Source organism: Hymenobacter psychrophilus (assembly GCF_900107135.1).
Classification (GTDB): domain Bacteria; phylum Bacteroidota; class Bacteroidia; order Cytophagales; family Hymenobacteraceae; genus Hymenobacter; species Hymenobacter psychrophilus.
The window spans coordinates 78,856-305,080 of sequence record NZ_FNOV01000005.1 but is presented as its reverse complement, the minus strand read 5'-3'; the positions used below and the strand labels follow the sequence as shown (position 1 = coordinate 305,080).

Here is a 226,225-nt window from a genome sequence, read left to right as displayed (position 1 = left end):
AGTATAACACCGTTAGCAAAGTGGCCTACTTCTTCGGCCCTACGCGCATTACGGGCAAAGACAAAAACCTGTACGCCGAAAACGGCACCTACAACACCATCACCAAAGAGGCCAACTTTGGCAGGAACGCCAAAATTGAAACACCCGAATACCTGCTCGGCGGCGACAAGCTGTTCTACAACGAGCTGACTGCCTATGGCGTGGCGACGGGCCGGGTGTCGATGATTTCCAAGAAGGACAACCTGGAAATACGGGGCGACGTGGGGCGCTACTGGCGGGCCCAGGGCCGCGCTAAAGTGTACGGTAGCCGGCCCGTGATGCGCAACATTTCGGGCAAAGACACGCTCTACCTCACGGCCGATACGCTGGTCAGCATTGAGGGTAAGCCGCCGCTTAATAAGGGTGCCGTGATTTACGCCTATAAAAAGGCGCGCATCTTTCGCGCCGATTTACAGGGCCGGGCCGACTCGCTCACCTACGACCGGCAGGACTCCGTCATCTACCTCAGCCACGATCCGGTGCTGTGGACCAAGAAAAACCAGCTGACGGCCGACTCGATGGAAATCCGGCAGCGCCGGGGTAAAATCGACCAGATGCGGCTCTATGGCCACGCTTTCAGCATCGGGCTCGACACGATTGGCAACTACAACCAAGTGAAGGGCCGCACCATGGTAGCCTACTTCGGGGAGAAGTCGATAAAAAAAATTGACGTGGTTGGCAACGCCGAGAGCCTCTACTATGCTCTTGAGGGCGACACGGCCGTATCGGGCGTCAACAAGTCGCTCTCGGCTACCATGGCCCTGCGCTTTGCCGACGACGAGCTGCAAACCATCAGTTTTATTACCAACCCCGAAGCCAAGTTCATCCCGCCCAATGAGCTGAATCCCGAGGAAGCCCGGCTCAAGGACTTCCGGTGGCGACCCGACGACCGGCCCACCCGCCGCCAGACGCTGGGCAAGCACTTTGCCTTGGCCCTGGCCAAACCGAAAAAGAAGCCCGTTCCGGTCCGCAAGTCGCCGGTCAAATCCAAGGGTAAAGCGCCGGCCAGGAAATAAGCCCGACGGTTCTGGTTTACCAGGGCTGAAGCTCTGGGCTAGTCAGGTTTTCGGCTCGGCTCCGTAGCCCAGGGCTTCAGCCCTGGGAATCTGGAACGGCCGGCTAACTACTACCAACTACTAATTTGTACCTTTGCGCCCTTATGCTGTCATTCCGTCCTGCTTTCTTTGTTCTGCTGCTGAGCGCCACGCTTCTCAGTTCCTGCTCCGGCTATCAGAAGCTGCTCAAGAGCACCGATGTGAACAAAAAGTATGAAGCTGCCATCCAGTACTACGAGAAGGAGGATTTCTTCAAGGCCGGCACGCTGCTGGAGGAACTGATTCCGCTGCTCAAGGGTCGTCCGGAGGCCGAGAAGGCGCAGTTCTACTTCGCCAACACCAACTACCGCCAGCGCAACTACACGCTGAGTGCCTACTACTTTAAAACCTTCCACGACACCTATCCTAACTCGGAGTATGCCCAGGAGGCTTATTTCATGCAGGCTAAGTCGTTGTTCAAAGATTCGCCGGAGTTTCAGCTCGACCAGACCAATACTTACACGGCGCTGGAGGTAATTCAGGAATTTCTGAATCGGTATCCCGAAAGCAAGTTCCGGCCCGAAGTGGAAAGCATGTCGCAGGAGCTGCAGAAGAAGCTGGAGAACAAGGCCTTTCTGTCGGCCAAGCTCTACTACGATCTGCGCTACTACCAGTCGGCCGTTACGGCTTTCACCAACTTCCAGCAGCAGTACCCGGCCTCGGCCTACGGCGAGCAGGCGGCTTTCCTGAAGCTCAATGCCCAGTTCGATCTGGCCACCGAATCGGTAGCCGAAAAGCAATTGGAACGCTATAACGAAACCCTGGCGTTTTACCAGAGCTTCATCGATACCTTTCCGCAGAGCAAACAGCTGAAAGACGCCGAAAAAATGTACGACAATGCCCGCGCGGCTGCCGACAAGCTGAAAGTGGCCAATACGGCCGCCGCCAAGTAAGGCTTTCCGCGCGCGGTTTCACTTAAGAACCCCGAACATTCATCATATGAAGACGCCCAACAACATCTCCGCCTCCATCGTCACCCGCAACATGTCGGATTTCACCCCCGAAACCGGCAATGTGTACGAGAGCATCGCTATTATTTCGAAGCGAGCCAACCAGCTGTCAATCAACCTGAAAGAGGAGCTCAACGGGAAGCTGGCCGAGTTTGCCACTACCGTCGATAACCTGGAGGAAGTGTTTGAAAACCGCGAGCAAATCGAGATTTCCAAGCACTACGAGCGTCTGCCCAAGCCTACCAACCTCGCCATCGAGGAGTTTCTGGAAGGCAAGGTGTATTTCAGCACGCCCGAGCAGGAAGCCGAGAAGAACGCGTAGCTTGGCTTTCCCAGCCAGCCGCAGCCTCCCTGCCATCCGGACGAATCCGGGTGGCGGGGAGGCTTTGGTGTGTAAGGTGAATGCGTACTACGCCGCCAGCCGAACTCAACTTTAACCCCGAGGCAGAATCATGCTTCGCCCAACTTCGCGTATGTCGCTACAGAGCCGGAAAATTCTGCTGGGTGTGAGTGGTAGCATTGCCGCCTACAAAGCCGCGCCACTGGTGCGCCTGCTGGTGAAAGCGGGAAGCGAAGTGCGCGTGGTGCTGACACCGGCCGCCACCGCCTTTGTTACGCCGCTCACACTGGCCACGCTTTCCAAAAACCCGGTATTGCAGGGTTTCCTGAAGGATGAGCGGGCCGGCGAATGGCACAACCACGTCGAGCTGGGCCTGTGGGCCGATGCGCTGGTGGTAGCCCCGGCCTCGGCCAACACCCTGGCACACTTGGCTGGCGGCCTCTGCGACACGCTGCTTGACGCCGTGTATCTCTCGGCCCGCTGCCCCGTGTTTGTGGCCCCGGCCATGGACCTGGATATGTACCGGCACCCGGCCACGCAGGCCAACCTGGCGCGCCTGCGCAGCTACGGCAACACGGTATGGGAGTCGCCGGCCGGCGAGCTGGCCAGCGGCCTGAGCGGCCCCGGCCGCATGCTGGAGCCCGAGGATATCGTGCGGGAACTAGAGCGGGAATTCAACCAGAAAAATTAAGAAATGCGCGTTCTGATAACGGCTGGTCCGACTTACGAACCCCTGGACCCGGTGCGGTTTCTGGGCAACCATAGCACCGGGAAAATGGGTTACGCGCTGGCCGAGGCCTTCGCCGCGGCTGGGGCCGAGGTGGCCCTCATCAGTGGGCCCACCAACCTGCCCGACCCGGCTTCCCCGCACATTCTGACCACTAGGGTGCAGACGGCCGCCGAGATGTATGCGGCCGCCACCGACGCCGCCCGGCTGGCCGACGTATGGGTGTTTGCCGCCGCCGTGGCCGACTACCGCCCGGCCGAAGTGGCCACCCAGAAAATCAAGAAAAGCGGCGAGCGGCTGACGCTGGAGCTGGTGAAAAACGTGGATATTGCCTTCGAGCTCGGAAAAACCAAGCGGCCCGAACAATTTTCGGTAGGCTTTGCGTTGGAAACAGAGAACGAGCAGGCCCACGCGCTGGGCAAGCTCGAGCGTAAGAATTTCGACCTGATTGTGCTCAACTCACTGCGCGATGCCGGGGCCGGTTTCCGCCACGATACGAATCGGGTAACTTTACTCGAAGCCGGGGGCCGCGTAACGGCGTTCGAGCTGAAATCTAAAACCGATGTCGCCCTCGATATTGCGGGCGTTGTGCTCGACCGTTTAGCCGCCCGCCATGCGTAAGTTTTCGTTGCTGTTTGTGCTGTCGTTGCTGGTGTTGCTGTGCCCCGCCCGGGCCCAGGAGCTGCAGGTGCAGGTATCCGTTTCGACCGAAAACGTAACGATTTCGGACCCGCAGCTGGTGCAGCAGTTGCGCAACGACATCCAGAATTTTCTCAACAGCCGGGCCTTCACCAACCGGGCGTACCGGCCTGAGGAGCGCATCCGCTGCCGGCTGTTCGTGGGAATCACCGAAATTCCGCAAAACGGCACCTATCGGGCCACGGTGCGCATTGTGAGCAGCCGGCCGGTGTACGGCACCGGCTACGACAGCAACGTGCTGAGTTTCGCTGACCGGGGCTGGCTGTTCAATTACTCGCCCCAAAACCCGCTTGAATACTCCGAAAACACGTTTGTCGGCAACCTTTCGTCGCTGCTGTCTTTTTATGCCTACCTGATGATTGGCTTGGACCAGGACAGCTTCGCGCCCCTGAGCGGCGGCCCGTATTACGACCGGGCCCGGCAGATTCTGACCAACGCGGCCTCCCAGAACATCACCAACGAGTCGGACCCCGGCTGGAAGGACGAGAGCAGCAACAACCGCTACTGGCTGCTCAACAACCTGCAGGACCCCCAGTTGCAGGCCTTCCGCAGCGGCATGTACGCCTACTACCGCCAGGGACTCGATATCTTCATCACCCAGCCCGAGGAGGCCCGCACCAACATGTACAAGGCGCTGCAGGAGGTGCAGAAAGCCGTGCAGCGCCGACCCGGTACGCTGTTCGCGCGGTCGTTTTTCCAGACCAAGGCCGATGAGATTTCCAACGTCTTCCGTACCAGCCCCGACCAGCAGCAGAAAATCGACCTCGTGACGCTGCTCACCGAAACTGACCCCACCAACTCCTCGAAGTACGAAACGATTCTGCGCCAGCCGTAATTTTGTTAGCTGTTAGCTGTTAGCTGTTAGCTGTTAGCTGTTAGCTGTTAGCTGTTAGTGCGGTAGGGGTGGAGCTTGTCTCCGCCTTTATATCTTTATAGCGAATTACTTCGCAACCCGAACTAGACACAAACGAAAAGTTTGCGCGCAAAAGCCACCGCAAGAGGCCGTGATGGCCTCTGGTATTGCTCTTTGCGAAAATAACTGGCATTTGACTAACCGAACTAGTAGCTTTGCTAAAGCTGCTAGCCCTGGCCGTATGATACGGGGCCGTAGCTGCACTTTTAGTAGCCACGGCCGGCGCTCCGGCCCTCACGCTTTTTCGGTATGCTGGTTGATTTACGAATTCAGAATTACGCCCTGATTGAAAAGCTGGAGATGAAACCTTCGGCCCTGCTCAACATCATTACCGGCGAAACGGGCGCCGGCAAGTCCATTATGCTGGGCGCCATCGGGCTGCTGCTCGGCAACCGCGCCGACTCGCGCATGCTCTTCGATACGGCCAAAAAGTGCGTGATTGAGGGGCACTTCGATATCAGCAGCTACCAGCTCCACGATATTTTCGAAGCGGAGGATGTGGACTACGACCAGCAGTGCATTCTGCGGCGCGAGCTGAGCCCTAATGGCAAGAGCCGGGCCTTCGTGAACGATACGCCCGTGACGCTGGAAACCCTACGCCACATCGGGGCCAACCTCATGGACATCCATTCGCAGCACGATACGCTGCTGCTCGGGGATGCCGTGTTTCAGCTGAATCTGCTGGATTTGTACGCCCATCTGGTGCCCACCCGCACCCAGTACAGCAACGCGTTCCGCCAGTACCGCAAGCTCGAAACCGACCTGCAGGCCCTGGAGGGCCAAGTGGCCCAGGCCAACAAGGAACTCGACTACCACAGTTTTCTGCTGAACGAGCTGGAAGAAGCCAGTCTCGACAATGAGCGCCAAGACGAACTGGAGCAGGAAGTAAAGGAACTGGAGCACGCCGAGGAAATCAAGTACAAACTCACCCACGCCCTGCAGAGCCTGAGCGACGGCGAATACTGCGCCACCGGCGCGCTGAAAGATGCAGCCGTACTACTGGGCCAGATTGCGCCCTACTCGGAGCCCGTAAAAGACCTGCGCCACCGCCTCGACAGCTGCCTGATTGAGCTGCGCGACATCACCGACGAAATTGAGCAGGTAGAGCGCCGCACCGAGGGCGACCCAGCCCGCATTGATGAGCTGCAGAGCCGCTTAAACGTGCTCTACAGCCTGCAGCGCAAGCACCAGGTGCGCGACGTGGTGGACCTATTGGCCGTGCGCGCCGACCTGCGCGACAAGGTCAGTTCGGTCTTCAACCTCGACAAGCAGATCAGCCGCCTGCGCCGCGATGTGGAAGCCACCCTGGCCACCGTGCAGAAGCAGGCCCTGCGCCTCTCGGAGGCCCGCCGCAAGACGTTTCCGAAGTTCGAGAAGGAGCTGGCCGCGCTGCTCACCGACCTGGGTATGCCACACGCCCGCATCGTAGTCGGCCACGAGGCCGGGGCCCCCGCCGTTAGTGGGATTGATGTGGTGAGCATCCTGTTCACGGCCAATAAAGGGGCCGAGCCCCAGACGCTGAGCAAGGCTGCCTCGGGCGGCGAGTTCTCGCGCCTCATGCTGTGCATCAAGTATATGCTGGCCGACAAAACGGCCCTGCCAACGATAGTGTTCGACGAAATAGACACCGGTATCAGCGGCGAAATTGCCCTGAAAGTAGGCCGTATGATGCAGCAGATGGCCAAGAAGCACCAGCTTATTGCCATCAGCCACCTGCCCCAGATGGCTGCCGCCGGCGACGCCCACTATTTTGTGTACAAGGAAGACCGCGCCGACCGCACCGTGAGCCGCATCCGCCAACTCAGCCAGGACGAGCGCATCCATGAAATTGCCCAGATGATTTCCGGTGCCAACCCCACCCTGCACGCCACCCAAAGCGCCCGCGAGTTGCTGGCCCTGCGCGGCGTGGAAATGGCGGGGTAGGACGGGAGCTGGGGTGAAAGAGCTGTTATGCTGAGCGAAGGCGCCTGAAGCCAGTGTCGGAGCGGAGGCGAGGCGTTGCTGCTATGGTGGTGAATCCAACACCAGGATTACCGGTGCGGTAGAGATGCTTCGGCTTCACTTCGTTCCGTTCAGCATGACGTTCTGCCGTTTTTTCGCCTTTTTTGTGGTTCCAATCTTACCTCAACTCACCTCCCTATATGGCCAGTAACCTGCTCGCGGGCAAAGTCGGTATCATTTCCGGTGCGCTCAATGAAGAATCCATTGCCTGGAAAGTAGCGCTGAAGTGCCACGCCGAGGGCGCCCGCTTCGTGCTCACCAACGCCCCGCTGGCCATGCGGATGGGCGAAATCAACAAGCTCTCGGAGCAGTGCAACGCGCCCATCATTCCGGCCGATGCCACCTCAATGGAGGACCTGGAGAAGCTGTTTTCGGGTGCCCAGGAGCACCTAGGCGGCAAGCTTGATTTTGTGCTGCACAGCATTGGCATGAGTGCCAACATCCGCAAGGGCAAGCATTATGGAGAGCTCAACTACGAGTGGTATCAGAAGACGCTCGACGTGTCGGCCCTCTCGTTTCACAAAATGCTGGCCGTGGCCGAGAAGCAGGACGCCTTCAATGAGTGGGGCTCGGCCGTAGCCCTGAGCTACATTGCCGCCCAGCGCGCCTTCCTCGACTACACCGACATGAGCCAGGCCAAGGCCATGCTCGAAAGCATTGCCCGTAGCTACGGCCAGCGCCTGGGCAAGCTCAAGAAAGTGCGCGTGAACACCATCTCGCAGTCGCCCACCAAAACCACCGCCGGCACCGGCATCAGCGGCTTCGATGCGTTCTACGAGTATGCCGAACGCCTTTCGCCCCTGGGCAACGCCCCGGCCGAAGCCTGCGCCGACTACGTGGTGAGCCTGTTCTCGGACCTGACCCGCTACGTAACCATGCAGAACCTGATGCACGACGGCGGCTTCAGCACCACCGGCATCTCGGAGGAAATCGTGGAACTGGTAATGGGTGCCAAGCACTAATCCGGTTCTTTTTTAGTAAAACAGCAATGCCCGGCCAATGTGGTCGGGCATTGCTGTTTGAGGGCTCCCAGGCTAATAAAAGTACCGGGTAAGAGCGAAAGACACTTCTTTATAATCCCTGACTTGGTTGTAACTGACCCCAGCGGCAAAACTCCCGAACAAACCACGCTTGGCGCTGCCCTGCAACTGCCAGTAGCCGGGCCAGCGCGTGGCGGTTGCGAGTACCTGCAGCTGCAATAAGTCATCAGAGAAGTAGTGTCGCAGGCCAGCGGTGTAGCCAAAACCAACAATTTCTAGTTGCTCATTATTGCGCCGCTCTTTTAGGGTGGCGTAGCCCCCGCCTACCACCAAGCTGGGCATCAGAATTGAACCAAGTCGGTAATCACTAGCTTCGACGCTGGCTGAATAAGCGTGAAAGCGGGTGTTATGTGGTGCAGCCTGCAACCATTGATAGTTGAGGCGCTCATTTAGCGTTAACCGATTACCGGGGTGCAGGGTGGGTAATCCAACTTGAACGAAGGCAGCATTATTCTCATGAAAGTTAGTTTGGTAGCTGGCTTGCAAATGGGAAACAAACGGTATATACCGGCTACGATTCATCCGGACAGTAGCTCCGAAAGGGGCATAGTGAGTACCCGAAAGCAATCCGGCCTCTAAACGTGGCTCAATCAATAAATCGCAAAGTAGCTTACTGGCTGATGACAGCGCGAAATAAGCGCTGTCGTAGAGGTGCACTTGGCGCCGCTGATGCATATAGCCAATAGAGGAAACCACTAAACTAAGCGTATCGGCTACTGAAGCCACTGGCAGCGAGAACACGCCATTGGCCCCAGTGCTGACGCCATTGGTCGTGCCGAACTGCAAAACGGTGCAGCCGGAAAGCGGTTGACCCGTTGAGCGGTCGGTGATGCGCCCGGCGACGGTGCAGGTATGGTAATCAGCAGTAAAATCAGGTAGCGTAAAGCTGATTTCATAAATCGAAGTTATTCGTACGCCAAGCAGATGCGAATCACCAGCATATTCCACACGCCGCGCATAGAAATCGGTATAGTATCATTTTAGTCTGCCTGCAAGTTGCTTTTGAAGCACCAAAGGCAATTAAAACAACTGCTGCCATTACTGCCGCCGCAGATACAGCAGCGTCGACTGGCTTGAAGGCCCGTACTTGTCGTTGATGAGGAAATAACCACCCTTATAAGCTGCCAGCCCTTCCCAGTTGAAGGTCTGGTACTCGACGGGCAGCGTCAGCAACGGTTTCCACTTGATGCCGTGGCGGGTGTAGCGCAGGCTGATGAGGCGGCTGTAGTGCTGGTAGCGGCCGGCGCTGTCCAGCACCAGGCGGGCGTTGGGGTCGGGCGAGGCCATGCGGTACACGGCATCGGAAGCGCCGTTGAAGAAGTAGTTGATGGCCGTGAACCGGCGGCGGCCAGTGGGCGTCAGGTCCGTTACCCGGAAGGGTACTGGTGGCAGTAGCACAAACCGGGAACGGGCGTCACGCAGTGCTACGGCGGAGTTGCCGCGGGCCAGGTAGTTGTACTCGAACAGCGCCAGCAACTCGCGGTTCCGATAGCTGGCCAGGGCCTCAAAACCCGCGTTGTAAGCCGAGGAGCCGTCGGGCAGCCGGGGCTTGGGCAGGGCCAGCAGGTAGCTGCTGTCAAGCTGAACGACGCTTTGGCTTTCGTCAAGCACACCCCGCACAAGGTAGCAGTTGGGAGCCGGCGTAACGGTTTCAATGGAAAAATACAGCGTGTCGCGCAGCACCGCTACCGCCTCCAGACCCTCGTATATGGGGGCGGTCCTATCGATGCGGGCCCGGGCCTGGCTGAGGCCGCGGATGGTGTATTTTCGGAAAGACAATGCGGCCGTTGAACCAGCCAGCTGCCGGTCGAGGTCGGGCAGGGCAAAGCCGTATACTTTCGCTTCGGCCTGCTCCTGAAGGCGGCTTTCTGAGAGTAGCAGCAGCTGCCCGCGGTAGGTGCAGAGTCCGGAGAACTGGTTTTCACGGTCGGCCAGCTCCGCGGGAAGCTGGATGGTGCGCGTAAGTAGTGGGCGAGTTGGCTGGGCTTGCGCAACCGTAAGGGGCAGCAGAAGCGAGCAGAAAATGAAAAACCAGTTCATAAACAGTGGCGCGTACAGAACAGCAGCCTGAAAAGCGGCTTGCCTGGGGCAGCACAAAGGTAGGGTGCCGGCAAGATGGCGGCATAGGGAGGTACGGGGCAATTGGCAGCAGTAGCGGGCTCAATAATGCGCCGGCCCACAGTCTGGGTAGCCGCTAGCCAAGCCATTTACGGGGCTGGCTAGCGGCTACCCAGACTGTAGGCCGGCGCGTTGATGATTTCGTGCAAATGCCCTACCGGGTGCCGATAGGCCCGGCATCAGTTGCGACGTCATCGGGCAGTGTTGTGCTTCGTCGGCTTTACGGAATCAAACGGTCGGTGCGGAGTTGGGTGAACAGGTCGAAGAACGAATCCTCGGTGGTCTGGTAGGCCAGGAAACCGTGCCGGCGGCTCTTGCTCATGTCGGTCATTACTTCGATGGGGCGGCCCAGGTCCAGATCGGTATGCCAGGGCGAGGCCAGGCGGCTGAGGTCGGCCTCGGCCAGATTGTGGCGGCTGGCTATATCGCGCCACACGGGGGCGTCGGCGCTCATTTCGGCTTCCAACGGATGAATGGTGCCATCGAAACCTACGGCCTCGACCCCGAACCAGGCGGCCAGGCGGGGCCACAGCCAGCTCCAGCGAAATACGTCGCCGTTCACGATGTTGAAGGCCTCATTGCGGGCCGTTTCGGCGGTGGCAGCCCAGCGCAACTGCTGGGCGATAATGCGGGCGTCGGTTACGTCGGAGAGGCCGTTCCACTGGGCCTCTGAGCCGGGCCAGCGGAAGGGTCGGCCGGTTTCGCGGCAGATGGCGGCGTACACGGCCAGCGTGGTGCCCAGGTTCATGAGGTTGCCCACGGCCTTCCCGATGATGGTGTGGGGCCGGTGGATGCTCCAGGTGAAGCCGTCGCGGGTGGCGGCGGCGTACACCTCGTCTTCCTGAGCGTAATAAAAGTTTTCGAGCGGCAGGCGGGGCTGCTCCTCGCGCAGGGGCGTGGGCGGCGGGGTACCGCCGTTCACGTAGGCTTCAAACGGCCCCAGGTAGTGCTTGAGACCGGTAACCAGCGCCACGTGCTGCACCGATTGTTGAGGGGCCAGCGCGTCGAGCAGGTTGCGAATCATCAGGGCATTGACGCGGATGTTCTCGGCCTCGGTGTCCTGGCGCATCCAAGTGGTGATGAACACGTGGGTGGGTGCGAGGCCGGCGAGAGCAGTTTCCAGGCTGGCAGGGTCGAGTAGGTCGGCGGCCACGGGCTGCAGACCAAGTACGTCGTCGGGGCGGGGCGAGCGGGACAAGCCGTAGGTGGGCCATTCGTGGGCCAGCAGCTCGCGGGCCAGGTTGCTGCCGATGATGCCGCTGGCACCGACTACTAAAGCACGGTTATTCATATTTCGGAATTTGAATTGCACGGTGTAAGCCACCGTATACGCGGTGGCAGATCTAATCAACATCTGAAACTGTCAACCGGCCCGCCGAAAAGCGGAACCGCCCGTTGCCGCCCGCTACGCCAGCTCGATGCGCTTGGGTGCCATTTCCACGGCGTAGTCCTGCATCACCTGCCGCAGAATCTGCATGTCGTGGGAGCAGCGACGGGCGAATTCCTCCCAGTTGGTGAGTGTGAGCACCGGCGGCATTTCCACGATGGCTACCACTGAATCCCAGAAGGCGTCCCAGCTCGGGCCGTACCATCCCTCAAAGCCCAACTGCTCCTTGAACAGCTGGTATAGCGCCGCTTTGGTGGTAATGCCGGTCAGGTCGAGCAATCATGGGGACGTGCGGTATGATTTTAATGCAGAGTAGCACGCGGTACTGGTGCGATTTTCAGTGCTTTCTGCTGAGATATAAAGTTAAATTCTCTTTCCTCATATTCAGTCAAGTATATTACATGAAATAAATATGATTCATGTATTTTGTTTAATTTGTTTTGTATTTCAATTGTATCTTTTTTGTATATCACAAGAATATCTATGTCATTTGCTTTATTTGGATCAACAATATATGATCCAAATAAATAGAAAAAAGCTTCTACATTGTTGCTGTTTAAATCCCATAATGCATTAGATATTTTATTTATTATATTTGTTGCTTCCATATGAAATTGAGTTCTCGAAGTAATTCTCCCCATGTTAGTAGCTTTATATTTAAAGATGAGGCAAGTTCTACTGCGTCAGATGATATTCTTCCGTTAGGATTAGATTTTAGTATACAATCGAACGAATTGTATTCCCGTATTGATTTTCTTACAGATTCAATACTTAAATCATAATCATTTAGATATATTATTATTAAATAATTGTTGTTTATTGTTGATAATTTCAATCTTCTGTTGTCAATTTTATTTATTGATCTTACTTTAGTGTGTTGCTCAAGGCCTCTTATAATAAAATTTGTTTCAGGGTCTAGATATGGCCAATTATATTCTTGATTCATAATTCTGTCAATGTCACCCATTCCCCCAATAATAACTTTGTGCTGTGTTGCTAGCTGATATGCGTCTTCCTTGACTATATAATCTTTTTTTACATTCACTATAAAATCTAATTTTTTATTTGTAATAATATCGACTACTGACGAGATATTTATTTCACTTAAGGATAATGTTGCTACTATTATGTTTTCGCCAAAATTTCTTTCTATTAATATTAAGTCGTTTTCATTGTCTTTTTTTATCGAAAAGATTCTATTATGGCCTGTTAGCTTATCGATTACCCAATTGGTTGTCCATTGTTCGGATTTCATATTTAGTCTTCAAAAATATTGTTCATTAAATTTGGAAACTGACTTCCGCTTTCTTCTACTCCATTAATGTGTTTGCCTTCAAAATCACTTACGTGAATCTTGAATAAATGAAAAATATTTTCTTCTTCATCGTTAAATAGATGGTAGTTATTTTCTAGAATGCGAAGTATTTTTTGATTATTAGGTAATATGTATTCATGTATTTTTATTTTCCATATTTTAGGTTTTGTGCTCTCGGGGTTAAATCTTTCTGCTGTGAGTGGCCCGTATATGTTGAATATAGTATTGTTTTCTTTTAATATTTTTTTTATTTCGTTTCTTGCTTCAATTCTAGTTTTATAGGAAACTATGTTAAATAAAGTATTGATTCTTTCACTGTGATATTTTTTCCATTTAGTTATTAGAATATCTGGAAATTGGTCTTCAGCTTTGTCAATTGTAGTGTGGCAGGACGGGCATAATAAGATTAAATTTGAAAAATTTCCTCTTTGTTCTGGGGTTAAATTTATTTTCGCTCTAGGTCCATCGTTATTGGCGCTGAATATATGAGCCATTTCGGCAATGTGTATTTCTTTTTCGCCAATCGATAAGAACAAGTTCTTGTTACAGCTAGGATTCTGGCAGTAGCCAGCTGAATCAGCGAAAAGATGAAGTTTTGTATGTGCATCTGGGCTAGCTTTTCCTCTAGAGCAGGACATGTTTTCAGATTCAGGTTGCTATATGTCAACAAATATATAATCTCTGTCAGCAATTACCCTGCTGTGTCGCCCAACTCATCTCCATCATCCACCAGCACGCGGGCCAACTTCTCGATGTTGAGGCTGCGGGCCGAAGCGTCGAAAATTTCGCGGTAGGTGCCGCGCAGGTCGTAGAGGTGCTCGTGGGTGCCGCTTTCCACCATGCGGCCCTGCTTCATCACGTAGATGCAGTCGGCATCCACAATCTGGGCGAGGCTGTGGGAGATGATGACCACTGTGCGGCCCTGCTTGATGGCGTCGAGCGAGTTTTTGATCTGCTCGGTGGCAATGGCGTCGAGCGAGGCGGTGGGCTCGTCGAGGAAGATGATGGGCGGGTCTTTGAGGAACAGGCGCGCAATGGCAATGCGCTGTTGCTGCCCGCCCGACAGCTGCTGAGCATCGGACTGGTAGCCTTTGGGCAGTTCCATAATCTGGTCGTGCAGGTAGGCCTGGCGGGCGGCGTGCTCCACCTGAGCCAGCGGAGCATCCATCACGCCGTAGCGGATATTCTCCTCAATGGTGCCCTTGAAAATGTGGTTTTTCTGGAGCACCAGCCCGATTTGCCGGCGCAGGGCGTGGGTGTTGTAATCGGCCAGGGGCTGGCCGTCGAGCAGCATCTGGCCGCGGTCGGGAGCGTAAAACTTGCAGAGCAGGTTGATGATGGTGCTCTTGCCGGCCCCGCTCAGGCCCACCAGGGCGGTAGTTTTGCCGGCCTTAATGGTCAGGCACACGTCGTGCAGGGCCTGGGTGCCGCCGGGGTAGGTGAAATCGACATTGCAGATATCGAACGTGCCGCGCAGGTGCGCCGGCTGCAACGGGCCGGTGGGCTCGCGGGCATCCTGGGCGTCGAGAATGTCGAAGAAGCCCTCGGAATAGGTGAGGGCGTCGTTCATCTCGTCGTAGATGCGGTGCAGCTGCCGGATGGGGGCCGATACGTTGTTGAACAGCAGAATATGGAACATGATGGCCCCGATGGTCATCTGCCCATCGAGCACTAAGTAGGCCGTCAGGATGATGATGAGCACGACGCCAATCTGCTCGGTGAAGGTTTTGAGGCCGTCGTAGCGGAAGCTGATTTTGCGGGTCTGGAGCTGGGCATCCTGCAGGTTCTGCTGGGTCTGGGTCTGCTTCTGCTCCTCATAATCCTCGCGCACAAAGCTCTTTATGACCACGGCCGAATCGATCAGATTGACTAGGCCCTGGCTGCGGGCCTCGCGCAGGCCGCGCAACGCCCGCCGGGTACCGTTGAGGCGGTCGGCCTGGCGGTAGCTGAGCCAGAAGTACACCGGCAACACCGCCACCGCTACCAGCCCCACGTACAGGTTGGCCATAAACATGACCACCAAGGCCACAATGGCGTTGGCGAACAGCGGCAGAATGTCAATGAAGAAGTTCTGCACCAGCTTCATCAGGCTCTCCACGCCCCGATCGATGCGGGTCTGGAGCTTGCCGGTCTGGTTGCCGCTGTCGGAGTAGAAGCCCAGTTGGTAGCCCAGCACCTTGTGCACCGCGTCGCGCACCAGCGTGCCCGATACGCTGATGCGGATTCGCTCGCCGTAGTAGCGCTGGCCGAACTGAATACCGGTGTTGATGACTTCCTTGGCCAGCAGAAGGCCGCTCACCAGCAGCAGCAGGTCCATGCCCTGGGCCAGTCCCTGGCCACGGTCCAGCATTCCCTGCACGGTATCCACGGTGTAGCGCAACACGAACGGGTTTACCTGGGCCGCCAACGAGCCCACCAGCGTGAGTAGCAGCGTGGCCACCACCAGCTGCCGGTAGGGCAGCACGTAGGGGTAAAGGCGCCTGATAATCTCCCAAAGACTCATGCAGCAGCGGCTAAGTGAACAGTAGCCGGTTAGACGAGCGGGGCGCGGGTGGGGTTATTCGAGATCAAGAAAAGCGCTATTGCCACTTCCGGCGAACTTCATCCAACATCTGCTGCCGGGCAACTCGTGTTTTTTCAGTTTCCGGTCCAAAATCAATGAGGTTACGGTCGAAGCGACGAAGTAAGTCTCTGTCAAGTGCCTCAGAACCCTGGGAGAAATCGGTGGTGCTGGTATTCCAGCCTTTTTGTCCCAGCCACCAACTCATATCTACTGGCCACAGAGTTTCAGCTTGCTGAGTAGGGACAGAGGCGAATAGATGTTGAGCCAGAATGTGACTGACAATTTCGTGCGGTAGTCGTACCTGATGGTTCTCTAAGTAATGCGCTAGGCCTTCGGGCCAGCAATAGCTGCCATCAGTCAGATCAGCAGCACCCATATCAGCAGCTTTGCAACCGAACCGACACCAACTATAACCCATCCAATGGGTAAGCTGCCGACCTTGGCGCAGATAGTTGATTACTTGTAGCCTTTCAGCAGAGTCCCATTTATCATCAACGAACTGAGCCGGGTCCGGTAATAAAGGCTCGAACACGCTGCGCCAGAAGCCGAAACCAACCAATGCGTCCTGATTCATGCGTAACTACTCGGTTATGAGTTTACAACTCCACCGTATAGTGGTTCACATCCTGAATACTGGCGTAAAACGGCTTTACCAGCTGAAAAAAAGCCCCAAACTCCGCACTCTTGCGCAAGCCGCTCAGGTGTCGCTCCACCGACGTCCATTTGATACGTCAGCCAAACAGCCTGAAGCTACCCTTTCCGCTCCGGTTTCTTCAGAAACGAAATGAGGGCCGGGAAGTAGTGCATAAGGAAAGAAGGGAAAAGGAGCGGAACTACCTGCCGCACCACGCGGCAGGGCGGGTGAAGATGCGGAAAATTGCGCGTTCCGTTTCGGCTGATAGGCAGCACTGGGCTGGTGAATGGGGCATCGGGCCCGCGCCACCGGCCGGTTGCAACGCCACCGTTATTTTTGGGTTATTGGGCTGCTCATTCACCTTCCAACCTTTCCTGCTTATGCTGCACACGTTCCGTTTCCTGCTGCTGGCCGGCGCCCTGGCCGTTGCCACGCCCTCATTGGCTCAGTCTTCGGGAGGTACCAAGGCCGACCCGGCCCTGCTCGCCAAAATCAAAGACGAAGGCCTGAACCGGTCCAAGGTGATGGAAACGGCTTTTTACCTAACCGACGTGAGCGGCCCGCGCCTGGCGGGCTCCGACGGCCTGACCCGCGCCAACGAGTGGACCCGCAAGCAGCTCGCCGACTGGGGCCTCACCAAGGCCACCATCGAACCCTGGGGCACTTTCGGCCGCGGCTGGGATATTGATAAGTCGTACCTGGCCATGACGGCCCCCTACTACCACGCCCTCATCGGGGCCCCCAAGGCCTGGACGCCCGGCACCAACGGCGCGCTTAAAAAGCGGGTGATGGTAGTGAAGGCCGCTTCCGAGGCCGATCTAGACAAGTACAAGGGCCAGCTGCGCGACAAAATTGTGCTGCTCGACGTGGCCAACCCGCCCACGCCCTCCTTTGAGCCCGATGCCCGCCGCCACACCGACGAGGCGCTGCAAAAGATGGCCGATTTCAAGCTGGAAGCCCCCACCGCCACGCCCAAGCTCGCCGACCCCAAGGCCGATGAGCAGCTGAAAAACCGCCGCGCCCAGTTCGCCCTGCGCACCAAGCTGCTCGAACTGGTGCAGGCCGAAGGTGCGGCCGCCATCCTGAGCACCCGCGGCGGCTCCGACGGTACGTTCTTCACCTCCAACGGTGCCCCCTATGCTGTGGACGCCAAGCCCGTGCTGCCCGAAATAGAAATGGCGCCCGAAGACCTGCTGCGCCTCATCCGCCTCGCCGACGCCGGCCTGCCGGTGGAAGTGGAAATGGAAACCCGCACCCGCTTCCAGGACAAAGACCTGCAGGGCTACAACGTGGTGGCCGAAATTGCCGGCACCGACCGCAGGCTCAAAAGCGAGGTGGTTATGATTGGCGCCCACATCGACTCGTGGCACGCCGCCACCGGCGCCACCGACAACGCCGCCGGCGTGGCCGTGATGATGGAGGCCATGCGCCTGCTGAAAGCCGCCGGCGTGCAGCCGCGCCGTACCATCCGCATTGCGCTGTGGGGCGAGGAGGAGCAGGGCCTATTTGGCTCGCGGGGCTACGTGAAAAACCACTTCGCCGACCCCGCCACCATGAAGCTGCTGCCCGACCACGAGAAGCTGGCCGCCTACTTCAACCTCGACAACGGAGCGGGTAAAATACGCGGCATCTATGCCCAGGGCAACGAGGCCGCCGCGCCTATTTTTGCCGATTGGCTGAAACCCTTTGCTGATATGGGCGCCACTACGGTCACGCTGCGCAACACCGGCGGCACCGACCACCTTTCCTTCGACGCCGTGGGCCTGCCGGGCTTCCAGTTCATCCAGGACCCGCTCGACTACGGTACCCGCACCCACCACACCAACATGGACACCTACGAGCGCCTGCCCGCCGACGACCTCAAGCAGGCCGCCGTGGTAGTCGCCTCGTTCGTGTACCAGGCCGCCATGCGCGACGCCAAGCTGCCCCGCAAAGCCCTGCCCGTGGTTAAGACCGTTGGCCAACTGTAGGCTGGTGGCGAAAGCCCGGCTACGGCACGTTTTCGGCTCCGGCGGCCGATTAGGCCCAACCCACTATCTTCGGCCCAACTGCCACCTGTTTTCGCGGCACCTGGAGGCAAAAATCCGCGCCAAGGCCGACCTGGAAAATGCCCGCACCGCCGTGGCCACCGCCCGCACCCTCAAAAACGCCGCCGAACTCATGAAAGACGACGATAGTATTCGCTTCTTCCAGTACCTGGAAACCATCACCAAAATCGCCGCCAAAGGCAAGCATACGTTCCTGGTTGGCGACTTCCCGGCGTTGCCGAAGGGGTAAGGCTGACGTGTAGAGAGAGAACAGACCGCTGCCTAAACGGGACTAACATGAAGCAAGGTGATATAATCTTTACAGCAAGCAATGTGTATTATGGCTGGGCTATTTTCGACCTAACGATAAGTCAGGCTGAAATCAAGGTTCACAGTCACCTCTCGGGAGATACCGACATGTGGCAGACGTTTGGTCAGCAATTGCAGTCATTCCCGCAGCATGCGGCGGCCCGGATTATTTTTGAGTCACAGTTAGAAAATTATCTGCTGTTAGAGGCTTACTGTTACGACGCCATGGGCCACACGGCTCTGCGCGTGGTAACAGATAATAAAGCGGAGGACCCGCATCGGCGGCGGTCTGAATTTTCGCTGCCCGCCGAGGTAGCTTCCCTCAACCATTTGGGTCGCCTGCTGGCTAACTGGCAGGTTGCGGATAACACTGTAATACTATGGCAAGCCCAAACGAGTTGATAAAACCCCACCTTCACGCTCTGTGCCTGGCCTACGTGCAGGAGCGCATGGACGCCATCCAGGCGGCCATCAACGCGGCCCAGGAATCGGCCAATTCCGAAACCAAGAGTAGCGCCGGCGACAAGTACGAAACCGGCCGTGCCATGGCCCAGAATGAGCGCGACCGCAACCTGGTGCAGCTCCAGCAGGCCCGCCAGCTGCTGGCGGAGCTACTGCGCATCGACCCTGCCTTGCCCTGCGACGCGGTGCGCCCCGGGGCGCTGGTGCAAACTTCTATGGGCTGGTTCTACCTCGGCGTGAGTGCCGGCAAGCTGCTGCTGGAGGGCACCGACTACTTCGCCGTATCGGCCGCCGCGCCGGTAGCGGCGGCGTTGGCCGGCAAGCGGGCGGGCGAATCTGCCGCGTTCAACGGGAAAACAGTACTTATTACAGCTGTTAGCTGAGGGCTGTTAGCTTCCCGTCAAAAGAGCCATTCGAATCAATAAAAAAGGATTTCGCACTCAATCGAGTACGGAATCCTTTTCGTTTTTTCAGCTAACAGCTAACAGCTAACAGCTAACAGCTAACAGCTAAATTTTGAGGCCGGCTATGCCCCGGATATTGAGGCGGACGAAGTTGCGGATGCGCTCGAAACGGCCGCGGGCTTCGTCCAGCTCCTCATCGGGCTCCAGCTGGCTGGGGCGCTGGGTGTCGAGCAGGGCAAAAACTGTTTCGGCCAGGTCGAGGTAACCCAGAATCATGAGCAGCAGCAGTTTCTTGTCGTCTTCGGCGTAGCCCTTGGTGCGGATGGCCTTTACCAAGGTGTCGAGTTGGGTAGTTTCGTCCACGAAAAGGTCGCGCAATACGGCCCGCTGGTGCTGGTAGTCGAGCAGCTGCTGAGGCGTGGCGGCTGAGGCCGGGAACGGGAATGTTGCGGTGAAGCGGGTGGCGGCGCGGTAGTCGGTTTCGGCGGCGTAAATTGTCGTCAGGTGCTTCTGCAGACTGGCCCACAGGCCGGCGCGGGCTTTATCGAAGGCGGCAGAATCGGGGGCGGCGGGAGTGCTCACGGCAGGAGGGAGGGTAGTGGAAGCCCAAAGTACGCGGTTTTGAGTGGCGGGGGTGAAAACGTGCCGTTCAAGCCGCCGGAAGCTGTAGTTTTGCTGAACCCGTTTGTCATCCTTCGTCTGGTGTCTGCTTGCGAAGGACAACAAATGGGTTATCCGAATTCAACCCCGCCCATGCTCCCCGAAATCCCCAAGCGCGTTGCCCTGCTCGGCTCTACCGGCTCCATCGGCACCCAGGCCCTCGACGTGCTCCGCGCCCAGCCGGGCCGCTTCGTCGTGTCGGCCCTCTCAGCCCAGTCCAACACCGATTTGCTGGTGGCCCAGGCCCGCGAGTTTCGGCCTGCTGCGGTGGTTATCGGCGACGAAACCAAGTACGCCCAGGTGCGTGAGGCCCTGGCCAATCAGCCCGAAACCGAAGTACTGGCCGGCGCCGAAGCCCTGGCCGAAGTAGCCGGCCGGCCCGATACCGATGTGGTGCTGACGGCCATGGTGGGCTACGCCGGACTGCTGCCCACGGTGGCCGCCATTAAGGCCGGCCACGATATTGCCCTGGCCAACAAGGAAACCCTGGTGGTAGCCGGCCAGCTGATAACGGAGCTGGTGCGCGAGCACGGCGTAAAGCTGCTGCCCGTCGATTCGGAGCACTCGGCCATTTTCCAGTGCCTGGTAGGGGAGGAGCAGAACCCGATTGAGAAAATCATTCTCACGGCTTCGGGCGGACCGTTTCGGGGCCGCAGCCGGGCACAGCTGGCCCAGGTAACCCGCGCCCAGGCCCTCAAGCATCCCAACTGGGATATGGGCGCCAAAATCACCATCGACTCTGCCTCCCTCATGAACAAGGGCCTGGAAGTCATCGAAGCCAAGTGGCTGTTCGGCCTCCGCAACGAGCAGGTGGAGGTCATCGTGCATCCGCAGAGCATCATTCACTCGCTGGTGCAGTTCGAGGATGGCTCGCTGAAGGCCCAGTTGGGCCTGCCCGACATGAAGCTGCCCATTCAGTACGCGCTGGGCTACCCGCAGCGGCTGCCCAACGAGTTTCCCCGCTTCAGCTTCCTCGACTACCCGCAACTGACGTTTGAGGCCGCCGATACTACCGCTTTCCGCAACCTCGGGCTAGCCTTCGAGGCCATGCGCCGGGGCGGCAATGCGCCCTGCATCCTCAACGCGGCTAACGAAATAGCTGTGGCCGCCTTCCTGCGCGACGAAATCGGCTTCCTGCAGATGTCGGAGGTAGTAGAAACCAGCCTCGCGCGGGTTTCGTACCTTGCCGCTCCAACCCTCGCCGACTACGTGGCCACCGACCAGGAAACGCGCCGCGTGGCCACCGAACTGCTCCAAACTGCGCGCGCCTGACAGGCTGGCCGGAATCGGACGAACCACGGGCCGCGGCGCGTTGTTTGTTGGGCTGCGGATGAGAACGGAAGAAAAAAGAACGTCATGTTGAGCGAAGGCACAAGCCGGAGTAGAAGCATCTCTACCACCATGCCAACCCTGCCGCTTGCAACGAAGCGGCAGAGATGCTTCGACTCCGCTCCGCTTTACTCAGCATGACGTTCTGTTAAGCACCCGCTTCCCATCACCTTTCACCTCATCACCTAATAAATACCCCCTTTGGAAGGATTAATCATGGCTGGCAACCTGTTGCTGGGCCTTTCGCTCCTGGTGGGCCTGCACGAGTTCGGACACTTCGCGGCCGCCAAATACTTTAAAATCCGGGTCGATAAGTTTTACATCTTCTTCGACTTCCTGTTTCCGCTGCCCGGGGTAATGAATTTCGCCCTGTTCAAAAAGAAAATCGGCGAGACGGAATACGGCCTGGGCTGGTTCCCGCTGGGCGGCTACGTGGCCATCCACGGCATGGTCGATGAAACCCAGGACGCGGCCAGCCTCGCCGCCGAGCCGGCCCCCGACGAGTTCCGTTCGAAGCCGGCCTGGCAGCGCCTGATTGTGATGCTGGGCGGCATTATCATGAACGTGCTAACCGGCATCGTCATCTTCACGCTGCTCACCTTCAGCTACGGCCAGAGCTATCTGCCGGCCTCGGAGGTGCGCTACGGCATTGTGCCCAGTGAGCTGGGCCAGGAAATGGGCTTCCGCGAAGGCGACAAAATCGTGAAAATCAACGGCCGGCCCTTCGACGATTTCAGCGACGTGTACAGCCCCGACGTGATTTTGGGCTCCAACGCCTACTACACCGTTGACCGCGCCGGCCAACTGGTGGACGTGCCCGTACCCAACGACTTCATGGACCGCCTCGCCGACGAAGGCGAGCAGCGTTTCGTGCAACCCCTCGACCCTTTTGTGGTGGACCAGGTAGTGTCCGGTAGCCCCGCCTCCAAAGCTGGCCTGCTGCCCCAAGACCGTATCCTGACCGTGGGCAGCGCGCCCATCCGCTTCTTCCCCGAGTTGCAGAAAGCCCTCAAGGACCAGGCCGGCAAACCAGTGGTGGTACGCGTGGAGCGCGCCGGCCAGCCGATGAATCTGAACGTGAACGTGGATGAGGACGGCAAAATTGGTTTCCTGCCCAAGTCGCTGCTCAAGTTTGAAACCCGCAACTACGGGCTGCTGGAGGCCGTGCCGGTGGGTACCAAGCAGGCCTTCGGTGTCGTAACGACCCAGATGAAGGCTTTCGGTAAAATTTTCCGTGGCGAAGCCTCGTTCCGTAAGTCGGTGGGCGGGCCCATCGAAATTGCCCAGCAGTACGGCGGCACCTGGGACTGGCTCCGGTTCTGGACGCTGACCGGTTTGCTCTCGATGGTGCTGGCCTTCATGAACCTGCTGCCCATCCCGGCCCTCGACGGCGGCCACGTTGTGTTTCTGCTCTACGAAATGGTGGCCGGCCGCAAGCCTTCCGATGCGTTCATGGAAAACGCTCAGAAGGTAGGTATGATGATTATTCTGGGCCTGATGGCCTTCACGCTCATCATCAACCCGCTCATCAAAGCCTTTGGAAACTAGGATTGACTTAGTGGACTGAAAAGCCGTGCTGTCCGCTGGGATGGCACGGCTTTTTCTTGCGCTGTATCTTTCACGCAGTGTTTCGCAGTGTTTCGCGGTGGATGACGCCGTGTAGCGCAGTGGCTGCTCACGGCGAGCCACTGCGCTACCCACCGCGAAACGCTGCGTGAAACAACTCTCCCAACTCATGCCCAGACTCTTCCGAATTCTGCCGCTCCTGCTCCTCATCAGCCTCGCGGCCTGGGCGCACACCTACCACACCAGCCTGATGGAGGTGCGGTTCAACCCCGAAAAACAGCGGCTCGAAATAGCCCTCAAAGTCTTCACCGACGACCTGGAGGCCGCGCTTTCCCAGGGCCAGCCCGCGCCCCACGTCATCGACCGGCTCTCCCGCGCCCAGCTCGACCCGCTGCTGCTAAGCCTGTTGCGCCGCGAGGTGCAGCTTAGCACAAAGGCCGGCCGCCTGCTGCCGCTCACGCTGGTAGGCCTGCAAAAAGAAACCGACTCGCACTGGCTGTTCTTCACGGCTCCGCTGCCAGCTAATGCCACCGGCGTCATGCTTCGCCAGCGCCTGCTGCTCACCATCTTCCCCGATCAGATGAACCTGGTCAACCTCAGCGCCGGCAAGCAGAAGGAAAGCTTCCTGTTTCGCAATGGCCACGAGGAGCAGGAGTTGAGTTGGTAGCACCTCACCCCCTAGCCCCCTCTCCACAAAAAGGAGAGGGGGAACTAGACGCTAATTTCTAGTCTAGTTGTGGCTGCTCTAATTTCAAAGAGCTAAAAACTAATCCCCCCTCTCCTTTTTGTGGAGAGGGGGTTAGGGGGTGAGGTGCTACCACCCGTCGTCCCCACCCGCGGGTTTGGGCGCGGGTTGGTCGGTAGGAGCCGGGTCGGCTTTGAACTCCTCGTCGCCGGCGGGCTTGATAACGCGGAACTCTACGCGGCGGTTGGTACGCGCGTCTTCCCTGGTTTTCTCCTCCTTTAGGGGCTTTTCGCTGCCGTAGCCCATACTCTCGACGCGGTTGGGTGGTAGCTTGCCCTTCTGCTCGATGTAGCGGCGAATGGCTTCGGCCCGGTCCTGCGACAGTTTGAGGTTGAAATCCAGGTCACCCCGGCTGTCGGTGTGGCCCGCAATGTTGAGCCGGAACGTGGGGTGGTCAACCATAAAGGTGGCAATCCGGTCGAGGGTGGGGTGCATAGCCGGCCGGATGGTTGCCTTATCCTGGTCGAACTCGATGTTCTGAAACACCATCGGCAGCTGGTAGTCGATGGCGTTAGTCATCAGGCTGAGCACGGTGTCGCCCTTGAGCGCGAAGCTTTTCTCCACGCTGAAAAAGTTGGGGCTCTGGATAAGCATGACGTAGTGCGCGCCTTCCATCAGATCGAAATCGAAGCTGCCATCGTCGCGCAGGTACTTACTGGCCACCTCAATGCCGTTATCGGTATCGATGATGCTGACCAGGCCGTTGAGGGGCTTGCGGCTCACCGAGTCGATGAGCGAGCCCTCGACGTGGGTGGTGGCGGTGGGTTGGGCCTCCATCGGTAGCGGGAAGGAGTAGAGGTCCAGGTTCTTCATGTCGGTCTGCTCAGAGCGGGCGTAATACAGGTTTTTCGAGTCGGCGTCGATGGTGAAGTAGTACTCCGAGCCTTTGCCGTTCACCAGCGGCCCGATGTTGATGGGTTCCTGCCAGCGGCCCCGCGTGCGGTAGGTTTTATAGATGTCGAAGTCGCCAAAGTTCAGCAGTTGGCCCCGCGAGCTGAAGTACAGCACATGGTAGAGTGGGTGGTAAAACGGGCTCACCTCACTCTCGCGGGTGTTTACTACGGGTCCCATGTTCTGGGCCGCCGTCCACTGTCCCGCCTTGTTCTTCACGGTAAACCAGATATCCGACAGCCCGAAACCGCCGAGCCGGTCGGAGGCGAAATACAGCGTGTCTTCGCCCGGCGAAAGGGTCGGCTGCGAGTCCCAGGCCGGCGAATTTACGTGGGGTCCCAGGCTTTTGGGCATGCTCCACTTGCCGGCTTCGAAGGTAGCCTCGTACAGGTCGCAATTACCTTGGCAGGTGGGGCACTCGCAACGGGCGAAGTACAGCGTTTTGCCATCCTTGGTAATGCAGGCCGAGCCCTCGTTGTAGGGCGAGTTGATGGGCTTGGGCAGGGCCTCCGCTTCGGTCCAGGCCCCGTTTTCGAAGCGCGACTGGTAGATGTCCTCATCGGAAACCTCCTGCAGGCGGCCGCGGGTTTTGCGCTTCGAGGTGAAGTAAAGCAGGTCGGCATCGGCGTTGAGCGTGGGGCCGTAATCCTCCTTTTTCGAGTTGATGGCGTCGCCCATGCTGGTGTACACGCCCTTGGGCGGCCGGAACGTAGCAATGCTCTTGCGGTACTCCACCAGTTCGTAGTACTTTTTGAGGGGCACGTACAACTCCGTTTCCTTCTGTTCGAGCGAGTCGTAGTACTGCTGCACCTTGGTTAGGCTCTGGCGGCGGTGCTTGAGGGCCAACCGGAAGTAGGCACGGGCCCGCTGCTCGTCGCCGGCCTTGTCCCAGAGCTGGCCCAGCCGCCACAGCATCTGCGTATCGCGGTAGAAATTCTCGGTGCCGAACTGGCCCACGTAGGTTTCGAGCAGGTTGCGGGCCGCGGGCCAGTTTTTGCGCTTTTCGGCCTGCTGAATAGCACGCAGGGCTTTTTTGTCGCGGAAATACGCCAGCCGGTTCACGTTCGGAAACAGCGGCGTGGCATCGGGCCGGGCCCGCAGCTGGCGGATAACTTTGGCCGACAGGGGCCGCTGGGCGTAGGTCGGCGCCTTCTGCTGAGCCACCACGGGCAACGGCACCCCAAAGCCTAGCAGCAGCGCGCCAACCAGGCATAAAATCACAAATCGAGGCATAATTGGCGTGGCCCTGACAATAATTAGTGGGCCGGGGTCAAAAATAGGAAAATTTCGATGTGGATGATAACGCAATTTTCAGTTGCGTGCCTAGATGAACGAGCCGCCTTTGTTCTGCCGATGTGGCAAAGGTTGGCCGTGGCACGGCACTTGCCCAAGTTGTACCTTGGGTCCGGCTCCGCCGTAAAGGAGCCCTGGTTCGGGGGCTAAGCCTGTCATTGTGGCACCCGGACTCCCTTTTTTGCCCGTCTTTCTACCTCGCATGAGTTATTCAACCCCGCTTAACGCTTCTTTATCCTCGTTACTGCTGATGACCGACGACTCCACCGAAATGGTATCCATTGTGGCCGCCGACCCCGACCAGCCCCTGCCCCCCGGCGAACAGCCCGAGGTGCTGCCGCTGCTGCCGGTGCGCAACACGGTGCTGTTTCCGGGTGTGGTGCTGCCGGTTACGGTAACGCGCAAAAAGAGCATCCGGCTGGTGCGTAAGGCCTACAAAGGCAATAAGCTAATCGGTGTGGTGGCCCAGAAAAACGGCCAGTCCGACGACCCCGCGCTGGCCGATATGTACCAGGTAGGCACGCTGGCCCGCATTCTGAAAATGCTGGTGCTGCCCGATGGTAATACGACCATCATCATCCAGGGTCAGTCGCGCTTCCGCATCGAGGAGGAAGTGCAGACGACGCCTTACCTTACGGCCCGCGTCAGCTACGCACCGGAGGCCTTTCCGGCCAAAAGCTCCAAGAGCCTCAAGGCGCTGGTGTCGTCGCTCAAGGAGGCGGCCTCGCGCATGCTCAAGCTGAACCCCGAAATTCCGCAGGAAGCCCAGGTGGCGCTTGATAATATTGAGTCGCCGGCTTTCCTGACGCACTTTTTGTCGTCTAACCTCAATGTGGAGGTGAGCGTGAAACAGCAGCTACTCGAAACCAACGACGGCGTGGAGCGCGGCACCAAGCTGCTGGAGCTGATGCTCAAGGAGATTCAGCACCTCGAAATCAAGCGCGAAATCCACACCAAGGTCCACACCGACATTGACCAGCAGCAGCGCGACTACTTCCTGCGCCAGCAGATAAAAGTGTTGCAGGACGAGCTGGGCTTCGACGGGCCCGAGCAGGACGCCGACAAGCTGCGCCAGCGGGCCAAGGGCAAAAAGTGGCCCGAAGCCGTGGCCAAGCACTTCGAGAAGGAGCTCGATAAACTCAGCCGCCTCAACCCCCAGGCCGCCGAGTATCCCATCAGCGTGAATTACGTGGAGTACCTGCTCGATTTGCCCTGGGGCGAGTACACCAAGGACAACTTCAACCTCAAACGCACCCAGCGCATCCTCGACCAGGACCATTACGGGATGGAGAAGGTGAAGGCCCGCATCATCGAGTACCTGGCCGTGCTCAAGTTGAAGAACGACCTGAAAGCGCCGATTCTATGTCTGTACGGCCCGCCCGGTGTGGGCAAAACCAGCCTCGGCAAATCTATTGCCAAGGCGTTGGGCCGCAAGTACGCCCGCCTGAGTCTGGGTGGCGTGCGCGACGAGGCCGAAATCCGGGGGCACCGCAAAACCTACGTGGGGGCCATGCCCGGCCGCATTATCGCCCAGATCAAGAAGGCCGGCGCCGCCAACCCGGTTATCGTGCTCGATGAAATCGACAAGCTGGCCTCCGACTTCCGCGGCGACCCCAGCTCGGCGCTACTCGAAGTACTAGACCCCGAGCAGAACTCGACCTTCACCGACAACTACCTGGAGGTGGAGTACGACCTGAGCCGGGTGCTGTTCATTGCCACTGCCAACTCGCTCGACACCATTCAGCCTGCCCTGCGCGACCGAATGGAAATCATCGACCTGACGGGCTACACGCTGGAGGAGAAAAGCCAGATTGCCAAGAAGCACCTCTGGCCCAAGCTGCTCGAAGAGCACGGCCTTGGCCCCAAAGACGCCAGCGTGAGCACCGCCGCTCTGCAGCGCGTGATTGATGATTACACCCGCGAAAGCGGCGTGCGGAGCCTGGAGCGCAAGCTCGGCGGACTGGTACGCAACGTGGCCAAGAGCAAGGCGATGGAGGAAAGCTACCCCGCCACGCTGCAGCCCGCCGACGTGCAGCGCATTCTGGGCGCGCCCATTTTCGACCGGGACCAGTACCAAGACAACGAAACGGCCGGCGTAGTTACGGGCCTGGCCTGGACCAGCGTGGGCGGTGACATTCTGTTCATTGAGAGCCTGCTGAGCCGGGGCCGGGGCAAACTCACGCTCTCGGGCCAGCTCGGCGACGTGATGAAGGAATCGGCCGTAACGGCGCTCAGCTACCTGCGCAGCCGGGCCGACGAGCTGGACATCGACTACCGCCTTTTCGATCAGTACGACCTGCACATTCACTTCCCCGAGGGCGCCGTGCCCAAAGATGGCCCCAGCGCCGGCATTGCCATTTTCACGAGCATTGCCTCGGTGTTCACGCAGCGCAAAATCCGCAGCCACTTGGCCATGACGGGCGAAATAACTCTGCGTGGCAAGGTGCTGCCGGTGGGCGGCATCAAGGAGAAAATCCTGGCCGCTCGCCGCGCCGGCATCAAGGACATCATCCTCTGCCCCAAAAACCGCAAGGACATCGACGAAATAGCCCCTCACTACCTCCAAGGCCTCACCATCCACTACGCCGACCGCGTGGACGATGTGCTGCGTGTGGCTTTGCTGGACGAGCAAGTGGCGCACCCCATGAAGCTGGTGGTGCGCGACGAAGCGCCCGCGCCGTTGGGTCCGAGCGTGGAGGTGCAGTGATTTAATTAGTAATTAATAATGAGTAATTAAGAATTGAAAAGGCGCGGAAATGACGGGCAGCACGTTCAGGTAGCCACATTGAGTTATCTTGCAAAGGGTACTCGGTTCAAGCTAAGAAGATAGACCTTGCTTGTTTCAAGGTCCCTTATCTTGACTGTCGCCCAACTTCCAATCTGTCATAATTCGCTGGTTCAGTCTGAGCAATTCTTAATTATTCATTCCTAATTACTAATTAAAAAGATGCTCCTACGCCGCACCGCCGTTATTTTTGCCACTTCGGGCCTGACGCTGGGCGCGGCGCAGGCCCAGATTGGGGGCCAGCGGGCCTTCTCGTTTCTGAACCTGCCCGTTAGTGCCAAGCTGGCCGGGCTGGGCGGTGTCAATACGTCGTCGCGGGATGCCGATGGCACTATGCTCTATGCCAACCCGGCCCTGCTCAACGCCGATATGGACGGCCGGCTGGCCCTGGGCTTCGTCGATTATCTGGCCGACATCAAGCAGAGTACCGCCGTATACGTGTTCAACACGGCCAAAGCCGGCCGGGTAGGAGTGGGGCTGACCTACCTCAACTACGGCGACTTCGAGCAGTTTGACCCGGCAGGCAACTCGCTGGGCCGATTTACGGTGAACGAGTATGCGTTGAGTTTGTCCGACTCCTACACCTCGGGCGTGTTCACGCTGGGCGGCACACTGAAGCTGGCCGGCTCGGGCATTGCCGGCAACCATTCCTATGCCGCCCTGGCCGATGTGGGCGGCCTGTTCAAGCACCCCACCCAGGATTTCACGGTGGGTTTGGTGGTGCGTAACGCCGGCGTGCAGCTCAAAGCCTACGATGGTGCCGACCGGGAGCCCATGCCCTTCGATGTGGAGCTGGGCGCGTCCATCAAGCCCGAGCATCTGCCATTCCGCTTCTCGCTGGCGGCCCACCACCTGCAGCAGCTCGATATTGTGTACCTCGACCCCAGCCAGCGTGGTCAGATTGACGAAAATGGGACTGAGGTGAAGCCCAAAAAGACCCTGGGCGACAAGTTGGCGCGGCACTTCGTGGTGGGCGGCGAGTTGCTGCTGAGCAAAAACCTGAACGTACGGGTGGGCTACAACCACCTACAGCGCCGCGAGTTGCGCCTCGATAATGCGGCTGGTGGGGCAGGCTTTTCGTTCGGGCTGATGCTACGCATCAGCCAGTTTCAGTTCGACTACACCCACGCTGGCTATCATGCTTCTGGAGGTGCCAACTACTTCACCGTCGCCCGCAACCTCGACTCGCTGTTCAAGAAACAGCCCTAGCAGTTGGCTGTTGTCTGTAAAGTCATCCTGGGCATTCCGTTCAACCTGCGGAATACTCAGGACAACAAATTACTATATCAGCCTTTCCTCCAAACAGTAGCTCCATACATGCTTGAATCCGCGGAATTTTTGACCCCGGCCCAGATTGTGGCCGAACTTGATAAGTACATTATCGGCCAGCACGAAGCCAAGCGCCACGTGGCCATTGCCCTGCGCAACCGCTGGCGCCGCCTGCGTGCCGCCCCCGAAATGCGCGACGAAATCGTGCCCAATAACATCCTCATGATTGGCTCGACCGGCGTGGGTAAAACCGAAATTGCCCGCCGCCTGGCCGGTATTTCCGGCTCGCCCTTCGTGAAGGTGGAGGCCTCCAAGTTCACGGAAGTTGGCTACGTGGGCCGCGACGTGGAGAGCATGGTGCGCGACTTGGTAGAGCAGTCGGTGAACATGGTGAAAACCCGCCGCAAGGAAGAAGTGAAAGTCCGGGCCGCGCAAATTGTGGAGGAAGTTATTCTCGACATCCTGATTCCGCCCGTAACCGGCGCGACTGGTGCGGCTCCTAAGCCGGCTCTTGGTTTCCCCACCACCACGGCCCCCGGCGAGGTGCCCGACTCCGACCAGGAGCTCAACGAGCGCACCCGCGAGCGGTTCCGCGAGAAAATCCGCAACGGGGAGCTCGACGACCGTAAAATTGAGATTCAGGTGCAGCAGGGCGGCGGCGGCATCAGCGTAATGGGCGGCGCGCCCGGCGGCATGGATGAGGCCAGCATGGCCGGCATCCAGGATATGCTGGGCTCGATGATGCCCAAGAAAACCCGCAAGCGCAAAGTAACCGTGGCCGAGGCCCGCAAGCTGCTGCTCGACGAGGAAGCTGCCAAGCTCATCGACATGGACGAGGTAAAGGACGAGGCCGTGCGCCACGCCGAAAACTCGGGCATCATCTTCATCGACGAAATCGATAAGGTAGCCAGTAAGAGCAGCAAGGGCGGTGGCGGCCCCGACGTAAGCCGAGAGGGTGTGCAGCGCGACCTGCTACCCATCGTGGAGGGTTCGGCCGTGAGCACCAAGTACGGTATCGTGAACACCGACCACATTCTGTTCATTGCCGCCGGTGCCTTCCACGTCGCCAAACCATCCGACCTCATTCCCGAGCTGCAGGGGCGTTTCCCCATCCGCGTCGAGCTGCAAAGCCTGACCAAGAGTGACTTCTACCAGATTCTCAAGGACCCTAAAAATGCCCTCACCAAGCAGTACGAGGCACTGTTGCAGGCGGAAGACGTGGAGCTGACCTTCGACGACGAGGCCCTCGAACGCCTGGCCGAAATTGCCTTTGAGGTGAACAGCGAAGTCGAAAATATCGGTGCCCGGCGCCTGCATACCGTTATGAGCCGTTTGCTCAACGACATCCTCTTCGATGTGCCCGACAAAATCGGCGCCCACGCCCGCATCCTCATCGACCGCGCTTTGGTTGAGGAACGGCTCAATGACATGGTGCGTAACCGCGACCTGAGCCAGTATATCCTCTGATTTGCTTGGCAGGTGCAGGTTGTTTGACAACCGCATCTTTTTGCTGAAATAACGAGTGCCGTTCAACAGATGCCTAACTCACCGCGTAACACCTGCGGAGGGTAATGCCTGTTGAACGGCACTTGCTCTTTCACCACCTCATTATCCCACCTCATGCATTACTACCTCATTACCGGGGCCAGCCGGGGCCTGGGCCGGGCACTGGCCGAAGCCGCACTGGCGATGCCCAACACCGCCGTTGTTGGCATATGTCGCCACGCCACCATCAAGCACGAGCGATACCAGCACCAGCCCCTCGATCTATCGGACTTGGCAGCCGTCCAGCACAACCTGCACAAAGTCTTTGCCCGCTTCCCTGATGCTACTAGCCTCACGCTCATCAATAACGCCGCTGTGTTGGGCGAAATCGGCTATCTGGGCGAGCAGCCCAACGAACATTTTGAGTTCGTGTTCGATGTAAATCTGCTGGCCCCGGCCATGCTGATGAACACTTTTCTGAGTGCTTATCAAGGGCGCGATTTGCCGCGCACTATTCTCAACATTAGTAGCGGTGCTGCCCAGCGGGCCGTCGATGGGTGGGGCGCTTACTCTGCCTCCAAAGCTGCCCTCGATGCCCTCTCGCGCACGGCCCAGAAAGAGCAGGAACTGCGCGGTAGCGGCGTCTGGATCCGCAGCCTCTCGCCTGGCATTCTCGATACGCCCATGCAGGAGCATATCCGTTCAGCCGACGCCCAACACTTCAGCGAAGCCGCCAGATTTGCGGACCTGTATGAAGAGGGGAAATTAGCACAGCCAGTTGAAGTAGCAGAAAAAATCATTGGCTGGCTTGAAAAGGGAGAATTGGGGAGTGAGGTAGTGATGCCTTTACCAGGAGTTTGAAGCCCTGTTGATTATAATGATAAAAAAAGCCTCGACCTGTAAGGTCGAGGCTTCTTAATCTAACTAACCGAATGCACCACTAACTACGTACGATAACGGCAGTGAAAAAGCGCGTCACAAAGCTGCCATCAGGTAGCACTGCATCAACCTGCAAAGTATACGTATTAGTTGCGCGGGATGAGGCAGGAGCACTTCCAGCACCTACTATCGGACCATCGGCCGTATTACGTAACGAAGAAACTGGAATTTGAACTGTAGCTACGCCACCAGTTACTGGTACAATATCAAGGGTCTTAAACTTGGGCACAAGAGCAACTCCGTTATCAACATTGTACCGACTAATTATGCGCACGTTGGTCGCACCATCAGCCGCAATTTTCAGCGCGATATCACCACCTACTTTGTAATCGGAAGTAGCTTTATCAATATTGTCGTCAAAAATAATTTGCGTCTGCGGTGTCGGAGCCCGGAAGTTGGGCTCTTCTTTTTCGCAACTAGCCAGCGTGAAGAAGGCTGCCGTAAAAACAAACAGAATAGTAAGGAGACGTTTCATGAAGCAAGGGAGTTGAAGAGGAAATAATTTGGGGCGAGCCAAAACCCGCCCCAAAAGGGTAGTGCTTACTTGCCTGGATCCCAGAAGACGGAGGGAGTAGTCAGGTTGGCACGGACCGGCGTGTTGCCGGGGTTGGCCACCCGCTCCAGATCGGAGTAAGGTAGAATGCGGGGAATTACGCCGTTGGTCACGTCGTTGGCAGCCGGTGCAAGCTGGGGAAATCCCGTCCGGCGCCAGTCAGTCCAGGGCTCTACTGCTACGCCGTAGTTGGCCACAAACTTTTCCTCGATGATCTGCCGGAGCGCAGTACCGGCAGTAAATGCCGGTACTGCCGCAAGATACGTGGTGATGCTGGCTGGTGCTACGCCTGCATTCGTCATGGAAGCCCGCACGCCTGACTCATAATTAGTACGGGCCGCGGCTAAGTTACCGGTACGCGTATAGTACTCCGCCAAAATCAGGAAGTGCTCCGCCGCCGTCAGCATACGGATTGGTGCTGAGCCCGTGTAGTTGGTGGTAGAACCTGGCGCCAACGGGCCGCGCAGGTACACGTGCATGCGCGAAAAGGCCGTGTTTGGTGGTCCTGCTACTCCCGTGCCATTGCCGGCACCCGTGTATTGATCAGGTGCTGGCGGAGCGGGTGCTGGCGAAGGAGTGAAGTAGAATGGACGGCGCGGGTCGGCCTTCTGGTTCATCAGCGTCACCAGAGTAGAACTGGGGAAAAACGTATTCGGACGCTGTCTTTCGAACTGGTCGATGGGGTTCTGACGGTTAGCCGCACTTTCGAAGGCTACCTGGAAGTTGTCCGCGTTGGTTGTAATGAAGTTGCCGGGGGTCTGGACGGCCTGCGCAACCAAAGCGGCTAACTGCGAATTGATTTCCCCAGACTTATTGGGATAGTAGTGAATGTAGAGTCGCAGCTTGAGGGTATTAGCCAGCCTGCGCCACTTGGCCAAGTCACCACCATAAACCAAGTCGTCGGCACCAGGCTTATCAACCGATTCGCCGTCCAGATCCTTAACACCTGCGTCGATCAGCGTAATTAGGTTGGCATATATCTGCTGCGAAGGGTCGTAACCCGGCTGCACATTCCCCGCGAACTTGAGCGCGTCGGTGTATGGGATGTCTCCAAAAGCGTCGGTTGTAACGCTGAACAGGTACGCCTGCATAATTTTGGAGATGCCGGCATACTTCGGGCTGGTTGTCTGCGTCTGCTCAATGAGCTTCTGCATGTCAGCCAGCGCCCCACCATAAATGCCCGCGCGCCACGCATTGTTCAGGTCAGTCGCCGTTACATTATAGCGGTCATATTCGGCGGTCTGAACGCCCGAGCCACCCTGTCCGGAGAATTGCTGCACGAACAGCGAGGAGAAGCGGTGAATATCGGAGCCCATCAAGAATCCGAGGTGCGATTGTGCTGCTACCAGCACATTGGCCGCCGGCGCGGCCAGCACTGCGTTCGGGCTCTGGTTTATGTCCAGGAAATTATCACAAGACCCCAATAGGCCTAATGAAAGCGCGAACGCGGCATATTTAGTAAAAGGAGGGAAACGCATATGAGTCGGAGAGGAAAGTTAGGTTAGAAAGTAAGGCGAATGGAGCCGCCGAACGTGCGGGCCTGTGGCAACGCGTTAAACTCCAGGCCCTGTGAGTTGCTCTGCCCCTGAGCATTCACTTCTGGGTCGATGTGCGGCACATTGGGTGCGTACAAGAACAGGTTACGGGCATTCACGCTGAGTTGCACCCCACCTAGGAAGGTTTTGTTGGTGAGGCTCTGTGGTAGCGAGTAGGTTAATGCCACTTCCCGCATGCGGATCCATGAAGCATCGAACACTACGAATTCTGCCTTACCGAAGCCATACAAATCATCGAAGTACTGCTCAGCCGTGATTTGCACGTTGTTCTGCACGAGGGTACCATCGGCCTGCGGAATTAGCCCGTCAATGACGTACACATTGCTCCGGTCGCCGGTTTCTTCGGCTGCTCCCTGACGACGCAAGTCGCTCACGTTGCGCGAAATAATGTCGCCACCGTACCGTATGTCAAGTAGCGTAGTCAATGACAAGCCCTTGTAAGTGAAAGTGTTGGTGAAGCCGCCCGTCCAATCTGGGTTTGGGTCACCTACGATCTGGTTGTCGAGGGCTAGCTGGGCACGACCCTGGCTGGAGAGAAGCAACTGTCCATTTTCGGCCCGCTGGAATACCGAACCGAAGATTACCCCGTAAGGCTGGCCGGCAATCAGACGCGTGCTTGGTGAGGTAAAGCCTCCCAGCGTAATCTGCTCTACTCCGGGAGCCAGCGAAATTACCCGGTTCCGGATGCGGGTCCAGTTAATAGAGTTGCTGTAAGTGAAGTTGCCGATTTTCACCGGCACGGAGCTGATCAATAGCTCCACTCCTTTGGCCTCCGACTTGCCGATGTTCTGGAAAATGTTGGTGAAGCCCGAGGCTCCGGCTACCGGCACCGTAAAGATGATGTCCTTGCTCTGCTGGTTGTAAATAGTGGCTTCAACATTCAATCTGCCGCTGAAGAAGTTCAAGTCGGCTCCCACTTCGTACGTAGTGGTGAACTCCGGACCCAGGTTGGGATTGCCGCCCGTGTTATCATACGACAATCCTAGCTGGTTACGGAAGGGGAAGTTGAGCGCTGGGCCGAAGCCATCGGCCGGGTTGTTGTTCGAGGCGTAATAAGAATCAGTGGAATACACCGGCGCTTCGCGGCCTACCTGCGCGGCAGCCCCGCGGATCTTACCCGAAGTGAAGATGCGGTTGTCTTTCAGGCTCGGAATAAGTTCGGTGAAGACCAGGCTGGCCGAAGCACTCGGGTAAAAATACGAGCGTTTGGCGGCGCCGAAGGTGGACGAGTAGTCATTACGACCAGCAAAGCTCAGGAAGGCGAAATCCTTGAATCCGAGTTGCAGGTCGCCGTAGAAACCAACCAAGCGCTGATTTTCCTGTTGACCGAAGGGTAAGATATCGATGGTGTTGGTGATGTTATCGAATCCGCGGATCTGGATATTACTGCCTGTAACCCGGTTATCGGTGAGGCGCCGTTGGTTGATTTCGTTGCCCAGCAGCAGGGAGGCCGAGAAGTCCTCAGTGATGTTGCGCTTGATGGTCAGGTTCAGATACGAGCTCAATTCGCGACGCGTAATTGTTTGGTCGCGGATGTTGCCAATTACTGAGGGCGTGCCGTTGGCAATGCTGGTGCCCCGGCTGTCGCGGGCGTTAACGTACTTGATGTTCTGGGCGTAGGTATCGGTTCCCAGTTTGTAGTTCAGCGTCAACCAGTCGGTGAAATCATACGCCAAATTGATGTTGCCTACTATCCGATTCAACTCATCATCATAGGTGTTGTTTTTGATAGTCCAGAGCGGATTGTCGTCCGTGCTGTACCAAGTGTTGTTGGGCGTAAAGGTTCCGACAACCGCGGCACCCTGCTGGCCACCATTAGGTAGTTCAAACGGGTACTTCCGTACGTCGAAGGTGCGGGGTATGAACCACGTCCGGAAGAATGGGTTGGCCAACTGGTTGCCCTGCGGCGTGCGCGAAGACGCGTTGTTGGTGAAAATTACGCTCACACCGGTCCGCAACTTCTCGGTGAGGTCGGCGCTGCCGTTGAAGGTCACCGTGTTACGCTTCAGGTCGTTGTTATCGAGCACGCCTACCTCGTGCAGGTTGCCGTAGGAAGCGTAGTAGCGGGTGCGCTCGGTAGCACCCGAGAGCGAGACGTTGTTCTGGAAGTTGGAGCCCGTTTTAAAGATATCCTTGACGTTGTCCGGGTTGATAGTCAACACCTCATCTTCACCCCGGTAGTTTTGAACCGTCTGGCCCGTCACGAGCGGACCCCATGAACCCTGGGCAATCCGGTTGAAATCACCCCGAGCGCCTTGTCCGTAAGCGTTCTGGTAGTCGGGCAGCCGGCCTGTTTTTACTACGTTATAGCTGGAAGTAACTGTAACAGATTGCTTCTTGTTGCCCAGCGTAGCGCCCTTCTTGGTAGTAATAATGATTGCCCCGGAGGCAGCCCGCGACCCATAAAGCACGGCTGCTGCCGGGCCTTTCAGGATCGATACCGATTCGATATCATCCTGGTTGATATCAATGGCGCGGTTCGAGTTCGATACGCCACCCTGCAGGGCGTTAGCGCCGCCGCCATTGTCAATCGGAATGCCGTCTACTACGAACAGGGGCTGGTTGCTGCCGTTAAACGTCGTCAGGCCACGGATGAAGATGTTGGACGATGCGCCTACCATGCCATTGGAGGCCTGCACGCGGACACCCGCTACTTTACCGGCCAAGGAGTTCACGACGTTCGTCTGCCGGGCCTGCGTAAGCTCTTCGGCCTCAATCTGCGACACCGAATAACCAAGGGACTTCTTTTGTTGCTCGATACCCAGCGCCGTTACCACTACCTCGCTCAGCTGCTTCGAGTCGGAAGACAGGCTTACGGTGATAGTGTTGTCGGTACCAATCGGCCGCTCCACAGAAACGTAGCCGATAGAGCTGAAAACCAGCGTACCGCCGGTAGCGGGCACCGTCAAGGTGAACGAACCGTCAGCATTAGTGGAGATGCCGTTACTTGTCCCTTTCAAGAGGACTGTAACTCCTGGCAGGCCCTCACCAGTAGTGCGGTCGGCGACCCGACCCGAAACCGCTCTGGTCTGCGCAACTACCTGCGTAGCCGAGAGGGCTACAAGCGGTAAGACAGAGAATAGAATTCTTTTCATGGAAAATGAAAAATTAGTAAGAGAAGAGCAGAGAAGCTGGTATGAAGCGAAATGTGGAAGAGTATTTCTTGCGAATATGCTAATATATGGAGGATAAAATAAATCCTGCAACTTCCTAATAAGGATTTGTGAAATTTAGATGAACATACCTAAATAAGCACTCGTGCATATGTAGCCAGGTCAGGCTGCGGCGCAGGTCAAATCTAAAAAAAGCCGGTTCCGGCACGCAACAGCCATGTTTAAAGCATTCAGTCGCCTTCGTTCCTCGCAGCCATAAAGGACCGAGCCTTGCCAATATAGTAATTCGTCAATAGTCGTTCACATCTTATCTCCCTACAGACCTCCCACAAGTTTCGCCCCATCAACAGTAAGGTGTTGAATATTATAAAGTTGGTAGATATTTTTTGAAGTAATGCGCCTGTAGTCTACCGCTACATGTAGTAGTCTTGGGGCCTGGAAAAATTGGATAAAAGCAAAGTGGCTTTACACGCAACTGCAGCACCTGCACGACGCGCTCAAGTACCTGGCCTTCGTCTCAAGCCAACACTCGGAGCAATCCGGCACTCAGGCCGGCTACGTTTTCGTCTCCTGTCGCCGTCTGTAGCAATATGCGTGTCAGCCGCTTTCAAATGCTGGAAGTCGAGGTTTGCGACAGCCATTAGGTTAGAAAACAGCACTACTTCTACAGCTTCAAACCACAGATGCTAGTGGTCTAAAGTAGGCATTATTCGTTGATAAAGTATGCATCTGTCAATATTGCCGGCAGACATGCTTCAGTAATCAAAGGCAGCAACAATGTCAATCCGCGTGCAATCAATTATCTAGGCGCTAAGCAAAGCGTCCAAGTTCCATTTGCCAAGTTGCAAGCAGTCTGTCTGCTGACTGGCAGTAGTTATGGTGGGGCAGAATATGTCTGCTTTGCTTTTTGAGCCGAAACTGCCTGCAGTGGGGGGGGCTGCCGCTTGCCTAACCGCGTAGCTGGCTCCGAAACAAATCAAGGGTCCGGCCCCAGGACTGGGCCGCCGCCTGGACATCATAGCGAGCGGGCGAGGTATCATTGTTGAAAGCGTGGTTCACGCCCTCATATACAAACTGCTCGTACTTGGTGCCCGCAGCCTGCAACGCTGCCTGCCAGGCGTCTTTACCGGCATTCACCCGCTCATCGAGGCCGGCGTAGTGTAGCAGTAGGTGCGCTTTTATAGCAGCGGCTTCTTCGGCGGGTGGCTGCATACCGTAGTAGGCTACGGCGGCATTGAGCTGCGCATCGTGGCTGGCGAGGCGGTTAGCCAGGGCGCCGCCCCAGCAGAAACCCACGCAGCCGGTGCGGCCGTTGCCGTTGGGGTGCTGGCGCAGGTAGGTGAGGGCGGCCAAGTAATTGGTTAGCGTCCGGTCTTGGTCAAGCTTACCGATGAGGGTGCGGCCCTCATCCTCGTTGGCCGGGGTGCCCCCGAACTCCGAGAGTCCATCGACACCCAGGGCCAGATAACCCGCCTTGGCTACGCGCCGGGTTATATCCTTGATGTGCGGCGTGAGGCCCCGGTTTTCGTGGATAACGACCACGGCACCTCGCTTTTTCCGGCCTTTGGGATGCACCAGATAGCCCTTCATGGTTACGCCTGCCGCACTTGGCCAGGTCACGGTTTCTTCGCGCAGGCCGGCTGCTGCGGCAGGCGCAGTAGCAGCATTGGCGTAGCCCGGTTCCAGTATGGCCAGCGCGGCTGCCGCCAGCGCGGTACTACCCGCTAGCTTTTGAAGTCGGTCCAGAAAGTCGCGGCGGCTGAGCGGGGCGTGGGTGTACTCATCGAAGAGCGTGATAATGCGTTGGTCCATGGGGTGGGGGTAAATGGGGGAATGGGAAAGGTAACGAATTCGGGGGCAGGCTTTCGGCCGCTCGCGCCCGGCTTCCCGGCACTCGCCCGATTTTTCCGGCACTCACGCGAAAACGCCTGCTTCCGGCTCCGCTGGCCCACACCTTTGGCTCATTATCAACCCAAAGCCCTCCTCCTATGGATACGCAAAAGCTGGCCCGCGACGTGAAATTCCTGAAGACCTACGCCCTGAGCGCTACCCTGCTGCCCGCAGTGGCGCTGCTGTGCGCGTTTGGTAAGCCCGATAAGCCCGTGCGCTTTGGCGAAATTAATGTGGAGCGCATCAATCTGGTGGAGCGCGACGGCACCGTGAAGATGGTGATGAGCAACAAGGAGCGGTTTCCGCAGGGCGTGACCATCGATGGCCAGCACATCGACTATGCCCGCACCAACCCCGGCATGCTGTTCTATAATGAGAAGGGTGAAGAGTGCGGCGGCCTCATCTTCGGTGGCAAGAAGGACAAGGACGGAAAGGTGTCGGCCGGCGGGCACCTGTCGTTCGACCGGTTTGGGCAGGATCAGGTAATTGCCCTCAACTACCAGCAGCAGGGCAGCAACTACCAGGCGGGCCTCACCTTTAATGATGCCCCCGAGGAGTCGATGGCCGTGACGGAAGCCAAGTACAAAAACGCCACGCCCGACGAAAAGAAGCAGGCGCAGCGCGAAGGCAAGCTGGGGCTGCAGCGCCGCATGTTCGTGGGCACTACGGTGGGCCGCTCCTCAGCGCTGGTAATGGCCGACCAACGCGGCGAAACCCGCCTGATGCTGGTAGCCAACAACGACCAGTCGCTGCTCGACTTCAAGGACAGCCAGGGCCGTACCCGCCTAAGCATCGGCGTCGATAAAAACAACCAGCCGGTGCTGCGCTTCCTCGACGAGCAGGGCCAGGAGGTGAAGCCGGCCCCGACGGCCAAATAACGGCACGGGGCGTATCTTATCGGCCGGTTATGCGCAAGTCCATCTGGTTTTACGTTGCCCTTTTGGGGCTGGCCACGCTGCTGGCACTGTTCACGCGCCTGACGATGGCCACCGAGGCCGCCGACTTTCACTTGTACCCGGATGCGCCCTTCTGGCTGTTTCTGCAAACGTTGCTCATCGTTTATCTGCTCGATAAGCTCGACCAACGGGCCCGGCTGCACCGGCAGGCGGTAGTAGAGGGCAGGGGCTACTACCTGCGGCTGCTGCTGGGCGGCGGGCTGCTGTATGCGCTGCTGATTCAGGTGCTGAACCTGGCAATCAGCTTCGGCTTTAGCTGGCTGCCGACGGGCCGGCCCTTCAAGTGGGACTGGTACCGGCTGGGCCGGGGGCTATTTCTGGATTTGTTCTTCTATCTGCTGATGGGCGGCGTTTACCTGCCGTTTCTGTATCAACGGCACGCGGCCCGGCTGCGGCTGGAACTGGAGCAGCTGGAAAAGGAAGCCACCCAGGCCCGGCTGCGGGCCTTGCAGCAGCACGTCGACCCGCACTTTCTGTTCAACAACCTCAACATTCTGGCCGCCCTCATCGAGCCGGCCAATACCACCGCCCACGATTACGTAACGCACCTGGCCAGCCTATACCGCTACCTGGTGCGCACCCGCCAGCTCGATGCCGTACCGCTGACGGAGGAGCTGGCCTTCCTGCGCGACTACCAGTTTCTGCTGCAGCGTCGGTTTGGAGCGGCGTATGTATTCGAGGAGGATATACGGGTGCCCGCCGCCGAGCTGGAAAACCTGCTGATTCCGCCCGGGGTGGGGCAGGAACTGCTCACCAATGCCCTCAAGCACAACGTGGGCAGCCGCGCCCGGCCGTTGCGGGTGCAGCTTGTTATAACGGCCACCAGCCTGGAAGTGCGCAACGCCCGCCAACCCCGGCCGCTGCCTGTGCTGGGCGAAGGCAGTGGCCTAGCCGGCCTGCGCGCCCGGTTGGCCTTGCTGCACGATGTGCCGGTGCGGGTGGAGGAGTCGGCGGAGTGGTTTAGCGTGGCGCTGCCGCTGAGCCGGCTGGCCCCAGTGTCGGCGTAAAGCCCGTTTCCAATCTGAAAATCTGCCACTGCCTATGCTCCGTCTGCTACTCATCGAAGACGAGGAACCCGCCCTCGACCAGCTTCGCCACTTTGCCCTGCGCTACCACCCCACGGCCACCATTGTGGGCGAGTGCCAGCAGGTAAGCGAGGCCGCCGACTTCCTGCGCCAGCATCCGGCGCCCGATTTGATTCTGTCGGATATTGAGCTGCTCGACGGCAACGTGTTCCAGCTGTTTGGGCAAGTAGCCGTCAGCAGCCCCGTCATCTTCATCACGGCCTACGACTCGTTTCTGGTGCAGGCCTTCGAGCAGAACGGCATTGCCTATGTGCTCAAACCGGTGCAGTACGCGCAGTTTGCGGCGGCCATGCAGAAGTTCGAGCGGCTGCGGCAATCTTTCCAGGGGGCCGCGCTGCAGCAGCTGGCCGCTACGCTGGCCGCTACGCTGGCCGCTACGCTGGCCGCTACGCTGGCCACTACGCTGGGCGCGGGCGGCGTGGGCCCGGCAACCGCCCCGGCTTACAAGCAGCGGCTGGTGAGCAAAACCCGGCAGGGCCTGTACTTACTCGATGTGGCCGAGCTGCACTACTTTCAACTGCGCAACGGCGTTGCGCACGCCTTCGATGCCCGGGGCCGCAGCTTCGTGCTCAACGAAAGCCTGAGCCAGCTCGAGGCCCAGTTGGACCCGGCGCAGTTCTTCCGGCTCAACCGCACCGAAATGGTGCAGCTCAGCGCCATCGAGCGACTCGAACCCTATTTCAATGATACGCTGGTAGTGCATCTGAAAAGCGTCGGGGTGGCTTTTACGGCCAGCACCCACCGCACGCCCGAGCTGCGCCGCTGGGTGGGCCTCAAGTAAGGGCTGCCGACTCTTATTCCTCCTCCCGATTAACGGTAGCCGGGCTGAAGGCCGGTACGCAGATGGACCAGTACTCGCACTCGGCGTCGAAGGGGTTGGAGTAGCGCACCCGCGCCCCGGCCTTAATCAGTAGCGACTCGCCGGCGCCTAGCTCTACTACATCACCGTCAATCTCAAACCGTTTGCGGCCGCGCACGACAATCGTTACCTCGTCGAACTCGGGGCGCTGGTGGGGCTCGCTCCACTGGGGCGGGGCCACCATATGGGCCACACTGTATTGGCTGGTGCCAGTACTGGCTTGGCCGATGTGCTCTTCGATGAGCTTACCATCGGTAGTGGGCACTATGAAGGGGTTCTGTTGGCGGAAATAGCGTTTTTCAGACATTGGTAAGAGCTGGTGAAGGATTAGTTGGTCCGGCCGGGGCACTCGCCAGGGGTGGAGCTGGTTACGCCGGCGTTGGTGGCCTGGCAGGCGTTGCCGTAGGTTTTGCCGTCGCAGCCACACACCGGGTCGTACTGCATGGTGCAGGCCGCGTCGGGCCGGGTTTTGGCCGGGTCGATGCAGGGCTGGGTGGGCGTGGTAGAAGACGCAGTTGGCTGGCAGGCCACAAGGGCCGGTAGCAACAGCAGGCAGCAGAACAGTCGGGTAAACATGGCGCGAAGATAAGGGGGGAGCCCGGAGACAGTAACACAGCTACTACGATAGTATAGCCGCTTTGGTATCTTTCAATCGATTTTTCGGCCTGTGTATAACCCCGCCCGCCTGGCTTCGTATAGGGAGCCATAACCGGAGGCCAGAGGTAGCAGTTATGCGCCTCGTTTCCGTTCCTTCTGAATCTCTATTTCCAACCTTTCTCTCCACAACATGTCGCATTACGAAGAAGATAACTCGGGTAAAATTCTCCTCGCTGCCATTGCCGGTGCTGGTGCCGGTATCATTGCGGGCCTCCTGATGGCTCCTGATAAAGGCAAAGCTACCCGCGACAAGCTTGGCAGTGCTGCTACCAAGTACAGCGGCCAGCTCGGCGACCAACTCTCCAAGTACGGCGAAGACCTCGACTCCAAGTTCAAAGGCTATATCGAAAAGCTTGAAGACATGGGCCTGACCGGCGCCGGTGGTAGCCTGAAACTGAAAGGCAACTGGGATGACCTGAAAGGCAAGCTGAAGCAGCAGTACGCGCAGCTCACCGACGAGGATCTGACCTACGCCGAAGGCAAAGGTGATGAGCTGATCGGCCGTCTGCAGAACAAGCTTGGCAAAGCCAAATCTGAAGTAGTAAAGATGCTTAACGACCTGTAGGTCGCGCTTTACCGCAACCAAAGCCCCCGTCTTTTTGAAAGACGGGGGCTTTTTGTGTAAACCCGCCGGCCGCTGCCGCGTTATAAAAACAGGCCGGCCGCAATGGCTGCCACCCCACGCTATACCTTCTTCCCATGCAAGACACGAAAGGCAAAGTAATCTTCTCGTTGCTGGCCGGCGCTACGGCCGGTATCGTGGCCGGCCTGCTGCTGGCCCCCGAAACCGGCGACGAAGCTCGCGCCGATATTAAAGAGTCGGCTGGCAAACTCAACAAAGATTTGGCGAAGCTACTGAAAGAGGGTAAGGCCCGTCTGGATTCCTTCACCGGGAAGGCTCCTGTCAGTTCCGGTCAGCAGAATGCCGACCGTACGGCTGCCGACGACCTACTCAGTTCCATGAACCAACCGAATGGTCCTAGCACCGACATATAAATTATTTTTTCAGTTGCTGTAACCCTGTGCGCATCGTCGCCGTAAATAAACATACAAGCCGCCTGAAAGAGAGGTGGAGAAGCCGTTTCAGTAAAATTGCCGGCCGTTAAGCTTCTGTCAGAATCTGGTTAAATAGCCTGACAGCAAAATTAATTGTTGCCCATCGCACATTTCTTTTATGGCCCTGCCTTGAATGGTGGGCGGTTTGCAAATAAAGAAAGCCTCTCGTTCTTATCGGCGGGAGGCTTTCTTCTTTATATGCCGCTTGGTGTGACCGAGCGAGCAGGGCAGGCATTGTACCGCCTGCCCTACTCGCTCGCTTACTGCTTATTGCTCGGGATGCGGGGCGTTTTCCGACTTCGTGTACTCTGGCTTCATTTGCGGGAAGAAGAGTACATCCTGGATAGAATTAGAGTTGGTCATGATCATGCTCAACCGGTCGATGCCGATGCCTAGGCCGGCCGTGGGTGGCATGCCGTACTCCAGGGCCCGCAGGAAGTCCTCGTCGAGGACCATGGCCTCAGTGTCGCCGCGCTTGCCCAGCTCCAGCTGCTCCTCGAAACGGGCGCGCTGGTCGATGGGGTCGTTGAGCTCGGAGAAGGCGTTGCAGATTTCCTTGCCGTTGCAGATGGCTTCGAACCGCTCCACCAGCCCCGGCTTGCTGCGGTGCTTCTTGGCCAGCGGCGACATTTCTACCGGGTAATCGGTGATGAACGTGGGTTGGATGAGTTTGGGCTCCACGTGCTCACCGAAAATCTCGTCGATGATTTTGGCTTTGCCCATGCTTGGGTCGAGGCCTACTTTCAGGTCTTTAGCGGCGGCGCGCAGTTCCTCCTCGCTCTTGCCTTCAATGTTGAAGCCGGTGAAGTGCTCGATGGATTCGGCCATGGTATAGCGTTTCCAGGGGCGCTGGAAGTTGATGAGGTTACTGCCCACCTGTACCTCAGTTTTGCCGTGCAGCGCCATGGCCACGCGCTCTACCATTTCCTCCACCAAATCCATCATCCAGTAGTAGTCTTTGTAGGCTACATACAGCTCCATCTGGGTGAACTCGGGGTTATGGAACCGGCTCATGCCCTCGTTGCGGAAGTCTTTGCTGAACTCGTACACACCATCGAATCCGCCCACAATCAAGCGCTTGAGATACAGCTCGTTGGCAATGCGCAGGTACAGCGTCATGTCCAGCGTGTTGTGGTGCGTTTTGAAGGGTCGGGCCGCCGCACCGCCATACAGCGGCTGCAGAATCGGGGTCTCTACCTCCAGGTAGCCTTTGTCGTTGAGGTAGTTACGCATGGCCTGCACCAACTGGGTACGCTTGATGAATGCCTCGCGTACATGCGGGTTCACCACCAGATCAACGTAGCGCTGGCGGTAGCGCTGCTCGGGGTCGGTGAAGGCATCGTAGGTAATTTTCTCGCCCGTGGCCTCGTCGGTGCGCTCTTTTACTACCGGCAAGGGCCGCAGGGCTTTGCTAAGCACCGTCAGGCCCGTTACGTGCACGGAGGTTTCGCCCACCATCGTTTTAAACACCCGGCCGGTTACGCCAATGAAGTCGCCCAGGTCGAGTAGCTTCTTGAACACCGTGTTGTATAGCTCCTTGTCTTCGCCGGGGCAGATTTCGTCGCGGTTGATGTAGAGCTGAATGCGGCCCGAAGCATCCTGCAGCTCGGCAAACGAGGCCTTGCCCTTCACTCGCATCGACATGAGCCGGCCCGCTAGGCTCACCTCCTGAAAGTTGTTGAGCTCGACGTGGTAGTTGTCGAGAATTTCCTGGGCGTAGAAGCTCACATCGAACAGCTCCGAAGGGTAGGGCTCGATGCCGAGCTGCTGAAGCTCTGTTAGTTTATTGCGCCGGATAATCTCCTGTTCGCTGAGGTGCTGCATAGGACGAGGGGGTAGCGGCCCCGCAAGGAGCGGGGCGAAGTCAAGCCGCAAAAATAGCGCAGCCTGTTCGCCTAACCTAACCCTTCACCGAGCTATTAGCTGACAGCCATTAGCTCTAGTGTTGCATCGATTGGGCCAACGCAAAAAGCGCCGGCCCAATGGGCCGGCGCTTTGGTATATATGGAGTCGGGGAAGTACAAAGGGAAAGCAACTGTTCAGAAATCAGCCCTAGCATGGCAGCTTAAGCGGCCATGCGCAATACTGGCGTCTCGTCGTCGGTGAGCTGGGGGGTTACGCGGGTGCGCAAGCGTTCCTCAACAAACGAGTTCTGCAGGTGGCGGGGCAACTCGGCTACCAGCTGCTCGTAACGCTCCAAGCCCAAGGCCTTGGCCACGTAGGTTTCGTGAATGCCGTTTAAGTAGCTGACAATGTTCAGCAACGAATCATGAAACAGACTGAAGTCGATATCGGCCTCCACAAAACGCTCAATCTCGCGGCTGGTTTGGGAGATGCGCAGACGGCCCAACAGGTCGAAGAGCGTGGTGTAGCCCAAGCGCCAAGTAATCTGCTGCCAGTGCGAGGGTGTCCACTTATCGAGCACCTTGCCGGTTTTCTGGCTGCGCAGGGCCGTGTTGGGGTTAGCCTGCACCTGCAGGCGCGTGGCTTTGGCCTTAATGGTGCGGGTGGTGCGCAGAAACTGACCAATCTGGGCCTGAGCGTCTATTTCCTTGCCCGCAATCTGGAGGCCCGCCTTGTAGCCGGCCAGCGGCAGGCGGTGGATGCTGAAGTCGCCGTAGGCGCCAGCGGCATAGAACGAGATGGGACGCGGATAAGCGTTGCGCACCACCAGCCGGCCTACCTCGCGCCGAATGAGGGCGGGGTTATTGCCGCGCACGCCAGTAGTGTACAAGAAAGCCTGCAAACCAGCCATAATAGTGTGGTAAGCCTGCGGGAAGGTCCAGTGAAGGGCGTTGCGCAAGTAATCATCGTCGCCCAGTTCAGCCGTGGCACGCAAAGCATACTCGGTGCTCCAGCAAGCATGCAACATCTTGGTTACAGCCTGTATGTCGTCCTCGGCCAACTCAGCCTGATGCGCCCGGAAATAGGGGAGGTGGCGCAGGCCACCCTGGACGTTGTCGGCCTCCTGAATGTGGTAGTTGATGGCGAAGAAGTAATTGAGAAACACCTGGGCCGGAATCGATTTACGCCAGGTTTCCTCGGCTTGCTTCTGCTCCTCGGTCACGAGGGGAATAATCGGAGTCTCCATGTCTGTCGTCGTCATGATTAGTAAACCATCAGACACAAATATAAGTTCTTATTTGCTAAAAATATTGACAATCTATTTATGTTATTAATTAGCTGTTTATGAGTTGTTTAAACGAGTTGATAAGCTGATTAAAGTACACGGTTAAAAAGGATTATTTGCTAAGGTGAGTGGCCATAATAATAGGGGGACAAAAAAGCCTCCCGAACCAGAGTCCGGGAGGCTTGTACACTGGCCGACGTAGGGGCCAGCAGCTTAAATTTCGTCGTGGAGTACAGCTACGGCCTCGCGCAACGTAATATCCTTAGTAAGCGGCTTCACAAAGCGTGAGGCGCGGTTCACCTTAATCGTATCGGCGCCGATCTGGCGCAGATCGAAGGCCAGGGGCGCAATAGTCATAGGCTGAGCCGCATTCTGGATAGCCTCGTACTTGTCGGCTTCCGCTTTGGCCAGTTGCTGCTCGCTCCGGTAGCCGGCCAGCTGTAGCGACACCTTGGTGTCATCCTTCCGCTTGACCATGCGCTGTACCATGTCGGAAAGCTGCTTGAAGCTGGCGTTGCTGTTCACGCGGGCTAGACTGGCCTGCCGCAATTTGTCGATGGGCGGGTTGCCGGCCCACGGGCGGTAGCGGGCGGGCGAAATCTCATCCCACTTCAACGCGTATTCCTGGCTTTTTTCGCCTTGGTCTAGGTAGCTGTATGCGTCGGGCAGAATGATATCGGGTACAACGCCCTTAAACTGCGTCGAACCGCCATTAATGCGGTAGAACTTCTGGATGGTGAGTTTAAGCGAGCCGAAAGGCTTAATACTATTGAACTCAGCAGGCAGGGCATCGTCCAGATCAATGATGCGCTGCACGGTACCTTTGCCGTAAGTGCTGGCCGAACCCATAATTACGCCGCGCTTGTAGTCCTGAATAGCGGCCGCCAAAATTTCGGAAGCCGAGGCGCTATACTTGTTCACTAGTACAATCAGCGGACCGCTGTACTGCACCCTTGGGTCGCGGTCGTTGAGGACAGTGGCCGAGCCCTGGCTGCCACGCACTTGCACAACAGGACCACTATCGATGAACAGGCCCGCCATTTCAACGGCATCCTGCAGCGAGCCACCACCATTGAAGCGCAAGTCGAGCACGATGCCCTTCACGTTTTCGGCCTTCAGTTTCTCCAGTTCTTTCTTTACATCGGCGGCGGAGCTGCGGCCGCCGTTATCGTTGAAGTCAGCATAGAAGTTGGGCAGCTTGATGTAACCCAGATTATTTCCATTGTCGTTGATGGTGGCCGACTGGGCATAAGTTTCTTCAATCACTACCACATCGCGAACGATAGGGATAATTTTAGTGCTGTTGTCGGGTTTACGTACTGTCAGGCGCACTTCGGTGTTCTTGCGGCCCCGGATCAGGGTAATGGCCTTATCGAGGCGCCAACCTTCAACCGATACGGGCTCTTCGGCACCCTGAGCCACGCGCAGAATAATGTCGCCGGCCTTCAGTTCGCCTTGGCGGTACGAAGCTGAGCCAGGTACGATGTCGTTAACCTTGATGTTGCCATCCTTCTCCTGCAACGTGGCGCCAATGCCTTCGAAACGGCCGGTCATGGCAATATCAAAGTCGTCTTTCTGGCGTGGGGCAAAGTACTCGGTGTGTGGGTCGTAGGTATTGGCAATTACGTTAGCATACATAGCCAGCCGGTCAGCCGCTTCGGTCTGCTCCAGGTCGTGGAAGTAGTCGTTGAAGTACTTAAGCACGCGCTTGCGGGCTTCCGCCTCCATCTGCTCGGCATTCAGTACCGGACTTGATACCGTTGCTTCTGAAGGCTTAGCGTTAGTGGAAGCCAAAGGCTTGTCCTTCTTTTTGGCCTGCTCGTCCATTATTTCCGAGAGGCGCACCATCGTCTGGTACTTCAGAAACTTGCGCCACTCCTCGCGCTGGGCGGCCGGGGTAGTTGCAAAGTTTAGTTTATCGGCCTCTGTCTCGAACGACTCGGATACTGTAAAATCGAAGGGCTTCGCCAGAATATCCCGATAGATCCCCTGCACGTCCTTCACACGCTGGGCCATAAGTTTGGTGCTCAGGTCGAGATATTCGTGAGTGCCACGGATAATCTGGTTATCAATTTCGCTCTGGTACTGGCGGAGTTGCTGCACATCGGTGGCTAGCAGAAACTTCTTGCTGCCATCAAGGCGCTTAAGATAAAGGTCGAATACACGCTTGGAAAAAGCGTCATCCAAGCGTTCAGGCTGATAATGTGCCTGCGACAGACCCTGCACCATCGCCTTGATCAGTACCTCATCTTTCTGGAGGGGCTGTGTATCGTTGCGCCGGTAGAGCTTGTAGGAAGCCAATACGAAGACGGCCAGCAGGACCGAAACGTAAAGACCTATTTTAATGCGGGGTACAGACATGGAGCAGGAGAAGGTGAAATGAAAAACGAATGGTGAGGCCGTCAGCCGCCGGCTGCTAAGTAAACCGGCACGACTATATAACGTGCCGGGTAGTTAAATAAGTGCCTGATGTTGACTACTGATTGGCCGCTGTCCTGTTACGTAATGCCGGGAACCTGAACCGGCTTGACGGCTGTGAATATAACGGTTCAGCAAATAGGAGCCCAAACCTGTCCTAAAAGTACTTTTATTGATAAGCAGTTTACAAAAAAAGGTTCTTCCCAATAAGGGAAGAACCTTTTTACTTAATCGAATACGCCAACGGCGTAGCTAATTAGTAGCGGCGTACTTTGTCACCATTGTGGCGGCGGAACTCCTCCTCGAAGTAACGAGCGTCTTCTTCGTTACGTGGACGTACACCCATTACGATGTTACCGTCTTTCACGTCGCTTTCGTACTCAGCAGCGTGCTCCTCGGGAATACCCGAACCTACCAAGGCACCTACCAAGCCACCCGTCAGGCCACCGGCACCGGCACCAGCCAAAGCAGCAGCAATAGGGCCGGCAATTACCAAGCCTAAGCCGGGCAGAGCTACCGAAGTACCAATGGCAGCAATAGCGCCGATGATAGCACCAGCCGTGCCACCAATGGCCGAGCCTACGCCAGCACCTTCCATGGCTTTGTCGCCGAGTTCGGTGTCAACGGTATCGTCGCCGAAGTGACGCTTACGGGCATCTTCCGACATCACCAAGTTCACGTCGTCCTTATGGTAGCCACGCGAGGCGAGCGACTGATACGCACGCTCGGCGCTGTCACGGTCGCGGAACGAACCAGCCGTGTAGCTATTACCCGAACCGTACGTTGTATTATCACCGGTTACTGCACGGGCAGCATCGCCGGCAGCATTCTGAGTGGCATCAATACCAGCACCTACAGCAGCACCTACCGAACCCGCAGCGGCGGCACCTTTCTGGGTAGCGCTAAAGTCGTGGTTGGGATTGTTGTCGCGGTTCATCGAATCATTGTTCATGGGAAGGGATGTTTAAGATGATGGAAATAAGGAGTGATTTCCGTCCTCCAGTGGAAAGGAAGAGAGTAACGGAGGTTTCGGGGTTCTTAACGCAGCCCCAAAAACGAAGTTGCGCCAAAAAGATGTACGCAACCTTTTTACTCTCCCAAATCCTGCCTTAACACCCTCAAAAAGAACTTTTCGAGCTAGGATTTAGGCTTCGCAAATTTTTCAAAATTTGTGTCATCCTGCCAAAAATCCCGACACTGCTGCCGTAGATCCTTCAGGAAAGTTTCGTGCTGCTTAAGGGCCCTCCACTCGCCCAGACCCAGCCGCTCGCATAGCTTAAAGAAATTATCGCCCTGGCCTTTTGAACCCTTCACCTTTACCAGGCAACTCAATATTGGCCGGCCGGCCTGAAACTCCTGCTCCGAAATTTCAGTCAGGATTTCGTTGAGCCGGGCCTTTTCGTGCGTGATTTCCAAGTTAAGACCCAATTCAGCTTCCTGAATCAGGTTCAGGTAGCTGGTAGTACCAACTTGGTTGCGAGAAAAGCGAATGAGGTGATTACGTACTCGGCCAATCATAAGGAGAGAAAGAGAAGATGATGAAGATATACGGCCCTGCAGATGGGCAAACAGCCTGCCTGTACCAAAACTGTGCCGTTTGCCCATTGGCGGCAACTGCCGTACCGCTATAGTTTGCGGCGGCGCATCTCTTTCTGAATCAGGCGAAATTCGCGACTGGTCTGGCCGGCAATGGCGGTGTTTTCGTCGGCACGGCGTAGCAGGTAGGGCATTACGGCCTCTACGGGGCCGTAGGGTACGTATTTGGCCGTGTTGTAACCTGCATTGGCCAAGTTGTAGCTCAGGTTGTCGCTCATGCCATACAACTGGGCAAACCATATGCGCGAGTCGCTGGGGCGCAGGCCGTGGCGTTGCATTAGCTGAACAAGCAGCAGCGAACTGGCCTCATTGTGGGTGCCGGCGCACATGCTTATGTGCTCTACATGGTGAAGGCAAAAAGCCAGGGCTTCGTCGTAAAGGCTGTCGGTAGCCTGCTTGGTGGGGTTGATGGGATTAGGCCGGCTCTGGGCCGTAGCGGTACGGGCTTCTTTCTCCATATAAGCGCCGCGGACCAGCTTGGCCCCAATGTGGTAGCCATTGGCTGCGGCCTCGGTGGCCGCAGCTTCGAGCGCCTCCAGCCGGTCGTGGCGGTAGAGTTGATAGGTGTTCCAGACGATGGCCGACTCGTGGTTATAGCGCCGCATCATCTGATAAGCCAGCTGGTCGATGGTATCCTGAAACCAGCTTTCCTCGGCGTCGATGAACACACGCACTCCATACTGGTGGGCCCGGGCACAAATGGCATTCACCCGCAGCACCGTTTTGTCGAAGCTGGCCTGCTCAGTGGCATTCAGCTTTTGGCCGGCCTGAACTTTCTCCAGAATAGCGGCCTCGCCCACGCCGGTTACCTTAAAAACCGAGAAGGGAACATGTTGGGAGCGGTGAGCCAAATCGAGAGTAGCCAGAATTTCGGTAGTCGTGGCATCGAAGCTCTGGTCGTTGCCCGCTCCTTCCACCGAATAATCTAGGATGGTGCCGATGTTGTAGCGGCCCAGTTCCTCAATTACGGGCAGACATTCCTGGATGGTTTCACCCCCGCAAAAGTGCTCGAAAATGGATTTCTTGATGAGAAACTTAGTGCCGGGCAGATGCCACTTAAGCGCCATTTTCATCAGCCCGCCGCCGGTTTTTACCAGCGTAACATTGTTCATGGCCGCAAATAGCGCGTACATTTTACGCAGTTCGCCATTGGAGCGCGAGGCAAATGCAACGGCCGTATCCTCGAAAGAAATGGGGGAAGCCTGAAGTTGAGACATAAGAAGGGGCGGGTGGGGGTGGCCGGGCGAAGGGTGCGTAGCAATAAGAGCAAGTAAAGATAAGCTGCCAACCTAATTTCTCCGCATTGGCCTGCTGCATAACTACGCCCAGCCAGTGCCACAACCCACAACAGGCACTAGCCCACATGAGAAAAAGGCTTCACCATGAGTGGTGAAGCCTTTTGCAAGGAGCCTGAAATAACAAACGCCCGCAAGCGTCGGCGCAGCATCAGGAAAAGCACCAAGTAAGCCCGGCGCTACTGCATAAGATGTACCGACGACGTTATGATAGGTGCGTTGGTGCGCCGGAAACGGTGGTTGGCTGGCTGGCTGGTCACATCCTGCAACTGCAACTGGCTGCCGGTCAGGGAGTATATCTGCCGCCGTTGATAGCCGTGGTAGGTAATGGTGTAGCGCTCCGTCCCCAACAGGCGTAGTCCATTACGAGTTACTTTGAAATTGGCGGCACTTACCAACACATCGTCCTGGTAGAAGCGGGCGCGGCCCCGGCGGTCGAAGCGGATGCTCATGCGGTGGCCGGTATTGGTCGGGGTGAGGGTGGAGTGGTTGGCAGTAATCGTCTGGGTCCACTCCCAATTCCCCACTAGTTCTGCTTCAGAAGTTGGCAGCAGTGGCCCATAGCTGCAGGACGTTAGTAGTCCGCCGACTATCAATAGTAGCCAGAAAGCAACGCCAGCGAATGTAGGCATGGTAAAATGAGATGTAAGTTGCGGGCGCATAGCAAAACTCGGATAAATTAATTTTGCATCGAAATAAGCATTATTTGTTCGTATCATCATTTGAATTTTGAATAAACACCGAAAAATCATATAATAATGAAGCAGAACATCCATATCGGTGCAACTGCACTGGCTCAACTGGCCGAGTTGCTGCATACCCCGGCCGTAAGCCAAGTGGTGGTGCTGGCCGATGAGAACACCGTCCGCCAGTGCCTGCCGCTACTCGTGCCGGTGCTGCCGGCCACCTACCGGCTGGTAGAAATGCCCGCTGGCGAGGAGTACAAGACGCTCGAGACCTGCCAGCTACTCTGGGCCGAACTGACTGAGCAGCGCGCTGACCGCTACGCTGTCGTAGTAAACCTGGGTGGCGGGGTGGTAACTGATTTAGGCGGTTTCGCGGCGGCTGTGTATAAGCGCGGCGTACGTTTCGTGCAAGTGCCCACCACGCTGCTAGCCCAGGTAGATGCCAGCGTGGGCGGAAAAACCGGCGTCGATTTTATGGGCTTCAAAAACCAGTTAGGCGTGTTTCAGGCGGCGGCGGCTGTTTTCATCGATCCGCACTTTCTGCGGACGCTCGACCCACGCCAATTGAAGTCGGGCTACGCCGAAGTAGTGAAGCACTGGCTGATTGCCGATGCCGGGGCCTTCGAGCGCAACCGCTACGTGGGCGTTATGGTTGATGACTGGACGCCGGTTATTGAAGAGTCGGTGGCACTAAAGCAGCGCATCGTCGAGCAGGACCCGCTGGAAACCGGGCTGCGCAAGTTGCTCAATTTCGGCCATACGGTGGGCCACGCCTTGGAGAGTTACTTGTTGCAACAGCCGGGCCGCGAAATTCTGCACGGTGAGGCGGTGGCGGCCGGCATGGTGTGCGAAGCCTGGCTGAGCTACCATAAAGGGCTGCTGAGTGCGGCCGAACTGGACAAAATCGAAACGTTCCTGTTCTCCATTTTCGAGAAGGTGCAATTCGTGCTGCTCGAAACCGAAGCCATTGCCGATTACGCGCTTCAAGACAAGAAAAACACGGGCTCCACCATCAACTGCACGCTGCTCGAAGGCCTTGGCCACGGCGTGTACGACCAGCCGGTAACGCTGGCCGAAATTGTGGAGGCCCTGCGCTATTACCACCGGCTACCGGGCTAGTGGGCCCGCCGGGCATTGTTTTACCAGGGGCGGAGCACCGTTTCGCCCTGCATTCTGCTACTGTCATTAACTCATTCCTCACGCTTACCTGGCCGGGCGGCCCGTTGCGCGGCACGGCGCAGGTGCCGGCTTCCAAAAGTGAAAGCAACCGCGCCCTCATTATCCAGGCGCTGGCCGGCGGCGGGCAGCTCCACAACCTCTCCGACGCCAACGACACCCAGCTGATGCAGCGACTGTTGCAGAATCCGGCCGCTCCGGTATTCGATGCCGAAGATGCTGGTACTGTTATGCGTTTTCTAACGGCCTACTTAGCCATGACGGGCCGGCAGACGGGGCTAACCGGTACCGCCCGGATGCAGGAGCGGCCCATTGCGGTGCTCGTGGATGCGCTACGCGAGTTGGGTGCCCGCATCGAATACGCTGGCCAAGAAGGCTATCCGCCACTACGGCTGCGGGGCCGTACGCCCCAGCCAGCCACGGCCGAAGAAATGGAGCCAATAGAATTAACCGTGCGCGGCGATATCAGCAGCCAGTATATTTCGGCCCTGCTGATGATTGCGCCCACGCTGCCGGCCGGGCTGCGCATCTGGCTGACGGGCAAAGTCGGCTCGCGGCCCTATATCCGGATGACGCAGGCGCTGATGCAGCATTTTGGGGCCGTGTGCCGGGATTTGGGTACGGTGCTGGAGGTGCGCCCACAGTCCTACCAGCCCACCGACTACACCGTGGAAGGCGACTGGTCGGCAGCCAGTTACTGGTATGCTATGGTGGCGCTGGCCCCCGAAGGCTCGCACCTGACGCTGCCCACGCTACGCCGCTACTCCTGGCAGGGCGACCAGGCCATTGTTGGCATTATGGCCCAGCTGGGCGTGCACACGGAGTTTCTGGCCGACGAAACCCTACGTCTGACTAAAACAGCCCCCGCCGCCCGTATCACCCAGGATTTCACCGACTGCCCCGACCTAGCCCAAACCGTAGCCGTAGTAGCGGCGGCTCTCGGCGTTCCGGCTACCCTCACTGGCCTGGAAAGCCTGCGCATCAAGGAAACCGACCGCATTGCAGCCCTGCAAACCGAGCTGGGAAAATTTGGAGCAGCGCTGACGGATGTAGGGGAAGGTCGGTTTGACGTGTCGGCCGAGAACTTCCGGGTAGAAGGGCAAACGGTGGCTACTTACCACGACCACCGTATGGCCATGGCCTTCGCGCCGCTGGCGTTGCTGGGCGAAATCCACATCGAAGCCTCGCAGGTAGTGCGCAAGTCCTATCCGCAGTTCTGGCAGGAGCTGGAGAAAGTGGGCTTTAGCCTTCCAGCCCCAGCTGTCTAGCCAACTCAGCCGCTAACCAAAAAAAACAGTAAAATCACGATTAATCAGCGGAAATCAGTGCTTTAAGGTAAGCGGCCGTCAGGCGCAGGCGGCTGCCGTACCAACTGAATAACTCGCCATCGACGATGCGGATTTGGGCCGCAGGGCAGTGCTGCTGGAACTCGGCCACGTGCTTTTCGGCGAAGGGGTAGGGCTCGGAGGAAAGCAGAATCTGCCGGGGCGCGGCGTCCTGCAGCTGCTCGGGCGTGATTTCGGGGTAGCGACCCAGTTGGCCGAATACGTTACGGAAGCCGGCGCGGGCCAGCATCTCGTCAATGAACGTGCCGCCGGCCGCCACCATGTAGGGCTTGCGCCAGATGAAGTAGGCGGCCGGTACCGGCTCGGATGCGGTTGGGGCCAGGGCGGCGAAGGAAGCGGTAATCTCAGCGGCCAGCGCATCACCAGCCTCCTTGCGGCCCGTGAGCAGCCCCACCCGCCGAATCATATCGAGTGACTCAGCCAAAGTAGTAATGTCGCTCAGCCAAATCGGGTAGCGGGCGGCCAGCTGCTCGATGCCGTCCTGGTAGTTTTCCTCCTTATTGCCGATGATGAGGTCGGGCCGCAGGGCGTCAATCTTCTCGAAATCGAAGTTCTTGGTTCCCCCGATGACGGCCGCTGACTGCCGCGCTCTGGCCGGATGCACGCAGAACTTGGTCACGCCCACTACCCGCTCGCCCAGCCCCAGATCAAACAACAGCTCGGTTTGCGAAGGCACCAGCGATACAATGCGCTGCGGCGGAAACGGCACGGCCACCCGCCGGCCCATCTGGTCGGTTACAGTTAGCGGGGGCTGGATGAGCGGCAATTCCATAGGGTTGGAGAGGAGTTAGGAGGGCCAGGCATTTGATAGTAACGCAAAGGAGCCGCCCGCGCCGGACGGCTCCTTTGTACTAGAAAACGCTGTAGGCGCGGGGCTTGCCCCCGCCCGCCGTTAAACGGTTAATGTGGGTTTCGTCCAACGGCGGGCGGGGGCAAGCCCCGCCCCTACATCGTTATTAGCTGAAGTAGCGGAAATCCTGCTTGTCCTCAATGCGGAGTACGGTTTCGTAAATCAGGTCGATGACGTGCTGCACGTCGTCTTTGTGAACCGTTTCAACGGTCGTGTGCATGTATTTGAGGGGCAGCGAAATCAGGGCCGCCGCCACGCCGGAATGCGAGTAGGCAAAGGCGTCGGTGTCGGTGCCGGTGGCGCGGGTGGCGGCGGCGCGCTGGAAGGGAATTTCGGAGCTCAGGGCCGTTTCGATGATGAGCTCGCGCAGGTTGTTCTGCACGGCCGGGCCGTAGGTAATCACCGGGCCTTTGCCACAGAACAGGTCGCCCGAGGTCTTCTTCTCATACATCGGCGACTGGGTGTCGTGGGTCACGTCGGTGATGATGGCCACGTCGGGCTTGATGCGGTGGGCAATCATCTCAGCCCCACGCAGGCCAATTTCCTCCTGCACCGCATTCACGATATAGAGGCCAAAGGGCAGCTTCTTGCCTTCTTCCTTCAGGCGGCGGGCCACCTCGGCAATCATGAAGCCGCCGATGCGGTTGTCGAGCGCCCGGCCCACGTAGAACTTGTCGTTGAGCACCATGAACTCGTCCTCGAACGTCACGACCGAACCCACATGGATGCCCATTTCCTCCACTTCCTCCTTGCTGGAAGCACCGCAGTCGAGGAACACCGTTTCCATCGTTGGCGCCTTGTCCTGATCGGGCTTGCGGACGTGGATGGCGGGCCAGCCGAACACGGCTTTCACGATGCCCTTTTTGGTGTGGATGTTCACGCGCTTGCTGGGGGCCACGAGCGGGTCGGAGCCGCCGTTTTTGCGCAGGTACAGGAAACCCGATTCGGTGATGAAGTTGACGAAGTAGCTGATTTCGTCGGCGTGGGCCTCAATCACCACCTTGTACTCGGCCTCGGGGTTGATGACGCCCACCACCGTGCCGTAAGTATCCACGAAATGCTCGTCGATATACGGCTTGAGGTATTCCAGCCAAATCTGCTGGCCTTCCTTCTCGAAGCCGGTAGGGGAGGCATTGTTGAGGTATTTCTGGAGAAAATCGAACGATTCTTGACGCATAGTTGGGGGAGATGTGGATACTACAAGAACGTCATGCTGAGCGGAGCCGAAGCATCTCTATCGCTTCGTTGCAATGGCAATCCAACGAAGCGGTAGAGATGCTTCGGCTCCGCTCAGCATGACGTTCTTTTGCTCATGACCTACTACTAAAGGCGGAATTACAGCGGAATGTTGCCATGCTTTTTGCGGGGCAGCGTGGCCACCTTGTTTTCCAGCATCTTGAAGGCGCGAATCAGCTTCTGGCGGGTCTGGGAGGGCAGAATCACCTCGTCCACGAAGCCGCGGTGGGCGGCGCGGTAAGGGGTGGCGAACTTTTGCTGATACTCATCTACCTTCTCTTGGAGCTTGGCTTCGGGGTTTTCGGCGGCGGCAATTTCGCGCTTGAAGATGATTTCGGCTGCACCCTTGGCGCCCATTACCGCAATTTCGGCAGTGGGCCAGGCGTAGTTCAGGTCGGCCCCGATGTGCTTGGAATTCATCACATCATAGGCCCCGCCGTAGGCTTTGCGGGTGATGACGGTGATGCGCGGCACGGTAGCTTCGCAGAAGGCGTAGAGCAGCTTGGCGCCGTTGGTGATGATGCCGCGCCACTCCTGGTCGGTGCCGGGCAGGAAGCCAGGCACGTCTTCGAGCACCAGCAGCGGAATGTTGAACGAGTCGCAGAAGCGCACGAACCGGGCCGCCTTGGTGCTGGCGTTGATGTCGAGCACGCCGGCCAGCACGGCCGGCTGGTTGCCCACGATGCCGATGCTGCGGCCGCCGAGCCGGGCAAAACCTACCACGATGTTCTCGCCGAAGTTCTGGTGGACTTCCAGAAACGAATCGGCATCAATAATCCCCTCAATCACCTCCCGCATGTCGTACGGCTGGTTGGGGTTTTCGGGCATGATGTTGTCGAGGACCGGGCGGCTTTCGTTCTGGCCTGCCTCGTAGGGCAACATCGGGGCCGTTTCCTCGCAGTTCTGGGGCATGTAGCTCAGCAGCTGCTTCACGCGGGTGATGCAGGCTACTTCGTTGGCACAGCTGAAGTGCGTGACGCCACTCTTAGCCGAGTGGGTGCTGGCCCCGCCTAGCTCCTCGCTGGTTACGGTTTCGTGGGTTACGGTTTTCACCACGTTGGGGCCGGTCACGAACATGTAACTCGTGTCCTCCACCATCAGAATGAAGTCGGTGATGGCGGGCGAATACACCGCGCCGCCCGCGCACGGCCCCATAATGGCCGACAGCTGGGGCACTACGCCCGAGGCCAGCGTATTCTTGTAGAAGATATCTGCGTAGCCGCCCAAACTCACCACGCCTTCCTGAATGCGGGCCCCGCCCGAGTCGTTGAGGCCGATAACGGGGGCCCCGTTCTTCATGGCGAGGTCCATGATTTTCACGATTTTCTCGGCGTGGGTTTCGCTCAGCGAGCCGCCAAATACCGTGAAATCCTGGGAAAACGCGTACACCAGCCGGCCCTGCACGGTGCCGTAGCCCGTTACCACGCCGTCGCCGAGGTAATACTCCTTATCGAGGCCGAAGTCCTTGGAGCGGTGCATCACAAACTTGCCGATTTCCTCGAACGAGCCCTCGTCAAACAGCAGATCAATCCGCTCCCGGGCTGTGAGCTTGCCCTTCTTGTGCTGGGCATCGATGCGGGCTTGGCCGCCGCCGAGCAGCGCTTCCTGGTTTTTGCGGGCGAGAACTTCGAGCGGGGTAAGCTGGGCGTCGGCGTGCGGGTCGGACATGCGGGGTGGGAATAGTCGAATGGTGTAACCAGTGTTAGGTAGCCAAAGGTAAGGCCCAAGGGCAGAAAAGCCGCGCCCAATATTTGGGCGCGGCGTAGTGGCACATATCGATTCGACTCACAAGTAAAACGGCCGGCCCCCACAATGGGAGCCGGCCGTTCTGCTTATCAATCGAATCTACTTATTCGCCTTTGCTCTTGGCGTCGGTAGGCTCGTCGTCGGAGGCTTCGGGAGCTTCTTCCGGAGCTTCCTCGGGCCGCTCGTCACTGGCTTGGACTATTGCTACTCCGCTACCTTTGCTAGTCGCGAAGACGAGTTCCTCCGCGCCTTCGGTGTAATCGGCGGTGATAACGTCGCCCTGGGCAATTTCAGCCTTCAGGATTTCCTCGGCAATCGGGTCTTCAATGTACTTCTGGATAGCCCGGTTGAGTGGCCGTGCGCCGTACTTGGGGTCGTAGCCTTTCTCGGCTACGAAGTCCTTAGCGGCATCGGTCAACTCCACTTTGTAGCCCAGCGTCTGAATGCGACTCAGGAGCTTGCTCAGGCTGATGTCGATAATCTTGTGGATATCCGACTTCTCCAGCGAGTTGAATATTACTACATCGTCCAAACGGTTCAGGAACTCGGGCGAGAAGGTCTTCTTCAGGGCGTTGGTAATGGTGCCCTTCGTCAGCTCGTCCATGTTCTCCTGCCGCGACTTGGTGCCGAAGCCGATACCGGCGCCGAAGTCCTGCAAGTCACGCGCTCCGATGTTGGAGGTCATGATGATGATGGTGTTGCGGAAGTCCACCTTACGGCCCAGGCCGTCGGTCAAAATACCGTCGTCGAGCACCTGCAACAGGATGTTGTACACGTCGGGGTGGGCCTTCTCGATTTCGTCGAGCAGAATCACCGAGTACGGCTTGCGGCGGATTTTCTCCGTCAGCTGGCCGCCCTCTTCGTAGCCCACGTAGCCGGGAGGCGCGCCTACCAGGCGCGAGATGCTAAACTTCTCCATGTACTCCGACATGTCAATCCGCACCAGCGAATCTTCCTTGTCGAAAAGGTAAGTAGCCAGCACCTTGGCTAGCTCCGTTTTACCCACGCCGGTCGGGCCCAGGAACACGAAGGAACCGATAGGCTTCTTGGGGTCCTTGAGGCCCACCCGGGTACGCTGGATGGCCTTCACGAGCTGCTGAATGGCCTTATCCTGGCCAATCACTTTGCCGCGAAGCTCCTCGCCCATGTTAAGCAGCTTGGCGCTTTCCTTCTGCGCAACACGCGAAACGGGGATGCCGGTCATCATGGCAATTACCTCGGCCACGTTCTCCTCCTTCACGGTGTAACGCTTCTTCTTAGTGTCCTCCTCCCAGTCTTTCTTGGCGGTTTCGAGCTGGTCGATGAGCTTCTTTTCCGTATCGCGGAGCTTGGCGGCTTCCTCGTACTTCTGGCTCTTCACCACGCGGTTCTTCTCGCCTTTGATGTTCTCGATCTGCTCTTCGAGCTTGAGAATATCCTCGGGCACCACTATGTTGTTGATGTGCACGCGGGCACCGGCCTCATCGAGAATATCGATGGCCTTGTCGGGCAGGAAACGGTCCGACATATAGCGGTCCGACAGCTTTACGCAGGCCTCAATGGCCTTGTCGGTGTATACTACGTGGTGGTGGTCCTGGTATTTGTCCTTGATGTTGTTCAGAATTTCAATCGTCTCCTCGGGCGTGGTGGGGTCCACCATCACCATCTGGAAACGACGAGCCAGCGCGCCGTCCTTCTCAATGTACTGGCGGTACTCGTCGAGCGTCGTAGCACCGATACACTGAATCTCACCGCGCGAAAGGGCGGGCTTGAACATGTTGGAAGCGTCGAGCGAGCCCGAAGCCCCGCCGGCACCCACAATCGTGTGCAGCTCATCAATGAACAGAATCACGTCGGGCGACTTTTCCAACTCGTTCATCACGGCCTTCATGCGCTCCTCGAACTGGCCCCGGTACTTGGTACCGGCCACCAGCGAAGCGAGGTCGAGCGTAACCACGCGCTTGCCGAACAGCACCCGCGACACCTTCTTCTGCACAATGCGCAGGGCCAGGCCTTCGGCAATGGCAGTTTTACCTACGCCGGGCTCGCCGATGAGGATGGGGTTGTTCTTTTTGCGACGGCTCAGAATTTGAGCTACACGCTCAATTTCTTTTTCGCGGCCCACAATAGGATCCAGTTTGTCGTCCTCGGCCATTTTAGTTAGGTCTCGGCCAAAGTTGTCGAGCACCGGGGTGCGCGACTTGTCGTTGCCTTTCTTAGGCGTAGCGCCCGCGCTGCCGCGACCGGCACCGCCACCCCCGAAGAGGCGGTCGTTGTCGTCGTCGTCGGCCTCGGGGCCGGAGGTAGGGTTGTTCGCCGCGTTACCGTGGTAATCGAGCGAGTCGCGCACAGATTCGTAGTTCACGTTGAATTTGCTCAGAATTTGGGACGAAATGTTGTCTTCATCGCGCAGAATCGACAGGAGCAAATGCTCGGTACCGATAATTTCGCTCTTGAAGATTTTGGCCTCCAGATACGTGATCTTGAGGACCTTTTCGGTCTGTTTGGTCAGGGGAATCGAGCCGGTGATGCTGGTACCCTGGGTGGCCGTGTTGCGGGTGGCCTGCTCGAGCGCATACTTAAGCTCGTCGATGGACACACCTAGCTTTTTAAGCAGGCCCAAAGCAGTACCTTCCCCCTCGCGGATCATGCCCAGCAACAGGTGTTCGGTCCCGATATAGTCGTGCCCCAGCCGGATGGCCTCCTCCCGGCTCAGGGAGATGACCTCCTTGACTCTGTTTGAGAATTTAGCTTCCATGCAGATAAGGTAGAAAAGAAAAACGGATTGCTGCCCTATAAAAGGCTAATGGGGCAGATTTGGCCGATTGTAAACTGAAACAGTTGGAGTCGGGCGTTGGTTCGGGCGGCTGGTAGGCACTACGCAAGAAAACTGCCGGCGGCCGGACCCTGCATAAAGAGCAGGTCTAAGATGCTCAGTCCGGGTGCAAAATCTTTACCAAAATGCTGCCCGTAAACCGTTACCGACGCTCTGTCAGGTCGGGCTGGTAGCGTTGGGTGCTTAGGCGAGAGGGTATCGCGCAAATCGTGCGGCGAAACGGCAGAATCGTGGGGTTCAGCTAGCTCAGCAGTAGCCGGCTGGTATTCGGTGGTGAGGTGAATGGGCAGGCGCAGGCGCAGGCAGCGGCAGTAGAAGTGCAGCAGCGCCAGGTTCAGGTCGAAGAGCCGGGCGGGTTTCTGCTGGTAGATATCGTGTAGGTAATCGGCGTAATATTCGAAGTACGGGCTGCCCCCGTAAGCGGTTTGCAGTGTGTGCAGGTGTTGGTGCCGCCAGTTCTGGCGGTAGTCGATTTCGATGAGCGAACTGAGCACCTTCTCGCTCCGGTTTCCATCCAGCACGGGCACGGAAAGCGGTTTTACACCCTGGGCCGTAAGAATCAGACAACGGTTGCGGTAGGTTTGCTTGCGGTAGTGGTCGTGGGCCTCCAGCCAGAGCGCATCTGCGCGAACGAACTCGGCAAAAAAAGCAATGGGCGGGTGGTACTGCGTTTCGAAAAGGATATCGGACACTGTTTTTTAGCTGATAGCTATTAGCGACTGGCTGTTAGCTTTTTGTTCTGGAATGAAACGGACGTTGTAAATTGGGTGTAGACTGAACGATGCGGGATACCAAGGGCCCATGACCATCAGAGCGAATAAAACCGCCCGGAAAAGTCGCAATTTTGCCACCAACAACTGCGGCGGCCCGTTGCAAACCCACTGCCACTTCTGCCACTTATACCGCCAAACTGACATAATGCCCGTTCGCTTTCGACTTTTCCTGCTGCTACTCCTGCCGCTGCTGGGCCCCGCAGCCACCCCGGCCGTGGCTCAACTGCTCCTCGACGCCGCCTGCTTCCGCAACGACGACGTGGCCGTAAAGGGCGGCGTGGTGGAAGTGTACATTACCGTTTCGGGCCAGCACCTGACATATAAGCGGCGGGCGCCGAAGGTGTTTCAGGCGGCGGCCCTGGTTACGCTCGAAGCCATCCGGCCCGATGGCACAGCCGCTTACCAGGAAACCATTACGCTGAAGCCCCCGGTACTGCGCGATACTACAGCCGCCATTAAAAACCCTATCAGTTTCCAGAAGCGCCTGTGGCTGCCGGCCGGCCACTATACCCTGCGCGGCCAGTTACGCGACCAGAACCGGGCTGCCTCGACGGTTATCGTGGAGCAGCCGCTGGTGGTAGAGTTCGGGGCCACCAAGCCCCAACTCAGCGACTTAGTGCTGCTGGCTAAACCTGTTAGTCGTAGCGCCTCGGAGGCGAACAACTTTATTCGTTTGGGCTGGACTTTGACTAGGGCCCCCGGCGGCCTCTATGCCCGCGGGCAGGATAAGCTGTTTTCCTACGCCGAACTATACAACATTGCGATAGGACAACCGCTCGTATTGCTCTACCGCCTGCAACCTGTGGTGAGTAAAATCGTCGTCGCCAGCGTTAAGGGAGTAGCTCAGGGGGCAGAGGGGCGCCCTACCGTGCTTGCTGCTGAGTTGGATATAAGCAAAGTGCCAGCCGGCAACTACATCCTCACGCTGGAAGTACGCGACGCCAAAAACCGCGTGCTGGCCACCGAAACTGCCCCCGTGCATCGCAACCCTGCCGACTACGCCCCCGCCGGGGCCGTGATGCCCCGCTAAACTTCCCGATTAATTGCCCCGATGAGCCAACCTGTTACTTCCGCCGCCTACCCGTGGTACTTTCGCCCCCTCAACTGGCTGCTGCTGGGGCTTTCAGCCCTGCCGCTGGAGGTGCTCTATGGTTTCGCCCGGCTTTTGTACTGGCTGATGGCTTACGTGCTGCGCTACAGGCGGCGGGTGGTGTTGGGAAACCTACGCAACTCATTTCCGGAAAAGTCGGAGGTAGAAATTGAGCACATTGCCCGGGGCTTTTACTGGCATTTTGCGCAGGTTATCGTCGAAATTCTAAAGCTGCGCACGATTTCGGCGGCCGAGCTACGGAAGAGGGCCGTGATAGAGAACCCCGAACTGCTGGAGCGCCTGTTTGCCGAAAACCGTCAAGTGCTGGTGCTGGGCTCGCACGCCGGCAACTGGGAGTGGATTCTGTCGGCCGGGGCGCTGGTGTTCCCAAACCGGGCCGGGGGCGTGTATAAGCCGCTGACCAACCCGTTTTTCGAGGCGTTTATGCTAAAGTTGCGCAGCCGCCAGGGAGCCGAGCTGGTACCCATGCTCAGCACGTTGCGCAATCTGGTAAAACAGCGGGGCCGGGGCCGTGCCCTTAGCCTGCTCTCCGACCAGGCCGCCGGCCCCGAGGACCATCCGTACTGGACCGATTTCCTGCACCAGGACACGCCCTTTTATACCGGTGCCGACAAACTGGCGGCCCAATTGGGCTGCGCGGCCGCCTACGTGGGCATCCGGCGGGTGCGGCGCGGCTATTACCGCATTACCCTCATGGCCCTCCACGACGGGCAGACCACGCTGCCGCCCGAAGAACATCAGCTTACCGAAGCCTTTGCCCGCCTGCTGGAGCGCGACATTCAGGCCAGTCCCCCCGACTACCTCTGGAGCCACCGCCGCTGGAAGCATAAAAGAGAAGCTAGAAGTTAGGAGTCAGAAGGTAGAATACCGCTCACTATTTCCTTTCCAAGATAATGAACGGTATTCTACCTTCTGGCTTCTGGCTTCTAGCTCCTAGTTTCTTCCTTCTTCCTACAGATACTGCTCGATGTCGCCGGCACCTTGGCGAATCAACTCGAAGTCATCGTTGGTGCAGTCGATGATAGTGCTGGGAATGTTGTTGCCGAAACCGCCATCGATGACCAAATCGACCATGGCGCGGTATTTCTCGAAAATTAAGTCGGGATCTGTCACGTACTCGTCCAGCGTATTTTCGTCTTCACGTACCGAGGTACTCATAATGGGGTTGCCCAACTCCCGCACCAACTGCAGAATAATAGGGCTGTCGGGGATGCGAATGCCCACGGTTTTGCGCTGCTTGCCGCCTTGGCGGGGCGCTTTCGAGCTGGCTTCAAACAGAAATGTAAACGGCCCAGGCAAGGCGCGTTTTAGCACTTTATAGATGGGCGTAGTGATGCCGTGGGCATAGTCGCTGATATGCGACAAATCGTGACAGATAAAGCTAAGGTTGGCTTTCTCGGGGTTGAGGCCCTTAATGCGGCATACCCGCTCCACCGCTTTGGCATTGTGAATGTCGCATCCAATACCATAAACTGTATCGGTGGGGTAAATGATGACGCCACCTTTGCGGATGACATCCACGGCCTGCTGAATGCGGTTGAGGGGCGGGTTATCGGGGTGGATGCGGAGCAGCGTGGCAGACATAGGCAGGGAGTAAGGGAATGAAGAATGAACGGCCGGCCAATTTCAAGAGGTAGCCAGCTAGACTCGCCAAGGTAACAGCCGAGGCGGTAAGGTGCTATTGTTTTCGGAAAAAGCAGGGGTTTTATTGCCTGGCCACTGGTTTGCAGCCGGCCTGAAACACCAACGAGCCCCGGCTATTGGGCTTGTCGTCACCCAAAACTTATGAGAAGCGCCGGCCGGTAGGCCGGCGCTTTTTTTAGTGCTCCTCGCGCGGCAGCTGGGCGGCCAGCTCTACGCCCTCAACGAGGTAACGCAGATGCACCATTCCCAACCAGAGGGTCTGCCAGCCTGGTGGCCCATCGCCAGCCCTACCCAGGTGTCCACCGAGCCCTGCCAGGGCATAATACACTTCTCGCACCGTCTGCAGTAGCCGGCTCCGCTGGCTGCGCAGCACACTCAGATAGAGCGCCGACAAGCCCGCCGTTTCTGCGGGCGCATCGGGCCGCTGACGACTATGTTCACGCAAATCCACCAGGGCCAGGGCCACCACGCTGAGCAGGGCCACGGCCGCAAACAGACGGGCAGCCGTGTGCAACTGCAGCCGCTCGGCCCCCAGGCCCGTTTTCAGCGCCTTATGAAAGTCCTCCATCAGCCAGCGGCTGGCGTACTGTTGCGCCCGTTCGCGGGCCTGGGGGCCGTTTAGCACGACGTCGTCGCACAGCAACAGCCATTCCAGCTTACCCCCTGGCTCCCAGACCCGCACCACGCTGGCGGTCACCGGTGGCCCTTTGCCGGCACTGGCGCCCGGCCGTTGGGGAGCACGTAACGCCAGCCCCGGACAGTAGCTCACCTGCAAATGCGCCAGTCGGGCCGCCTGGCCCGGGCGGGCCCGTAGGGGCAGTTCCATTTGCCCGGCACTAGGCTGGGCCCGGGCCACGGCAAACAGGGTGGCGGCGGATCCGCCGGCAGCCGCTGCCAGGCCCCGGTCCTGCGCGGCGCGCACCACAAACCCTAGTCCTTGCTGCTGGCACTGATACAAATGCGCATAGATGTCGGCCCCGCGGTCGGCCACGACGACCCAACGCCCCTGCGACGGTGGGGAGCCAATGGCGCGCAGGCTCTGCGCCCACAGATCAGACTCGCGGGCCCGCCCCTGCCGGGAACGGGTGCCACCGTGCGGGTGCGCCTTCTCAGCGGCAGAGCGTGCCTGGCGCACATAAAATTGCTGATCCAGCAGTCCCAGCAGCGGCAGCGGTGGGCGCGTCGCCGCGCTTGGCTCGCTGCCGCCGCCGGGCCAGCGGGCAGCCACCAACGAGTGCAGTAGTACGCCCTGCTCGCCACTCACGTTGGCCCCAACCGGTCCCAATCCGGCCCGGCGGGCAGTGGCCGGGGCCCAGCGTAGCTGCGTGGTGTCTTCCAGCAGCAAGTAGGTACCTGCTTGCTGCAACTGCTGCAGAACCAGTGCCCGGTGTGGCCCCTGCAGTGTATCGGGGGTGGCCGCCGCACTGCCCAGCAGGTGGTAAGCAGCCTTGCCGGCATACGCCGAACCGGCTCCCAGCCGGGGGATACTGGCGCCGGGTTGGCGGGCCCATCCGGCCGCCAGTGTGCACACGCGCCGGGTACGGCGTACATCGCCCAATGGCACACCGCCAAAATGGGTCTGTGCCCACCGGCCGGCATCACAGAAATGTTGCGAAATACTCATCTCCTAAAATACGCCCAACCACCAAAAAAAGCGCTGACCATCAGGTCAGCGCTTTTTGAGTTTTGGGTAACGACAAGCTATTGGGCCGGGGCTCGTTTTTAGCGCTAGTAGTGAGTTGCCAGTGTTCGGGCAATTTTATGCCTGACAACCAGCAGCTACCACGTCTACTACTGCTTGCTTACCTTGTGCGAGGTCAGGGTTTCGCCATCCTGCACCAACACCACATAGTTGCCAGCCGGCAGGCTACGCAGGCTGAAAGTGCCCTCGGCGGTAGCGGTGCCTTTTAGCACAGTACGGCCCAATAGGTCGGTTACCGTAACGGCCGCCTTGGTGGCGCGGCCGGCTACGCGAATCGTCAGCTGGTCGGCGGTAGGGTTGGGGTACACCAACACGTTGCCGGCTTTCAGTGCCGAACTGGTGCTGGTAGTCGTGCCGCTACGTAGCGAGAAGTTGTCGACGGCCAGCAGGGCGTCGGTACCGCCGTCGTTGGTGTCCTTGAAGCGGATCCACATGGTCCGGCCGGCGGCCCAGTTCAGGCCCGTAATGCCCGCCGTTACGTTGGCCGAGTTGGCGGCAGCATTGCCATCAAGCGGGGTGCCGCCCGTGTTGCTGTTGGCTACTTCTATCACGTTCAGGGCGGGCACTGCCGTCCAGGTACCAGTGGACAGGCTGGTCGCGTCGAGGCTGTACTCGAAGGCCAGCACCTCCGTAATATCGAGGGCCGAGCCCGACTTCCACTGCTCGGTGCGGAAGGCAATAGTGAGGCTGGTAACGGCCGCGCTGCTGCCGTTAGTGAAGGCCGCGCCAAAGGCGGGTACCGTGCTGCCGGAGGCAATGGAGCCCAGTGCGCGGTCGGGGTCGTTATTGGAGCCCACGTTGTATACGCCGCCCGAAATGGCGTCGCCGATGGTGGCGCTCAGGTCGAGGGGCGTGTTTGCGGCGCCGGTGCCCGAGAGGCGCACGGCACCCCAGCCAGCTGGGTACGTAACGCCGGCCGTACCCATGCCGTCGAAGTTTTGGGTGTAAGCCGCCGTGCCGTTGAAGCTAACGGGCGTAACGGTTTGAGCGGTGGCGGCGGTGGCAGCCAGGCCCAGCGCGAGGCCCAACAACGAGCGGAACCGGGAAGAAGAAGTGTAAGCGTGTTGCATGGGACAATAAATTGAAGAGTGAAGGAACAGAAGACGTACTTTTGAGCCCTAAAGATATCAGTTTATGGCCGTAGGTTGCAACACGTACCCGACCTCGACCATGTTGTTCTTGTATTAACTCGTCCCGCCACATGGCCACCTCCCGCATTGAAGAATATAAGGCTAGCGCCGAGCGCCGCCGCAAACGCTTTGCATACATTACTGGCATCTTCGGCCTAGTACTCATTACCTTCTCCTATTATTTCTACCAGGTTTTCTTTCAGGCCAACATCGAAACCAAAGGCCGGCCGACTTACGTGACCATCCGCCCCGGCTACACGAGCCGGCAGGTACTCGACTCGATTGAAGCCACCGGTGTGGTGGTCGACCGGCTCAGCCTGCGCTTTGTGGCCCGGGCGATGAAGTACGATCAGCTGGTGAAGCCCGGCCGCTACGAGCTGAAGGACGGCTACACCAACCGCCAGCTCATCGGCGATTTGCGCACCGCCCGTAACCGCCTGCCCCTGCGCCTCACCTTCCAGAGCCTGCGCCTGCGCCAGGATCTGGCCAACCGCCTGGCCACAACCATCGACGCCAAGCCCGCTACGTTCGATTCGCTGCTCACCTCGCCTGCTTATACCAAAGCGCTGGGCTTCGACACGCTGAGTATTCTCACGATGTTCATCCCGAACACCTACGACCTGGCCTGGAATACCTCGGCCGAGAACCTCATGCAGCGCATGAAGAAGGAGTACGACAAGTTCTGGACGCCGGCCCGCGACGCCAAGCGCCAAGCGTTGGGCCTGAGCCGCGCCGAAGTGAGCGTGCTGGCCTCGATAGTAGAAGCCGAGCAGCAACAGCACGCCGACGAGCGGCCCCGGGTGGCGGGCGTGTACCTCAACCGCCTCAAGCGCGGCATGAAACTACAGGCCGACCCCACGGTGGTATTTGCCAACCAGGATTTCACCATCAAGCGGGTGCTCAACAAGCACCTGGCCATGGATTCGCCCTACAACACCTACAAATACAACGGCCTGCCGCCGGGCCCCATCAACCTGCCCAGCATTGCCAGCATCGATGCCGTGCTCAGCCCGGAGGAGCACAACTACCTCTATTTCTGCGCTAAGGAGGATTTCAGCGGCTACCATGCCTTCGCCCGCAACGAGCAGGAGCACCTTGTAAACGCCCGCCGCTACCAAGCCGCCCTCAGCCGAAATGGCATTATGAAATAATTGTTGGTGCCTGGAGCTTAGTTGTTCGTGCTTAGTGATGATGAAGCTGTTTACAAAGTTGTCTTTTTACGAGTGTGTCATCCTGAGCGCAGCGAAGGACCTTATCACGACTGAGCCGCCATTGTGCCGCCATGGTAAGGTCCTTCGCTGCGCTCAGGATGACAGAATTTTTGACTTTCTAAACAGCTTCGATGAAACGTTACCTACAGCCCTATTTACGAAGCCCGACCAACTAAGCTCTAAGCACTAAGCATGTACTCCTCCGACACCCACATCCGCGTGCGGTACGCCGAAACCGACCAGATGGGCTACGTGTACCACGGCAACTACGCGGCCTATTTCGAGGTCTGCCGTACCGAGGCGTTCCGGCAATTGGGCATCAGCTACAAAGACCTGGAGGCCGATGGCGTGGGCATGCCGGTGGGCGAAATCCGCACCCGCTTCCGCCGGCCCGCCCGTTACGACGACCTGCTCACCGTGCGCCTGTTATTGCGCCAGCCGCCCGAAGGCAGCCGCATTCTGTTCGAGTACGAAATCTACAACGAGGCGCAGGTGTTGCTTACCGAAGGCCATACGCTGATGGTATTCGTGAGTATGGCCAGCGGCCGCCCCGTGCCCATCCCGGCCGACATTGCCGCCAAGCTGGCCCCGTACTTCTCCGACGACGAAACTGCCGGGCCACTTACGCCCCCCGCAGCCCCCACCGACCCACCCGCGCCGGCCGCGTTTTTGAGCTAGGGTGAGTGCCAAACGGGTTTTACAATCAATCCGTAACTTGCTGGCCTATATGCTTCCTGCCTTCTAACCCCCCAAACGTGAGGTCTCCCGTACGCCGGTACCATTTGCCCGATGTGCGCCGCCGCCGCTCGTACCGGCGCTTCATTGTGTGGCTGAAACGGCTGCGCTTTGCCCGCGGCCGTGCCTCGGTTTATGATGTGGTGGTGCAGCTGCTAAAGGAAATCAAGCTCGATGGCATTGCCAAGCGGGCCAGCTACATGGCCTTCAACTTCACCATTGCCATCTTTCCCACCATCATCTTCCTGTTCACGCTCATTCCCTGGATTCCGATACCCCACCTCGATGAGGACATCCTGCAGTTCCTCTCCGACCTGATTCCGAAGGAGATGTACCGGGCTATTTCGGGTACTATCGAGGACGTTGTGACCATTCAGCACGGCGGATTGCTCTCGTTCGGTTTTGCCACGGCCCTCGTGCTCAGCTCCAACGGCCTCATGGCCCTGCTTGATGCCTTCGAGAAGAAGTACCCCAGCTTCAAGAAGCGCACCTATATTCGTAAGCGCGTAATTGCCACGTTGCTCACCGTGGTGCTGGCGGCGGTATTGCTGGTGGCGGTTACAGGTATCTTCTTTGGTACCTATATCATTGACACACTGGTGTACAGAGAAATTGTGCCGGAGGCCCTCAACGACCAGATGACGAGCGTGCTGCGCTACGGCTCGGTGGTATTCCTATTCCTGCTCACCACCAGCCTCATCTACTACTACGTGCCCCCGGTACACGACAAATGGCCGTTCGTGTCGGTGGGGGCTATTGTGGCCACGCTGCTTATTTTCCTGGTGTCGTTCCTGTTCATCCTCTACGTCAAAATCTTCGACAGCTACAACCACTTTTATGGTTCGGTGGGCACGCTCGTGGGCTTCATGGTGTGGCTCGATTTCGTGTGCATGACCCTGATTCTGGGCTTTGAGGTAAACGTGAGCATCGACGCTGTAACGGGCGGCTTTGGCCGGCCGGGCTTTTTTACCCGCCGCCGCCGGCCGGTTGTCAAAATAATTAACCCCTGATTGTGAGTTGGGTAGCGCCTGCCGAAAGAAAAATTTCGCTCTGCGCCTTGTTCATTTCCCAATCGTTTCTACTTTTGCCATCCCAAAGCACTCAGTTGGGGTCTTACTAGAGAGGTGGCAGAGTGGTCGAATGCGACGGTTTCGAAAACCGTTATACCGGCAACGGTATCGGGGGTTCGAATCCCCCCTTCTCTGCTTTTTTGAGTGAGAAATTGAAAGTGAAAAATTGAAAATCTGCCTGACGAGCTTAGTCTATTGGCCTTAAGCAGGATTTTTAATTTTTCACTTTTAGTTTTTAAGTGACCCTAGAGGAGTGGCAGAGTGGTCGATTGCGACGGTCTTGAAAACCGTTGAGGGTTACACCTCCGGGGGTTCGAATCCCTCCTCCTCTGCAAACAGTGCCTCCGGTCCACCCGGTTGGCGACAGATTTTTCTAAAGCTCTCCGGCCGGCGCCGGAGAGCTTTTTTTTTGTTTTCAGATTAGCTTGCTGATCAGGTTGATTGGGGGATTGATCGGAGTTATATTTGTGTTAAATGGCTTTTTCAGGCCAAAACGGCCTCTTATTTGCTAAGCCGCTGGCTGTACTTTTTTCGCCTCTATGTCCGAAGTCCTGTTTGATGTGAACCTGCAACAGCTGCCCGACGAGTTCCTGACGGGCGTGTGGCGGGTGGCCAGCCGGGTACTCAACCAAACCGACCCTGCCAGCTTACTAGCCTGCGCTGAGCAGCTGGCGCTGGAGCCGGGCCGGGTGCGGGTGGAGGGCGCGGGCCAGCACGACCAGGGAAACTGGCTGGTGCAGCGCGATACGCTGCTCAACCGTCCGTATCTGGCGCTGGAACTAGGCCAGGAGCAGACCCGGGCCCTGGTAACGCGGCTGCGCCGTTCCCGTACTGGCACGGAGAGCCAGTTGAATCTGTATTTCCAGTCAGGTATGGAAATGCAGCTCACACAGCCCTAGGTTTTTCATCTGCTTTTTGCCCGCTTGCCCATGGCTCCCGCCACTCTTCGCCCTACGCCCGCCGACTTCAGCTTTCTGGCCGAACTTATCCCGCAGCTTGTGTGGACAACCGACGCCCGCGGCTACCATACCTACTTCAACCAACGCTGGACCGATTATACGGGCTACACGCTGGCCGACAGCGTGGGCGACAATATGTGGAACAACCTGCTCGACCCCGACGACCAGCAACGGGCCCGGCAGCGCTGGGGCCACTCGCTCGAAACCGGCGAGTTCTACGAGATTGAGTATCGGTTCAAGAGCAAAGAGGGCGACTACCGTTGGTTTTTGGGCCAGGCCTTGCCCGTGCGCGACGAGGCCGGCAACATTACCAAGTGGTTCGGTACCTGCACCGACATCCATGACCAGAAAATGCAGGAGCTGGCCCTGCGCAAGCGCGAGCAGGATTTCACGACGCTGGCCAACACCATTCCGCAACTGGCCTGGATGGCGGATGCCGACGGCGCCATTTTCTGGTACAACCAGCGCTGGTTCGACTTTACCGGCACGCAGCTGGTGCAGGTGCAGGGCTGGGACTGGCAGAAGGTTCACCACCCCGAACATGTTGAGCGGGTAACGACCGGCTTCCGCCAGGCCGTAGCTGAGGGCCACGATTCGTGGGAGGATACATTTCCGCTCCGCCGCCATGATGGCGAATACCGCTGGTTTCTGAGCCGGGCGCTGCCCATCCGCGACGAAGCCGGCAACATTGTGCGCTGGTGCGGCACCAATACCGACATTACTGACCAGAAAGAGCTACAGGAGCAGCTGGAACGCGCCTATTCCGACCTCGAGGCTAAAATAATGTTCCGCACCCTCGACCTGGAGCGCGAACTGCAGGAACTGCGCCAGCAGAAGGGAGCGTAGACCCAGAACATCCTTCTTCACTCTGGAGGATGTTCTTGCTTTACACCTTATTGCCCCTCCTATCACTTGGTTAGCTTGACATCGAGAAAGTATGCGCCGTGGTGCACAAGCTGGGTGGTGTTGGCGCCGGTGTTGAGCAGGGCTACGGCTACGTCGCCTTTTTCGGGTTGCGGTGGGGGCCGGCACCCCGACTACCGTAGTGCAGGGCCAAAACGAGCTTACCGACAGGTTGACGCCGGCCAATGCCCGGTGGTAGCAGTAGTGTTGGGCCAGTTCGGTCCGCTCCGAAAGATTATGCTGGGGCAGCAGAGCGCCAAGTAGCAGCATACTTCCCAATAGCCGAGTCACCACCATTTTCAGCACAGCAAAGGTAGCGGGCCGGGTGCCGGCTTATTTGTTGCAGCGCTTATTTGAGTGAAATTTGGAATCAATCTGAGTGACCGAAGGTGACGCCGGCAACTAGGGGCAAGCTGTGCGCGTAAGGCAGGCAGCCTACGGTTGAGCATACTGCCCGGACCAGACTCGCTTATTGCTTATGCTGAAAAGGTACTTCTGCGCAGTTCTGCTGCTAGCCGGGCTGCTGCTGGCCTCGCGCCCGGCCGCCGCCTACTCCGTGCTCACCCACCAGGCCCACGTCGATTCGAGCTGGGTGCCCTGCCTGCTGCCACTGTTGCAGCAGCGCTACCCCGGCGCCACCGACGACGAGCTGCTGGAGGCCAAAAGCTACGCCTACGGGGGCTCCATTCTGCAGGATATGGGCTACTACCCCATGGGTTCGGAGCTCTTTACCAACCTGACCCACTACGTGCGCAGCGGAGACTTCGTGCGTAACCTGCTGGGCGAGGCCCGCAACCGCAACGAGTATGCCTTCGCCCTCGGGGCACTGTCGCATTACACAACCGACCTCGACGGCCACCCCGAAGGCACCAACCGGGCCATGGCCGAGGTTTACCCCGAGCTGAAGGCTAAGTTTGGCAAGTCGATTACCTACGAGCAGGCCCCCGGTCAGCACACGCAGCTCGAGTTTGCTTTTGATGTGGTGCAGGTGGCCTCGGGCCGCTACCGCAGCTCGGATTATCAGCGCTACATCGGTTTTCAGGTGAGCAAACCGGTGCTGGAGCGGGCCTTTCTGAAAACCTACGGCCTGGAGCTGGGGCAGGTGATTTTCAACGTCGACCTAGCTATCGGCTCGTTCCGGTTCGCGGTGCGCAACCTGATTCCGATTGCCAGCCGGGCCGCCTGGCAGACTCAGAAGAAGGATATCCGCAAGCTGAGCCCCCAGGCCCGGCGGCGCGAATACGTGTACAAGGATAGCCGCCACGAATACGAAGAGCGCTATGGCCACACCTACGAACACCCCGGCTTCGGGGCCCGGGTGCTTTCGTACTTTATCCGGGTGCTGCCCAAAATCGGCCCACTCAAGCCTTTCGCTTTCAAGGTGCCCACGCCCAAGGGCGAGCAGCTGTTTAAGGCCAGCTTCCGGCAGGCGCTAAAAAACTACTGCGCTCTACTCCGGCAGCAGCCGCGCGATACCGTAGCCGCTATTCCGCCGCTGCCCAACCGCGACTTCGATACCGGCAAGCTCACCCAACCGGGCGAGTATGACCTGACCGATAAAACCTACGGCGAGTGGCTGCGCAAGCTGGAAAACAAGAAGTTTGAGTACCTGACCGCCGAGCAGAAAAAAAACCTGCTGACTTTTTTCGAGCATCCCGAGAAAGTAGCCGTTGGAGCCGGCGACGACAACGACCAGGATATGAGCGAGAAAAAAGGGGAGCGGGAAGAGGCCAAGGAGCACGCGCAGTTGCTGGAGGCCCTGGAAGCCCTGCGGGCCGCCGCACCGGTCGATGTTGCCAAGCCTTAGTTCGTCAACCACTCAACTGCCGCCCCCTCGTCCAGAAACAGACGTAGCGCGTAGGCCGAATGCGCCTGAGCCGTGGCCGTGGCAGCCTGCATGCCGCGGTCGTGCTCCAGTACATCGGCGCGGGCGGGTGAAAGCAGATAGGCGACGTGTAGCGTAGCCGGAGCAGTTTCGGCTGCCACAGCGGGCAGCAGGGTAGTGGCCACCCAGCCTGAGGAAGCGGCATCCAGCTCGGTACGGCGGCGCACATCTACCAGCCAGCGGGCGGCCCCGCGGCTGTAGCTCATTTCGCGGGCGGTCCGGAATCCCTCCTGAATTTCAGCAAATGATACGGCCCGCAGCCACCGCACCACCAGAGTGGCCAAATCGGGGCGGTAGGACAAGCTCAGATAGTCGGAAATGAGAGGAGGGGCAGAAAGCATAACTGCAAAACTATACTTATCCCGGGAATATTCTAAGGTTGAGCTTCGCCGCTCTGTACCAACCCGCTACTGAGACGGCGGAGGATAATTTCGGCCTGCTTGGCTTGGTAGCGGATATCGAGCAGGCGGGTTTCGGCCTGTAGCTGGGTGCGCTGGGCCTCGCGCAGCACCAGCGGCGTGAGCAGCCCCAGGCGGTAGCGCTCCAGGGCAATAGCCACGTTTTCGCGGGCCAGCAGAATATTGGATTCCTCCAGTTCGAGCAGCGCCAGCCGGTTCTGGTACTGGGCAAATGCCTGTTCGGCATCAGCATCAAGCTGCAGCTGGGTCTGGTCGAGCTGCAGGCGCGTTTGCTCCTCCACAATGCGCGCGTTCTGCTCCAGGCGGTTGCGGTTGAAACCGTCGAAAATCGGCACCGAGGCTACTACGCCGTAGTTGAGGCCGTAGGTGCGACCGGTGGTGGTCACGAGCTGGTCGCCGAAAAAGGACGCGTTGTTGATGTTGCGGTTAAAGCCGTAACCACTCGTCAGGCCCACGCGGGGGTAGCGCGAGGCTCGCACCAGCTTACGGTCGAGGGTGGCTATTTCGGTGTTGAAGCGGGCTTGCTGGAGGCGCGGATTGCGCTGGCGCAGAGCGGCCAGCACCTCGTCGCGGGCCAAGTCACGGGCCACTACAATCGAGTCTTGAGGCAGGAAATCGAGGCCGGGCGCCCGGCCGATGAGTTCATTAAGGTTGATTTTAGCCGTTTTCAGCGCTTCCTGCTGCTGAATCAGGGCCGAGCGGTCGGCGTTGTAGTCTACGCGGGCCGTCAGCACTTCCACCTTGGCACTCACGCCCACGTCCACCCGCGCCTGGGTCAGGTCGATGCGGGCCTGCCCGATTTTGAGGGCCTCTTCGAGTGAGTTTATCTTGCCCGACTCGCGAACCACCACGAAATAAGCGTCCATCACGGCGGCCACGGTTTCCTCCACCGTCGCGCGCGTCAGCTGCTGCTGGCTTTGCTCGATAACCTGCAGCCGGTCGTAGGCGACGAACATGCCCAGACCGTCGAAAATGGTCCAGGTAGCGGCCACGTTAGCTTGCAGCTGATTTGATTTGGCTCCGTTGGCGATGCTGGGCTCGGGCCGGGCCCCGGACTCCTGGCGCACATTGTTGCGGTTGAAATTGCGCACGAGGTTGCCGTTGACCACCGGCAGCTGCCCTGCGTTGCCGCGGGTCACGTTGTTTTCAGCTACCCGCACATCCTGTCGCGAAACCAGGATAGTGTAATTGCCCTCCACCCCCAGCCGGATGGCCTCGGCCAGCGTGAGGGGCGGGGCCGGGGCCACGGTTTCAGGCTTTTCGGTCTGAGGCTTGCTCTGGGGCTTCTCGGTGGTTTCGCGGCGCGAAGGCAGCACCGGCTGCTGGGCCAGCGCGGGCAGGCCGGTAGTCAGCAAAAGCAGCGGCAGGAGCAGGGAACGGGAGGACATTCGGGGGGAAATAGATAGAAAACCGGGCAGATAGTCGAAAGGCACGGATAGCGTTACGCCGCCACCTTTTCGGGCTCGGGGGCGTGCTTGTGCTTTTTGGCCGTGGCGAAATACGAGTACATCACCGGCACTACGTACAGCGTGAGTACGGTAGCGAAAAACAGACCGCCCACCACGCCAATGCCCATGGCCCGGCGGCTCAGGGCGCCCGCACCGGTAGCCATGGCAATGGGCAGAATACCCAGAATGGCGCAAAGCGAAGTCATCAGAATTGGCCGGAAGCGGGCCGTAGCGCCTTCTACCAGCCCGCTCATGTAATCCATTCCCTGCTCCACTTTCTGGTTGGCAAACTCCACGATGAGGATGCCGTTTTTCGTTACCAGTCCGATGAGCATGATGATGCCGATCTGCGAGAACAGGTTCAGCGTCTGGTTGAAATACCACAAGCTCAGCAGCGCCCCGCTCAACGCCAGCGGCACGGTTATCATGATGATAACCGGGTCGCGGAAGCTTTCGAACTGCGCGGCCAGCACCAGGTAAATCAGCACCAGCGCCAGCCCGAAGGCGAACAGCAGCGACGAGGAGCTTTCCTCAAAGTCGCGGGAAGCGCCGGCCAGCTCGGTGGCGTAAGTGTCGTCGAGGGTTTTGTCGGCAATGGCGCGCATGGCGGCAATACCGTCGCCCAGCGTCTGGCCCGGAGCAAGCGAGGCCGAGAAGGTGGCCGCGTTGTAGCGGTTGAAGCGAAACAGCTGGGGCGGGGTGCTGCTTTCCTCCATATTAATCACGTTATCCAACTGCACCAGCTCACCGGTGCGGCTCTTCACGCTCAGCAGCCGCACGTCGAGCGGCTGGCTGCGGTCTTCGCGCGCCACCTGCCCGATAATCTGGTACTGCTTGCCGTTTTTGATGAAGTACCCATAGCGCTGCCCGCTCAGGCTGGCCTGCAGCGTCTGCGAAATATCCTGCACCGACACACCCAGACTCTGAGCTTTGTCGCGGTCGATGTTCACGCGCAGCTCGGGCTTGTTGAACTTCAGGTCTACATCTACGAACTGGAAGGTGGGGTCGAGGCGGGCGGCTTCCAGGAACTTAGGCACGGCCGTGCGCAGCTTCTCGAAGTCCTGGGTTTGAATAACAAACTGCACCGGCAGGCCGCCGCCGCCGCCCGAGCCGATGCTCTGATCCTGGCTAACAGAAGTGCGGGCAGCCGTAAGGTTTTTCACGCCCGCCGAAATGGCATCAGCCACCTGGCCTTGGGTGCGGGGGCGGTTTTCGGGTTCCTTCAGCAGTACCCGTGCAAAGCCCGAGTTAGCTCCGCCCGACCAGCCCGGCGAAGTCACGGTGAAGATGCTGCCCAAATCGGCACCCGCCGAATCGATGGCGAGCTGGTTGAGTTGGGTGATATACTTGTCCATGAACTCATAGGACGCTCCTTCGGGGCCGGTGGCATTCACGTTCACGCGGCTGCGGTCTTCCACCGGCGCCAGTTCCGACGGAATGACGCCCATAAAGTACCAAGTGCCCAAACCTGTGCCGGCCACCACCAGCCAGGCCAGCCAGCGGTTGCGCAGAAACGTCTGTAAACTGTCGCGGTAGCCATTAACGACGCGCTGAAAGAAGGGCTCGGTTTTGCGATAGAACCAGTTGTGCGTTTCCTCGCGCTTGAGCAGACGCGAGCACATCATGGGCGTGAGCGTGAGCGAAACGAAGGCCGAAATCAGCACCGAGCCGGCCACCACAATGCCGAACTCGCGGAACAGCCGCCCGGTAATACCCGTCAGGAACACCACGGGCAGGAACACGGCCGCCAGCACCACCGTGGTGCTCACTACGGCCAGCAGAATTTCTTCGGAACCCTTAATGGAGGCCTCGCGGGGCGATTCGCCGGCCTCGATGCGGGTGTAGATGTTCTCCAGCACCACAATGGCATCGTCAACCACCAGGCCGATGGCCAGCACCACACCCAGCAGTGTGAGCACGTTGATGGAGAAGTCGAGCAGGTACATCACGAAGAAAATACCAATCAGCGACACCGGAATGGCCACAATGGGAATGAGCGTGGAGCGCCAGTCGCGCAGAAACAGGAAGATGACTACGACCACCAGAATAAAGGCCTCAATCAGCGTCTGCTTCACCTCATCAATCGACTGGCGGATGAACACCGAGTAGTCGATGGCGGGCTCAATTTTGAGGTCGGCGGGCAGGTCTTTACCGAACTGGGCCACGCGCTTGTTGAACTCGTCGGCAATGTCAATCTGGTTCGAGCCGGGCTGCGGAATAACGGCCAGCGCCACGCCCGGCACGCCGTTCACGCGGAACAGGGTCTGGTCGTTTTCGGCGTACAGCTCAGCGTAACCGATGTCCGACATGCGCACGAGCGAGCCTTCATCGCGCCGGATAACGAGGTTGTTGAACTCCTCGACCGTGGTGAGGCGGCCCATGGTGCGCAGCGTGAGCTGGGTGGCCTGGCCCTGCACCGAGCCGCTGGGCAGCTCTACGTTTTCGCGGGCCAGGGCCTGCTGCACATCCACCGGGCTCACGCCCAGGGCCGACAACTTCACCGGGTCCAGCCACAGGCGCATGGAGTAGCGCCGCTCGCCATACACCCTTATTTCCGACACGCCGGGAATAGTCTGGAGCCGCTCGCGCAGCGTGTTAATGGCGTAATCGGTGAGCTCCAGCAGGTTGCGTTCTTTGGAAGTCAGGTAGCTCAGCACTACGGGCTGCGAGTCGGCGTTGGCCTTGCTTACGGTGGGCGGGTCCATGTCGCGCGGCAGGCGGCCCTGCACCCCCGACACCTTGTCGCGCACATCGTTGGCGGCCGTTTCCAGGTCGGCATCGAGGTCGAATTCCACCCGGATACTGGCCCGGCCGTCGCGCGAGTTGGAGGTCAGGTTCTTGATGCCCGGCACGCCGTTAACGGCCGCTTCGAGCACCTCCGTCACCTGGGCCTGAATCACGTCGGCTGAAGCACCGGTATAGGAGGCCGATACGCTGATGATGGGCGGGTCGACGCTCGGGTACTCGCGCACGCTCAGGTACCGAAACCCGATGACGCCGAAAATGACAATCACCAGGCTCATTACCAGAGCGAGGACGGGACGGTTGATACTGGTTGAAGAAAGACTCATGGCTTATTTCACGCAGGGTTTCGCAGTGGGTGGCGCAGGGTTTCGGGGTGGTCATTTACTCGGGACCTCCACAAAACTCTTGCTCTCCGCTGCGGGGAATCTATTTGGTAACCCGAACGGCGTCGCCGGGCTTCACCTGCAAAATGCCGGTCCGAATTACGGTGTCGCCCACGGCCAGGCCGTCGGTTACCTGGATGAGCTGGTTGGAGCGCAGGCCGATGCTGATTTTGCGGGGCTCCATTTTGCCGTTTTTCACCAGGTACACGCTATAGCCGGCGGCTTCGGGCACCACGGCTTCGGTGGGCACCTGCAGGGCACCTTCCGTCTGGCCAAGCTCCAGGTTCACCTTTACAAAGGCGCCGGGGCGCAGCTCGTTGTTGGTGTTGGCGTAGCGGGCGCGCACAGTCTGGGTGCGGCTCACGGGGTCAATCTGCGGGTCGAGGGCGTATACTTTGGCCTGATATTTCTGGCTGGAACTCTCGTCGGTGATGGTCACGGCCTCGCCCACGGCCACCTGCCGGGCAAAGCGTCCGGGCACGGCAAACTCCACTTTCACCGGCCTCACTTTAGAAAGCGTGGTGATTTCGGTGCCGGGGCTCACGTAAGTGCCCACGGTGGCCGTCGTCAGGCCCAGCACCCCATCAAACGGGGCCCGGATGGTTGATTTGGCCAGCGTGGCCTGCAGCGCCCCCAGCTCGGCGCGGGCCGTGAGCACCTGGTTGTTGGCCTGCTCGTACTCCTGGGCACTGATGTACTCCTTATCGAGCAGCGTGCGCTGGCGCTTCTCCTGATCCTGGAACAGCTTGATGTTGTACTGCTGCTTACGCAGCGCGGCCTGAATATCGGCCGAGTTGATGCTCACCAGCACCTGGCCCTTACGCACGGGCTGGCCCTCGCGCAGGTTGAGGCTGGTAATCTTGCCAGCCACTTCGCTCTTGATAACAACGGCTTCCTCGGCCAGTACCGAGCCGGTGGCGGCCACCGCGTCGGCGAGGTTGGTCGCCTTCACCACGTATACTTCCACTGGCAGGGCAGGACCAGCCTTGGCGGGGCCACCAGCGGCGTTTTTGCCCTTGCCGCCCGCTCCTTTGCCGCCTTTGGCCTCGGGGGCCGGGAAGTACTTCATTTTAGCAAAAACCAGCCCGGCCACTACGGCCAAAGCCAGCAGCAGCCACAGTATCCGGCGGCCGGCTCCGCTGGTGCGGGTCGGGGCCACCTGGGGCTCTTCTTCTAAATATTCCTGAGTTTGCATGAACGGCAGCTGCGCTTACCGGTGCTCCCTTACCTGGGCTGCCCGTCGCATGTACCACAACGCGCTGCCCCGGTTGCAGGTTTAAAACTGCCGGCACCGGGATAGATAATGGGGGTAAGACACCGATTCGGCCTCTGGGTTGCGCGGCCGGTAGCTTGGTTGGCCGGCAAACCGCTCGGGAGCCCCGAATTGCGCTATTTGCGCTGGCAGCGGTTGCCGGCCTCAAACAATCCCTTCCCATTTCAGTGGTTCAGTACCTTCTCCCCGCTTAGCATCTCACTTTATATGGAGCAGCGTAATTTCTTTCAGGAAGTGCATGAAGTAGTGCGGCTGGTGCCGGCCGGGCGGGTAACCACCTATGGGGCTATTGCCCACTACCTGGGGTCGCGGCGCGGGGCCCGCATGGTGGGCTGGGCCATGATGGCCGCCCACACGGCCAACGAATACGTGCCGGCTCACCGCGTCATCAACCGCAACGGGCAACTTACGGGCCGGCAGCATTTCGCCACGCCCACCGCCATGCAGGAAGCCCTGGAAGCCGAGGGCCTCCTGGTCATCGACGATGAGGTGCAGGAATTTAAACGGCTGTTCTGGGACCCGGCCGCGGAGTTGGAATAAGCCGGTTAGTGGTTAGTGAATGACGTTCTTTCACTAACCACTAACCACTAACCACTAACCACAGAGCGTGGGGCGGTGGTCATTACCTGCCGGATAGCGCCCAGCACCTCTTCGGGGCTGGCATTTTTGAGCAGGTAACCGTGGGCGCCTTCGGCCCGCAGCGAATCAATCAGCTCAGGCTCATCGTGCATGGATATGATGATGGAGCGCACCTGCGGGTACTGGCTGCGTAGCAGCCGCACGGTCTGCAGGCCGTCGAGTACCGGCATCTGCAAATCCATCAGAATGACTTCTGGAATCTCGCCCTGGTCGAGGTGTTCGAGCAACTCCTGGCCGTCGCCGGCTTCAAATAGCACCTCCATACCAGGAAAGCCACTAATGAGGGCCCGCAGCCCCTTCCGGAACAGAATGTGGTCGTCGACAACGGCTAGGCGGATGGAAGGTGTGGTCATACCAAAGGAAGAACGGAGGGCGAGGAGGGAACAAGATAGGGTAGTGGCAGCGAAATATTGACCGTAGTGCCTTGGCCAGGAGCCGATTCGTGCTGCAAGGTACCGCGGAGCACACCAACCCGGCTCCGCAGGTTAGTCAGGCCCAGGCCGGTGCGGGCGCCGGGTAGTGGCGGCTGGTCGGGCTGAGTGGGGTCGAAGCCAATGCCGTCGTCGGAGTAGCGGAGCGTAAGCTCCTCGTTGCCAAATACCACCACTAGTCGAATGTTGCTGGCGTGGGCGTGGCGCAGGCCGTTGCCCAGCAACTCCTGCACAATGCGGTACACAATCAGTTCGTAGCGGGCATCGAGGCGGCGGGGCGTGCCGGTCTGCTCAATACCAACCCGGGTGGGGCCGTCGGCCGGAATGGTGCGGGCCAGGGCTTCGAGGGCGAAGGGCAGCCCGAATTTCTGCAGGGCCGCCGGCAGCAGGTTGCGCGAAATGCGCCGTACCTCGTTAATGGCCTGGTCGAGCAGCAGCGTGGCCTCGTGGGTGAGGGCAGGTTGGTTGAGCGTGTTGAGGTGGAGCTTCACAATGGCCAGCGTGGTGCCTACGCCGTCGTGCAGGTCGCCGGCAATGCGGCGGCGCTCCTCCTCCTGGGCCAGCAAAGCAGCCTCCAGCGCCTGCTGCTGGCCGGCCTCGTGCAACTCCTGCATCTGCTGCTGCTGCAGAATAAGCCGGCGCTGGTAGCGTACCACGAAGCCCACCACGCCCAGGGCCAGCAGCAGCAGAATAGGAGTGACGAGAATGAGCGGAAGCAGCGCGTCGGGCATGGGAAGGGGCGGCCAGCAACCCGGCCAGCCGGGTGAGCGGGCAAGATACCGATTTAGCCGACCAGATGCAGCGGCAGCACCCGGTAGCGCCAGTTTTTGGTAGGCGGCCGCCACCCCAGCCTAAACCGCAGCCACCGCGGCAGCGCATGGCGCGGCGTTACGCCCATCGGAAAGAGCGTGATGAGGTGCAGCAGCAGGCCAAACTGAAGGGCGCGCAAGAATGGATAAAACCAGAGTGCTGAAATACCATTGTATTTTTGATCAAAGTGTATGATAGAATTGCTGAGCCAGCTGTAGCGGGATAAATCCTGGCCGATAAACATGAGCAGCGAAGAAGAATAGTAAATACCTACGATAAAGCAAAAAATAAAAACCGGGCTTTGGAACGGTGGAATTAAATAGTCGTGGCGTATCATTTGGTTCAACTGCCGGAAGGCCATGAAGACCAGAAAGCAATTGCCTACTGTCCGACTGAGCGTGTTTATATTGGTGATAAATCCATCAACCCATATTGCGCTTATAATAGCACTGGCAAAAAATAAGAGCCAGCCTGTTTTCAGCCAATTTTTGGTGCTATCAGATGCTAAGCTAATAAATATTACTGTTAACCAAGTAACATCGGAAAAAGTTGAAATATGAAAGCCAAATATATTGTTATGTAGTACTTTTTTGGCAAATGTATTAAAAACATAGAAAAAAGAATCACACCACAGATAAGCTACTAAAGGCCGGAAAACAGGGGTGACTTTCGTTCTGCGGGCCCACATTGTCCCTAGTACTAGTAGGCTAATACTCTCCCCAATATGTAGGAATAGGGAAATGCCACTATACCAGGTCATGGCCGATGGTTAATTTAATGTACTGCCAGGGTCGCACACAGCCGGACACTTGCTGGTCATATCCCCCACGATGCCATCATCGTATATCGTCTCCCCATTAGCTCCTAAGCGCGGTACGATGTCGTGGCCGTTCTTATCAACTCCGACAACTAATATCTGCGACTCATCGGGTTTGGTCAGGTCCGTCTTTGATTTCTTCAGACCCATGTAAAACCGCAGGCCCACACAGCCTTCCTGATTTTTAATCCTATCGAGCAGCTTGTTGCCGAAGTAATAGGCGTTGATGCGCTTACGGCCGGCTACCTCCGCTTCGGTAAGCGCTTCGCCGCGGTAGTTGGCTGCCCAAGCGGCTGCCTCGGCTACCGGGATGGGGGCGCCGGCATCAGGATTGAATCCGGGGATGGGGTTGTTTGGGTGCATCGGAAGCGCAGTAAGGCAGTAAGAAAGACGAAGTAGAGCAGTGGTTGAATAGGCTGATTACCGGAAACAGTTACGGGAGTTGCGTTTCAACTGGTCGTACCAGCAGAAAAGCCCGGCTAAGCAGTACCGATAGTAGTAGTAGCGAGGCCGAACTAAACAGGTAGATAAGCCGCATATGAAACTCGTCGTTGAGCGCAATAAAGTAATTCGTAACAAGATACAATACGATAGTTCCGGAAAGGTATATAATAATACCTGCGGTGGCAACGAACATCGGAATGAGGTGAATACGTGTTCTTCCTAGTTGGATTATATTTTTATCAAGAAATAACAGAGCCAGATAGATAACTATGATGCTTTCCATTAAGTTAGTGTACGAATTGATTCGTTGCAATCCTTCCAGCCAGCCAGAGTCTATTAAAGCAAAGAGCATAAATATCGAAGCAGCTATTTTTATATTTTGCTTGATTTTTATGTCGACGAATTCATCATGATATATCTTGATGAATAACAAAGATTCGCCAATAGTCGACAGGTGGAGAACGAATAGATTATAGCTAAAAACGTAAGTGCCGATACGCGCGAACAAAAACATAGCGAACAAATAGGCCGGCAAATAAGCCATTGTCTGCATGCCTCCACGTAAACTTTTCTTTCTGTATTTGGCTAAGATGGCGGGTAGTAGCATACTGGTGTAAGCTACTGCATCCGCTACTTCACTTAATGCTCTGATCCAGGGAGGAGTTGCCTGAAGAATTTGAAGCAGCATCGTTAGCTATTGAGAATATTCCCTGAGCTACAGCATGGTGGACACGGTACATGATTGATGCTCACGCGCACCGAAGGCTCCGCTTCTTCAACTAGGTTTTCAGCATCCATGCGCTGCAATTCTGTCGGCGCAGCGGGCAGCATATCGTGGTCGTTAGCATCGTAACCGACCAAAACCAGCTGGGGTTGGCCGGCGTCGTCCAGACCGTAGTAGGAGCGCACACCCACGCAACCCTTTTGACTCAAAATGCCCTGCAGGGTTTCGGCCGATAAGCAGTGGGCTTTGATGCCGTTCGGATTCTGGTTACGGTAGTTGCGGGTCCAGGCGCTGGCCTGCTGCAAGTCGTTGTTCGTCATCGGTGCAATGGAAGAGAGGGGGCAGAAAAGTCAAATATAAGCGGAATGCTATAATTTAATGTTCAGCCCGGGTTTAGGTAGAATGGCCTATTCTTACCCAAAGTCGTCGGTGTCCTCCTCGTCTTCCAGATTTTCGAAAACCTGGTCAATGGCTTGTTCGGCCGAGCGGAGTTTGAGCTTGCAGAGGCGGATGAGTTCGGCCGAGCGCTGCACCCGGCTCGTGAGGTCGTCCACGTCCACGGCATCGGTTTCGAGGGCCCGCAGAATGGTTTCGAGTTCTTCGATGGCCTGGCGGTAGGTAAGTTCTTTTTCTTTGGGAGGCATGTCAGAAGGGGCGAAGTTGGGGAGTTAGTGAAACGAAGTAGAGACGCAAAAATGCGTTTCTACAGCAGCAGTGGCAGCTGGCCACCCACGCGGGCCGGCACCAATGAGGCGTCGGGCAGGCGCAGCAACAGCTCCTGGCCGGGGCGCAGCGCGCCGGTAAGCGGGCGGCCCTTGGGCGTAAGCAGGCGCACGGTGCCCGGTTCGGGCAGCGCCGGCAGGACCGCCACGGGCGTAGGCCTTAGCTCGGTTAGCCGGAGTTGCTGGCGGTGCAGCAGGCGCATAGTGGCCAGTTGCAGCTGGTAGCGGCGGCGCAGCAGCTGCTCGCGGCGGCGGCGGTGCAGGCGGCGGAAGCGCTGGGCCAGCGCCCGGCCCCGCAGCCGCAGCTGCTGTTCGTGGTGGTCTAACGTCTGGCGGGCGGCGCGGTGCAGATGGTGCTGCCGCCGCCCGAGCTGCTGCTTCTGCTGGCGCAGCTGGGTCCGGGGCGCGGTGGCCGCCGCCCGAATGCGCTGGTGCAGCGCTTCGCGCTGCTCCTGTAGCTGGCCCTGTACCGTCCGCCGGGCCTGCCGGAGCCGCCGGTTGAGCTGCTCGGCGGCGTAGCGCACCTGCTGCTGGGCCAACTGCCGGATGCGGCCGCCGTAGCCTTCCAGCGCCGCTTCCAGCCGAGCCAGCCGCTCGATGAGATGAGCGGCCACGGCAGTAGGTGTTTTCAGGGCCAAATGGGCCGCCAGGTCAATAACGGCTTCGTCGCGCTCGTGGCCGATGCCGGTGAGCACGGGCAGCGGGAACGCGCCCACGGCCGCCGCCAGCCCGAAATCATCAAAGGCCAGCAAATCGGCCTTCGAGCCCCCACCGCGGATAATCACCACGGCCTCAAACTGCCCCCGCCGGGCCCGGATAAGGTCGAGGGCGGCGCAGATGCTGGCCGGCGCGCCTTCGCCCTGCATGGTGGCCGGAAATAGCGTCAGGGCGAAATCGTAGGGCGCCTCCTGCAGCTGCTGCACAAAATCCTGCCAGCCCGCCGCCGTCGCCGACGACACCACGGCCACCCGCTGCACCCCAATGGGTAGCGCCAGCTGCTTCTGCCGCTCCAGCAGGCCTTCGGCTTCGAGCTTGCGTAGCGTTTCGAGCCGCAGCCGCGCCAGGTCGCCCACGGTATAGGTGGGGTCGAGGGCCAGCACGTCGAGGCTCAGGCCAAACTGCTCATGAAACTTTACCTGCACCCGGAGCATGATTTTCAGGCCCGGCCGCAGCTGCAGGCCGGTTTGCTGCTCGAAGGCGGTTGCCAACTGCTGGTAGCGCTGGCTCCAGATGGTGGCGCGGGCCTGGGCCTTGAGCGTGGCCCCGCGGGCGGTGGTGTGCTGGTCGGTGAGGGTGAGGTAGCAATGCGCGCCCACGGTACGGGGCAGCGTGAGGTCGGAAATTTCGGCTACTACCCAGTACGAGTCGGCAAAACGCTCACTCAGCGTTTGGCGTACCCGCGCCAGCAGCTCGGCCAAGGGCAAAGCGGCCGGCGGCAGCGCAGGGCCGGTATTGGCAACAGGAGCAGAGAGGCCCGGGTCGGGCCGACGGTTGTACAGTGGCATCAGGCGCAAGTTACGGAGCGTTGGGGGAGGGGCGAGACGTACGGGAAAGGTGGAAAGCATGAAACGGAACGCTACTCTGAGCAGGTGGCGCATGGACCCATAGTCCGAAGAATCTCTACCGCTTCGTTGAAATGATGACGCAACGAAGCGGTAGGGCTTCTTCGACTTCGCTTCCGGCCTCACTCAGCATGACGTTCCGTTTCTGCCTGCCTGCCTGCCTGCCCTCTTGTCACTCCCCGCTCGCCTCCTGCCAACTCCCGGCTTTTTAGTAGATTTACTCATGACAATCCTTCATTTCTTTCTGTTTTATGCGAAAAAATAATCCTTTGTCCTTGGCGGCGCTGGCGGCCGCCGGCCTGGCGCTGGGCGGCTGCGCCAGCACCCAGCCGGTTGCTACCACTACGCCCACCACCGAAAAGGCCCCAATGGCCGCCCCCGCTGACCCCAAGGGCACCGGCCTGAACGTGGCCAACATCAACATGTCGGCCGACGCCTGCGACGACTTCTTCGAGTACGCGTCGGGCAGCTGGCTCAAAAACAACCCGATTCCGGCTGCCGAAGTACGCTGGGGTTCTTTCAACGAGCTGGCTGACAAGAACAACGCCGTAATGCGGCAGATTCTGGACGAGTCGGCGGCCAACACCTCGGCCGCCCGCGGCTCCAACGCCCAGAAAGTAGGCGACTTCTATGCCTCGGCCATGGACTCGGCCGCCATCGACGCGGCGGGCCTGAAGTATCTGCAGCCCGAGTTGGACCGCATCAACAAGATAAAGACGCTGAAGGAAGTACAGGCCGTGTTGCCCCAGCAAATGCGCCTGCAGACCGGCGCCTTCTTTGGTGGCTACGTGGGCCAGGATGAGAAGAAGAGCGACGAGTACGCCGTGAACCTGTACCAGGGTGGTCTGAGCCTGCCCGACCGCGACTACTACCTCAAAGACGATGCCCGCTCCAAGGGCATCCGCGCGGCCTACACCACTTACCTGACCAACACGTTCAAGATGCTGGGCGACGCCCCGACCACGGCTGCTAAAAATGCCGTTGCCGTGATGGCCCTCGAAACCAAGCTGGCCAAGGCCTCGAAAAGCCGCGTGGCTTTGCGCGACCCGCAGGCCAACTACAACAAAATGACGCTGGCCGAGGCCAATAAGCGTTTCCCTAACCTGGCGCTGCCTGCTACGCTGAAAAGCGTGGGCCTGGGCGCGGCCCAGCAGGTAATTGTGGGCCAGCCCGAGTTTTTCAAGGAGCTGAGCGACGTGATGAAGCAGTCGTCGGTAGCTGACCTGAAAACGTACCTGCGCTGGCACCTGGTGACGTCGCTGTCGTCGGCGCTGCCCAAGTCGTTCGGCGACGAGCAGTTCCGCTTCTCGCGGGTGCTCACCGGCGCCAAGCAGCAGCAGCCGCGCTGGAAGCGCATGCTGCGCTCGACCGACGGTGCGCTGGGCGAGGCTTTCGGCCAGGTGTACGTCGAAAAAGCCTTCACTCCCGATACCAAGGCGAAGGCGTTGGTAATGGTAGCCAACATCAAGGCGGCCATGGGTGAGCATATCAATAAGCTCGACTGGATGAGCCCGGCCACCAAAACCGAAGCCCTGAAGAAGCTGGCGGCCTTCACCGTAAAAATCGGCTACCCCGACAAGTGGAAGGACTATTCGGCCCTCAACATCAGCCGCGAGTCGTACCTGAAAAACGTGCTGGCCGCCCGCGAGTGGAGCTACGCCGACAACGTCACCAAATTCGGCCAGCCGATTGACCGCCAGGAGTGGGGCATGACGCCGCCCACGGTGAATGCTTACTACAACCCGAGCATGAACGAAATCGTGTTTCCGGCCGGTATTATGCAGCCCCCGTTCTTCGACCCCAACGCCGACGACGCCGTGAACTACGGCGGCATGGGCGCGGTCATCGGCCACGAAATCACGCACGGCTTCGACGACCAGGGCCGCCAGTACGACGCCCAGGGCAACCTGCGCGACTGGTGGACCAAGGAGGATGCCGACAAGTTCCAGGTGCGCGCCGACATGGTCGATAAGCAGTATTCGGCCTTCTCGCCGCTTGATTCGGTGTTTGTGAACGGCAAGCTGACGATGGGCGAAAACCTGGCCGACTTCGGCGGGCTGGCCCTGGCCTACTCGGCCCTGCAGAAAGCCAACGCCGGCAAAAACGTGCCGAAGTACGATGGCTTCACGCCCGAGCAACGCTTCTTCCTGGCCTGGGCCCAGGTGTGGCGCACCAATGCCCGCCCCGAGTATCTGCGCCAGCAGGTGATGACCGACCCGCACTCGCCGGCCCAGTACCGCACCGTGGGCCCGCTCATGAACATGCCCGAGTTCTACGAGGCCTTCGGGTGCCAGGAAAATGCCAAAATGATGCGTGCCCAGGCTGAGCGCGCCAAAATCTGGTAGGTTACCAGATCAGGTAACTGCTGCGGCGCTTACAAAGCGGCCGCAGCAGTTACCTGGCTGTGGGTAGCGTGGTCATTATTTCATAAGCAACAGATGAGTCATGCCCAACGAGAAGGATTACGCCGCACTGCCGCTGGAAGCATTGTTGGCAGAGCAGAAAGATGTTAAAAGAAACCAACTGCTATCTGCCGCCGCCATTGGGTTTCTGGTGGGCGTGATGGCCTATGGCCTCGTTAAAAACGGGTTTGGGTTCCTTTTCCTCGCCATTCCTTTGTTTTTGATAGTAGGGATTTATAAAAACTCACGCGTTCAGAAGCAAACACTGGAGCAAATCAGGGCAGAGATTGAGGCAAGAAGAATCACCTGAAACGCTACGCTTTCACCTAAGCTGAAAAGCGGCCCGCGCATTTGTGCGGGCCGCTTTTTTTGGGTGAGGTAAGAAAGCTGTTTTCCGGAGTCCTGCCGAACCTGCAACGAGCAAAAAATGTCCTTAAATTAAGTCCGGCACCCTTTTTCGGCGGGCTTTTTGGTAGAGTAACGCATGCTTGCTATTCTTCGTGTTACCGGACTGGGCCTTTTGCTGGTAGCTGCTGCCTGCCAGTCGCAGCCCGCTACGCCCAACTCAGCTTCGGCGGCTCCCGCCCCGGTTCCTGCCGCCCCGGTCGCAGCCGCCACCCCCGATTCGGCTCCTGCTTCCGGGCTGCTGTCGGCCCCACCGGATACGATGTTGGCCCGCCGGATCGAAGCCCCGCAGCTCAACGATGTGTACGTGGTGGCTTACCAGCCTTCCGGGGGCTTTGGGGAGCGGTACTTTTTCTACCGGGTAAGCCGCATTACGCCCACAATAGTCGATTTGCTGCCCGCCCGCCAGGAATCTACCGATCCGGCTACTGATGTTAGCGCCGCCGGTTTCTTTACCGACAAGGCGCTGACTTACACCCGCGCCGAAGCCCTGGAACTGGTGCAGGAACAACCCGGCGACGTGCAGCACACCCGGTTGGTACAGATTCGGAGGTGAGAGTCAATTAAACGCACTGCCTCACCCCGCGCCCTGTCATTTCAACACCTTCACCTTGATGCCGACGTCCTGGACGGGCCACATATCCATGCCCACGGGCTCGTTGGCAATTTTGTCGATGATGTCGAGGCCCTCAACTACTTCGCCGAATACGGTGTACTGGCCGTCGAGGCCGGGAGTGCCGCCGAGGGTGGCGTAGGCCTGTACCTGCTCGGGTGTGAGGGGGCGCGGGGCGCTGGCGCGCGCCTGGCCGGGCGTCATTTTCTCGCCCTGCACAATGTAGAAGTCGTTGTTGGAGGAGAGCTTGCCGGGGTTCACCTCACCGTCGTAGCGGGCCATGGCCAGGGCACCACGCTTGTGGAAGTGCTGGGGCCTGATTTCGGGCGGCAGCCGGTAGCTGCGCATGGCCACGGTGCGTCGTTCCGAACCACCGCCCTGAATGGCAAAGCCCTGCACCACGCGGTTGAACACCGACTCATCGAATACGCCCTTGCGGCTAAGCAGCAGGAAGTTGGCCGTATGGACGGGCGTGTCGTCGTAGAGGCGGATGCGCATATTGCCCAAGCGGGTCTGGAGCAGCACTTCCTGGCCCGGATACTGGCGGCCGTAGGCTAGCAGCAGCCGGGCAGCATTCGAGTCGGCCAGCGCCATCAGGTCGGGGCCGGGCACTTCGGGTGGCGGGGGCAGCGTCGCCGAATTGGCAGTTTCGGGCGAGGACTGGGTGCAGGCGGCCAGGAGCAGCGCCGCCGCCAGTAGCGGGAGGAAGGAGCGGGAGCGAATCATAGCAGCAATACGCGAAATAACCGGTTACAGGGCCACCAAATAGGGCGGCCCGCCCGCAGGCGCAGCCGCCCTTAAAGGTAGTGCGAAACCAGTTCGGGCCCAATTGGTGGGCCCGGCCAGCAGATTCTACCAGCCCGAGCCGGCAGGTGAGCCCCAGCCGTCGTCGGCTTTGGCTTTGGCTTTCGGCTTGGCTGCTGGCTTGGTTTTTTCCTTCACCGTAGGGCCCTCGGCGGGCTTCACTTTAATTTTAACCTTGGTGGTGGGTGTGGCTGGCGCGCTGGCCGGAGTGGCAGCGGGTGCCGGAGTGGCGGGCTTGGCCTCTATATCGGCCGAAAGCGTAGGCATGGCGCGGGCCGCGTTGATGAGGTCGGGCCGGGCAGTGGCTTTGATGGGCTCCAGGGCCAGCAGGTTCTTCTGGTCTACCAGTACGTTTTCTTTCCAGGCGCTCAGCTGATTATCAAGCTGGTCTTTCTCGTCTTTCGAAACGGGACGCTTGAGCAGCTTGTTAAGGTCGGGCGAGCCGGCGTCCTTCCAGGCGGTCATCCACATGGAGGCGATGAGTGTGGGGGCCAGCTTCAGCCGGAAGGCAATCATGCCGCCCACTTTGTCGTGGTACGAGTCGGCAAAGGCGTCGGAGTAGGCCCGGCGGGTCTGGCCGTACTTGTGGCTGAAGACGTACTTGGTCTGGAGGGTGTACTTGCGGGTAATGTCGGCCTCCAGGTCAAAGGTGGCCCCCAGGAAGCCGTACGACTCCTGAATCACCTGCCAGATGTCGGCCATCGGGTTTTTCTCAAAGTGGCCGACCTCGTTTTTAAGCTTGTACTTGCCCATGTGGCGCTCGGGCAGCTTGCTTTCCCAAAGCGCCAGCATACCTTCCTGCTTGCTCAGCTGGCCGTCGTAGTTTTCGGTAGTGCGCAGCGGTACATAGGCATCGGCCACCAAATGACTCAGCTCCGACGAGAGCGTGAGAATAGCCGACGTATCGGCGGCGCGGAAAGCCGTAGTGAGCTTGGTTTGGGTTTCCATGATAGCCCAGGGCAACGTGCCGTACTTGCGCAGGGTGTCGGCCGTGTACTTGGCGGCGGCCTTTTCCCACTCCTTGGGCATGATGCCAAACGGATCGGTGCCGTAATGGTCCATAGCGATAAAGTGCCGGGGCGATTCGGTTAAATCCCGCTCGCGGGCTTCGTTGCCGCCGGCGCTGCCGTTTACCAGCGCCGGCATATGGCGGAAGTAGTAGCTACGCATAGTGGCCGGCAGCGCATACACGGCCAACTGCGTAACGGTGCGGTGCGCAAACGTGCCCCAGGCCGGCGCCAGGTTGTGGCACAGCAGCACGATAAGCAGGGTAAGTAGGAGTTTTTTCATAGCAGATTCCGACCAAAAGCTTGACGACAACGAAGATACAATTTGGCTGCCAGTTGAGGCCGGAAAGCCGTATTTTCAGCCCTGCCGACCCCGCCCGGCGTAGTAGTACCCTGCCGCAGCCAGCTAATCGGGCTGTTCTATCCCCTTGCTTTGTCTCACCAGCCCCCTATGACGCTTATCTCCAAGAAGAAAATAACTTACTCCATCGGCGAGCGGCTGCGGTACTACCTGATAGAGTACGACCGCGAAACCGCGCTGCCCGTCACCTATTCCGACCTGGCCCGCTTTACCGGGGCTTACCCGCTGCTCGACCGCCAGGGCAACGACTCGCTCTGGGAAACGGTGTACTACGAACCTAATGCCCTGCGTGAGCTCAGCCAGGGCCTGGAAGAGGTGTATGCCCTGCTCAAAACGGCTGGCGACCTCTCGTACACCCAACACCTGCTGGCCGACCGCATCGACTACTGCCGCTTCGGCAACAGTCAGCCTTTCCGGGTGCGCATTGTCAACCAACTCAACGACAACTACGACTATTTCTACGTGAAAAAGGCCGATGCCTCGCGGGTGTACGGCCTGGAGTTGGAGCACATCCTCTCGCCCAACAGCATCAACTATGTAGTCAATGGCGATACGCTTATCGAGGAGCACATTGCCGGCATTCCCGGCGACGATTTTATCCGTCATCACCTCTCGCGGCCCCACCTCAACCAGGTGCGCATTGCCAAGGAGTTCGTGAAGTTCAACGAGCGGTGCTTTGCGCGGCTGCTGGGCGATATGCGGGCCTACAACTATATCATCGACGTGACGCTCGACTTCGAGGATGAGCAGTACCGGGTGCGGGCCATCGATTTCGACCAGCAGTGCTACGAGGGCAAGAAAAACATGTACCTGCCGCAGTTTTTCAAGGATAACCGGGCCATTGTGCAGCTGTGCAGCCGACTGCTCAAACCCGAAACCATCCGCCAGTACCAGGCCGAAGAGCGCACGCTGATGGGCCGCCGGGCCCGTTCGGAGCGTCACCGCCTCAAAGACCTCATCGACTGCCTGCGCCACGACACGGTGTCGCCCCGCGAGAAAGTCAACCAACTCAAGCAGGAGCTCAACCGCCACCACGGCACCAAGCAGTTCAGCCGCTGCCGCGGCATGGGCGACGTAGTGCGCCTCAACCTGAAGCTGATGCTTATCTCGCCCAAAAAAATCCTGAAAGGATAGCGTGGCTTCGCTCAGAATGACGTTCCCTCACTAATCACTAATCACTAATCACTAATCACTAATCACTAATCACTAATCACTAGCTACGGCTGATACACTACCCCCTGCTTCATCACGAAGCGTACGCGTTGCATGGCCCCGATATCCTGGAGTGGGTCGCCCTCCACGGCTACTATATCGGCCAGCTTGCCCACTTCGAGCGTACCCAGGTTTTCCGACTGGCCCAGCAACTCGGCGGCCGAAACGGTAGCGGAGCGCAGGGCAGCCAGCGGCGGCATGCCGGCCTCTACCATGTAGCGAAACTCGAGGGCATTGGCCCCGTGCCGGAACACGGCCGCATCGGTGCCAAACGCAATTTTAACGCCTGCCTTATAAGCCCGCCCAAAGGTGCCCTGCAGTTTGGGGCCGATGGCAAGGGCCTTGGGCGTAACCAGCGGTGGGTAGTAATTCGGGATTTTAGCCGAATCGGCCACCGACTTGCCGGCCGTGATGGTGGGCACGTACCAGGTTCCGTTTTTTACCATCAGCTTCATCGTTTCGTCGTCCATGAGCGTACCGTGCTCGATGCTCGTAACGCCGGCCCGAATGGCGCGCCTCATGCCCTCCGAGCCGTGGGCGTGGCAGGCCACGGCCAGGCCCAAATCGCGCGCCGTTTCCACTACGGCCCGTATTTCGGCCTCCGTCATCTGGGCCGCCGAGCCATCTTTGGCCACGCTGAGCACGCCGCCGGTGCTGGCAATCTTGATGAGGTCGGCGCCGCGCTTGTACTGCTCGCGCACGGCCTGCCGGGCCTCGTCGGGGCTGTTTATCACGCCATCGGTCGGGCCGGGCACGCCCATCAAATCCAGGCGGTAGCCGTTGGTGGGGTCCATGTGGCCGCCGGTGCCCGAAATGGCCTTGCGGGCCGTGAAGATGCGCGGCCCCACCACTTTGCCCTGGTTGATGGCGTTGCGCAGGGCCACGTTCACGCCCGAGCCGCCCAAATCGCGCACCGTGGTAAAGCCGGCCAGCAGCGTTTTGCGGGCGTGGGCCAGCGAGCCGAAGGCCACATCGGCGGGGTTTTCGGTGAACTCGCGCAGGAAGTTGTCCTTGCTGGTTTCACCCTCCAGGTGCACATGGCAGTCGATGAGGCCGGGCATAACGGTGCGGTTTTTCAGGTCGATAACCTGGTCTTTGGGGCCGGCGGGCGTGGTATAGCCCTTCTCCACGGCCAGCACCCGGCCGTTTTCCACTACCACCGTCATGGCCGACTGGGGGCGGTCGGAGCGCATATCGAGCAGGCGGCCGCAGTGCAGGTAGGTTTTCTGGGCCAGGGCGGCCGAAGCCGGGGCCAGCAGGGCGCCGCCGAGCAGCAGGCCGAAGAGTATGGGTTTCAGCATAAAGGCAGGAAAGTGAGCCGCAAAGTGGGTTGCAGTGGCGGAAGATAAGCGGAAAATAAACGCTGCAAGCCGCCTATTTCCGGGGCAATCCGTACCTTGAAATGAGCTGCTTGCTTTTAGCCGGTAGCTGTTCGCTTTTTTGCCGGGGCGCTTCACTGCCCAATCAGCCCCATTCGCCCCCTTTACCTCATCCCAACTATGGCCACTCCCGAAGAATTTGAAGCCGCCGCCGCCCGCAGCAAAGAGCTGCCCGCCAAGCCCGACAACACGACCCTGCTCAAGATGTACTCCCTCTATAAGCAGGGCAGCGAAGGCGACGTTTCGGGCGAGCGGCCCGGCGGTTTCGACTTCAAAGCCATTGCCAAATACGACGCCTGGGCCGGCCAAAAAGGCAAAACCCAGGACGACGCCCGCCAGGAGTACGTCGATTTCGTGAACTCCCTTTTTTAAGCTGTTAGCTGAGAGCCGTTAGCCATTAGCTTTCGTGTTTTCAACCAGCCACAAGCTCCAACAAAAAGTGCCCGCTACGTATGTGGCGGGCACTTTTTGTTAAAAAATTGACTGCCGGCAGCCGGCCAAGAACCGGCGACCTTCGTTTTTTCAGCTAACAGCTAACAGCTAACAGCTAACAGCTAACAGCTTAGGCAATAGGCTTGGCCGGGGCGCCGGGCGTGGGCAGGTCGAAGGCCGTGGCGTCGTGCTCGAAGTGGCCCTTGTGCGAACCGTCGCAGAACGGCTTGTTGGCCGAAAGGCCGCAGCGGCAGATGCTGATTCGCTCGCGGCCGCCGAGGCCGTAGGCGTTGCCCTGGGCATCTACGAGTTCGAAATCGGTGCCCTCTACGCGGAGGGAGCCATTGCTGAGAACGGTGAGTTTGGTGGCCATGAGTGAGAGTGAATGAGTGACTCGGTGAAGCAACGCGCGAGCCGGTGAATAAGTGAACGGGCAAATTAGGCAGAACTACCCGGATGCACCCGCCACCCCGCCATTCGCCGCCAAAATCGCCCTAATTCCTAATCTCCTTGCGCAGCACGTAATCGTTCATCCAATAGGGGCCAATGGCAATGTCCTCTTCGCGGTGGCGCTGGAACCCCAGGTGCTCGTAGAAGGCCAGGGCGGGGTTGTGGCGGTTCACGTTTAGGTCGAGGGTGTGGCCGCCGGCGGCGCGCACGGCGGCCTCTACGGCCCCAATGAGCTGCTGGCCCAGCCCCTGGCCCTGGTGCGAGGGCAGCACGTAAATCTTCTGCAGCTTGAAGAGGCCGGTTTCGTCCTGGGCCGAAAACGAGGCGTAGCCGCTGGCTTGGTCCTCGGCGGTGTAGGCGAGCAGAAACTGGTGGTTTTGCTCGCTTATTTGCCGTTGCAGCGAGGCTTCGGTGTAAATCACGCGGTACATGTACTCGATTTGCTCGCGCGAGATGATGAAGCGGTACGTAGGCTCCCAGGTAGCTTCGGCCAGCGCCAGGATGGTGGGGATGTCGGTGGCGGTGGCGGGACGGATGCGAGCGGAAGCGGCGAAGGAAGCGGACATAGGGGGCAAAAAACGGGATAATCCGGCGCAAAACCGAACCCTTTAGCCGCTTTCGGTAGTTTTGGGCCGGAAATTGCCCCTGTCGCACTAAGCGGCCTTACGGCCGCGTTGTTTGCGCTTTCCGCTCCTGTTACTCGCTTCTTTCCTTTCCAGATGCTAAAAGCTACTGCCTCCGCTACTATGCTGCTCGCCGCCGGCCTGCTACTGGCCGCTACTCCGGCCACCCGGGCCCAATCGGCCCCCCAGAAAACTACCACTGTGCCAGCCGGCAACCTCGAACGCACCCTCAGCGAGTTCGGCACCTGGGTCGGCGCTCAGGTTGATCGGGCCGGAGCGGCCACGCGCCGCGAAATGCCCAAGCTGACGGCCGAGTTCGACCGCCGCAGCCGCCGCCTCGACCGGGCTGCCGACAGCCTTTCGGCTGAGGGCCAGCGCGAGTACACCGCCCAAAAGGTTCGCTACCAGCAGTGGGCCACCCGCCAGGACAGCCTCGATGCCCGCCAGCAGCCTAGTACCCCCGCGCAGGCCCAGGCCCGGCTGCTGAAAGAGAACGTGAACATCGGCCGGGCCCGCGCTACCGAGTTGCCCGACCTGTATTTACGGCTGATTGAAACCATGCGGGCAGAGAAAAAAGGCTGGTCGCAGACGGACTGGAGCACGGCCAGCGAAGTGCTTGGCCGCCTCAACGACCGCTACGAGCAAGTGCGCACCCAACTGCCCCTCGAAGAGCGCCTGCGCATCCGCACGCTGCAGGGCGAGTTCCGGACGCTGGAAAAAGCCCGTGGCGTGAAAGATTCGATGCGCGACTAAATGACGCCTAAATTTCTGATTGTAGGGGCTGCGGCCGCCTGCTCCAGCCACTGGAGGGCATCGGGCATGTTGCTGAAGACCTCAACGCGCACGTAGGCAATCAGCCGTTCCAGAAAGCGGTAGCTGGCCAGTTGGTTGTGCATATCAGGTGTAAAAACGTAAGCAACAGCGTGGAGCCCGCCCACCAGTACCGGCGGCAGCCACTCATATTCCAGCCAGTCCAGGGCCTCGCTCCAGTCGCCGGTAGCCTGGCTTTTGTCGTTGAGCAGCAGCTGATAAGGGCAATTGGCGGTGAGCTGCATCGTGCGACGAGTCACGTCGACTACCTGCTGGCCCGTCAGGTTGCCAAACCAGTGCACTGCCAGCAGCTGCCGGGCCGGGTCGTGCTCGATAGTAGCTAACTGTTGCCCGCTGTCGTCGGTGAGCGTGCTCAGGGGCTGGAGCTTAAACGAGGACATAGCGAGGCATGAAATAGCGTTAATTTATAAAACTATTGCATGTAAATGTAGCATTATTCGCAAGCGAAATGACGGCGCCCCGACCTTGAAGTGGGAACTGCTATTTTTGCGACTCTGCTTTTTCGCTTTTCGCTCATGCACATTGCAATAGTTGGCAACATCGGGGCCGGTAAAACTACGCTGGCCAACAAGTTGGCCCACCATTTCAACTGGGAATTATTTCTGGAAGATGTGGATGACAATCCGTACCTAAAGGATTTCTACGACGATATGCCCCGGTGGGCGTTCCACTTGCAGGTCTATTTTCTCAACAGCCGCTTTCGCCAGACCCAGCACATCAAGCAACTGCAGCAAAACAACAAGGGCATCATCCAGGACCGTACGATTTATGAGGATGCGCATATTTTCGCGGCCAACCTCAGCCAGTCGGGCCTGATGAGTGAGCGGGACTACCAGAACTATCTGGGCCTGTTCAACTCCATGATCAGCATGGTCGACCCGCCCGACCTGCTGTTGTACCTGCGGGCCGATCTGCCCAAGCTGGTGCAGCAGATTGAGCGCCGTGGCCGCGGCTATGAGAACAACATCAAAATCGACTACCTCAAGCACCTAAATGAGCACTACGAGGAGTGGATTCGGAGTTACGACCAGGGTAAGCTGCTCATCGTCGACGTTAACAACCTCGACTACGTAAACAACCCCGAAGACCTGAGCATCATCATTGACAAGATCAATAGCACGCTGTTCGGACTATTTTAGAAATAAACGGGTTCGGCAGGAGGACAGCCGAACCCGTTTTCCCTGTTTTCGTCCTTCAATCCAGTGCTCCGTTCAAGAAATCTACCAGCGGGCGAGCGGCTTGCCAAGCGGCAAGTACGCGGTCCGGAAAATCGGGCCGCACCACTTCTGCGTCGGGGAAGTGCTGCCACACGAAGTAGCTTTTGAGTCGTAGCCACGCAATGTCGGGGTCGGTGCGGTCGTAGCCTTTGGGGGCGGTTTTGAGGGCCTGCGCCATCTCGAGGCCCTGCGGGAAGTGGCGGAGCAGGTTGGCATCCTGGCGCAGGGCGTGAAACGCGGGGCCGTTGTAGTGAATTTCCTGGCGGATGCGGGCCAACTCGGCGGCATCGGGCAGGCGGCGGCCGGCCCCCACGTAGGTACCCCCGCCGGGCTGCACGGCCACGAAGTAGCCCGCCCGCGGTGCGTGCCGGCCACCGGGCTTGAAGCCCGCGCCCATGTGGCGCTTGTAGGGCTCGGGGTCGAGTTGCGAGCGGTCGTTTTTATTGATGCGAAACATGAGGTCGGTGGCTCGCAGACCGCGCAGATCGGGCTCCAGCTCGGCGGAAGCCAGCCGGAGCAATTCTTCCACGAAAGCCGCGTACTCGGCGCGGGCAGCGTGGTAGCGGGCGCGATGCTCGTCCATCCAAGCCTTGTGGTTATGGGCGGCTAAATCGGCCAGAAAATCGAGAACGAGAGCTAACTTCATAAGTAGAAATACAAACCGGCGGCGCATAAAAAAAGCCCCGCACCGCTAAGCGGTACGGGGTAGCACTGGCCCGAGTTGGCGGCCGCAATGGCTGCGTGGTGCTATTTCCGCCCCAGCGCCTGGCCGTCGCTGAGTGGGGTGCGGCCATTGAGCGCCCAACTGAACGAGAGGTACTCGATGCTGGCCGCCGGCAGGACCGGCGTGTGCGCGTAGCGGTTGATAAAAGCCAGTAACTGCGGCTCCGCGCCGAAATCGGCAGCGTAAGAGTGGAACAGGGCTGAAAGGCGCAGCTGCTGCGGGCTAAGCTGGTTGAAGGCCGGGTCGTTGAGGAAACGGCTGGTTTGCTGGTCGAGCTGCTGGTTGAGCTGGGGGCTGGTGTAGGCCTCCGCCAGCATCGGGGCGGCCGAGGCCGCGCCGTAGTTGAGGGCGAAATGAATACGCGGATCGTGGAATTGCTGGCGCAACTGCTGTTCTATCTGGTTGAGCGAGTAGTTCTGCCCGCCCACGTTCACGGCCACCGTTTCCCAGGGCGACTCGTAGCCGCTAATGGTTTTGATGCGGATGTCGTTGATGCTGGCGACCGGGTAGTTTTCGATGACCAAGTTGGCCGCGGCGGCATTATAAGTGTTTATCCAGAATGCCTTCAGTTGGTCGGGGGTCCAGTTTTCGGCCTGGGGCCGCACTTTGCGCAGGCTTTGCAGGTAGGCAAACAGCTGGTCTTCGTCGGCCAGCAGGCCCACATAGTCCAAACGACCATCGGTGGTTACGTGCAGGCGTAGCAGCGCACTCCAAGGCTGCTGGAGCAACTCGGGCTCGGGGCGGTTGGGAGCATTAACTGGAGCGGCATGGCTCATGGAAGCCAGCAGCAACAAACTCAGCAATAGAGGGAAAAGACCCGAAGGCAGAAAGGAGTGACGCATAAGCCGGGCCGGGAGCCACCGAAAAATAGGTTTTATCCGAGATGCTATTGATTTATCAAAAGTATAGGTTTTTCTCTGACTTAGCAAAATGCAATAAGTATAAAAGATTAATTGATTTAACTAAGGTGCTATAGACAGCAATACAATCAACCTGTGTGCAGGCAATGGGCTGGCAAATGAGCCTGATGTGAAACCCATACGTGTCGGCCCGAAATACAGCCTGCAGGCTTAATAAACTGAGGGCGTTTTGTAACTAGCCACAGCCACGGGCTCGCCTACGTGTAGCAGGCCGCGGTTGTAGCTGGTTACGTTCTGGCCGAACATGGCGCTGCCGTCTTCGGTACGATAGGCGGCCAGGGTGCGCAGGGGCTCGCCCAGCGGGCTTTTTTGGGCCGTGGCCGGGTTGATGGTGGTAAGCACGCACCGCCCGCAGGCCCGCACGGCCCGGAAGGATAGCCCGCCTATTTGAAATTGGTCCCAGCCGTCCTCGGCAAAGGCCTCGCCGCCGCTGAAAACTAGGTTGGGCCGGAACCGCTCCATGCCCACGGGTTCGGCCAAGCGGCCGTTGAGGTCGGCCAAGGAGGTTTGCCCGATAAGTAGAAACGGGTAGGCGTCGGCGAAGCTTACCAACTGGCCTTCGGGATTGAGAGCGGGTTCGGTGTCGCGGCGCACCATATCCGACATGTACACCAGTTTGCAGGGTTGGCCCAGCGCCTGCGTGAGCCACTCGTCGCACTCGGGCCGGGCACGCCAGGCAAACACCATATCGTCCCAGATGGTCACGAACAGCGTTTTTTCGGGCGTAGCCTCGAAGGGCACATACAGCGGCGGCAACTCGGGTCGTTGCTGGTGGCTGAGGAGAAAGCCATTGTAAGCAGGAGCCACTTTCAGGTGGGCCATGGCCGTGGTCTGCCGTTGAGTCATAAACTGGTTACGCTCGTTCACAATCAGCCAGCGACGGTCGTGGCGCAGGCCCCGGGGCTCCACCACGGCCTCGGTAAGCCGGATACCACCCAGCGACTTTACCGGATAAATGTAGAGGTCGGAGAGCAGGAGAGGAGCAGCCATGCGGCAAAGATATATATCAGTGAATAGTGATTAGTGATTAGTGAGGAACGTCATTCTGCGCGCAGCGAAGAGTTTCGGGTGTCAAAGTGATTTACAACGACAGGATTACCATTGCACGCGAGATTCTTCGCTGCGCTCAGGATGACGTTCCTCACTACTCACTGTTCACTAATGCAGCGGCCGCTTCTTGATCATACCGCCCTTGGTGTCTTTTACGCTGTGCATCACCATGAATGCCTGGCGGTCAATCTGCTCGACTTCGGCTTTGAGTTGGGATAGTTCGAGGCGGGTGATGACGGTGAAAATAATATCGACGGGGCTGGGCTGGGTGCCGTGCGAGCCGTAGCCGCGCTTGCCGCTGTACACGGTGGCGCCGCGGCCCAGCTTCTCGGTAATCATGCGCCGGATGGCGTCGGAGCGGCCCGATACGATGGTAACGCCGGTGTACTCCTCCACGCCGTCAATCACGAAATCGACGGTTTTGGCCGCCGACAGGTAGGCCAGAATCGAGTAGAGTGCCGTTTCCACCGACAGCACATAGGCCGCCACGGCGAAAATGACGATGTTGAACGACAAGATGATGTCGCCCACCGTCAGGCTGCTGGTTTTGCTCAGGTAGATGGCCATGATTTCGGTGCCGTCGAGCACCCCTCCGCCGCGCATGGCCAGCCCGATACCGGCCCCTAGAAAGAAGCCCCCAAATACCGAAATCAGCAGCTTGTCTTCGGTCACAATCGGAAACGGCACGAGGGCCAGCACCACGGCCAGGCCCAGTACGCTCAGCAGTGTGCGGATGGCCACGCCCCGGCCCAGCTGGCGGCTGGCCATGATCATGAACGGCACGTTGAGGGCAACAATCAGGGCCGGCAGCGGCAGCCCGAACACCTGCCGCAGCAGCAGCGACACGCCCGTTACGCCGCCATCTAAAAAGCCGCCGGGCAGCAGGAAGCTTTCGAGTCCGAAACCGGCGCAAAACACGCCCATCGTCAGGAACAGCGCGTTACTAATCTGCCGCTTCCACCACCGCCGGCCCCGGCGCGTTGACCGCCGGCCCTGCTGCGGCAGCGGCTGTGGCAGCAGATCAGCTTCGGCGCGTTGGCGCTTGCGCAGGAGCATCAGTTGCGGGATAAGCATAAGGGGCGATGAATGGGCTAGTGGTAATGGGGGGGAGGAAGCGCGGAATGTCGAAACGACAATTTACTCATCCTTACTTTACCGGCGTGGCCTGCTGGGCCAGCTGCACGGCGCGGTAGAGGTTGACGATGCCGCCAGTGCTGGAGAGGTCGGCAAAATCGACGAGCTTGCCTGAGCCGGGCTGGCGCACCTGGGTGTGGGTGGGCTGGGCCGAGGCCAGGATGAGGCGCTTGAGGTCGGCGGCCGTAAGCTCGGGGAAGTAGCTTTTGAGTGTGGCGGCAATGCCCGCAACCACCGGGGCGGCCATGCTCGTGCCGCTCAGGTTGCCGTAGCGGCCGCCGGGCAGCGTCGAGTAAATCTGGTTGCCGGGCGCAAACACATCTACCTGGGTTTTGCCGAAATTAGAGAAATCGGCGGCCAAACCGGCGTCGTTGTCGCGTGAGGATGCGCCCACCGTAATCATGTTCGGGATGCGTTTACCATCCAAAAACACCGGCGTCGGAAACTGCAGCTTCTGGTCCAGGTTCTCGTTTTCGTTGCCGGCCGAGTGTACCAGCAGCACACCCTTGCTGTCGGCGTAACGGATGGCTTCCTCCACAGCTGCGCGCTGAGGCGAGTAATACTTGCCGAAGCTCATGTTGATAATACTGGCACCGTGGTCGGCAGCGTAGCGGATGGCGTTGGCCACGTCCTTGTCGCGCTCGTCGCCATCGGGCACGGCCCGCACGGCCATCAGGCGCACCACGGGCGGCGCAATGCCCATAATGCCGAGGTTGTTCACGCGGTCGGCCCCGATGATGCCGGCCACGTGGGTCCCGTGCAGCGGGTCGGGGCCGGCCACATCGGCGTTGCCATAGAGGCGCTGCTTGACGTTGAACGGGTCGTCGCCGACGATGGGGCGGGGGTTGTAATTAAGGTTGAGGCCGTAGTCGAGCTGGTCCTGGGTTTCCTTGAGGCCGTTCTTCATCTCGGCCAGAATATCATCGAGCGAGCCAAAGCCGGTGTTTACCAATAGCTGGTGCAGCTGGCCCGATAGCTCGCGCAGCTGGGATACCTGGGTGGGCGGGTTGCGCAGCACGGCCGTATCGAGCGAGGCTACGCCCAGCGCCTGCTTCAACTTTTCCGACACCGTTACATTCTCGGCGTACACCTGGCTGAACTGCTTGAGCCGGTCGGTGTTTTCCTTCACCTTGGCGTCGTAGCTCTTCTTTACCTTCACATACAGGTCGAAGTCGGCGCGCTGGGCAGCGGGCACGCCCACGCGGGTTTTGCCTTTGAAGCGGGGCTGCAGCTGGGCCAGCAGGCGGGTTTCTTCGAGCGTTTCGAGGTTGATGTTGCGGCCGTCGGCCCCGCCCAGGTAGTTCCAGCCCCACACGTCGTCGGTGTAGCCGTTCTTGTCGTCGTCGAGGCCATTGCCGGCTACTTCACGGGCGTTGCGCCAGAGCATGCGCTTGAGGTCGGCGTGGGTGGTGTCGATGCCGGCATCAATAATGGCCACTACCACCGGGCTGGGGGTACGGCCGGCCAGCAGCTCCTGGTAGGTGCGGTTTACGCTCACGCCCATCACGCGGTCGGTGGTGGGGTCGAGCAGGTACCATTGCAAAGCAGCGGCGGCTTCGGGCGTGGGCGCTGTGGGGGGCGCCGGGGCTACGGTTTGGGCCGAAGCCAGCAGGGGCAGGCTGAGTGCCAGGCCCAGCGCGGCAAGGCGCAGGCGGGCAGCAAGAGGAAAAGACATGTGCGGGAAAAGAATACGGTAAAAGAAGCGGACTATACGGGATAACAGGGCGGCCCAGCCGAAATTGCGCCGGCGCAAAAATAGCAAGCAGCCCGCCGAGAAGCGCCCTACAGACGCCCGCCCGGCTCAGTCCGACGCACATGGCCGGCAGTTTTCCGGCCCGCCGCGTGCAATAACCCGGCCGCGCCGGCCGCCGCTCAAATCCGGCCGGTGGTGCGTAGCTTTCGCATCTGCTACTGTTTTCACTACTTCAAACCCCTCTCGATGCCCCAGTACGCCGAAATTTTTGAGCGCAACCGCCAGTGGGTCGCCGACCGTACGGCCAGCAACCCCGATTTCCCGGCCTCATTGGCCGCCGACCAGCAGCCCGACTACCTCTACATCGGGTGCAGCGACAGCCGCGTAACGGCCGAGGAACTGATGGGTGTGGATCCGGGTGAAGTATTCGTGCACCGCAACATCGCCAACCTGGTCAACAACATCGACCTAAACGCCATGTCGGTGATTGAGTACGCCGTGCGCCACCTGGGCGTGAAGCACATTGTGGTGTGCGGGCACTACGGCTGCGGCGGCGTAAAAGCGGCCATGCAGCCCCAGGACTTGGGGATTCTCAACCCCTGGCTGCGCAACATCCGCGACGTGTACCGCCTGCACCACACCGAGCTGGATGCCATGGCCGACCCGGCCTTGCGCTACGACCGGCTGGTGGAGCTGAACGTGCAGGAGCAGTGCATCAATGTGGTAAAAACGGCCGTGGTGCAACAAGCCTACCTGCAGGGCGGTTTCCCGACGGTACACGGCTGGGTGTTCGACCTGAAAACGGGTTTGCTGAAGGATCTGAACCTCGATTTTGTGCATATCCTGCACGATATCCAGGAAATTTACAACCTCGGCGACCAGCCCGGCTGGCACCCTACCGGCGCCGCCCCAACGGCTGGTTAGTGCCGGGCAGTAGCGCGAAACAGATTTTCGCGCAGTGGCTGCCGTTCTGCAACCTGCCGCTTCGGCCTGCATCTTTACCGCTCTCGTTTCAGCTTCTTGAATGACCCTTCGCTGCCCCTTCCGCACCGCCGCCCTGCTGCTGGTGCTGTTAATTACTAATTGCTCATTACTAATTGGCGAAGCCTACGCCCAGGCCCCCAAAACGTACTCGTCGTCCGAGATTCTACTGGGGCTCAAGAAGCTCAACGTGCTGGGCTCGGCCCTCTACATTGCGGCCCACCCCGACGATGAGAACACCCGCCTGCTAGCCTACCTGGCCAACGGCCGCCTTGTGGAAACGGGCTACCTGAGTGCCACCCGCGGCGACGGCGGCCAGAACCTCATCGGCCCCGAGTTGCGCGAGGGTCTGGGTGTCATCCGGACGCAGGAGCTGCTGGCGGCCCGCCGCATCGACGGGGGCCGGCAGTTCTTCACCCGGGCCAACGACTTCGGCTTCTCGAAAACGGCCGCCGAAACCTTCACCATCTGGGACAAGGAGCAGGTGCTCTCGGACATGGTCTGGGTGATTCGCCAGCGCCGGCCCGACGTGATGATTACCCGCTTCCCGCCCGATGCCCGCGCCGGCCATGGCCACCACACGGCCTCGGCCATGCTGGCCATCGAGGCCTTTTCTGCCGCCGCCGACCCCAAGCGCTTCCCCGAGCAGCTCCAGTACGTGCAGCCCTGGCAGGCCAGGCGCCTGCTCTGGAACACCGGCAGCTTTTTCGTGAAGCCCGGTGAGGACATGAGCCAGTATTTCCAGCTCGACGCCGGCGGCTATAATGCCCTGCTGGGCCGCAGCTACGGCGAAATTGCCGCCGAGAGCCGTACCAGCCACAAAAGCCAGGGCTTCGGCAGTAGCGCCCAGCGCGGCGAGGCCCCGGAGTATTTCCAGCTGCTGAAAGGCGCGCCCGCTAAAACCGATCTGTTCGATGGCGTGGACCTGACCTGGAACCGCGTACCCGGCGGCGCGGCCGTGGGCAAACTGGTGGACGAGGTGATTCGAAACTACGACGCAGCGAATCCCAGCGCGAGCGTGGCAGGTCTGCTGAAGGTGAGGGAGGAGCTGGACAAACCATCAAAAATTCCTTTCTGGGATTTGGAAAAAGGTCAGGAAGTTGATGAATTGATATACGCTTGCCTAGGACTGAGTATTTCGGCCATTGCTCAGGAACCTACAGCAACTCCAGATGGGAAGCTTGGTTTAGCTATTGAAATTCTAAATCGTTCATCAGTTCCTGTAAAACTTAAGGCGCTGCAAGTTCCTGCTATAGAGCCGTCCAAATTTAGGACAGTAGGTAATATGGCCTATCAGGATATCAATGAGCAATTAGTTAGTGGCCAGCCATTTATAAAGAAGAATTCTATTACAATACCAACCGAACAATCTGTATTCCAGCCCTATTGGTTACGGCAGCTTGGAACAATAGGTATGTATAAAGTACCGGAAGTGGTGGAAGACTTCATCTGGCCTGAACAACCTAACACACGTCGTCTGCTAGAGAGATGGGAGGTACTCGGAAATCCAGAAAACGTATCAGTAAATGAAGTTGCGTTCACGGTAGAAGTTGCTGGTGTACCGCTTTATTATACCGTCCCCGTTCAATACAAGCACACCGACCCCGTGCGGGGCGAAATCTACGAGCCGCTGACGGTGGTACCGCCAGTGATGGTGAACATCGGCGGGCAGGCCTTCGTGTTTGCTGATACCCAGCCCAAAACGGTGCCCGTGACGCTGCGGGCCGGCAAGGCGGGCGTGAAGGGCAGCGTGGCCCTCACGCTGCCCGCCGGTTGGGTGGCCGAGCCGGCCAGCCGGCCGTTCGACCTCGCCGCCAAAGACGCCGAGCAGACCGTACAGTTCCAAGTGCGGCCCGGCGCGGGCGCTAAGGAAGGCAAAGTTGAGCTGCGGGCCGTGGCAACCGTGGACGGCCAGCCCTACTCGCGCGGTTACCAGACCATTGCCTACGACCACATCCCGACCCAAACGTTGTTTCCCGAAGCCACCGCCCCGCTCGTGAAGCTCGACCTCAAGCGCAAGGGCCAGCAAATCGGCTACCTGATGGGGGCCGGCGACGAGGTGCCCGAGGCCCTGCGCCAGATTGGCTACACCGTGACCCTGCTCAAGCCCGAGGACCTCACCGACATCAACCTGCGCCGCTTCGACGCCGTGGTGCTCGGAATCAGGGCCTACAATACCGTGGACCAACTCAAAATCCGCCAGCCGGCGCTGCTGAAGTACGTCGAGAACGGGGGCAATCTGGTGGTGCAGTACGTGGTGAACCGCGGCACGGTGCTGCCCGAAATCGGCCCCTACCCGCTCACCCTCAGCCGCGACCGGGTGACGGTGGAAGACGCGCCCGTAACCATGCTCAACCCCAAACAACCCCTGCTCAACACCCCCAACCGCATTACGCCCCAGGATTTCACCGGCTGGGTGCAGGAGCAGGGCCTCTACTACCCCGAGAAGTGGGACCCCCGCTACCAGACCGTCATCAGCAGCCACGACCCCGACGAGCCGGCCCGCGAAGGCGCCATCCTGGTCGCCGACTACGGCAAGGGCCACTACATCTACACCGGCCTCTCGCTGTTCCGCGAGCTGCCCGCCGGCGTACCGGGTGCGTATCGGCTGCTGACCAATATGGTGTCGTTGGGGAAGTAGCTTCGTGCTGGCGGGGCACCTCACCCCCCGGCCCCCTCTCCTCCGGGAGAGGGGGGGCCAGACGACAGTGGTTTTTTGATCTTTCGTCCGTTATGAGCTTCCATTTCTATCTGCGTCTGCTGCTGGTGGCGTTGCTTTCTGTGCCGGTTATTCTTCTCCTGATTGTCGGGATGGATGTACCGTTGGCTAAGCTGCAGCATGACTACGGTGCGCCATTACAGCCGTTCTTTCTGAGTTTTATGCGTCTGCACGATGGGTTGATGAGCGTGTTCTGGCCTCTGGTGGTGTGGCCGGCACTGCTGCTGCTTTTCAGCGTTGCGCGCTGGCGGCGCTGGCCCCACAGCACCATATGGCTGGTGGCTTTGCTGACGCTGATAGCCAGTCAGGGAATCGTGAACATGCTGAAGATGTACTTCCACCGGCCCCGCCCGCTGACGGTGCTCGGGGAGCTGGTATCGGATGCGGGTTTCTGGCAAGCGGAAGGTCAGTTAGACTCCTTTCCCTCGAACCACGCGGCCGTTGCGGCGGGCCTGCTGCTGCCCTGGGCCCTCCGGTTTCCGAAGGCGCGGCCCTGGCTGCTGACGTGGCTGGGGCTGGTGTGCTTGGGCCGGGTGGTGCTGGAGTTTCACTGGCTAAGCGACGTAGTGGCCGGCGCGGCGCTGGGTCTGCTACTAACCTGCGCGTTTGAACTTGCCACGTGGTGGCTGCGACCGAAGCTGGTTGCGGGGAGCAACAACCTCCTGTCATCCTGAGCGGAGCGAAGGACCTTATCACGTCAGCACAAGACAAAACTTCACTTATCCTATCGTGATAAGGTCCTTCGCTCCGCTCAGGATGACAGGGGTTTCACCTATCTTTCGACTTTGCCAGTTTACAATCCCGCACCCGTGTCCGTCTCAGCAACTGAACCCGACAACAAACCGCCGCTGCTGCCTTCGTGGCGGGCCTGGTACTGGCTGGTGCTGGGGGCGCTGGGAGCTGAAATCGGCTTATTCGTGTACCTGACCCAGCTGTTTGCATGAGCGCGCTCGACTGGCTGATTCTGGGCGGCACGCTGCTGTTTATTGTGGGCTACGGCACTTGGCGCACCCGCCGCGCCGGCGCCTCGCTCGACGATTACCTGCTCGGCGGGCGCTCGGCTTCGTGGTGGGCGGTGGGCCTGAGCATCATGGCCACCCAGGCCTCGGCCATCACCTTCATCAGCACCCCTGGCCAGGCCTACGACGATGGCATGCGCTTCATCCAGTTCTACCTGGGCCTGCCGGTGGCCATGGTGCTGATAGCGGTGTTTGCCGTGCCCATCTACCACCGGTTGCAGGTGTATACGGCCTACGAGTACCTGGAAGGCCGGTTCGACAGGCGCACCCGCACCTTCACGGCGCTGCTGTTTCTGGTGCAGCGGGGCCTCAGCAACGGCCTCTCGCTGTATGCGCCGGCGCTGGTGCTATCGGCCATTCTGGGCTGGAATATCCACCTCACCGTCTGGCTGATTGGCGGGCTGATGATTGGCTACACCGTGAGCGGCGGTACCAAGGCGGTGGCCGTAACCCAGCAGGCCCAGGTAGCCGTTATTTTCACGGGGATGGTGATTGCCGGCTACCTGCTGGTGCACTACCTGCCCGAGGGCGTGGGCTTTACCGATGCCATGCGCGTAGCTGGCTCCCAGGGCAAGCTCAACCTGATTGACTTCCACTTCGACCCCAACGACCGCTACAACTTCTGGTCGGGCATTACCGGCGGCCTGTTTCTGGCCCTCTCGTACTTCGGCACCGACCAGAGCCAGGTGCAGCGCTACCTGGCCGGCCGCGACCTGACCGAAAGCCGCCTGGGGCTGCTGATGAACGGCTTGCTCAAGATTCCGATGCAGTTCGGGATTCTGCTGCTGGGCGTGCTGCTGTTCGTGTTCTACCAGTTCAACCCGGCCCCGCTCACCTTCAACCGGCCGGTGTACCTGCAGGTGGCCCACTCCGAGCAGTACGGCCCCCAGCTGCGGGGCCTGGAGCGCAGCCACGCCACGCTGTTCAAGGCCCGCGCCCAGGCCACCGGCGAGCTGGTAGCGGCCCTCAAAACCGATGACCCCGCCACCGTAGCCGCCGCCGAAACGCGTCTGCAAACCGTGCAGGCTGCCAACCTGGGGCTGCGCGAGCAGGCCCAGAAGCTAATGAAGCAGGCCGTACCCTCAGTCGAAGCCAAGGACACCGACTACGTGTTCCTGACCTTCGTGCTCAACTATCTGCCCCAGGGCCTGGTGGGGTTGCTGGTAGCCGTGGTGCTGAGCGCCGCCATGGGCTCGGCCGCCGCCGGCCTCAACGCCCTGTCGTCCACCACTCTAGTCGATTTGTACAAGCCGCGTCGGCCGGGCCGCTCGGAGGCCCACTACGTGGCCGTGTCGCGCTGGGCGGCGGCGGTCTGGGGGGTGCTCGGAATTGCCTTCGCCACCTTCGCCGCCCGCCTCGAAAACCTGATTCAGGCCGTCAACATCCTCGGCTCGTTCTTCTACGGCACTATTCTGGGCATTTTCATGGTGGCTTTCTTCATGAAATCCATCAACGGCCGCACCGTATTCTGGGCCGCCGTCGTGGCCCAGATTGTAGTGGCCGGCCTGTTCTTCACTACCGACATCGGCTACCTCTGGTTCAACATCATCGGCTGCGCCATGGTAGTGGCGGGCTGCGCTGGGTTTAAGCTGTTAGCTAAAAGCTGATAGCTGTTAGCTCGATGTTCAACGTCGCGCCTCACCTCCTAGCCCCCTCTCCGAAAAAGGAGAGGGGGAACTAGCTCTTAGTTTTTATAGCTAAAGCAGTCACAATCAGACTAGAAATTATAATCTAGTCCCCCCCCCTCTCCTTTTTCGGAGAGGGGGCTAGGGGGTGAGGCGCAACGTGAGGGGTACGAACAACAACGCGCCCGGCTCCAATAGGAACCGGGCGCGTTTTTATAAGCTAACAGCTCAAAATTACTTCCCTTTCTTGGCTTCCATAATCAGCTCATCGTTCATCTTCACGTAGTCCATGTTCTTGGCTTCGGTGGCCAGCTTTTTCGACATCTCGGCCGCCGTGATGGCGCCCTTGTAGTCCTTCATCTTCATGCGGATTTTGGCCTCCGTGAGCACATTCCAGAACTTGGGGTCTTTGGCGTTGGCCTGCTGCATCCAGGTCAGGGCCTGCTTCATGTCCTTGTCGTTGTCGAGGTAGTAGACGGCGGCGGCGGCCAGGTCGCCGCTGGTGGGGCTGGCGTTTTTCGTCACTTTCTCGCTGATTTGGGCCATTACTTTAGGCTCCACATCGGCCATGAGTTTGAACTTAACGGCTGTCTGGTCCCACATTATGGCCACGTTGGCGGTGGCGGGGGTCAGGTCGGTGAAGTCGATGGTAAAGGTTTCCACCTTCTCACCCAGCTTCGTGGGTTTCACTTTGAAGCTGGCAATGTTTTCGTCGTCTTTGAAGCCATCCACGTTGGCCCCCATCTTGGTGTTCTTGTTGAGTACCACGGTCCACTCGGTAGCACCGGGAATGGTGTAGAGGCCATACTCGCCGGCGGCCACCTTCTGACCTTCCACCATCACATCGTCGGCAAATTTGATGAGCGTGGAGTTGTTGGCGCCCGTGCGCCAGCGCTGGCCGTAGTTTACGATGGCCTTGCTGCTGGCGTCGCCGAAGCCCATGCGGCTGCGCAGACCGGGCCGGAAATAAGTAACCGTTACGTCGGTGAGGCCCACGCGCTGCATAACCGTGCTTTTGGGGCTGGGCTGGGGCGTGCTGATCTGGGCCTGAGCCGCACCGCCACCGAGTAGCAGGCCGGTAAGTACCAAGGTAGCGCCGGGGATGCGGGCGGTGGAAGGGCGGGAGGTGGAGAATGCCATACGAAGCAGGAATTGGATGAAGGTGAAGGGAGTTTCCAGGTAAAAATAAGCAAACCAAACTCGTTCGCTCGCTCAGCCAACCCCATACCGGGTCGGAAGTTCAACTGTTGAACGTTGTTCTCGCCGCTGGCTTTAGGTCTGCTGCTGCCGAATCTGGTGGCGCGCCAGCAGTCGGGTCACATCGACGCGGGTGGCGGGGGCCTGCAGGCGGCGCATATCCAGGTAGTAGCAGGCAGCTTCGGTGGGGTAGAGCAGCAGCCAGTCGGGGCCCACCCATACGGCCCGTTGCATGGTGGTCCAGGGCCCCGAGAACTTGCCTTGCTGACTTTGGCCAATGACTTCAGTGGTAGTCAGAATGAAGTCGATGGGCTGCTGCAACGTGGCGTTGCGGGCGTAGCCGCGCCGCAGCTGGTAGCGTACCAGCCCGAAACGGGAAACTCCATACAGCACTGCCACGCCCAAAAAAATAAAGCTGGAGGTCCGTTGGAGCTGGCCGTTTTGCCACACATCGAGTCCCACGCCAATCGTCAGTAGCCCTATGGCCGTGCCCAGCAGCCAGTGCAGGCGGCGCGTGGCCGGCCGCGCCCGCCACAGCCGGAAGTTCACAGCTACGTAATCATCGGCCGAAAGGCGCACGGCGGGCAGGTGGTAGGGCGGATCAATCATAGAAGCAGGGTAGGAAACTGCCTCAGGTCTAACTAGGTACCAAAGCAGGCTGGCCTAAACTGCAAAAATAGCCTTATCGGCCCGCATGTTATGCCCCCGCACTACGGCCCGTACATCGGCGGCAGTTAGCGGTTCGGGCAGCCGTTTGAGGTGGAGGTAGTAGCAAAACTCCGTATCGGGGTAAAGCAGCAGCCAGTCGCCGATTTCGCGCACCCGGTAGAGCGAATCCCAGCAGTGAAAGACGGTGCCCAACGGGTAGTGCAATCGGAGGCCCGCATCCGAGAACTCCAGTGCCTCGGGTTGCGGCCGCGCCTGCTGCTGCCGAAAAGCCCGCCGGTACTCCCAGAGTTGATGCAGCAAGCCAAAGCCAACCAGCACGACACCAAACAGCATAAAACCCAACCCACCGCCCGTTGCAAAAGAAACCCCAAACGACCCCGCCAAAATCAAGGCGCCTTTTATCCAGTTCGGCCATGGGTCAGACGTAACGGGTCGCGTTGCCCCGGGGTTGGGGTGCCGCTGCCGCTCCTGGGTCTGGTGAATCAGCTGGTATTCGGCAAACGTGGGCGGCGTGGCCGGAATCAGCAGAACAGGCGCCTTTGATATATCAGCCATAATCTCGTAAACGCTGATTGGATAATTCTAATCAGCGAATATAAACCGGGTAACCGAAAACAGGGCCTTCGATTACGTCAGCTCGAACTGCAGGCGGAGCAGATTGGCGTAGAGGCCGCCTTCCCGCTCGCTCAGCTCGTCGTGGGTGCCTTGTTCCACGATGCGGCCGCCGTCGATAACCAGGATTTTATCCACTTTCCGAATCGTGCTCAGGCGGTGGGCGATGATGATGCTGGTGCGGTTCTGCATCAGCTCGTCCATGGCGCCCTGCACCAGCATTTCGCTTTCCGAGTCGAGCGAGGAAGTGGCTTCGTCGAGGATGAGGATGGCGGGGTTTTTCAGGATGGCGCGGGCAATGGCCACGCGCTGGCGCTGCCCGCCTGAAAGCTTGATTCCCCGCTCGCCCACCAGCGTATCGAGGCCCTCGGGGAAGCCCTGGATGAAGCGGTAGGCGTTGGCCCGCTCGGCGGCCTCGATGATTTCGGCGTCGGTGGCGCCGGGGCGGCCGTAGGCAATGTTTTCGCGGATGGAGCCACCGAACAGCAGGGTTTCCTGGGGCACAATACCAATCTGGCGGCGCAGGGCCGTCAGGTCGTAGTCGGCTACCGGGTGGCCGTCGATGGTGATGCTGCCGCCGCTTAGCGGGTAGAACTGCATCAGCAGGCCGGCAATAGTGCTTTTGCCGGCGCCGCTGGGGCCCACGAGGGCAATTTTCTCGCCTGCGCCAATGTGGAAGTCGATGTCGGTGAGCACGGGCACATCGGGGCGGGTGGGGTAGCGGAAGGCCACATGCTCGTAGCGGATGTCGCCCTCGATGCTGATGGGTACGATGCCGGTGGCGGGCTCGTGGTGGGTGGGCTCCGGGGCTTCATCCAGAATTTCAAGGATGCGCTCCGAAGCGCCTAGCGTGCTCTGCACCTTGCCGTACATCTCACCCAAACCCGCAATGGAGGCCCCGATGAAGGCCGTGTAGAGCAGAAAGGTGAGGAGCTGGCCCACTTCGAGGTGGTCGGGGCCGGGGTTATACACCAGCGTGGCCGCCCGCCACAGAATGAGGATGATGCCGCCGGTGAGGCCGATGATGATGAACGACACGAAGCCGCCGCGGTACAGGTTGCTGCGCAGGGCCGTGCGCACCACCCGATCGAGGGCCGTGCCGTAGCGGTTGGTTTCAAACCGCTCGTTGGTGAAAGCCTTCACCGAGTTGATGGCCTGCAGCGTTTCCTCGACGATGGTGTTGGTGTTGGCCAGCTCCTGCTGGGTTTCGCGGGCCAGCACCCGGATTTTGCGCCCAAACAGGCCCGCCACCAGAATGATGGGCGGAAACGTGAGCAGCATAAACAGCGAGAGTTTCACCGACACCAGCATGATGGCCGTGATGCCGATGAGCATGGTGGAAATCTGCCGGAACAGCTCGGCCAGGGTCAGCGAAAACGTGTCCTGAATCTGGGCTACATCGGAGGTGATGCGCGAGGTAATGGCACCCACGCGGTTTTGCTCGAAGTAGGGAATGGGTAGCTGCACAAACTTGCCGTAGAGCGCCCGCCGGATGTCGCGCACCGTAAACTCGCTCACCTGCGTGAAAAACCAGATGCGTCCGAACGAGAAAAATCCCTGAAACACGATGATGCCGAACAGCAGCAGCGCAATCTGGTTGATACCCAGCACCCAGCCGTTGCCCAGCACCAGCGGCTCGTGGTTGGCGGCCCCAATCAGCTTGCCAGCCAGCCACGGAAAGGCCATAAACGTGCTGCTACTCAGCAACAGCATCAGCAGGCCCACGATGAATTTCGCCTTGTAGGGCAGCATGTAACGGAAAATCCGCAGGCTGCGCTTGAGCGACTCCTTGTTCACTTTTGCCTTGGGCAGCTCGGCCGTTGCCAGGTCGCTGCCACTACTATTCATTCCACTTCGGGCCATTGGTTTTGGGAAGCTAGAAGCTAGGAGCTAGAAGACAGGCGCTTGGTAAAGTGGAATCCGAAAGACCATATCTTCGGTCTTCTGCTCCCTGAATGCTGGCTCCTGGCTTCTAACTTCTAGCTCCTCATTAGTCAAATTTCGGTTTGCCCTGCTCGACTTGCAGGCCCTCGGAAACGCCGAACGGGACGGGCAGCCGCACCTGAATCGGTACGGGCTGGCCCTTGCGGGTGGCGGGTTTCCAGGCGGGCATCTGGCCCAGTACCCGTAACGCCTCGGTGTCGCACTCGGGGCTCAGGGGCTGCGCTACCGAAGGGTTGGTCAGGTGGCCGTCGGCTTCTATGGTAAAGGTCATCACTACGTGGCCGCTGATTTGCTTGACGCTGGCCGCTTCGGGATACTTCAGGTGCTGCTGGAAAAACTGGTTCAGGCCCTTGGCGCCGCCCGGAAACTGGGGCGGTACGTCGGGGCGGTTGGCGGCGGGTTTGGCCTGGGCCTGCATGCGGCCGGCCTTCAGCTCGACGGGCTTTTTGGCCGATGCCGGCTGCTGGGCCCAAGCTTCGGCAAGGCCCAAAGGTAAAAGCAGCAGAATGAAGAAAAGGTGTTTCATGCTGGGTATGATGGCTTGGCAGTTGTTCAACAGGCAAATTTAGAACGTTATGCTGAGCAGGTGGCGCATAGAGCCACCTGCTCAGCATAACATCGTTCTTCTAACTCCTCCACATAACAACCCCTAGGCCACGGGGTTCAATTGGTAGTCGCGGGGGCGCGAAATCAGCCACAGGCCCAGGAAGGTGAGCAGGCCGTTGAGGATGAGAATCTCGAAGCCGAACTTGTAGTTCCACCACTGCTCGGAGTTGGCGTTGATAAACCAGGTGATGAGCGGCGTGAGCAGGCACAGGGGTAGCACCAGCTTGTCGTGCAGGCCGCGCTTGGTGAAGATGCCGAACGAGTACAGGCCCAGCAGCGGCCCGTAGGTGTAGCCGGCGGCTTTGAACACGGCCGTAATCACGCTCTGGTCGTTGATGGCCCGGAAAATCAGGATAATCACAATCAGGACAATAGAGAAGCCGAGGTGCGCGAGCTGGCGGATGCTTTTCTGCTTTTTCTCCTCGTACTGGCTGATGCCGAGCATGTCCACGCAGAACGAAGTGGTGAGGGCCGTCAGGGCCGAATCGGCGGAGGCATAGGTAACGGCAATGATGCCCAGGATGAAGATAATGCCCGCAAACAGCGTGAAGTGGTTGGTGGCCAGCATCGGAAACACACTGTCGCCGATGATGGCGCCGGTTTCGGGGTTGGTGGGCAGCGTAATGCCCTTGGCGGCGGCGTACTGGTAGAGCAGCACCCCGAGCGAAAGGAAAAATATGTTGACCAACACAATGGCAATGGTGAACCAGAACATGTTCTTCTGCGCGTCGGCCAGGTTGCGGCAACTCAGGTTTTTCTGCATCAGATCCTGATCGAGGCCGGTCATCACGATGGTGATGAAAGCGCCCGAGGCAAACTGCTTCCAGAAGAACTTATCGTCCTTGGGGTCGGAGAAGTAAATCTGCGACATGGCGCTTTCCTTCACCGTTTTCACCAGGCCGGCGAAGCCCAGGTTCAGCTCGTCGGCCATCAGGTAAATGCTCACGGCCACGCAAATCAGCATGGCCATGGTCTGGAAAGTATCGGTCCAGAGGATGGTTTTGAGGCCTCCACTGAACGTGTAGAGGTAAATCAGGAAGATGGCGGCCGTGACCGTGACGGCAAATGGCACGCCCAGCCCGTCGAACACGGCCAGCTGTAGCACACCGGCCACCAGAAACACCCGGAATGCCGCGCCCACGGCCCGCGAGAGCAGGAAGAAGAACGCGCCCGTTTTGTAGCTCCAGAACCCGAACCGCTGCTCCAGGTAGGTGTAGATGCTCACCAGCCGCATCCGGTAGTAGAGCGGCATCAGCACGGTGCCGATCACGAGGTAACCCACCGTGTAGCCCAGCACCACGGCCATGTAGCTCCAGCTCTGCCCGGCTACCATGCCCGGAATCGAGATGAACGTGACGCCCGACAGCGAGGTGCCAATCATGGCGAAAGCCACCATGTACCAGGGCGCGTTGCGGTTGGCAATGAAGAACGACTCGCTCGTGGCCCCGCGCGAGGTGAAGTAGGCAATGATGATGAGGACCACGAAGTAGCCCGCAATGAGACTGAGAATAAGGGTGGGGGACATTTTTTTAAGCTTTTAGCTGAGAGCTATTAGCTGTTAGCTTTTTACACTGCGAATCAATCCAGCCTGATGGTAATTCATCTTCGGTTGAAAGTGATTTGCAGCTGTATTCCAACAGCAGGTAAACCGCAAAGCTAACTGCTAATATTCAACCGCTAAAAGCTCGGAAAAGCTAACAGCTAGCTGCTGCCAGCTAATAGCTCCCTTAAACCCAATCCTGCCAGCGGAGCACTTCGCCCACGGCGGGGACGTGCAGCTCGGCGCGGAGCATGCCGGAGGCGGCAATTCCCTGGATGAGGCGCTGGGGCTCGGAGGCGGGCTCGTCGCTGAGGTCGAAGGTGCCGTGGTGCATGGGCACCAGGTGGCCGGCGCGCAGCTGGTTGGCGGCCTTGGCCGATTCGTGGGGGTTGGTATGGCTGCCCGACATCATGTAGGCCGGCTTGTAGGCCCCGATGGGCATGAGCACGACATCGAGGGGGCCGAACTGCCGCTCAATCTCCTCGAAATGGTCGTTCATGTTGGTGTCGCCGGCAAAGTACAGGGTGCGGCCGTCGGGCAGGCGCAGCAGCAACGAGCCCCAGAGCACCTCGTTCACATCGAGCAGGCCGCGCCGGTACCAGTGCGAAGCGGGCAGCTTGAACAACTCGAAGGGCGCCTCGGGGCCCAGGTCGAACTGCTGCCACCAGCCGGCCTCCTGCACCGGCAGCTTGGGCGCCATGCCGCGCAGCAGCTTCTGCAGCCCCAGCGGCCCAAAGGCGCGCAGCTGCGGGTTCTGGCGGGCCAGCAGCTTAATGGACTGCTCGTCGAGGTGGTCGCGGTGGCCGTGGCTGAGCAGCAGCAGGTCGATGCCCACTAGGTCTTCGGGGCGGCAGGGCAGGGCGTGGCGGCGGCGCAGGCCCACCGACGAGAACAGCAGCGGGTCGGTTATCAGCGTGAGGCCCCCCACCCGCAGCACGAAGCTGGAGTGGCCCAGCCACAGCAACCCGTCTTCCTGGCTGCGCAGGAAGCCGGTGCCGTCCACCACGTCCGGCGTCCAGGTATCGGCCTTTTTTTCTTCTTTCTGCGGATTCTTGCTCAGCTGCCACTTCAGCAGCGTACTCAGCTGCGGCTCGTACAGCTCCTGGCCGTTGCAGTACTCGTTGCCCACCATTTTATTGCCGGGGTAGTTGGGCTTGATAGTGGGCAAATCGGGGTTGCGCACGAAGCGGGCAGTGGCCATGCAGAGAGCAGCGTAACAGAACGAAGCGCCGCCCTACCGCCGCTAAGCGGGCCGGCAGGGCGGCGCGAAAATAAAAGAAGCCGGCAAGCCCCCGAAATCGACCTAATAGCCCCAGGGCGAGCCGTAATAGCTGCCCGGCGCGGCCGTTGCCCCGCTGCTCACCCGCACCCCGCCCGATACCGAGAAGTTCTCGGTAATGTGGTAATCGGCCCGCAGATTTACGCCCTGGCCCAGGTTGCCGCCGAAGCCGGCGTAGGGGTTCACGCTTAGCTGCCCGGCCGGCGTCAGGTCTTTCCAGGCCGAGCCGGTGAGCGACAACCGCTCCGACAGCGCATACTGCCCGCCGCCCTGAATGAGCAGCCGGTTGGTGCCCGCCAGCGGCAGGGCCCGGCCGGTTTCGCCCAGCGGTGCGTAGGCCGCGCCCGGCACCGTGCGCAAATATGTCAGGCCCCCGAACACCGCAAACCGCTTGCTTAACGGCAGTGAAACCGTGGGGCTCAGATAAGAGGCCGAGCCGTAGCGACCGGCAAACGTAGTGCCCGCCTGCAGGCTGTACGAAGGCCGCAGCCCCGGTTTAGGCGCAACGGGCGTAGTATCCTGGGCCTGGGCGGCGAAGGCCAGCAGCAGCGCGGCGGGCAGCAGATAAAGGAATCGGGACATGGCGAAAGATACGAAACCGTGGAGTAGTGTGAGGCCACGTTGGGCTTCTGGTTAAAGACCGCGTCTGGCCAATTGGTTGCATCGATGAGGCATTGATTCGGAGGCGCATCGGCGCAAAGCCGTTTCTTTACGCAGCTACCCGCCTTCTTTTCTATGTCCGACCACGAATTTCTCCCTTACCAGCGCTTCCCCAATGCCACGGTGGCCCAGCCGCTGCTGGAGCTACTCTACGCGCACCATATCGAAGCCGAAACCCGCCTGGCCCAGCCCGCCTTCGACGTGTCGTTCGCCTTCAACGAAACCAGCCGCTACTTCCAGGTGCTGCTGCGCCCCGCCGACTTCGCCCGCGCCCAGGCCCTGGAGCAGCAGGCCGCCGAAGCCCTCACGGCCGACCTGCCCGCCGACTATCACCTGCTGGCCTTTTCCAGCGCCGAGCTCCACGACATTATGCTGCGGCCTGATGAGTGGAGCGCACTCGATGTAGCCCTGGCCCGGCGGCTGCTAGCCGAGCGCGGCGAAGCCCTGCCCCCGGCCCGGCTGGAGGAACTACGCCAGCAGCGCCTCAACGACCTGGCCCGCCCCGAACCCCGCCAGACCCGCGGAGTGCTGGCCGGCTACGTCCTGGCGCTGCTGGGCGGGTTTTTCGGCCTGCTGATCGGCTGGCACCTGTACTCGCACAGTCGCCAGCTGCCCGACGGCCGGCGGGTACCCGCCTTCCAGCCCCCCGACCGAGCCCACGGCCTGCGGATTATGGTGCTGAGCGGCATCTGCCTGGTTGCGCTGCTAGGCTGGTATTTCTATCGGGAGTTGCTTTAGCACAGCGTTTCCTGCCATTGAAGCTGTTTAGCGAGTTGCCAATAATAGTCAGACCGTCATGCTGAGCGCAGCCGAAGCATCTCTACCGCCATAGTATATGATTACTGTTGCGGTAGAGACGCTTCGGCTGCGCTCAGCATGACGGTCTTGTGGCTTTCTTAAGCAGCTCTCCTGTTGAAAGATCAGGCGCCGAAGCTACCGCACCTTGCTGCTGAGCCAGGCGGCGCGGAACTTCTTCTGGGCCTTGCTGATGGGGCGGCCGGCAGCTTCGTAGGTCACTACCTCCAGGGCAGGTTCTTCGGTGAGCGTTACGGGCACGGTCTGCAAGCCGGTGCGGGTGCGCACCTCCAGCTGCACCACATCGCCGGGCCGGTGGGTGCTCAGCAGCTCCTCGAACGCCTTGGACCCCACCAGGCGCTGGCCGTCGAAGCGCAACACCACGTCTTCGCGGTCGAGGCCGGCCACGTACAGCGGCGAGCCACTAGTGGTGGTGCCCAGCGTGGCGGTGCTGTCGGCGGCGTTGAAGCTCAGGCGGGTGGCCAGGCTGGCCTTGTTGGGCCGGGCCGGGCGCACCAGCAAGCCCGCCGGGGCCAGCAGGGCGGGGTAGTCGGGCTGCTGGTGGCCGTAGATGTGCTGGCGGAAAAACTGCCCGGCAAACGCCGTGTCGCGGGCCACTTCGCCCAGCACGCGCTGCAAATCGGGCGTGGTGTAGGGGCGGGCGGGGGCGTAGTTCTGCTGCTGGCTGCCAAACTGCTGCCACAGGGCGCGCATGTAGGTGTCGAGGTCGGTTTTGAAGCGGGCGCGCAGCTCCAGGTCGAGGGCCAGCGCATTGGCTGCCCCGATGTAGTAGTAGCTCAGGTAGGTATTTGTGCGGTTGTTGGGGTCGATGGCGGCCGCGGCATCCACGAACGGGGCCTGCTGGCTCATCTGCACCGGCGAGAAACGGGCCGCACCCGGCGACAGCATCATGGCGTTTACCAGGCCCGTAAGTGCCTCCTGGCAGTATTCGGTATCGGTGGGGTAGATGCCGGCGCGGCGCAGCACCAGTTCGCCGTAGTACTGCGTGAAGCCCTCGGCAAACCACAGGTTACTGCTTATGTTGGCCTGGCTGAAATTGAACGGCTCCAGATCCTGGGGCCGCAGCCGCTCCACGTTCCAGGCATGGAAAAACTCGTGCGCCACCGTGCCCAGGTTGTCGATGGCGCCGGGGCCGCGCAGGGGGCGGCGGCTGGTGAGGGAGGTGGAGTTGCGGTGCTCCATGCCGTCGGAGCTGGTTTGGGGCAGGTAGTTGGCAACGAAGGTGTAGCGGCCGAAGTCGAAGGCCGGCATCCCGCCAAACACCGCGGCCGCCTCGCGCACGATTTTCTGCGTCTGGGCCGCGTAGGCGTCCAGCTCGGCGGGCGTGCCCTCGTGCAGCACTTTCAGCTCAATGGTGCGGCCGCCTTCCTGCCAGGTGCGCACCTGCTGCTCACCCAGCGAAGTAGGCGAATCCATGAGGTACTGCAGGTTGGGGGCCGAGTACGTGGTGCCGGCCGCGTCGGGCTGCAGCTGGGTGGCCACGGTCCAGGCGGCGGGCAGGCCCGCGAACTGCACCTGCGCCGGCCGCTGCTCCAGCCCTTCAGCATAGGCCAGCGTGGCCGGAATATTCAGGTGGGCGTGGCGGGCATCAATGCCGGCGTAGGTGCCATCGGTCCGGTCGCCGAATAGGGTGTAGGTGAAGGTTACGGTGCCGTCGTGGCCGGTTACGGCCCAGCCCGAGGGGTCGGGCCGGGTGATGGTGAGGGCGCGGCCCCGCGAGTCGGTGGCGGCCACGTCGTACACGTTTTTGGCGAATTCGTGGAGGGCGTAGCGGCCGGGCGACGAGCGGGCCATGCGCACCTGCAGCGGCCCGGCGGGCAACTCCCGAAACGTGGCCGTCACGCGGGCTTCGTGGTGGACGGCGTTGGGGAAGGCCACGTTGTATTGGACCGGGGCCTGGGCTAGCGTTGACATGGGGCGGGCCAGGGCCAGCGGCAGGCTCAGCAGCAGCAGAGCAGCGGTTTTGCGCATCAGCATAAAAAGCAGCAGTAAGAATTGGAACCGCTAACCTAAGCAATTTGCGCAGGTAGGGCGCCGCATGGGCAGGAAAATCGGGCGTTTTTCTGCCGGCTCAAATTGCTGCCTGCTCTGCCGCAACATCTCGCCACACGCTGGCCTCCACCATCCCGCCAAAAAACTGCCCGGCCGGCGCCGCCCGCAGGCCCAGCCGGGCCAGCTCCGCCTCAATCGGGGGCCGCTGCCGGGCGCTGATGCCGGTGGTCAGGCCGAAAAAGCCGTACATCAGCCGCAGCAGCAGCCGGTGCCACCAGCGCCGCGGCGGCCCGAAATCGGCCAGCAGCCAAACGCCATCCGGAGCCCGGGCTGCGCCCAGCCGCGCCACCAGCTGCCGCAGCCGGGCGGGCTCAAACAGGTCGAGCAGGAAAAAGGCAACCACCGCATCGAACTGCTCGGCCGGTGCCAGCGCCGCCTCGGTGCCCAGCCGAAACTCGACCTGGTCCGCAGCCTGGGGCCAGTGCCGGGCCAGCCAAACCCGGCTGCGCGCCAGCATGCGGGGCGAGGCTTCGAGGTACACAATGCGCGCTTTGGGGGCGCGGCGCAGCACTTCGCCCAGCACCCAGCCCGAGCCGCCGCCTACCACCAACACCCGCGGCGCGCTGGCCACCAGGGGCAGTCCGGCCACTAGTGCGGCCTGCTGGGCGCGCTGCAGGGCCCGCCCGTACACGAGCCGGGCCAGCGGGTCGTAGAAGGCCGCCACGTAATCGAAACCGGAATCGGGCAGCAGGGAAACAGGCATGAGTGGGGGAGAGCCGGCTTGCTTGGTGCGGAAAAGCAGCGGGCGGCGGCAAACTACGGCCCGGCACCCGTTTTTCCGCGCCGGGCCGTATGTTTAGGAACTATGACCAAGCACTTGCGCCGGCTGCTGGCCGGCTTCACCCTTTTCCTGACCGAGTTTGCCGTCACGCTGCTGTTGGGCACGGCCGGCGTGGTGGCCTTCCTGGCCCTGAGCCGGGAAGTGTTCGACCAGGACGCGGCCACTTTCGATGCGGCGGCCTTCCGCTGGGTGCGCGAGCTGTTGGGCGCCGAGCAGCAGCAGTGGGTGGAGGCCGTTACGTTTCTGGCCTCGCGCAACTTCATTACGGTGGCCGGCCTGCTGCTGGTGGCCTGGCTGCTGCTGGTGCGGCGGCGGCACTGGTACTCGCTGCTGGTGCCGGTGGTGGCGCTGGGTTCCATCACGCTCAACCTGGTGCTCAAACAGATTTACAACCGCCCCCGCCCGCTGCTGCCGCTCACTTCGGCGTCGGGCCTGAGCTTCCCGAGCGGGCACGCCATGATTTCGGCCTCGTTCTACGGCCTGCTCATCTACTTTGCCTGGAGCCGGCTGCGCCGCTACCCGGCCCTGCGCTACAGCGTGGTGGCGGCGCTTGCTGGCCTGATTGTGCTCATCGGCCTGACGCGGGTGTACCTGCGGGTGCACTACGCTACCGATGTGCTGGCCGGCATTGCGGCGGGCCTGGCCTGGCTGATAATTGCCATTCCGCTGCTGCAGCAGCTGGAAATGCGCGTGCGGAAACGGTTTCGCCAAGACCTGCAATTGGCTGAAAAACAGCCTCAATAGCCCGGAAACGAAAGGTAAGCCAGTAATTTTTCAGCTTTTTTTAAACCAAAACTTGCAGCGCGTTCGAAAAACCGCCTATCTTTGCAGCATCAAAAGGCCCTCCCCGGAAGTCCGGACGATAAAAGCTGCGCTTGTGGCGAAATTGGTAGACGCGCTGTCTTCAGGCGGCAGTTCCGCAAGGTGTGGGAGTTCGAGTCTCCCCGAGCGCACGAAAAGCCGGTCCAGAAATGGACCGGCTTTTTCCGTTTTTATGGATTGTAAATCACTGACTCTTCGCTGATTATGCTGCTGTGGCGCCGCCCATCGTGGTGGCCTTTCCGGTAGCTGCCGGGGCCTTTGAGTGGCCGTGCCCCGCCTTTCTGAAACGAGCAGCGAGCCCGTTGCAGATGGAATCAATCCAGCGGGTTATTGAAAACTGAACGAGCGGCCCTGCATCGGCGTAATCAGCGAAGAATCGGCGCGAATCAGTGATGTATACTCCGTGATAAAAAAAGTAGCGGCCCGGGTGGTAGCGGCCCTTAGTTTACTGACGGCGGAAATAGTGGTGGTGGGCGGCGTGTTCATGGCCTCGGCGCTGCTGTTTTTCTACCTCACGCGGGTGGTTTTTGTGGGCCAGTCGGTGCAGTTTGATAACTGGGCCTTCGGGCAGCTGGATGCAGTACGGGCGGCGTGGCCGCGGCTGACGCCGGTGATGCAGGCGCTGACGTTTTTCGCGTCGCTGCCGTGGCTGGTGGCCGCTGGCATCGGGCTGCCGCTGCTGCTGCGCCGCTGGGGCCACCGTCGCGAAGCCTGGGAGGTATTTGCGGCAGTAGCGGGAGCGGCTCTGCTCAACCAAGTGCTCAAATCGCATTTCCACCGCCTACGCCCCGATTCGGCCCTGATTTTCCAGTCCGGCCTGAGCTTCCCGAGCGGGCACGCCATGATCGGGCTGGCCCTCTACGGCTGCCTGGCCTGGATTCTGTGGCGCCACCGCCGCCACCCGATCTGGGGGCTGCTGCTGCTGCTTTTCGCCCTGCTCATCGGCCTCACCCGCGTTTACCTGCACGTTCACTTCGCCACCGACGTGGTAGCTGGCTTTGCCGGTGCCCTGTTCTGGCTGATTATGCTACGGGGGGTATTTCAGTTGGGCTTTAGAGATGATGGGGTGAGGAGGTGATCGGGTAAAAGAACGGTCATCCTGAGCGCAGCGAAGGATCCTATAACGTTGCAACGAGTCGTTGATACGGCCGTTCTAGCGTGATAAGATCCTTCGCTGCGCTCAGGATGACCGTTCTTTTACCTCCTCACCTCTCACCTCTCACCTCTCACCTCCTCACCTCTCACCCTTACACCAACTTCACCTTCACGCGTAGCGCCAGCAGGCCTTTGGTGCCCTGGAGTTCTTCGAGTTCCAGCTCCTCGATTTCGTCTTCGAGCAGGCCGCGGTCCTGCAGGTAGTCGAGGTACTCGAAATACTCGTCGGCCTCGCGCTGCTGGCTGTAGACGAGGGCCAGGCAGCCGGGTTGGGTGAGCCGCTCGCCGGTACCCATTACGGTGGCCTTGTCGATGCGCTTCTTGATGATTTCGTAGCGGATGTTATAGGCGCCGTCCACGTCGAACTGGCGCTCGTCCTGGCGGAAACGGATGCTCAGGGGCTGGCCGTGAATGAGGATAAGCTGGGTGGTTTCGAGCGGCAGCGGCAGCTGATCGCGCAGGGCAGCCGTGCGGCGCGTTATCTCCACCATGGCCAGCAGCTGCCACAGGCGCAGGTTTTTGAGGAATACCAGGTCGAAGGGCTTGTCTTCGACCAGCGCGGCGCCCACGTAAATGTTGTGCTCTACGCCATCGGTTTTGAAGCGCTGGAAGTAGTGCGGGAACATAGCCTGGGCCTGGGCATTCTCCTCGTCGAGGTAGCCGGCAATAGCGTCGTTGAGCAGCGTGGTAGTCTGTTCGAACGCCTTGCGGCGTTTGTAGAGGATGCCCAGCTCGGGGTCGATCTGGGCCCAGTACTGGGCAATAACGGGCCGCAGCTCGGGCGTATTCTGGCCCAGATACTCGAACAGTGGCTCCATTTCGGTGCGGATCGAGTCGAAGATACTCACCTCGTCGCCGCTGGCCATGCCCTGGCGCAGGCGGCGCAGGTGTTTGCCCACGTAAAACCGCAGCTCGTCCAGAATCGGGAGCTGCTGGAAGTCGGAGGCCTTTTTGAGCACCTTGCCGGCCAGCGTGAGGTGCTCAATCAAGTCGCCCTGAATGGCCTCGTTGCGGGCCGCGCTGCTGCCCCGAATGTCGCAGGCGCCGTGCAGCGGGTACACATCATGAAACACGATGTCCTCCATTTCGGCCTGGCGGTTGCCGTCTTCCACCTTCTGCAGCAGGTTCTGGGCGGCATCGGTAAAGCGCCATTCCATGGTAGGATGAATGGCCGTGAACTTCTCCTTCACAATGGCTTGCACGCGGGTTTGCAGGTCTTCGGCATTCCGCTTCACGGCCACGGCAAACAGCGGCAGAAACTGGTTCACGTACTCCAGGCTGAACTCGTTGAGCCCGCCCACCGTGGGCGAGCCCAGCTCCAGCAAACCCACCGTGTCGTTGCCGTAGGGCAGCAGGGCCAGAATGGCCGAGCGGATGCCCAGGCTCAGAATCTGCGCGCGCAAATCTTCCGGAATGTCGGCCTGCTCCACGTCTTCGAGCACCAGCGGGCGGCGGTCGGCCCAGAGGCGGCCGTAAATCTGGCGGAAGCCCGAGCCGGCATCGGGGTTGTGGAGCTGCTTGGTGAGGAAGCTGTGGTTGATTTTGCGGCCGAAATCGACGAAGGCGCGCTTATTCTCATCGTAGGCCGCAATTCCCAGCTGCAGGGCGGGCTTGCCAAACAGCACCCGCAGCTTTTCCTGAATCTGTTCGAGCCGGTCGGAGGCCTGCAGCACATCCCGCTCCAGCAAGTCGTACTTGAGCTCCGACAGCACTTCCTGCTCCGTTACATCCACGAGGTGCAGAATGTTGAAGCCTTCGAGCACGAAGTTCTCGGGCGGCAGCTGGGCCAGCCACAAATCCAGGCGGTGGGGGTTGCGGCTCAGAAACTCCAGCTGCTCGGCGCTCAGCTCGGGCCTGTCGCCCACCACGTGCACATCGAGGAAAGTGGAGTTAAACTCGACGCTGTAGTGGCGGTATAGGCCCATCTGGTAGTCGGGTACCGTGAATATCACCCCGCTCTGCAGCGGCAGCTTCACGCCATACACCTTATCGAGAATGAGCTGGTAGGCCATGCGGGTGGTGTACACCTCCAGCTGCTCCATGCTGATGTTGAGCGGCTGCTTGATGCTGTGCTGGGCATTGAGCAGTACCTCGGCGAAGCGGGGCGTGTAGTAAAAGCTATGGCGCTGGAACGGCGGTACGGCCCCCACAATGGCGGTATCGAAGGAAGCGGGCGAAAACACGGCCAGCATAAGCGTTTCTACCAGGTCGCAGTTGCACTCCAGCAGGTTGAGGTCGGTGATGGGGCCCCGGGCCCAGTCGGCGGCGGCTACCTGGGCACCTACCGAGCGCGAGAGCAGGGCAATGCCCTCGTTCTGGGACGCCTCGCCGGCCTGCCAGTACGCAATCAGGGGCTCGAGGCTGAGCGTGGTGCGGAACGGGAAGGAGACAACTGCCGGAGCGGCGGTAGCGGAGTCGGGCGCAGGGGCCGCGACGGTAGCAGGAACAGTTTCTGGACGCATAAAGAGCAGGAAAGCGGGGCGGCGGCCGCCGTGGCGGCCGGTAGGGAGCTATACGAAGCCGGCCCCCGGCCGGACGTGCGCCAGCCCGGCATCAGCCCGGGGCTACCGCTGTATCAGCAGGGTTTTCAGCCCGTTGTTGCCGTCCGGGTCGGTGAGGTCGTCGCGGATGACCTGCCCGTTGCGGGTGGTAAACACCAGCTTGCTGCTGTTTTCGAAGCAGGTACAGCATCCCTCGGCCCGGAAATCAGTGCTCAGCCGCACGCTGTCGACAACGAAGCTAAAGCTGGGCTTGACGCGGGGGGCCGTGGCCAGGTAGAGCTGGTAGGAGTAGGCGTCGAGTTTGCGGTTGCCGGCCTGCGTGAACGGCGTGGTATTGTTGATGACAACGGGCTGCGAAAACTGGGCCACCGGGCGCAGCAGCTGCACGGTATCGGCGCGGGGCCGCTGGGCCGTGTCGCGTGGCACCCGCACCAGGTACACGGTAGCCACCTCGCGGGCCCGGAAGCCGGTGGGGTTGGGGCCCGTGGTGTCGGCGCTGAATTGCAGGCCCACGGCGTCGGCGAACTGGTCGTCGCATTCGCAGGCCGTTGAGCCGCAGCAGCCGGCCAGGGCCGTGGCCATTATCAAAAGCGAAAACCAGGTAGAAAAGGAGCGCAGCATAGGCCGTAAAGATACGTGGCGGACGGCAGGGTTGCGCGCCTCTACGGAGCCAACGCCCGCGCCCGCGCCTGTCGTGCCGGGGCCACGTACTTTTTCTGCAGGCGCTTCAGATAGGCTACCGAAGCGGCCGAGAAGGTTGGCGGCCGTGTTTTGTCGCGGTGGGCGGCCCGCTGATAGAGCAGAAAGAAGGCCATCGGGTCGTCGGCGGCAGCCAGCAGCTGGGGCCGCAAACCGTTGCGTTCGATGATGCGAGCCATAAAAAAGCCCGGCAGGTGCCCGGTGGTGCTGTTGTACAGGCGGCGGTAGTAGCGCAGCTCGGGCCGCGGCGCAGTGGGCCGGGCGGCGGTAGCCTGCAGCACCGAGTCGAGCTTGTGCAGCACGGCCGGGGCAGAGGCCAGCAGCCACTCCTCAATCCCTTCCGGGTCGCCGGGCACCTGGAGCAGCACCCTTTTATCAATCAGGTCGGCCAGGCCCTCGTTCAGGGTCATGTTCAGGGCGTACAGCAGGGGCTGGTCGAGCGAGTCGGCGAAGCTGAAATCGAGGTTGGGGCGCAGCTGGTGGTGCATTTCGTGGGCTTCGAGGATGCCGGCCTTGGGCTTGTCCCAGTCAATGGCCGATTTGAGGCTGAACACAATGCCGGCCTCCTCCGAAATGGCGTCGTTGCCGATGGCCACATAGGCCAGCTGCAGGTTGGCTACGGGCTGGCGGGCCCGGGCGGGCAGGTACTCGTAGGCCAACTGGTACATGAGGTCGAGGTAGCCCGGCTGCTGGGCGGTTTCGCGCAGGTAGGCACGGAATTCGGACTCGCGCTGCCGGTACTTTTCGTTGAGCACGTAGTACCAGTATTCGGCCTTTAGGTTGGCTTGGCGCAGCGAGTCGAGGCTGGGCCGGTAAACGACTTCGATGGCGCGGCGGTAGCTTTTCAGGTCTTTTTCGCTGAACACGCTGGCGATGTAGCGGCGGTTGGCAGGCACGGCCACAAAGGCATCCCACATGGCGTCGGTCAGCGGCTGGTCGCGGCGCAGCGCGTCGGTCATTTCCCAGTACCGCTCGGCGGCCTCCACGTTCACGGTTTGGGCGGTGGCGGGCGGGGCCAGCAGGCCCAGCAAGGTCAGTAGCAGCAGCAGGTAGTTTGATTTCATGGGAAGAGTTAAGAGCGGATGCAGCTGCAAAGTAGGCAATAGGAAGCAGTAGCAGGGAGCCGGAAAGAACGGTGTCATGCTCAGCCCGACACCATTCTTTCCCGACATCCTAAAGGCTAAAATCCGCAACTTGCGGGCCTATGCTCTTCGTTCTGCTTCGCTGCCTAGCCCTGTGGCTCGGCGCCACCCTGCTGCCGCTGCCGGCCCAAACCCCTGCCAAACCGGCCGCGCTGCCGGCCCCCAATCTTAGCTGGCTCGATGAGCAGCTGCGCACCTCGGCCGTGCTGCGCCAACACCAAGTGGGCCTGAGCCTGGCCGACGCCACTACCGGCCAGCCCCTGTTCGGCTACCAGGACAGCCGCTACTTCACGCCCGCCAGCACCACCAAGCTGCTCACGCTCTACGCCGGCCTCACGCTGCTGGGAACTGACTCGTTGCCCGGCCTGCGCTACGTGCAGCGCGGGCCCGATACGCTGCTGTTCTGGGGCACCGGCGACCCCATGCTGCTGCACGGCGACGTGCCCGCCCGCCGGGTCTACGAGTTCCTGAAGAGTCGGCCCGAAAAAGTACTGCTCTACGCCGAAGTGCCCACGCCGCCCGCTTTTGGCCCCGGCTGGAGCTGGGACGATTACGGTTACTACTTCCAGCCCGAGCGCAGCCCTATGCCCATCTATGGCAATACCGTGCGCTTCTACGGCCGCCCGGCCCCGGCCGCGCCGCGGGTGCTGCCGCGCTTCTTCCGGCCCTTCGCGGCCTCCGCGCCCGCCACCCGGCCCAACCCCGCCAACGACCACGTGCAGCGCCCACCCGAGGAAAACCGCTTTTTCGTGTTCCCGTCGGCCAAGGGCTGGGTGGATGAGGTGCCGTTCCGGACCAGCCCCGCGCTGCTGCTCCAGCTGCTGCAGGACACGCTGCGCCGCCCGGTGCTTGCCGCCGGCCCGCTGCGCCTGCGGCCCACCGATTCGGTCCGCATCGTGCGCACGCTGCCGCCCGACACGCTCTACCGCCGCATGCTGCGGGTGTCCGATAATTTTCTGGCCGAGCAGCTGCTGCTGCTGTGCGCTTCCACGCTGGCGCCCGATTCGCTGAGCCCGGCCCGCGCCATTCGGGTGATGCAAACCAACTACCTGCGCACCCTGCCCGATGCGCCCCAGTGGGTGGATGGCTCGGGCCTTTCGCGCCTCAACCTGCTCACGCCCCGCTTTATGACGGCCCTGCTGGTGCGGCTGCATCAGCAGGTGCCCGAGCCGCGGCTGCTGAGTTTGCTGGCGGCCGGCGGGGGCCAGGGCACGCTGCGGCGGGCCTACCTGGGCGGCAAAACCGGCCCTTGGCTGTGGGGCAAAACCGGCACGCTCACCAACAACCACAATCTGGCCGGCTACCTGCGCACCCGCTCGGGCCGGCTGGTAGCGTTCAGCTTCTTCAACAACCACTACGTGCGGCCCACCAGCGAAATCCGCCGCGAAATAGAACGCCTGCTGACGCGGGTGCGGGAGGAGTTGTAGGCCTCGAGGGGGGCAGGGCAGAATGAGGAATTGGGATTTGCTTGGTTGTTGCCGAGAGCCAGTAGATTACTTTAGCAACTGGGCCAATATAGCTTCCAGCGCCTCGTTGCGTAGGTTTACAGCCACTATTTTGCCGTTTGGGTCGAGGAGGAAGTTTTGGGGAACCGCTCGGACATTGTAGCTCTGGGCAACCTCTCCGTCAAAAGCACCCGGCTCCGACACCTGGGTCCAGGGTAATTGGTCTTCTGAAATTGCCTTCAACCATTGGGCGCGGTGCTTTGCAGCGTCGAGCGACACGCTCAAAATAGCGAACCTACGGTCCTTGTAGGCGCGGTGAGCCCTTAGCAGATAAGGGTTTTGCCCGCGGCAGGGTCCGCACCAGCTGGCCCAGAAATCGACCAGCACGTAGCGGCCCCGGTAATCGGCCAACGACACGGGCTTGCCTTCGGGCGTCGGCAGGACGAAATTGGGGGCCACTGCCCCGATGGTAACGGTCCGGCTGGCTTCCAGCAAAGCCAGATACTTCTTCCCCTCTGCGCTGGTGCGTACCGCCGCCGGCAATGTGTTGAACAGCGGCAGTATTTCGGTGTAATCTGGGTTAGGACCATAGATTTGCTGCATAGCTGCCAGCCGCGTGTAGGGGTCGGGGTGAGTTTTGCTATCGGCTAGCAACCCTTCGTCAACCTGACTGCTATTCAGCCGAAATTGTCTGTCCTCATATTCCTGCACCGCCTGGTCTACTCGCTGGCTGTCTGGCGTGCTGGTGGTCCCGGAAGCGGCTTTAACAACTTCCAGCAGGTTGCCGTAGTTGCGGCCGCCCAGGCTGTTTCGCACCCGCGGCGAGAGGGCGTCGTAGAGCGGCCCCGCCTGGGCGTAACGCGGCGTATGGCCCTGCATCTCTTTTAGAAGTTGCAGGCTAACGTAAGAATCGGGGTGCGCTTTGATGTAGGCTGCCTGCTGCTCGCGGCGCTGCTGGCTGAGCGCCGCTTGCTGGGCCTTCAGCCGCTGGCTAACCTGCGGGGTGGTGGTCGGCTGGCTCGTGGCGGTTTCCTGTTGCGCGGCTACCAGCCTCAATTGTTCGTCAAGTGGTTTCAGCGAAGCCAAAAAACGCCGGTATTCGGTGTTTAGCGGGTTCCCCGTTGCCTGGGCTTTGTGCAGCGAGTCGGCGCTGAGCAGGACGACAGGGCCCGGCTCTATAAATATGCCCAGTCGTTCGCCTTGCCGCATGGCGTCCATGAGGTTGCCGTTGCGCGCCAGTAGCAGCAGGCTACTTTGCGGGGCGTCGGTTGTGCCTTTCAGTTCAAAAGCGCCATCATGTAGCGCCGCTGAGTTTCTGAACCTTCCATTCTGTAGCAGAAACACCCGGGCCGGCGCATCGAGCTTACCAATTGTGCCCTTTATAATGAATGGGATGGGTATTTGAGCACCAGCCAACCCGGGCATCATCAACAGCAGGCCAAGCAGATACTTCTTCATAAGGAGTGGATAAGCGAGAGAAATAGGTGGCTGCCGGCCGTGCCGCAGGCGTTACTTTGGCTACTTCAGCAGCTTGGCCAGGGTGGCGGGGAGGTCGTCGCCGCGTAGGTTTACGGCCACAATTTTGCCGCTGGGGTCAATCAGGAAGTTCTGGGGGATGCCTCGGACGTTGTAGCGTTTTGCAGTGGTACCATCCATGCCGCTTATGTCCCATACCTGTGTCCAGGCTAGCTGGTCGTCGGCAATGGCTTTTAGCCATTTGGTGCGGGCATTAGCTTCGTCAAGCGAGATGCTCAGTACATCAAAACTTCGATTTTTGTACTCGTTGTAGATCTTGGCAATGTTAGGATGTTCCTGGCGGCAGGGTTTGCACCAACTCGCCCAGAAATCGATAAGCACATATTTGCCACGATAATCTGCCAGGGAAACCGATTTGCCCGTGGGCGTAGGCAGGGTAAAATCGGGGGCGGGGGCACCGATGGCCACGGCTTTGAGCACTGCCAGCATTTCCTTATAACGCTGCCCTTCGGGGCTGTTTTGCAGCATGGGCGACAAGGCCTGATAAAGTGGGGCCAACTCGGCATACTGCGGAACCGGGCCCGCGGCACCCTGCATGGCATCCAGGCTTACCCAGGAAGCCGGATTAGCTTTTATGAACGCCGCATAGCTTCGTTGGTAGTCTTTGTTGCGTTCATCATACGCCGCTTTCATTCGCTCCTTGAATATTGGAGACTCCCGTTCCTGCGGCGTCGCCTTCTGCCATTCAGTACCGGCTGCCGTTGCTTTGTCGGAGATAGGTTGCTGCGAGGCTATCAGGCGGTTGTAATCGGTGGTGAGTTGGGTGCCTTTGAGCCGGGCGTTCGGGAGAGAATCGGGGGTAGTGAGCACTACCGGGCCCGGCTCCAGAAAAAATCTGGTGCGGTTAGCCGACCCGGCATAGGCATTGCGCAGCCGGCCGTTGCGCTGCACCAAAATATCCACTTCTTTAGGGCGGTCGGTGGTGCCTTTGAACTCGAAGACGCCGTTTTTTAGCGTGGTAGAATCCAGCAGCTCCGTCCCGCGTAGCAGGTATACTTTGGCTGGGGCATTGAGCTTACCGATGGTGCCTCTGATGGTAAACGGAACCGGCTCCTGGGCTTTAGCCAGTAGCGGGAAGGTGGCCAGTAGCAGGCCGATAAACGTATTTCTCATAAGACGAAATGGATTGATAAGGAGGATAAACCGCGCCCAATATCCACAGAATTTCGTGGCCACCGCCGGGCCCGTTCATCCGCCGCAACCGGAGCCGGCCGGCCCAATAAAACGAGTGCTCCGGCGCCACGAAACCGTCCACAGAATTCATGCAATCCGCTACAACTCCGCGCTAATCCGTGGTCTAGTAGAGCACCCGGAACTTGATGGTGTGCTCCACTTCACGCAGCTCCTCGATCAGGGCGGGCTCGTATTGCTTGTCCACGTCGGTAATCACGTAGCCAATGTGCTCGTTGGTTTTCAGGTACTGACCCAGAATATTGACCGAGTGGGCGGCCAGCACCTGGTTGATGCGGGCCAGTACGCCGGGCACGTTGTGGTGGATGTGCATGAGCCGGTGGGCGGCCTGCTCGGGCAGCTGAATATTGGGGAAATTGACGCTCTGCTGGGTGTTGCCGGTGTTCACGTACTGCATCAGCCGCTCGGGCACAAACTCGGCAATGTTGCGCTGGGCCTCGGCCGTGGAGCCCCCGATGTGGGGCGTGAGCAGCACGTTGGGCAGGCCCCGCAGCTCGCTCTCGAAGGGCTCGGCGTTGGTTTTGGGCTCCTCCGGAAACACATCGACGGCGGCCCCGCCCAGGTGGCCGGCCCGCAACGCGGCGGCCAGCGCGGGCACATCCACCACCGGGCCGCGGGCGTTGTTGAGAAACAGGGCGCCGGGCTTCATACGGGCAAATTCTTCGGCCCCGAACAGGTTGGTGTTTTCGGAGCGGCCATCCACGTGCAGCGTCACGATGTCGGCCTGCTCCAGCAGCTCGGCCAGGGTGCGGCAGCGGGTGGCGTTGCCCAGCTGCAGCTTCTCGGCAATATCAAAGTAGAGCACCTGCAGCCCGATGGCCTCGGCCACCACCGACAGCTGCGAGCCGATGTTGCCGTAGCCCACGATGCCCAGCTTCTTTCCCCGCACCTCAAACGCCCCGCCCGCCGATTTATCCCAGTGGCCGGTGTGCATTTTGGCGTTTTTTTCGGGGATGCGGCGGGCCAGCAGCAGGATTTCGCCCAGCGCCAGCTCCACCACCGAGCGGGTGTTGCTGAAGGGCGCGTTGAACACGGCCACGCCTTTTTTGAGGCACTCGGTCAGGTCAATCTGGTTGGTGCCGATGCAGAACGCGCCGATGCCGATGAGCCGGTTGGCGGCTTCGAGCACCCGGGCCGTTACCTGGGTTTTGCTGCGGATGCCGAGCAGGCTCACGCCCTCGATGCGGGCCACCAGCTCGTCTTCGTCCAGCCCGCCCGTCACGATTTCCACCTGGTAGCCCTCGGCCCGGAACAGCTCCTCGGCGCGCGAATCGGGGTTTTCGAGCAGCAGTACTTTGATGCGGTTTTTGGGGTAGCTCAGGCTCATGGGTAGCTTGTTCTGGTAGAGAAACTCGTCGAAGGAAGGCAATACTTTATCGGCCTGGGCCACCACGGCGGGGCGGGCCACGTTCTCGGTGAAAGCGTAGAAGCGGTCGGCCAGGCCGGCCTCGCGCATCTGGTAGTCGGTGTAGCCGTCGCCGAGCACGTACACCGGCCCGGTTAGGTGCAGGCGCCGCAGCTGCTCAATTTTGCCGCCGTCGCGGCTCAGCACATTGTCGGGGTCGAAGCCGGTGATGCGGCCGTCATCGGCAAACGTAAACGTGTTGGCCAGCACGAACTCGGGGGCAATGCCGAACTCGCCTACCACCGGCTCAATAAACTCGCGGAAGCCGCTGCTGACGATGTACACCCGGCCCGGAAACTGCTCAAAAAAGCCTCGATTGCGCTTAATGCTCTCCGACACTTTGCCCCGCAGCCGCGCCACCAGCAGGCCGATATGCTCGCGCCGGGCCGGCAGCAGCGCCAGCCGCTGCTTCAGCGAGTCGGCAAAGTTTAGTTCCCCGCTCATGCCCCGGTCGGTCAGCGCCCGAATCTGGCCCACGATGTTCTCACGTTCGGGACTGTTTTCAAGGGCAATATCGGCCAGCTCGTCCAGCCCTTCCACCTGCGTGAAGGTGGAGTCGAAGTCGATGATGAGGTAGGGCAGGGGGGCGGCGGGGTCGGGGGGCAGTTGGTCGGGCAAGTGGTCGGGCATATCGGGCGGCAAGGTAGGGCGCGGCGGGGCAACAGGGAAATGGATGGCGCAACGCTGGGTGGTTTAACGGCTGGTGGCTACTTTAGGGCATGCAGATACGCTCGTGGCCCGTTGTGTTGTTGCTCGTGGCCCGGCCAGATGCCCCGCCTACCGTCACCTTCCGCGCTATATCCGCGACCGAATATCAACAGGCCAAAGCAGCAGGCACGCCTGCCAAAGTGCCCACCACTTTTCCAGTTCAAGCCCGCAACGGGCAACTCACTATCCCAACCACGGCCGGCCCGCAGCACTACCGCAACGTGGTAATTGATGCGGCGGCCGTCGCGCGCGGCCAGTCGGAGGAGCAGGAAACCCGGTATGCCTACCTCGGCCTGCTCACGCCCTTCCGGCGGCATCTGGTGGAAGTAACGTTGTATGAAACCGGCGAGTGGTGGCTTATCAGTCCCGAAGGCCGCCGCCTGACGCTCTACGGTCCGCCGCTGTACTCGCCCGACCAGCGGAGCGTCGCCGCCATCAGTGCGGGCCTGGAATACTCGGGTGGTCAGCCAAACCTAGTGCAGCTTTTGCGGTTGAAAAACGGCACGCTACGCCCGTTCTGGGAGCTGCGGCCAACTGCCTGGGAGCCGGAAGAGCTGTTCTGGACCGGCCCGAACACGCTGTACCTGAAAGGAGAAAAGTGGACTGGAGGCCACCAGGGCACGCTCGTGTATTGGCGGCTCACGGTGAGCAAATAATGTTCTGCCAGTTGTGCAGGCCGGAAGCCAACGAGTGCTTGCCTGCTTCAATCTACCCGCCGGGCCGTGCTGGTGGGCAGCCAGGCATTGTTGTGGCAGTTGGCGCAGCGGGCGGCGGCGGCCTCGGCCAGCTCGCGTACCAGCCCGCAACTGACGCAGGCGTGGGGGCCGGCCTGGGCTGCCGTGGGCTGGGCCTCAGCGAGCCGCTCGGGCCAGATGGGCAGGCCGGGCCGCACGGCGTCATCCTCGAAAAAATACACGCTAAATTCGCCGGTGGCCTCCACGTAGGCCCGGCGCACCTGCCCCAGGTGCTCCACCTGCAGCTGCCGCAGCTCGCCGAATAGCTCCTTTAGCGTCAGGTTCTGCTGTTTAAAGTGTTGCTGGTTGATGATGCCTTCCTCGATCAGTAGCACGGGCTGGCCCTCCAGCCAGTCGGAGAAACGCGGGTACCACTCGGTGAGGCGGTTGAAGAGCAGGTAGAAGCCCGTCACCATCCCGAACACGACCAGCGTGGGCAGCAGGGGCGTGTCGTCGTAGAGCATGGCGTCGCCGGCGGCCGAGCCCAGGCCCAGAATAATACTCAGCTCGAAAATAGAAAGCTGCCGCACCCCGCGCCGCCCCATTACCCGCAACGCCCCCAGAATCAGCAGGTACATAACGCCGCAGCGGAAGGCAATTTCAAGCAGAAACACCCACGTCGTGTTATCGGCCCACAAAATGCGGTGCCAGTCGAACGGTACTACGGGCGGTTGGTCCATTTAATTGAGCTTGGTGGTAATGTGAGTTGGTCGCATGGGGAATTGGTCGAAAAGAACGTCATGCTGAGCAGCATGACGTTCTTCCACTAATCACTAATCACTAATCACTAATCACTAATCACTAATCACTAATCACTAATCACTAATCACTCGCTTGGCTCAGCTGGTGCATATCGGCTTCCGTCAGTTCCAATTGCATGGCTTTAATCAGTTCCTCCACTTGGCTCACGCTGGTGGCCGAGGCAATGGGGGCCGTCAGGCCGGGGCGGGCCATAATCCAGGCCAGGGCCACCTGGGCGGGCGAGGTGCCGGCGTGGCGGGCTACCACAGCATCCAGGGCCGCCAGAACGGTATAGCCGCGCTCGTTGAGGTATTTGGGGCCGATGCTGCTGCCGCGCACGCTTTTGGCCAGGTCTTTCTCCGAGCGGTACTTGCCCGTCAGGAAGCCCGAGGCCAGCCCGAAGTACGGGATGATGCCCAGGCCGTACTCCTGGCAGAGCGGGAGCAGGTCTTTTTCGAGCGCCTCGCGCTGGTAAAGGTTGTACTCGGGCTGAAAGGTTTCGTAGCGGGGCAGGCCCTGGGTTTCGCTGGCCTGCAGGGCCGCCCACAGCCGCCCGGCCCCGAAGTTGCTGGCCCCAATGGCGCGCACCTTACCCTCTTTAATGAGCTCGGCGTACGCTTCCAGCGGCTCGGTTACGGTGCGCTCCTCATCGTCCTGGTGCGACTGGTACAAATCAATATAATCGGTTTTGAGGCGGCTGAGCGTCTCCTCTACCGCTGTGCGGATGTAGTCGCGGCCCAGGCCCTGGCGGCCGTCGCCCATCTTCATGCCCACTTTCGAGAAGATGAGTACATCGTCGCGCCGGCCGCGGCGCTGCAGCCACTTGCCGATAACGGCTTCTGATTCGCCACCCTGGTGGCCCGGCACCCAGGCCGAGTACACGTTGGCCGTATCAATGGCGTTGCCGCCGCCGGCCACAAAGGCATCGAGCACCTTAAAGGAGGTCGCCTCGTCGGCGGTCCAGCCGAATACGTTGCCGCCCAGTACGAGGGGTGCGGTGCGCAGGCCCGAGCGGCCCAGTTCGCGTTGTTGCATTTTGTTAAGCTAAGAGGGTTCGGAGTTGGGAAAGTAACTGATGGGAGTTGATGGTGTGGGCTCTGGTTCGGCGCGGCGCGTACTTTTGGGCGTACGAACTCCGCAAATCCATGCGCCAGGCCTTCTTGTTGCTATTGGTTTTTTATACGCTGCTACTGGCCGCCTGTACCCGTCCGCTGGCTGGCCAAGCAGTTGCCGAGTACGATTTCGGCCCCTTGTTCCGGGCCCAGGGCCTCGACGGCTCCCTGCTGCTCTACGACGAAACGGCCGGGCAGTTCACCGCCTACAACGCCGCCCGCTGCCGCCAGCGTTTTCTGCCGGCCTCCACGTTCAAAATCCCCAACACCCTGCTGGCCCTGCAAACCGGCGCCCTGCGCGACACGGCCGACATCTGCCGCTGGGACGGCACCACGCGCAGTATTGCTGCCTGGAACCAGGATATGCCTTTTGCCCGGGCCCTGCGCGTGTCGGCCGTGCCCTGCTACCAGCAGTTGGCCCGCCGCATTGGCGTGGCCGCCTACCAGCAGTGGCTGCCGAAGCTGGGCTACCCCGGCATGGTGGTTACGCCCGCCACGCTCGATACCTTCTGGCTCGATGGCGATTCGCGCATCAGCCAGTTTGAACAAATCGATTTCCTGCGCCGCCTGCAGGCCGAAACCCTGCCCATTGCCAAGCGCCACCAGCAGGCCGTAAAGCAGCTACTTATTCTCCGGAAAACGCCCACCGCCACGCTCTACGGTAAAACCGGCTGGCGCTTCCGCTCGGCCGGCAACCCCGACAACGGCTGGCTGGTGGGCTGGCTGGCCCGCGCCGATGGCCGGCGCATCTTCTTCGCCCTCAATGCCGAGCCCCAAAATGGCCAGCCCGCCGATGCCCGTTTCGGCCCCGCCCGCCAGCTTATTGTAGAGGCGGCACTGGCGGAGGTAATGCAGTGATGGGGGAGGGCGACGTAGGGGCGGGGCTTCGCTTCGCTGTCCTGCGGTTGTTCCCGCCCCCACGTCGTTCTGCGCAACTCGGGGTACCTTATGAGACGAACGTACACCGGCTTATCATCACCCCGCTACTCTTTCCAGCACCCGCCAGCCGTGGCCGGATACGGGCAGCTCGTCTCCGGTCCGGAACATGAGTTGCTCCTCGCTGAAAATGTCGCGCCAGGTGCCGGCGGCGGACTCGGGTAGGGGCAGGGCCGCCGTTTCGGGGGCCGTGTTGATGACGCAGAGCACGGCCGCGCCGGCCTTTTCGCGGATGAAGCCGTAGAGGCTGGCCGGGCCGGGCAGGCGCACGAAGCGGCTGGCCGGGTCGCCGTTGCGCAGGGTCGGGTGGCGGCGCTTGAGCTGCAATAGTTGGGTATAGAAGTTCTGGAGCGGGAAATGCTGCCAATCTATCGGGTCGTGGTCGAAGAAGGCCAGCCGTCTGTTCAGCCCGGCTTCCTGCCCCGAATACACCAGCGGCATGCCCGGCAGCAGCACCGTGAGCACGGCGAAAGGCTGCGCCAGCGGCCCCAGGCGCTCATATTCGGTGCCGTCCCAGCTGTTCACGTCGTGGTTGCTAGTGAAATTCATCAGGTACACCCGCGCCGGGTACTTGGCCCGTTCGGCGGCGCGGTACTCGTCGATGGCCGCCGGTTCGGCCTTGCCTTCGGCGATGCTGTCGAACAGGTAGTGCAGGCGCAGGCCAAACGTCATGTCGAAGGCGCGTTCCAGCAGGTGGGTATCGGGGTTGAAATCCTCCCAGCTCAGGCCGCCCGAAGGATACAGCTCGTCCCACTCGGCCAGCATGAACACGGGCTTGATGGCTTCCAGGGCCGGCCGCACCTCGTCCCAGAAGTTGGTAGGTACCAGCGCGGCCACGTCGCAGCGGTAGCCGTCGATATCGGCCTCGCGCACCCAGTAGCTCAGCGCCTCCGTCATATAGCGGCGCAGGTCGGGCTGGCTGTAGTCGAGGGCTACCACGTCGTGCCAGTCGGCCACGGGCGGCATTAGCTGGCCCTGGGCATCGTGCTGGTACCAGTGGGGGTGCGCCTGTACGAGGGGGTTGTCCCAGCTGGTATGGTTGGCCACCCAGTCGAGCAGCACGCGCAGGCCCAGGCGGTGGGCTTCGGCCACCAAGGCCCGCAGATCGGTCAGCGTCCCGAACTCCGGGTTCACCCCAAAATAGTCGCGCACGGCGTACTGGCTGCCCCGCGTGCCCTTACGGCCCTGCTCGCCAATCGGGTGAATGGGCATCAGCCAGATGATGCTGATGCCCATTTCGGCCAGCCGCGGCAGGTGCGCCATAAAGGCCCGGAATGTGCCTTCAGGCGTGTATTGTCGGATATTGACTTCGTAGATGGTCGCGTTGGCGGCCCACTCGGGGTGCTGTACCCTAAACAGGTGGGCATCGGGGTGGGCGGTCGGGGTAAGGTTGGGCATAAGATAAAAACGGTGGTAAAGTCGAGATACGGAGTTTGCGGCGCCTCTGGTTGGCTGGCTACAGCAATCCGTTGCCCTGTTCAAGATGCTGCCTGCTTTGGTGAACGGGCCGGATATCTATTGCAATAGCCTGTTAGTGAATGGGCTGTAATGGTAGGTTGGCAGTAGATGTGAGCCCGGTGCGCATGCTTAGGAGCTCGGTAGCAGAGCCGTGCTAAAGCCAGAAGGGCGGCAGACGGTAACAGTTCATCTGAGGTCACGCCCGGGCTGCTGCCGAGTTCTGCCCCGTGCCAGTTGCTGTTTTATTACCTTTTGGGCCAGTGAGATGCGGGCAGTATGGGACGGGCCGTCGGGGTAGTCGTCAGTGCAACGCCAATCATTAACTGCCAAAAACCCCATGCAGATACCTTTTACCCCGCTCGTTGTGTCCCTGTTGGCGGTGGTGGCGCAGGCCGTTTTCGCGGCGGGGCTGTTGGCGCTGGCCCGTCGGAACCGCCTGCCCAACCGCTTCCTGGCGTTGCTTATGCTGGCCATTGCCCTGTGGCTGCTCGACGGATTTTTTCGCCTTGCCGGCATCTACGCCCAAAACGCCAACTGGTATTTTGCGCCCATTTACTACTCTTTCGCCTTCGGGCCGCTGCTGTACTTTTACGTGCGCAGCCTGATCAACCACGCGTTCCGGTTTCGGGCGAGGCAGCTCTGGCATTTTGGGCCGGTGTTGTTGCAGGCGGCCCTGTACTGGGGCCTGCGCACCCAGCCCTACACCACCCGGGCCTGGTTCTGGGAATACGTGCACAGGCCCTACACCTACCGGCTGGAATTCATCGGTACCTGGGTGTCGCTCACCGTGTATCTGGCGCTGAGCCTGCGGCTGCTGCGGCAGTATGGGCGCTGGCTGCCCGACAATTTCTCCGAAACCTCCGAGCTGCGCCTGCGCTGGCTGCGGGTATTGCTGGTGCTGGTGGGCCTCGTGAGTCTGCAGTGGCTGCTGGAAGTGGTCCTGCGCGAATTTTTCGGGCTTTATTATCAGTATGACTACTCCACCGAACTGCTGGGTATGGTCGTATTCCTGATTGGCGTAGTGGGCCTGCGCCAAGCCGATATGCAGGCCGTCCGCTTCGTGCCCGAAGTGGCCCCGGCCACATCCGAAACTGCGGCTTCCACTGGTTTGGGAGGCGCTTTGGTTGCTGCTGTAGCGGCCGGCTCCCTCCGCAATGAGCTTCCCATTCCAGCTTTAGCACCCGACACGCTGGCGACGACTGCGCCGGCCGTTGATGCGGTGGCGCTGGCCCGCATCCGGCGGGCGCTCGAGGAGGAGCAGCTCTACCTCAACCCCACCCTCACGCTGGCTGAACTCTCGGCCCACACTGGCCTGGCCCCCCGGCTGATTTCGTTTACCGTCAACCAGGGCTTCGGCCAGAGTTTCAACGACCTGATAAACGGCTATCGGGTGGCCGAGGTGAAGCGCCGCCTGGCCACTCCCGACGCTCAGCGCCTCACCCTGCTGGGGCTGGCGCTGGAGTGCGGCTTCAACTCCAAAACCACTTTCAACCGCATCTTCAAGCAGTTCACCGGCCTGGCTCCCCGGGAGTGGAACAGTGAATGAGTGAGTTGGTGAATGGGTGATGGGTGCGCTTAACCTTTAGGCGGCGCGGCGGCGCAGACGCCCGGTTCTTTGCGCCTCCTGCACTCATTCGCCAACTCAGGCATTCACCAAATTAGCGCCCATATCACGATTTGGGGCGTTCCGATGCTGGATTCGGGGCGTTTAGGACGGTTTGAGCGGGCACCTTTGGGTCGTTCATCAAGCCCCAAGCCCTATGAAACTACTGCTGCTACTGGCCGCCCTGACTGCTGCACCGGCGGCCCTGCTGGCCCAAACTGCGCTGCCCGCCGCCGCCCCAGTCTGGACCGACCACCGCCGCCTTCTGCCTGACAAGCTCCGGCAGGTGCCCGTGGGCCTCACGCTCTGGCATACGCCCAACCCGGTTTACCCGCAGCCCAACCCCGGGCAGCCCGGCGGCTTCGTCTGGCAGCATAGCACCATGTTGCGCTCCGAAGTAGGGCAGGAGCTGACGGTGGTGGAATGCGGCAGCTTTATCTGGTACAGTGAAGCCGGCTGGCAGCCCAACCTGCAGCAAACCCCCGCCGAGTTTGCCACCCTCTTCCAGTGCCCCGAGGGCCGCCTGCGCCCCGGCCGCACCTATACCTTCGCCCAAAATTACCGCTACGCCGACAGTGCCCGGGGCTTGTATGGCGGCGACGCACTGTGGTATATACTGGCCCGCGACCCGGCCGGCAAGCTCTACAAGGGCTTCGGGCTGATTGAGACCGAAGCTATTCCGCGCTAAAAGCAACAAGCCGCCGCTGGCTATTGCCCAACCTCCCACACCCGGGCAGCAGATATAAATCCGCGCCCACTTTTCCTAAGCTGATGAAATTCCTCGCGCTTTTCCTGTTTCTGACTTCTGCCGTAACTCAACCTGTTTCCGCTTCTCCGCCACGCCAGGCGGCCCGGGCTGCCGCCACGGTGTACCGGGTGGGGCCGGTCGCCGTTACCTGGACTGGCTATGCCGAAGTGGGGGGCTACGCGCCCAGCGGTACCGTGCAGCTCCGCCGCGGCCGCTTCAACTACGATGGCCGCACGTTGCGCAACGGCCGTTTCGAGTTCGATATGACCACCCTGGACCAGGAGCAGGCGCAGTTGGCCGAACACTTGCGCGGAGAAGATTTTTTCGCGGTAACAAAATATCCGACGGCCGTTTTCGAGCTGCAGCAGGTGCGGGCTGGTGTGGCGATTGGCCAGCTCACGCTGCGCGGTGTCACCCGGCCCGTCCGTTTCCCGCTCGTTGTGGAGCCGCGGCCCGATGGCCGGCTGCGCATCAGCGGCAGCGCCACCCTCGACCGTACCCAGTTCGGCATTCAGTACAACTCCAGCAGTTTCTTCCAAAACCTGGGCTCCTATGCCATTCGCAACGATTTCAAGCTGGCATTCGAGCTAACGGCCGTGGGGGAATGAGCAGTGGTTCTGCTACGGCCTGTAGCACCGTTGGTAGCAAGTCCAGAGACGGTACAAAGGGCAAACTGATCTGGCTCCGGTCTGCCCGCCCGGGCCGCTTAGGCAACACCACCCGGCCGGCCGGCGTACACGTTCCTCAACAAGCACTCCCTAACATTTTCCGTATGAGCCACGCAACCCGCATCGACCAGACCGTCCGCCGAATTTATGACACCTTCGATAATCCGGGCACCAGCCCCGTAGAGGCCGGTTTGGGTGACATTGACAGCTGGATTGACGCTATCGACGGGTTGGGGGGCTCGGCCCTCACCGGGCTGCAGACCGAACTGCGCAACCTGCGCTCCTACGTCGAGCGCGACGACCGGCCTGCTATTGCCGCCACCCTGCAGCGGCTGGGTACCGAAACCTCGCGTATCGCCCACGGCATGCATAGCCTCACCGACAACACCGGCGACCAGCTCCGCCACCTGGGCCAGACACTGGTAATAGCCGCCGGCAACCTGAAGATGTCGTAGGCTGTTTTGCCCAAAATCTTGTAACCATATAAAGTGAAACCGTATAAAATTCGGGTTCCGGAATTTGCGTAAGCAACTCCCGGAACCCGAATTTTTTCGTCTGGGCGCAATTTTAATCTCACACCATTTACCGCTTGATATGTTTTAGTAGTGAATGTTTAATTATTTGACTGTCAACTTTTAAGGCAAGTAGCTGGTACTAGTGGTGTTCAATTCTTCCACCATAACCACACCTACTATGAGTGCTTCCACTTCCACCAGCCAACTCGACGCCACCCTCCAGGCCCTGCAAGGCGGCCTAAGCCAGGCAGCCCCCGCTGCCGGTGGCAACATCGACAGCTGGGTTTCGACCCTTAACGGCGCCGGTAGCCCCGCTTTAAGCGCTATTGCCGACGAGCTGAAAAATCTGAAAACTGCCATCGGCGGCGGCGATGCCTCAAAAATGAGCCAGTCGCTGAGCACCTTGGGCGAGCACACCACCAAAGCCGCCGCCAGTGCCACCGACGACGCAAAGGATAAGCTCCAGCAGCTTGGCCAAACGCTGAGTGATGCCGCCAAGTCGCTGAAGTCGTAGCTTCTGGTAGCTAAAATTCAGGAGTCAGCGGCCAGAATATTAAAACGCCTGTCATCCTGACGAAGGAAGGACCTTACCACGCAAGAGCGAGTCGTTGTTACGGCTGTTCCTGCGTGGTAGGGTCCTTCCTTCGTCAGGATGACAGGCGTTTCCGTTTGTCCCTATTCCCTAATAGCCCGCTGCATTATCGTCGCCGCGGGGGTCGGCGCCGCCTTCTAGGCGGCCATCGGGCAGCACCCGGATGATTTCCAGGCGGCCCCAGGGGCTGCGGGCGTTGAGCTGGTAGCCACGGGCCCGCAACGAATCCTGAGCGGCGGGCAGCAGGGCGCCCGATTCCACGTCGAGCAGATCGGGGAGCCATTGGTGGTGCAGGCGCGGCGCGGCCACGGCCTGCTGGGCATTGTGGCCGTAATCGACGACGTTGAGGATGCCCTGGAGTACGCTGGTGATGATGGTGCTGCCGCCGGGCGTGCCGATTACCAGGGCCAGCTTGTTGTCCTTGAGCAGGATGGCCGGCGTCATGGAAGAAAGCATGCGCTTGCCGGGGGCAATGGCGTTGGCCGCTCCGCCCACCAGCCCGTAGGCGTTGGGCGTGCCGGGCTTGCTGCTGAAATCGTCCATCTCGTTGTTGAGCAGAAAGCCCGCCCCGGCCACTACTACTTTGCTGCCGTAGGCTCCATTGAGCGTGGTCGTGCAGCTCACGGCGTTGCCCAGCGCGTCCACGATGTTATAGTGCGTCGTCTGGTCCGATTCGTAGCCGGGCAGGTTGGTGCCGGCCGCTACCTGCGCGCTGGGCGTGGCCTGGCGCGGCTGCATGGTGGCCATGCGGCGGCGGTTATAGGTGGGGTCGAGTAGCTGAGCCACCGGCACGCGGCCGAAGTCGGGGTCGCCGAGGTAGGTGGCGCGGTCGGCGTACACCCGACGCTCGGCCTCGGTGAGCCAATGCACGGCCTCGGGCGCGTGCCAGCCGGCGGCTTGCAGGTTGTAGGGCTCCAGCATTTGCAGCAGCTGCAGCAGCGCCACTCCCCCCGAGCTGGGCGGCGGAAACGTGAGCACCTCGTAGCCGTGGTAGCTGCCCTTCAGCGGTGTGCGCCACTTAGGCTGATAAGCGGCCAAATCGGTTTTGGTAATCAGGCCGCCGCCGCGCTTCATTTCGGCCACCAGCAAATCGGCGGTTTCGCCCGCGTAGAAACCGGCCGCGCCCTGGTCGCGGATGCGGCCCAGCGTGCGGCCCAGCTCGGGGTAGCGAATGGTTTCGCCGGTCTGCCAGGGGCTGGCTTTGAGGTAGGCATTGGTGGCGTTGAACTGAGCGAAGATGGCCTGCTGCCCGTTGAGGCCGGCGGCTTCTTTGGCCGTCAGCTTCAGGCCCTGGGCGGCCAGTTGCACGGCCGGCTCCACTACCTCTTTCCACGGGAGCTTGCCCAGCTTGCGGTGCAGCGCCCACATGCCGGCTACGGTGCCCGGCACGCCGGCCGCCCGGTGGCCCCGGGTGCTCAGGTTGGGCACCACGTTGCCGGCCGCGTCGAGGTACATGTTGCGGGTGGCGGCAGCGGGAGCCGTTTCGCGGAAGTCCAGCGCGCCTTCCTGGCCGTCGGCGCCGCGGTAGAGCGCAAAGCCGCCGCCCCCAATGTTGCCGGCCACCGGCAGGGCCACGGCCAGCGCAAACTGTACGGCCACGGCCGCGTCGTAGGCGTTGCCGCCGCGCTGCAGCACCTCCACGCCAATGCGCGTGGCTTCGGGGTGCGCCGAAACAACCATGGCCTTATCGGTAGCAACGGGCGTGGCCGCTGGCACCGATGCCGCCAAAGTGGAGGCCGTTAAAGTAGTGGTCGACGTAGCAGGCGGAGCTGTGGTGCAGGCAGCCAGCCCGGCCAGCAGCAGCAGGAAGGAAAAGTGCTTCATACGGGTAAAGTAAGCCGATTTCAACTCAAATAATCCGTCATTCTCTGTTGCGCTCTGCCTAACAGGTTTTCTGTCTGAATCAACCAACTGCTCCGCCAACTTACGGCTGAGTTGAGACCCATTGTCCGATTCCACGTAGTTTTGAGCGCAACCCTGCACCTTTGCCGCTTCCGCCATGACCACGCCAACTGCCTCGCCCGATTCTGCCGCCGCTTTGCCCGCGCTGCCTCTCGTGCAGCACGACCCCTGGCTGGCTCCCTACGAGCCGGTGCTGCACCGTCGCCAGCAGCGGCTGGCCGACCGGCTGGCCGATATCAGCCAGCAGTATGGCTCGCTGAGCAAGTTCGCCACCGCCCACCAGCGCCTGGGCCTGCACTACGATGGCCGCCGCCGCGGCCACTGGTACCGCGAGTGGGCCCCCGCCGCCCAGGCCCTGAGCCTGATTGGTGACTTCAACGACTGGAACCGGCAAGCCACGCCCCTTGCCAAGGGCGAGGATGGCGTGTGGGAGGTTTTTCTGCCCGACAAGCAATACAAGGACCGCCTCACGCACCACTCCCTCTACAAAGTGCATGTAGTGAGTGCCCGCGGCGCCCAGGACCGCCTACCGGCCATGCTGCGCCGGGCCGTGCAGAACCCCGAAACCCACGATTTCGCCGGCCAGGTCTGGCGGCCCGAGCAGTCTTTCGCCTGGACCGACCAGAAGTTTCGGGTGGCCAATGCCGTGCGCGAGCCGCTTATTTACGAGGCCCACGTGGGCATGGCGCTCGAAGAGGGCCGGGTGGGCTCCTACGTCGAGTTTGCCGACCAGATATTGCCACGCATTGCGGCCGGCGGCTACAACTGCGTGCAGCTGATGGCCGTTATGGAGCATCCGTACTACGGCTCGTTCGGCTACCACGTGGCCAATTTCTTCGCCGTGTCGTCGCGCTTCGGCACGCCCGAGGAGCTTAAGTACCTCATCAACGAAGCCCACCGCCGGGGCATAGCCGTGCTGCTCGATATTGTGCATTCGCACGCCGTAAAAAACGAGGCCGAGGGCCTGGCCAACTTCGACGGCTCGGGCCACCAGTATTTCCACGCCGGAACCCGGGGCGAGCATCCGGGCTGGGATTCGCGCCTGTTCGACTACGGCAAGCCCGAGGTGCAGCAGTTCCTGCTCAGTAACCTGCGCTACTGGCTCGAGGAATTTCACATCGACGGCTTCCGCTTCGATGGCATCACGAGCATGCTCTACCATCACCACGGCGAGGGCGTGAGCTTCGGCGGCTACGAGTCGTACTTCGGTCCCGAGGTAGATGAGGACGCCGTTCTTTACCTGCAGCTGGCTACCACGCTGGTGCACGAAATCAAGCGTAGCGCCCTGCTCATCGCCGAAGATATGAGCGGGATGCCCGGTTTGTGCCGGCCCATTGCCGAGGGCGGTATGGGGTTTGATTACCGGCTGGGCATGGGCATTCCCGACTACTGGATCAAGCTGCTCAAGCACACCCGCGACGAGGAGTGGAACCTCTACGATGTGTGGTATGTGCTGGGCAACCGCCGCGACGGCGAGAAAACCGTGGCCTATGCCGAAAGCCACGATCAGGCCTTGGTGGGCGACAAAACACTGGCGCACTGGCTATTGGATGACGCCATTTACCAGCATATGGGCCACACCGACACCGATCCGATTGTGGCCCGGGGCGTGGCCCTGCACAAGCTCATCCGGCTGCTCACCATCAGCCTGGGCGGCGAGGCCTACCTCAACTTTATCGGCAACGAGTTTGGCCATCCCGAGTGGGTCGATTTCCCACGGGAGGGCAACGACTGGAGCCACCATTTCGCGCGCCGCCAGTGGAGCCTGGCCGACAACCCCGACCTGAAGTTTCAGTACCTGCTGAACTTCGACCGGGCCATGATTCAGCTGGTCCGACGCAGCCACCTGCTGGCCGCCGGCCCTGCCCATCAACTCCACCTCGACCCCGAAAACCAGGTCCTCGTCTTTCAGCGCGGCCCGTTGCTGTTCGCCTTCAACCTGCACACCGAGCGCAGCATCCCCGACTACCGCTTCGTCGTGCCGGCCGCCGGCCGCTACCGCATCGTGCTCGATTCTGACGCCCCCGATTTCGGCGGCTTCGCCCGCATCGACGATGAATACCGCTACGAAACCGTGGCTGTAAAAGGTGGGCACCAGCTGAGCCTTTACCTCACAAGCCGCACGGCGCTGGTACTGGAGTTAGGTTGAGCTGTTAGCTTGCCTTTATAGTGCAAGGCCCGGTTCTGCCTAAATAAGAAGCCCCCGCACTCAACCAAGTACGGGGGCTCTTCGTTTTTTGAGCTAACAGCTAACAGCTAACAGCTAACAGCTCAGGTGTTCTTCGTTCTGCGGCCCGATTCGGCCTGCTCCAGAGCCTCTGCAATGCGCTGGTCGCGGGCGTCGGGTTTTTTGGCGCGGCTGATGTGCTGGGCCAGCTGCTTGCGCTGGGTAAAGGGCAAGGCATCGAACTTGGCCTGTAGGCTGGTCCGGTCGAGGGCATGTACCAGTTCGGCGGGCAGCTCCAGGCCGGCGGGGTCGGTGTCGTGCCAAAGCACTACATGCACCATATCAGCCCAGGTTTTGCCGATGGCATTGCGTATTTCCTTGCGTACGCTGAAGCCGTGCTGTTCGCCCATAGGCGTCAGGTTGAGGCGGATGGGAAAGCCGTCGATGCTGCCCTGCACGGGTAGGGAGCCTTTGAGGCCGTATTCGGCCGGCACATCGAAGGGCACAACCACAAACACGCCGTTGTCGGCCCCGTCCATTTCGAGGGGGGCATCAAATTCGTGGCGGCGGGGCGTAGCGGGGGTAGGGGAGGTCATGAAGAAGGTGGAGTGATAGGGGCCACGGGCGGACGGCCCGGCCGGTGGTGTTCGATATGATGCAGCAGCTCGTTGATGGCAGCCGTGTTGGTAACGGAAACAGTGCGCAGGCGCTCGGGCGCCAGCTGGTAGCGCTCGGTCAGCTGGCTGGCCACTTTGGTCGAGGCAGCCAGTACCAGGTCGGCGCGGCGCAGGGCCAGGCGCTCCAGGGCTACGGCCCAGCCGGTTTCGGTGGGCGCGGCGCGCTCGTGGGCCAGGCTATGCACGTGCAGCACCAGGGGCCAGCCCGTCAGCTGCCGGATTTCCATCGCGGCCAGCCAGGTTGGCCAATCTACGGCATAAATCACGGCAAACTGCTTCCCGCAGGCCCAGCTGGTGGCAAAGCGGGCGTACTGAATTACCTGAAAGTTGAGGTTGGCCGCCGTGGCGTCGGGTGGGTTGTGGCCCAGCGCCGCCAGCTCCTGCGCCAGCGTGGCATGCACCTGCATGGGCGGCAATGCGGCCGGCCGCGCCGCGGCATCGTGCGCATCATCAGGGGCCGGCACAGCCGAAGTTGACGGGGCGCTTGGCGGCTGTTCGGTGGTGTTGTGGGCCGCGGCTATAGAAGCATCTTCGGCCGGGCCAGCATAATCGGGCCGGCCGCTAACGGGTGGGGAATCACTTTCGGCAGCTGCCAACGGGTGGGCTGGTTCAGCCGACAACGCGGCTGAACTGCCCGGCGCGGGTGGCCCGGCCGGCGGGGCAGGTGTACCGGGCGTAGCGCCCTGGTAAGGTGCGGCCGGAACCTGCCAGCCAGCCGCCGACAAGCTGCTGCCGATGTAAGGGGCCGCCGGAGCCTGCCAGGCCGCTGGGTTTGTGTTGGGGCGGGCCGTTGCCAGAATGGCCACCAAATCCAGCTCGGCCAGCCCGGTAATGCGCACTGCCCCCTCGGTTGCAGCAAAAGGCGGCTGGGGCTCGTGGGGCAGCAATACCGCTAAACTGGCTAGCGGGGCCAATTGCTGAACCAAGGCCCGGAGCGGCAGCGCAGCCGCTTCCTGGGGGCGGAGCGCTTCATTCCAGCCAAGCAGCAATATGCGGGAAGAAGCAGTAGACATAGGGCAGCAAACTGTCGGGGTAGATACCGGGAGTACGGCAAGGTAGAAAAAAAGGCAATGGGGCTCCAAGCCTCGTGCCTCATTCAACCCCTGGTTTCTGCCTTTTCCAAGTTACTCCACCACTAACCGCCGGCTTTGCGCGCCGCTGCGCACCAGGTACATGCCCGGACGTAGTGGAGCGGGCAGTTCCAGCCGCAGCGGCCCGGCGGGCGGCATGGTCGTGGTCAGCAATACGCGGCCCGTCAGGTCGAGCAGCTGCACCGGCTGGCCGGGGAGCAGGCCAGCTACCGTTACCCGGCCCTCGCGGGTGGGGTTGGGCCAGATCTGCCAGGTTGCGCTACCCGCCGGCACCGTCACCGACCGCACTTCCGAGAGACTGGCGGTGCTGTCGAAATCGAGCTGGCGCAGGCGGTAGTACACCAGTTGCGAACCGTAGCCCGGCAGTTGGTCGTCGTGGAACTCGTAGGTGGCGGCCTGACCGCTGCCGGGCACCCAGGCCCGGCGCCGGAAAGCCGAGCCGTCGGTCGATACTTCTACTGCGAAGCCTGCATTGTTGAGCTCGGTGGCCGTGCGCCAGCGCAGGTGAGCGGCCGTTCCGCGGGCCTCCGCCGCAAAGCTAACCAGCGTGACGGGCAATGGAACCGCCGGGCCACTCAGGGTGATGGTGGCCGTGCTCAGGGCAAAAAACACATTACCAACGGCTTCCACCTTCAGCCGCCCCTTGGTGGTAACCTGGCTGGGCAGGCGCACCGAGGCCGTGCCGTTGTTGAGTACGCTGGCCGCCAGCACCGTCGGAAAGGTCAGGCCTCCGTCGCTGGAAAACAGAATCCGCACGTTGGCGCAGTTCACGGGCGCTTGGTCGGTGCCGAGTACGTCCCAGGTTACGGCGTAGGTGCTGCCCGGGGCGGCCGTGAGGGCCGCGGCCGGGGCCGTTACCCGAAACGGACCGGCGTCGGCCACGCTCATGCGCAGGTTGGCCCCGGCCACGCCGCCACGTTTGTCGCGCACGGTCAGGCGGAAGTTGAGCGGCCGCGCGACCAGCGGCAGGATTTCACCTTCGGAGTTGGAGTTATTCAGTACGGCGCTTAGCTGCGGAAAAGTGCGGCTGGAGCTGGCCACGGGCGCAAAGCTGCGAAACAGCGGCGGCGCGCTGGCATCGGTAGCGGCGCCGGCCAGGCCGGTGGGGTCGCCCAAATCCAGTTGCTCCCAGCTGTAAGTCAGCTGGTCCTGGTCGGCGTCAGAAGCTGAGCCGGTGAGGGTAAAGGGGGTGCCTTTGGGTATAGCGAATGAGCCGGTTGGCACCTGCGCGGTAGGTGCCTGGTTGCCGTTGTTGGTCGTTGTTGTGCCACAGGTAAGCCTGGGGATAATCGCGCTCAGGCTGGCAGCATGAAAGTACACGATGCCGGGCCCCACGTTGTCGGGGGCGCAGCGCGAGTCGTACGACATGATGGTGTTGCCCGCGCCCGGCTCGTAGGCCAGGCTGGCGCTGCGGTTGCCGCCGCTGCAGTTGCCTTTGTCGCCGTTGAAGGTATGGTTGGAGCCCAGCTGGTGGCCGATTTCATGCAGGGTTACTTCGCTGAGAAAACTGCTGCTACTGGCCGTAGAGGCCCCGCCGCCCTTACCCGAAGGGCCCGAAGAAGTCGAGCATACTACCCCAACGTAGGCCACGCCCGAGTAGCCGCCGCTATTATAGCCCAGCACGTGGCCCAGGTCGTAGTTGGCGGCCCCGATGAGGGTGTTGAGCACGCCTGCGTTGGCATTCAGCAGCGTTGTGGGAGAGGTGCCGGTACCGAAGGGGTCGGTGGCAGCGCTGGCAAAAATGAGCTTGTCGTTGTCGGGCACCAGTTGCAGGCGCAGGGCCAATTCCCGCTCGTACACGCCGTTCAGCGAGTTCACCAGCTGCACAATGGCGCTCATGGTGCCGGCCGTGGTACCGCCGCCCAGCCGGCTAACAAACTCGTTGGTGGTAGCCACGGCCAGCCGGAGCGTGCGTAGCTGGCTGCCGTAGGGCGCGGGCGGGGCTGGGGGCGTGTCGCCGGGCCGCTGCTGGGGCGTACCGGGCGGCAGCAGCGCCTGGCAGTCGAAAAGTACGGGTGCCTGGGCGCGGCTTTGATAAAGGGCGGGCGTGGCGGCCGACTCATCGCCCAGAATGCTGCTGACGGCGCCATCGGCCCCGAGCAGTTGGGCGTGCAGGCCGGCGGACGTCCATTCGAGGCGCACGGTGGCAGCGGGCTCGTCGAGCGAGCGGCCGGCGAACGTGCGGATGCGCGGGTAGCGGGCGGCCAGGGCCGGCGCCATAACGGGCACCTGCGTGAGGGTGTAGCGGTGCAGCGTGCCGTCGGGGTGGGGCAGCTCGATGGGTACGGCGGCTTCGGGCCGGGTTTCTAGGGGGGCCAGCGCCAGGCGGGCGGCCAGCTGGGTGGTATCGAGGCGGAACCAGCGGGCGGGCGGGCCAGCTACCGGACCGCGGGCGGCGGCCGGCGCGGCTACCGGCTCCCAGAGCGTGGAAGCCTGCGCTACCGCTGTGGTGGGGTTGGCAGGAGTTGATTGGGCCGCTGCAGGACCCGAATGGCCAATTAGGGCCGCGAAAAACAGGCCGCCAAGCAGCGGCCGAAGCGAAGAAATGGTTGGTTGCATAGGTGCAGGCAGAGGGCGAAGCGGCTCCGTTGGGGAGGCCGCTGTAACAGGTCGTGGCGCTCCAACGCCCGACTACCTGGAATAATGCCCCCGTGCTTTTGCCTTTCTTGCTGCTGCCGCGGTTAGGTGTAATTTCGTATCGGAATCATTAAAAAAGGCGCTTAACTTCTTGCTGACTTGCTACTTAATGGTTGCTGAGTTCAATACAAAATTCGGGCATTAGGCGCTCCAAAGGAACCGACCACCAAGTTGCCAGTACGCTCACTATTCACTATTCACTATTCACTATTCACTATTCACTATTCACTATTCACTAGCCGATCCGTTCGCGCAGGTACTGGTACACCTCGGGGTTGCTGAGCAGGGTGCCGTGGTGGAGCTGCGGATAGATACGGGTGCTGATGAGGCGGCCGGGCGGCGCGGCGCGGTCCTGGAAAATGCGGCCGGCGGCGCTGCCGGCCCCTACCAGCCCGTCGCCAAAGTAGTCGTGCAGGGCCGAGTTAGCCGATTTCAGCAACGAGCCCACCAGCACATGGTAGCGCACGCCCGGCAGCAGCGGCACCACCGTGCGGGGCGGAAACAGGTCGTCGGCGTGGGGGCTCTGCCAATCCTCATCTACGAGCAGGGCGTGGCGCAAATCCTTGATGCCGTTGCTGCGCTGGTCGAGCAGGCCGCTGATGGCGCGGGTGGGCCAGAGGTTGATTTTGCGCAGTACCAGGCTCGTGAAGTGGCTGTTCTGCTCCAGAAACGAGCCGTCGTTGGGTACGCCCAGCAGAAACACGTCGCGCAGCCGGCCCAGCCAGGAGTCGGGGGGCATGGTGCGCTGCTCGCTGCTCGGTTCCGGTTTCTGGGGCGCGGGTTCAGAGGCCCCGTTATCTTCAGCCTGCAGCTTTTCGTTTCCAACCGATTCCTCCCCATAATAGCCCGCCGAGCGAATGAGCAGCCCGCCCATGCTGTGGCCCACCAGCACCAGCTCGCCCACGGCTTCGGGGTAGGTGGCTACCAGCTCGGCCAGCAGCTCGTGGAGGCGGCGGCCATTTTCGGAAATATGCAGGCCCGAGTTGAAGCGCACGTACAGGCAGCATACCTCGGGCACATCCTGCTGCAGGCGGGGGCCGAAGCGCAGGTCGTCGGGCCCGTTGCCGGTTTGCCAGATGATTTCGTCGCCCATCAGCCCGTGCAGAAACACCACCGTCGTGCGTGGCCGGCCGCCAGCGGCGGGGCGCAGGCCCAGGTCGGCCACGGCCACATCGGCGGCGTAGCGACGGAAGCTGAAGCGGATGGCCCGCCGGTCGTGGCGAGCGGCCAGCTGGTCGCCGAAAGCGCCGTTGAGCACGGGCAGCGTGAAGTGCAGGTTGTCCTGGCCGATGCGGTAGAGGGCGCCGGCCCCGTCGAAGGGCGCGCGGGCGGCCCGGCCCACGGCGGCGGCTACCCGCCGCCAGCGCGGGCGCCGGGGCGAAGGGGTGGCGTCGTTTTGGTCGAGCGGTTCGGTCACGGGACGAAAGTAACAAAGGAGGCCGCCGCATACGCCGCGCCGGCGAAGAAGCCCAAGTTACCAGCTTGGCGGTAAATACCCCGGCCATCAAACGCAAAAGCGGGCCCCGGCACTATGCGCCGGGGCCCGCTTTCCATAGAAAAAGGGTTGCCCTTTTATTGAACAACGAGTTTGCGCACCACCGGGCCGGCCGGCGCTTCGAGGCGCAGCAGGTACACGCCGGGTTGCTGGGCGCGTAAATCGACGAGGCGGCCGCGGGCATCGCGGGCCGGGGCCGCGGGCTGGCGCAGCACGAGGCGGCCGGTGGCATCGGTAACGGTGAACGGAGCCGTCGAGAGCGAGGCGTCGGTGAGCGAGGCCAAACTGAACTCGCCGCTGGTGCTGGGGTTGGGGTACACCAGCAGGGCGGCGGCGGCCACCGAGTTGCGGGTGCCGGTTACGGTACCACCCACCAGTTGCACATCATCTACAAAGAGGCGGCTGGTGCTACCTGCCGCCTCGGCCGTGCCGGCAACAAATGCCACCTGCAGCGAATCCGGCGTCTGGGTTGATTGGTAGGTGATGGGCATATCCATGAGCGTGTAGGTGCTCTGTGGGGCCAGCACTTCAATCACCTCGGCTATCGGGCTGAACTGGCGCGTCAGAATGATGCCCGCAATAGCCGAGTCGGCGGCGGCAGCGGGGCCGGTAAGCTTGTACCAGAACTGCAGGCGGGTGGGCCGGCCGGTGTAAGGTACGCCGCCCAATTCCCCGTCTTCCGATATCGAACCCTTCAGCAGCAAGCCGGGCAGGTCGATTTGGTCCTGGGGCCGGCGGGCCAGCATCCGCTGCGGCAGGCCTTTCAGTGCCAGCCGGCGAACGGCGGGGCCGTTGCGCAGGTCTATCGACTGGTTCTGCACCTGCGCCGCGAAGCTGCCGCCGTGCGCGTCGCTGCTTTTGGTAACGGTGCGCGGCAGCAGGATCGGGGGGATATCCTCGCTGGCCAGGGCATCGTCAATAGTTAGCCAGCTGGTTGGCGCTTCTACGCCGTTGCGGTTCGACCAAGTTTCGAAGTTGGCATTGGTTAGGGGAGTGGGGCTCTGGGCCCGGGCCAGCAGCGGTAGGCCTGCGGTGGCCAATAAAAAGAATAAGGTTGTTTTCATGCAACAAGGATGCGGACTAAGGCGAAATGGTTGTCATCAGTTTATTGATAATTGCCTGATTCCGAATGAAAGCTACGGCTCGGGGTAAGCGCCGCCGGTAGCCGCTGGTGGGCGCCGGACCGGCAGCACCGCGCCCAGCGCGGCCCCGGCCAGCAGCCCGCCCACGTGGGCGGCGTTGTCGGTGGTGTGGGCTTCGAGGCCGCCCACCAGGCTGCTCACCATAAAATAGAGCACAAACAGCCCCACGGTATAGCGCTGCTGGCGCGAAAACGCCGCCGGCCGGCGGGCCAGCGAGGCCAGCAGCAACCCGTAGAGGCCGAAAATGGCCCCCGAGGCTCCCACCGAGTTCACGCCCTGGCTGTGCCACCACAGGCTGGCCAGGCTGCCCGCCAACCCGCTCAGCAGATACACGCCCAGCATGCGCCAGCTGCCCACCAGACGCTCGGTCAGCAGCCCCAGAAACACGAGCGTGAGCAGGTTGAGCAGCAGATGCCCGAAGCCGCCGTGCAGAAACATGCTCGTGAGCAGCCGCCAAGGCTGGCCGGGCAGCGTGAGGGGCGAGTAGTTGGAGCCCCAGCGGATAAGGTCGGCGCTGGCGGGCTGCAGCAGGTTGGTGCCCGCCAGGCCCAGCAACAGGTAGGCCACCAGGTTCAGCCAGAGCATCGCCGGGGTGGTCCGGTAGCCCGGCCGAAACCCGAAAATGCCCTGCAGCGTAGCCGCCAGCCCACCATTTTCGGCCGGCTCGGGTGCCGGCGCCAGCGCCCGTGGCTCCGCAGGCCCCGGCCCGGGCAGCAGGCCCCGGCGCTGCAGCTCGCGGCCAGCGGCCTCGCCCACGGCTGCCGGGTAGCGGGCGGCGTGGCGAACCAGATACAGCAGCTCGGCTTCGGTGGAGCCGGCCAGCGGATCGGCCGGATCGGGCAGCGGTAGGGTAGGGTTGGAGGGGTCAGACATGGGCACCACAGGAAGAACACGCCGCCTCACCCCATTGAGCGGGTGCTACGCGGCCCTACGGGCGGCTTCACAAACCCTGCCAGCCCACGCCGCCTGCCAGAGTTGCGGCCTGGGCTGGTGCGGCCTGGGTCGGTGCGGCCCAGTCTACAGGGCTTCGAGCCGGCCCCGGATGGGAGCGGCCTTCTGGTACTGTCCCAGCACTTCGCGGCTGACGCTGACTGCCTCCTGCTGGTCGCGTTCCACATCGGGGTCGAGTAGCGGCACGTCGGCTTCGGCGCGGGCTTTAAGGGCCTGGAGCGAGGAGCGGCGCAGCGCCATACCCCGCTGCATGAGGGCCAGACGGGTGTCCATTTCCGGCGTCAGGTTCTGGTCGTAGGCCATGGCACCCATAAACCAGCTGATGCGCTCCAGGCCGATGCCCGCCTGCCCGGCAAACACACTTGTTACCGAGTCGCCGAGGGCCTGGGCCGTAAGGTAGGCGGCCGTGTTTTCGGCCAGCCAGTAGCGGCGGGCCATACGGGCGTAGCGGCCGGCGGCGGTTGTGTCGGCGCGGTCGGTGGCGGGCAACAGGCGGCGGGTGGTGGCTACCTGTTTGGCCGCTTCCGGCTCGAACGAGGGCAGCGGCCGAATGGTGGTGGCTTCGAGCACGATGGGGGCGGGGGGCTGCCTGACTGCCGTTTTGGCTGGCTGGGGCTGGAAGGCCCACCAAGCCAGGGCCAGCACGGCTAGCAGCCCCAGCCCGCCCAGCAGCCACCGGCTTCCTGCCTGGCTCGGGGGCGCGTCGTCGTGGTCGTACGCAGTCGAAACCGGGGCGGCCGGGCTGTTGGGGAGAGAAGGCGTGGCGGGCACCAGGGCCCCGCGCTGCCGCAGCTCCTGCCGGGCCCGGGTTACTACGCCCGCATCGTAGAGGCTGGGGTTCTCAACCAGGTATTGCAGCTCGGCGGTAGTTTTTTTCTGAAAGGAATCGGGGGCGCTAGGAAAGCCGGACATAGGGTAAGACAGGAGTAAAACAGGCCGTTAAATTGGGGAAAAGCCCGGATTTTCCAACCCGCGGCCGCCAACGCTGCCGCCGTTGTGCCCGTATACTTTACAGAGGCCGGCCAGTTTGCGTAGTGGAAAGACAGGCGCGCCGGGAAAAATATGCCGGCAGTTATTTTGCCCGAAGGCCACATGTCTGGACCAGCCTTACTTCTGTACCAAATCATTTTTCATTTATCCCCATCATATGTCAACCGATTCGAAAAACTCCAGCGAAGAGCTGCAAAACGAACATAACCGTACCCAGCAGCAGGTAGCCAACAACGGCAATAATACCCCGCGCCCCGAAAACGTGGGCGGCGTAAGCGTGCAGCAGCAGGGCGGCAAGTCCCTCACATCGGCCCCTACTCCGGAAGGCGACCATGGTGGCAACCGCGGCGGTACGCACAACGACAGCACCCAGAGTGCCGAAGGCAGCAGCAACCGGGGTGGCCAGCCCGGTGCCGACCAGAAAAACGACGGTGGCGGCGCGGATGCCGAAAACGCCAACCAGACCAAAAATACCACGGCCTACAATACCGAGTACTCCAATGCCCGCTCGGCCCCGAGTTCAGCCAACGACGGTGGCAAAATGGGCGACGCCGACAACCCGGCCTAAACCGGCTCGTAAGGGTGTTTTATAATCAACGCTGATTTCTATTCTGATGAAGGATTCTCCTAAAAAAGACCAGCCCGCCGGAGCCGCCGATATGGTAGCCGACGGAGCAGGGGCCGCCGCCCAGCAGACCGATTCGCAGGCTACCGCCGACGGAAATCCCGAGGCCGGCATTCCCGAAAGTACCCAGGAAGACATGGGTGACGGCGCGGGCATCCGCGGCGGCTACGGCAACAGCGACCAGACCAACGGCCTGGAAGGCGGCCCCCAGACCCCTTCCAAGTAGCCCAGCGGTTTGTGCCGCGAAAACACCCGACCCGCCCCGCGAAACAGCCGTTCGTGGGGCGGGCCGGGTGTTTTTTTGCCTTACCTTCCGTTCGTTTTAGCCCCTTGCCTGCCGTAGTCCGGCCATCTATGCGCTACCTGTTTCTCTGCCTGCTGCTGGCTGCAACCAGCGCGGCCCACGGCCAGAACCCGCTGCCGCGGCTGCTGCGTACCAACCCGGAGCTAGCCGCCGTGGCCCGGCAGGCCGGGGCGCATCGCCTGCAGATTCTGTACACCCAAATCCGGCGCGATAAGCAAGGGCGGCCGCATTTTCGGTCTTACGGTTACCGGCTGCGGCCCGGCGAATACTTCTACCCGGCCAGCGCCATTAAGCTGCCCGCCGCCCTGCTGGCCCTCGAAAAGGTGCACGACCTGCGCCAGAAACAGCCCGAACTGCGCAGCAACTCCCCGTTGCGCATAGCCGCCGCCGGCGGGGGCCAGACTGCCGTGGAGCGCGATACAACCAGCGCTGACGGCCGCGCCAGCTTGGCTCATTACGTGCGTAAAGTCCTGCTGGTAAGCGACAACGATGCCTACAACCGCCTCTATGAATTCGTGGGCCCAGCCGGGCTGCAGCAGGGCCTGCGCCAACACGGCCTGCGCCGCACCGTGCTGCGCCACCGCCTCTCGGTAGGCGACCAGGACCCAGCGGCCTGCCACACCAACCCGCTGGCCCTCTACACCGATACGGCCCTGACCCGGCCGCTGTACGTGCAGCCGGCCGCCTACTTTGGAGGTCGCTGGCCTCCAGGCCAGCGGCGGGGCCGCCTCGTGGGCACGGCCTACCTGGAGGGCCAGCAGAAAATCGATAAACCCTTCGATTTCAGCACCAAAAATGCCACGACCCTAGCCGACTTGCAGCGCAGCCTGCAACTTGTGCTGTTTCCCGAAACTGTGGCGCCCGCCCACCGCCTGCGCCTCGACTCGACGGACCGGCGCCTGCTGCTCGACAACCTGTACCGACTGCCGCGCCAAAGCCGGTTTCCGCGCTATCCCGCGGCCGAATATCCCGATAACTACGGCAAGTTCCTGCTGGCCGGTGGTCCGGCCGGCCCGCTGCCCGCCGGGGTGCGCATCTACAATAAAATCGGCTTGGCCTACGGCTTCCTCATCGACAACGCCTACCTCGTAAACCCCGAAACCGGCGTCGAGTTTATGCTCAGCGCCGTCATCTACGTGAACTCCGACGGGGTGCTCAACGATGATAAATACGACTATGATTCCATCGGTTTTCCATTCCTGCGCCGCCTGGGTGAGGTAGTGTACGAGTACGAAAAAAACCGCCGTAAATAATTTCCGCATTCTGAAACGACCTGCATATGAAGCTTTTTCCGGCCCTGTCGATGCTGTTTTTCTGTGGATTGCTGGCCCTTATTCTGGCTAGCTGCGAATCCAGTAAAGAGCCGAAAATGGAGGACGGCTTCCTGGTTTGCACTATTGCAGACATCGTAGAAAACCCTGCCGACTTCCATCTGAAAAAAGTGAAGGTGCCCGGAGTTTTTACTTACGAATTTGAAAACGTGTGCATCCGCCGCAACTGGCCGAATAGCGCGGATAAAATCTGGCTGGATTTCTCCGGTTCAGTTACCACCCTGAGCCCGGAAATTCTGGTAAGCCTGAAGGAAGAGAAAATAGTCGTAAGCGGCATCTATCACATGGACCAGAAAGGCCACTTGGATAACTACCAGGGTACTATTCAGTGCCTTGGCATCAGCAATTGAACCCTACTGAAAACCAGCCAATATGCTGGTGTTTCAACGCCGCACAACCATGTCGCGCAACCCGTATAAGCTGCCGCTGATCTGCTCCCGGGAGGAGTACCGGGCGCGGGTGGCCACCGACCCCGACCAGCAGCTGGTAGACCTGGCGGATTGGGTACCGGGCCTGGTGCTGGACCTGCGCTACGCCACCGCCAACAACCTGGCGGGCCGGCCGCTGTATACCCGCGCCCAGGCCCTGGCGCGCCGGCCGGTGGCCGTGGCCCTGGCGCGGGTGCAGCACCAGCTGGCCGCGTTCGGGGTGGGGCTGGTAGTGTATGATGCCTACCGACCCTACCACGTTACCCGCGAGTTTTACGAGCTAATCGGCGACGAAGACTTTGCCGCCCCACCCTGGCGGGGCTCGCGCCACAACCGCGGCTGCGCGCTCGATGTGGGGCTGGTGCAGCTCGGCTCCGGCCAAACCCTGCCGTTGCCCACCGATTTCGACGAACTGACCCCCGCCGCCCACGCCCGCTACCCCGCTTTGCCGGCCCACGTGCTCTTCAACCGGAGCCTGCTGCTGGCCGCCATGCGCGGGCAGGGTTTCCGCAACTACCCCGCCGAGTGGTGGCACTTCGACCACCCCCGCTGGCCCGAGTTCGACCTGCTGGATTTGTCGTTTGAGGAGCTGGTAATCTGAGCTTATAGCTGACAGCTATTAGCTGTTAGCCTGCCGTTTGCTTGGCCTCAACGAAAGCTATCAGCTGTCAGCTAATAGCTCAAAGAGACAGTCCCAGCTGCTGGCCTATCTGGTCTTCCTGGCTTTCGAGGGTGGAAAGCGTGATGCCCAGCAGGCGCACGCCCAGCGGCATGGGCAGCAGCGCCAGCAGTAGCTCCCGGGCCAAGCGCTCGGCCTGCTCGCGGTGCTGTAACGGGGCAAACAGCGTGCGGCTCCGGGTAATCTGCTGGAAATCGGCGTACTTGACTTTGAGCGTGAGCGTGCGGCCCCGTACGCCCAGCCGCTCGGCGTGGCCCCAGGTGGTGGCCAGGCAGGGTTGCAGGCGGGCCCACAGGTCGTCGTAGCTCGTCAGGTCGTGCTCGAAGGTGGTTTCGTTGCCGATGGACTTGCGCACCCGGTCGGGGCGCACGGGGCGCGGGTCCTGGGCGCGGGCGATGAGGTAGTAGTGCGAGCCGGCCTTGCCAAAATGCTGGCGCAGAAAGGCCTCCGACTGCTGCCGCAAATCGAGGCCCGAGAAGATGCCGAGCTGGTTGAGCCGCGCCGCCGTGGCCGGCCCGATGCCGTGAAACTCGCCCACCCGCAGCACTTCTACGAACGCGAGCCCCTGCTCGGGCCGGATGACAAACTGTCCGTTCGGCTTGCGGTAATCGGAGGCCAGCTTGGCCAGAAACTTATTGTAGCTGATACCCGCCGAGGCCGTCAGCTGGGTCTGGCGTAGGATTTCGGCCCGGATTTCGCGCGCCACCTGGCTGGCCAGCGCCACGCCTTTCAGGTTCTCGGTTACGTCGAGGTAGGCCTCATCCAACGACAGCGGCTCGATGAGCGGCGTGTACTCGGCAAAAATGGCCCGGATCTGCCGCGACACTTCCTTGTAGACCTCAAACCGCGGCTTCACGAACACCAGCTCGGGGCAGCGCCGCCGCGCCAGCGCCGACGACATGGCCGAGCGCACCCCAAACTGCCGGGCTTCGTAGGAGGCCGCCGCCACCACGCCCCGCTCGCGCGAGCCGCCCACCGCCACCGGCCGCCCCCGCAGCTCGGGTTGGTCGCGTTGCTCCACGGAGGCGTAAAAAGCGTCCATGTCGAGGTGAATAATCTTGCGGGTTTCGGGGGCGGGGTCCACGCGGCAAAGGTACTAGGGCGCCTGCTTGAAATACAGGGTGCCCGGCTGTAACTGCGGCAGCAGCGGCTCCAGCTTCATTTGGCGCCGCCGCTGGTCTACGTTCGGCAGGTCAGCGGTAGGCAGCAGCGAATCAATCTTAAGCCCCGAAGGTCGCATTACCCAGACGTGCTGCGTACCGTAGTTCTGGGGCTGGCCCTGGTAGAGGAGTGCCCGGTCGAGGTAAGTGGCATAATTGGCCGGATAGAGGCCACCGGCTTCATACAGGCCTCGCACCCTAGGCAGGTAGCGCACCTGCACCGAATCGGGGGCGTGTTGCAACAAAAAATACAAGGCTTCCGGCTCAGCCTGGGCCAGTACCAGCCAGCCGTGCTGCCGCTCCAGTTGCCGGAACTGCTGCAGCCGCACCGAGTCGCGCCGGAGCAGCCAGCGGTTGGCCGTGTCGGCCGCCACCGAGCGGAAACCGTGCTGGCGAAACACGGCAAAAATTGTTTGGCGGTCCTGCTGGTCGGCCTGGCGCAACGAATCGAGCGTTGCCGTGAGGGCCGCTGGGGCGTTGCTGCCAACGGAGCGGGTAGGAGCGGGGCTGCAGGCGGCCAGCAGGCCCAGGGAAAGCAAAAGGCAGTATCGAAGCATCAGCGGATGAGGGGTTGGGCTGGTAGAAGGCGACTGGATGGATTATGATGGCTGCTCCTGGCACCCCAGGGCTGAAGCCCTGGGCTAGTCAGCGGCTGAAGGACATGCCTGCTATACGCCACTATACGTCAATAGCCCAGGGCTTCAGCCCCGGGACTCGGGATGGTTAATCCTGCACCGGCTCCAGCGGCGGCACGGCGGCCAGCTGGCTCGGTTTGGGCTTGCGGCTCACCAGAAACACGCCCAGAAAAATTAGCAGGCCCTGGCCGGCCCGCGCCCAGGTGAGCTGGTCTTTGCCCAGCGCCACGGCAATAAGAGTAGCCAGCGCCGGCTGCAGGTAGATGTAGGCTCCCAGCAGGGCGGGCGAGGCGTGCTTGAGGGCCCAGTTGTTGAGCAGGTAGGCCAGAATGGTCACGCACAGCACCATGTAGGCCACCGCCGCCCAGATGCCGGGCGGGAAGTTGGCATAATCGGCCGCCGCGGCCTGCTGCCAGCCCACGGGTACGGCCAGCACCGCGCCCACCAGAAAGATGCGGGCCAGTACCGTGAACGGGTGGTACTTGCGCATGAGCGGCATCACGAGCACCAGGTAAATGCCAAAAGAGGTGGCGTTGAGCAGGATGTACAGGTCGCCGAGCAGCTCGCTGGGGGCGCCGGCCGCCACCGGGCCCCGGCTGAGGATAATGCTGGCCGCCCCCAGCCCCGCCACGCCCACGCCCAGCACCCGGCGCAGCGTCAGTTTCTCGCTCAGCAGCACCGCCGAGGCCAGCACCGTCACTACCGGCGCAATGGTCTGGATAAGCGAGGCGTTGATGGGCGAGGTGAGGTTGAGGCCCGAAAAGAACAGCAACTGGTTCAGGCCAATGCCCAGAATGCCGCAGGCCACGGAGCGCAGGTTATCGGCGCGGCCCACTATCCGGTCGTGGGGCGCGGCCAGGCGGTGGGCAACGGTGAAAAACAGCGTGGCGCCCACAATCCGCAGCAGCACCAGCCCAAACGGGCCCATGTAGCGCGGCATCACGTCTTTGGAAATACTGTAGTTGGCCGCGTAAATCAGGGCTACCACAAACAGGGCCGCGTGGACCTTAACGGAGGTTTTCATTGCTTTTTGAGCTTCAGACCGCAAGCTACAAGCTGCCAGCTCCCGGTTGCGCGTTTGGCAACTGAAATTAAAACCTGCATGGCGGTTCCGGCTGCTATGCTGTAAGCCGCCCGGTCGAGTTGCACTACTCGACCGGTCGGGTAAAACTACCGGTGGTATGCCGGCCGTGGGGTACCCATTTCACAAGTCTCCCGAGCTAAGCTTGTAGCTTGCAGCCTAACGCTTGCAACTCCAAAATGACCGGCTCCCTCTTCGATTCCGACCCCGCACCTGCTGCCCAACCGGCCCGGCCGGGGGCCAACGCCCCGCTGGCCGAGCGCATGCGGCCCCGCACCCTCGATGAGTACGCCGGCCAGCAGCACCTCATTGGGCCCGAGGGCGTGCTGCGGCGCTACCTGAACGCCGGCCGGCTGCCTTCGCTGATATTGTGGGGGCCACCGGGCGTGGGCAAAACCACGCTGGCTAACCTGCTGGCCGGCGAGCTGGGCAAGCCCTTCGCGGCGCTGAGCGCCGTGAATGCGGGCGTGAAAGACGTGCGCGAGGTAATTGAGCGGGCCAAGCGGCAGCCGGGTACCATCCTGTTTATTGATGAAATCCACCGCTTCAGCAAAAGCCAGCAGGATGCGCTGCTCGGGGCCGTGGAGCAGGGCGTGTTTATTCTGATTGGGGCCACCACCGAGAACCCCTCGTTCGAGGTGATTCCGGCCGTGCTCAGCCGCACCCAGGTGTACGTGCTGGAGGCGCTGAGCAAAGACGTGCTCACCGGCCTCGTAAATAAAGCCCTGGCCGAAGACGACGTGCTGAAGCAGAAAAACGTGCGGGTGCAGGACTACGGCGCCCTGCTCACCATCTCGGGCGGCGATGCGCGCAAGCTGCTCAACCTGCTCGATATTGTGGTGGAAGCCACCCGGCCCGACCCGAAAACCGGCGCAATCGTGCTCACCGATGCCGGCGTACAGCAGCTGGCCCAGCAGCACCTGGCCCGCTACGACAAGGGCGGCGAAATGCACTACGATGTCATTTCGGCCTTCATCAAAAGCATCCGCGGCTCCGACCCTAACGCGGCGCTCTACTACCTGGCCGTGATGCTCGAAGGCGGCGAGGATGTGAAGTTCATTGCCCGCCGCCTGCTCATTCTGGCCTCCGAAGACGTGGGCCTGGCCAACCCTAACGCCCTCATTCTGGCCCAGAGCTGCTTTCAGGCCGTTACGGTTATCGGGCTGCCCGAGTCGGATATTATTCTGGGCCAGATGGTGGTGTACCTGGCCACTTCGCCCAAAAGCAACGCCAGCTACAAGGCCATTCGGGCGGCGCGGGCGCTGGTCCGCCAGCAGGGTGTGCAGCCCGTGCCGCTGCCGTTGCGCAACGCGCCCACCAAGCTCATGCAGGAGCTCGATTATGGCAGCCAGTACCAGTACTCGCACGATTTCCCCGGCCACTTCGCCTATCAGGAGTTCCTGCCCGAACCCCTGAGCGGCACCGTGTTCTACCAACCCGCCGACAACCCCGCCGAAACCAAGGCCCGCGAGCGGCTGCGGGCGCTGTGGGGCCAGAAGTACGGCATGTAGCGCAGGCGGAATGGGCTGTAGCGCGAAGCTTCCGCTTCGCGTGTCGTTGAACGATGTCGTTTGGCAGTCAGCAACCATACGCGAAGCGGAAGCTTCGCGCTACAACCCGTTCCACCCCCAAAACGGGCCGTTGGTTGAATAGCCGGCGGCGGGGCAGCAAAGCGCTTACATTTGTTATCATACCTCACCTGCCTAGCTTATTTCCATGCGACAGTTCTTTAAATACGTGCTGGCCACTATAGTCGGCGTCGTCGTCCTCAGCATCGTCAGCACCTTGCTGCTGCTGGCGCTTGTTGCCGGGCTGGCCTCGTCCGACAGAACCATTACCGTGGCCAAAAACTCGGTGCTGGAGCTCAAGCTCGACAAGCCGATTGGTGAGCGGGGCTTCGAGAACCCCTTGGCTAGCTTCACGGGCGGGCAGGCCAGCACGCTGGGCCTGCACGAGCTGAAAACCGCCATCCGCCGCGCCACCAAAGACGATGATATCAAGGGTATCTTTCTGAATATGGAGCTGGTGCAGGGCGGCATGGCCTCACTGGAGGAAATCCGCCACGAGTTGCTGGAGTTCAAGAAAAGCGGCAAGTTCATTGTGAGCTACGCCGATGCGCAGTCGGAGAAAAGCTATTACCTGGCTTCGGTGGCCGACAAGCTCTACCTCAACCCCCAGGGCACGCTCGAATTCAACGGCCTGAGCTCGGAGCCAACCTACTTCAAAGGCTTGTTCGATAAGCTGGGCGTGGACGTGCAGATTTTCCGGGTGGGCACCTACAAGAGCGCCGTCGAGCCCTACTTCCGCACCAACATGTCCGACTCGGCGCGGCTGCAGACTTCGACTTTCCTCAACTCGCTCAACAACGCCATGCTGGCCGATGTGGCCGCCTCGCGCAACATCGCCCCGGCCCGCCTGAAGGTGATTTCGGACTCGATGCTGGTGCACAATGCCGACGACGCCAAGCGCCTGAAACTGGTAACCGACCTGGGCTACTACGACCAGGCCACCGACTACATGAAGGGCAAGCTGGGCCTCAAGAAAGACGCCAAGCTGAGCCTGCTCGACCTAAGCGACTACGCCAAAAACAACGAGGAAGACACCAACAGCAGCAGCAACCGCATTGCCGTGGTGTACGCCGAGGGCGACATCGTAACCGGTAAGGGCGGCAACTCCAGCATCGGCAGCACCCGCTTCGCCGAGGCCATCCGCAAGGCCCGCCTCGACGATAAGGTGAAGGCCGTGGTGCTGCGCATCAACTCGCCCGGCGGCTCCTCGCTGGCTTCCGACATCATTTACCGCGAGGTGATGCTGACCAAGAAAGTGAAGCCCATCATTGCCAGCATGTCGGACGTGGCGGCTTCGGGCGGCTACTTCATTGCCATGGGCTGCGACACGATTGTGGCCCACCCAACCACCATCACGGGCTCGATTGGTGTGTTCGGCGTGCTGCCCAACATCGGGCCGTTCCTGAGCGACAAAATCGGCATCACCACCGACCGCGTGACTACCGGCAGTTTCTCCGACTTCCCCACCATTACCCGCGCCCTCACGCCCTATGAAACCCAGCAGTTTCAGCAGGAAATCAACCGCATCTACGCCGACTTCACCACCAAAGCCGCCGCCGGCCGCAACATGCCCGTCGAGCGTCTGCGCCGGTTTGCCTCGGGCCGGGTCTGGTCGGGCACCGATGCCCAGGCCCGCGGCCTCGTAGACGTAATGGGCTCGATGGACGACGCGCTGCGCATTGCCGCCCGCCGGGCCAAGCTCAAGGAAGGTGACTACCGCATTCAGCAGCTGCCCCGCCAGAAAACCTTCGCCGAGGAAATTTTCAGCTCTTTTGGCGCTGAAGCCCGGATGCGGGCCGTGAAGGAAGAAATGGGCCCGTTTTACCCCATGTACGAGCAGTACAAGAAGCTTTCGGAAATGCGCGGTGCCCAGGCCCGCTTGCCCTTCGAGCTGAACGTGCGGTAGGGTTGTTTTTGGTGGGTGGTGGTTGGTTTTTGGCCCAACTGTCATCCTGAGCTTGCGAAGGACCTTTCACGTTGGAACAACCCGTTGTTCCAACGTGAAAGGTCCTTCGCAAGCTCAGGATGACAGTTTTTTTTCCGGAACTTGCATCCTGTAACAAAAAACTAACCACCAACCACCAGCATGCAAGACCTTCGCGAAGCCACCGCCTACCTTCAGAATACCTTACAGGACTTCCGCCCCGAGGCGGGCATCATCTTGGGCACCGGCCTGGGTGCGCTGGCCAATGAAATCGAGGTGCAGCACCGCTTCAGCTACGCCGATATTCCGCACTTCCCGGTTTCGACGGTGGAAAGCCACGCCGGCGAGCTGCTGGCCGGCACGCTGGCCGGCAAGCGCGTACTGGTAATGCACGGGCGCTTCCACTTTTATGAGGGCTACAGCATGCAGCAGGTGGTGTTTCCGGTGCGCGTGATGAAGCTGCTGGGCATCCGCAACCTGTTTGTGAGCAACGCCAGCGGCGGCCTCAACCCCGATTACGACTACGCCGACCTGATGCTGCTCGAAGACCACATCAACCTGCAGCCTACCAACCCGCTCGTGGGCAAAAACCTCGACGAGCTGGGCCCCCGCTTCCCCGACATGCTCGAGCCCTACGACCTGCGCCTGCTGGCCCTGGCCCAGGAAGCAGCCCGCGACCTCGACCTAACTCCCTACCTGCGCCGCGGCGTGTACGCCAGCCTGCCCGGCCCCATGCTCGAAACGCCCGCCGAGTACCGCTACCTGCGCACCATCGGGGCCGATGCCGTGGGCATGAGTACGGTGCCCGAGGTGATTGCCGCCGTGCATATGGGCCTGCCCGTTCTGGCCGTATCGGTGATAACTGACCTGTGCGCCCCCGGCAAGCTCAAAAAGGTAAACATCGCCGACATCCTGCGCACCGCCGCCATGGCCGAACCCCGCCTCACGGCCCTTATTAAGGCTGTACTGGCCAAGCTGTAAGAAACTGAGGTGTTAGAAACAGCCCGTCATCCGGAGCCCTGCTCCGGATGACGGGCTGTTTTCAGGGCTTACGCAGCGGCTGCTGTTTCAGCCTCAGCAGGGGCGGCATGAGTTATTCAGTGGTTGATACCGCCCCGCGGAAGTTCAGGTGCACGAGTCTTATGTTTGTTCAGTTTTCTGTTCAGACTCACGGCACCTGTTTAAACAGAAAATACTCCTGCGGGCCGGTTTTAGCGGCTCGGGAAAGCCACAACGATTCGGGACTGGTATTTCGCTCTGCCACGCTGTATTCCTGCGGGTCGCCTCTGTGGTCGATGAAGAAGAGCTGGCGGGTTGCGGAATTGATGCTCCAGGTGCCGGCCGTTTCCGAGTTGTCACTGAGCAGGATGCGGCGGTAGCTGCCGTCGGAGCCAAAGCGCAGGGCAAAACGGTCCTTGATGGCGCTGCCCCGCTCGGTCTGGTCGCCGACGCTGTACTCGCTCAGGTACCAGGTAGCAGCCTGGGTGAGCACCTCGGCCGTGAGGGGCTGCTTACAGTCACATTCGTTTTTTTCGCAGCTGCCCAACGTGAGGGCCAGGGCCGCCAGAACCGGAAATAAAAAGCGTTTCATAGATTAAATAAAGAGGTGAGGATACCAGTAGGAGTGGAGTTGGCCGGCCGAAGATTGCAAGACGGAGCGAGGTGCCAAACGGACCGTTTGATGAGCAGCACTCTCACCGGAGAGTGTAGTATAGAGTTTAGTATAAAGGACCGCCTTTTAGCAACTTTACCGCACGATTCTAAATACAAACGACCCCGCCTGACCTGTATTGTTGGAATAATAGAGATACAGGGATTCCGAATTGACCCCTTCCACGTAGAAATCCTGCTGGTCGCCTGTGGGGTCGATAAGGTGGAGCCGGCGGTTATCGGAGCCGGTGAGTTGCCAGGTGCCGACTGTTTCGGAGCTGGTGTTGAGAAGAATGCGGCGGTAGCTGCTGTCGGGGGCGAAGATCAACGCAAACCGGTCCTTTATAGCGTCGGCCTTGGTTGTCTGGCCGGCGGTTTGGTGCTCGCTTAGATACCAGGTGCGTTGGGTGAAGGCGGCCATCGTTATGGCTGGCTGCGGTAACTCTTCGTCGCACTGCGACGCCACCAGGGGCAGGGTCAGCAGGCCAAGTACGGCGGCTCCGGTAGGGTTGCGCATGGCTAAGCAGTGGCAGTTTGGCTTAAAGATCAGCCCGGTTGCCCAAAGGTTGCAACCCTACGCTAGCCTATTTCACAATCACCTGGCGGCGCTGATAGCTGAGTACCGTGAATACGCCCAGGCCGCCCTCCACGGTGTTTTTGATGGCTGAGGGCTGGCCAAAGGGGTTGCCGTTGGCGTTGCGCGCGTCCTGCACTGACTGCAGAAACTGGAAGTAGGGCCGGTCGAGGTGGTAGAGGCTGACAACCAGCGTGTCGTCGCGCTTGAAGTCGTAGCCCGTGCCCAGCGTGTACTCGGTGCCGTTGCTGAGGCGGTCTTCGACGGTGTATTCCACCTCGGGGTTGCTGTTCACGCGGCGCCGATGAATCTGGAAGCGGTAATAGTCGAGCGGCGTTTCGGGGTCTTGAAAGCGCATAAGCACGTAAGCGCGCCGCTCGGCTTCGGGCTTGTCGTTGAACACCCATTCCACGGTATCAATCGGTACCAGCACGGGCACCACGGCCGAGCCGGTTACGCGGCGGCCCTTGGTGTCGGTGAGCTCCAGGCCGAACGTCTGGCCGGGCTGCGCTGCCAGCGTTCGGGGGCCTAAGTGCGTGTAGAGCTTGCCCGTGCGCCTGTCCTGGCCGGGCGCAAACCTAAGCACTTCGCGCCGGCCATCGGGCAGCGTGAGCGTAGCCGTTACATCGGTGGGTACCGAGGGCGTGGGCGCGGCCAGGTATTCCACCGACTCGGTGACGCTGATGCGCGGCAGCTGGCCGTTTTCGAGGTAGGCCTCCACCACCAGCTGCGCCGGATAAGCGGGCAGCTCCACGTCGATGTCTTTCTGCAAGCCGCAGCCCGCCAGCCCGGCGCCACCCAGCAGCAGGCCTGCCAGGCCCGCGGCCCGGAAGCTTCGGCGGCTCGTATCGAATATCCGCGAAATCAGGGTACTGCGTGTCATCCGCGCTTAGAATTTAAAGTTGTAGGTCACCGACGGAATCACCGGGAACAGCGACACCTGCCGGGCCCGGTAGCTGGTCACCTGCTCGGTTTGCTCGTCCTTCACTTGGTCGAAATACACGAAGTAGGGGTTGCGGCGGTTGTAGGCGTTGTACATACTGAAGGTCAGATCCGACTCCGGAAACCAGCGTGTGGGCTTCATCTGCCACACTACGCCCAAATCGAGGCGGTTGTAGGGGGCCAGCCGGTAGGTGTTGCGCTGGGGGTAAATGGGCACGGCCGAGGCGTCGGAACCGTAGATGTCCTGGAACGCAAAGCGGCCCAGCGGCAGGGTAGTGGCTTGGCCCGAACTGAACACAAACGAGCCCGACAGCTTCACTCGCTCCGAAAGGTTATGGATAACCACGGCCGTCAGGTTGTGGCGCCGGTCGTAGTTGGGGTAGAAGGTGTCGCCGTTGTTGATGCCTGAGGTGCCGCGCTGGGGCGGGAAGCGGCGCTTGGTCCAGGCCAGCGTGTAGCCCAGCCAGCCGGTGGTGCGGCCCTGCTTTTTCTCCAGGTAGATTTCGTTGCCATACGCCCAGCCCTTGCCAAACAGGAACTCCGAGTCGAGGTCGGGGTTCACGAACAGCTGGGCGCCGTCCTTGAAATCGATCTGGCGCTGGGCCCACTTATAGTACACTTCGTTGGTGATGAGGTAGCGCCCGTCGCCGAGCAGCCAGCTGACACCGCCGGCCACCTGCTGGCTGCGCTGGGGCTGCACCGATCCGCGCGAGGGGTACCAGATATCGGTGGGCAGCGAGGCGCCCGAGTTGGTCACCAGGTGCACGTACTGGTACATAAGCGCGTAGCTGCCCTTCACCGACACGGTGGGCGACACCGCATAACGGGCCGCCGCCCGCGGCTCCAGCCCCCCGTACTGCTGCCCGCCCGACTGGAACCCCGAGGCCCGCAAACCGGCCTCAAACTGCCACTTCTCCGACGGATTGTACACGTCCGACACGTACACGGCCCCTTCCTGGCCCAGGTAGCTGATGTCGGAGCCCAGGTTGAGGCGGCCGTCGCCGGAGCCGGCCCGTAGCCGGCCGGTGCCAAAGCGGTGGGCCGTGGCCGTGATGCCCACCTTCAGCGCGTGCTGCCCGTTCCCAGGACGGTAGTCCAGGTCGGAGCGCAGGTTTACGTCCTGGATATCGGAGGCCAGGTTGAAGGAAAACTGGTCGAGCTTATTGCTGATTTCGTACTTGTAGCCGGTGTAGGAGGCCGACGTGTTCAGAAACAGCCGCGAATTGAACGCGTGGCTCCAGCGCAGCGCCGCCACCCGGTTGCCCCAGTTGAAGTTGAAATTGAAGCCCTGACCCGAGCCGAAGCTGAACGCGTCGTTGCCCAGGTAGCCGCTCAGAAACAGCTCGTCCTTCTCGCCCAGCTTGTAGTTGGCCTTGGCGTTGAAATCGTAAAAGTAGTAATCGGGAATCGGGTTGAAGTCGGGGTCGTCCTGGTTGAGCTTGTTGATCTGGCGCGTGAACACGTCGAAGTACGTGCGGCGGCCGGCTACCAGAAACGCGCCCTTGCCTTTCTTAATGGGTCCCTCCAGCGTCAGGCGCGACGAAATCAGCCCAATACCACCACTCACCCCAATTTTGTCGGGGTTGCCGGGCCGCAGCTTCACATCGACCACCGACGAAAGCCGGCCGCCGTACTGCGCCGGAAAGCCGCCCTTATATAGGTCTACCGATTGCACGGCGTCGGGGTTGAACACCGAAAACAGCCCGAACAAGTGGCTGGGGTTGTATACCAGCGCATCGTCGAGCAGCACCAGATTCTGGTCGGCCGAGCCGCCGCGCACGAACAGGCCGCTGGTGCCTTCGCCGCCGTTCTGCACGCCGGGTTTAAGCTGCAGGGTTTTCAGAATATCGACCTCGCCGAACAGGGCGGGCAGCAGCTTGGCCTCCTTGGCCGTGAGGCGCTCCACGCTCATCTGGGTGGTTTGCAGCTTGTCTTTGAGCGTGCCGCTGCCCTGCACTACCACCTCACCCAGCTCGTTGCCGGCTTCGCTTAGCTGAAAGCTCTGGCGCTGGTCGCGGGTCAGGTTCAGGTCGCGGGTCAGCGTTTGGTAGCCGATGAAGGATACCAGCAGCTGGTAGCGGCCGGCCGGCAGCTCCAGGCGGTAGGCGCCCGTTGCGTCGGCGGTGGCGCCCAGGCCCAAGGCGGGCACGGCCACCGTGGCGCCGGGCAGCGTTTCGCCGGTGCCGGCCGCTTTCACTAGTCCGCTAAGTGTGTAGCGGGCCTGGGCCAGGGCAACAGCGGGCAGTAGCAGAGAGGCCAGGAAAAAAAGCCCGAAGGCAAATCGTAAATTCATCAAAACTAACGGTGCAGGAGCGCGCAAAGGTACGCCCGCGTTCTGCAAACCCGGCAGTAAGCCGAATGTTGCCGGTGCTTTTCAACCGTACCAAGCGCCATGCAAACAGCCTATTACGCAACGCGCCAATCCGGCAACCAGCCCCTGCTTGCTACTTCAGCGCCCCCTGCACGGCCTGGCTGATTTGGCCGGCCGGCACCACGCCCGCCTGCCGCCATACGGGCTGGCCCTTATGAAACAGAATCAGCGTAGGAATGCTCTGGACCCGGAACTGCTGGGCCACTGCCTGGTTTTTATCCACATCAATTTTGATGACCTTGAGCTTGCCCTGGTACTGGCTGGCTACCTGCTCCAGAATAGGGGCCATGGTTTTACAGGGGCCGCACCAGTCGGCATAAAAATCGACCAGAACCGGCATGCCGGGGCTGTTGATGAGCTCGGAAAACGACTTTTTAGGCATAGCAAGAGCAGTACAAGTTTCAGTCGGCTCAATAATGAGCGGCGCTTATCTGTACGAAGCTGCCCGGCAAAAGTCGCGGCATGGGGGCTATGGTCCGCAAAAAGCCCGGTGTTGTAACACCGGGCTTTAGTTGCTTTACGGAACCAGCGGGTGGGCCCGCTACTTGGTTACTGTTTGCTTATCAGGTTTACGTCGTTGGCCACTTCGGAGAAACTGAAGCTACCGCCCACCACTTTTTTGCCATTTACCAGGCACTCCCAGGTGTAGGCACCGGGCGCAGCCGTACCCGCCTCGCCGGAGGAAGCTTTGAAGTAATCGGCCTCGGTAGCCAGGGATGGGTACACCACGTCGATGCCGTTCTGGCCCTTCTCAATTTCCTTTACCAGCGAGTACGACTTGCCGGTGCGCTGGCTGGTTACTACAAACTTAGCCGAGTAAGCCCCCAACTGCCCGAACTTATCTACCACGCCCAGCTTGGCAAAGCTTTCGGTAGATACCAGCCAGGTTTGGGCCCGGGCCTGCGAGGGTGAAAAAAGGGTGAGCAGCAACAGCAGCGCAGTAGCAGGTAGCAGCCGACCAAGAACAAAATCAACAGTAGAAAGACGCATATAAAGCGGTTAAAGAGTGAAAATGAGTATCAGAGAAAAGGCCGCCTTTGCCGATGAACCGAAGTGAAGCGACTGGCTATTGGTCAGGAATATAGGCAAGGCATAATCAAATATAAATCATATTCGGAACATCTTTATAAGATTATGGCATTTAATTTATTGCAATAGTATTATAAATGGAATAATCGATAGTGAAAGTAAGTTGGCTGGAGCCGGCCTCTGGAAAGCGGGCGTGATTTCCAGCAACCGGAAGTTGGCGGGCGCGGCGGCTCTGCTCTCTTTGGGCGGCAAATGCCGGCGGTAAATTCGTTGAAACTTAGTGGCAGGCTGCGCGTTATTTTTTTTCTGTCCCACCAAGTTTTTCGCTCATTTCATGCCCACTGCTTTCCCCACGTCGGCCGCAGAACCAGCTGGCAACCAGTGCGCGCTGTGCGAGCGGGAAGTGCAGCGGACCTCCCGCCATCACCTCGTACCCCGGGAGGAAGGTGGCCGCCACGGGCCCACCGCCGACCTTTGCCAGCCCTGCCACAGCACTATTCATCTGCTGCTCGACAACAAGGCCCTGGCCCGTCGGTACGCCAGTATTGAGCAGCTGCGCACCGCCCAAGAGCTGCAGAAATACCTGCACTGGATTCGCCGCAGCCGGGTTGAACGCATCAGCAACCGGCGGGGCCGCAGGTAAGGTGGTTGGGAAAACAGAGCACGCTGCGGCCATCTGTAGTACCTTTCGGCTCCCCACTCAGTTCTCCGATTTGGTCAGATACTTCGTCCCCTTTCAGCAGCTGCGCCGGCAGCCAACCATTGTAGTGGATAGCACGGGGCTGGGTGCGGTGCTCACGCTGGCGCACTGGCGCGGGGCCGCTACGCCCGCAGCCCTGCGCGACGATACCAGTGCCGGCTCGGCCCTGCGGGCCCTGCACGCACCCGCTACCCCAGGTTTGCAAGTCCTCGCCGTAACGGCCAACCACTTCGATATCGATGGTTTCGTGGGCGTGTGGGCATTGCTGAACCCAGCGCTGGCGCTGCGCCACGAAACGCTATTGCGCCTCGTGGCTGTGCTCGGCGACTTCCGCGAAATCGACTGGCAGCACCCACTCGCCGACCAGGCTCTGCAATTGGTTTGCTGGCTGAATGCCGAGGAGAGGGACCGGTTCTACGAGCCCTTCGGGGCTCCGGCCCGGCGCCGCCGCGAGGATGAGGCGTCGGCCGAGAAGTTCGCCTGGTTTCTGCCCCGTTTCGCCGAGCTGCTGGAAAATCCTGCCGCGGGCCGCACCGTCTGGGAACCGGAATTTGCACGGGTGAAAGCAGCCGTGGCCGTTCTGCAAAGCCCCGCTACCACCGTGCGCCGTTACCCCAAAATCGGCCTGACTGTGGTGCGCACACCCGAGCCGCTGCCCTACTACGCCCTGTTCAGCCCCAGCAGCGGTACCGATCTGGTGCTGAGCCTCTACGACGGGCAGCGTTACGAATTCGAGTACAAGTACACCACCTGGATCGACCTGGAAAGCCGTCCTACGCTGCCCCGCCTGCCCCTCGATGGCCTCGCCGCCCGCCTCAACGCCCTGGAGCAAACGCCCCGCCGCTGGACCCACGACGGCATCACCGACACCGGCCCGCTGCTGCGCCTGAGTGGCCGCACTCTCAGCAAAGCCCAACGCTACGCCGACCCCGACCAACGCCCGATTTACGCTTCCTCCATTGCGCCCGCCGAGCTGGAGCGGGAGGTAGTGGCGTTTTTTGCGGCCGGATACGCCGACATTAAGCCCCGGCGGTACTGGAGCTGGGCGGAAATCCGGGCGGCGGGCGGTGCCGTTTAGCAGACCGTCATGCTGAGCTTGCCGAAGCATCTCTGCCGCTTCGTTCTGGTGGTTCACCTCACCCCCCCGGCCCCCTATCCGGAAAAGGAGAGGGGGAGCCAAGCGACAGGTTTAGTACAGTGGTAGAGAGGCTTCGACTGCGCGGACGCCAGATCAAGCATGACTGTCTTTTACACCGGGCTTCTATAATGCCCCATCGAATCCTAGCACCTGCAGGGAGCTGATGCCGCCGGCGCCTTTGCGAACGTTGATTTGGGTGCCGACGCGCTCCTTGAGGGCTTCAACGTGCGAGATGATGCCGATGGTTTTGCCGGTTCCTTGCAGCATTTCGAGGGCCGAGAGGGCCACGTCGAGCGTGTCGGGGTCGAGGGTGCCGAAGCCTTCGTCGATGAAGAGCGTGTCGATCTGGGTTTTGCGGCCGGCTAGTTCCGAGAGGCCCAGCGCCAGCGCCAGGCTCACGAGGAAGCTTTCCCCGCCCGAGAGCGAGTTCATGGAGCGCGTGGCCCCGGCCTGGTAGTCATCCTGAATGAGCAGGTCGAGGTGCTGGTCGGGGTTGCGCAGAATGCGGTAGCGGTCGGTGAAGCGGTGCAGGTGGCGGTTGGCTAGGTCTACGAGGCGGGCCAGGGTGAGGCCCTGGGCGAATTCGCTGAATTTCTTGCCGTCGGCCGAGCCGATGAGCTCGGCCAAGTGGCGCCAGCGCAGGGCCTGCTGCTGCTGGTTTTCGAGGGCGGCGGCCAGGGTGGCGTGGCGCTCCTGGCCGTTGCGGTGGGTGTTGAGGCGCTCCTGCCGCTGACCTAATTGTTGGTTGAGGGCGGCCAGCTGCTCGTTGGCGGCGCTCAATTGCTGGGCCGTGTGCTCGGGCGCGTCGGTGGTGAGGGCGCGGGTGGCCTGCTCCTCGAACTGGGTCGTAGTTTCGGTGAGCACCCGGGCCGCCAGATCCGAGTCCTGCTCGTGGCGGCGGAGCTGCGTTTGCAACGTGGCGGCTTCGGTTTCGGGCAGCAGCAAGGCGGGCAGCGCGGCCGGGTCGGGAGCCAGGCCGGCCGCTTGCAGGGCCGCGACCAAAGCGGCGTGCCGCTCCTGGTGGGCCAGCTGCTGGGTGGCGGTGTCGTGCTCGCGCTGGCGCAGTTGGTCGGTAGCCACGGTCAGGGCCGTGTCGTGCTGCTGAAACTGCTGGTCGGCCTGCTGGCGGAGCTGGTCGGCGGCGCGGGCCGCCTGCTCCAGTTGCCGGCGCACTTGGGCTACATCGGTTTCGGGCAGTAGTGCGTGGCGTTCGGCCTGCTGGTGCTTGAGGGCCGCGTGCTGGTCTACCAGTCCCTGCTTGTTGGCTTTGAGCCAGCTGCGGGCCTCAAGCTCATCCCGCTCGAGCTTGCCGATGAGCGCCTGCCCTACTTCGGCCTGCTCGTTGGCCTTGTTGAACTCCGCCTGGCGGGTTTTGTACTCGGCTTCCAAAACCCGGAGCCGGGTTTGCATGGCAGCCCCATTTTCGCCGGTAAAGGCAAGGTCGAAGTTGCTTAACAGGCTTTCCAGCTGGCTTTTGAGGGCGGGAAGCTGCTCGCGCACATCGCGAAGCTGGTGCTGGGCTTCCTGCAAATCCTGCTGCACGCTAACCTGAGCGCGCTGGGCGGCCTGCTGCTCCGCGAGGGCCTGGGCGAGTTGCTTTTCTGCGCTGGCGCGCTGCTGATCCAGGTCTTTGAGCTGCTGGACCAGCGCCCGGCTTTCGGCTGGCACGGCTTCCTCGCGGGCCGGCGTCACGAGCTGCAACGGGGCGTCGGGGGCTACCCGGCTGGCGTCGCCGCCGGCGTTTTCGAGCAGGTTGAGGAAGGTGTTCAGGCGGTTGACGCGGGCATTGAGGGCGTGGGCTTCCTGGGTGAGGCTTTCCACATGGGCCTGTTCCTGGGCCAGCCGGGCATCATCAAGGCCGAGTACGCCGGCCGCATAAGGGTGCTCCAGGGCTCCGCAAAGCGGGCAGGGGGCGTGGGGTTTCAGGTGTTGCCGGGCTTCCTCGTGGCTCAGAATCAGCTGCCGGGCCTGCACGAGTTGGCGCTGGGTTTCGCGGTGCGCCTCTTTTTCGGCCAGTTCCCGGCGCAGGGTCTGCACATGGTGATGAAGCAGCCGCAGCCGCTCGTCGCGGGTGGCGGCCAGCAGCCGGGCTTCCCGTTCGTGGGCGTCGAGGTGCTGGCGGGCGAGGCGACCGGCCGTGGCGGCTTGCTCCTCCTGCTGCCGGGCCTCGCGCAAGCGGGTGTCGAGCGTCGCGACGCGGGTGGTCAGCTGCCCGTCCTCGGTGCGCAGTCGGTCCCAGTCCTGCACGTTGCTCGTGAAGTCGGCGAAAACGTCTATCATCTCGGCCCGGCGACTGTGCTGGCGCAGCCATTCCGCCGTGGTTGCGAGCTGCTCCCGGGCCTGGCCGGTGCGGGTTTCCGTCGTTTGCCGCTCCTGTGTCAGCTGCTTGCACTCCTCGTTGCGCTGTTTGTAGGCCGTGGTCTTCTCGTCGAGCTGCTGTAGTTGCTGCGTAATAGCTTGGTCGAGTCGCTCTGCGGCCCGTAGGTCGGGCTCCCGGGTTTCGCGGACTTCGGTGGCGGCTTCGTGGGTTTGGCGGGCGGCGGTGCGGGCGGTATCGGCGGCGGTGCGCTGGGCCTGCAGGCGGGGGAGTTGCTCGCGGAGCCGGTTGGTTTCGGTTTGCAGCCTGGTCAGCTGGGTTTCGGCCTGGCCCAGCAGGGCGAGGTCGGGGGCGAAGGGTTGGGCCTGCTGATGCCAGGCGAGGCGCTGGCGCAGGGGCGCGAGGGTTTCGGCCTGGGCCGCGAGCTGCTGCTGGCGCTGCCGGGTAGTCAGCAGCTTCTGCTGCAAGTCCTGGAGCTGGCGGTGCCACTGCTGGGCCTCACGCAGCTGCTCCTGGCGGGCAGTGGCTTCGGTCAGCTGCCGGCTCAGGTCCTGGGTTTCCCCTTCCAGAAACGCCACCTCCTCCGCCGACAGCAGGGCCACGCCGCTCAGGCCCTGGCGTAGCTGCTCGACCTGCTGCGTTTCGTGCTTGGCCCGCTCGAAGGCGGCCCGCGAGATGTCGGAATACTTTTTGGTGTCGGTAATCTTTTCCAGCAGCTGGGCCCGCTCGCCGGCCGGGGCCTTCAGAAACCGCGTGAAGTCGCCCTGGGCCAGCAGCACCGAGCGCAGAAACTGCTTGTACTCGAGGCCGCTCAGGGCGGCCACTTTGGCGGGGACCTTCGATTTATAGGTTTCTACAAACTCCCAGGTTACCGTTCCGTCCTCGGACTGTTTCCGCTCGCTAAGTTCCATTTTGGAGTCCTGCAACGGGTTTTCAGCCTTGCGGCGGCCCCGGTGCTGGCCCCACTTGCTGCGGTACTGCTGGCCATTCACCTCAAACTCCACTTCGGCCCAGCTCTCGCCCGTGCCGTGGCTCATCACGTGCTCGGGGCCAGTCGTTTCGTGGCGGGGCACCTGCCCGTAGAGGGCCAGCGTAATGGCGTCGAGGATGGTGGTTTTGCCCGCCCCGGTGGCCCCCGTAATGGCAAACAAACCCGCGTCGGCCAGCGGCGAAAGGCTGAAATCCACGGAATGCTCGCCGCGCAGGGAGTTAAGGTTGAAGAAGCGGACGCGGAGGATTTTCATGCGGGGTGAGTAGGGCGGGAAGGAGGCGCTGCAAAGGTAAGACGTTCGGGCGGGCGCAGTGGCCGTTTGCCTCAGCACGCGGCGAATCCGATTTTGCGGGCCGGGCAGCAAAAGCCCGGCAGCGGGCAAGTGTTTCCGAATTCCTTTCTTTGAGGTATGCCCAGCAACTCTCGCTTACCAATCAGGAGCCGCTACTTCAGCCGCATTGGCAACTTGCTGACAATGCTGGTCTTGGCCGGAAGCAGCGCCTGCACCACGGTAAAATCGCTGCCCCCGGTGCAGGCAGCCGCGAAACCGCCCGTTTCGCCGGAGCTGTACCGCACCATTGCCCGGCTCGACAGCGCGATGTTCGTGGCCTTCAACCAGCACGACGCCGACAAGCTGCAAACCTACTTCGCCGAAGACCTGGAGTTCTATCACGACAAAGGCGGCGTGTCCGACTTCCGGCAGACGATGGATGCTTTCCGCCGCATGTTCGAACAGAACAAAACCACCGGCCTCAACCGCCAGCTCGTGCCCGGCACCCTGGAAGTATTTCCCATCAAGGACTACGGGGCCGTGGAAACTTACGAGCACCGTTTCTGCCACGTCGAAAACGGCAAGGACGACTGCGGCACTTTCAAAAACATGATGGTGTGGCGGCTGAAAGACGGCCGTTGGCAGATAACGCGGGTGGTGAGTTATGGGCATTGAGGGGTAGCGTAAGGATTACGACTCGTTCAATAGATTCAAAATGAAGTTCGAAACCTCTTTTTATGAAGCGCTATACTGTAAGACAAAAGGAATTTTTGAGTAATCTAGAGAAAGCGACCGGTGAATTAATTGCTGCTGAAGAAAATGACTTGTCACCAATGTTTCAGATAGTGTTAATGGAGGAGTCAGGTAGAAGCAAAAGCTCTATTGATGACGTGATGGAGTATGGTATTTTTAGAAATAATAACTTCTCAGAGAAGACTATGACTAAATATGAAGTAGTCGAGCTACTCACGGCACCTAATGACAAATTCCCTTTATGGATTAAGATTAGACTGGATGTAAGAGGCATAATTGAATTGACAGTAAGCAAACGATTTAGGACTTTTCGAGAGCTACATAATCGGGAAACCGGTCATCCGCCATTCGTGCTGTGGGCCTGAACATGTAGTGTGCTTCTCCTCATAATTCAGTTTGCACCATCAGTGCTATTCTGCCCCTTCAAAACCGTGAAGCTCCCATTCCTTGGCGCCCTCCTCGCCACTACCGCCACCACCCTGGCCCAAACTATTGGCCCCACCGAAAACCTGGTGCGGTACGCGCATCCGCTGGTGGGCACCCAGCGGATGGGGCACACGTTTCCGGGGGCCACGATGCCGTTTGGCATGGTGCAGCTCTCCCCCGATACCGACACCATCAGCTACGAGCAAAACGGCAAGTACAACCCCAAGGTGTACGAATACTGCGCCGGCTACCAGTACAAGGACCAAACCATCGTCGGCTTCTCGCACACCCACTTCAGCGGCACCGGCCACTCCGATTTGGGCGACTTCCTGATCATGCCCACCACCGGGCCGCTGCAGCTCAACCCCGGCACCGCCGACCAGCCCGAAAAGGGCTTCCGCTCGCGCTTCTCGCACCAGACCGAAGTGGCCGAGCCGGCCTACTACAAGGTGCAGCTCCAGGACCACGATATCCGGGCCGAGCTAACGGCCACCACCCGCGTGGGTATGCACCGCTACACGTTTCCGCAAGCCGAGCAGGCCCACATCATCCTCGACCTCACGGCCGGCATCTATAACTACCCCGATAAAAACGTCTGGACTTTTGTGCGGGTGGAGAACGACTCGCTGGTAACCGGCTACCGCCAGACCAACGGCTGGGCCCGCACCCGTACCGAGTATTTCGCGCTCCAGTTCTCGAAGCCCTTCAAAAGCTACGGGGCCCGCAACTACGCCAAAAAACAGGCCTATCGGGGCTTCTGGGGCCGCTTCGATCAGAACCATAACTTCCCCGAGCAGGCCGGTGAGCAGCTGCGCATGTACTTCGATTTCTCGACCCAGGCCGGCGAGAAAATCAAGCTGAAAATGGCGCTTTCGGGCGTGAGCACGGCCGGGGCGCTGGCCAACCTGCGGGCCGAAGCGCCGGGCTGGGATTTTGACGCCGTGAAGCGCGCCGGCCAGGCGCAGTGGCAGCAGGAGCTGAGCCGCATCGTGGTGGAGTCGCCCAACAAAATAGACAAGGACAACTTCTACACGGCCCTCTACCACGCCTTCCTGAGCCCCACCGTGTACCAGGACGTGGACGGCCAGTACCGGGGCCTCGACCAGAACATTCACCGCGCCGAGGGCTTCACCAATTACACCACCTTTTCGCTCTGGGATACCTACCGGGCCCTGCACCCGCTGCTGAACCTCATTCAGCCCGCCCGCGACGCCGATATGATTCAATCCATGCTGGCCCACTTCGACCAGAGCACCCTGCACATGCTGCCCGTCTGGAGCCACTACGCCAACGAGAACTGGTGCATGATTGGCTACCACGCCGTGCCCGTTATTGCCGACGCCATTGTGAAGGGCAACGCGCCCTTCGATGCCAACAAGGCCCTCGACGCCTGCGTGACCACCGCCCGCCAGCAGTGGTACGACGGCCTGGGCGACTACATCCAGCTGGGCTACGTGCCTGAGGATAAAAGCGGCTCGTCGGTGTCGAAAACCCTGGAATACGCCTTCGACGACTGGTGCATCGCCCAGGCCGCCCGCACGCTGGGCCGCGCCGATATCGAGCAGGAGTTCAGCCAGCGCGCCCGGAACTGGCAGAACGTATACGACCAGCGCATCGGCTTCATGCGCCCGCGCCTGTCCGACGGCAGCTTCCGGAAGGAGTTCGACGTGCTGAGCACCCACAACCAGGGCTTTATTGAGGGCAACGCCTGGAACTACAGCCTCTACGTGCCCCAGGACCCCGCCGGCCTCATCGCCCGCATGGGCGGCAGCCAGCGCTTCGTCGGGCACCTCGATTCGCTGTTCACCATGGACCTGCCCGATAAGTTCTTCGCCGAAACCGAGGACATTACCCGCGACGGTATCATCGGCAACTACGTGCACGGCAACGAGCCCGCCCACCACGCCGCCTACCTCTACAACTGGACCGACCAGCCCTGGAAAACCCAGCAGCGGGTGCGCCAGATTCTGCCTAAAATGTACCGCCCCACCCCCGACGGCCTCGGCGGCAACGACGACTGCGGCCAGATGAGCGCCTGGTACGTCTTCTCGGCCTTGGGCTTCTACCCCGTCGCGCCCGCCTCGCCCGAGTACGCCCTGGGCAGCCCCGCCATCCACGGAGCCACGCTCCGGCTGGAGAATGGCAAAACCTTCCGCATCCGGGTCAAAAACCAAAGCGCTAAAAACGTCTACGTCAAGGAAGCCCGCCTCAACGGGAAGCTGCTGACGCGGCCGTTTTTGAGCCACCAGGCTATCGTGGATGGGGGGGAGTTGGTGTTTACGATGGCGGGGAAACCGTGAGGAAGTAAAATATATTTGTAACCGTTTTTTTTCTTACTATGAATAATATCTGGCATTTTCTGAGAGATTTTGAGAGTAAGGAATTAATAAAGAGGTACGTAAAGAATAGATTTGAATATAGTATTAACACATCAAAAGCTCACGAAATAGCTTCTGCCTTTGCACAGGCAAGGGAGTATTTCGTTTCTTATGAAAAAGCAGATATTTCTGTAAAGCCTTTACTTCAATACTATGGTGTCATTGCCCTAAGTAGAGGACTTGTGCTGATTCTGAATAAAGATTCAAGAGAAAATAATATAGTGCCATCACATGGATTAAAGATAAAAAATTGGAACGAAGTTTCTCATTCAGGTAAATTAGAAGATATTGTACTTAAAACATCGAAGGGCACATTTATTGAATTGATTCATGCAACAAATAACTTGTCATATTTTAGAGTTGGTAGTAGTGGAATAGGGTGGAAGATTAAATATGGTATTCCTGAAAATGAAATTGAGGTTCTGTTGAAGGACATCATCTATTGTTTTCCTGACCTCAGTCAATCAATTGATACTTGGTTAGATATTAGTATTCCATCTATTCAATTTGAAAAATCTAAATCAGAGGAAGGAATTGTTGAGATGGAGTTCAGGTATTGGGGAAGCAGTGATGTTATACATACTATTTTTCCTGTCGAAAAATTCGATGACCTTGATATCAAAGTCAATGAAGTAGATTCAAAAGCAGTTGTTAGATTTAAGAATAATAGGTTTATTACTATATCTCAGAAATGGGTAAGTGCCTTTCGTAATATAGGTGACCCTTATGTGAGTCCCTTATTTAAGAATGATGTTTTTATAAATGATATATCTAAGATGTATTCTATATCTTTTGTATTAGGAACTATATCGAGGTATTACCCTGCAACCTGGGGAAATATAAACAAGGGAATTGCAAATGATAGTATTTTGCCGTTTGCTATTAATATGATGGATTTTATTCAGGATAAATACCCTAGAATAGTTATGGATTTCATCAAAGCTCCTTATGAATTTGAAAAAAAATGAAATAGGATAATAAAGTACATTGTAGTTATCGTTTCACCCTCCCCCCATGAAACCCCTCCCCACCCTCGGTCCTGCTCATCACCCTTACCGCCGCCCACGCCCAAACCGGCCCCGTTAAGGTAGAAGTGCAGCGCACCACGGGCCGCTACGAGCTGCGGCGGGGCGGGCAGCCGTATTTTATCAAGGGCGCGGGCGGGGGGCAGTTTCCCGAGCGGGTGCGGGCCTACGGCGGCAACTCTCTGCGCACCTGGAGCACCCAGGGGGCCGATAAGGTGCTGGCCGAAGCCATCCAAGACATTACCGATTAACTTCTAGCCTGACGTTATGCGGTAGCCCCAGCGGGGCGGCATATCAGCAGAAAATTTGTTCCGGAGACGCGAAAAGCCCCAGCGGGGCGGCACAATGGCTTCAACCAGTTGTGTCGCCCCGCTGGGGCTTTGGTATGCATGGCTAGTATCGAGCTACCGATATGCCGCCCCGCTGGGGCTAGCGCGTAACGTCGACGCTAACTACTTCCTCCGGCAATGGCATGGTGCGCAGCAGCAGGAAGCCCAAGGTGCCGGAGATGAACGAGGCGGTGAGGATGGCCAGCTTGGCTACTGGTTCGCCGGCAGAATGCTCGCCCAGGGCCAGTAGCGTGATAAACAGCGACATGGTGAAGCCGATGCCGCCCAGCAGGCCCGCGCCCCAGATGTGCCGCCACGTAACGCCGGCCGGCAGCGAGGCCCAGCCCAGCCGGATGCTCAGCCAGCTCATCGCCCCAATGCCCAGCGGCTTGCCTACCGTGAGGCCCAGAATAATGCCCAGGCCCAGCGGCGTGAGCAGCTCGCGGAATACGGAGGCGTCGATGGGCAGGCTGGTATTGGCGAAGGCAAACAGCGGGATGATGACGAAGGCCACCACCGAGTGCAGCCGCTGCTCCAGCTTCTGAGCCGGCGAGCTGATGTCGTCGGAAAGGTATTCCAATTCCTCACTAATAATGCGCGGGTTGGCATCGGCACCATGTACTTCGTCCTGCAGCATACTCAGGCGGCTGTTGAGCATGAGCAACAGATCGGGCTTGGCCAGCCCGATGCGCGAAGGAATGGTGAGGGCCAGCATTACGCCGGCCAGCGTGGCGTGCACCCCCGACTCATGCATGAAAAACCACAACAGCACGCCCAGCGGCAGATACACCACCAGGCTGCGGATGCCGAGAAAGTTCAGGTTCATCAGCAGTGCCCACACGCCCAGTGCCAGGTACAGGTAGTTGAGGTGCAGGTTGGTGGTGTAGTAGCCGGCAATTACCAGCACGGCGCCCAGGTCGTCGACAATGGCCAGGGCCGTGAGAAATATTTTGAGCCCCAGCGGCACGCGCGGTCCCAGCAGCTGCAGCACGGCCAGCGCAAAGGCAATGTCGGTGGCCATCGGAATGCCCCAGGCATTGGCGGCGGGTTGGCCCCGGTTGATGAGGAAATACACCAGTGCCGGCACTATCATGCCGCCAATGGCCGCCGCAATGGGCAGCGTAGCCTGCCGCCGGTCCGAAAGCTCGCCCTCCAGCAACTCCCGCTTGATTTCGAGGCCCACGATGAGGAAGAAGATGCTCATCAGCCCGTCGTTGATCCAGTGCAGCAAGCTCAGGTCGAGGCCGTAGCCGTTGAGCGAGAAGTTCAGGTGCTTGTCCCAGAGACCCGGGAAAAGCTGGGCCGGCCCCCAGTTGATGTTAGCCAGTATCAGGGCCAGCACGGCACTCACCATCAGCATGATGCCACCGGCCGCTTCGCGCCGAAAAAATTCGGCAAAGGGGCGCACCAGCGGACGAACGATTTTAGATACAGCCATAGAAACCAGCAGAGGAGAAATACATGGCGCCGGAAGCAGAAAAGCATCGCGGGCCCGTAATAGGAGGGTAGGGCGCAGTTACTGTGTCCTGGGTGCCACCGCCAAAGATACGAGTCTCGCCATAGCCGGCCGCCACAAAGCCACCTCCTACAGGCTTTCCAGCAGCTCGTCGAAGGTGCGCAGTAGTTCGGTGCGGGCCTCGGCGGGCTCGGCTGCCAGGCGCTGCTCGAATACCTCCCGGGCCGTGAAATCGTGCAGGCTGCGGGTGAGGCTGGCGGCGCTTTCGTCGTCGGCGGCGGCCGTGCCCAGCTGGCGCAGGGTTAGCAGGCGCAGGTGGCGCCGGGCCAGCACCACCAGCTGCTGCCGGTCGAGGGCCTCAATTACCTTCAGGAGCGCCTCCGCTACTTCCAGTTGGCTCAGCTCCGAGTGTACCTGCACATCGGCCCAGGCGGGCAGCGCGTAGCCGGCGTTGTCGTAGGCTTCGAGGGCGGCGGCAACTTCTTCCAGGGTGCCATGAAACCGCACCAGGCGCCGTGCTCCCGGCACTACAAGGCTCCGCAGCTCCGCCAGTTTGCCGGCCGCGAAGTTCACCAGCAGTACCTCCTTGCCCTGATCAACTTCCGAAAACGACAGCGCAATGGGCGAGCCCGAATAGCGGATATGCTCCCGCCCGCCCACGCGCTGGGGCCGGTGCAGGTGGCCCAGCGCCACGTAATCGAAAATGGCCGGGAAATGGTCGGCCGTTACCTGGCCCAGGTTGCCCACATGAATGGTGCGCTCCGAATCGGAGGGAGCGGCCCCGGCGGCGTACAGGTGGCCGGTGGCCAGTACGGGCAGCCCCAGTGCCTTCAGCTGCCACACCTGCTCCACCTCGGCCACGCGGGCGTAATGGTCGGCGAGGCCCTGTTTGATGCGGGCCTCGCGCTCCTCGGCACTCTCGCCCGGCACAGAAAGGCGCACGTCCCGGTCGCGCAGAAACGGCACGGCGCACACCACCAGCCCGGGCCGGCCGCTGGCATCATCGAGCACCAAAATCTGCTCCTCGAAGCACTCGGGCACGCAGCCCACCACGTGCACCCGCAAATGGCGCAGCAGCCGGGCCGGGGCATTCAGGGTGGCCGGCGAGTCGTGGTTGCCGCCCACTACTACCACGTCGCGGCAGCCGGTCTGGCGCAGCTTCAGCAGGAAATCGTAGTACAGCTCCAGGGCCTGGTTGGAAGGCGAGCCGGTATCGAAAATGTCGCCGGCTACCACCAGCACCTCAACCTGCTCGGCCTGAATTGTGGCCACCAGCCAGTTGAGGAAGTGACGATGCTCCTCGGTCCGCTCGTGTCCCTGAATAAACCGCTGGCCCAGGTGCCAGTCGGCGGTATGAAGAATGCGCATGACTACGAAGGTACTCCGGCACCCGCACAAACCCGGCGTATCTGGCCCACGAGCCGACCCGCCGGGTTTGTGCGGGTGCCGTTACGCGCTACTGCTGCCAGAGGGTACGCTGGAGTTCGGCCTTCTCAAAAGATTCCCCATTGACTTGATTGATACCCGCAAGACCACCCAACATACCAATCCGCTGGCAGTTGGCATCAAGCACGTCCGCCGATGCGTCGGCCAAACAATTACCCATATCGAAGACATATACCAGCCGCTCTTGGAAGCGGTATTCCTTTACGCTGGCGCCTATCGTAGGCGTGCTGGTTTTGCAGGAGCTGCCCTTGGCGAATTGCTGCACCTTCTCCGTGATACAGCTGCTGCTGCCAGGCTCTACAGATTCTTGGGTGTCGTCGCAGGAGCCCAGACCGAGCGTGCCTAAGGTCAGTAATAGTAAAAAACGTTTCATGGTATGGGTATAAAAAGGAAGAGTATCAGAGCCAATGCGACTCTGATACTCAGATACTCTACCATGAAGAAAGGTTGCAGAGTTGCGCCCCAGAATTTATGCGGACTGCGGCCGAAACGAGGTAACGGCCTCACTTAAATCGTACACGGCCACGCCCGGTAAAGCAGCCTGCACAATGCTGGCGCCGGCCGCCGAGCGGTAGCCGCCGGCACAGTGTACTAGTACGGGTTTACCAGTCGGAATCTCGGCGGTTCGTTCGCGCAACTCGGGTAGCGGAATATTCAGGGCCCCGGCAAACAGTGGCTCTTTGGCCTCCGAGCGGTTGCGAATATCGACGATGGTAAACTCCTCGGGGTGCTGGCGTACGCGCTCCACGTCGGGCGTAGAGTTGCTTACGGGTAGCTCGCGGGGCGTGAGCAGGGCGCCTTTGATGTTGGTTTCGTAGCCGATTTTGGCCGCCTTGCGGATAATGGTGTCGAGGGCAATCTGCGAGTCGGCCAGCAGGTAAAACGGCTCGTCAGGACCCACAATCGAACCCAGCCAGGTTTCAAACTTGCCCCCGTCCATCAGGTTAAGCGCCCCGGGCAGGTGGCCGGTGCGGAACTCCTCGGCCGGCCGGGTATCGATCAGCAGCACGTTGGGCTCCATTTCGTCGTCCGAGCGCAGGCGCGGTACCGTCCGAATGCTGTCTTCGAAAGGCGCGGCACCCTGCTTGTTCAGCAGCACATTGTGGCCGAAGTATTTAGGCATGAAGGGCTGGTCTTCGAGCAGAACCTTCACGAAATCCTCCTGGCTCATGGTTTGGAGGGCATAGTTGGTCTTGATTTCCCTGCCAATCGTGCTGTCGAGGTCGGGGCTGGTGGTTTTGCCGCACAGCGAGCCGGGCCCGTGGGCCGGGTACACCCGGGTCGAGGCGGGCAGCGTCATCAGCTTCTGGCGGGTGCTCTGGTAGAGCTGGGCCGCCAGCGACTCGCGGCTGTGCCCGCCCACGGCGTCGGACTCGCGCAAATCGGGCCGGCCCACGTCGCCCACAAACAGCGTGTCGCCGGTGAACACGGCCCGGGTCTGGGCCAGCTCATCCATCAGCAGCACACTAATAGAGTCGGGCGAGTGGCCGGGCGTGTTCAGGGCGTGCAGCTCGACGCTGCCCACTGCAATGCGTTGGCCGTCGTCGAAGCCCTGGTGGGAGTAGCTGACCTGGGCCAGCTGGCTGACGTAGATGGGGGCACCGGTTTCTTCCGCTATTTCGAGGTGCGAACTAACAAAATCGGCGTGCGGATGGGTTTCAATAATGGCCACGATGCGGGCCTCGTGCTCGTCGGCGAAGTCGTAGTAGGGCTGCGGGTCGCGGGCCGGGTCGATGAGGGCAATCTGGCCTTCGCTGCGGATGGCGTAGCTCGCGTGGGCCAGGCCTTTATCGTAAAACTGCTGAATTTGTACCGAGCCGGTACTACTGGGCAGAGGACTCATGGGGTGTTGGGTGTGGTGAAACGTGCCCCGGGCCGTCGGGCGGCCATCGGAAAGGAGGCATACTTTCAAATATACGCAAGCCAACTACTCCGCGCCGCAAAAGTTGCTGCCCCGGCGGCCCGGCCCACTGCTAAGCAACGGGTTGTAGCCCCCAAAAAAAAGCCACGAACCAAGTGGTTCGGGGCTTTCTCAGAAGAAGGCCGAAAGCGGCAAAGACTACCCTTTGGTCTTCATTTTCATTTTGCGGCTGCCCTGGTTGTCGGCGCGCTCCTCGCGGCGCTGGCTGTATTGAGTGTACTGGTCGGCCGTGAGGATGCCCTTGAGCTGGGTATCGTACTTGTCGCGCATGGTTTGCATGGTCTGGCGCATGGCCGTCCGGTCGCCGCCGGCTTGCATCTGGCCGCGCATGGTGGTCATTTCTTCGCGGCGGGCCTTTTCCATCGTCACAACCTGGGTGCGCTGGTCGGCCGAAAGGCTGAGCTGCTTGGTAAGGCGGTCGGCCTGCTGTTCGGGCGTAGCCTGCTCCATGCGGCCGTTGGCAGCCGGCGGTCTGGCGTTGGTAGTCTGAGCAGTGGCCGTACCGGCGGTCAGGGCTGCGGCGGCTAGTATGATGAGCAACTTTTTCATATTGGAAGGGTCTGTGAACTTGGTTTACGGCCGATAGACGCCGGCCCAGCAAGGAGGTTTAATCGGGGGTGATTTTTTGCCCGTTTGGTCCGGTTTGGGCCTTGCAAAACGGATTATCACCTATATTGGGCCACCCGAACGGGCTTTTGGGCTCTGTTGTAACTTCTTCTCACCTTTTCATTTCCTTAATTCCCCTTCTTCTATGGCAGACATTTTCGCCAGAAAATCGCTCGATAAACTCATGAATGAGGCCGACGAGGGCGAAGGCGGCGGGCTGAACCGGACCCTAACGGCGACCAACCTTACCCTGCTCGGGGTGGGAGCCATTATCGGAGCCGGTATTTTCGTGCTCACGGGTACCGCGGCGGCCAACGCGGCCGGCCCGGCCATCGTCCTCTCCTTTATTATCGCCGGTCTGGGTTGCCTGTTTGCGGGCCTATGCTACGCCGAGTTCGCCTCCATGATTCCGATTGCCGGCTCGGCCTACACCTACGGCTATGCCACGCTGGGCGAGTTCGTGGCCTGGATTATCGGTTGGGACCTGATTCTGGAATACCTGTTCGGCGCCGCCACGGTGGCCGTGGGCTGGAGCGGAAACGTGGTCAGCATCCTGCATAAATCGGGCATCGACCTACCCGCGGCTATTGCCAGCGCCCCCGTGAGCTACGACGGCGGCGAGTTTGCCCTGACCGGCGCCGTCATCAACCTGCCCGCCGTGCTGCTGATTGGCGTCATGACGACGCTGCTCGTTATCGGTATTCAGGAGTCGGCCCGCTTCAACAACGTCATCGTGTTCATCAAAGTAGCCATTGTGCTGCTCGTTATTGGCTTCGGCTTCAAATACGTGAACACGGCCAACTGGGAGCCCTTTATCCCACAGGTCGAAATTCTGCCCGACGGCAGTTCGCGCTACGGCTGGCAGGGTATTGTGCGCGGCGCGGCCGTGGTATTCTTCTCCTACATCGGTTTCGATGCCGTGAGTACCGCCGCCCAGGAGGCTAAAAACCCCCAGCGCGATATGCCCATCGGTATGCTACTCTCGCTGGCTATCTGTACGCTGCTTTACGTGCTGATGGCGCTGGTGCTCACCGGCCTCACCTCGTACAAAAACCTCAACGTACCCGATCCGGTACTTGTGGCCCTGGCTGCTGCCGGCCCCGCCCTCAAGTGGCTGTATTTCTTCACCGGCATCGGGGCCATTGCCGGCCTCGCCTCGGTAGTGCTCGTGATGCTGATGGGGCAGCCCCGCATTTTCTTCGCCATGTCGCGCGACGGACTGTTGCCGGCCATCTTCGGCAAAGTGCACCCCAAGTTCCAGACGCCCTACGTGACCACCATCTTCACGGGGATAGTTGCCGCCATCGTGGCCGGCATTCTGCCCGTGGGCCTGCTGGGTGAGTTGGTGAGCATCGGGACGTTGTTTGCCTTTATCATTGTGTGCGCCGGCGTTATCGTCATGCGTCGCCGCGACCCCGATGTGGTACGGCCTTTCAAAACACCCTTCGTACCGACTGTGCCCATCCTGGGTATCCTCATCTGTGGCTACATGATGTTCAACCTGCCCTGGGACACCTGGTTGCGCCTCATCATCTGGATGGCCATCGGCGTGGCTATCTACTACTTCTACGGCCGTCACAACAGTAAGCTCAACCGCGAACGGGAGGCCGAAGGAATCAGTGGATAAAAACGATTAGTGGTCAGTGAACCGCCAATTGTAACAGCGTAAGTGAAGGACCTTATCCGGTTAGAACGACAATCGTCATCACGATGCGTTTTAGCCAGATAAGGTCCTTCGCTTTGTCCGGAATAGCGTTATTCACTATTCACTTCGCCTCCGATACTTCGCTTTTCAGCTTGAGCACTTTGTCGCCGTTTTCCTGCACAATAAGGTAGGCGGGGTTGTTGGGGGTGCCGTGGCGCGTGATTTCGGAACCCTTCAGCTTACGGATGATTGTTTCCTTGTGGGTTTCCTCAATTTTGCCGGTGGCCGTGCCAGTGCCGTACTTCCAGCTTACTTGGGTGCCTTTGCGCATGGGTGAAAGGGAATTGAATCGGGTGAGAAAAAGATGAAAAGGAGCAGACCATGGTTCTACTGCTAATGCCCGGGTTGCGTTGCCGCCGAGCCGGTCCGCCGCGGTTGGCCCCGCCCAGGTTTACGTATCTTTCCTGTCAGATAGGCTTTGTGGATGATTCTGAGGTAGATTTTATCGTGTTTCTATGCCTGCTTCATCCGTACCCGATACTAGTATTGACTTGCTGCTGGTGGATGACCACCCCATGATAGTGGAAGGTATCCGTCAGATGTTGTTGCCCGAAACCGACCTGCGGGTGGTAGCCCAGGCCAACAGCGGGAAGCAGGCGCTGGAACTACTGGCTACCCACCCCGGCCTTGACGTTGTACTGCTCGATCTGAGCATGCCCGGTATGAGCGGTGTGGAGCTGGCCTGCGCCATCCGCGACAACTGGCCGGCAATACGGGTGCTGGCCCTGAGCATGTTTCACGACCACGCCACTGTGGCTGAAGTGCTGGAAGCCGGCGGGGCCGGCTACGTGCTGAAAACGGCCAGCCGCGCCGAACTGAGTCTGGCTATCCGGCAGGTGGCTGCCGGCCGCACTTACTTTAGCCAGGATGTGGCCGATACGCTGCTGCAGAACCGGCAGATTACGAGTAGCCTAGAGGCGGCCGACCAGCCGGCCATTACCCGGCGCGAGCGGGAAATTCTGCAGCTCATTGCCCGCGAGCACTCCAACCTGGAAATTGCTGAGGCCCTGTTTATCAGCGAGCGAACCGTGGAAACTCACCGGCGCAACCTGCTGGCAAAAACCAAATGCAAGTCAATGGTAGGCCTGATTCAATACGCCATTCGCCACAACCTGCTTTCGTAGCGGCCAAACTGCCCGCAACCTAGCTCTGCTCCGCGGCTGTATAACTTCTCAGTGGAAGTTGTACAGCCGCGGAGCAGGGCTTTGCTATGAATAACAGCGTTAGATGAATGGCATTGCTGGCAGGTAGGTAGCGGTAGCAACCTACCTGCGCCCGACTTTGGGACAGAGAGGGAGTAGAGAAAACCGGGTAGGTACGACACTTACCCTACGTGCTACCACGTATTTTTTGATATAATGACGGGTTAGTTTAGATTTTACCAATAAAAAATATACCTTAGCATCATTCAATTGAATAAGGCTATTGTCATGTTTGGCGAATGTCTTACCATAACCGCTACCTGCAGGCGGGGGTATTCCCAACCCGACGAAAACAACCCCAAGCAACCTTCCCCTCATTCCAAATGCCAGCCGCTATGTCGTCGAAAATTCTCTCCTTCATCTGCCACGTACCTACCATGAGTGCCGGTGCGCATTCCGCTGCCACCGCCACTTCCAGCCGCAAAGCCGCTCCGCGCAAAGCCGAAACTCCGAAGGCCGGCGGACATTTCGCGGCTATTTATGAGAACGAACGGTTTGTGCGCTTCAAGTACATGCACAACAACTAAAACCAGTCTGTATCAAGCCTGCTGACTCCGCTTCGAGGCGTCCAGCCAGGCAAACCGGCACCGCGTTTCCACCAGGAGGCGCGGTGTTGTGCTATTGGAGGTGCAGGGGAGCAGCCCGGCAATTGGGCTAACTTGCGCCCTCGTTCATCGTTTCGTGTGCATGATTCAGCTTCTGCTTCGCCGGACCGCCTGGCTACTTCTTTCGTTTGTCCTGTTATCCGCCACTGCCCAGGCCCAGCCGGGCAGCCCGCTATTGCCCGATGCCTTGGCCTGGTACGGCGTGGTGGCGCGCAGTAGCGGCCGTTCGCTCGATATCACAAACGCCTCGGCCGAAGCCGGTGCGGCCGCCGTGCAGTGGGAGTTCACCCACGCCGACAGCCAGCAGTGGCGCTTTGTGCCGGCCGCCGCGGGCAGCGAGTTCTTCCGGATTGTGGTTCGCCATACCGGCCAGTGCCTCACCCTCACCAGCCCCGACGAAAACGCGCCCCTCACGCAGCGCCCCTGGGACGGCAGCTTTTACCAGCAGTGGAAATTGGTGCCCTCGGGGCCGCTGGGTAGTTTTATGCTCATCAGCCGGGGCAATGATAAGTGCGCCTCGCTGGCGGCCGCCGACAAGTTCAACGGTACGCCCGTTGTGGGCCAGAAGCCCCAGAACCGCGCCTCGCAGCAGTGGAAGCTGTTTAAGCTGCGCCTGAACGTAGACCCTTCGCTGCCTGGTTTCGGGGTGCCCGAGCCGCTGCTGAGCCTGAACACGCCCGCCGGCAACGAGCTGCAGCCCGTAGTGTCGCCTGATGGCAACACGCTGTATTTCAGCCGCACCCGCTACGCCGGCAACACCGAAGGCGTCACCGAATCGGGCGACATCTGGGTGAGTACCTCGGCCAATAATGGTCGCACCTGGGCCCCAGCTACCCGCTTCGATGTGCTTAATACCAGCCAGCACAACGGCGTCATGAGCTTGGTCGAAGATGGCAAGGCCCTGATTGTACGAGGTAGTTATGGGCGCGACGGCTCGTTTCAGGATGCGGGCCTGAGCAGAGTGCCACGCAGCATATCGGCCAAAAAGAACCGCCCCCAGGAGGTAGGAGTGGCCAACTATTACACCGCCGGCGCGGCCACGGGCTTTTTCATGAGCCCCGACGAGCAGATATTGTTGTTGAGCTTGGAACGGAGCGACTCGGAGGGAGCCAACGACTTGTACGTGAGCCGGCCCACGCCCAGCGGCCTTTGGACCCAGCCGCTCAATCTGGGCGCCGTTGTCAACTCGCCGGGCTTCGACTTTGCGCCTTGGCTGTCCAATGATGGTAAAACACTCTACTTCAGCTCTTACGGGCATGCCGGCTACGGTGGTTCCGATATTTTCGTGAGCACCCGCCTCGATGATTCCTGGACCAACTGGACCGAACCGCGTAACTTAGGCTACCCCATCAACGGGCCCGGGTTTAATGCCTACCTGAGTTTGTCGGCCGATGAGAAGCAGGCCTTTTTCTCTTCCACGGCCTCTGCCAACGGCCCCGCCGACCTGTTTCGCACCGCCACCGGCGCCAAGCCAGCGGCCCCCGATACAGTGGCCGCCCCGCCGGTTGCCGTAGTAACGCCTACCCAGGCCACGCCCCGGACCTTGCTCACCGGCCGCACGCTCGATGCCAAAACCAGCAAAGCCCTGGCCACCCAGGTGCAGGTAAACCGCCTGGGCAACGACCTGCTGTTCAATGCTACGGCCCGCACCGATGTGGCTCTCGGGGCCTTCCAGATGACGCTGCCACCCGGCCGCTACCGCATCCAGGCTACCCGCGTAGGTTACCTTACGGCCACCGACACTATCACAATGACCGGTTCGCGCACTGTAGAGCTTACCCTGGTGCCGGCCGCCGTAGGCTCCAGCCTGGAGCTGCCCACGCTCATCTTCGCGCAGGGCAAGTACACGCTGCTGCCGGCCTCCTACACCGAACTTAACCGTCTGGCCCGCACCCTCGAGGACAACCCCATGGTGAACATCCGTCTGGAGGGCCACACCGATAACCAGGGTGCGGCCAACCTCAACGTGAAGCTGTCGGAAGAGCGCGTGAACGAGGTGAAACGCTACCTCGTGAGCCGGGGCGTGGCCGAGCGGCGCATCAGCACGATAGGTCTCGGTGGCAGCCGGCCCCGGGCCTCCAATGCCCAGGAAAACACGCGTAAGCTCAACCGCCGCGTCGAGTTTACCATCGTAAAGTAGGCCCTGAACGTGCATGGCTCGGCGTGCTTAGCTATAGCCATGTACGCCGAGCCATTACTGTTACAGCGCACCGTGGGGGCGGCCGTTGGTGAGAACCGGTGGTTGCGGCTGCTGCTACCCTAGCTTTTCTGCACCGCCGCCAGGCCCTGTCGCCCCCGGTGCGGGTGCAACGTTTCCAGCTGCCTGCTATTGATGGCCGGCCGGCTGGTTTTTTGGGGACAGCCTGGTTTTACGAGCCAGCTGTTCGTGACGGCCTTGGTAGAAGACATGGCCAGCGCAGTGCCCAATGAGAAAGTGCTGGGGGCGTTTGCGGGTTACCGCCCGATAAGGCTCCGGCGGTGAAGGCCTGACGGCCGACCCTACCGGGGCAAAGTGGAAAGCGTGCCCGTGCGCCGGCAGCTGGCCCCCGGCCGCTTCGAGTTGCTGCTGGTAGCCGACGACGACGCAGGCGGCTCGACGGCAGTGCTGGCGGAATCTGAGGGCTAACTCTATCAGGCAGAAAAGAAGTACAGGTTGGGTTTTCGAGCTACAGAATACCCCACGCACTACCTTCCTATACAGTCGATAAAAACGCAGGCTGACAGTTAACAACTAAAATGTAACAGCCTGTCATTAGGGGGAATTATCAGGCTGGCCAGGGTGTTTTCGGGGGGTAGTATTCCACCATTTCTTCCCCGATTTCTATGCTGCTTTTGCCCACCCGTTTTATGTATCCTGTGAGTGCCGTGCAGCTGCAGGAGCGGCATGGGTTGCTGCCCGCCGAATTTCTGCCCGTCATCGAGCAACTGCGGCCTTTCCTCGAAAAAGAGCAGGCCTACGGCGAAGTCTGCACCACCACGGCTGAGTCGGCCAAAGGGCGGACGCTGTTGGTTTCCTACCGCAAAAGCTATGCGGCCGAGCAGGGCTTCGTGGTCGAGATTCTGGATATCGAAGTAGTTGCCCCGCTGGCCCGTGCGGCGTAGCTACGGCCGCCATCAACCATCTAATTGCAAGCGCCCGCTCCTTTCGGAAAGCGGGCGCTTGCAGTTGAACCACGCCGCTGTCGGTCTGACAGCTGTCAGCTACTAGCCTAAAATTCAGGAGTTGCGCCGCCAGATGAAGCCATCAAGCACGTAGTGGGTAGCTTGCGGGAGGGCCAGCAGGGGCAGCAGCAGCGCCAGGGCCGCAGAATCGGAGAGGGCGGGCAAGTGCTGAAACCAGCCGAACACAGCCGGGTGCTCCTGCCATATCAGCCCGTCCCAGAGGCCTTCTTCCAGCAGTGCCAGTCCGAAGAGGCTACCCAAAAATAGTAATACGCCATAGCGGCCCTGCCACCAGTTGCGGGTATTACGAGAAGCTGATGGCGAGGACGGCGGCTGACTGCTGGTCCAGACCAAGGCCACGTATGGAATGCCGTGCGCCACTACGTTGAGCAAGGTGAACACCAAGTCGGCATTGAACACTACGATGCCCACGTACCAGGAAGCTGCCGTGCCCAGCAGCAGCAGGTTGCGCGGCCAGTTCAGCTGACGTGTAGCGTACCATTGCCGCGCCTCTTTCAGCAGATATGTTCCCAGCAGCCCGACGTACAACGCCCCCAGCACCAGCCGCCCCGCCGGCCAGTCGTACTGCACGAAGTCGCCCGCCACGAACCAATTGAAATTGCGCGGCCGCGACAGATGCCACCACAGCAGCGGGTAGAGCGTGGCCGCGTAAACCAAAATAGTGTCGAGGTGCCGAGCGGCGGCGGCCGGCTCAAAACGGCTGTAGAGGCGCAGGAAACCATATTGCTGCCGCACGAAGTGGAATACGGCCGCGTAAGCCAGTATTCGCCAGAACCACAGGCCGCCGCCCAGCGCATACACGCCCACTCCGGCAATGTAGCAGCCCAGCGGCACGACCCAGAGCAGCGTCCGGAACCGCTGCCGCCGTGCGGTATCAAAGTAGGTGCGAAACAGGGTGCTGTAGACGTGCGCCACATCGATGAGCACCACCAGCGCCACCCAGGCCCACAGTGGCAGCTGGCCGGAATGGCGCAAAACCGGGGGCAGGGCCGCCACCACGATTAGGGCCAGAAACGGTGACCCCAGAATCCAGAGCCCATCGAAGCCCGCCGAGCGAATCCAGGGCTGGCCAGCAGCGCGGTGCGTTGGCGGCGCGGCAACGAAGCCAGCAGTAGAAGCAGTGGGGGCAACAGGCATCATAGGAGCCGAAAATACAAAAGAGCTTTTCTTAGATAGCACGTACGCAAAAGCGGGCCGTTGGCCTTGTAGCACGAAGCGGGCGCTACGCACTACAAGGCCAACGGCACAGCTCACGAAACACCTGCGCCCCTGGCCGCCAGTACCTGCCGCGCCGCCCGTTGGCCCTGGTAAAACCCTTCCTCAAAAATGGAGATGCCGCTCAGGTCGGTATGGGCGAAGAAGAGCTGGTTTTGCCAGGGCTGGGCGGCGGCGGCACGGGCCGCGCCCCACACAAAACCGGGCGTGGGCGCCACCATGCCGTGGCCCCACACCCATACATCGGCGCGCAAAACCTGGGTTGTGAGGCCCGGGTGGGCGGTTTCCAGCTCGGCCAGGGCCTGGCGCACCCAGTCGTCGTAGCTGGTTTGGTAGGCCTGCCGCCGGGCAGCGTCCGGGCTGACGGCCGATAGTGGCCGGTACCAGGTAACCACCCGCGGGCCGGCATCGGTCAGGCTCAAGCCCTGATGGCCGGCATCCACGTAGCCCACCGAATCGGTGCCGTAGAGTACATTGTCCCAGCTCAGGGGCTGGCCGGGGCCTTGCGGCAGGCCTTCCACGGTGAGGTTGACGACCACCCAGGGCGCGCGATGAACGGGCAACGGGCGGCGGGCGGCGGCGGGCAGCCCGGCCAATAGCCGCTCGGTTATAAAGAGCGGCGTGGCCATAATTACCTGCCGGGCCGTTACGCGAATGGTCTGGCGAGCCGCCACGTCGTAGCAGTCTACGGCCAGGCCGGTGGGCGTTTGATGCAGGGCGAAGGCCACCGTATCGGTCCGGATGGCGGAGTGGGCCTGCTGGCGTAGCTGCTCCACCAGAAAGCCGTTGCCCGCGGGCCAGGTCAGCACGTCGGCGCCGTTGGCGTTGTGGGCGCGGCCCTTGCGGCCGGCAAAGTAGTGCAGCCCCGCCCAGGCCGATACCTGGGCGGCAGTGGCCCCGTAGTCGTCGCGGCAGCTGTAGTCGAGGTACCAGCGCAGGTGCGGGCTGGTGAAGCCCTGCTCGTCGAGCCAATTGGCAAACGGCTGGCTGTCGAGGTGGCGGAACTGCTCGTCGCGGGAAGATTCCTCCACCGGAATCCGGAAGGCGTCGCGCCCATCGGAGCCCACGGTCTGACGCAGTTCGTCAATCAGCGTAAAGAAACGGGCTATCTGGGCTTTTTCGGCCGCTGGCACGCCCAGCTCGGGAACCAGCCCGTTCTGCCAGTGGCCCTGCAGAAAAAGGCGTTCCTCGGGGTCGTGGCAGAGGTAATACTCGTTGTAGACAGGCAGGCCCGAAGCCGCATCGGTGCCGGTAAGTACGCCCGCTTCGCGCAGAAACGCCAGCAGCTCGTGGTTGCGTGGGTCGGGCACGGGCAGGTAGTGGGCGCCCCAGGGGTAGGCCGACACGGCGTTGCGGCCGGCCCGGGAGTTGCCGCCGGGCTGCTCGTCCAGCTCCACCAGCAGCACCTGTTCGGGCCGCAGCCCCTGGCGCTCCAGCTCCCGGCGGGCCGTCAGGCCGGCCACCCCACCGCCCACAATCAGCACGTCTACCACCTCGGTGCGAGTGGGGGCAGGTAGCTGGGCCGGGTCGCGTAGCAGGTGGCCGGTGGTGTGGTTGGCCCCGTGCATACTCCCGCGAATATGGCTGCGGCTGGAACCCGGCGCGCAGGAATGCAGGCCCGCCAGCGGGGCCAGCAGCAGCCCCGCGCCTCCCAGGGCCGCACGTTGCAGAAAATGACGGCGGGAGGAGGGCATGGGGTGGGGTAGTGGCTCAAGGATTTGGTAGAACGATTAACAGAACGGGGTCATGCTGAGCAAAGGCGCAGCCGTAGTCGAAGTATCTCTACTGCAATGGTAACCAAATAGCAGAGTTAGTATTGCAGTAGAGATGGTTCGACTACGGCTCCGCCTTTGCTCAGCATGCCCCCGTTCTGTTATCAGTTCTCCCCAACACCCTAATGCGCATACGGCCCCCAATCCTCCTCGAAATACCGGACCAAGGCCTGGTTGTTGAGCTGGTTGACGTCGGTGGGCACTTCGTTCATATCAGGGGGGAAGAAGCGCATGTCGCGGATGGTGGCGGGCGTAACGTAGCGCAGGCCGGGGGGCAAAGGGCCGGCATCGGGGCGCCAGTGACGGTTGCGGCCCGCTAGGATGAAGCCCCATTCGCCGAACGAAGGTACGTAGGCATGGTAGGGCAGGGTGGTGAAACCGGCGGCTTCCAGCGTGTGCGCCACGCACCAGAACGAGCGGCGGGCCACGTAGGGCGAGGTGCTTTGCACCACCGCCCAGCCGCCGGGGGCCAGCCGCTGCTCCAGGGCCCGGTAAAAGGCCACCGAGTACAGCTTGCCAATGGAGTAGTTGCCCGGGTCGGGAAAATCGACGATGATGCAGTCGTAGCGGCTGGTATCCTGGCGCACCCACTGGTAGGCATCGGCGTTGGTTACGCGCACTTTGGGGTTGAGCAGGGCGCGCTGGTTGAGTTCGAGCAACATCTGGTTGTGCTGAAACAGGTGGGTCATGCCCGCATCGAGGTCTACGAGGTCGATGTGCTGCAGCTGAGGATATTTGAGCAGCTCGCGCACTGCCAGGCCGTCGCCGCCGCCCAGCACCAGCACCCGGCGGGCCTGGGGCAGCGCCTGCATGGCCGGGTGCACCAGGGCCTCGTGGTAGCGGTACTCGTCGGCCGAGCTGAACTGCAGGTTGCCGTTGAGAAACAGGCGAAGCTCGCGCTGATTTTTGGTGAGCACCAGCCGCTGGTAGGGCGTGGTTTTGGTGTAAATCACCTGGTCCTGAAACGCCAGCCCTTCGGTGTAGGCCTGCAGCCGTTCGGCGTAGCCAAAGGCCACGGTCAGGGCCAGCAGCGAGGCCACCAGCGCCCCGCCCAAGGTGCGCCGGAAGGGCCGGGTTTCGGGAAAGCGGTACAGCGCCACCCCGGCCACCACTACGTTTAGGGCCCCGCACAGCAGTGAGGTGCGGATGAGCCCCAGCTGCGGCACCAGCACCAGCGGAAACACCAGCGACGCCAGCAGCGCCCCGATATAATCGAAGGTGAACACCCGCGACACTAGGTCCTTGAACTCGAAGCGGTTTTCCAGAATCCGCATCAGCAGCGGAATCTCCAACCCCACCAGAATGCCCGTGAGGCCCACCAGCCCATACAAAATCAGGCGGAAGGAGCTAACGTGCTCGAACAGCAGAAACAGCAGCGGGGCCGAAAAACCACCCACCAGCCCCACCAGAATTTCGAGCTGAATAAACCAGCGCAGCAGCGAGCCGCCTAGGTAGCGCGACAGCCACGAGCCGATGCCCATCGAGAACAGGTAGGCCCCGATGATGGTGGAGAACTGCATCACCGAGTCGCCGAGCAGGTAGGAGGCCAGGGTGCCGGCAATCAGCTCGTAAATCAGCCCGCAGGTGGCAATCACGAACACCGAGCCCAGCAGCAGCGCCGGGCGGTAGTCGGGCGGGGCAGCAGGGAGGGTAGTAGCCGCAGATGAAGGCCCGGAGGCCGTCCGCCGCACCCGCCGCACGGGTGCTTTATCCATGAATGGCCGAACTGATAATCAGGGACACGGCAATCATAAAGGCCGCTGCCATAATGGCCAGGGCCATGTTGTGCTCCTCGATAATCTCCTTCCAGAGCATGCCCGGCGTGAGTTTATCGATAACAAAAAAGCTGAGCATCAGAATACTAATGCCTATCACCGAGTACAGCACCGACGCGATGATGAGCTTGAAGTTGAGGTATTCCATTTCGGAGAAGTTAGAAGCCAGGAGTAAGGAGCCAGAACTGCACGTCACTTATGAAAGTACATTACCCGGCCGCGGGAGCTGCCGGTGCGGGCGGTGCCGTTGCGGTTGGGCTCGGCCTCGTTGTCGTCGCCGAGCAGGCGCCGGCCCGAGAGGCCGGCCCACACGAAGCCACTGTATACCAGCAAGGCAAACAGGGCGTAAAAGCGGATTTTCCAGAGGGAGCGAAACCAGTCCATGCGGCGGAGAAAAGGGCAGTTTGTCAGGGGCCGAAGTCGGAATTTTGCCAGCGGGTGTGTTCGTGCGAAGACCGGCGAAGGTAGCTATAGCCAGGGTACAGCAACAGCAGCAGTAACGCCAGGAAGGCGTTGGAGCCGGCCGTGGCCCGCGCCCGCACGGTGGCCCGGAACTGGACTTGCTCGGCCTTGCCTGGGTCGGCAAGCGGGTAGAAGTTGAGGTGGTACTGGCCGGCCGGCACCTGGTTAAGCAGCGTGTTGGCCTCCCGGTCGCCCTCCTGCCAGCTCTCCCCGTCTTCCACGCCCGAGTAGTGCTCCAGGTTGGTGGTGGCCGCGAACTGCTGGCCGGTTTGCTCGTTCACCAGCGCGTAAGGAATCTCCACCCAGCTGTTGTCTACGCCGGCCTGCAAGTCTACGGTGAGCGCGCCGGTACCGGGCACCGCAAACGAGGGCGACACCAGCATCGGCCGCTCGGGCGCGGCGGCTCCCGGGGTAGTTGGCGGAGGAGCGAAACTCACGAATTCCTGGTTGAACACGGTTTCGTTGCCCCACTTCATCAGAAAAACGTGGGTGAGCACCACCAGCAGGGCCATCAGCAGCGCCACGGTGCTCAGCAGGGGCCAGGCCGCCCCGCCCGGGGCTGGCTGGGCGGCTCCCACCCCCTGGCGGTAGGGCAGTTGGCCAGGCTCCAGCCCGAACGCCGCGGCTACCTCGGCGGGCTCCAGGTGCCGGGCCCGGTACCATTCGTCGTACTTGTTCCGTTCGCGCACCAGCATCTGCGGCGGGGCAATGTACTCCGAGATAGTCAGGCTTTCGTCGGCCAGTACGTTCCAATCGAACTCGCCCTCGGCGTACAGCACCCGGGGCTTGTAACGGTTGTAGAGCTCGAATTGCTGCTTAAGGGTAGGAATGGATTGCTCTTTATTGGGTTTGAACTCTTCGTCGGTGGGCTCAATTAGCAGCCAGTGGCCCTCAAACACGGCCAGCTGCCGGCTGGCCCCGGTGGTTTCGTGGCGCAACTGAAATTCCTCCCAGCGGTAGTCGGGGCTTTTGGCTTCGCAGCGCCACTGGTAGCCCGTAACGCGGTAGGTTTCGCCCGCCAGCCGGCCCGTGCTGCCCAGCGCCAGCGGCCGGATGTGATTCGGGTACTCCTTGAAGCGGCGTATTTTCTGGAGGGCGCGTATTTCATTGTGCGTGAAAAACGTATGGCACTCGGGGCAGCCGAAAAAGGTGCTCTGCCGGGCATCGTAGTAGCGCACCTCGTGGCCGCAGTGGGGGCAGCGCACGGCGGCCGGGGCGAAGGCAGTAACGGGCTGGCTCATCGGCGCACCTCGGTTTTATGCTGCTCAGTGGCCCCGAAAAAGGCCAGGGTGGCCGTGTACAGCGCCTGGGCCCGGTCGGCATTGTCGCGCCGGAAATTGCTCAAAAACACATCGAAGGTAGCCAGGCCGTGCTCGGGCCAGGTATGAATGCTCAGGTGCGACTCGGTGAGGGCCACAACGGCCGTGAAGCCGCCGGCCTCGAAGGCGTGGTAGGCCGCGCCCACTGCCGTCAGGCCCTGCGCGGCAATTTGCGCGTCGAAAAACGCCTGGCAGGCGTCCATATCCCGCAGGGCCGGCACCGGCGCCGTAAATGTGGCCAGAATATGCAGGCCAGGAGCGTAAGTAGTCATCACAATACGTATCCAGTCGTCCCAAACCAACGGATCGGAGCCGGCAAGATAGGTAAAGGGGCGCTAGTGAAATGGGCGTCTGATACCTGGGGGGCCTGTCGGCACAAGTGGAGCAGGTGGCGCAATCAGGACCGACCAAGCAGCAAGCTCACTAACTCACTATTTCACTAGCGTACTTTCAGCTACTTCGCCGGTGGGGCCAGGGCCTGAATCCAGATGCGGATGGCATCCAGGGCTACCGTCGATACGGCCGGAGACTGCCGGCCGTCGATGAGCGGCCACTCGCTGGCGGGGCCCTGAAACAGGTGGTTGACGCCACTTAGCTGCCGGCTTTCTGCTAATTTATTGCCCTTCATACCCTTCATCAGCAGGCTGAGATTGGTATCGGGGTTAAGCAGTAAATCGTCGGAGCCGTGTAGCAGCAGCACCGGGCACTGCACGGTGGCCAACTCCTGCTGGGGGTAGAAACGCAGGTACGACCGTGCCCAGGGGGTAGTGAGGCGGTCGGCCACCGCGGCGTAGGTCGAGTCGGGCTGGTTGGGCCGTTGTTCCCGCAGGCCCTTAAAAAGCAGGCCGCGGGCGGTGGCATCGTCGGGGGTGAGGCGCACGATATCCAGGAGTGGCCGCTGCTCCCGGGCTAGGGCGTCGAGACGCTTCCGGTCGTCGGCCCGCTGCCGCAGAAACACCTGCTCCTGCTGCACTTGTACCTGGGCGGCGTTGGCACCGCTACTGCGCATCTTCTCCACCCGGGCCTGGCCGGCGGCTTGCGTGGCGGCCCGCTCGTGCGCCGTGCGGCTCAGCAGCGAATCGGAAAGCGCGGCGGGCCAGCCTATAGCCGGCTGGGTACTGAGCACCTCCAGGCCCGACTGGCCGGCCGCGGCCAGGGCCACTACAAATGCCGGGGGCAGGGTTCGGCTAGCGGCGAGCAGCGCCACATTGCCACCTTCGCCGTGGCCCAGCAGCCCCAGGTTCGCCCCATCGAGCAGGGGCTGAGTGCGCATAAACTGCAGGGCGGCCTGGGCGTCGCGGGTCCGGTCCTCGGGGCTTGCCAGCTCGTTGCGGCTCCCGGTTTGGCCCACGCCCCGGTCGGGGAAGCGGAGCACGGCAATACCGCGGCGGGTCAGGTAATCGGCGAGGCCCCCCAGTAGCTTGTAGTCGCCGTAGCGACCATCCTGGTCCTGCGAACCCCAGTCGGAAAGCAGCGCCACGGCCGGGAAAGGCCCCTCGCCGGCCGGAATGGTCAGGGTACCAGCAAAAACTATTTTATCGGTTTCGTTGGCGAATTTCACCTCCTGCACCCGGTAGGGGGGCGGAAACTTAAACGTTTTCGGTGCGGCGGCAACGGGGGGCGGCACAAATTCCAGGGTGAGAGCCGCCCGAAAGCCGGGCTGGCTCCAGACGCCCGTCAGGCGGTTGCCCTCGGCGGTGCGCACGCCCTTAAACCGGCAGCCCACCTGCTCCGCTATAAATACCACGGTATCGCCCCGCTGCTCCACCGTAGTCGGAATGCGGTTGATGCGCTGGGGCACCACGTTCAGCACCGCAAAGCGGTTGCCGCTGGCCAGTTCCGTAACAATAAGCTGAATCGGGAGGCTGCCGCCCGGCACGGCCAGCGGCCCCTTCCACTCCCCTTCGAGCGAATACTTGCCCGGGCCCTGCGCCCACGCCGAGGGCAGCCCCGCCAGCAAGGCCAGCACCAGTAGCTTCGAGTAGAACAGCACGCGCCGAAAACGGCAGAAGGGGAAGGGAGCAGTCATAAAGTTGAAGCCATACAAACGCCTGGGGTCCGCAAGGTATTGAATCTACAGTTGAGCTAGGGCCGGCCGCCAGTGTATCGTCAGCCGGTGGTGTTAGGGCAGGAGTACGCGGTCAATCACGTGTACTATCCCGTTCACGCACTGCACATCCGGGATGGCCATGCCGACCGGGGCGGCGTTGCCCGCGCCCTGCACCGTGAGGGTGCCGGCCGCGAAAGGCCCCAGCCGCAGGCTGCCGCCTCCCAGCGTGGGCACGGCGGCATTTTCGGGCAGCTCGGGCGTGAAGCGGCTGCCGGCTACTACATGGTTAAGCAGCACGGCCTGCACGGTGGCCTTGGGCAGCTTACGGATATCGGCCGGCACAACCAGCGGCACGCCCAGCAAAGTGCCCAGCTCGCGGAACGCCTGATCGGTAGGGGCAAAAACGGTGAGTTGCGGGCTGCCCGGCGAGGCCGACAGGGCCTTGTCCAGTTCAGCATATAGCACAGCTTCTACCAGAAACGTCAGCTCCGGCTTTACAAACACCTTGGCCTGGCTCAGGGCCATGGCCGACTCCACAATATCGAGTCCGGTAGCCAGCAGCACTTTGTCGATGACGTGAATAGTGCCGTTGGCGGCGGCTACGTCGGTGGCCACGAGGCGCGAGCCATTTACGTAGCGCGTGCCATCGGTTCGCACCACAATGCGGCGGTCAACTTTGAGGGCCGAGGTAGAGGCGCTGCCGGCCGTGAGCCCGGAGCCCGGCAAGTTGCCACTGGCCACGTGGTAATAGAGTGTATTGGTCAGGAAGCCTTTCTGCAGACCGTTCAGGTCGGCCGCCGAAGTGAGACCCAGCCGGGCGAAGGCGGCGTTGTTGGGCGCGAAAACCGTGAAGTTACCGCTGGGGTCGTTAGGATTTTTATTCGACAGCAACGGCACAACGCCACCCCGTACCGCGGCGTCTTCCAGAATCTGGAACTCGGCCGTGTTCACGGCAATGGCTGCAATTGAGGGGGTGATATCCTGTTTTTCGGAGCAGCCAGCCAGCAGCAAAGTAGCGGCGCTCAGGAGTGGAAAACAGCGTGCGGAGAAGTTTTTCATATTTCTTGCAGGACAAAAGTAAGATACTTTGGCGTTCGTTCCCAAAGTCGGGGCGTATTAACGAGAACAAAAGTTCTTCGGATTTAGCCAGCATGCAAACCGTAGCCCGATTATTTTCCGTAGGTCGGCGCTCGGAAACGATTGTGTGAACTACTTTTGCTCCCGATTCGGGAATTGTGTTATTCCGGTTAAACGCCTTTAATTTTCTTTCTTGCTTAACGCCCTTTTTTCGATGAACCAACGCTACTTCTCGCCCATCGTGGCTGTTTTGCTGCTGAGCGGCCTGCATGCTTCGGCTCAGAGTCTGAGCAACGGCTTCATGTCGGGCCGCAAACATGGCTCGGCGTCTATTTCCACCACCCAGGAGTGGTACCAGCAGGTATACCTGGTGCCCGAAAAAGTCGACCGCGTACCCATTTTCGAGCGGATCCATATTCAGTCGGTCAACGTGTTTGCCAACTATGGTCTTACCGATAAAATTGAGGCCGTCGTGAGCCTGCCCTTCGTGCGCTCCGAGGGCCACGCCGGCGAGCAGGTAATCAACGATTTGGGCTACACCAATGTGCGCCAGGGCCTGCAGGATGTAACCGGGCTGCTCAAGTTCAAGGCCTACTCCACGGTGCTGGGCAGCAGCGTGCTGAATCTGCTGGGTGCCGTGAGCCTGAGCACGCCGGCCAGCAACTACAAGAGCGAGCAGGGGCTGGAATACATTATTGCCATCGGCAACCGCGCCACCAAGGCCTCCACATCGGGCATTGCGCACCTGCAAACGGCTTCGGGCGTGTTCGTAACCGGGCAGGCGGGCTACAGCCTGCGTTCGGGCCGGGTGCCCAACGCGTTTCTGGCCGAGCTGAAAACGGGCTACGCCGGCCCCTCCATCTACGTCGATGGCTGGGCCACGGTGCAGCGCTCGGGCCCCGGCACCGATATTCTGCAGCCGGGTTTCGACGGCTTTTTCCCGGCTACCCGCGTCAACTTCATCCGGGTAGGGGGGAGTGCCTTCCGGCCGCTGGCGCAGGGCTTTGGGCTGGTGGTAGGCGGCAGCACCTACGTGGCGGGCCGCAACGTGGGCAAATCGACGGCCGTAACCGGCGGCCTGGCTTACAACTTCTAGGCAGTTGCGAAATAGTGCCCCGCCGGAACCAGGCCGGCTTTGGTGGGGCACTGCTTCGGTTGGGCGGCTTACCTTCGCGTTCCATTTCCCCCACCCATCCGCTACCTACTGCTTATGACAACTGCTGATTTCCGCCTCGAACACGATTTTTTAGGTGAGCGCGAGATTCCGAACCAGGCCTATTACGGCATTCAGACGCTGCGGGCCCTCGAAAACTTCGCCATTACGGGTATTCCGCTGAGCTCGGAGCCGCTGTTTGTGCGGGCCCTGGCCTACGTGAAAAAGGCCGCCGCCCTGGCCAACCACGAGTTGGGCGTGCTGCCGGAGGGCATTGCTAAGGCCATTGCCGCGGCCTGCGACCGGGTAGCGGCCGGCGAGTTCAACGACCAGTTTCCGACCGACATGATTCAGGGCGGCGCGGGTACGTCGGTGAACATGAACGCCAACGAGGTAATTGCCAACGTGGCGCTCGAAATCATGGGCCACCAGAAGGGCGAGTACCAGTTCTGCCACCCCAACAACCACGTCAACTGCTCGCAAAGCACCAACGACGCCTACCCCACGGCCTTCCGCATTGCCCTCAGCCACAAGCTGGTGAGCTACAGCGAGGGGCTGGGCGAGCTGGCTGAGGCCTTCGCCGCCAAGGGCGACGAGTTCCGCGACGTGCTGAAAATGGGCCGCACCCAGCTCCAGGACGCCGTGCCCATGAGCATGGGCGACGAGTTCCGGGCTTTTGCCACCAACCTGCGCGAGGAGCTCGCCCGCATTGCCGACAGCCGCCTGCTGATCAGCGAAATCAACATGGGGGCCACGGCCATCGGCACCGGCGTAAATGCCCCCCACGGCTACGCCGAGCTGGTAACGCGCCACCTGAGCACCATTGCGGAGCTGGACCTAGTGCTGGCCGGCGACCTGTTCGAGGCCACCTACGATACGGGCGCCTACGTGCAGCTCTCGGGCGTGCTCAAGCGCACGGCCGTCAAGCTTTCCAAAATCTGCAACGATTTGCGCCTGCTGTCCTCGGGCCCGCGCTGCGGCATCAACGAAATCAACCTGCCCGCCCTGCAGCCCGGCTCCAGCATCATGCCCGGCAAGGTGAACCCCGTGATTCCGGAAGTGGTAAACCAGACGGCTTTCTACGTTATCGGGGCCGACCTGACCGTGACTATGGCCGCCGAGGCGGGCCAGCTGCAGCTTAACGTGATGGAGCCGGTAATCAGCTTCGCGCTGTTTACCAGCATTAGCTACATGACCAACGCCTGCCGCACGCTGCGCGAAAAGTGCGTGGTAGGCATTACGGCCAACCGCCAGCACGCCGCCGACCTCGTGTATGGCAGCGTGGGCATCGTCACGCAGCTCAACCCGGTGCTCGGCTACGAGGCCTCGGCCGATATTGCCAAGGAGGCCCTGCGAACCGGCAAATCCGTTCACGACATTGCCGTAACCGAGCGCGGCCTGCTCAGCCAGGAAAAGTGGGACGAAATCTTCACCTTCGAAAACCTGATCCGCCCGGATTTCATCCGGTAGGGAAGTAGAAATACACCAAAACAGTCGGTCATCCTGAGCTTCGCTCAGGATGACCGACTGTTTTGGTGTAAGCCGTACTCGCTTATTCGCCCGCCCGTCGCTCCAGCAGCACAATCGGCTTATGGTGGTAGGTGGGGCGGGCAATTTCGCGGTAGCCGAAACGGGCGGCCAGCCGGAGCGAGGGTCCATTTTCGGGGTCGATGATGCAGACAGTGCGCGGGGCGGCCAGGTGGGCATCGGCCCAGGCGAGGGCGGCAGTTACGGCCTCGGCGGCGTAGCCCTGCCCGTGCAGGCGCGGGTCGAGCACCCAGCCGGCTTCGGGCAGGCCATCGATGGAAGGTGTGAGGCCCCGCTGGTACTCGGCCAGGCCCACGGCCCCGCAGAAGCGGCCGGTAGCCCGCTCTTCCAGGGCCCAGTAGCCGTAGCCCAACAAGGCCCAATGCCCGAGTTGCGTCAGGATGCGCCGCCAGGTATCTTCTTCGGAAAGCGGCTGGCCACCCAGGTGGCGGTAGAAATCGGGGTTTTGGTGCAGGGCCGTAAAGCCGGGCAAATCTTCGGCCCGAAAAGCGCGTAATAGCAGGCGACTGGTGCCAAGTTCCGGAACCAGGACCGGCGGCAGAAAAGAGGGGAGAAGCATGGGAGCAAATTGCGAAAAATGCGCGTAGCCGCCGCCGGCCGCTCGCAAACCGCCGCTGCGCCTCGGCCAGCCGCCGGGTTTGCCGTAGGTTTGCCTTTTCTTAGCTGCTGGTTTATGAAAGTACTGTTGGTGGAGGACGAGCCCAAGCTCGCGTCGTTTGTTGAAAAAGGCTTTCGGGGCGAAGGCTACGAGCTGGATGTGGCCTACGACGGCCAGCTGGGCCTGTCGTTTTTTCGCCAGCACGCGTACGACCTCGTTATCCTCGACGTGAACCTGCCCCACTACAACGGCTTCGAGCTGTGCCGGCTGATTCGGCTGGAAAACCCCGACGTGCCGGTGCTGTTCCTGACGGCCCTCGACAGCCTCGACGACAAGGTGCGCGGCTTCGAGGCCGGCGCCGACGACTATTTGGCCAAGCCCTTTAAGTTTCAGGAGCTGCTGCTGCGGGCCCGCGCCCTCACCAAGCGCCAGGCCGGCCGCTCGGCCGTGGCCCGCACTCTGCGCCTGGCCGATCTGGAGCTGAACCTGGAGCGTAAATCGGTGATGCGGGCCGGCCAGCGCATCGAGCTCACGGCCCGCGAGTACACCCTGCTCGAATACCTGCTCCTCAACCGTGGCCGCATCATCTCGCGGGTCGATATCACCGAGAAAGTATGGGAGCTCGATTTCGATACCAACACCAACGTCATCGACGTGTACATCAGCCACCTGCGCCGCAAGCTCGACAAGGGCTTCTCACCCAAGCTCATCCATACCGTAGTGGGCATGGGCTACGTGATGCGGGAATAGTGATTAGAGGTTAGTGGTGAGTGATTAGTGATTAGTGGGGAACGTCATTCTGAGCAGAGCGAAGAATCTCGCGTGCTGACGTCTAACGATTACCGGCCGATATTTTCATGCGAGATTCTTCGCTCTGCTCAGAATGACGTTCCTCACTCATCACTCATCACTCACCACTCACCTCTAATCACTAAACTCTAATCACTAACCCACTAGCCAAGTATGCTGTTTCGGAATCAGTTGATGCTGTGGTTTATGGCGCTGGTGTTTACCATTCAGCTCTGTCTGACGGGGTTCATTTACTACTACAGCGTGCGGGCGCGGGAGCTGCGCTTCTACCACCGCCTCGAAAGCAAAGCCGAGCAAACGGCCCATCTGCTCATCGGCCGGCTCGAACTGCAGCCCGAGGCGCTGAGCAGCCTGCGCAAAAAGGACCTGCTGACGATGCACAATGAGCGCATCAGCATTTATAAGCCCAACGGAACCCTGGCCTTCCAGATCAGCCAGAAGAACAAAGAAGCCATATCCAAGGCCGATTCGGTGTATTTCGACCAGATTACGCGCAGCCAGCCGGCCCGCTTTCATCGGGGCGCGGTGGAGGTGCTGGGTATGCAGTACCGGCACCGCGGGCAGCGCTACTTTATTTTTGTGGCCGGGCGCGACGTATTCGGGCGGCGCGAGTTTGCCACGTTGCGCGCCATTTTGCTGGGTGGCAACCTGGGGGCGCTGGTACTCGTCATCGGGGCGGCCTGGCTTTTTGCGGGCCGCCTGTTGCGGCCGTTGGCGCGCATGGTGGCCGAGGTGCGCGGCATTACGGCCAGCAGCCTGCGCCAACGCGTGAACGAGGGCAACCGCCGCGACGAAATTGCCCAGCTGGCCATGACGTTCAACCAGATGCTAAGCGGGTTGGAGCAGGCTTTTGAAGCCCATAAGAGCTTTGTGGCCCACGCCTCGCACGAGTTGCGCACGCCCCTGGCCACGGTGCTGGGTACGCTTGAAACGGCCGCCGCCTACGACCCTGACTTGCCCACGGCCCGCCGCAGCATGGAGTCGGCGGTGGAAGAAATTCAGAAGGTTATCGACTTAACTAACAGCCTGCTGGCCCTGGCCCGGGCCGAGGGCGCGGCCCCGGAAGCCGAATTTGTGCCCTTTGATGATGTGGTGTTGCGGGCCGTAGCCAGCTGCCGCACCCGCTACGCCGGCCGCACCGTGCAGGTAGATTTTGGCCCGTGGCCCGACTCGGTGGAGGTACCCTTTGGTACCCGCGGCAACGAGCAGCTGCTGCACACGGCCGTGCTCAACCTGCTCGACAACGCCTGCAAGTACTCGGCCGGTGGCGTGAGCGTGCAGCTGAACTACAACCCGGCCCGGCAGCTGTGGCTGCGCGTAACCGACACCGGTGTGGGCCTGCCGGCGTCCGATTTGGCCCGCCTTACCGAGCCGCTGTTTCGGGGCGAAAACAGCCGCGACCGGCCGGGTTTTGGCCTGGGCCTGCCTATTACCCAGAAAATTGCGCAGGCCCACGGCGGGCAGCTGCGCATCACGTCGGTGGTAGGGCAAGGTACGCAGGCCGAGCTGTTGTTGCCGGCTGCTTAACGTTCTTTTAATGTGGCGCTCAGACGGTATTAATACCGCCGCAATACGTTTGTATTGTATTTTATGTAGCTCCCCATTTATGGCCGCCCCTGTTAGCCCGTCTACTGTTTCTCTGCTTACCTGGCTGCTGGCCGGGGCACTGGTGCTGTCGGTGGGCGTAAACCTGTACTGCCTCACGCCCGACTACCAGTCGGTGCGGCAAAACCGGATGAGGGCACCCCATACGATGGGGCTCTTCGATGGCGACGACGACGATGAGGAGCAGGACAGTGCCTGGACGGCCCTGCACGAGGAACTGCGCCAGACCCGGCAGCGCCTGGCAGCCTGCCAGCGCCAAGCTGCTGCTCAAACTGACGCGGCCGATACGCTGGCCTTTCGCTAAGCTGGGACCCTCGATTTTCTGCTGACAACCTGAACTCAACCGCACTGGTATGATTAACACCCTTTTTTTGCCCCTGGCACTGCTGCTCAACTACTGCGCACCCACTTCCGACGCTGCAGCCTCAGCTGCCCCCGATTTCCGGAGCGGTGTGGCCAGTTCGGACCCGAGCGCGCCGGTTTCCGGCCGCTTGGCCTACGATTTCAGCCGGCCGGCCGCTACCTATACCATGCCCGTCGAGCTGGCCGAGCTGTCGGGCATTGCGTTCAGCGGCAACGGGCAGCTAACCGGCGTGGAGGATGAAACCGGTCGGCTTTACGAGTATAGCCTGGCCGATAGACGCGTAACCAGCACCGTTGATTTCGGGCCGGCCGGCGACTACGAGGATCTGGCCCGGGTAGGCGGCGACTGGCTTGTGTTGCGCAGCGACGGCACGTTGTTCCGCCACTCGGCCAGCGGCACCCAACAGTATCAGACCGGCCTCACTACGGAGAACAACGCCGAGGGCCTCACCTACGATGCCCGCTCTAAAACGCTGCTTGTGGCCTGCAAAGGCGCGCCCGGCGGCAACCTGACCGCCACCAAGCGCGCTATCTACCGCCTCGACCCCACAACGTACAAGGTACAGACGCCGGCCGCCTACCTGCTCGATGTGGATGCCATTGTGGCCTCGGTGCCCAAGCCCGGCGGGGCAGATACTGCACCGGAAATAACCAAAAAGAATAAGAGAGGCAAGGAAGATAAGCATATGAGTGGGCTGAAGGGCTTTGCGCCCTCGGCCGTGGCCGTTCATCCGCGTACGGGCCACGTATTTGTGCTGTCGGCCCGGCAGAATGCGCTGGTCGAGCTAAACGAAGCCGGCAAGCTGCTGGCCGCTGCCCCGCTGCCCGGCAACCTGTTTCCGCAGGCCGAAGGGCTGGCCTTCACGCCCGAAGGCGACCTGTACATTGCCACTGAGGCCGGAAAAAAATCGGGCCAGGCGATGGTGCATCTATTTCACGAGCAGCGCTGAGTTCGACGGCTGTACTTCCTGAAACCAACTCTTGATGCACAAACTAAAACAACTGTCGGGCCTGAGCTTGGCTTTGCTGCTGCTACCGGTTCTGGCCTCGGCGCAAACTGCCCGCGTAGCCAACCCCGCCGCCAGCACCTACGTAACCCCCGCTTTCCGGCTGACGCAGGCCGCAGCCATGGAGCTGGCCGTGCGGGCCCGCGCCAAGGCTGCCACCCTCAATCAGCAGGTGTCGGTGGCCGTGGTAGATGCTAGCGGCCAAACCATTCTGCTTTCTCAGGGCGATGGGGTAGGGCCGCACAACACGGAAGCCTCCCGCCGCAAAGCCTTCACGGCCTTATCTACCAAAACCCCCACGCTACTGCTGGGCCGCAAGGCCCGCGCCAACCCCGACACCCAGAACCTGGCCAACCTGCCCGAATTGCTGCTGCTGGGCGGTGGGGTGCCCCTACGCTACCAGGGCCAGGTAATTGGCGCGGTGGGCATATCGGGCGGCGGTGGGGCCGAAAATGACGACCTCATTGGCCACGCGGCCAGCCTGCCCGAAGCGGGCATTACCACTCCTTAACCCCCAGCGGCCTGTTGTAGCCGTTGGTTTTGTCACTCATTAATCTTGTTGAATTTCCTTATGAAAACCCTGCTTATTACCCTCCTGGGCCTGCTGCCCCTGTTGAGCCTGGCTCAGCAAAAGCCGCAAACTCCGCCCGCTTACCAGCTCAGCACCCACATCCTCGACATCAGCCGGGGCATGCCCGCGCCGGGCGTAACGGTACGCCTCGAAAAGTACGATTCGGCCAAAAAAAACTGGACGGCCATAGGTGAAAAGCAGACCGACGCGGCCGGCCGCATCGGCGACTTTCTGCCCACGGCCGGCCAATCGGGCGTGCAGCAGGGCCTTTTCAAGCTCACGTTTCTGACCAAGCCTTACTTCGCAACCCAGAAGCAGGAGTCGTTTTACCCCTACATCGAAGTGGTGTTCGAGCTGACGGACGGCGCCCACTACCACGTGCCCATTACGCTGTCGGCGTTCGGCTATTCCACCTACCGGGGCAGCTGATTGCTTTGTCTGACGTCACTCAATTTTCTTGCTGCTACTGCCCATGAAAAAGTATCTGCTTGCCCTGTTGCTCACGCCCGCGCTATTAACCGGCTGCGAATCGGCCAGGAACACTGCTACTACGCCCGATGCCACTTCCGGCATGAGCCAGAAAACCGAGGGCATCCTCAACAAGCATTGGCAGCTGGTGATGCTGGAAAACCAGCCCGTGAAGATGGCGCCCGGCCAGGAGCGCGCCGCGCACTTTATGCTCACCGATAGCAGCCGCGTGGTGGGCTATGGGGGCTGTAACAGCCTCAACGGCTCCTACGAGCTGAATGAGCAGCAGATGCGCCTGCGCTTCACCAACCTGCTCACCACGCTCCGGGCCTGCCCCGGCCCCGAAAATGAGCGCCAATTCCTCGACGTGCTCAACCAGGCCGACAACTATACCGTGCGGGGCGACACGCTAATGCTGAATGTGGGCCGCCGCGCCCCGCTCGCTGTATTCCACGCGGTCTATTAATTGGCCCATTACCGGGTGTTTCCGCAAGCCGTTTCAGCGAGTATCCTCTGCAAACCGTAGGGTAGCCTGAAACCTTTATAGTAACTTGAACGCGACGGGCCGTTTACTGGCCCTGTCGCGTTCATCTGTTCACCTTCTGCTTTTTTGTCCATGAAATCTACCCCGTCCACCTCTGGCCCCATTTACATCACCAAGGTCGATTACCAGCACCTGCTCGAGCTTGTGCAGCAGGAGCGCCAGCAAACCGGTAACCGGGTGGTCGAGCGTTTAGAGCGGGAGCTGAAGCGTGCCGAGATGGTAGATTCGTACGATGTGCTGCCCGACGTGGTAACGATGAACTCGCGCGTGCGCCTACGCAGTGCGACCAACAACAGCACCCTCGAAATCACGCTGGTATACCCCCGCCACGCCGACATCAAGGCCAACAAAATATCCATTCTGGCACCCGTTGCCACCGCCGTACTCGGCTGCCGCCCCGGCGATATGGTGGTGTGGCCTATGCCCAAGGGCGAGGCCACGTATTACGTCGAAACCGTTTTGCACCAGCCCGAGGCCAGCGGCGACGTAACCAGCCGGACTGCCTGACCGAAAAACCAGGACAAACAAAGCAAGCGCGCCAGCCAGTGGCGCGCTTGCTTTGTTTCAGCGCCGTTTTGCAGCAGACGTAAAGCCTGCTGCAGAAAGCGAACTTCTCCTCGGACCTCAGACCGTTTACGCGTAGTTTTTACTTGCCCCAGATGTACGACTTTGCCGCTTTTACGGAGCCTGCTACCTGGGTTAGCCTGCTCACGCTGACCCTGATGGAAATAGTGCTAGGCATCGACAACATTATTTTTATCTCTATTATCGTCAACCGCCTGCCGGCCGGGCAGCAGGCCCGGGGGCGTACCATCGGCCTCATGCTGGCGCTGGTGTTCCGACTGGGTTTGCTTCTGAGTATCAGCTGGATTATCGGGTTGCGGACGGCACTGTTTACCCTTAATTTACCTTGGCAGGCTGAGCCGTTCGGCGTTAGCGGCCGCGACCTGATTTTGTTGGGTGGCGGTCTGTTCCTGATCTACAAGAGTACCACCGAACTGCATACCAAGCTCCAGGGTGAAGAGGAGACGGCCGATGCCGGCGCAGCCTCGGCCACTATGGCCAATGTTATCTTCCAGATTATCGTGGTCGATATCGTGTTCAGCTTCGATTCCATCCTGACGGCCGTGGGCCTCGTGGACAATGTGCTGGTGATGATTGTGGCCGTTGTAGTGTCGATGGGCCTGATGCTGGCCTTCTCGGGCACGGTGGCCAATTTCGTCAACGATAACCCCACCATCAAGGTGTTGGCCCTTTCGTTCCTGATCATGATTGGGGTGATGCTGGTAATGGAAGCCGGTCATCAGGAAATCGAAAAAGGCTACCTCTACTTCGCCATGGCCTTCTCGCTGCTGGTCGAGTTGTTTAATATCCGGTTACGCAAGAAGTCGCCGGAAGGCCCCGTGCACCTGCGCGACTCCAACTTCGACTAAGCAGGCAGTTGGTGCCAACCCAGGTGCCGGTAGAGCCCATTACCTGCACCAGTGGGGCCTCGGGGCCGGCACTGCCGCCGCTGGCAATGCACAGCAGCGACGAAAGTACTATGGCAGGGTTATTTTTAGCCGGAAATCGTTTAGCCCCGGTGCAATGCCCTGCTACTGTACCTTGCCCGCCGCGCCACGCATAAAAAAGCAGAATCAGCTTGTGCCGATTCTGCTTTAAAAATGGATTGACGATAGGCCGAGCTCTACGCCGCCCGCAACTGCTTCATGGCGGTCTGCTCAAACTTGCTCCGGGCGTAATCTTCATCAATAACTAGTTCCTTCACGCCTTCCTCAGAAGGCATGTCGAACATGGCGTCGGTCATAATGCCTTCGCAGATGCTGCGCAGACCTCTGGCCCCGAGGCGGAACTCGTCGGCTTTCACCACGATGTACTGGAGGGCACCCTCCGAGAAACTCAGCGTTATTCCTTCCATGTCGAAGAGGCGCTGGTACTGCTTCACGATGGAGTTTTTGGGCTCCGTCAGGATTTTGCGTAGCGTGGCGTGGTCGAGGGGGTTGAGGTGAGTGAGCACCGGCAGGCGGCCAATCAGCTCCGGAATCAGGCCGAACGACTTGAGGTCCTGGGCCGTGACGTAGCGCAGGAAGTTGTTGGTGTCGTGCTGCTCTTCGAGCTGGGTTTTGGCAAAGCCGATGGGCTTGGTGTTGAGGCGGTTCTTGATGATGCGCTCGATGCCCACGAAGGCGCCACCGCAGATGAAGAGAATGTTCTCGGTGTTCACCGTAATCATCTTCTGCTCGGGATGCTTGCGGCCGCCGTGGGGCGGCACGTTCACGCTGGTGCCTTCGAGCAGCTTCAGCATGGCCTGCTGCACGCCCTCGCCGCTCACGTCGCGCGTGATGCTGGGGTTGTCGCTCTTACGGGCAATCTTGTCGATTTCGTCGATGTAGACGATGCCGCGCTCGGCCGCTTCCACGTTGTAGTCGGCGGCCTGCAGCAGGCGCGTGAGGATGCTCTCCACGTCTTCGCCCACGTAGCCGGCCTCGGTGAGCACCGTAGCGTCGGCAATGCAGAAGGGCACTTGCAGAATGTTGGCCAACATGCGCGTGAGGAAGGTTTTGCCCGTGCCGGTTTCGCCCACCATAATGATGTTTGATTTCTCAATCACCACGTCGTCTTTTTGCGGGGTTTGCATCAGGCGCTTGTAGTGGTTGTACACGGCCACCGACATCACCTTTTTGGCTTCGTCCTGGCCCACCACATACTGGTCGAGATACTCCTTCATCTCCCGCGGCTTCACGAGGTTGAACTTCGGGGTTTTGGAGTTGGCCCGAATCTTATTTTCCTCGTTCAAAATTTGCTGGGCCTGCCCCACGCACCGTTCGCAGATGTGCGCATTGATGCCCGAAATCATCACCGTAACGTCTTTCTTGCTCTTACCGCAGAAGGAACACGTAATATCTGCCATTGCTAAAGGAACTCGCTGAAATAGGAGGGAAGCCCGCCGGTTGAGCTGGCTGGCTTCAAAGGTACGAAAAGCCCAACGCCAATAGGGAGGCAAAACGTGCCGCCGGCGCTGAACGTGAAGTAAACAAAAAAGCCCGCTGGTGCGGGCTTTTTTGGTATCAGGTTGCTAAAGAACAGGTCATGCTGAGCGCAACAAAGGGAAGTCGAAGCATCTCCACTGCAATGCTAACCCTGACGCCGGAATTTACCATTACGGTAGAGATGCTTCGGCTGCGCTCAACATACCCATTACCGGTTCAGCTTACTCGGCTTTCTTCTTTTCGAGTACCTCGTCAATCAGGCCATACTCTTTGGCCTCATCGGCGCGCATCCAGTAGTCACGGTCGGAGTTGTCGTGGATTTCCTGGTAGGTTTTGCCGGTGTGCTCGGCCAGGATATCGTACAGCTCCTTCTTGAGCTTGAGAATCTCGCGGGCCGTGATTTCGATATCCGACGACTGGCCTTGCGCGCCACCCGAGGGCTGGTGAATCATCACGCGGGCGTGGGGCAGGGCCGAACGCTTGTCCTTGGCGCCACCCGCCAGCAGCACGGCGCCCATCGAGGCCGCCAGACCGGTGCAGATGGTGGCCACGTCGGGGTTCACGTACTGCATGGTGTCATAAATACCCAGGCCGGCATACACCGAGCCACCGGGCGAGTTGATGTAGAGCAGAATGTCCTTCTTGGCGTCAACCGACTCCAGAAACAGCATCTGCGCCGTCAGGATGTTGGCTACGTAATCGTCCACGGCCGTACCCAGGAACACAATCCGGTCCATGATGAGGCGGGAGAATACGTCAATTTCGGCGAAGCGGGTCGGGCGCTCTTCAATTACCGAGCGGGTCATGTTGGAGGGCAACATCATGCCGTTGCGCACCTGGCCCTCAACGTGGCTTAAATACTGATCAACGCCCAGGCCATTCAGACCCTGGCCCTTTACGGCAAACTTGCGGAACTCTTGTTTATTCAGCATGGAGTAAATTTAGTTGTTAGAGCTTCGTTATTAGTGCTTTGGCTTTAGTGCTTGGTGCTTCATTAGTAGTGCGTAGAAAAAGAAAAACGCTAAGCACTATCAACGAAACACCAAGCACTAAAAAAAGCCCCTACGACAAGTAAGGGCTTTTTTGTTGGTTTTGAAAACCGGAACAGCGGCAGAGCTTAGCCGGCGTTCTGATTGCGGAAGTCCTCGGCCGTAATCTCGTTGTCGTTAACAACAACTTTGCCGCGCAGGTTTTCCAGCACTTTCTCTGCCAGAATGGCCTCGTACTCCTGCACGTAGTTCTTGCCGTTCTCCTGGCGCAGGAAGTTGTCGGCGAAGCCGCGCACCGACTCTTCGAGCTCGGGCGTCATCTCCATGTTGAACTGACCCAGGATTTTCTGCATCGTGCGGTCCACGATTTCCTCGTTTTCTACCTTCAACTCACTGGCTTCCACCACCTTGTTGCGGATCATCGACCACTTCAACTCCTTGGCGTAGTCGTCGTAGTGCTCCTCAATCTGCTCGGGCGTCAGCTTGCCTTCGTTGGCGCGCACCAGCCACTTCTTGAAGAACTCCTTCGGCAGTTCGATGCTCACGTTCTCCAGCATCTTGTCGATAATCTGGCGGTTCATCAGGTTGTCCGACTCGCGGTCGTAGTTCTCCATCACCGTTTCGGTCACCTTGGCGTCGAAATCTTCCTTCGACGTTACGATGTCTTTGCCGAATACTTTGTCGAACAGCTCCTGGTTGAACTCGGCGGCGGCAGTGCGCTGCACTTTCTCCACGGTCAGGGTGTAGTTGCCCTCTACGGCTTCGGCTTCCTCGCGGCTCATGCCGGTGAAGTTAGCAATGGCCTTCGCGTCGCCGTCGAAAGCAGTTTTGAGGTCGAAGGTGATAACGTCCTCAGGCTTGGCACCCATGAACTTATCCGCCTCGCTCTTCATTTTGTTGGTTGGCAGCATCAGCAGGCGGCCTTCGCCTTCCTCACCGTCCTTGCGCAGGCGGCCTACCAGGTAGTCGCCGGCTTCGGCGGCCTCAGGCTCGGTGGTTTCGCCGAACTGGCGCTCTAGCTGCTCGTAGGTTTCGTTCTTGGTGTTCTCGTCGAGCGTTACCTTGTGGCGGTCAACGGTAATGGCCTGGTCGGCGGGCAGCTCGAAGTCGGGCAGCAGGCCCAGCTCGAACTGGAACGCGAAGTCCTTCTGGTTGTCGAAATCGATGTCGGAAGCCACCGGCAGGGGCTCGCCCAGAATGCGCAGGTTGTTCTCCTTAATATAGCCATCCACCGACTTGCCCAGCAGCTCGTTGATTTCGTCGACCAGAATGCCTTTGCCGTACATTTTGCGTACCAGCGTTACGGGCACTTTGCCGGGGCGGAAACCCTTAATCTGGGCTTTCTTGCTGTATTCTTTCAGCTTGCTCTCCACGGCGGTAGCGTAGTCAGCCTCCGTGAGGTTTACTGTCAGGATGGCATGAAGCTGGTCGTCTTGCTTGTCGAGGGTGATATCCACTGCTGGTCGGTTAAAGGTGCTACGTTGGGGTAAAAGGGCCGGATGGGAACCGACCCCCAAAAAGAAACCCCCAACGGGTGGGTTGAGGGTTTAAACATGATTTCAGCGAACTGAAATCCACTTTGTGCGGATGGAGGGACTCGAACCCACACACCTTGCGGCGCCAGATCCTAAGTCTGGTGCGTCTACCAATTTCGCCACATCCGCAGTACGAGGCCAACTGCCTCGGGGGCGCAAAACTACGCAAGCTCCTTTACAAAACCAATGTCTTTCGTAACTACCTGCCCGGTTGGGCCCCAACGGTAGGCTCGCGGCGGCCGCCGTGCACCAAGTCCGGCGCGTTGTTGTTACTTTCCGGCCGGGGGCCTCGTACCTTCGCTACTCGTTTTTTCCGGCACCGCTGGGTGCCGCCCGTCCGCCATGTCCACCGCCATCGACCCCGAGGTAGAGCGCCAGGAAATCCTGCGCCAGTACCGCCGCCTGCTCCGCACTGCCAAGCCCGCCCTCAAGCCCGGCGATGCCAAGCTCATCAAGAAGGCCTTCAATACTTCCCTGGAAGCGCACAAGGAGATGCGCCGTAAATCGGGCGAGCCCTACATCCTGCACCCGCTGGCCGTGGCCCAGATTGTGGTGGAGGAAATCGGCCTCGGCACCACCAGCATTGTGGCGGCCCTGCTGCACGACGTGGTGGAGGATACGCCCTGGGAGGTTGCTGATGTGGAGCGCGAGTTCGGCCCCAAAGTAGCCCGCATTGTCGATGGGCTCACCAAGATTTCGGGTGTGTTCGATTACGGCACCTCCGAGCAGGCCGAGAACTTCCGCAAAATGCTGCTCACGCTCTCCGACGACGTGCGCGTAATCCTCATCAAGCTTGCCGACCGCCTGCACAACATGCGCACGCTGGAGTCGATGCCCCGGCACAAGCAGCTCAAAATCTCGTCGGAAACCATCTACCTCTATGCCCCGCTGGCGCACCGCCTGGGCCTGTACACTATCAAAACCGAGCTAGAGGACCTCTACCTCAAATATACTGATACGGAGGTGTATGAAGAGTTGGTGGTTCAGGTACGCCAGAGCCGCACGTCGCGCAACCGCTTTATCAAGGAGTTCGTGCAGCCCATTGATGACGAGCTAAGTGCTCAGGGCTTTAAGTACGAGGTGAAAGGCCGGCCCAAAAGCATCTATTCCATCCTCAAGAAGATGCGTAAGCAGAACATCACCTTCGATGAGGTGTACGATCTGTTTGCTGTTCGTATCATTCTGGACGTGCCGCCGGAGCAGGAAAAAGCAGCCTGCTGGCAGGTGTACAGCATCGTCACCGACTTCTACCAGCCTAACCCCGACCGCCTGCGCGACTGGGTGAGCACGCCCAAGGCCAACGGCTACGAGAGCCTGCACACTACCGTTATGTCGCGCACCGGGCAGTGGGTGGAGGTGCAGGTGCGCAGCCGCCGCATGGACGACATTGCTGAGAAAGGCTACGCTGCTCACTGGAAATACAAGGATACCGGCGTGCCCCAGCCCGAATCGACACTGGAAAGCTGGATTAACAAGGTGCGCGAGATGCTGGAAACCAACAATTCCAGCGCCCTCGAATTCATGGACGAGTTCCGCCAGAACCTGTTCGTGAAGGAGGTGTACGCCTTTACGCCCAAGGGCAAGCTCATTATCCTACCCGACAAGGCCACGGCCCTCGACTTTGCGTTCGAGATTCACTCCCAGATTGGCCTGCAGTGCCTCGGGGCCAAGGTCAACCAGAAGCTGCAGCCGCTGAGCTACCAGTTGCACAACGGCGACCAGGTCGAAATCCTGACCTCGCAGAAGCAGCGGCCCACCGAAGAATGGCTGCAGTACGTGACCACCTCCAAGGCCCGCACCCGCATCAAGGACTGGCTCCGCGACGACCGCAAGGCCAAATCCGAGGACGGTCGTTTTCTGGTGGAAAAACGAATGGAACTGCTCAGCATCGAGGTCAATCCGGAAAACCTGAACCGGCTGCTGGCCTATTTCAACGTCAGCAACCTGTCCGAGTTCTTCTACCGCATTGCCCTTGGCCAGCTCGATGGCCGCGAAATTGTGCAGAGTGTATTTGAGAACGGCGAGTCGCCGCGGCTACCCTCGCGCCTCGAGCCCCGTTCTTTCGACCATGAGGTGCAGAAAGTGCGCGGCGTGAATGCCAACATGCTCGTCATCGGTGAGCGGACCGACAAGTTCAACTACACCATCGCGCCCTGTTGCAACCCCATCCCCGGCGACGATGTGTTCGGCTTCGAAACCGATGAGGGCATCGACATTCACCGCACCTCCTGCCCCAAAGCGGTGCAGATGATGTCGAACTACGGCAACCGCATTGTGCGCGCCAAGTGGACCGAGCAGCTGGAGCTGGCCTTTCTGGCCGGCATCCGCATCAAGGGCGCCGACCGCGTGGGCCTCGTCAACGACGTGACGCGCATCATCAGCACCAGCCTTAAGGTCAATATGCGCTCCATCACCATGGACTCCAATGATGGGGTGTTTGAGGGCCAGATTATGGTTTTCGTCAACGATACCGCGCATCTCAACCGCCTTATCCAGCGCCTGAATAAAGTAAACGGTGTGATGACTGTGGACCGATTCGACTCTTGAGCCGCGTAGAACTACACTAGGGGGGAGGCTCGTGGGTGAACAACTCCCTGTTACAGCTCTAAAAGGTATTCCGCAAAACAGAGAGTATAAAACAGTATAAGAGAAACGTCGCAGGTCGGGTTGTACGTTGTTGCAAAGCACGCCGGAGGCCAGATTTTTTTATCGTTTTCACTCCTTATAATAGAAAGTCCTTCAACATGGCAATTTCCGAGAAGCATCTCGATAAAGAAAAGTACGAGGAAGTAAAGAAAATTTTCACGGCCTACCTCGAAAATAAAGGCTTGCGCAAAACGTCGGAGCGGTATGCCATCTTGGAGGAAATCTATTCCCGGACGGGTCACTTCGATGTGGAACAGCTGTACGCCGGCATGAAGGAGCAGGGGCTGCGCGTGAGCCGGGCCACCGTGTACAACACGCTCGATTTGCTGGTTGAGCACGGCCTCGTGAGTCGTCACCAGTTCGGGCGCAATCTGGCCCAATACGAGAAGAGCTATGGCTACCGCCAGCACGACCACGTCATCTGTACCGAGTGCCACAAAGTGGTCGAGTTCTGCGACCCGCGCATCCACGGCATCCAAACCATGGTCGGGGAGTTACTCAACTTCCATATCTTGCACCACTCTTTGAACCTTTATGGCGTGTGCGGCGACTGCCGCGCCCAGGCCGCCGCCCTCCAAACCTCATGAAAACTGATTCCGCCGTCCAGAACGGCATTCTATTCGTGCGTCTCTCCGGCGACCTCATCGGCAGCCCCGATACCCAGCAGCTGCTGCAAAGCGTCGATCAGCACCTCGGCGAAGAGTTATTGCACTGCGCCGTCGATTTGTCAGGCATCCGCTACATCAACAGCACCGGCATCGGTGTACTGGTTTCGCTACTGACCAAATTCCGGAGTCGCGGCGGTGAGCTGGTGCTTATCAACCCCGCCGACCATCCGCGCAAAATGCTGGCTCTGACCAAGCTGAACGCTATATTTTCCGTGGCCGATGACGAAGCAGCGGCCGCTCAACTCCTAAAAACCGCGTAATGCCCGTTGATGTACTGGTAGGATTGCAGTGGGGCGACGAGGGCAAAGGCAAGATTGTCGATGTGCTCGCCCCCACCTACGATGTAGTAGCCCGTTTCCAGGGCGGCCCTAACGCTGGCCACACCCTCACATTCGATGGCATCAAGCACGTGCTGCACCAGGTGCCGTCGGGTATCTTCCACCCCCACATCCTTAATGTCGTTGGCAACGGTGTAGTGCTCGACCCGGTTGTGTTCCGCCAGGAACTACAGAAACTCACCGACCGGGGCGTGGATTACAGCCGTAACCTTTACATCTCGCGTAAGGCCCAGCTGATTCTGCCCTCGCACCGCGCCCTCGACCGCATTAATGAAGAGTCGCGCGGTGGCGACAAAATCGGCTCCACGCTCAAAGGCATCGGCCCCACGTACCAGGATAAAATTGGCCGCACCGGCCTGCGCGTTGGCGATATTCTGCTCCCCGATTTCGAGCAGCGTTACCGCGAAGCCGTCGCCCGGCACGCCACCATTGCTGAATTCCATGGCCGCGGCCTCGACATTGATCAGTTCGAGGCCGATTTCTTTTCTGCCGTCGACTTCATGCGCACCCTGCAGCTCACTGACACCGAGTACCTGCTCAACGACCTGCTGCGCGAGGGGAAGAACATCTTGGCCGAAGGCGCCCAGGGCTCCATGCTCGATATCGATTTTGGCACTTACCCCTACGTTACTTCGTCAAGCACCATCGTAGCCGGCGCCTGCACCGGCCTCGGCATTGCCCCGCGCCACATCAATAAGGTATACGGTATCAGCAAAGCCTACTGCACCCGCGTAGGCGCCGGCCCATTCCCCACCGAGTTGCACGATGAAGTAGGAGAGCAGATTCGGGCGGCTGGCCGCGAGTTCGGCGCCACCACCGGCCGCCCGCGCCGCTGCGGCTGGATTGATTTGCCCGCCCTGCGCTACAGCATCATGCTCAATGGGGTTACCGAAATTCACCTCATGAAGGCCGATGTGCTCGATGAATTCGACGAAATCCGGGTCTGCACGCACTATGAACTGCCCAACGGCGAAAAAACCGACCATCTGCCCGACCACGGCGACCTGGAAAAGCTGACCCCTGTATATATAAGCATGACCGGCTGGCGCACCAACCTGCAGGCCATCTCCGACCCTCAGGCTTTACCAACAGAGCTAAAAGACTACGTGCAGTTTCTGGAGCAGCACCTCGAAGTGCCCATCAGCATTGTCAGCGTTGGCCCCGACCGGGTGAGCACATTGCATATGAACTGAATCAAGAAGCATAATTAGCTGCCCCAAAAACCCGGATTACTACCAGTAATCCGGGTTTTTGCGTTCGAATCGGCCAAGCCGCAAAGAAATCTTCCCATTCCACTGAACTAATTATCCCCCTCAACTGGTTACTATCCAGCCTGCTGACACCAACACATCGTTCTCATCGAGATATTAATTGTGCGGCTTACTTGCACAGCCGGCCACAAACCCCCACTTTTGCATCCCCAACCGGAACGCGGTCGGGACGGCCGCTCCCCCGTAAAAGCCCCTTGAAAAAAAAGTTGCCCTCTGAGGTTGCAGAAGTCGGAAAGGTTTTGCTACCTTTGCACCCCGCTTCAACCGGAAGCGCTTTCACCCTCGCTAGCAAAGTCGCCCGAAAAGGCGGCGCACACTAGCAGGAAGGCTGAAAGGAGAAATTTTTTTTCTCCTTTTGTCTTGCAGAAAGCAAAAAGGGTTCTACCTTTGCAGCCCGCTTCAACCGGAAGGGGAGATCAGCAAACGAAAAAAGAAACGCTTCGAAAAGCATCTCGAAAAAAGTTTTCTTCTTTTACTTGCAGGCATCGAAAAGCTGCTTACCTTTGCAGCCCGCTTCGACCGGAAGGGGATAACACATAACGACTCTGCTTTACGCTAGAGTCCACGGCACACGCCAAACGCGGCGTCTGCACACGTTCTTTGAATGATTGGAAAAGACAATATAGGTAAGTCCT

205 protein-coding genes, 4 tRNA genes and 2 pseudogenes (1 of these 211 cut by a window edge) are annotated in these 226,225 nt (G+C 60.4%); 98 read left to right on the top strand and 113 right to left on the bottom strand.

The features are described from left to right. From BLW21_RS09750 to BLW21_RS09720, 8 genes are all read left to right on the top strand, one after another. A protein-coding gene (locus tag BLW21_RS09750) for an OstA-like protein (RefSeq protein ID WP_092739436.1) crosses the window boundary here: on the top strand, window positions 1-1,055 show its 3' portion. It extends 574 nt beyond the left edge of the window; the window shows 1,055 of its 1,629 coding nt (coding positions 575-1,629); its start codon lies beyond the left edge, outside the window; its stop codon occupies window positions 1,053-1,055. Window positions 1,056-1,198: 143 nt separating this feature from the next. Continuing rightward, on the top strand, window positions 1,199-2,026 hold the full coding sequence (locus BLW21_RS09745) for an outer membrane protein assembly factor BamD (protein ID WP_092739434.1): 828 nt from the start codon (window positions 1,199-1,201) through the stop codon (window positions 2,024-2,026). Between the two features lie 46 nt (window positions 2,027-2,072). Beyond that, the gene (locus BLW21_RS09740; protein ID WP_092739432.1) at window positions 2,073-2,405 is read left to right on the top strand and encodes a DNA-directed RNA polymerase subunit omega; all 333 of its coding nucleotides are present in this window, start codon (window positions 2,073-2,075) and stop codon (window positions 2,403-2,405) included. Window positions 2,406-2,535: 130 nt separating this feature from the next. Next, window positions 2,536-3,114, top strand: a complete 579-nt coding sequence (locus BLW21_RS22050) for a flavoprotein (protein ID WP_317040228.1) — start codon at window positions 2,536-2,538, stop codon at window positions 3,112-3,114. 3 nt (window positions 3,115-3,117) lie between these two features. After that, complete coding sequence (locus tag BLW21_RS22045) at window positions 3,118-3,771, top strand: phosphopantothenoylcysteine decarboxylase domain-containing protein (protein ID WP_317040227.1); 654 nt, start codon at window positions 3,118-3,120, stop codon at window positions 3,769-3,771. Further along, complete coding sequence (gene porD / locus BLW21_RS09730) at window positions 3,764-4,684, top strand: type IX secretion system protein PorD (RefSeq protein WP_092739430.1); 921 nt, start codon at window positions 3,764-3,766, stop codon at window positions 4,682-4,684. Before BLW21_RS22045 ends, porD begins: the two co-directional genes overlap by 8 nt. A 327-nt stretch (window positions 4,685-5,011) precedes the next feature. Next, window positions 5,012-6,685, top strand: coding sequence for a DNA repair protein RecN (gene recN / locus BLW21_RS09725; protein WP_092739428.1), 1,674 nt, complete (start codon window positions 5,012-5,014; stop codon window positions 6,683-6,685). Window positions 6,686-6,903: 218 nt separating this feature from the next. Continuing rightward, window positions 6,904-7,725, top strand: coding sequence for an enoyl-ACP reductase FabI (locus tag BLW21_RS09720; RefSeq protein ID WP_092739426.1), 822 nt, complete (start codon window positions 6,904-6,906; stop codon window positions 7,723-7,725). Between the two features lie 72 nt (window positions 7,726-7,797). Here the strand turns inward: BLW21_RS09720 and BLW21_RS09715 are convergent, their stop codons facing one another. The 9 genes from BLW21_RS09715 to BLW21_RS09685 all read right to left on the bottom strand — a co-directional run bounded on the left by BLW21_RS09715 (window position 7,798) and on the right by BLW21_RS09685 (window position 15,760). Beyond that, window positions 7,798-8,751 carry a carboxypeptidase-like regulatory domain-containing protein gene (locus tag BLW21_RS09715; protein ID WP_092739424.1) on the bottom strand — a complete coding sequence of 318 codons (954 nt, stop codon included), beginning with the start codon at window positions 8,749-8,751 and terminating at the stop codon, window positions 7,798-7,800. A gap of 90 nt (window positions 8,752-8,841) precedes the next feature. Continuing rightward, a complete protein-coding gene (locus tag BLW21_RS09710; RefSeq protein ID WP_092739422.1) occupies window positions 8,842-9,843 on the bottom strand; it encodes a hypothetical protein in 1,002 nt (333 codons plus the stop codon). Window positions 9,844-10,141: 298 nt separating this feature from the next. Further along, complete coding sequence (locus tag BLW21_RS09705) at window positions 10,142-11,212, bottom strand: SDR family oxidoreductase (protein WP_092739555.1); 1,071 nt, start codon at window positions 11,210-11,212, stop codon at window positions 10,142-10,144. A 114-nt stretch (window positions 11,213-11,326) separates the two neighbouring features. Continuing rightward, window positions 11,327-11,587 (bottom strand): barstar family protein, encoded by a 261-nt coding sequence (locus BLW21_RS09700; protein ID WP_092739420.1) that lies wholly within the window; start codon window positions 11,585-11,587, stop codon window positions 11,327-11,329. A gap of 23 nt (window positions 11,588-11,610) precedes the next feature. After that, entirely contained in the window at window positions 11,611-11,916 is a 306-nt protein-coding gene (locus tag BLW21_RS21135; protein WP_139255152.1) for a nucleotidyltransferase domain-containing protein, read from the bottom strand. After that, window positions 11,898-12,563: a hypothetical protein gene (locus BLW21_RS21130; protein WP_139255151.1), complete on the bottom strand. Its 666-nt coding sequence runs from the start codon at window positions 12,561-12,563 to the stop codon at window positions 11,898-11,900. Before BLW21_RS21130 ends, BLW21_RS21135 begins: the two co-directional genes overlap by 19 nt. Window positions 12,564-12,565: 2 nt before the next feature. Continuing rightward, complete coding sequence (locus BLW21_RS09695; RefSeq protein WP_092739418.1) at window positions 12,566-13,261, bottom strand: hypothetical protein; 696 nt, start codon at window positions 13,259-13,261, stop codon at window positions 12,566-12,568. Window positions 13,262-13,314: 53 nt separating this feature from the next. Then, the gene (locus tag BLW21_RS09690; protein ID WP_092739416.1) at window positions 13,315-15,126 is read right to left on the bottom strand and encodes an ABC transporter ATP-binding protein; all 1,812 of its coding nucleotides are present in this window, start codon (window positions 15,124-15,126) and stop codon (window positions 13,315-13,317) included. A 76-nt stretch (window positions 15,127-15,202) separates the two neighbouring features. Further along, entirely contained in the window at window positions 15,203-15,760 is a 558-nt protein-coding gene (locus BLW21_RS09685; RefSeq protein ID WP_092739414.1) for a hypothetical protein, read from the bottom strand. Between the two features lie 440 nt (window positions 15,761-16,200). Between BLW21_RS09685 and BLW21_RS09680 the strand changes: the two genes are divergently transcribed. Genes BLW21_RS09680 through BLW21_RS09665 form a run of 4 tightly spaced genes read left to right on the top strand, consistent with a single transcriptional unit; the run spans window position 16,201 to window position 19,001 of the window. Beyond that, complete coding sequence (locus BLW21_RS09680) at window positions 16,201-17,790, top strand: M28 family metallopeptidase (RefSeq protein ID WP_092739412.1); 1,590 nt, start codon at window positions 16,201-16,203, stop codon at window positions 17,788-17,790. A gap of 4 nt (window positions 17,791-17,794) precedes the next feature. Beyond that, on the top strand, window positions 17,795-18,097 hold the full coding sequence (locus BLW21_RS09675; RefSeq protein ID WP_217633851.1) for an SPFH domain-containing protein: 303 nt from the start codon (window positions 17,795-17,797) through the stop codon (window positions 18,095-18,097). A 47-nt stretch (window positions 18,098-18,144) separates the two neighbouring features. Further along, window positions 18,145-18,558: a hypothetical protein gene (locus tag BLW21_RS09670; protein ID WP_092739410.1), complete on the top strand. Its 414-nt coding sequence runs from the start codon at window positions 18,145-18,147 to the stop codon at window positions 18,556-18,558. Next, window positions 18,537-19,001, top strand: coding sequence for a 3-oxoacyl-ACP synthase (locus tag BLW21_RS09665; RefSeq protein ID WP_092739408.1), 465 nt, complete (start codon window positions 18,537-18,539; stop codon window positions 18,999-19,001). Before BLW21_RS09670 ends, BLW21_RS09665 begins: the two co-directional genes overlap by 22 nt. A gap of 126 nt (window positions 19,002-19,127) precedes the next feature. On the opposite strand, the gene BLW21_RS09660 is transcribed toward BLW21_RS09665, so the two are convergent. After that, window positions 19,128-19,604, bottom strand: a complete 477-nt coding sequence (locus BLW21_RS09660) for a hypothetical protein (protein WP_092739406.1) — start codon at window positions 19,602-19,604, stop codon at window positions 19,128-19,130. A 171-nt stretch (window positions 19,605-19,775) separates the two neighbouring features. Between BLW21_RS09660 and BLW21_RS09655 the strand changes: the two genes are divergently transcribed. The 3 genes from BLW21_RS09655 (at window position 19,776) to BLW21_RS09645 (ending at window position 23,244) form a co-directional block, all read left to right on the top strand. After that, complete coding sequence (locus BLW21_RS09655) at window positions 19,776-20,954, top strand: 1-deoxy-D-xylulose-5-phosphate reductoisomerase (protein WP_092739404.1); 1,179 nt, start codon at window positions 19,776-19,778, stop codon at window positions 20,952-20,954. Window positions 20,955-21,227: 273 nt separating this feature from the next. Continuing rightward, window positions 21,228-22,559, top strand: coding sequence for an RIP metalloprotease RseP (gene rseP / locus BLW21_RS09650; RefSeq protein WP_175470916.1), 1,332 nt, complete (start codon window positions 21,228-21,230; stop codon window positions 22,557-22,559). 187 nt (window positions 22,560-22,746) lie between these two features. Next, window positions 22,747-23,244 (top strand): DUF6702 family protein, encoded by a 498-nt coding sequence (locus BLW21_RS09645; protein ID WP_092739400.1) that lies wholly within the window; start codon window positions 22,747-22,749, stop codon window positions 23,242-23,244. Window positions 23,245-23,391: 147 nt separating this feature from the next. Here BLW21_RS09645 and BLW21_RS09640 read toward each other — a convergent pair whose 3' ends face one another. Then, complete coding sequence (locus BLW21_RS09640; RefSeq protein ID WP_245711861.1) at window positions 23,392-25,434, bottom strand: OmpA family protein; 2,043 nt, start codon at window positions 25,432-25,434, stop codon at window positions 23,392-23,394. A 274-nt stretch (window positions 25,435-25,708) separates the two neighbouring features. Here BLW21_RS09640 and lon point away from each other — a divergent pair, with 274 nt between their 5' ends. The 4 genes from lon to BLW21_RS09620 all read left to right on the top strand — a co-directional run bounded on the left by lon (window position 25,709) and on the right by BLW21_RS09620 (window position 31,906). Continuing rightward, on the top strand, window positions 25,709-28,213 hold the full coding sequence (lon, locus tag BLW21_RS09635; RefSeq protein ID WP_175470915.1) for an endopeptidase La: 2,505 nt from the start codon (window positions 25,709-25,711) through the stop codon (window positions 28,211-28,213). Window positions 28,214-28,453: 240 nt separating this feature from the next. Beyond that, on the top strand, window positions 28,454-29,500 hold the full coding sequence (gene porQ / locus BLW21_RS09630; RefSeq protein ID WP_092739396.1) for a type IX secretion system protein PorQ: 1,047 nt from the start codon (window positions 28,454-28,456) through the stop codon (window positions 29,498-29,500). 108 nt (window positions 29,501-29,608) lie between these two features. After that, on the top strand, window positions 29,609-31,027 hold the full coding sequence (hslU, locus tag BLW21_RS09625) for an ATP-dependent protease ATPase subunit HslU (protein ID WP_092739394.1): 1,419 nt from the start codon (window positions 29,609-29,611) through the stop codon (window positions 31,025-31,027). Between the two features lie 153 nt (window positions 31,028-31,180). Further along, the gene (locus tag BLW21_RS09620; RefSeq protein WP_092739392.1) at window positions 31,181-31,906 is read left to right on the top strand and encodes an SDR family NAD(P)-dependent oxidoreductase; all 726 of its coding nucleotides are present in this window, start codon (window positions 31,181-31,183) and stop codon (window positions 31,904-31,906) included. Between the two features lie 79 nt (window positions 31,907-31,985). Here BLW21_RS09620 and BLW21_RS21125 read toward each other — a convergent pair whose 3' ends face one another. From BLW21_RS21125 to BLW21_RS09605, 4 genes are all read right to left on the bottom strand, one after another. Further along, the gene (locus BLW21_RS21125) at window positions 31,986-32,459 is read right to left on the bottom strand and encodes a hypothetical protein (RefSeq protein ID WP_139255150.1); all 474 of its coding nucleotides are present in this window, start codon (window positions 32,457-32,459) and stop codon (window positions 31,986-31,988) included. Window positions 32,460-32,524: 65 nt separating this feature from the next. Further along, window positions 32,525-34,015, bottom strand: a complete 1,491-nt coding sequence (locus tag BLW21_RS09615) for a SusD/RagB family nutrient-binding outer membrane lipoprotein (RefSeq protein WP_092739390.1) — start codon at window positions 34,013-34,015, stop codon at window positions 32,525-32,527. 23 nt (window positions 34,016-34,038) lie between these two features. Continuing rightward, a complete protein-coding gene (locus BLW21_RS09610) occupies window positions 34,039-37,188 on the bottom strand; it encodes a SusC/RagA family TonB-linked outer membrane protein (protein WP_092739388.1) in 3,150 nt (1,049 codons plus the stop codon). Window positions 37,189-38,154: 966 nt separating this feature from the next. Continuing rightward, entirely contained in the window at window positions 38,155-39,018 is an 864-nt protein-coding gene (locus tag BLW21_RS09605; RefSeq protein ID WP_092739386.1) for a dienelactone hydrolase family protein, read from the bottom strand. A 176-nt stretch (window positions 39,019-39,194) separates the two neighbouring features. Here BLW21_RS09605 and BLW21_RS09600 point away from each other — a divergent pair, with 176 nt between their 5' ends. From BLW21_RS09600 to BLW21_RS09590, 3 genes are read left to right on the top strand one after another with little or no spacing between them, the layout of a single operon-like run. After that, entirely contained in the window at window positions 39,195-39,974 is a 780-nt protein-coding gene (locus tag BLW21_RS09600) for a hypothetical protein (RefSeq protein WP_092739384.1), read from the top strand. Window positions 39,975-40,003: 29 nt separating this feature from the next. Further along, entirely contained in the window at window positions 40,004-41,059 is a 1,056-nt protein-coding gene (locus BLW21_RS09595; protein WP_092739382.1) for a sensor histidine kinase, read from the top strand. A gap of 34 nt (window positions 41,060-41,093) precedes the next feature. Continuing rightward, window positions 41,094-41,918: a LytR/AlgR family response regulator transcription factor gene (locus tag BLW21_RS09590; protein ID WP_092739380.1), complete on the top strand. Its 825-nt coding sequence runs from the start codon at window positions 41,094-41,096 to the stop codon at window positions 41,916-41,918. A 13-nt stretch (window positions 41,919-41,931) separates the two neighbouring features. Here BLW21_RS09590 and BLW21_RS09585 read toward each other — a convergent pair whose 3' ends face one another. After that, window positions 41,932-42,303, bottom strand: a complete 372-nt coding sequence (locus BLW21_RS09585; protein WP_092739377.1) for a cupin domain-containing protein — start codon at window positions 42,301-42,303, stop codon at window positions 41,932-41,934. Between the two features lie 20 nt (window positions 42,304-42,323). Further along, window positions 42,324-42,572 carry a Kazal-type serine protease inhibitor domain-containing protein gene (locus BLW21_RS09580; protein ID WP_092739375.1) on the bottom strand — a complete coding sequence of 83 codons (249 nt, stop codon included), beginning with the start codon at window positions 42,570-42,572 and terminating at the stop codon, window positions 42,324-42,326. Window positions 42,573-42,783: 211 nt separating this feature from the next. Between BLW21_RS09580 and BLW21_RS09575 the strand changes: the two genes are divergently transcribed. Together BLW21_RS09575 and BLW21_RS09570 are read left to right on the top strand one after the other, a co-directional pair. Then, on the top strand, window positions 42,784-43,218 hold the full coding sequence (locus BLW21_RS09575) for a CsbD family protein (protein ID WP_092739373.1): 435 nt from the start codon (window positions 42,784-42,786) through the stop codon (window positions 43,216-43,218). Window positions 43,219-43,352: 134 nt separating this feature from the next. Then, complete coding sequence (locus tag BLW21_RS09570) at window positions 43,353-43,649, top strand: YtxH domain-containing protein (protein ID WP_092739371.1); 297 nt, start codon at window positions 43,353-43,355, stop codon at window positions 43,647-43,649. Between the two features lie 327 nt (window positions 43,650-43,976). On the opposite strand, the gene lysS is transcribed toward BLW21_RS09570, so the two are convergent. The 7 genes from lysS to BLW21_RS09535 all read right to left on the bottom strand — a co-directional run bounded on the left by lysS (window position 43,977) and on the right by BLW21_RS09535 (window position 52,780). After that, window positions 43,977-45,533 carry a lysine--tRNA ligase gene (gene lysS, locus BLW21_RS09565; protein WP_092739369.1) on the bottom strand — a complete coding sequence of 519 codons (1,557 nt, stop codon included), beginning with the start codon at window positions 45,531-45,533 and terminating at the stop codon, window positions 43,977-43,979. 241 nt (window positions 45,534-45,774) lie between these two features. Continuing rightward, a complete protein-coding gene (locus BLW21_RS09560; protein ID WP_245711860.1) occupies window positions 45,775-46,815 on the bottom strand; it encodes a hypothetical protein in 1,041 nt (346 codons plus the stop codon). A gap of 237 nt (window positions 46,816-47,052) precedes the next feature. Then, complete coding sequence (locus BLW21_RS09555) at window positions 47,053-49,200, bottom strand: carboxy terminal-processing peptidase (RefSeq protein WP_092739365.1); 2,148 nt, start codon at window positions 49,198-49,200, stop codon at window positions 47,053-47,055. A gap of 313 nt (window positions 49,201-49,513) precedes the next feature. Continuing rightward, window positions 49,514-50,209, bottom strand: a complete 696-nt coding sequence (locus BLW21_RS09550) for a hypothetical protein (protein ID WP_317040226.1) — start codon at window positions 50,207-50,209, stop codon at window positions 49,514-49,516. Between the two features lie 185 nt (window positions 50,210-50,394). Then, window positions 50,395-50,862: a hypothetical protein gene (locus BLW21_RS09545; protein WP_245711859.1), complete on the bottom strand. Its 468-nt coding sequence runs from the start codon at window positions 50,860-50,862 to the stop codon at window positions 50,395-50,397. 20 nt (window positions 50,863-50,882) lie between these two features. After that, complete coding sequence (locus tag BLW21_RS09540) at window positions 50,883-52,070, bottom strand: proline dehydrogenase family protein (protein ID WP_092739361.1); 1,188 nt, start codon at window positions 52,068-52,070, stop codon at window positions 50,883-50,885. A gap of 257 nt (window positions 52,071-52,327) precedes the next feature. Continuing rightward, window positions 52,328-52,780: a hypothetical protein gene (locus tag BLW21_RS09535; RefSeq protein WP_139255149.1), complete on the bottom strand. Its 453-nt coding sequence runs from the start codon at window positions 52,778-52,780 to the stop codon at window positions 52,328-52,330. A gap of 126 nt (window positions 52,781-52,906) precedes the next feature. Here BLW21_RS09535 and aroB point away from each other — a divergent pair, with 126 nt between their 5' ends. Then, entirely contained in the window at window positions 52,907-53,953 is a 1,047-nt protein-coding gene (aroB, locus tag BLW21_RS09530; protein WP_245711858.1) for a 3-dehydroquinate synthase, read from the top strand. A gap of 104 nt (window positions 53,954-54,057) precedes the next feature. Beyond that, on the top strand, window positions 54,058-55,278 hold the full coding sequence (locus BLW21_RS09525; protein WP_092739355.1) for a 3-phosphoshikimate 1-carboxyvinyltransferase: 1,221 nt from the start codon (window positions 54,058-54,060) through the stop codon (window positions 55,276-55,278). Between the two features lie 40 nt (window positions 55,279-55,318). On the opposite strand, the gene BLW21_RS09520 is transcribed toward BLW21_RS09525, so the two are convergent. The 5 genes from BLW21_RS09520 to BLW21_RS09500 all read right to left on the bottom strand — a co-directional run bounded on the left by BLW21_RS09520 (window position 55,319) and on the right by BLW21_RS09500 (window position 62,695). Then, window positions 55,319-56,128, bottom strand: coding sequence for an ABC transporter substrate-binding protein (locus BLW21_RS09520; protein ID WP_092739353.1), 810 nt, complete (start codon window positions 56,126-56,128; stop codon window positions 55,319-55,321). A 184-nt stretch (window positions 56,129-56,312) separates the two neighbouring features. Beyond that, window positions 56,313-57,383 carry a M42 family metallopeptidase gene (locus tag BLW21_RS09515; RefSeq protein ID WP_092739351.1) on the bottom strand — a complete coding sequence of 357 codons (1,071 nt, stop codon included), beginning with the start codon at window positions 57,381-57,383 and terminating at the stop codon, window positions 56,313-56,315. Window positions 57,384-57,541: 158 nt separating this feature from the next. Then, a complete protein-coding gene (locus BLW21_RS09510) occupies window positions 57,542-59,110 on the bottom strand; it encodes an acyl-CoA carboxylase subunit beta (RefSeq protein WP_092739349.1) in 1,569 nt (522 codons plus the stop codon). 181 nt (window positions 59,111-59,291) lie between these two features. After that, window positions 59,292-61,925, bottom strand: coding sequence for an ATP-dependent Clp protease ATP-binding subunit (locus BLW21_RS09505; protein ID WP_092739347.1), 2,634 nt, complete (start codon window positions 61,923-61,925; stop codon window positions 59,292-59,294). Window positions 61,926-62,044: 119 nt separating this feature from the next. Beyond that, on the bottom strand, window positions 62,045-62,695 hold the full coding sequence (locus BLW21_RS09500) for a WbqC family protein (RefSeq protein ID WP_245711857.1): 651 nt from the start codon (window positions 62,693-62,695) through the stop codon (window positions 62,045-62,047). A gap of 226 nt (window positions 62,696-62,921) precedes the next feature. Between BLW21_RS09500 and BLW21_RS09495 the strand changes: the two genes are divergently transcribed. Next, window positions 62,922-63,806 (top strand): hypothetical protein, encoded by an 885-nt coding sequence (locus BLW21_RS09495; RefSeq protein WP_139255148.1) that lies wholly within the window; start codon window positions 62,922-62,924, stop codon window positions 63,804-63,806. Between the two features lie 21 nt (window positions 63,807-63,827). After that, window positions 63,828-64,736: a lysophospholipid acyltransferase family protein gene (locus tag BLW21_RS09490; protein WP_245711856.1), complete on the top strand. Its 909-nt coding sequence runs from the start codon at window positions 63,828-63,830 to the stop codon at window positions 64,734-64,736. Between the two features lie 102 nt (window positions 64,737-64,838). On the opposite strand, the gene BLW21_RS09485 is transcribed toward BLW21_RS09490, so the two are convergent. From BLW21_RS09485 to BLW21_RS09475, 3 genes are all read right to left on the bottom strand, one after another. Then, window positions 64,839-65,471, bottom strand: a complete 633-nt coding sequence (locus BLW21_RS09485) for an L-threonylcarbamoyladenylate synthase (RefSeq protein ID WP_092739343.1) — start codon at window positions 65,469-65,471, stop codon at window positions 64,839-64,841. 235 nt (window positions 65,472-65,706) lie between these two features. Next, entirely contained in the window at window positions 65,707-67,155 is a 1,449-nt protein-coding gene (locus BLW21_RS09480) for an IS4 family transposase (protein ID WP_092739341.1), read from the bottom strand. Between the two features lie 167 nt (window positions 67,156-67,322). Next, window positions 67,323-68,303: a T9SS type A sorting domain-containing protein gene (locus BLW21_RS09475; protein ID WP_092739338.1), complete on the bottom strand. Its 981-nt coding sequence runs from the start codon at window positions 68,301-68,303 to the stop codon at window positions 67,323-67,325. Between the two features lie 131 nt (window positions 68,304-68,434). Here BLW21_RS09475 and mltG point away from each other — a divergent pair, with 131 nt between their 5' ends. The 8 genes from mltG to BLW21_RS09430 all read left to right on the top strand — a co-directional run bounded on the left by mltG (window position 68,435) and on the right by BLW21_RS09430 (window position 75,048). Continuing rightward, window positions 68,435-69,514, top strand: a complete 1,080-nt coding sequence (mltG, locus tag BLW21_RS09470; RefSeq protein WP_092739336.1) for an endolytic transglycosylase MltG — start codon at window positions 68,435-68,437, stop codon at window positions 69,512-69,514. A gap of 252 nt (window positions 69,515-69,766) precedes the next feature. Then, window positions 69,767-70,252 (top strand): acyl-CoA thioesterase, encoded by a 486-nt coding sequence (locus tag BLW21_RS09460; protein ID WP_092739332.1) that lies wholly within the window; start codon window positions 69,767-69,769, stop codon window positions 70,250-70,252. A gap of 77 nt (window positions 70,253-70,329) precedes the next feature. After that, on the top strand, window positions 70,330-71,319 hold the full coding sequence (locus tag BLW21_RS09455; protein ID WP_092739330.1) for a YihY/virulence factor BrkB family protein: 990 nt from the start codon (window positions 70,330-70,332) through the stop codon (window positions 71,317-71,319). 108 nt (window positions 71,320-71,427) lie between these two features. Further along, window positions 71,428-71,514 (top strand) — tRNA-Ser (locus BLW21_RS09450). Window positions 71,515-71,626: 112 nt separating this feature from the next. Next, a tRNA-Ser gene (locus BLW21_RS09445) sits at window positions 71,627-71,711 on the top strand. 207 nt (window positions 71,712-71,918) lie between these two features. After that, the gene (locus BLW21_RS09440) at window positions 71,919-72,278 is read left to right on the top strand and encodes a hypothetical protein (protein ID WP_092739328.1); all 360 of its coding nucleotides are present in this window, start codon (window positions 71,919-71,921) and stop codon (window positions 72,276-72,278) included. Window positions 72,279-72,308: 30 nt separating this feature from the next. Then, window positions 72,309-73,184, top strand: a complete 876-nt coding sequence (locus tag BLW21_RS09435; protein WP_092739326.1) for a PAS domain-containing protein — start codon at window positions 72,309-72,311, stop codon at window positions 73,182-73,184. Between the two features lie 535 nt (window positions 73,185-73,719). Further along, the gene (locus BLW21_RS09430) at window positions 73,720-75,048 is read left to right on the top strand and encodes a zinc dependent phospholipase C family protein (RefSeq protein WP_092739324.1); all 1,329 of its coding nucleotides are present in this window, start codon (window positions 73,720-73,722) and stop codon (window positions 75,046-75,048) included. On the opposite strand, the gene BLW21_RS09425 is transcribed toward BLW21_RS09430, so the two are convergent. The 4 genes from BLW21_RS09425 to BLW21_RS09410 form a co-directional block, all read right to left on the bottom strand. Continuing rightward, on the bottom strand, window positions 75,045-75,467 hold the full coding sequence (locus BLW21_RS09425; RefSeq protein WP_139255147.1) for a hypothetical protein: 423 nt from the start codon (window positions 75,465-75,467) through the stop codon (window positions 75,045-75,047). The genes BLW21_RS09430 and BLW21_RS09425 overlap by 4 nt on opposite strands. Window positions 75,468-75,499: 32 nt before the next feature. Further along, window positions 75,500-76,933 (bottom strand): TolC family protein, encoded by a 1,434-nt coding sequence (locus tag BLW21_RS09420; RefSeq protein ID WP_092739320.1) that lies wholly within the window; start codon window positions 76,931-76,933, stop codon window positions 75,500-75,502. 53 nt (window positions 76,934-76,986) lie between these two features. Beyond that, on the bottom strand, window positions 76,987-80,064 hold the full coding sequence (locus tag BLW21_RS09415) for an efflux RND transporter permease subunit (protein ID WP_092739318.1): 3,078 nt from the start codon (window positions 80,062-80,064) through the stop codon (window positions 76,987-76,989). A 100-nt stretch (window positions 80,065-80,164) separates the two neighbouring features. Next, the gene (locus tag BLW21_RS09410; RefSeq protein ID WP_092739316.1) at window positions 80,165-81,316 is read right to left on the bottom strand and encodes an efflux RND transporter periplasmic adaptor subunit; all 1,152 of its coding nucleotides are present in this window, start codon (window positions 81,314-81,316) and stop codon (window positions 80,165-80,167) included. 285 nt (window positions 81,317-81,601) lie between these two features. Between BLW21_RS09410 and BLW21_RS09405 the strand changes: the two genes are divergently transcribed. Beyond that, window positions 81,602-81,934: an MGMT family protein gene (locus BLW21_RS09405; protein ID WP_092739314.1), complete on the top strand. Its 333-nt coding sequence runs from the start codon at window positions 81,602-81,604 to the stop codon at window positions 81,932-81,934. 47 nt (window positions 81,935-81,981) lie between these two features. Here the strand turns inward: BLW21_RS09405 and BLW21_RS09400 are convergent, their stop codons facing one another. From BLW21_RS09400 to xseA, 8 genes are all read right to left on the bottom strand, one after another. Further along, window positions 81,982-82,386, bottom strand: coding sequence for a response regulator (locus BLW21_RS09400; RefSeq protein WP_092739312.1), 405 nt, complete (start codon window positions 82,384-82,386; stop codon window positions 81,982-81,984). Then, complete coding sequence (locus BLW21_RS09395) at window positions 82,383-83,195, bottom strand: sensor histidine kinase (RefSeq protein ID WP_092739310.1); 813 nt, start codon at window positions 83,193-83,195, stop codon at window positions 82,383-82,385. The genes BLW21_RS09400 and BLW21_RS09395 overlap by 4 nt, the downstream gene beginning before the upstream one ends. Window positions 83,196-83,248: 53 nt before the next feature. Continuing rightward, the gene (locus BLW21_RS21120; protein WP_139255146.1) at window positions 83,249-84,034 is read right to left on the bottom strand and encodes a hypothetical protein; all 786 of its coding nucleotides are present in this window, start codon (window positions 84,032-84,034) and stop codon (window positions 83,249-83,251) included. A gap of 9 nt (window positions 84,035-84,043) precedes the next feature. Continuing rightward, entirely contained in the window at window positions 84,044-84,454 is a 411-nt protein-coding gene (locus BLW21_RS09385; RefSeq protein WP_092739306.1) for a hypothetical protein, read from the bottom strand. A 70-nt stretch (window positions 84,455-84,524) separates the two neighbouring features. After that, window positions 84,525-85,223 (bottom strand): hypothetical protein, encoded by a 699-nt coding sequence (locus tag BLW21_RS09380; protein ID WP_092739304.1) that lies wholly within the window; start codon window positions 85,221-85,223, stop codon window positions 84,525-84,527. Window positions 85,224-85,225: 2 nt separating this feature from the next. Next, entirely contained in the window at window positions 85,226-85,579 is a 354-nt protein-coding gene (locus BLW21_RS09375) for a hypothetical protein (RefSeq protein WP_092739302.1), read from the bottom strand. A 93-nt stretch (window positions 85,580-85,672) separates the two neighbouring features. Beyond that, entirely contained in the window at window positions 85,673-85,903 is a 231-nt protein-coding gene (gene xseB, locus BLW21_RS09370; RefSeq protein ID WP_092739300.1) for an exodeoxyribonuclease VII small subunit, read from the bottom strand. Window positions 85,904-85,962: 59 nt separating this feature from the next. Continuing rightward, window positions 85,963-87,486 carry an exodeoxyribonuclease VII large subunit gene (gene xseA, locus BLW21_RS09365; protein ID WP_175470914.1) on the bottom strand — a complete coding sequence of 508 codons (1,524 nt, stop codon included), beginning with the start codon at window positions 87,484-87,486 and terminating at the stop codon, window positions 85,963-85,965. A 308-nt stretch (window positions 87,487-87,794) separates the two neighbouring features. On the opposite strand from xseA, the gene BLW21_RS09360 reads away from it, so the two are divergent. The 3 genes from BLW21_RS09360 to BLW21_RS09350 all read left to right on the top strand — a co-directional run bounded on the left by BLW21_RS09360 (window position 87,795) and on the right by BLW21_RS09350 (window position 90,906). Continuing rightward, complete coding sequence (locus BLW21_RS09360) at window positions 87,795-89,888, top strand: M13 family metallopeptidase (RefSeq protein ID WP_175470913.1); 2,094 nt, start codon at window positions 87,795-87,797, stop codon at window positions 89,886-89,888. A gap of 100 nt (window positions 89,889-89,988) precedes the next feature. Continuing rightward, the gene (locus BLW21_RS09355; protein ID WP_092739294.1) at window positions 89,989-90,255 is read left to right on the top strand and encodes a hypothetical protein; all 267 of its coding nucleotides are present in this window, start codon (window positions 89,989-89,991) and stop codon (window positions 90,253-90,255) included. A gap of 174 nt (window positions 90,256-90,429) precedes the next feature. Continuing rightward, window positions 90,430-90,906 (top strand): hypothetical protein, encoded by a 477-nt coding sequence (locus BLW21_RS09350; RefSeq protein ID WP_139255145.1) that lies wholly within the window; start codon window positions 90,430-90,432, stop codon window positions 90,904-90,906. 36 nt (window positions 90,907-90,942) lie between these two features. Here the strand turns inward: BLW21_RS09350 and BLW21_RS09345 are convergent, their stop codons facing one another. Beyond that, window positions 90,943-91,689: a peptidylprolyl isomerase gene (locus tag BLW21_RS09345; RefSeq protein WP_092739291.1), complete on the bottom strand. Its 747-nt coding sequence runs from the start codon at window positions 91,687-91,689 to the stop codon at window positions 90,943-90,945. A 126-nt stretch (window positions 91,690-91,815) separates the two neighbouring features. Continuing rightward, window positions 91,816-93,057: a zinc dependent phospholipase C family protein gene (locus BLW21_RS09340; RefSeq protein WP_092739289.1), complete on the bottom strand. Its 1,242-nt coding sequence runs from the start codon at window positions 93,055-93,057 to the stop codon at window positions 91,816-91,818. A 168-nt stretch (window positions 93,058-93,225) separates the two neighbouring features. Here BLW21_RS09340 and BLW21_RS09335 point away from each other — a divergent pair, with 168 nt between their 5' ends. Next, window positions 93,226-94,269, top strand: a complete 1,044-nt coding sequence (locus tag BLW21_RS09335) for a hypothetical protein (RefSeq protein ID WP_092739287.1) — start codon at window positions 93,226-93,228, stop codon at window positions 94,267-94,269. A gap of 83 nt (window positions 94,270-94,352) precedes the next feature. Here the strand turns inward: BLW21_RS09335 and BLW21_RS09330 are convergent, their stop codons facing one another. Further along, window positions 94,353-95,648, bottom strand: coding sequence for an amidohydrolase family protein (locus BLW21_RS09330; protein ID WP_175470912.1), 1,296 nt, complete (start codon window positions 95,646-95,648; stop codon window positions 94,353-94,355). 198 nt (window positions 95,649-95,846) lie between these two features. Between BLW21_RS09330 and BLW21_RS09325 the strand changes: the two genes are divergently transcribed. Further along, window positions 95,847-96,098, top strand: a complete 252-nt coding sequence (locus BLW21_RS09325; RefSeq protein WP_092739285.1) for an acyl-CoA-binding protein — start codon at window positions 95,847-95,849, stop codon at window positions 96,096-96,098. Window positions 96,099-96,288: 190 nt separating this feature from the next. Here the strand turns inward: BLW21_RS09325 and BLW21_RS09320 are convergent, their stop codons facing one another. Both BLW21_RS09320 and BLW21_RS09315 read right to left on the bottom strand, forming a co-directional pair. Then, complete coding sequence (locus tag BLW21_RS09320; protein ID WP_092739283.1) at window positions 96,289-96,531, bottom strand: CDGSH iron-sulfur domain-containing protein; 243 nt, start codon at window positions 96,529-96,531, stop codon at window positions 96,289-96,291. 121 nt (window positions 96,532-96,652) lie between these two features. Further along, on the bottom strand, window positions 96,653-97,174 hold the full coding sequence (locus BLW21_RS09315) for a GNAT family N-acetyltransferase (RefSeq protein ID WP_092739281.1): 522 nt from the start codon (window positions 97,172-97,174) through the stop codon (window positions 96,653-96,655). Between the two features lie 153 nt (window positions 97,175-97,327). On the opposite strand from BLW21_RS09315, the gene BLW21_RS09310 reads away from it, so the two are divergent. Continuing rightward, a complete protein-coding gene (locus BLW21_RS09310; protein ID WP_092739279.1) occupies window positions 97,328-97,984 on the top strand; it encodes a DUF6565 domain-containing protein in 657 nt (218 codons plus the stop codon). Here BLW21_RS09310 and BLW21_RS09305 read toward each other — a convergent pair. Continuing rightward, entirely contained in the window at window positions 97,981-98,442 is a 462-nt protein-coding gene (locus BLW21_RS09305) for a hypothetical protein (RefSeq protein WP_092739277.1), read from the bottom strand. The genes BLW21_RS09310 and BLW21_RS09305 overlap by 4 nt on opposite strands. A gap of 135 nt (window positions 98,443-98,577) precedes the next feature. Here BLW21_RS09305 and BLW21_RS09300 point away from each other — a divergent pair, with 135 nt between their 5' ends. Further along, window positions 98,578-99,201 carry a deoxynucleoside kinase gene (locus BLW21_RS09300; protein WP_092739275.1) on the top strand — a complete coding sequence of 208 codons (624 nt, stop codon included), beginning with the start codon at window positions 98,578-98,580 and terminating at the stop codon, window positions 99,199-99,201. Window positions 99,202-99,256: 55 nt separating this feature from the next. On the opposite strand, the gene BLW21_RS09295 is transcribed toward BLW21_RS09300, so the two are convergent. The 5 genes from BLW21_RS09295 to BLW21_RS09275 form a co-directional block, all read right to left on the bottom strand. Then, window positions 99,257-99,925 (bottom strand): DUF2461 domain-containing protein, encoded by a 669-nt coding sequence (locus BLW21_RS09295; RefSeq protein WP_175470911.1) that lies wholly within the window; start codon window positions 99,923-99,925, stop codon window positions 99,257-99,259. Between the two features lie 101 nt (window positions 99,926-100,026). Further along, window positions 100,027-100,779, bottom strand: a complete 753-nt coding sequence (locus tag BLW21_RS09290) for a DUF547 domain-containing protein (RefSeq protein WP_175470910.1) — start codon at window positions 100,777-100,779, stop codon at window positions 100,027-100,029. 294 nt (window positions 100,780-101,073) lie between these two features. After that, on the bottom strand, window positions 101,074-101,913 hold the full coding sequence (locus BLW21_RS09285) for an MOSC domain-containing protein (protein ID WP_092739269.1): 840 nt from the start codon (window positions 101,911-101,913) through the stop codon (window positions 101,074-101,076). Window positions 101,914-102,081: 168 nt separating this feature from the next. After that, complete coding sequence (locus BLW21_RS09280) at window positions 102,082-103,047, bottom strand: YitT family protein (RefSeq protein ID WP_092739267.1); 966 nt, start codon at window positions 103,045-103,047, stop codon at window positions 102,082-102,084. Window positions 103,048-103,120: 73 nt separating this feature from the next. Continuing rightward, a complete protein-coding gene (locus BLW21_RS09275) occupies window positions 103,121-104,782 on the bottom strand; it encodes a S8 family serine peptidase (protein ID WP_245711855.1) in 1,662 nt (553 codons plus the stop codon). A gap of 264 nt (window positions 104,783-105,046) precedes the next feature. Between BLW21_RS09275 and BLW21_RS09270 the strand changes: the two genes are divergently transcribed. The 5 genes from BLW21_RS09270 to BLW21_RS09255 all read left to right on the top strand — a co-directional run bounded on the left by BLW21_RS09270 (window position 105,047) and on the right by BLW21_RS09255 (window position 111,126). Then, entirely contained in the window at window positions 105,047-105,724 is a 678-nt protein-coding gene (locus tag BLW21_RS09270; RefSeq protein WP_092739265.1) for a carbonic anhydrase, read from the top strand. A 100-nt stretch (window positions 105,725-105,824) separates the two neighbouring features. Next, on the top strand, window positions 105,825-108,422 hold the full coding sequence (locus BLW21_RS09265; protein ID WP_092739263.1) for a PIG-L family deacetylase: 2,598 nt from the start codon (window positions 105,825-105,827) through the stop codon (window positions 108,420-108,422). 92 nt (window positions 108,423-108,514) lie between these two features. Next, entirely contained in the window at window positions 108,515-109,174 is a 660-nt protein-coding gene (locus BLW21_RS09260; RefSeq protein WP_092739261.1) for a phosphatase PAP2 family protein, read from the top strand. Between the two features lie 135 nt (window positions 109,175-109,309). After that, window positions 109,310-109,444, top strand: coding sequence for a hypothetical protein (locus BLW21_RS21945; protein ID WP_262490438.1), 135 nt, complete (start codon window positions 109,310-109,312; stop codon window positions 109,442-109,444). After that, window positions 109,441-111,126 (top strand): sodium:solute symporter family protein, encoded by a 1,686-nt coding sequence (locus BLW21_RS09255; RefSeq protein WP_092739259.1) that lies wholly within the window; start codon window positions 109,441-109,443, stop codon window positions 111,124-111,126. The genes BLW21_RS21945 and BLW21_RS09255 overlap by 4 nt, the downstream gene beginning before the upstream one ends. A 252-nt stretch (window positions 111,127-111,378) precedes the next feature. Here BLW21_RS09255 and BLW21_RS09250 read toward each other — a convergent pair whose 3' ends face one another. The 8 genes from BLW21_RS09250 to BLW21_RS09215 form a co-directional block, all read right to left on the bottom strand. Next, window positions 111,379-112,284 carry a DUF2911 domain-containing protein gene (locus tag BLW21_RS09250; protein WP_092739257.1) on the bottom strand — a complete coding sequence of 302 codons (906 nt, stop codon included), beginning with the start codon at window positions 112,282-112,284 and terminating at the stop codon, window positions 111,379-111,381. Window positions 112,285-112,416: 132 nt separating this feature from the next. Then, window positions 112,417-112,950, bottom strand: coding sequence for a hypothetical protein (locus BLW21_RS09245; RefSeq protein ID WP_092739255.1), 534 nt, complete (start codon window positions 112,948-112,950; stop codon window positions 112,417-112,419). A 54-nt stretch (window positions 112,951-113,004) separates the two neighbouring features. After that, window positions 113,005-113,565 carry a hypothetical protein gene (locus BLW21_RS21115; RefSeq protein ID WP_139255144.1) on the bottom strand — a complete coding sequence of 187 codons (561 nt, stop codon included), beginning with the start codon at window positions 113,563-113,565 and terminating at the stop codon, window positions 113,005-113,007. 72 nt (window positions 113,566-113,637) lie between these two features. Then, on the bottom strand, window positions 113,638-115,485 hold the full coding sequence (locus tag BLW21_RS09235; RefSeq protein ID WP_245711854.1) for an ABC transporter ATP-binding protein: 1,848 nt from the start codon (window positions 115,483-115,485) through the stop codon (window positions 113,638-113,640). Between the two features lie 127 nt (window positions 115,486-115,612). Continuing rightward, the gene (locus BLW21_RS09230; RefSeq protein WP_139255143.1) at window positions 115,613-116,092 is read right to left on the bottom strand and encodes an energy transducer TonB; all 480 of its coding nucleotides are present in this window, start codon (window positions 116,090-116,092) and stop codon (window positions 115,613-115,615) included. 123 nt (window positions 116,093-116,215) lie between these two features. Further along, on the bottom strand, window positions 116,216-117,697 hold the full coding sequence (locus BLW21_RS09225; RefSeq protein ID WP_092739247.1) for a sodium:solute symporter: 1,482 nt from the start codon (window positions 117,695-117,697) through the stop codon (window positions 116,216-116,218). 202 nt (window positions 117,698-117,899) lie between these two features. Further along, window positions 117,900-118,913, bottom strand: coding sequence for an MBL fold metallo-hydrolase (locus BLW21_RS09220; RefSeq protein WP_092739245.1), 1,014 nt, complete (start codon window positions 118,911-118,913; stop codon window positions 117,900-117,902). Between the two features lie 102 nt (window positions 118,914-119,015). Next, the gene (locus BLW21_RS09215; RefSeq protein ID WP_092739243.1) at window positions 119,016-119,573 is read right to left on the bottom strand and encodes a hypothetical protein; all 558 of its coding nucleotides are present in this window, start codon (window positions 119,571-119,573) and stop codon (window positions 119,016-119,018) included. Between the two features lie 153 nt (window positions 119,574-119,726). Here BLW21_RS09215 and BLW21_RS21500 point away from each other — a divergent pair, with 153 nt between their 5' ends. Next, entirely contained in the window at window positions 119,727-120,389 is a 663-nt protein-coding gene (locus BLW21_RS21500; RefSeq protein ID WP_092739241.1) for a hypothetical protein, read from the top strand. 195 nt (window positions 120,390-120,584) lie between these two features. On the opposite strand, the gene BLW21_RS09205 is transcribed toward BLW21_RS21500, so the two are convergent. Together BLW21_RS09205 and BLW21_RS09200 are read right to left on the bottom strand one after the other, a co-directional pair. Beyond that, entirely contained in the window at window positions 120,585-122,444 is a 1,860-nt protein-coding gene (locus tag BLW21_RS09205; protein ID WP_245711853.1) for a M61 family metallopeptidase, read from the bottom strand. A gap of 94 nt (window positions 122,445-122,538) precedes the next feature. Then, window positions 122,539-123,222: a class I SAM-dependent methyltransferase gene (locus tag BLW21_RS09200; RefSeq protein ID WP_092739239.1), complete on the bottom strand. Its 684-nt coding sequence runs from the start codon at window positions 123,220-123,222 to the stop codon at window positions 122,539-122,541. 102 nt (window positions 123,223-123,324) lie between these two features. Between BLW21_RS09200 and BLW21_RS09195 the strand changes: the two genes are divergently transcribed. The 3 genes from BLW21_RS09195 (at window position 123,325) to BLW21_RS09185 (ending at window position 125,200) form a co-directional block, all read left to right on the top strand. After that, a complete protein-coding gene (locus BLW21_RS09195; RefSeq protein WP_092739237.1) occupies window positions 123,325-124,044 on the top strand; it encodes a phosphatase PAP2 family protein in 720 nt (239 codons plus the stop codon). Between the two features lie 127 nt (window positions 124,045-124,171). Continuing rightward, window positions 124,172-124,253: transfer RNA gene (locus tag BLW21_RS09190), tRNA-Leu, on the top strand. 272 nt (window positions 124,254-124,525) lie between these two features. Beyond that, the gene (locus BLW21_RS09185) at window positions 124,526-125,200 is read left to right on the top strand and encodes a phosphatase PAP2 family protein (protein ID WP_092739235.1); all 675 of its coding nucleotides are present in this window, start codon (window positions 124,526-124,528) and stop codon (window positions 125,198-125,200) included. A gap of 169 nt (window positions 125,201-125,369) precedes the next feature. Here the strand turns inward: BLW21_RS09185 and BLW21_RS09180 are convergent, their stop codons facing one another. From BLW21_RS09180 to BLW21_RS09170, 3 genes are all read right to left on the bottom strand, one after another. Further along, a complete protein-coding gene (locus tag BLW21_RS09180) occupies window positions 125,370-127,739 on the bottom strand; it encodes a GAF domain-containing protein (RefSeq protein WP_092739233.1) in 2,370 nt (789 codons plus the stop codon). Window positions 127,740-127,841: 102 nt separating this feature from the next. Continuing rightward, on the bottom strand, window positions 127,842-128,399 hold the full coding sequence (locus BLW21_RS09175) for a hypothetical protein (RefSeq protein WP_092739231.1): 558 nt from the start codon (window positions 128,397-128,399) through the stop codon (window positions 127,842-127,844). A gap of 41 nt (window positions 128,400-128,440) precedes the next feature. Beyond that, entirely contained in the window at window positions 128,441-129,541 is a 1,101-nt protein-coding gene (locus BLW21_RS09170; RefSeq protein WP_092739229.1) for a DUF5700 domain-containing putative Zn-dependent protease, read from the bottom strand. A 140-nt stretch (window positions 129,542-129,681) separates the two neighbouring features. Here BLW21_RS09170 and BLW21_RS09165 point away from each other — a divergent pair, with 140 nt between their 5' ends. After that, complete coding sequence (locus BLW21_RS09165; protein ID WP_092739227.1) at window positions 129,682-131,046, top strand: D-alanyl-D-alanine carboxypeptidase/D-alanyl-D-alanine-endopeptidase; 1,365 nt, start codon at window positions 129,682-129,684, stop codon at window positions 131,044-131,046. Window positions 131,047-131,112: 66 nt separating this feature from the next. Here the strand turns inward: BLW21_RS09165 and BLW21_RS09160 are convergent, their stop codons facing one another. The 3 genes from BLW21_RS09160 to serA form a co-directional block, all read right to left on the bottom strand. Next, entirely contained in the window at window positions 131,113-132,522 is a 1,410-nt protein-coding gene (locus BLW21_RS09160; RefSeq protein ID WP_092739225.1) for a TlpA disulfide reductase family protein, read from the bottom strand. A 60-nt stretch (window positions 132,523-132,582) separates the two neighbouring features. Continuing rightward, window positions 132,583-133,713, bottom strand: coding sequence for a TlpA disulfide reductase family protein (locus tag BLW21_RS09155; RefSeq protein ID WP_092739223.1), 1,131 nt, complete (start codon window positions 133,711-133,713; stop codon window positions 132,583-132,585). 184 nt (window positions 133,714-133,897) lie between these two features. Continuing rightward, entirely contained in the window at window positions 133,898-135,826 is a 1,929-nt protein-coding gene (gene serA / locus BLW21_RS09150) for a phosphoglycerate dehydrogenase (RefSeq protein ID WP_092739541.1), read from the bottom strand. Window positions 135,827-135,915: 89 nt separating this feature from the next. On the opposite strand from serA, the gene BLW21_RS09145 reads away from it, so the two are divergent. Next, window positions 135,916-136,560 carry a hypothetical protein gene (locus tag BLW21_RS09145; protein ID WP_092739221.1) on the top strand — a complete coding sequence of 215 codons (645 nt, stop codon included), beginning with the start codon at window positions 135,916-135,918 and terminating at the stop codon, window positions 136,558-136,560. Between the two features lie 47 nt (window positions 136,561-136,607). On the opposite strand, the gene BLW21_RS09140 is transcribed toward BLW21_RS09145, so the two are convergent. Together BLW21_RS09140 and BLW21_RS09135 are read right to left on the bottom strand one after the other, a co-directional pair. Further along, the gene (locus BLW21_RS09140; RefSeq protein WP_092739219.1) at window positions 136,608-137,318 is read right to left on the bottom strand and encodes a DUF421 domain-containing protein; all 711 of its coding nucleotides are present in this window, start codon (window positions 137,316-137,318) and stop codon (window positions 136,608-136,610) included. A 142-nt stretch (window positions 137,319-137,460) separates the two neighbouring features. Then, on the bottom strand, window positions 137,461-138,414 hold the full coding sequence (locus BLW21_RS09135; RefSeq protein ID WP_092739217.1) for an aldo/keto reductase: 954 nt from the start codon (window positions 138,412-138,414) through the stop codon (window positions 137,461-137,463). Window positions 138,415-138,524: 110 nt separating this feature from the next. Between BLW21_RS09135 and BLW21_RS09130 the strand changes: the two genes are divergently transcribed. Then, window positions 138,525-139,349, top strand: a complete 825-nt coding sequence (locus tag BLW21_RS09130; protein ID WP_175470909.1) for a penicillin-binding transpeptidase domain-containing protein — start codon at window positions 138,525-138,527, stop codon at window positions 139,347-139,349. A 117-nt stretch (window positions 139,350-139,466) separates the two neighbouring features. Here BLW21_RS09130 and BLW21_RS09125 read toward each other — a convergent pair whose 3' ends face one another. Next, window positions 139,467-140,825, bottom strand: a complete 1,359-nt coding sequence (locus tag BLW21_RS09125) for an alpha-amylase family glycosyl hydrolase (RefSeq protein ID WP_092739213.1) — start codon at window positions 140,823-140,825, stop codon at window positions 139,467-139,469. Between the two features lie 397 nt (window positions 140,826-141,222). Between BLW21_RS09125 and BLW21_RS09120 the strand changes: the two genes are divergently transcribed. The 5 genes from BLW21_RS09120 (at window position 141,223) to BLW21_RS09100 (ending at window position 144,933) form a co-directional block, all read left to right on the top strand. Next, on the top strand, window positions 141,223-142,431 hold the full coding sequence (locus BLW21_RS09120; RefSeq protein WP_092739211.1) for a helix-turn-helix domain-containing protein: 1,209 nt from the start codon (window positions 141,223-141,225) through the stop codon (window positions 142,429-142,431). 214 nt (window positions 142,432-142,645) lie between these two features. Continuing rightward, entirely contained in the window at window positions 142,646-143,176 is a 531-nt protein-coding gene (locus BLW21_RS09115; protein ID WP_092739209.1) for a hypothetical protein, read from the top strand. 83 nt (window positions 143,177-143,259) lie between these two features. Beyond that, entirely contained in the window at window positions 143,260-143,844 is a 585-nt protein-coding gene (locus BLW21_RS09110) for a YceI family protein (RefSeq protein ID WP_092739207.1), read from the top strand. A gap of 164 nt (window positions 143,845-144,008) precedes the next feature. Next, the gene (locus BLW21_RS09105; protein ID WP_092739205.1) at window positions 144,009-144,359 is read left to right on the top strand and encodes a hypothetical protein; all 351 of its coding nucleotides are present in this window, start codon (window positions 144,009-144,011) and stop codon (window positions 144,357-144,359) included. A 238-nt stretch (window positions 144,360-144,597) separates the two neighbouring features. Beyond that, window positions 144,598-144,933 carry a hypothetical protein gene (locus tag BLW21_RS09100; protein WP_092739203.1) on the top strand — a complete coding sequence of 112 codons (336 nt, stop codon included), beginning with the start codon at window positions 144,598-144,600 and terminating at the stop codon, window positions 144,931-144,933. A 168-nt stretch (window positions 144,934-145,101) separates the two neighbouring features. Here the strand turns inward: BLW21_RS09100 and ggt are convergent, their stop codons facing one another. Further along, on the bottom strand, window positions 145,102-146,835 hold the full coding sequence (ggt, locus tag BLW21_RS09095) for a gamma-glutamyltransferase (RefSeq protein ID WP_092739201.1): 1,734 nt from the start codon (window positions 146,833-146,835) through the stop codon (window positions 145,102-145,104). 175 nt (window positions 146,836-147,010) lie between these two features. On the opposite strand from ggt, the gene BLW21_RS09090 reads away from it, so the two are divergent. After that, on the top strand, window positions 147,011-149,062 hold the full coding sequence (locus BLW21_RS09090; RefSeq protein ID WP_092739199.1) for an alpha amylase C-terminal domain-containing protein: 2,052 nt from the start codon (window positions 147,011-147,013) through the stop codon (window positions 149,060-149,062). Window positions 149,063-149,184: 122 nt separating this feature from the next. Here the strand turns inward: BLW21_RS09090 and BLW21_RS09085 are convergent, their stop codons facing one another. The 7 genes from BLW21_RS09085 to BLW21_RS09055 all read right to left on the bottom strand — a co-directional run bounded on the left by BLW21_RS09085 (window position 149,185) and on the right by BLW21_RS09055 (window position 157,985). Beyond that, window positions 149,185-149,676 carry a YdeI/OmpD-associated family protein gene (locus tag BLW21_RS09085; RefSeq protein WP_092739197.1) on the bottom strand — a complete coding sequence of 164 codons (492 nt, stop codon included), beginning with the start codon at window positions 149,674-149,676 and terminating at the stop codon, window positions 149,185-149,187. Beyond that, window positions 149,673-150,770, bottom strand: a complete 1,098-nt coding sequence (locus tag BLW21_RS09080; RefSeq protein WP_092739195.1) for a glycosyltransferase — start codon at window positions 150,768-150,770, stop codon at window positions 149,673-149,675. Before BLW21_RS09080 ends, BLW21_RS09085 begins: the two co-directional genes overlap by 4 nt. A gap of 111 nt (window positions 150,771-150,881) precedes the next feature. Continuing rightward, window positions 150,882-153,407: a zinc-dependent metalloprotease gene (locus BLW21_RS09075; protein ID WP_092739193.1), complete on the bottom strand. Its 2,526-nt coding sequence runs from the start codon at window positions 153,405-153,407 to the stop codon at window positions 150,882-150,884. A gap of 313 nt (window positions 153,408-153,720) precedes the next feature. After that, window positions 153,721-154,902, bottom strand: a complete 1,182-nt coding sequence (locus BLW21_RS09070; protein WP_092739191.1) for an esterase/lipase family protein — start codon at window positions 154,900-154,902, stop codon at window positions 153,721-153,723. A gap of 155 nt (window positions 154,903-155,057) precedes the next feature. Further along, on the bottom strand, window positions 155,058-156,044 hold the full coding sequence (locus BLW21_RS09065; protein ID WP_092739189.1) for a T9SS type A sorting domain-containing protein: 987 nt from the start codon (window positions 156,042-156,044) through the stop codon (window positions 155,058-155,060). Window positions 156,045-156,116: 72 nt separating this feature from the next. After that, entirely contained in the window at window positions 156,117-156,995 is an 879-nt protein-coding gene (locus BLW21_RS09060) for a rhomboid family intramembrane serine protease (protein WP_092739187.1), read from the bottom strand. A gap of 144 nt (window positions 156,996-157,139) precedes the next feature. Continuing rightward, window positions 157,140-157,985, bottom strand: a complete 846-nt coding sequence (locus tag BLW21_RS09055; protein WP_092739185.1) for a hypothetical protein — start codon at window positions 157,983-157,985, stop codon at window positions 157,140-157,142. Between the two features lie 235 nt (window positions 157,986-158,220). On the opposite strand from BLW21_RS09055, the gene BLW21_RS09050 reads away from it, so the two are divergent. The 5 genes from BLW21_RS09050 to BLW21_RS09030 all read left to right on the top strand — a co-directional run bounded on the left by BLW21_RS09050 (window position 158,221) and on the right by BLW21_RS09030 (window position 161,352). Continuing rightward, entirely contained in the window at window positions 158,221-158,631 is a 411-nt protein-coding gene (locus tag BLW21_RS09050) for a hypothetical protein (RefSeq protein WP_092739183.1), read from the top strand. 46 nt (window positions 158,632-158,677) lie between these two features. Further along, window positions 158,678-158,914: a hypothetical protein gene (locus BLW21_RS09045; protein ID WP_092739181.1), complete on the top strand. Its 237-nt coding sequence runs from the start codon at window positions 158,678-158,680 to the stop codon at window positions 158,912-158,914. A 128-nt stretch (window positions 158,915-159,042) separates the two neighbouring features. Then, window positions 159,043-160,245, top strand: coding sequence for a serine hydrolase (locus tag BLW21_RS09040; protein ID WP_092739179.1), 1,203 nt, complete (start codon window positions 159,043-159,045; stop codon window positions 160,243-160,245). A gap of 26 nt (window positions 160,246-160,271) precedes the next feature. After that, complete coding sequence (locus tag BLW21_RS09035) at window positions 160,272-160,673, top strand: hypothetical protein (RefSeq protein ID WP_092739177.1); 402 nt, start codon at window positions 160,272-160,274, stop codon at window positions 160,671-160,673. A gap of 22 nt (window positions 160,674-160,695) precedes the next feature. After that, window positions 160,696-161,352, top strand: a complete 657-nt coding sequence (locus BLW21_RS09030; protein WP_092739175.1) for a M15 family metallopeptidase — start codon at window positions 160,696-160,698, stop codon at window positions 161,350-161,352. 79 nt (window positions 161,353-161,431) lie between these two features. Here the strand turns inward: BLW21_RS09030 and dinB are convergent, their stop codons facing one another. The 3 genes from dinB to BLW21_RS09015 all read right to left on the bottom strand — a co-directional run bounded on the left by dinB (window position 161,432) and on the right by BLW21_RS09015 (window position 164,249). Beyond that, window positions 161,432-162,514: a DNA polymerase IV gene (dinB, locus tag BLW21_RS09025; RefSeq protein ID WP_092739173.1), complete on the bottom strand. Its 1,083-nt coding sequence runs from the start codon at window positions 162,512-162,514 to the stop codon at window positions 161,432-161,434. Between the two features lie 12 nt (window positions 162,515-162,526). Then, entirely contained in the window at window positions 162,527-163,147 is a 621-nt protein-coding gene (locus tag BLW21_RS09020) for a hypothetical protein (RefSeq protein ID WP_139255142.1), read from the bottom strand. Window positions 163,148-163,313: 166 nt separating this feature from the next. Beyond that, window positions 163,314-164,249, bottom strand: a complete 936-nt coding sequence (locus tag BLW21_RS09015; protein WP_092739169.1) for a DMT family transporter — start codon at window positions 164,247-164,249, stop codon at window positions 163,314-163,316. 320 nt (window positions 164,250-164,569) lie between these two features. On the opposite strand from BLW21_RS09015, the gene BLW21_RS09010 reads away from it, so the two are divergent. From BLW21_RS09010 to BLW21_RS09000, 3 genes are all read left to right on the top strand, one after another. Further along, entirely contained in the window at window positions 164,570-165,817 is a 1,248-nt protein-coding gene (locus tag BLW21_RS09010) for a replication-associated recombination protein A (RefSeq protein ID WP_092739539.1), read from the top strand. 205 nt (window positions 165,818-166,022) lie between these two features. Beyond that, a complete protein-coding gene (gene sppA, locus BLW21_RS09005; RefSeq protein WP_092739167.1) occupies window positions 166,023-167,780 on the top strand; it encodes a signal peptide peptidase SppA in 1,758 nt (585 codons plus the stop codon). Between the two features lie 180 nt (window positions 167,781-167,960). After that, window positions 167,961-168,779: a purine-nucleoside phosphorylase gene (locus tag BLW21_RS09000; protein ID WP_092739165.1), complete on the top strand. Its 819-nt coding sequence runs from the start codon at window positions 167,961-167,963 to the stop codon at window positions 168,777-168,779. A gap of 187 nt (window positions 168,780-168,966) precedes the next feature. Here the strand turns inward: BLW21_RS09000 and BLW21_RS08995 are convergent, their stop codons facing one another. From BLW21_RS08995 to BLW21_RS08970, 6 genes are all read right to left on the bottom strand, one after another. Further along, the gene (locus BLW21_RS08995; RefSeq protein ID WP_092739163.1) at window positions 168,967-169,389 is read right to left on the bottom strand and encodes a hypothetical protein; all 423 of its coding nucleotides are present in this window, start codon (window positions 169,387-169,389) and stop codon (window positions 168,967-168,969) included. A gap of 156 nt (window positions 169,390-169,545) precedes the next feature. Then, window positions 169,546-169,965 (bottom strand): lipocalin/fatty acid-binding family protein, encoded by a 420-nt coding sequence (locus tag BLW21_RS08990; RefSeq protein WP_092739161.1) that lies wholly within the window; start codon window positions 169,963-169,965, stop codon window positions 169,546-169,548. A 67-nt stretch (window positions 169,966-170,032) separates the two neighbouring features. Further along, a complete protein-coding gene (locus tag BLW21_RS08985) occupies window positions 170,033-170,905 on the bottom strand; it encodes a DUF4249 domain-containing protein (protein WP_092739159.1) in 873 nt (290 codons plus the stop codon). Window positions 170,906-170,911: 6 nt separating this feature from the next. Next, a complete protein-coding gene (locus BLW21_RS08980) occupies window positions 170,912-173,257 on the bottom strand; it encodes a TonB-dependent receptor (RefSeq protein ID WP_092739157.1) in 2,346 nt (781 codons plus the stop codon). Window positions 173,258-173,408: 151 nt separating this feature from the next. Further along, on the bottom strand, window positions 173,409-173,717 hold the full coding sequence (gene trxA / locus BLW21_RS08975) for a thioredoxin (RefSeq protein ID WP_092739155.1): 309 nt from the start codon (window positions 173,715-173,717) through the stop codon (window positions 173,409-173,411). 167 nt (window positions 173,718-173,884) lie between these two features. Continuing rightward, window positions 173,885-174,325, bottom strand: coding sequence for a hypothetical protein (locus BLW21_RS08970; protein WP_139255141.1), 441 nt, complete (start codon window positions 174,323-174,325; stop codon window positions 173,885-173,887). A 373-nt stretch (window positions 174,326-174,698) separates the two neighbouring features. Between BLW21_RS08970 and BLW21_RS08965 the strand changes: the two genes are divergently transcribed. After that, window positions 174,699-175,007 (top strand): restriction endonuclease, encoded by a 309-nt coding sequence (locus tag BLW21_RS08965; protein WP_092739151.1) that lies wholly within the window; start codon window positions 174,699-174,701, stop codon window positions 175,005-175,007. A 70-nt stretch (window positions 175,008-175,077) separates the two neighbouring features. Beyond that, complete coding sequence (locus BLW21_RS08960) at window positions 175,078-176,142, top strand: DUF6687 family protein (RefSeq protein WP_092739149.1); 1,065 nt, start codon at window positions 175,078-175,080, stop codon at window positions 176,140-176,142. Between the two features lie 183 nt (window positions 176,143-176,325). Here the strand turns inward: BLW21_RS08960 and BLW21_RS08955 are convergent, their stop codons facing one another. Beyond that, window positions 176,326-179,763, bottom strand: a complete 3,438-nt coding sequence (locus tag BLW21_RS08955; RefSeq protein ID WP_092739147.1) for an AAA family ATPase — start codon at window positions 179,761-179,763, stop codon at window positions 176,326-176,328. 156 nt (window positions 179,764-179,919) lie between these two features. Between BLW21_RS08955 and BLW21_RS08950 the strand changes: the two genes are divergently transcribed. The 5 genes from BLW21_RS08950 (at window position 179,920) to BLW21_RS08930 (ending at window position 184,614) form a co-directional block, all read left to right on the top strand. Continuing rightward, window positions 179,920-180,456, top strand: coding sequence for a nuclear transport factor 2 family protein (locus BLW21_RS08950; protein ID WP_217633850.1), 537 nt, complete (start codon window positions 179,920-179,922; stop codon window positions 180,454-180,456). Between the two features lie 62 nt (window positions 180,457-180,518). Then, window positions 180,519-180,899 (top strand): hypothetical protein, encoded by a 381-nt coding sequence (locus tag BLW21_RS08945; protein WP_092739145.1) that lies wholly within the window; start codon window positions 180,519-180,521, stop codon window positions 180,897-180,899. A 66-nt stretch (window positions 180,900-180,965) separates the two neighbouring features. Then, on the top strand, window positions 180,966-183,260 hold the full coding sequence (locus tag BLW21_RS08940) for a GH92 family glycosyl hydrolase (RefSeq protein WP_092739535.1): 2,295 nt from the start codon (window positions 180,966-180,968) through the stop codon (window positions 183,258-183,260). 38 nt (window positions 183,261-183,298) lie between these two features. Then, window positions 183,299-184,306, top strand: coding sequence for a YaaC family protein (locus tag BLW21_RS08935; protein ID WP_092739143.1), 1,008 nt, complete (start codon window positions 183,299-183,301; stop codon window positions 184,304-184,306). A 125-nt stretch (window positions 184,307-184,431) separates the two neighbouring features. Continuing rightward, window positions 184,432-184,614, top strand: a complete 183-nt coding sequence (locus BLW21_RS08930; RefSeq protein WP_092739141.1) for a hypothetical protein — start codon at window positions 184,432-184,434, stop codon at window positions 184,612-184,614. Window positions 184,615-184,792: 178 nt separating this feature from the next. Here BLW21_RS08930 and nhaA read toward each other — a convergent pair whose 3' ends face one another. The 5 genes from nhaA to BLW21_RS08905 all read right to left on the bottom strand — a co-directional run bounded on the left by nhaA (window position 184,793) and on the right by BLW21_RS08905 (window position 190,064). Next, a complete protein-coding gene (nhaA, locus tag BLW21_RS08925; protein WP_092739139.1) occupies window positions 184,793-186,130 on the bottom strand; it encodes a Na+/H+ antiporter NhaA in 1,338 nt (445 codons plus the stop codon). Between the two features lie 147 nt (window positions 186,131-186,277). Beyond that, entirely contained in the window at window positions 186,278-187,516 is a 1,239-nt protein-coding gene (sbcD, locus tag BLW21_RS08920; protein WP_092739137.1) for an exonuclease subunit SbcD, read from the bottom strand. A gap of 88 nt (window positions 187,517-187,604) precedes the next feature. Next, window positions 187,605-187,967, bottom strand: a complete 363-nt coding sequence (locus BLW21_RS08915) for a DUF6970 domain-containing protein (protein ID WP_092739135.1) — start codon at window positions 187,965-187,967, stop codon at window positions 187,605-187,607. A 96-nt stretch (window positions 187,968-188,063) separates the two neighbouring features. Continuing rightward, window positions 188,064-189,437: an MBL fold metallo-hydrolase gene (locus BLW21_RS08910; protein ID WP_092739133.1), complete on the bottom strand. Its 1,374-nt coding sequence runs from the start codon at window positions 189,435-189,437 to the stop codon at window positions 188,064-188,066. A gap of 216 nt (window positions 189,438-189,653) precedes the next feature. Next, window positions 189,654-190,064: a hypothetical protein gene (locus tag BLW21_RS08905; RefSeq protein WP_092739131.1), complete on the bottom strand. Its 411-nt coding sequence runs from the start codon at window positions 190,062-190,064 to the stop codon at window positions 189,654-189,656. Window positions 190,065-190,266: 202 nt separating this feature from the next. On the opposite strand from BLW21_RS08905, the gene BLW21_RS08900 reads away from it, so the two are divergent. Continuing rightward, on the top strand, window positions 190,267-191,748 hold the full coding sequence (locus BLW21_RS08900) for an amino acid permease (protein ID WP_092739129.1): 1,482 nt from the start codon (window positions 190,267-190,269) through the stop codon (window positions 191,746-191,748). 139 nt (window positions 191,749-191,887) lie between these two features. Here BLW21_RS08900 and BLW21_RS08895 read toward each other — a convergent pair whose 3' ends face one another. Continuing rightward, entirely contained in the window at window positions 191,888-192,097 is a 210-nt protein-coding gene (locus BLW21_RS08895) for a hypervirulence associated TUDOR domain-containing protein (protein ID WP_092739127.1), read from the bottom strand. 184 nt (window positions 192,098-192,281) lie between these two features. On the opposite strand from BLW21_RS08895, the gene BLW21_RS08890 reads away from it, so the two are divergent. The 5 genes and pseudogenes from BLW21_RS08890 (at window position 192,282) to BLW21_RS08880 (ending at window position 196,735) form a co-directional block, all read left to right on the top strand. Beyond that, window positions 192,282-192,950, top strand: a complete 669-nt coding sequence (locus BLW21_RS08890; protein WP_092739125.1) for a response regulator — start codon at window positions 192,282-192,284, stop codon at window positions 192,948-192,950. Between the two features lie 413 nt (window positions 192,951-193,363). Beyond that, window positions 193,364-193,555 (top strand): hypothetical protein, encoded by a 192-nt coding sequence (locus BLW21_RS21105; RefSeq protein WP_139255140.1) that lies wholly within the window; start codon window positions 193,364-193,366, stop codon window positions 193,553-193,555. A 160-nt stretch (window positions 193,556-193,715) separates the two neighbouring features. After that, on the top strand, window positions 193,716-195,773 hold the full coding sequence (locus BLW21_RS08885; protein WP_092739123.1) for an RICIN domain-containing protein: 2,058 nt from the start codon (window positions 193,716-193,718) through the stop codon (window positions 195,771-195,773). Between the two features lie 357 nt (window positions 195,774-196,130). After that, window positions 196,131-196,259, top strand: a pseudogene (locus BLW21_RS22125) (hypothetical protein); the annotation flags it as partial. A gap of 197 nt (window positions 196,260-196,456) precedes the next feature. Beyond that, complete coding sequence (locus BLW21_RS08880) at window positions 196,457-196,735, top strand: hypothetical protein (RefSeq protein ID WP_092739121.1); 279 nt, start codon at window positions 196,457-196,459, stop codon at window positions 196,733-196,735. Window positions 196,736-196,849: 114 nt separating this feature from the next. Here BLW21_RS08880 and BLW21_RS08875 read toward each other — a convergent pair whose 3' ends face one another. From BLW21_RS08875 to BLW21_RS08835, 9 genes are all read right to left on the bottom strand, one after another. Next, on the bottom strand, window positions 196,850-197,956 hold the full coding sequence (locus tag BLW21_RS08875; protein ID WP_245711851.1) for a hypothetical protein: 1,107 nt from the start codon (window positions 197,954-197,956) through the stop codon (window positions 196,850-196,852). Between the two features lie 110 nt (window positions 197,957-198,066). Next, window positions 198,067-199,725: an NAD(P)-binding protein gene (locus BLW21_RS08870; protein WP_092739119.1), complete on the bottom strand. Its 1,659-nt coding sequence runs from the start codon at window positions 199,723-199,725 to the stop codon at window positions 198,067-198,069. Window positions 199,726-199,925: 200 nt separating this feature from the next. Then, the gene (locus BLW21_RS08865; RefSeq protein ID WP_092739117.1) at window positions 199,926-201,518 is read right to left on the bottom strand and encodes a polyamine aminopropyltransferase; all 1,593 of its coding nucleotides are present in this window, start codon (window positions 201,516-201,518) and stop codon (window positions 199,926-199,928) included. After that, entirely contained in the window at window positions 201,511-201,726 is a 216-nt protein-coding gene (locus BLW21_RS08860) for a DUF350 domain-containing protein (protein WP_092739115.1), read from the bottom strand. The genes BLW21_RS08865 and BLW21_RS08860 overlap by 8 nt, the downstream gene beginning before the upstream one ends. 44 nt (window positions 201,727-201,770) lie before the next feature. Further along, window positions 201,771-201,962 carry a hypothetical protein gene (locus BLW21_RS08855; RefSeq protein WP_092739113.1) on the bottom strand — a complete coding sequence of 64 codons (192 nt, stop codon included), beginning with the start codon at window positions 201,960-201,962 and terminating at the stop codon, window positions 201,771-201,773. 23 nt (window positions 201,963-201,985) lie between these two features. Then, window positions 201,986-203,281, bottom strand: coding sequence for a DUF4178 domain-containing protein (locus BLW21_RS08850; protein ID WP_092739111.1), 1,296 nt, complete (start codon window positions 203,279-203,281; stop codon window positions 201,986-201,988). Beyond that, window positions 203,278-203,631, bottom strand: a complete 354-nt coding sequence (locus BLW21_RS08845) for an S-adenosylmethionine decarboxylase family protein (protein ID WP_092739530.1) — start codon at window positions 203,629-203,631, stop codon at window positions 203,278-203,280. Before BLW21_RS08845 ends, BLW21_RS08850 begins: the two co-directional genes overlap by 4 nt. Before the next feature lie 182 nt (window positions 203,632-203,813). After that, the gene (locus BLW21_RS08840; protein WP_139255139.1) at window positions 203,814-205,388 is read right to left on the bottom strand and encodes a serine aminopeptidase domain-containing protein; all 1,575 of its coding nucleotides are present in this window, start codon (window positions 205,386-205,388) and stop codon (window positions 203,814-203,816) included. 93 nt (window positions 205,389-205,481) lie between these two features. After that, window positions 205,482-206,468, bottom strand: a complete 987-nt coding sequence (locus tag BLW21_RS08835) for a fasciclin domain-containing protein (protein WP_092739107.1) — start codon at window positions 206,466-206,468, stop codon at window positions 205,482-205,484. Between the two features lie 211 nt (window positions 206,469-206,679). Here BLW21_RS08835 and BLW21_RS08830 point away from each other — a divergent pair, with 211 nt between their 5' ends. Both BLW21_RS08830 and aspA read left to right on the top strand, forming a co-directional pair. Then, window positions 206,680-207,582, top strand: coding sequence for a hypothetical protein (locus BLW21_RS08830; protein WP_139255138.1), 903 nt, complete (start codon window positions 206,680-206,682; stop codon window positions 207,580-207,582). Window positions 207,583-207,696: 114 nt separating this feature from the next. Next, window positions 207,697-209,109, top strand: a complete 1,413-nt coding sequence (gene aspA / locus BLW21_RS08825) for an aspartate ammonia-lyase (RefSeq protein ID WP_092739103.1) — start codon at window positions 207,697-207,699, stop codon at window positions 209,107-209,109. Window positions 209,110-209,191: 82 nt separating this feature from the next. Here aspA and BLW21_RS08820 read toward each other — a convergent pair whose 3' ends face one another. Beyond that, window positions 209,192-209,746 (bottom strand): GNAT family N-acetyltransferase, encoded by a 555-nt coding sequence (locus tag BLW21_RS08820; RefSeq protein ID WP_092739101.1) that lies wholly within the window; start codon window positions 209,744-209,746, stop codon window positions 209,192-209,194. A gap of 114 nt (window positions 209,747-209,860) precedes the next feature. Between BLW21_RS08820 and BLW21_RS08815 the strand changes: the two genes are divergently transcribed. From BLW21_RS08815 to BLW21_RS08775, 9 genes are all read left to right on the top strand, one after another. After that, the gene (locus BLW21_RS08815) at window positions 209,861-210,535 is read left to right on the top strand and encodes a response regulator (protein WP_092739099.1); all 675 of its coding nucleotides are present in this window, start codon (window positions 209,861-209,863) and stop codon (window positions 210,533-210,535) included. 213 nt (window positions 210,536-210,748) lie between these two features. Beyond that, window positions 210,749-212,122, top strand: a complete 1,374-nt coding sequence (locus tag BLW21_RS08810; protein WP_092739097.1) for a sensor histidine kinase — start codon at window positions 210,749-210,751, stop codon at window positions 212,120-212,122. Between the two features lie 79 nt (window positions 212,123-212,201). After that, entirely contained in the window at window positions 212,202-212,504 is a 303-nt protein-coding gene (locus tag BLW21_RS08805; RefSeq protein WP_092739095.1) for a hypothetical protein, read from the top strand. A 49-nt stretch (window positions 212,505-212,553) separates the two neighbouring features. After that, window positions 212,554-213,513: an SdiA-regulated domain-containing protein gene (locus tag BLW21_RS08800; RefSeq protein ID WP_092739093.1), complete on the top strand. Its 960-nt coding sequence runs from the start codon at window positions 212,554-212,556 to the stop codon at window positions 213,511-213,513. Between the two features lie 34 nt (window positions 213,514-213,547). Continuing rightward, window positions 213,548-214,081, top strand: coding sequence for a heme-binding protein (locus BLW21_RS08795; protein WP_092739091.1), 534 nt, complete (start codon window positions 213,548-213,550; stop codon window positions 214,079-214,081). Window positions 214,082-214,141: 60 nt separating this feature from the next. Further along, entirely contained in the window at window positions 214,142-214,570 is a 429-nt protein-coding gene (uraH, locus tag BLW21_RS08790) for a hydroxyisourate hydrolase (protein ID WP_092739089.1), read from the top strand. 43 nt (window positions 214,571-214,613) lie between these two features. After that, a complete protein-coding gene (locus BLW21_RS08785; protein ID WP_092739087.1) occupies window positions 214,614-215,075 on the top strand; it encodes an META domain-containing protein in 462 nt (153 codons plus the stop codon). 150 nt (window positions 215,076-215,225) lie between these two features. Further along, on the top strand, window positions 215,226-215,660 hold the full coding sequence (rnk, locus tag BLW21_RS08780; RefSeq protein ID WP_092739085.1) for a nucleoside diphosphate kinase regulator: 435 nt from the start codon (window positions 215,226-215,228) through the stop codon (window positions 215,658-215,660). A gap of 152 nt (window positions 215,661-215,812) precedes the next feature. Beyond that, a complete protein-coding gene (locus BLW21_RS08775) occupies window positions 215,813-216,586 on the top strand; it encodes a TerC family protein (protein ID WP_092739083.1) in 774 nt (257 codons plus the stop codon). Window positions 216,587-216,602: 16 nt separating this feature from the next. Here the strand turns inward: BLW21_RS08775 and BLW21_RS22120 are convergent. From BLW21_RS22120 to BLW21_RS08755, 5 genes and pseudogenes are all read right to left on the bottom strand, one after another. Then, window positions 216,603-216,713: pseudogene (locus BLW21_RS22120) on the bottom strand (hypothetical protein); the annotation flags it as partial. Window positions 216,714-216,840: 127 nt separating this feature from the next. Then, on the bottom strand, window positions 216,841-218,064 hold the full coding sequence (gene clpX, locus BLW21_RS08770) for an ATP-dependent Clp protease ATP-binding subunit ClpX (protein ID WP_092739081.1): 1,224 nt from the start codon (window positions 218,062-218,064) through the stop codon (window positions 216,841-216,843). 300 nt (window positions 218,065-218,364) lie between these two features. Continuing rightward, entirely contained in the window at window positions 218,365-219,075 is a 711-nt protein-coding gene (locus BLW21_RS08765) for a ClpP family protease (RefSeq protein WP_092739079.1), read from the bottom strand. Window positions 219,076-219,260: 185 nt separating this feature from the next. Next, window positions 219,261-220,589 (bottom strand): trigger factor, encoded by a 1,329-nt coding sequence (tig, locus tag BLW21_RS08760; protein WP_092739078.1) that lies wholly within the window; start codon window positions 220,587-220,589, stop codon window positions 219,261-219,263. Between the two features lie 125 nt (window positions 220,590-220,714). Continuing rightward, window positions 220,715-220,796: transfer RNA gene (locus BLW21_RS08755), tRNA-Leu, on the bottom strand. Window positions 220,797-221,009: 213 nt separating this feature from the next. Between BLW21_RS08755 and BLW21_RS08750 the strand changes: the two genes are divergently transcribed. From BLW21_RS08750 to BLW21_RS08735, 4 genes are all read left to right on the top strand, one after another. Beyond that, entirely contained in the window at window positions 221,010-223,214 is a 2,205-nt protein-coding gene (locus tag BLW21_RS08750; RefSeq protein ID WP_092739077.1) for a RelA/SpoT family protein, read from the top strand. A 197-nt stretch (window positions 223,215-223,411) separates the two neighbouring features. Beyond that, entirely contained in the window at window positions 223,412-223,900 is a 489-nt protein-coding gene (locus BLW21_RS08745; RefSeq protein WP_092739076.1) for a Fur family transcriptional regulator, read from the top strand. Beyond that, window positions 223,897-224,241: an STAS domain-containing protein gene (locus BLW21_RS08740; RefSeq protein ID WP_092739075.1), complete on the top strand. Its 345-nt coding sequence runs from the start codon at window positions 223,897-223,899 to the stop codon at window positions 224,239-224,241. The genes BLW21_RS08745 and BLW21_RS08740 overlap by 4 nt, the downstream gene beginning before the upstream one ends. After that, a complete protein-coding gene (locus BLW21_RS08735; protein ID WP_092739074.1) occupies window positions 224,241-225,512 on the top strand; it encodes an adenylosuccinate synthase in 1,272 nt (423 codons plus the stop codon). The genes BLW21_RS08740 and BLW21_RS08735 overlap by 1 nt, the downstream gene beginning before the upstream one ends. The last annotated feature ends 713 nt before the right edge of the window (window positions 225,513-226,225 follow it).

Bases quoted from the DNA above. Each gene is read 5' to 3' on its own strand.
- BLW21_RS09645 (WP_092739400.1), top strand. From the start codon at position 22,747: ATGCCCAGACTCTTCCGAATTCTGCCGCTCCTGCTCCTCATCAGCCTC.
- BLW21_RS08900 (WP_092739129.1), top strand. From the start codon at position 190,267: ATGGCAGACATTTTCGCCAGAAAATCGCTCGATAAACTCATGAATGAG.
- BLW21_RS09255 (WP_092739259.1), top strand. From the start codon at position 109,441: ATGAGCGCGCTCGACTGGCTGATTCTGGGCGGCACGCTGCTGTTTATT.
- BLW21_RS09100 (WP_092739203.1), top strand. From the start codon at position 144,598: ATGAGTGCTTCCACTTCCACCAGCCAACTCGACGCCACCCTCCAGGCC.
- BLW21_RS08805 (WP_092739095.1), top strand. From the start codon at position 212,202: ATGGCCGCCCCTGTTAGCCCGTCTACTGTTTCTCTGCTTACCTGGCTG.
- BLW21_RS09600 (WP_092739384.1), top strand. From the start codon at position 39,195: ATGGATACGCAAAAGCTGGCCCGCGACGTGAAATTCCTGAAGACCTAC.
- BLW21_RS09000 (WP_092739165.1), top strand. From the start codon at position 167,961: ATGCAAGACCTTCGCGAAGCCACCGCCTACCTTCAGAATACCTTACAG.
- BLW21_RS09710 (WP_092739422.1), bottom strand. From the start codon at position 9,843: ATGAACTGGTTTTTCATTTTCTGCTCGCTTCTGCTGCCCCTTACGGTT.
- BLW21_RS09695 (WP_092739418.1), bottom strand. From the start codon at position 13,261: ATGTCCTGCTCTAGAGGAAAAGCTAGCCCAGATGCACATACAAAACTT.
- BLW21_RS08990 (WP_092739161.1), bottom strand. From the start codon at position 169,965: ATGCGCAACCCTACCGGAGCCGCCGTACTTGGCCTGCTGACCCTGCCC.
- BLW21_RS09245 (WP_092739255.1), bottom strand. From the start codon at position 112,950: ATGATTGATCCGCCCTACCACCTGCCCGCCGTGCGCCTTTCGGCCGAT.
- BLW21_RS09120 (WP_092739211.1), top strand. From the start codon at position 141,223: ATGCAGATACCTTTTACCCCGCTCGTTGTGTCCCTGTTGGCGGTGGTG.
- BLW21_RS09295 (WP_175470911.1), bottom strand. From the start codon at position 99,925: ATGAAGTTAGCTCTCGTTCTCGATTTTCTGGCCGATTTAGCCGCCCAT.
- BLW21_RS08835 (WP_092739107.1), bottom strand. From the start codon at position 206,468: ATGAAAAACTTCTCCGCACGCTGTTTTCCACTCCTGAGCGCCGCTACT.
- BLW21_RS09610 (WP_092739388.1), bottom strand. From the start codon at position 37,188: ATGAAAAGAATTCTATTCTCTGTCTTACCGCTTGTAGCCCTCTCGGCT.
- BLW21_RS09045 (WP_092739181.1), top strand. From the start codon at position 158,678: ATGAAGGATTCTCCTAAAAAAGACCAGCCCGCCGGAGCCGCCGATATG.
- BLW21_RS09035 (WP_092739177.1), top strand. From the start codon at position 160,272: ATGAAGCTTTTTCCGGCCCTGTCGATGCTGTTTTTCTGTGGATTGCTG.
- xseB (WP_092739300.1), bottom strand. From the start codon at position 85,903: ATGCCTCCCAAAGAAAAAGAACTTACCTACCGCCAGGCCATCGAAGAA.
- BLW21_RS08935 (WP_092739143.1), top strand. From the start codon at position 183,299: ATGAATAATATCTGGCATTTTCTGAGAGATTTTGAGAGTAAGGAATTA.
- BLW21_RS09685 (WP_092739414.1), bottom strand. From the start codon at position 15,760: ATGAATCAGGACGCATTGGTTGGTTTCGGCTTCTGGCGCAGCGTGTTC.
- rseP (WP_175470916.1), top strand. From the start codon at position 21,228: ATGGCTGGCAACCTGTTGCTGGGCCTTTCGCTCCTGGTGGGCCTGCAC.
- BLW21_RS09065 (WP_092739189.1), bottom strand. From the start codon at position 156,044: ATGAAAACAACCTTATTCTTTTTATTGGCCACCGCAGGCCTACCGCTG.
- BLW21_RS09130 (WP_175470909.1), top strand. From the start codon at position 138,525: ATGCGCCAGGCCTTCTTGTTGCTATTGGTTTTTTATACGCTGCTACTG.
- BLW21_RS09680 (WP_092739412.1), top strand. From the start codon at position 16,201: ATGCTGCACACGTTCCGTTTCCTGCTGCTGGCCGGCGCCCTGGCCGTT.
- BLW21_RS08785 (WP_092739087.1), top strand. From the start codon at position 214,614: ATGAAAAAGTATCTGCTTGCCCTGTTGCTCACGCCCGCGCTATTAACC.
- BLW21_RS09505 (WP_092739347.1), bottom strand. From the start codon at position 61,925: ATGGAAGCTAAATTCTCAAACAGAGTCAAGGAGGTCATCTCCCTGAGC.
- BLW21_RS09655 (WP_092739404.1), top strand. From the start codon at position 19,776: ATGCTCCCCGAAATCCCCAAGCGCGTTGCCCTGCTCGGCTCTACCGGC.
- BLW21_RS08965 (WP_092739151.1), top strand. From the start codon at position 174,699: ATGCCCACTGCTTTCCCCACGTCGGCCGCAGAACCAGCTGGCAACCAG.
- aroB (WP_245711858.1), top strand. From the start codon at position 52,907: ATGAAGCAGAACATCCATATCGGTGCAACTGCACTGGCTCAACTGGCC.
- BLW21_RS09360 (WP_175470913.1), top strand. From the start codon at position 87,795: ATGCGAAAAAATAATCCTTTGTCCTTGGCGGCGCTGGCGGCCGCCGGC.
- BLW21_RS08815 (WP_092739099.1), top strand. From the start codon at position 209,861: ATGAAAGTACTGTTGGTGGAGGACGAGCCCAAGCTCGCGTCGTTTGTT.
- BLW21_RS09040 (WP_092739179.1), top strand. From the start codon at position 159,043: ATGCGCTACCTGTTTCTCTGCCTGCTGCTGGCTGCAACCAGCGCGGCC.
- BLW21_RS09740 (WP_092739432.1), top strand. From the start codon at position 2,073: ATGAAGACGCCCAACAACATCTCCGCCTCCATCGTCACCCGCAACATG.
- BLW21_RS09080 (WP_092739195.1), bottom strand. From the start codon at position 150,770: ATGTCTACTGCTTCTTCCCGCATATTGCTGCTTGGCTGGAATGAAGCG.
- sppA (WP_092739167.1), top strand. From the start codon at position 166,023: ATGCGACAGTTCTTTAAATACGTGCTGGCCACTATAGTCGGCGTCGTC.
- BLW21_RS09480 (WP_092739341.1), bottom strand. From the start codon at position 67,155: ATGAGTATTTCGCAACATTTCTGTGATGCCGGCCGGTGGGCACAGACC.
- ggt (WP_092739201.1), bottom strand. From the start codon at position 146,835: ATGAAGCACTTTTCCTTCCTGCTGCTGCTGGCCGGGCTGGCTGCCTGC.
- BLW21_RS09270 (WP_092739265.1), top strand. From the start codon at position 105,047: ATGCCCCAGTACGCCGAAATTTTTGAGCGCAACCGCCAGTGGGTCGCC.
- BLW21_RS09580 (WP_092739375.1), bottom strand. From the start codon at position 42,572: ATGTTTACCCGACTGTTCTGCTGCCTGCTGTTGCTACCGGCCCTTGTG.
- BLW21_RS09490 (WP_245711856.1), top strand. From the start codon at position 63,828: ATGAGCCAACCTGTTACTTCCGCCGCCTACCCGTGGTACTTTCGCCCC.
- BLW21_RS09620 (WP_092739392.1), top strand. From the start codon at position 31,181: ATGCATTACTACCTCATTACCGGGGCCAGCCGGGGCCTGGGCCGGGCA.
- serA (WP_092739541.1), bottom strand. From the start codon at position 135,826: ATGCCCGACCACTTGCCCGACCAACTGCCCCCCGACCCCGCCGCCCCC.
- BLW21_RS08870 (WP_092739119.1), bottom strand. From the start codon at position 199,725: ATGCCCTCCTCCCGCCGTCATTTTCTGCAACGTGCGGCCCTGGGAGGC.
- BLW21_RS21115 (WP_139255144.1), bottom strand. From the start codon at position 113,565: ATGGCTGATATATCAAAGGCGCCTGTTCTGCTGATTCCGGCCACGCCG.
- BLW21_RS09180 (WP_092739233.1), bottom strand. From the start codon at position 127,739: ATGCGTCCAGAAACTGTTCCTGCTACCGTCGCGGCCCCTGCGCCCGAC.
- BLW21_RS08845 (WP_092739530.1), bottom strand. From the start codon at position 203,631: ATGACTACTTACGCTCCTGGCCTGCATATTCTGGCCACATTTACGGCG.
- porD (WP_092739430.1), top strand. From the start codon at position 3,764: ATGCGTAAGTTTTCGTTGCTGTTTGTGCTGTCGTTGCTGGTGTTGCTG.
- BLW21_RS21135 (WP_139255152.1), bottom strand. From the start codon at position 11,916: ATGGAAGCAACAAATATAATAAATAAAATATCTAATGCATTATGGGAT.
- BLW21_RS09400 (WP_092739312.1), bottom strand. From the start codon at position 82,386: ATGACCACACCTTCCATCCGCCTAGCCGTTGTCGACGACCACATTCTG.
- BLW21_RS09010 (WP_092739539.1), top strand. From the start codon at position 164,570: ATGCGGCCCCGCACCCTCGATGAGTACGCCGGCCAGCAGCACCTCATT.
- BLW21_RS09020 (WP_139255142.1), bottom strand. From the start codon at position 163,147: ATGCTTCGATACTGCCTTTTGCTTTCCCTGGGCCTGCTGGCCGCCTGC.
- BLW21_RS09220 (WP_092739245.1), bottom strand. From the start codon at position 118,913: ATGGCCACTGCCCGCTTCGTGCGCAACCCCGATTTGCCCACTATCAAG.
- aspA (WP_092739103.1), top strand. From the start codon at position 207,697: ATGACAACTGCTGATTTCCGCCTCGAACACGATTTTTTAGGTGAGCGC.
- BLW21_RS08860 (WP_092739115.1), bottom strand. From the start codon at position 201,726: ATGGAATACCTCAACTTCAAGCTCATCATCGCGTCGGTGCTGTACTCG.
- BLW21_RS08735 (WP_092739074.1), top strand. From the start codon at position 224,241: ATGCCCGTTGATGTACTGGTAGGATTGCAGTGGGGCGACGAGGGCAAA.
- BLW21_RS09720 (WP_092739426.1), top strand. From the start codon at position 6,904: ATGGCCAGTAACCTGCTCGCGGGCAAAGTCGGTATCATTTCCGGTGCG.
- BLW21_RS08880 (WP_092739121.1), top strand. From the start codon at position 196,457: ATGCTGCTTTTGCCCACCCGTTTTATGTATCCTGTGAGTGCCGTGCAG.
- mltG (WP_092739336.1), top strand. From the start codon at position 68,435: ATGGCCACCTCCCGCATTGAAGAATATAAGGCTAGCGCCGAGCGCCGC.
- BLW21_RS09030 (WP_092739175.1), top strand. From the start codon at position 160,696: ATGCTGGTGTTTCAACGCCGCACAACCATGTCGCGCAACCCGTATAAG.
- BLW21_RS09225 (WP_092739247.1), bottom strand. From the start codon at position 117,697: ATGTCCCCCACCCTTATTCTCAGTCTCATTGCGGGCTACTTCGTGGTC.
- BLW21_RS09235 (WP_245711854.1), bottom strand. From the start codon at position 115,485: ATGGCCCGAAGTGGAATGAATAGTAGTGGCAGCGACCTGGCAACGGCC.
- BLW21_RS09570 (WP_092739371.1), top strand. From the start codon at position 43,353: ATGCAAGACACGAAAGGCAAAGTAATCTTCTCGTTGCTGGCCGGCGCT.
- BLW21_RS08745 (WP_092739076.1), top strand. From the start codon at position 223,412: ATGGCAATTTCCGAGAAGCATCTCGATAAAGAAAAGTACGAGGAAGTA.
- BLW21_RS09300 (WP_092739275.1), top strand. From the start codon at position 98,578: ATGCACATTGCAATAGTTGGCAACATCGGGGCCGGTAAAACTACGCTG.
- BLW21_RS22050 (WP_317040228.1), top strand. From the start codon at position 2,536: ATGCTTCGCCCAACTTCGCGTATGTCGCTACAGAGCCGGAAAATTCTG.
- BLW21_RS09330 (WP_175470912.1), bottom strand. From the start codon at position 95,648: ATGCTGAAACCCATACTCTTCGGCCTGCTGCTCGGCGGCGCCCTGCTG.
- BLW21_RS09380 (WP_092739304.1), bottom strand. From the start codon at position 85,223: ATGCTGCTTCAAATTCTTCAGGCAACTCCTCCCTGGATCAGAGCATTA.
- BLW21_RS09075 (WP_092739193.1), bottom strand. From the start codon at position 153,407: ATGCAACCAACCATTTCTTCGCTTCGGCCGCTGCTTGGCGGCCTGTTT.
- BLW21_RS08945 (WP_092739145.1), top strand. From the start codon at position 180,519: ATGAAGCGCTATACTGTAAGACAAAAGGAATTTTTGAGTAATCTAGAG.
- BLW21_RS09440 (WP_092739328.1), top strand. From the start codon at position 71,919: ATGTCCGAAGTCCTGTTTGATGTGAACCTGCAACAGCTGCCCGACGAG.
- BLW21_RS08855 (WP_092739113.1), bottom strand. From the start codon at position 201,962: ATGGACTGGTTTCGCTCCCTCTGGAAAATCCGCTTTTACGCCCTGTTT.
- BLW21_RS09305 (WP_092739277.1), bottom strand. From the start codon at position 98,442: ATGTCCTCGTTTAAGCTCCAGCCCCTGAGCACGCTCACCGACGACAGC.
- BLW21_RS09265 (WP_092739263.1), top strand. From the start codon at position 105,825: ATGACCCTTCGCTGCCCCTTCCGCACCGCCGCCCTGCTGCTGGTGCTG.
- BLW21_RS09050 (WP_092739183.1), top strand. From the start codon at position 158,221: ATGTCAACCGATTCGAAAAACTCCAGCGAAGAGCTGCAAAACGAACAT.
- BLW21_RS09665 (WP_092739408.1), top strand. From the start codon at position 18,537: ATGGCAAGCCCAAACGAGTTGATAAAACCCCACCTTCACGCTCTGTGC.
- BLW21_RS09545 (WP_245711859.1), bottom strand. From the start codon at position 50,862: ATGGGCAAACGGCACAGTTTTGGTACAGGCAGGCTGTTTGCCCATCTG.
- BLW21_RS08995 (WP_092739163.1), bottom strand. From the start codon at position 169,389: ATGAAACGCTTTTTATTTCCGGTTCTGGCGGCCCTGGCCCTCACGTTG.
- BLW21_RS09550 (WP_317040226.1), bottom strand. From the start codon at position 50,209: ATGAACAATGATTCGATGAACCGCGACAACAATCCCAACCACGACTTT.
- lysS (WP_092739369.1), bottom strand. From the start codon at position 45,533: ATGCAGCACCTCAGCGAACAGGAGATTATCCGGCGCAATAAACTAACA.
- BLW21_RS09690 (WP_092739416.1), bottom strand. From the start codon at position 15,126: ATGAGTCTTTGGGAGATTATCAGGCGCCTTTACCCCTACGTGCTGCCC.
- BLW21_RS09495 (WP_139255148.1), top strand. From the start codon at position 62,922: ATGCCCGTTCGCTTTCGACTTTTCCTGCTGCTACTCCTGCCGCTGCTG.
- BLW21_RS09415 (WP_092739318.1), bottom strand. From the start codon at position 80,064: ATGAGTCTTTCTTCAACCAGTATCAACCGTCCCGTCCTCGCTCTGGTA.
- clpX (WP_092739081.1), bottom strand. From the start codon at position 218,064: ATGGCAGATATTACGTGTTCCTTCTGCGGTAAGAGCAAGAAAGACGTT.
- BLW21_RS09405 (WP_092739314.1), top strand. From the start codon at position 81,602: ATGGAGCAGCGTAATTTCTTTCAGGAAGTGCATGAAGTAGTGCGGCTG.
- BLW21_RS09275 (WP_245711855.1), bottom strand. From the start codon at position 104,782: ATGTCTTTTCCTCTTGCTGCCCGCCTGCGCCTTGCCGCGCTGGGCCTG.
- BLW21_RS09575 (WP_092739373.1), top strand. From the start codon at position 42,784: ATGTCGCATTACGAAGAAGATAACTCGGGTAAAATTCTCCTCGCTGCC.
- BLW21_RS09590 (WP_092739380.1), top strand. From the start codon at position 41,094: ATGCTCCGTCTGCTACTCATCGAAGACGAGGAACCCGCCCTCGACCAG.
- BLW21_RS09055 (WP_092739185.1), bottom strand. From the start codon at position 157,985: ATGTCCGGCTTTCCTAGCGCCCCCGATTCCTTTCAGAAAAAAACTACC.
- BLW21_RS08840 (WP_139255139.1), bottom strand. From the start codon at position 205,388: ATGACTGCTCCCTTCCCCTTCTGCCGTTTTCGGCGCGTGCTGTTCTAC.
- BLW21_RS21130 (WP_139255151.1), bottom strand. From the start codon at position 12,563: ATGAAATCCGAACAATGGACAACCAATTGGGTAATCGATAAGCTAACA.
- BLW21_RS21125 (WP_139255150.1), bottom strand. From the start codon at position 32,459: ATGAAACGTCTCCTTACTATTCTGTTTGTTTTTACGGCAGCCTTCTTC.
- BLW21_RS08895 (WP_092739127.1), bottom strand. From the start codon at position 192,097: ATGCGCAAAGGCACCCAAGTAAGCTGGAAGTACGGCACTGGCACGGCC.
- BLW21_RS09670 (WP_092739410.1), top strand. From the start codon at position 18,145: ATGAAGCAAGGTGATATAATCTTTACAGCAAGCAATGTGTATTATGGC.
- BLW21_RS09160 (WP_092739225.1), bottom strand. From the start codon at position 132,522: ATGAAGAAGTATCTGCTTGGCCTGCTGTTGATGATGCCCGGGTTGGCT.
- BLW21_RS09115 (WP_092739209.1), top strand. From the start codon at position 142,646: ATGAAACTACTGCTGCTACTGGCCGCCCTGACTGCTGCACCGGCGGCC.
- BLW21_RS09155 (WP_092739223.1), bottom strand. From the start codon at position 133,713: ATGAGAAATACGTTTATCGGCCTGCTACTGGCCACCTTCCCGCTACTG.
- BLW21_RS08740 (WP_092739075.1), top strand. From the start codon at position 223,897: ATGAAAACTGATTCCGCCGTCCAGAACGGCATTCTATTCGTGCGTCTC.
- BLW21_RS09520 (WP_092739353.1), bottom strand. From the start codon at position 56,128: ATGGAATTGCCGCTCATCCAGCCCCCGCTAACTGTAACCGACCAGATG.
- BLW21_RS09085 (WP_092739197.1), bottom strand. From the start codon at position 149,676: ATGACCTCCCCTACCCCCGCTACGCCCCGCCGCCACGAATTTGATGCC.
- BLW21_RS09560 (WP_245711860.1), bottom strand. From the start codon at position 46,815: ATGACGACGACAGACATGGAGACTCCGATTATTCCCCTCGTGACCGAG.
- BLW21_RS09595 (WP_092739382.1), top strand. From the start codon at position 40,004: ATGCGCAAGTCCATCTGGTTTTACGTTGCCCTTTTGGGGCTGGCCACG.
- BLW21_RS08955 (WP_092739147.1), bottom strand. From the start codon at position 179,763: ATGAAAATCCTCCGCGTCCGCTTCTTCAACCTTAACTCCCTGCGCGGC.
- BLW21_RS09165 (WP_092739227.1), top strand. From the start codon at position 129,682: ATGCTCTTCGTTCTGCTTCGCTGCCTAGCCCTGTGGCTCGGCGCCACC.
- BLW21_RS09385 (WP_092739306.1), bottom strand. From the start codon at position 84,454: ATGCACCCAAACAACCCCATCCCCGGATTCAATCCTGATGCCGGCGCC.
- BLW21_RS09475 (WP_092739338.1), bottom strand. From the start codon at position 68,303: ATGCAACACGCTTACACTTCTTCTTCCCGGTTCCGCTCGTTGTTGGGC.
- BLW21_RS08795 (WP_092739091.1), top strand. From the start codon at position 213,548: ATGCACAAACTAAAACAACTGTCGGGCCTGAGCTTGGCTTTGCTGCTG.
- BLW21_RS09105 (WP_092739205.1), top strand. From the start codon at position 144,009: ATGAGCCACGCAACCCGCATCGACCAGACCGTCCGCCGAATTTATGAC.
- BLW21_RS09125 (WP_092739213.1), bottom strand. From the start codon at position 140,825: ATGCCCAACCTTACCCCGACCGCCCACCCCGATGCCCACCTGTTTAGG.
- BLW21_RS09335 (WP_092739287.1), top strand. From the start codon at position 93,226: ATGACGCTTATCTCCAAGAAGAAAATAACTTACTCCATCGGCGAGCGG.
- BLW21_RS08820 (WP_092739101.1), bottom strand. From the start codon at position 209,746: ATGCTTCTCCCCTCTTTTCTGCCGCCGGTCCTGGTTCCGGAACTTGGC.
- BLW21_RS09260 (WP_092739261.1), top strand. From the start codon at position 108,515: ATGAGCTTCCATTTCTATCTGCGTCTGCTGCTGGTGGCGTTGCTTTCT.
- BLW21_RS09515 (WP_092739351.1), bottom strand. From the start codon at position 57,383: ATGCGTCAAGAATCGTTCGATTTTCTCCAGAAATACCTCAACAATGCC.
- BLW21_RS09510 (WP_092739349.1), bottom strand. From the start codon at position 59,110: ATGTCCGACCCGCACGCCGACGCCCAGCTTACCCCGCTCGAAGTTCTC.
- BLW21_RS09135 (WP_092739217.1), bottom strand. From the start codon at position 138,414: ATGCAACAACGCGAACTGGGCCGCTCGGGCCTGCGCACCGCACCCCTC.
- xseA (WP_175470914.1), bottom strand. From the start codon at position 87,486: ATGCCACTGTACAACCGTCGGCCCGACCCGGGCCTCTCTGCTCCTGTT.
- BLW21_RS09015 (WP_092739169.1), bottom strand. From the start codon at position 164,249: ATGAAAACCTCCGTTAAGGTCCACGCGGCCCTGTTTGTGGTAGCCCTG.
- BLW21_RS09175 (WP_092739231.1), bottom strand. From the start codon at position 128,399: ATGCTGCGCTCCTTTTCTACCTGGTTTTCGCTTTTGATAATGGCCACG.
- BLW21_RS09355 (WP_092739294.1), top strand. From the start codon at position 89,989: ATGCCCAACGAGAAGGATTACGCCGCACTGCCGCTGGAAGCATTGTTG.
- BLW21_RS09290 (WP_175470910.1), bottom strand. From the start codon at position 100,779: ATGAGCCATGCCGCTCCAGTTAATGCTCCCAACCGCCCCGAGCCCGAG.
- BLW21_RS08850 (WP_092739111.1), bottom strand. From the start codon at position 203,281: ATGAGCCAGCCCGTTACTGCCTTCGCCCCGGCCGCCGTGCGCTGCCCC.
- BLW21_RS09425 (WP_139255147.1), bottom strand. From the start codon at position 75,467: ATGCTTTCTGCCCCTCCTCTCATTTCCGACTATCTGAGCTTGTCCTAC.
- nhaA (WP_092739139.1), bottom strand. From the start codon at position 186,130: ATGGCTGTATCTAAAATCGTTCGTCCGCTGGTGCGCCCCTTTGCCGAA.
- BLW21_RS08765 (WP_092739079.1), bottom strand. From the start codon at position 219,075: ATGCTGAATAAACAAGAGTTCCGCAAGTTTGCCGTAAAGGGCCAGGGT.
- porQ (WP_092739396.1), top strand. From the start codon at position 28,454: ATGCTCCTACGCCGCACCGCCGTTATTTTTGCCACTTCGGGCCTGACG.
- BLW21_RS09250 (WP_092739257.1), bottom strand. From the start codon at position 112,284: ATGGCATTCTCCACCTCCCGCCCTTCCACCGCCCGCATCCCCGGCGCT.
- BLW21_RS09435 (WP_092739326.1), top strand. From the start codon at position 72,309: ATGGCTCCCGCCACTCTTCGCCCTACGCCCGCCGACTTCAGCTTTCTG.
- BLW21_RS09170 (WP_092739229.1), bottom strand. From the start codon at position 129,541: ATGAAATCAAACTACCTGCTGCTGCTACTGACCTTGCTGGGCCTGCTG.
- BLW21_RS09430 (WP_092739324.1), top strand. From the start codon at position 73,720: ATGCTGAAAAGGTACTTCTGCGCAGTTCTGCTGCTAGCCGGGCTGCTG.
- BLW21_RS09420 (WP_092739320.1), bottom strand. From the start codon at position 76,933: ATGTCCTCCCGTTCCCTGCTCCTGCCGCTGCTTTTGCTGACTACCGGC.
- BLW21_RS08875 (WP_245711851.1), bottom strand. From the start codon at position 197,956: ATGATGCCTGTTGCCCCCACTGCTTCTACTGCTGGCTTCGTTGCCGCG.
- BLW21_RS09140 (WP_092739219.1), bottom strand. From the start codon at position 137,318: ATGGACCAACCGCCCGTAGTACCGTTCGACTGGCACCGCATTTTGTGG.
- BLW21_RS09540 (WP_092739361.1), bottom strand. From the start codon at position 52,070: ATGTCTCAACTTCAGGCTTCCCCCATTTCTTTCGAGGATACGGCCGTT.
- BLW21_RS08970 (WP_139255141.1), bottom strand. From the start codon at position 174,325: ATGCGTCTTTCTACTGTTGATTTTGTTCTTGGTCGGCTGCTACCTGCT.
- trxA (WP_092739155.1), bottom strand. From the start codon at position 173,717: ATGCCTAAAAAGTCGTTTTCCGAGCTCATCAACAGCCCCGGCATGCCG.
- BLW21_RS09280 (WP_092739267.1), bottom strand. From the start codon at position 103,047: ATGCTTATCCCGCAACTGATGCTCCTGCGCAAGCGCCAACGCGCCGAA.
- BLW21_RS09310 (WP_092739279.1), top strand. From the start codon at position 97,328: ATGCTAAAAGCTACTGCCTCCGCTACTATGCTGCTCGCCGCCGGCCTG.
- BLW21_RS09110 (WP_092739207.1), top strand. From the start codon at position 143,260: ATGAAATTCCTCGCGCTTTTCCTGTTTCTGACTTCTGCCGTAACTCAA.
- BLW21_RS09215 (WP_092739243.1), bottom strand. From the start codon at position 119,573: ATGTCCCGATTCCTTTATCTGCTGCCCGCCGCGCTGCTGCTGGCCTTC.
- BLW21_RS08950 (WP_217633850.1), top strand. From the start codon at position 179,920: ATGCCCAGCAACTCTCGCTTACCAATCAGGAGCCGCTACTTCAGCCGC.
- BLW21_RS09555 (WP_092739365.1), bottom strand. From the start codon at position 49,200: ATGTCTGTACCCCGCATTAAAATAGGTCTTTACGTTTCGGTCCTGCTG.
- BLW21_RS08980 (WP_092739157.1), bottom strand. From the start codon at position 173,257: ATGAATTTACGATTTGCCTTCGGGCTTTTTTTCCTGGCCTCTCTGCTA.
- BLW21_RS09325 (WP_092739285.1), top strand. From the start codon at position 95,847: ATGGCCACTCCCGAAGAATTTGAAGCCGCCGCCGCCCGCAGCAAAGAG.
- BLW21_RS08905 (WP_092739131.1), bottom strand. From the start codon at position 190,064: ATGAAAAAGTTGCTCATCATACTAGCCGCCGCAGCCCTGACCGCCGGT.
- BLW21_RS08810 (WP_092739097.1), top strand. From the start codon at position 210,749: ATGCTGTTTCGGAATCAGTTGATGCTGTGGTTTATGGCGCTGGTGTTT.
- BLW21_RS09320 (WP_092739283.1), bottom strand. From the start codon at position 96,531: ATGGCCACCAAACTCACCGTTCTCAGCAATGGCTCCCTCCGCGTAGAG.
- BLW21_RS09315 (WP_092739281.1), bottom strand. From the start codon at position 97,174: ATGTCCGCTTCCTTCGCCGCTTCCGCTCGCATCCGTCCCGCCACCGCC.
- BLW21_RS09340 (WP_092739289.1), bottom strand. From the start codon at position 93,057: ATGAAAAAACTCCTACTTACCCTGCTTATCGTGCTGCTGTGCCACAAC.
- BLW21_RS09345 (WP_092739291.1), bottom strand. From the start codon at position 91,689: ATGATTCGCTCCCGCTCCTTCCTCCCGCTACTGGCGGCGGCGCTGCTC.
- BLW21_RS09205 (WP_245711853.1), bottom strand. From the start codon at position 122,444: ATGCTGATGCGCAAAACCGCTGCTCTGCTGCTGCTGAGCCTGCCGCTG.
- BLW21_RS09285 (WP_092739269.1), bottom strand. From the start codon at position 101,913: ATGGCTGCTCCTCTCCTGCTCTCCGACCTCTACATTTATCCGGTAAAG.
- BLW21_RS09460 (WP_092739332.1), top strand. From the start codon at position 69,767: ATGTACTCCTCCGACACCCACATCCGCGTGCGGTACGCCGAAACCGAC.
- BLW21_RS21500 (WP_092739241.1), top strand. From the start codon at position 119,727: ATGTCCGACCACGAATTTCTCCCTTACCAGCGCTTCCCCAATGCCACG.
- BLW21_RS09705 (WP_092739555.1), bottom strand. From the start codon at position 11,212: ATGAATAACCGTGCTTTAGTAGTCGGTGCCAGCGGCATCATCGGCAGC.
- BLW21_RS08915 (WP_092739135.1), bottom strand. From the start codon at position 187,967: ATGAAACGTTTTTTACTATTACTGACCTTAGGCACGCTCGGTCTGGGC.
- BLW21_RS09585 (WP_092739377.1), bottom strand. From the start codon at position 42,303: ATGTCTGAAAAACGCTATTTCCGCCAACAGAACCCCTTCATAGTGCCC.
- BLW21_RS09060 (WP_092739187.1), bottom strand. From the start codon at position 156,995: ATGTCTGACCCCTCCAACCCTACCCTACCGCTGCCCGATCCGGCCGAT.
- recN (WP_092739428.1), top strand. From the start codon at position 5,012: ATGCTGGTTGATTTACGAATTCAGAATTACGCCCTGATTGAAAAGCTG.
- BLW21_RS09090 (WP_092739199.1), top strand. From the start codon at position 147,011: ATGACCACGCCAACTGCCTCGCCCGATTCTGCCGCCGCTTTGCCCGCG.
- BLW21_RS09145 (WP_092739221.1), top strand. From the start codon at position 135,916: ATGCAGATACGCTCGTGGCCCGTTGTGTTGTTGCTCGTGGCCCGGCCA.
- BLW21_RS09395 (WP_092739310.1), bottom strand. From the start codon at position 83,195: ATGCCCGACGCGCTGCTTCCGCTCATTCTCGTCACTCCTATTCTGCTG.
- BLW21_RS08750 (WP_092739077.1), top strand. From the start codon at position 221,010: ATGTCCACCGCCATCGACCCCGAGGTAGAGCGCCAGGAAATCCTGCGC.
- BLW21_RS21105 (WP_139255140.1), top strand. From the start codon at position 193,364: ATGTCGTCGAAAATTCTCTCCTTCATCTGCCACGTACCTACCATGAGT.
- BLW21_RS09410 (WP_092739316.1), bottom strand. From the start codon at position 81,316: ATGCAAACTCAGGAATATTTAGAAGAAGAGCCCCAGGTGGCCCCGACC.
- BLW21_RS21120 (WP_139255146.1), bottom strand. From the start codon at position 84,034: ATGACCTGGTATAGTGGCATTTCCCTATTCCTACATATTGGGGAGAGT.
- lon (WP_175470915.1), top strand. From the start codon at position 25,709: ATGAGTTATTCAACCCCGCTTAACGCTTCTTTATCCTCGTTACTGCTG.
- BLW21_RS08910 (WP_092739133.1), bottom strand. From the start codon at position 189,437: ATGAGTCCTCTGCCCAGTAGTACCGGCTCGGTACAAATTCAGCAGTTT.
- rnk (WP_092739085.1), top strand. From the start codon at position 215,226: ATGAAATCTACCCCGTCCACCTCTGGCCCCATTTACATCACCAAGGTC.
- BLW21_RS09350 (WP_139255145.1), top strand. From the start codon at position 90,430: ATGCTTGCTATTCTTCGTGTTACCGGACTGGGCCTTTTGCTGGTAGCT.
- BLW21_RS09535 (WP_139255149.1), bottom strand. From the start codon at position 52,780: ATGCCTACATTCGCTGGCGTTGCTTTCTGGCTACTATTGATAGTCGGC.
- BLW21_RS08865 (WP_092739117.1), bottom strand. From the start codon at position 201,518: ATGGATAAAGCACCCGTGCGGCGGGTGCGGCGGACGGCCTCCGGGCCT.
- BLW21_RS08800 (WP_092739093.1), top strand. From the start codon at position 212,554: ATGATTAACACCCTTTTTTTGCCCCTGGCACTGCTGCTCAACTACTGC.
- BLW21_RS08985 (WP_092739159.1), bottom strand. From the start codon at position 170,905: ATGACACGCAGTACCCTGATTTCGCGGATATTCGATACGAGCCGCCGA.
- BLW21_RS09745 (WP_092739434.1), top strand. From the start codon at position 1,199: ATGCTGTCATTCCGTCCTGCTTTCTTTGTTCTGCTGCTGAGCGCCACG.
- BLW21_RS09375 (WP_092739302.1), bottom strand. From the start codon at position 85,579: ATGACGAACAACGACTTGCAGCAGGCCAGCGCCTGGACCCGCAACTAC.
- BLW21_RS09195 (WP_092739237.1), top strand. From the start codon at position 123,325: ATGACCAAGCACTTGCGCCGGCTGCTGGCCGGCTTCACCCTTTTCCTG.
- uraH (WP_092739089.1), top strand. From the start codon at position 214,142: ATGAAAACCCTGCTTATTACCCTCCTGGGCCTGCTGCCCCTGTTGAGC.
- BLW21_RS08890 (WP_092739125.1), top strand. From the start codon at position 192,282: ATGCCTGCTTCATCCGTACCCGATACTAGTATTGACTTGCTGCTGGTG.
- BLW21_RS22045 (WP_317040227.1), top strand. From the start codon at position 3,118: ATGCGCGTTCTGATAACGGCTGGTCCGACTTACGAACCCCTGGACCCG.
- hslU (WP_092739394.1), top strand. From the start codon at position 29,609: ATGCTTGAATCCGCGGAATTTTTGACCCCGGCCCAGATTGTGGCCGAA.
- sbcD (WP_092739137.1), bottom strand. From the start codon at position 187,516: ATGCGCATTCTTCATACCGCCGACTGGCACCTGGGCCAGCGGTTTATT.
- BLW21_RS09485 (WP_092739343.1), bottom strand. From the start codon at position 65,471: ATGTCTGCCACGCTGCTCCGCATCCACCCCGATAACCCGCCCCTCAAC.
- BLW21_RS08775 (WP_092739083.1), top strand. From the start codon at position 215,813: ATGTACGACTTTGCCGCTTTTACGGAGCCTGCTACCTGGGTTAGCCTG.
- BLW21_RS09605 (WP_092739386.1), bottom strand. From the start codon at position 39,018: ATGGACCAACGCATTATCACGCTCTTCGATGAGTACACCCACGCCCCG.
- BLW21_RS08885 (WP_092739123.1), top strand. From the start codon at position 193,716: ATGATTCAGCTTCTGCTTCGCCGGACCGCCTGGCTACTTCTTTCGTTT.
- BLW21_RS09230 (WP_139255143.1), bottom strand. From the start codon at position 116,092: ATGAAACACCTTTTCTTCATTCTGCTGCTTTTACCTTTGGGCCTTGCC.
- BLW21_RS09615 (WP_092739390.1), bottom strand. From the start codon at position 34,015: ATGCGTTTCCCTCCTTTTACTAAATATGCCGCGTTCGCGCTTTCATTA.
- BLW21_RS09200 (WP_092739239.1), bottom strand. From the start codon at position 123,222: ATGCCTGTTTCCCTGCTGCCCGATTCCGGTTTCGATTACGTGGCGGCC.